This window comes from Stenotrophomonas sp. FBCC-B152 (assembly GCF_059134105.1).
In genome coordinates, this window is record NZ_CP101442.1 from 113,195 (window position 1) to 339,854 (window position 226,660).

Annotated in this window: 202 protein-coding genes, 1 other RNA gene, 2 pseudogenes and 2 riboswitches (1 of these 207 only partly in view); of the genes and pseudogenes, 122 read left to right on the plus strand and 83 right to left on the minus strand. The window is 67.2% G+C overall.

Annotated features, from left to right (window positions below; all coding sequences use genetic code 11):
- Positions 1–327 precede the first annotated feature (327 nt).
- The 9 genes from NMB40_RS00525 to NMB40_RS00565 all read left to right on the plus strand — a co-directional run bounded on the left by NMB40_RS00525 (position 328) and on the right by NMB40_RS00565 (position 12,238).
- On the plus strand, positions 328–546 hold the full coding sequence (locus NMB40_RS00525; protein WP_282245428.1) for an HP1242/YdcH family protein: 219 nt from the start codon (positions 328–330) through the stop codon (positions 544–546).
- 214 nt (positions 547–760) lie between these two features.
- Entirely contained in the window at positions 761–2,131 is a 1,371-nt protein-coding gene (locus NMB40_RS00530) for a pyridoxal-phosphate dependent enzyme (protein WP_282245426.1), read from the plus strand.
- Between the two features lie 131 nt (positions 2,132–2,262).
- Positions 2,263–3,456, plus strand: coding sequence for a cystathionine gamma-synthase (locus tag NMB40_RS00535; protein ID WP_494359800.1), 1,194 nt, complete (start codon positions 2,263–2,265; stop codon positions 3,454–3,456).
- A 20-nt stretch (positions 3,457–3,476) separates the two neighbouring features.
- Entirely contained in the window at positions 3,477–4,235 is a 759-nt protein-coding gene (locus tag NMB40_RS00540; RefSeq protein ID WP_494359801.1) for an ABC transporter permease, read from the plus strand.
- Positions 4,225–5,643: an ABC transporter ATP-binding protein gene (locus NMB40_RS00545; RefSeq protein WP_494359802.1), complete on the plus strand. Its 1,419-nt coding sequence runs from the start codon at positions 4,225–4,227 to the stop codon at positions 5,641–5,643. Before NMB40_RS00540 ends, NMB40_RS00545 begins: the two co-directional genes overlap by 11 nt.
- 17 nt (positions 5,644–5,660) lie before the next feature.
- Entirely contained in the window at positions 5,661–7,466 is a 1,806-nt protein-coding gene (locus tag NMB40_RS00550) for a class I SAM-dependent methyltransferase (protein ID WP_494359803.1), read from the plus strand.
- A gap of 8 nt (positions 7,467–7,474) precedes the next feature.
- Positions 7,475–9,832: a hypothetical protein gene (locus NMB40_RS00555; RefSeq protein ID WP_494359804.1), complete on the plus strand. Its 2,358-nt coding sequence runs from the start codon at positions 7,475–7,477 to the stop codon at positions 9,830–9,832.
- A gap of 253 nt (positions 9,833–10,085) precedes the next feature.
- Entirely contained in the window at positions 10,086–10,817 is a 732-nt protein-coding gene (locus NMB40_RS00560; RefSeq protein ID WP_494359805.1) for a glycosyltransferase, read from the plus strand.
- Entirely contained in the window at positions 10,814–12,238 is a 1,425-nt protein-coding gene (locus tag NMB40_RS00565; protein WP_494359806.1) for a glycosyltransferase family 4 protein, read from the plus strand. The genes NMB40_RS00560 and NMB40_RS00565 overlap by 4 nt, the downstream gene beginning before the upstream one ends.
- Here NMB40_RS00565 and NMB40_RS00570 read toward each other — a convergent pair.
- The 8 genes from NMB40_RS00570 to NMB40_RS00605 are packed head-to-tail and all read right to left on the minus strand — an operon-like array spanning position 12,231 to position 19,438.
- Positions 12,231–12,914, minus strand: a complete 684-nt coding sequence (locus tag NMB40_RS00570) for an NAD-dependent epimerase/dehydratase family protein (RefSeq protein WP_494359807.1) — start codon at positions 12,912–12,914, stop codon at positions 12,231–12,233. The genes NMB40_RS00565 and NMB40_RS00570 overlap by 8 nt on opposite strands.
- 40 nt (positions 12,915–12,954) lie before the next feature.
- Positions 12,955–14,457, minus strand: a complete 1,503-nt coding sequence (locus NMB40_RS00575; protein ID WP_494359808.1) for a hypothetical protein — start codon at positions 14,455–14,457, stop codon at positions 12,955–12,957.
- Positions 14,454–15,590, minus strand: a complete 1,137-nt coding sequence (rffA, locus tag NMB40_RS00580) for a dTDP-4-amino-4,6-dideoxygalactose transaminase (RefSeq protein WP_494359809.1) — start codon at positions 15,588–15,590, stop codon at positions 14,454–14,456. Before rffA ends, NMB40_RS00575 begins: the two co-directional genes overlap by 4 nt.
- 31 nt (positions 15,591–15,621) lie before the next feature.
- Positions 15,622–15,987, minus strand: a complete 366-nt coding sequence (locus NMB40_RS00585; RefSeq protein ID WP_494361018.1) for a DMT family transporter — start codon at positions 15,985–15,987, stop codon at positions 15,622–15,624.
- Between the two features lie 5 nt (positions 15,988–15,992).
- Positions 15,993–16,745 carry a GNAT family N-acetyltransferase gene (locus NMB40_RS00590; protein ID WP_494359810.1) on the minus strand — a complete coding sequence of 251 codons (753 nt, stop codon included), beginning with the start codon at positions 16,743–16,745 and terminating at the stop codon, positions 15,993–15,995.
- Positions 16,742–17,725 (minus strand): glycosyltransferase family 2 protein, encoded by a 984-nt coding sequence (locus NMB40_RS00595; RefSeq protein WP_494359811.1) that lies wholly within the window; start codon positions 17,723–17,725, stop codon positions 16,742–16,744. Before NMB40_RS00595 ends, NMB40_RS00590 begins: the two co-directional genes overlap by 4 nt.
- 28 nt (positions 17,726–17,753) lie before the next feature.
- A complete protein-coding gene (locus tag NMB40_RS00600; RefSeq protein WP_494359812.1) occupies positions 17,754–18,692 on the minus strand; it encodes an electron transfer flavoprotein subunit alpha/FixB family protein in 939 nt (312 codons plus the stop codon).
- Positions 18,692–19,438: an electron transfer flavoprotein subunit beta/FixA family protein gene (locus tag NMB40_RS00605; protein WP_494359813.1), complete on the minus strand. Its 747-nt coding sequence runs from the start codon at positions 19,436–19,438 to the stop codon at positions 18,692–18,694. The genes NMB40_RS00600 and NMB40_RS00605 overlap by 1 nt, the downstream gene beginning before the upstream one ends.
- Positions 19,439–19,699: 261 nt before the next feature.
- Here NMB40_RS00605 and rfbB point away from each other — a divergent pair, with 261 nt between their 5' ends.
- From rfbB to rfbD, 4 genes are read left to right on the plus strand one after another with little or no spacing between them, the layout of a single operon-like run.
- Positions 19,700–20,755 (plus strand): dTDP-glucose 4,6-dehydratase, encoded by a 1,056-nt coding sequence (gene rfbB / locus NMB40_RS00610; RefSeq protein WP_494359814.1) that lies wholly within the window; start codon positions 19,700–19,702, stop codon positions 20,753–20,755.
- A gap of 14 nt (positions 20,756–20,769) precedes the next feature.
- Positions 20,770–21,657, plus strand: coding sequence for a glucose-1-phosphate thymidylyltransferase RfbA (gene rfbA / locus NMB40_RS00615; protein WP_494359815.1), 888 nt, complete (start codon positions 20,770–20,772; stop codon positions 21,655–21,657).
- Positions 21,654–22,211, plus strand: coding sequence for a dTDP-4-dehydrorhamnose 3,5-epimerase (gene rfbC / locus NMB40_RS00620; protein WP_494359816.1), 558 nt, complete (start codon positions 21,654–21,656; stop codon positions 22,209–22,211). Before rfbA ends, rfbC begins: the two co-directional genes overlap by 4 nt.
- Positions 22,208–23,101: a dTDP-4-dehydrorhamnose reductase gene (rfbD, locus tag NMB40_RS00625; protein WP_494359817.1), complete on the plus strand. Its 894-nt coding sequence runs from the start codon at positions 22,208–22,210 to the stop codon at positions 23,099–23,101. The genes rfbC and rfbD overlap by 4 nt, the downstream gene beginning before the upstream one ends.
- Positions 23,102–23,109: 8 nt before the next feature.
- On the opposite strand, the gene NMB40_RS00630 is transcribed toward rfbD, so the two are convergent.
- The gene (locus NMB40_RS00630) at positions 23,110–23,991 is read right to left on the minus strand and encodes a class I SAM-dependent methyltransferase (protein ID WP_494359818.1); all 882 of its coding nucleotides are present in this window, start codon (positions 23,989–23,991) and stop codon (positions 23,110–23,112) included.
- Between the two features lie 133 nt (positions 23,992–24,124).
- On the opposite strand from NMB40_RS00630, the gene NMB40_RS00635 reads away from it, so the two are divergent.
- Together NMB40_RS00635 and glmS are read left to right on the plus strand one after the other, a co-directional pair.
- Positions 24,125–27,454 (plus strand): autotransporter domain-containing protein, encoded by a 3,330-nt coding sequence (locus NMB40_RS00635; RefSeq protein ID WP_494359819.1) that lies wholly within the window; start codon positions 24,125–24,127, stop codon positions 27,452–27,454.
- Positions 27,455–27,668: 214 nt separating this feature from the next.
- Entirely contained in the window at positions 27,669–29,510 is a 1,842-nt protein-coding gene (gene glmS / locus NMB40_RS00640; RefSeq protein WP_494359820.1) for a glutamine--fructose-6-phosphate transaminase (isomerizing), read from the plus strand.
- Between the two features lie 34 nt (positions 29,511–29,544).
- Here the strand turns inward: glmS and NMB40_RS00645 are convergent, their stop codons facing one another.
- Both NMB40_RS00645 and NMB40_RS00650 read right to left on the minus strand, forming a co-directional pair.
- Complete coding sequence (locus NMB40_RS00645; RefSeq protein ID WP_494359821.1) at positions 29,545–30,948, minus strand: mannose-1-phosphate guanylyltransferase/mannose-6-phosphate isomerase; 1,404 nt, start codon at positions 30,946–30,948, stop codon at positions 29,545–29,547.
- Between the two features lie 11 nt (positions 30,949–30,959).
- Positions 30,960–32,309 carry a phosphohexomutase domain-containing protein gene (locus NMB40_RS00650; protein WP_494359822.1) on the minus strand — a complete coding sequence of 450 codons (1,350 nt, stop codon included), beginning with the start codon at positions 32,307–32,309 and terminating at the stop codon, positions 30,960–30,962.
- A gap of 142 nt (positions 32,310–32,451) precedes the next feature.
- On the opposite strand from NMB40_RS00650, the gene NMB40_RS00655 reads away from it, so the two are divergent.
- Together NMB40_RS00655 and NMB40_RS00660 are read left to right on the plus strand one after the other, a co-directional pair.
- Complete coding sequence (locus NMB40_RS00655) at positions 32,452–33,186, plus strand: CoA transferase subunit A (RefSeq protein ID WP_494359823.1); 735 nt, start codon at positions 32,452–32,454, stop codon at positions 33,184–33,186.
- A 1-nt stretch (position 33,187) separates the two neighbouring features.
- Entirely contained in the window at positions 33,188–33,814 is a 627-nt protein-coding gene (locus NMB40_RS00660; RefSeq protein WP_494359824.1) for a CoA transferase subunit B, read from the plus strand.
- A 38-nt stretch (positions 33,815–33,852) separates the two neighbouring features.
- Here NMB40_RS00660 and NMB40_RS00665 read toward each other — a convergent pair whose 3' ends face one another.
- Positions 33,853–35,838: a glycoside hydrolase family 99-like domain-containing protein gene (locus NMB40_RS00665; protein WP_494359825.1), complete on the minus strand. Its 1,986-nt coding sequence runs from the start codon at positions 35,836–35,838 to the stop codon at positions 33,853–33,855.
- Between the two features lie 312 nt (positions 35,839–36,150).
- On the opposite strand from NMB40_RS00665, the gene NMB40_RS00670 reads away from it, so the two are divergent.
- Positions 36,151–36,873, plus strand: coding sequence for a hypothetical protein (locus tag NMB40_RS00670; protein WP_494359826.1), 723 nt, complete (start codon positions 36,151–36,153; stop codon positions 36,871–36,873).
- Positions 36,874–37,067: 194 nt separating this feature from the next.
- Here NMB40_RS00670 and NMB40_RS00675 read toward each other — a convergent pair whose 3' ends face one another.
- Positions 37,068–37,376, minus strand: coding sequence for a SymE family type I addiction module toxin (locus tag NMB40_RS00675; RefSeq protein ID WP_494359827.1), 309 nt, complete (start codon positions 37,374–37,376; stop codon positions 37,068–37,070).
- Positions 37,377–37,958: 582 nt separating this feature from the next.
- Between NMB40_RS00675 and NMB40_RS00680 the strand changes: the two genes are divergently transcribed.
- From NMB40_RS00680 to NMB40_RS00710, 7 genes are all read left to right on the plus strand, one after another.
- Entirely contained in the window at positions 37,959–38,225 is a 267-nt protein-coding gene (locus NMB40_RS00680) for a helix-turn-helix transcriptional regulator (protein WP_494359828.1), read from the plus strand.
- Positions 38,215–39,474 carry a type II toxin-antitoxin system HipA family toxin gene (locus NMB40_RS00685; RefSeq protein ID WP_494359829.1) on the plus strand — a complete coding sequence of 420 codons (1,260 nt, stop codon included), beginning with the start codon at positions 38,215–38,217 and terminating at the stop codon, positions 39,472–39,474. Before NMB40_RS00680 ends, NMB40_RS00685 begins: the two co-directional genes overlap by 11 nt.
- Positions 39,475–39,593: 119 nt before the next feature.
- A complete protein-coding gene (locus tag NMB40_RS00690) occupies positions 39,594–39,962 on the plus strand; it encodes a hypothetical protein (protein ID WP_494359830.1) in 369 nt (122 codons plus the stop codon).
- Entirely contained in the window at positions 39,940–41,154 is a 1,215-nt protein-coding gene (locus NMB40_RS00695; RefSeq protein WP_494359831.1) for a hypothetical protein, read from the plus strand. Before NMB40_RS00690 ends, NMB40_RS00695 begins: the two co-directional genes overlap by 23 nt.
- On the plus strand, positions 41,147–42,109 hold the full coding sequence (locus NMB40_RS00700) for a glycosyltransferase (protein WP_494359832.1): 963 nt from the start codon (positions 41,147–41,149) through the stop codon (positions 42,107–42,109). Before NMB40_RS00695 ends, NMB40_RS00700 begins: the two co-directional genes overlap by 8 nt.
- Positions 42,093–42,485: a GtrA family protein gene (locus tag NMB40_RS00705; protein ID WP_494359833.1), complete on the plus strand. Its 393-nt coding sequence runs from the start codon at positions 42,093–42,095 to the stop codon at positions 42,483–42,485. Before NMB40_RS00700 ends, NMB40_RS00705 begins: the two co-directional genes overlap by 17 nt.
- Positions 42,482–43,078, plus strand: coding sequence for a hypothetical protein (locus NMB40_RS00710; protein WP_494359834.1), 597 nt, complete (start codon positions 42,482–42,484; stop codon positions 43,076–43,078). Before NMB40_RS00705 ends, NMB40_RS00710 begins: the two co-directional genes overlap by 4 nt.
- 17 nt (positions 43,079–43,095) lie before the next feature.
- Here NMB40_RS00710 and NMB40_RS00715 read toward each other — a convergent pair whose 3' ends face one another.
- Entirely contained in the window at positions 43,096–44,055 is a 960-nt protein-coding gene (locus NMB40_RS00715) for a UDP-glucuronic acid decarboxylase family protein (RefSeq protein WP_494359835.1), read from the minus strand.
- Between the two features lie 106 nt (positions 44,056–44,161).
- Between NMB40_RS00715 and NMB40_RS00720 the strand changes: the two genes are divergently transcribed.
- Positions 44,162–44,740: an alpha-ketoglutarate-dependent dioxygenase AlkB family protein gene (locus NMB40_RS00720; RefSeq protein ID WP_494359836.1), complete on the plus strand. Its 579-nt coding sequence runs from the start codon at positions 44,162–44,164 to the stop codon at positions 44,738–44,740.
- A 71-nt stretch (positions 44,741–44,811) separates the two neighbouring features.
- On the opposite strand, the gene NMB40_RS00725 is transcribed toward NMB40_RS00720, so the two are convergent.
- The 4 genes from NMB40_RS00725 to NMB40_RS00740 are packed head-to-tail and all read right to left on the minus strand — an operon-like array spanning position 44,812 to position 48,358.
- Positions 44,812–45,489 carry an ABC-type transport auxiliary lipoprotein family protein gene (locus NMB40_RS00725; protein ID WP_448141961.1) on the minus strand — a complete coding sequence of 226 codons (678 nt, stop codon included), beginning with the start codon at positions 45,487–45,489 and terminating at the stop codon, positions 44,812–44,814.
- Positions 45,486–46,412: an MlaD family protein gene (locus NMB40_RS00730; RefSeq protein ID WP_426804482.1), complete on the minus strand. Its 927-nt coding sequence runs from the start codon at positions 46,410–46,412 to the stop codon at positions 45,486–45,488. The genes NMB40_RS00725 and NMB40_RS00730 overlap by 4 nt, the downstream gene beginning before the upstream one ends.
- Positions 46,413–46,415: 3 nt before the next feature.
- The gene (locus NMB40_RS00735) at positions 46,416–47,246 is read right to left on the minus strand and encodes an ABC transporter ATP-binding protein (protein ID WP_494359837.1); all 831 of its coding nucleotides are present in this window, start codon (positions 47,244–47,246) and stop codon (positions 46,416–46,418) included.
- Entirely contained in the window at positions 47,246–48,358 is a 1,113-nt protein-coding gene (locus tag NMB40_RS00740) for an ABC transporter permease (RefSeq protein WP_494359838.1), read from the minus strand. Before NMB40_RS00740 ends, NMB40_RS00735 begins: the two co-directional genes overlap by 1 nt.
- 81 nt (positions 48,359–48,439) lie before the next feature.
- Between NMB40_RS00740 and NMB40_RS00745 the strand changes: the two genes are divergently transcribed.
- Complete coding sequence (locus NMB40_RS00745) at positions 48,440–49,699, plus strand: threonine/serine exporter family protein (RefSeq protein WP_494359839.1); 1,260 nt, start codon at positions 48,440–48,442, stop codon at positions 49,697–49,699.
- A 259-nt stretch (positions 49,700–49,958) separates the two neighbouring features.
- On the opposite strand, the pseudogene NMB40_RS00750 reads toward NMB40_RS00745, so the two are convergent.
- The 3 genes and pseudogenes from NMB40_RS00750 to NMB40_RS00760 all read right to left on the minus strand — a co-directional run.
- Positions 49,959–50,330, minus strand: a pseudogene (locus tag NMB40_RS00750) (H-NS histone family protein); the annotation flags it as partial.
- Between the two features lie 154 nt (positions 50,331–50,484).
- Entirely contained in the window at positions 50,485–52,176 is a 1,692-nt protein-coding gene (locus tag NMB40_RS00755; RefSeq protein WP_448141962.1) for a proline--tRNA ligase, read from the minus strand.
- Positions 52,177–52,430: 254 nt separating this feature from the next.
- Positions 52,431–52,808: a DUF4124 domain-containing protein gene (locus tag NMB40_RS00760; RefSeq protein ID WP_494359840.1), complete on the minus strand. Its 378-nt coding sequence runs from the start codon at positions 52,806–52,808 to the stop codon at positions 52,431–52,433.
- Positions 52,809–52,910: 102 nt separating this feature from the next.
- Here NMB40_RS00760 and pssA point away from each other — a divergent pair, with 102 nt between their 5' ends.
- From pssA to rimI, 3 genes are read left to right on the plus strand one after another with little or no spacing between them, the layout of a single operon-like run.
- The gene (pssA, locus tag NMB40_RS00765; protein ID WP_494359841.1) at positions 52,911–53,690 is read left to right on the plus strand and encodes a CDP-diacylglycerol--serine O-phosphatidyltransferase; all 780 of its coding nucleotides are present in this window, start codon (positions 52,911–52,913) and stop codon (positions 53,688–53,690) included.
- Positions 53,687–54,121 (plus strand): hypothetical protein, encoded by a 435-nt coding sequence (locus NMB40_RS00770; protein ID WP_494359842.1) that lies wholly within the window; start codon positions 53,687–53,689, stop codon positions 54,119–54,121. Before pssA ends, NMB40_RS00770 begins: the two co-directional genes overlap by 4 nt.
- A complete protein-coding gene (gene rimI, locus NMB40_RS00775; protein WP_282244730.1) occupies positions 54,118–54,615 on the plus strand; it encodes a ribosomal protein S18-alanine N-acetyltransferase in 498 nt (165 codons plus the stop codon). Before NMB40_RS00770 ends, rimI begins: the two co-directional genes overlap by 4 nt.
- A gap of 79 nt (positions 54,616–54,694) precedes the next feature.
- On the opposite strand, the gene NMB40_RS00780 is transcribed toward rimI, so the two are convergent.
- The 3 genes from NMB40_RS00780 to NMB40_RS00790 form a co-directional block, all read right to left on the minus strand.
- Entirely contained in the window at positions 54,695–57,463 is a 2,769-nt protein-coding gene (locus NMB40_RS00780; protein ID WP_494359843.1) for a valine--tRNA ligase, read from the minus strand.
- A gap of 73 nt (positions 57,464–57,536) precedes the next feature.
- The gene (locus NMB40_RS00785) at positions 57,537–57,962 is read right to left on the minus strand and encodes a DNA polymerase III subunit chi (protein WP_282244734.1); all 426 of its coding nucleotides are present in this window, start codon (positions 57,960–57,962) and stop codon (positions 57,537–57,539) included.
- Entirely contained in the window at positions 57,949–59,439 is a 1,491-nt protein-coding gene (locus NMB40_RS00790; RefSeq protein WP_494359844.1) for a leucyl aminopeptidase, read from the minus strand. The genes NMB40_RS00785 and NMB40_RS00790 overlap by 14 nt, the downstream gene beginning before the upstream one ends.
- Positions 59,440–59,543: 104 nt before the next feature.
- Here NMB40_RS00790 and lptF point away from each other — a divergent pair, with 104 nt between their 5' ends.
- Together lptF and lptG are read left to right on the plus strand one after the other, a co-directional pair.
- Positions 59,544–60,623, plus strand: a complete 1,080-nt coding sequence (gene lptF, locus NMB40_RS00795) for an LPS export ABC transporter permease LptF (protein WP_282244738.1) — start codon at positions 59,544–59,546, stop codon at positions 60,621–60,623.
- Positions 60,620–61,726: an LPS export ABC transporter permease LptG gene (gene lptG, locus NMB40_RS00800; protein WP_282244739.1), complete on the plus strand. Its 1,107-nt coding sequence runs from the start codon at positions 60,620–60,622 to the stop codon at positions 61,724–61,726. The genes lptF and lptG overlap by 4 nt, the downstream gene beginning before the upstream one ends.
- An 80-nt stretch (positions 61,727–61,806) precedes the next feature.
- Here the strand turns inward: lptG and NMB40_RS00805 are convergent, their stop codons facing one another.
- Positions 61,807–62,280, minus strand: a complete 474-nt coding sequence (locus tag NMB40_RS00805) for an RDD family protein (protein WP_494359845.1) — start codon at positions 62,278–62,280, stop codon at positions 61,807–61,809.
- A gap of 22 nt (positions 62,281–62,302) precedes the next feature.
- On the opposite strand from NMB40_RS00805, the gene xerD reads away from it, so the two are divergent.
- Complete coding sequence (gene xerD / locus NMB40_RS00810) at positions 62,303–63,280, plus strand: site-specific tyrosine recombinase XerD (RefSeq protein WP_494359846.1); 978 nt, start codon at positions 62,303–62,305, stop codon at positions 63,278–63,280.
- A gap of 9 nt (positions 63,281–63,289) precedes the next feature.
- On the opposite strand, the gene NMB40_RS00815 is transcribed toward xerD, so the two are convergent.
- The gene (locus tag NMB40_RS00815) at positions 63,290–64,117 is read right to left on the minus strand and encodes a hypothetical protein (protein WP_494359847.1); all 828 of its coding nucleotides are present in this window, start codon (positions 64,115–64,117) and stop codon (positions 63,290–63,292) included.
- Positions 64,118–64,252: 135 nt separating this feature from the next.
- Between NMB40_RS00815 and NMB40_RS00820 the strand changes: the two genes are divergently transcribed.
- Complete coding sequence (locus NMB40_RS00820) at positions 64,253–65,044, plus strand: thioredoxin fold domain-containing protein (protein ID WP_494359848.1); 792 nt, start codon at positions 64,253–64,255, stop codon at positions 65,042–65,044.
- Between the two features lie 45 nt (positions 65,045–65,089).
- Here the strand turns inward: NMB40_RS00820 and NMB40_RS00825 are convergent, their stop codons facing one another.
- The gene (locus NMB40_RS00825) at positions 65,090–65,422 is read right to left on the minus strand and encodes a hypothetical protein (RefSeq protein ID WP_494359849.1); all 333 of its coding nucleotides are present in this window, start codon (positions 65,420–65,422) and stop codon (positions 65,090–65,092) included.
- Positions 65,423–65,556: 134 nt separating this feature from the next.
- The gene (locus tag NMB40_RS00830; RefSeq protein WP_494359850.1) at positions 65,557–67,656 is read right to left on the minus strand and encodes a glycosyl hydrolase family 18 protein; all 2,100 of its coding nucleotides are present in this window, start codon (positions 67,654–67,656) and stop codon (positions 65,557–65,559) included.
- Positions 67,657–67,968: 312 nt separating this feature from the next.
- Between NMB40_RS00830 and purL the strand changes: the two genes are divergently transcribed.
- The 17 genes from purL to pncB all read left to right on the plus strand — a co-directional run bounded on the left by purL (position 67,969) and on the right by pncB (position 96,921).
- Positions 67,969–71,853: a phosphoribosylformylglycinamidine synthase gene (gene purL, locus NMB40_RS00835; RefSeq protein ID WP_494359851.1), complete on the plus strand. Its 3,885-nt coding sequence runs from the start codon at positions 67,969–67,971 to the stop codon at positions 71,851–71,853.
- 576 nt (positions 71,854–72,429) lie between these two features.
- Positions 72,430–81,060 (plus strand): ESPR-type extended signal peptide-containing protein, encoded by an 8,631-nt coding sequence (locus tag NMB40_RS00840; protein ID WP_494359852.1) that lies wholly within the window; start codon positions 72,430–72,432, stop codon positions 81,058–81,060.
- 124 nt (positions 81,061–81,184) lie between these two features.
- Positions 81,185–83,038 carry a S8 family peptidase gene (locus tag NMB40_RS00845; RefSeq protein WP_494359853.1) on the plus strand — a complete coding sequence of 618 codons (1,854 nt, stop codon included), beginning with the start codon at positions 81,185–81,187 and terminating at the stop codon, positions 83,036–83,038.
- 118 nt (positions 83,039–83,156) lie between these two features.
- Entirely contained in the window at positions 83,157–84,890 is a 1,734-nt protein-coding gene (gspE, locus tag NMB40_RS00850) for a type II secretion system ATPase GspE (protein WP_494359854.1), read from the plus strand.
- Positions 84,891–84,892: 2 nt separating this feature from the next.
- A complete protein-coding gene (gene xpsF / locus NMB40_RS00855; RefSeq protein WP_448141976.1) occupies positions 84,893–86,113 on the plus strand; it encodes a type II secretion system protein XpsF in 1,221 nt (406 codons plus the stop codon).
- Positions 86,114–86,156: 43 nt separating this feature from the next.
- Complete coding sequence (gene gspG / locus NMB40_RS00860) at positions 86,157–86,591, plus strand: type II secretion system major pseudopilin GspG (protein WP_282244766.1); 435 nt, start codon at positions 86,157–86,159, stop codon at positions 86,589–86,591.
- A 6-nt stretch (positions 86,592–86,597) separates the two neighbouring features.
- A complete protein-coding gene (gene xpsH / locus NMB40_RS00865) occupies positions 86,598–87,107 on the plus strand; it encodes a type II secretion system protein XpsH (RefSeq protein ID WP_494359855.1) in 510 nt (169 codons plus the stop codon).
- Complete coding sequence (gene xpsI, locus NMB40_RS00870; RefSeq protein ID WP_494359856.1) at positions 87,104–87,526, plus strand: type II secretion system protein XpsI; 423 nt, start codon at positions 87,104–87,106, stop codon at positions 87,524–87,526. The genes xpsH and xpsI overlap by 4 nt, the downstream gene beginning before the upstream one ends.
- The gene (locus NMB40_RS00875) at positions 87,523–88,155 is read left to right on the plus strand and encodes a type II secretion system protein J (protein ID WP_494359857.1); all 633 of its coding nucleotides are present in this window, start codon (positions 87,523–87,525) and stop codon (positions 88,153–88,155) included. The genes xpsI and NMB40_RS00875 overlap by 4 nt, the downstream gene beginning before the upstream one ends.
- On the plus strand, positions 88,152–89,012 hold the full coding sequence (locus NMB40_RS00880; RefSeq protein WP_494359858.1) for a type II secretion system minor pseudopilin: 861 nt from the start codon (positions 88,152–88,154) through the stop codon (positions 89,010–89,012). The genes NMB40_RS00875 and NMB40_RS00880 overlap by 4 nt, the downstream gene beginning before the upstream one ends.
- Complete coding sequence (locus NMB40_RS00885; RefSeq protein WP_494359859.1) at positions 89,009–90,166, plus strand: PilN domain-containing protein; 1,158 nt, start codon at positions 89,009–89,011, stop codon at positions 90,164–90,166. The genes NMB40_RS00880 and NMB40_RS00885 overlap by 4 nt, the downstream gene beginning before the upstream one ends.
- The gene (gene gspM, locus NMB40_RS00890) at positions 90,141–90,869 is read left to right on the plus strand and encodes a type II secretion system protein GspM (RefSeq protein ID WP_494359860.1); all 729 of its coding nucleotides are present in this window, start codon (positions 90,141–90,143) and stop codon (positions 90,867–90,869) included. The genes NMB40_RS00885 and gspM overlap by 26 nt, the downstream gene beginning before the upstream one ends.
- Positions 90,859–91,671 (plus strand): type II secretion system protein, XpsN-like, encoded by an 813-nt coding sequence (locus NMB40_RS00895; RefSeq protein WP_494359861.1) that lies wholly within the window; start codon positions 90,859–90,861, stop codon positions 91,669–91,671. Before gspM ends, NMB40_RS00895 begins: the two co-directional genes overlap by 11 nt.
- A gap of 9 nt (positions 91,672–91,680) precedes the next feature.
- Positions 91,681–93,879: a type II secretion system secretin GspD gene (gene gspD, locus NMB40_RS00900; protein WP_494359862.1), complete on the plus strand. Its 2,199-nt coding sequence runs from the start codon at positions 91,681–91,683 to the stop codon at positions 93,877–93,879.
- Between the two features lie 43 nt (positions 93,880–93,922).
- Positions 93,923–94,783 (plus strand): glycosyltransferase family 2 protein, encoded by an 861-nt coding sequence (locus NMB40_RS00905; RefSeq protein ID WP_494359863.1) that lies wholly within the window; start codon positions 93,923–93,925, stop codon positions 94,781–94,783.
- Positions 94,780–95,616, plus strand: coding sequence for a glycosyltransferase family 2 protein (locus tag NMB40_RS00910; RefSeq protein ID WP_494359864.1), 837 nt, complete (start codon positions 94,780–94,782; stop codon positions 95,614–95,616). The genes NMB40_RS00905 and NMB40_RS00910 overlap by 4 nt, the downstream gene beginning before the upstream one ends.
- Before the next feature lie 129 nt (positions 95,617–95,745).
- Positions 95,746–96,921, plus strand: coding sequence for a nicotinate phosphoribosyltransferase (gene pncB / locus NMB40_RS00915; RefSeq protein ID WP_494359865.1), 1,176 nt, complete (start codon positions 95,746–95,748; stop codon positions 96,919–96,921).
- A gap of 5 nt (positions 96,922–96,926) precedes the next feature.
- Here the strand turns inward: pncB and NMB40_RS00920 are convergent, their stop codons facing one another.
- Together NMB40_RS00920 and ettA are read right to left on the minus strand one after the other, a co-directional pair.
- A complete protein-coding gene (locus NMB40_RS00920; RefSeq protein WP_494359866.1) occupies positions 96,927–98,243 on the minus strand; it encodes an NCS2 family permease in 1,317 nt (438 codons plus the stop codon).
- A gap of 474 nt (positions 98,244–98,717) precedes the next feature.
- Positions 98,718–100,382, minus strand: coding sequence for an energy-dependent translational throttle protein EttA (gene ettA / locus NMB40_RS00925; RefSeq protein ID WP_068849183.1), 1,665 nt, complete (start codon positions 100,380–100,382; stop codon positions 98,718–98,720).
- Between the two features lie 234 nt (positions 100,383–100,616).
- Here ettA and NMB40_RS00930 point away from each other — a divergent pair, with 234 nt between their 5' ends.
- The 5 genes from NMB40_RS00930 to ribD all read left to right on the plus strand — a co-directional run bounded on the left by NMB40_RS00930 (position 100,617) and on the right by ribD (position 104,641).
- Entirely contained in the window at positions 100,617–101,081 is a 465-nt protein-coding gene (locus tag NMB40_RS00930) for an RcnB family protein (RefSeq protein ID WP_494359867.1), read from the plus strand.
- Between the two features lie 119 nt (positions 101,082–101,200).
- Positions 101,201–102,454: a serine hydroxymethyltransferase gene (glyA, locus tag NMB40_RS00935; RefSeq protein WP_494359868.1), complete on the plus strand. Its 1,254-nt coding sequence runs from the start codon at positions 101,201–101,203 to the stop codon at positions 102,452–102,454.
- Positions 102,454–102,897 carry a hypothetical protein gene (locus NMB40_RS00940; RefSeq protein ID WP_494359869.1) on the plus strand — a complete coding sequence of 148 codons (444 nt, stop codon included), beginning with the start codon at positions 102,454–102,456 and terminating at the stop codon, positions 102,895–102,897. The genes glyA and NMB40_RS00940 overlap by 1 nt, the downstream gene beginning before the upstream one ends.
- Positions 102,898–102,990: 93 nt before the next feature.
- Complete coding sequence (nrdR, locus tag NMB40_RS00945; RefSeq protein ID WP_421569193.1) at positions 102,991–103,512, plus strand: transcriptional regulator NrdR; 522 nt, start codon at positions 102,991–102,993, stop codon at positions 103,510–103,512.
- Positions 103,513–103,555: 43 nt separating this feature from the next.
- Entirely contained in the window at positions 103,556–104,641 is a 1,086-nt protein-coding gene (gene ribD, locus NMB40_RS00950; protein WP_494359870.1) for a bifunctional diaminohydroxyphosphoribosylaminopyrimidine deaminase/5-amino-6-(5-phosphoribosylamino)uracil reductase RibD, read from the plus strand.
- A gap of 14 nt (positions 104,642–104,655) precedes the next feature.
- Here the strand turns inward: ribD and NMB40_RS00955 are convergent, their stop codons facing one another.
- From NMB40_RS00955 to NMB40_RS00965, 3 genes are all read right to left on the minus strand, one after another.
- Positions 104,656–104,982 carry a helix-turn-helix domain-containing protein gene (locus NMB40_RS00955; RefSeq protein WP_282248013.1) on the minus strand — a complete coding sequence of 109 codons (327 nt, stop codon included), beginning with the start codon at positions 104,980–104,982 and terminating at the stop codon, positions 104,656–104,658.
- Positions 104,979–105,323: a hypothetical protein gene (locus tag NMB40_RS00960; RefSeq protein WP_494359871.1), complete on the minus strand. Its 345-nt coding sequence runs from the start codon at positions 105,321–105,323 to the stop codon at positions 104,979–104,981. The genes NMB40_RS00955 and NMB40_RS00960 overlap by 4 nt, the downstream gene beginning before the upstream one ends.
- Before the next feature lie 196 nt (positions 105,324–105,519).
- The gene (locus tag NMB40_RS00965) at positions 105,520–106,152 is read right to left on the minus strand and encodes an outer membrane beta-barrel protein (protein WP_494359872.1); all 633 of its coding nucleotides are present in this window, start codon (positions 106,150–106,152) and stop codon (positions 105,520–105,522) included.
- A gap of 154 nt (positions 106,153–106,306) precedes the next feature.
- A riboswitch (FMN riboswitch) is annotated at positions 106,307–106,451 on the plus strand.
- Positions 106,452–106,527: 76 nt separating this feature from the next.
- Between NMB40_RS00965 and NMB40_RS00970 the strand changes: the two genes are divergently transcribed.
- The 5 genes from NMB40_RS00970 (at position 106,528) to thiL (ending at position 110,248) form a co-directional block, all read left to right on the plus strand.
- Positions 106,528–107,139, plus strand: a complete 612-nt coding sequence (locus NMB40_RS00970) for a riboflavin synthase (RefSeq protein ID WP_282248011.1) — start codon at positions 106,528–106,530, stop codon at positions 107,137–107,139.
- Positions 107,136–108,233 (plus strand): 3,4-dihydroxy-2-butanone-4-phosphate synthase, encoded by a 1,098-nt coding sequence (ribB, locus tag NMB40_RS00975; protein WP_494359873.1) that lies wholly within the window; start codon positions 107,136–107,138, stop codon positions 108,231–108,233. Before NMB40_RS00970 ends, ribB begins: the two co-directional genes overlap by 4 nt.
- Positions 108,234–108,313: 80 nt before the next feature.
- Positions 108,314–108,781 carry a 6,7-dimethyl-8-ribityllumazine synthase gene (ribH, locus tag NMB40_RS00980; protein WP_068854542.1) on the plus strand — a complete coding sequence of 156 codons (468 nt, stop codon included), beginning with the start codon at positions 108,314–108,316 and terminating at the stop codon, positions 108,779–108,781.
- On the plus strand, positions 108,778–109,257 hold the full coding sequence (gene nusB, locus NMB40_RS00985) for a transcription antitermination factor NusB (protein WP_494359874.1): 480 nt from the start codon (positions 108,778–108,780) through the stop codon (positions 109,255–109,257). Before ribH ends, nusB begins: the two co-directional genes overlap by 4 nt.
- A gap of 19 nt (positions 109,258–109,276) precedes the next feature.
- Positions 109,277–110,248, plus strand: coding sequence for a thiamine-phosphate kinase (gene thiL, locus NMB40_RS00990; protein ID WP_494359875.1), 972 nt, complete (start codon positions 109,277–109,279; stop codon positions 110,246–110,248).
- Here the strand turns inward: thiL and NMB40_RS00995 are convergent.
- Genes NMB40_RS00995 through NMB40_RS01005 form a run of 3 tightly spaced genes read right to left on the minus strand, consistent with a single transcriptional unit; the run spans position 110,235 to position 113,772 of the window.
- Complete coding sequence (locus tag NMB40_RS00995; protein ID WP_494359876.1) at positions 110,235–111,626, minus strand: FAD-binding oxidoreductase; 1,392 nt, start codon at positions 111,624–111,626, stop codon at positions 110,235–110,237. The two genes, thiL and NMB40_RS00995, sit on opposite strands and share 14 nt — an antisense overlap.
- Before the next feature lie 42 nt (positions 111,627–111,668).
- Positions 111,669–112,049, minus strand: coding sequence for a YraN family protein (locus NMB40_RS01000; RefSeq protein WP_494359877.1), 381 nt, complete (start codon positions 112,047–112,049; stop codon positions 111,669–111,671).
- Between the two features lie 4 nt (positions 112,050–112,053).
- Positions 112,054–113,772 carry a penicillin-binding protein activator gene (locus tag NMB40_RS01005; RefSeq protein ID WP_494359878.1) on the minus strand — a complete coding sequence of 573 codons (1,719 nt, stop codon included), beginning with the start codon at positions 113,770–113,772 and terminating at the stop codon, positions 112,054–112,056.
- A gap of 68 nt (positions 113,773–113,840) precedes the next feature.
- Between NMB40_RS01005 and rsmI the strand changes: the two genes are divergently transcribed.
- Both rsmI and rnpB read left to right on the plus strand, forming a co-directional pair.
- On the plus strand, positions 113,841–114,662 hold the full coding sequence (gene rsmI / locus NMB40_RS01010) for a 16S rRNA (cytidine(1402)-2'-O)-methyltransferase (RefSeq protein WP_282245874.1): 822 nt from the start codon (positions 113,841–113,843) through the stop codon (positions 114,660–114,662).
- 123 nt (positions 114,663–114,785) lie between these two features.
- An RNA gene (rnpB, locus tag NMB40_RS01015) (RNase P RNA component class A) lies at positions 114,786–115,137 on the plus strand.
- 125 nt (positions 115,138–115,262) lie between these two features.
- Here the strand turns inward: rnpB and NMB40_RS01020 are convergent.
- Both NMB40_RS01020 and NMB40_RS01025 read right to left on the minus strand, forming a co-directional pair.
- Complete coding sequence (locus NMB40_RS01020) at positions 115,263–115,751, minus strand: DM13 domain-containing protein (RefSeq protein WP_494359879.1); 489 nt, start codon at positions 115,749–115,751, stop codon at positions 115,263–115,265.
- A 90-nt stretch (positions 115,752–115,841) separates the two neighbouring features.
- Positions 115,842–116,633, minus strand: coding sequence for an NRDE family protein (locus NMB40_RS01025; RefSeq protein WP_494359880.1), 792 nt, complete (start codon positions 116,631–116,633; stop codon positions 115,842–115,844).
- A 327-nt stretch (positions 116,634–116,960) separates the two neighbouring features.
- Between NMB40_RS01025 and mraZ the strand changes: the two genes are divergently transcribed.
- The 15 genes and pseudogenes from mraZ (at position 116,961) to lpxC (ending at position 133,717) form a co-directional block, all read left to right on the plus strand.
- Positions 116,961–117,407, plus strand: a complete 447-nt coding sequence (mraZ, locus tag NMB40_RS01030; RefSeq protein WP_070207774.1) for a division/cell wall cluster transcriptional repressor MraZ — start codon at positions 116,961–116,963, stop codon at positions 117,405–117,407.
- A gap of 14 nt (positions 117,408–117,421) precedes the next feature.
- Positions 117,422–118,387, plus strand: a complete 966-nt coding sequence (gene rsmH, locus NMB40_RS01035) for a 16S rRNA (cytosine(1402)-N(4))-methyltransferase RsmH (protein ID WP_494361019.1) — start codon at positions 117,422–117,424, stop codon at positions 118,385–118,387.
- Positions 118,387–118,650, plus strand: a complete 264-nt coding sequence (ftsL, locus tag NMB40_RS01040; protein WP_068849221.1) for a cell division protein FtsL — start codon at positions 118,387–118,389, stop codon at positions 118,648–118,650. Before rsmH ends, ftsL begins: the two co-directional genes overlap by 1 nt.
- Positions 118,647–120,494 (plus strand): peptidoglycan D,D-transpeptidase FtsI family protein, encoded by a 1,848-nt coding sequence (locus NMB40_RS01045; protein ID WP_494359881.1) that lies wholly within the window; start codon positions 118,647–118,649, stop codon positions 120,492–120,494. Before ftsL ends, NMB40_RS01045 begins: the two co-directional genes overlap by 4 nt.
- Positions 120,491–121,981, plus strand: a complete 1,491-nt coding sequence (locus tag NMB40_RS01050; protein WP_494359882.1) for a UDP-N-acetylmuramoyl-L-alanyl-D-glutamate--2,6-diaminopimelate ligase — start codon at positions 120,491–120,493, stop codon at positions 121,979–121,981. The genes NMB40_RS01045 and NMB40_RS01050 overlap by 4 nt, the downstream gene beginning before the upstream one ends.
- Entirely contained in the window at positions 121,978–123,372 is a 1,395-nt protein-coding gene (locus NMB40_RS01055; protein WP_494359883.1) for a UDP-N-acetylmuramoyl-tripeptide--D-alanyl-D-alanine ligase, read from the plus strand. The genes NMB40_RS01050 and NMB40_RS01055 overlap by 4 nt, the downstream gene beginning before the upstream one ends.
- Entirely contained in the window at positions 123,362–124,447 is a 1,086-nt protein-coding gene (gene mraY, locus NMB40_RS01060; RefSeq protein WP_494359884.1) for a phospho-N-acetylmuramoyl-pentapeptide-transferase, read from the plus strand. The genes NMB40_RS01055 and mraY overlap by 11 nt, the downstream gene beginning before the upstream one ends.
- Positions 124,447–125,772: a putative lipid II flippase FtsW gene (ftsW, locus tag NMB40_RS01065; protein WP_494359885.1), complete on the plus strand. Its 1,326-nt coding sequence runs from the start codon at positions 124,447–124,449 to the stop codon at positions 125,770–125,772. Before mraY ends, ftsW begins: the two co-directional genes overlap by 1 nt.
- The gene (gene murG / locus NMB40_RS01070; RefSeq protein ID WP_494359886.1) at positions 125,769–126,854 is read left to right on the plus strand and encodes an undecaprenyldiphospho-muramoylpentapeptide beta-N-acetylglucosaminyltransferase; all 1,086 of its coding nucleotides are present in this window, start codon (positions 125,769–125,771) and stop codon (positions 126,852–126,854) included. Before ftsW ends, murG begins: the two co-directional genes overlap by 4 nt.
- A gap of 22 nt (positions 126,855–126,876) precedes the next feature.
- Positions 126,877–128,313: a UDP-N-acetylmuramate--L-alanine ligase gene (gene murC / locus NMB40_RS01075; RefSeq protein ID WP_494359887.1), complete on the plus strand. Its 1,437-nt coding sequence runs from the start codon at positions 126,877–126,879 to the stop codon at positions 128,311–128,313.
- The gene (locus tag NMB40_RS01080) at positions 128,310–129,293 is read left to right on the plus strand and encodes a D-alanine--D-alanine ligase (RefSeq protein ID WP_494359888.1); all 984 of its coding nucleotides are present in this window, start codon (positions 128,310–128,312) and stop codon (positions 129,291–129,293) included. The genes murC and NMB40_RS01080 overlap by 4 nt, the downstream gene beginning before the upstream one ends.
- A pseudogene (locus tag NMB40_RS01085) lies at positions 129,290–129,967 on the plus strand (cell division protein FtsQ/DivIB); the annotation flags it as partial. The gene NMB40_RS01080 and the pseudogene NMB40_RS01085, both read left to right, overlap by 4 nt.
- Before the next feature lie 62 nt (positions 129,968–130,029).
- Positions 130,030–131,265 carry a cell division protein FtsA gene (gene ftsA, locus NMB40_RS01090; protein WP_068849240.1) on the plus strand — a complete coding sequence of 412 codons (1,236 nt, stop codon included), beginning with the start codon at positions 130,030–130,032 and terminating at the stop codon, positions 131,263–131,265.
- 141 nt (positions 131,266–131,406) lie between these two features.
- Positions 131,407–132,633: a cell division protein FtsZ gene (ftsZ, locus tag NMB40_RS01095; protein WP_068849242.1), complete on the plus strand. Its 1,227-nt coding sequence runs from the start codon at positions 131,407–131,409 to the stop codon at positions 132,631–132,633.
- 172 nt (positions 132,634–132,805) lie between these two features.
- Positions 132,806–133,717, plus strand: a complete 912-nt coding sequence (gene lpxC / locus NMB40_RS01100) for a UDP-3-O-acyl-N-acetylglucosamine deacetylase (protein WP_282245844.1) — start codon at positions 132,806–132,808, stop codon at positions 133,715–133,717.
- Positions 133,718–133,986: 269 nt separating this feature from the next.
- Here the strand turns inward: lpxC and NMB40_RS01105 are convergent, their stop codons facing one another.
- Positions 133,987–134,427 carry a DciA family protein gene (locus tag NMB40_RS01105; protein ID WP_448142003.1) on the minus strand — a complete coding sequence of 147 codons (441 nt, stop codon included), beginning with the start codon at positions 134,425–134,427 and terminating at the stop codon, positions 133,987–133,989.
- A 12-nt stretch (positions 134,428–134,439) separates the two neighbouring features.
- Here NMB40_RS01105 and NMB40_RS01110 point away from each other — a divergent pair, with 12 nt between their 5' ends.
- The 4 genes from NMB40_RS01110 to NMB40_RS01125 all read left to right on the plus strand — a co-directional run bounded on the left by NMB40_RS01110 (position 134,440) and on the right by NMB40_RS01125 (position 143,287).
- Complete coding sequence (locus NMB40_RS01110) at positions 134,440–135,390, plus strand: M23 family metallopeptidase (RefSeq protein ID WP_068849249.1); 951 nt, start codon at positions 134,440–134,442, stop codon at positions 135,388–135,390.
- Positions 135,391–135,554: 164 nt separating this feature from the next.
- Complete coding sequence (secA, locus tag NMB40_RS01115) at positions 135,555–138,287, plus strand: preprotein translocase subunit SecA (protein WP_494359889.1); 2,733 nt, start codon at positions 135,555–135,557, stop codon at positions 138,285–138,287.
- 299 nt (positions 138,288–138,586) lie between these two features.
- Entirely contained in the window at positions 138,587–142,234 is a 3,648-nt protein-coding gene (locus tag NMB40_RS01120; RefSeq protein ID WP_494359890.1) for an autotransporter outer membrane beta-barrel domain-containing protein, read from the plus strand.
- A gap of 96 nt (positions 142,235–142,330) precedes the next feature.
- Positions 142,331–143,287: a Nudix family hydrolase gene (locus NMB40_RS01125; protein ID WP_494359891.1), complete on the plus strand. Its 957-nt coding sequence runs from the start codon at positions 142,331–142,333 to the stop codon at positions 143,285–143,287.
- On the opposite strand, the gene NMB40_RS01130 is transcribed toward NMB40_RS01125, so the two are convergent.
- Entirely contained in the window at positions 143,277–143,864 is a 588-nt protein-coding gene (locus NMB40_RS01130; protein ID WP_494359892.1) for a hypothetical protein, read from the minus strand. The two genes, NMB40_RS01125 and NMB40_RS01130, sit on opposite strands and share 11 nt — an antisense overlap.
- 53 nt (positions 143,865–143,917) lie before the next feature.
- Positions 143,918–144,745: a methylenetetrahydrofolate reductase [NAD(P)H] gene (metF, locus tag NMB40_RS01135; protein WP_494359893.1), complete on the minus strand. Its 828-nt coding sequence runs from the start codon at positions 144,743–144,745 to the stop codon at positions 143,918–143,920.
- A gap of 120 nt (positions 144,746–144,865) precedes the next feature.
- On the opposite strand from metF, the gene NMB40_RS01140 reads away from it, so the two are divergent.
- Positions 144,866–145,744: a TIGR01777 family oxidoreductase gene (locus NMB40_RS01140; protein ID WP_494359894.1), complete on the plus strand. Its 879-nt coding sequence runs from the start codon at positions 144,866–144,868 to the stop codon at positions 145,742–145,744.
- A 40-nt stretch (positions 145,745–145,784) separates the two neighbouring features.
- Entirely contained in the window at positions 145,785–146,342 is a 558-nt protein-coding gene (locus tag NMB40_RS01145) for a DUF3228 family protein (protein WP_494359895.1), read from the plus strand.
- A gap of 2 nt (positions 146,343–146,344) precedes the next feature.
- Here the strand turns inward: NMB40_RS01145 and ybaK are convergent, their stop codons facing one another.
- The 3 genes from ybaK to ahcY all read right to left on the minus strand — a co-directional run bounded on the left by ybaK (position 146,345) and on the right by ahcY (position 149,097).
- Complete coding sequence (ybaK, locus tag NMB40_RS01150) at positions 146,345–146,815, minus strand: Cys-tRNA(Pro) deacylase (protein ID WP_494361020.1); 471 nt, start codon at positions 146,813–146,815, stop codon at positions 146,345–146,347.
- Between the two features lie 144 nt (positions 146,816–146,959).
- On the minus strand, positions 146,960–147,487 hold the full coding sequence (locus NMB40_RS01155) for a hypothetical protein (protein WP_494359896.1): 528 nt from the start codon (positions 147,485–147,487) through the stop codon (positions 146,960–146,962).
- A gap of 164 nt (positions 147,488–147,651) precedes the next feature.
- Positions 147,652–149,097 carry an adenosylhomocysteinase gene (gene ahcY, locus NMB40_RS01160; protein ID WP_068849268.1) on the minus strand — a complete coding sequence of 482 codons (1,446 nt, stop codon included), beginning with the start codon at positions 149,095–149,097 and terminating at the stop codon, positions 147,652–147,654.
- A 32-nt stretch (positions 149,098–149,129) separates the two neighbouring features.
- Positions 149,130–149,217: riboswitch (S-adenosyl-L-homocysteine riboswitch) on the minus strand.
- A 126-nt stretch (positions 149,218–149,343) separates the two neighbouring features.
- On the opposite strand from ahcY, the gene NMB40_RS01165 reads away from it, so the two are divergent.
- Both NMB40_RS01165 and ppc read left to right on the plus strand, forming a co-directional pair.
- The gene (locus NMB40_RS01165) at positions 149,344–151,866 is read left to right on the plus strand and encodes a S9 family peptidase (protein WP_494359897.1); all 2,523 of its coding nucleotides are present in this window, start codon (positions 149,344–149,346) and stop codon (positions 151,864–151,866) included.
- Positions 151,867–152,213: 347 nt separating this feature from the next.
- Positions 152,214–154,922, plus strand: coding sequence for a phosphoenolpyruvate carboxylase (gene ppc, locus NMB40_RS01170; protein ID WP_494359898.1), 2,709 nt, complete (start codon positions 152,214–152,216; stop codon positions 154,920–154,922).
- Positions 154,923–154,925: 3 nt separating this feature from the next.
- Here the strand turns inward: ppc and NMB40_RS01175 are convergent, their stop codons facing one another.
- Positions 154,926–155,429 carry an acyl-CoA thioesterase gene (locus tag NMB40_RS01175; RefSeq protein WP_282247617.1) on the minus strand — a complete coding sequence of 168 codons (504 nt, stop codon included), beginning with the start codon at positions 155,427–155,429 and terminating at the stop codon, positions 154,926–154,928.
- A gap of 109 nt (positions 155,430–155,538) precedes the next feature.
- Complete coding sequence (metK, locus tag NMB40_RS01180) at positions 155,539–156,750, minus strand: methionine adenosyltransferase (RefSeq protein ID WP_448142015.1); 1,212 nt, start codon at positions 156,748–156,750, stop codon at positions 155,539–155,541.
- Positions 156,751–157,051: 301 nt separating this feature from the next.
- On the opposite strand from metK, the gene NMB40_RS01185 reads away from it, so the two are divergent.
- From NMB40_RS01185 to NMB40_RS01195, 3 genes are read left to right on the plus strand one after another with little or no spacing between them, the layout of a single operon-like run.
- Positions 157,052–157,963, plus strand: a complete 912-nt coding sequence (locus tag NMB40_RS01185; protein WP_494359899.1) for a UDP-2,3-diacylglucosamine diphosphatase — start codon at positions 157,052–157,054, stop codon at positions 157,961–157,963.
- Positions 157,951–159,000, plus strand: coding sequence for a metal-dependent hydrolase (locus tag NMB40_RS01190; protein WP_494359900.1), 1,050 nt, complete (start codon positions 157,951–157,953; stop codon positions 158,998–159,000). The genes NMB40_RS01185 and NMB40_RS01190 overlap by 13 nt, the downstream gene beginning before the upstream one ends.
- Complete coding sequence (locus NMB40_RS01195) at positions 158,997–159,296, plus strand: hypothetical protein (protein ID WP_494359901.1); 300 nt, start codon at positions 158,997–158,999, stop codon at positions 159,294–159,296. Before NMB40_RS01190 ends, NMB40_RS01195 begins: the two co-directional genes overlap by 4 nt.
- Here the strand turns inward: NMB40_RS01195 and NMB40_RS01200 are convergent.
- The 4 genes from NMB40_RS01200 to NMB40_RS01215 form a co-directional block, all read right to left on the minus strand.
- Entirely contained in the window at positions 159,293–160,117 is an 825-nt protein-coding gene (locus tag NMB40_RS01200; protein ID WP_068849287.1) for a methyltransferase domain-containing protein, read from the minus strand. The two genes, NMB40_RS01195 and NMB40_RS01200, sit on opposite strands and share 4 nt — an antisense overlap.
- 40 nt (positions 160,118–160,157) lie before the next feature.
- Positions 160,158–161,150, minus strand: coding sequence for a tRNA dihydrouridine synthase DusB (gene dusB / locus NMB40_RS01205; protein WP_494359902.1), 993 nt, complete (start codon positions 161,148–161,150; stop codon positions 160,158–160,160).
- A 281-nt stretch (positions 161,151–161,431) separates the two neighbouring features.
- Positions 161,432–162,388 carry a ribokinase gene (locus NMB40_RS01210; RefSeq protein ID WP_068849289.1) on the minus strand — a complete coding sequence of 319 codons (957 nt, stop codon included), beginning with the start codon at positions 162,386–162,388 and terminating at the stop codon, positions 161,432–161,434.
- 25 nt (positions 162,389–162,413) lie between these two features.
- Positions 162,414–163,712: a NupC/NupG family nucleoside CNT transporter gene (locus tag NMB40_RS01215; protein WP_282247625.1), complete on the minus strand. Its 1,299-nt coding sequence runs from the start codon at positions 163,710–163,712 to the stop codon at positions 162,414–162,416.
- Positions 163,713–163,915: 203 nt separating this feature from the next.
- Here NMB40_RS01215 and NMB40_RS01220 point away from each other — a divergent pair, with 203 nt between their 5' ends.
- The 5 genes from NMB40_RS01220 to NMB40_RS01240 all read left to right on the plus strand — a co-directional run bounded on the left by NMB40_RS01220 (position 163,916) and on the right by NMB40_RS01240 (position 169,225).
- The gene (locus NMB40_RS01220) at positions 163,916–164,887 is read left to right on the plus strand and encodes a potassium channel beta subunit family protein (protein ID WP_494359903.1); all 972 of its coding nucleotides are present in this window, start codon (positions 163,916–163,918) and stop codon (positions 164,885–164,887) included.
- A gap of 191 nt (positions 164,888–165,078) precedes the next feature.
- A complete protein-coding gene (gene hemP / locus NMB40_RS01225) occupies positions 165,079–165,276 on the plus strand; it encodes a hemin uptake protein HemP (protein WP_068849295.1) in 198 nt (65 codons plus the stop codon).
- A gap of 159 nt (positions 165,277–165,435) precedes the next feature.
- Complete coding sequence (locus NMB40_RS01230; RefSeq protein ID WP_494359904.1) at positions 165,436–167,631, plus strand: TonB-dependent hemoglobin/transferrin/lactoferrin family receptor; 2,196 nt, start codon at positions 165,436–165,438, stop codon at positions 167,629–167,631.
- 5 nt (positions 167,632–167,636) lie between these two features.
- Positions 167,637–168,206, plus strand: a complete 570-nt coding sequence (locus NMB40_RS01235; RefSeq protein ID WP_494359905.1) for a Hemin transport protein — start codon at positions 167,637–167,639, stop codon at positions 168,204–168,206.
- Between the two features lie 95 nt (positions 168,207–168,301).
- Positions 168,302–169,225, plus strand: coding sequence for a DUF6607 family protein (locus NMB40_RS01240; protein ID WP_494361021.1), 924 nt, complete (start codon positions 168,302–168,304; stop codon positions 169,223–169,225).
- 55 nt (positions 169,226–169,280) lie between these two features.
- Here the strand turns inward: NMB40_RS01240 and NMB40_RS01245 are convergent, their stop codons facing one another.
- The 3 genes from NMB40_RS01245 to NMB40_RS01255 all read right to left on the minus strand — a co-directional run bounded on the left by NMB40_RS01245 (position 169,281) and on the right by NMB40_RS01255 (position 172,786).
- Positions 169,281–169,634: a DMT family protein gene (locus NMB40_RS01245; RefSeq protein WP_392919089.1), complete on the minus strand. Its 354-nt coding sequence runs from the start codon at positions 169,632–169,634 to the stop codon at positions 169,281–169,283.
- 72 nt (positions 169,635–169,706) lie between these two features.
- Positions 169,707–172,190 (minus strand): ABC transporter permease, encoded by a 2,484-nt coding sequence (locus tag NMB40_RS01250; protein ID WP_494359906.1) that lies wholly within the window; start codon positions 172,188–172,190, stop codon positions 169,707–169,709.
- Positions 172,187–172,786, minus strand: coding sequence for an ABC transporter ATP-binding protein (locus tag NMB40_RS01255; RefSeq protein ID WP_282247631.1), 600 nt, complete (start codon positions 172,784–172,786; stop codon positions 172,187–172,189). The genes NMB40_RS01250 and NMB40_RS01255 overlap by 4 nt, the downstream gene beginning before the upstream one ends.
- Before the next feature lie 120 nt (positions 172,787–172,906).
- On the opposite strand from NMB40_RS01255, the gene NMB40_RS01260 reads away from it, so the two are divergent.
- The 3 genes from NMB40_RS01260 (at position 172,907) to NMB40_RS01270 (ending at position 175,779) form a co-directional block, all read left to right on the plus strand.
- Positions 172,907–173,572, plus strand: coding sequence for an arylesterase (locus NMB40_RS01260; RefSeq protein WP_448142026.1), 666 nt, complete (start codon positions 172,907–172,909; stop codon positions 173,570–173,572).
- A 73-nt stretch (positions 173,573–173,645) separates the two neighbouring features.
- The gene (locus NMB40_RS01265) at positions 173,646–174,359 is read left to right on the plus strand and encodes a response regulator transcription factor (RefSeq protein WP_019182442.1); all 714 of its coding nucleotides are present in this window, start codon (positions 173,646–173,648) and stop codon (positions 174,357–174,359) included.
- A gap of 148 nt (positions 174,360–174,507) precedes the next feature.
- The gene (locus NMB40_RS01270; RefSeq protein WP_282247633.1) at positions 174,508–175,779 is read left to right on the plus strand and encodes a sensor histidine kinase; all 1,272 of its coding nucleotides are present in this window, start codon (positions 174,508–174,510) and stop codon (positions 175,777–175,779) included.
- Here the strand turns inward: NMB40_RS01270 and NMB40_RS01275 are convergent.
- Positions 175,766–176,491 (minus strand): SGNH/GDSL hydrolase family protein, encoded by a 726-nt coding sequence (locus NMB40_RS01275; protein ID WP_494359907.1) that lies wholly within the window; start codon positions 176,489–176,491, stop codon positions 175,766–175,768. The genes NMB40_RS01270 and NMB40_RS01275 overlap by 14 nt on opposite strands.
- Positions 176,492–176,670: 179 nt before the next feature.
- Here NMB40_RS01275 and NMB40_RS01280 point away from each other — a divergent pair, with 179 nt between their 5' ends.
- From NMB40_RS01280 to NMB40_RS01320, 9 genes are all read left to right on the plus strand, one after another.
- Positions 176,671–177,051: a diacylglycerol kinase gene (locus tag NMB40_RS01280; protein ID WP_282248128.1), complete on the plus strand. Its 381-nt coding sequence runs from the start codon at positions 176,671–176,673 to the stop codon at positions 177,049–177,051.
- Positions 177,052–177,094: 43 nt separating this feature from the next.
- Positions 177,095–177,844, plus strand: coding sequence for a TerC family protein (locus tag NMB40_RS01285; RefSeq protein ID WP_494359908.1), 750 nt, complete (start codon positions 177,095–177,097; stop codon positions 177,842–177,844).
- A gap of 154 nt (positions 177,845–177,998) precedes the next feature.
- Positions 177,999–178,637, plus strand: coding sequence for a LemA family protein (locus tag NMB40_RS01290; protein WP_494359909.1), 639 nt, complete (start codon positions 177,999–178,001; stop codon positions 178,635–178,637).
- Between the two features lie 4 nt (positions 178,638–178,641).
- Complete coding sequence (locus tag NMB40_RS01295; protein ID WP_494359910.1) at positions 178,642–179,535, plus strand: TPM domain-containing protein; 894 nt, start codon at positions 178,642–178,644, stop codon at positions 179,533–179,535.
- Positions 179,535–180,023, plus strand: coding sequence for a TPM domain-containing protein (locus tag NMB40_RS01300; protein WP_494359911.1), 489 nt, complete (start codon positions 179,535–179,537; stop codon positions 180,021–180,023). Before NMB40_RS01295 ends, NMB40_RS01300 begins: the two co-directional genes overlap by 1 nt.
- Before the next feature lie 51 nt (positions 180,024–180,074).
- Entirely contained in the window at positions 180,075–180,971 is an 897-nt protein-coding gene (lgt, locus tag NMB40_RS01305; protein WP_494359912.1) for a prolipoprotein diacylglyceryl transferase, read from the plus strand.
- Entirely contained in the window at positions 180,968–181,762 is a 795-nt protein-coding gene (locus NMB40_RS01310; RefSeq protein WP_494359913.1) for a thymidylate synthase, read from the plus strand. Before lgt ends, NMB40_RS01310 begins: the two co-directional genes overlap by 4 nt.
- A 26-nt stretch (positions 181,763–181,788) precedes the next feature.
- Complete coding sequence (locus tag NMB40_RS01315) at positions 181,789–182,307, plus strand: hypothetical protein (protein ID WP_494359914.1); 519 nt, start codon at positions 181,789–181,791, stop codon at positions 182,305–182,307.
- Positions 182,304–182,798: a dihydrofolate reductase gene (locus tag NMB40_RS01320; RefSeq protein ID WP_494359915.1), complete on the plus strand. Its 495-nt coding sequence runs from the start codon at positions 182,304–182,306 to the stop codon at positions 182,796–182,798. Before NMB40_RS01315 ends, NMB40_RS01320 begins: the two co-directional genes overlap by 4 nt.
- A gap of 202 nt (positions 182,799–183,000) precedes the next feature.
- On the opposite strand, the gene NMB40_RS01325 is transcribed toward NMB40_RS01320, so the two are convergent.
- The 9 genes from NMB40_RS01325 to NMB40_RS01365 all read right to left on the minus strand — a co-directional run bounded on the left by NMB40_RS01325 (position 183,001) and on the right by NMB40_RS01365 (position 192,245).
- Positions 183,001–183,999 carry a symmetrical bis(5'-nucleosyl)-tetraphosphatase gene (locus NMB40_RS01325; protein ID WP_282247877.1) on the minus strand — a complete coding sequence of 333 codons (999 nt, stop codon included), beginning with the start codon at positions 183,997–183,999 and terminating at the stop codon, positions 183,001–183,003.
- Between the two features lie 13 nt (positions 184,000–184,012).
- A complete protein-coding gene (gene apaG / locus NMB40_RS01330) occupies positions 184,013–184,396 on the minus strand; it encodes a Co2+/Mg2+ efflux facilitator ApaG/CorD (protein WP_214904791.1) in 384 nt (127 codons plus the stop codon).
- Between the two features lie 21 nt (positions 184,397–184,417).
- Positions 184,418–185,233, minus strand: a complete 816-nt coding sequence (rsmA, locus tag NMB40_RS01335; RefSeq protein ID WP_494359916.1) for a 16S rRNA (adenine(1518)-N(6)/adenine(1519)-N(6))-dimethyltransferase RsmA — start codon at positions 185,231–185,233, stop codon at positions 184,418–184,420.
- Entirely contained in the window at positions 185,230–186,210 is a 981-nt protein-coding gene (gene pdxA / locus NMB40_RS01340) for a 4-hydroxythreonine-4-phosphate dehydrogenase PdxA (RefSeq protein WP_494359917.1), read from the minus strand. Before pdxA ends, rsmA begins: the two co-directional genes overlap by 4 nt.
- Positions 186,211–186,220: 10 nt before the next feature.
- Positions 186,221–187,573, minus strand: a complete 1,353-nt coding sequence (locus NMB40_RS01345) for a peptidylprolyl isomerase (protein ID WP_494359918.1) — start codon at positions 187,571–187,573, stop codon at positions 186,221–186,223.
- Positions 187,570–190,020: an LPS-assembly protein LptD gene (lptD, locus tag NMB40_RS01350; protein ID WP_494359919.1), complete on the minus strand. Its 2,451-nt coding sequence runs from the start codon at positions 190,018–190,020 to the stop codon at positions 187,570–187,572. The genes NMB40_RS01345 and lptD overlap by 4 nt, the downstream gene beginning before the upstream one ends.
- 132 nt (positions 190,021–190,152) lie before the next feature.
- Positions 190,153–191,064 (minus strand): histone deacetylase family protein, encoded by a 912-nt coding sequence (locus NMB40_RS01355; RefSeq protein WP_494359920.1) that lies wholly within the window; start codon positions 191,062–191,064, stop codon positions 190,153–190,155.
- A 30-nt stretch (positions 191,065–191,094) separates the two neighbouring features.
- Complete coding sequence (locus NMB40_RS01360; protein ID WP_494359921.1) at positions 191,095–191,649, minus strand: cob(I)yrinic acid a,c-diamide adenosyltransferase; 555 nt, start codon at positions 191,647–191,649, stop codon at positions 191,095–191,097.
- 11 nt (positions 191,650–191,660) lie between these two features.
- Positions 191,661–192,245 carry a hypothetical protein gene (locus NMB40_RS01365; protein WP_494361022.1) on the minus strand — a complete coding sequence of 195 codons (585 nt, stop codon included), beginning with the start codon at positions 192,243–192,245 and terminating at the stop codon, positions 191,661–191,663.
- 85 nt (positions 192,246–192,330) lie between these two features.
- Here NMB40_RS01365 and ubiH point away from each other — a divergent pair, with 85 nt between their 5' ends.
- From ubiH to NMB40_RS01385, 4 genes are all read left to right on the plus strand, one after another.
- The gene (ubiH, locus tag NMB40_RS01370) at positions 192,331–193,536 is read left to right on the plus strand and encodes a 2-octaprenyl-6-methoxyphenyl hydroxylase (RefSeq protein WP_494359922.1); all 1,206 of its coding nucleotides are present in this window, start codon (positions 192,331–192,333) and stop codon (positions 193,534–193,536) included.
- A complete protein-coding gene (locus NMB40_RS01375) occupies positions 193,533–194,708 on the plus strand; it encodes a UbiH/UbiF family hydroxylase (protein ID WP_494359923.1) in 1,176 nt (391 codons plus the stop codon). The genes ubiH and NMB40_RS01375 overlap by 4 nt, the downstream gene beginning before the upstream one ends.
- A 115-nt stretch (positions 194,709–194,823) precedes the next feature.
- Complete coding sequence (locus NMB40_RS01380; RefSeq protein ID WP_494359924.1) at positions 194,824–195,165, plus strand: hypothetical protein; 342 nt, start codon at positions 194,824–194,826, stop codon at positions 195,163–195,165.
- Positions 195,166–195,310: 145 nt separating this feature from the next.
- Positions 195,311–195,736: a hypothetical protein gene (locus tag NMB40_RS01385; RefSeq protein ID WP_494359925.1), complete on the plus strand. Its 426-nt coding sequence runs from the start codon at positions 195,311–195,313 to the stop codon at positions 195,734–195,736.
- A 7-nt stretch (positions 195,737–195,743) separates the two neighbouring features.
- Here the strand turns inward: NMB40_RS01385 and rlmM are convergent, their stop codons facing one another.
- From rlmM to NMB40_RS01400, 3 genes are read right to left on the minus strand one after another with little or no spacing between them, the layout of a single operon-like run.
- Complete coding sequence (rlmM, locus tag NMB40_RS01390) at positions 195,744–196,790, minus strand: 23S rRNA (cytidine(2498)-2'-O)-methyltransferase RlmM (protein WP_494359926.1); 1,047 nt, start codon at positions 196,788–196,790, stop codon at positions 195,744–195,746.
- Between the two features lie 24 nt (positions 196,791–196,814).
- A complete protein-coding gene (locus tag NMB40_RS01395) occupies positions 196,815–197,375 on the minus strand; it encodes a nucleoside deaminase (RefSeq protein ID WP_494359927.1) in 561 nt (186 codons plus the stop codon).
- A 28-nt stretch (positions 197,376–197,403) separates the two neighbouring features.
- Entirely contained in the window at positions 197,404–199,152 is a 1,749-nt protein-coding gene (locus tag NMB40_RS01400) for a glutamine--tRNA ligase/YqeY domain fusion protein (RefSeq protein WP_448142045.1), read from the minus strand.
- A 138-nt stretch (positions 199,153–199,290) separates the two neighbouring features.
- On the opposite strand from NMB40_RS01400, the gene NMB40_RS01405 reads away from it, so the two are divergent.
- Together NMB40_RS01405 and msrA are read left to right on the plus strand one after the other, a co-directional pair.
- Positions 199,291–199,557: a putative signal transducing protein gene (locus NMB40_RS01405; RefSeq protein ID WP_282248244.1), complete on the plus strand. Its 267-nt coding sequence runs from the start codon at positions 199,291–199,293 to the stop codon at positions 199,555–199,557.
- Between the two features lie 30 nt (positions 199,558–199,587).
- Positions 199,588–200,238 carry a peptide-methionine (S)-S-oxide reductase MsrA gene (gene msrA, locus NMB40_RS01410; RefSeq protein WP_494361023.1) on the plus strand — a complete coding sequence of 217 codons (651 nt, stop codon included), beginning with the start codon at positions 199,588–199,590 and terminating at the stop codon, positions 200,236–200,238.
- A gap of 595 nt (positions 200,239–200,833) precedes the next feature.
- On the opposite strand, the gene NMB40_RS01415 is transcribed toward msrA, so the two are convergent.
- The 5 genes from NMB40_RS01415 to ahpC all read right to left on the minus strand — a co-directional run bounded on the left by NMB40_RS01415 (position 200,834) and on the right by ahpC (position 205,745).
- On the minus strand, positions 200,834–201,796 hold the full coding sequence (locus NMB40_RS01415) for a transaldolase (RefSeq protein ID WP_282247579.1): 963 nt from the start codon (positions 201,794–201,796) through the stop codon (positions 200,834–200,836).
- Positions 201,797–201,847: 51 nt separating this feature from the next.
- Positions 201,848–202,252, minus strand: coding sequence for a nucleoside diphosphate kinase regulator (gene rnk / locus NMB40_RS01420; protein ID WP_494359928.1), 405 nt, complete (start codon positions 202,250–202,252; stop codon positions 201,848–201,850).
- Between the two features lie 136 nt (positions 202,253–202,388).
- Positions 202,389–203,345, minus strand: coding sequence for a DNA-binding transcriptional regulator OxyR (gene oxyR, locus NMB40_RS01425; RefSeq protein ID WP_282247577.1), 957 nt, complete (start codon positions 203,343–203,345; stop codon positions 202,389–202,391).
- A gap of 91 nt (positions 203,346–203,436) precedes the next feature.
- Positions 203,437–205,029, minus strand: a complete 1,593-nt coding sequence (gene ahpF / locus NMB40_RS01430) for an alkyl hydroperoxide reductase subunit F (protein ID WP_093532920.1) — start codon at positions 205,027–205,029, stop codon at positions 203,437–203,439.
- A 152-nt stretch (positions 205,030–205,181) separates the two neighbouring features.
- A complete protein-coding gene (gene ahpC, locus NMB40_RS01435) occupies positions 205,182–205,745 on the minus strand; it encodes an alkyl hydroperoxide reductase subunit C (RefSeq protein ID WP_068849365.1) in 564 nt (187 codons plus the stop codon).
- 342 nt (positions 205,746–206,087) lie between these two features.
- Between ahpC and prmC the strand changes: the two genes are divergently transcribed.
- Together prmC and pip are read left to right on the plus strand one after the other, a co-directional pair.
- Positions 206,088–206,945 (plus strand): peptide chain release factor N(5)-glutamine methyltransferase, encoded by an 858-nt coding sequence (gene prmC / locus NMB40_RS01440; RefSeq protein ID WP_494359929.1) that lies wholly within the window; start codon positions 206,088–206,090, stop codon positions 206,943–206,945.
- Between the two features lie 34 nt (positions 206,946–206,979).
- Positions 206,980–207,924, plus strand: a complete 945-nt coding sequence (pip, locus tag NMB40_RS01445; protein ID WP_494359930.1) for a prolyl aminopeptidase — start codon at positions 206,980–206,982, stop codon at positions 207,922–207,924.
- A 9-nt stretch (positions 207,925–207,933) separates the two neighbouring features.
- Here pip and NMB40_RS01450 read toward each other — a convergent pair whose 3' ends face one another.
- A complete protein-coding gene (locus tag NMB40_RS01450; protein ID WP_494359931.1) occupies positions 207,934–208,818 on the minus strand; it encodes a LysR family transcriptional regulator in 885 nt (294 codons plus the stop codon).
- Positions 208,819–208,925: 107 nt separating this feature from the next.
- Here NMB40_RS01450 and NMB40_RS01455 point away from each other — a divergent pair, with 107 nt between their 5' ends.
- Positions 208,926–210,356: an MFS transporter gene (locus NMB40_RS01455; protein ID WP_494359932.1), complete on the plus strand. Its 1,431-nt coding sequence runs from the start codon at positions 208,926–208,928 to the stop codon at positions 210,354–210,356.
- Here NMB40_RS01455 and NMB40_RS01460 read toward each other — a convergent pair.
- From NMB40_RS01460 to NMB40_RS01475, 4 genes are read right to left on the minus strand one after another with little or no spacing between them, the layout of a single operon-like run.
- Positions 210,334–211,149, minus strand: coding sequence for an N-formylglutamate amidohydrolase (locus tag NMB40_RS01460; RefSeq protein ID WP_494359933.1), 816 nt, complete (start codon positions 211,147–211,149; stop codon positions 210,334–210,336). The two genes, NMB40_RS01455 and NMB40_RS01460, sit on opposite strands and share 23 nt — an antisense overlap.
- Entirely contained in the window at positions 211,130–211,681 is a 552-nt protein-coding gene (locus tag NMB40_RS01465; protein WP_282247570.1) for an NUDIX hydrolase, read from the minus strand. Before NMB40_RS01465 ends, NMB40_RS01460 begins: the two co-directional genes overlap by 20 nt.
- Entirely contained in the window at positions 211,678–212,601 is a 924-nt protein-coding gene (locus tag NMB40_RS01470; protein ID WP_282247569.1) for a 5'-3' exonuclease, read from the minus strand. Before NMB40_RS01470 ends, NMB40_RS01465 begins: the two co-directional genes overlap by 4 nt.
- On the minus strand, positions 212,602–213,177 hold the full coding sequence (locus NMB40_RS01475; RefSeq protein WP_494359934.1) for a nitroreductase family protein: 576 nt from the start codon (positions 213,175–213,177) through the stop codon (positions 212,602–212,604).
- Positions 213,178–213,509: 332 nt separating this feature from the next.
- Here NMB40_RS01475 and pacR point away from each other — a divergent pair, with 332 nt between their 5' ends.
- Complete coding sequence (gene pacR / locus NMB40_RS01480; RefSeq protein WP_494359935.1) at positions 213,510–215,819, plus strand: PacR family protein; 2,310 nt, start codon at positions 213,510–213,512, stop codon at positions 215,817–215,819.
- Between the two features lie 724 nt (positions 215,820–216,543).
- On the plus strand, positions 216,544–217,623 hold the full coding sequence (locus NMB40_RS01485) for an NAD(P) transhydrogenase subunit alpha (RefSeq protein WP_494359936.1): 1,080 nt from the start codon (positions 216,544–216,546) through the stop codon (positions 217,621–217,623).
- Between the two features lie 68 nt (positions 217,624–217,691).
- On the opposite strand, the gene NMB40_RS01490 is transcribed toward NMB40_RS01485, so the two are convergent.
- From NMB40_RS01490 to NMB40_RS01500, 3 genes are read right to left on the minus strand one after another with little or no spacing between them, the layout of a single operon-like run.
- Positions 217,692–218,120 carry a DUF3106 domain-containing protein gene (locus NMB40_RS01490; RefSeq protein WP_494359937.1) on the minus strand — a complete coding sequence of 143 codons (429 nt, stop codon included), beginning with the start codon at positions 218,118–218,120 and terminating at the stop codon, positions 217,692–217,694.
- Positions 218,121–218,122: 2 nt separating this feature from the next.
- Positions 218,123–218,440 (minus strand): hypothetical protein, encoded by a 318-nt coding sequence (locus NMB40_RS01495; RefSeq protein ID WP_494359938.1) that lies wholly within the window; start codon positions 218,438–218,440, stop codon positions 218,123–218,125.
- An 8-nt stretch (positions 218,441–218,448) separates the two neighbouring features.
- Positions 218,449–219,018, minus strand: coding sequence for an RNA polymerase sigma factor (locus NMB40_RS01500; RefSeq protein ID WP_494361024.1), 570 nt, complete (start codon positions 219,016–219,018; stop codon positions 218,449–218,451).
- 129 nt (positions 219,019–219,147) lie between these two features.
- Between NMB40_RS01500 and NMB40_RS01505 the strand changes: the two genes are divergently transcribed.
- Entirely contained in the window at positions 219,148–219,456 is a 309-nt protein-coding gene (locus tag NMB40_RS01505; protein WP_313346858.1) for an NAD(P) transhydrogenase subunit alpha part 2, read from the plus strand.
- Positions 219,453–220,907, plus strand: a complete 1,455-nt coding sequence (locus NMB40_RS01510) for an NAD(P)(+) transhydrogenase (Re/Si-specific) subunit beta (RefSeq protein WP_282248090.1) — start codon at positions 219,453–219,455, stop codon at positions 220,905–220,907. The genes NMB40_RS01505 and NMB40_RS01510 overlap by 4 nt, the downstream gene beginning before the upstream one ends.
- Before the next feature lie 140 nt (positions 220,908–221,047).
- Here NMB40_RS01510 and NMB40_RS01515 read toward each other — a convergent pair whose 3' ends face one another.
- On the minus strand, positions 221,048–221,467 hold the full coding sequence (locus tag NMB40_RS01515; RefSeq protein WP_494359939.1) for a hypothetical protein: 420 nt from the start codon (positions 221,465–221,467) through the stop codon (positions 221,048–221,050).
- A gap of 117 nt (positions 221,468–221,584) precedes the next feature.
- On the opposite strand from NMB40_RS01515, the gene sufT reads away from it, so the two are divergent.
- The 3 genes from sufT (at position 221,585) to NMB40_RS01530 (ending at position 225,516) form a co-directional block, all read left to right on the plus strand.
- Positions 221,585–222,136, plus strand: coding sequence for a putative Fe-S cluster assembly protein SufT (gene sufT, locus NMB40_RS01520; protein ID WP_282248088.1), 552 nt, complete (start codon positions 221,585–221,587; stop codon positions 222,134–222,136).
- A gap of 31 nt (positions 222,137–222,167) precedes the next feature.
- A complete protein-coding gene (locus NMB40_RS01525; protein WP_494359940.1) occupies positions 222,168–223,265 on the plus strand; it encodes a branched-chain amino acid aminotransferase in 1,098 nt (365 codons plus the stop codon).
- A 511-nt stretch (positions 223,266–223,776) separates the two neighbouring features.
- Positions 223,777–225,516: a S8 family peptidase gene (locus tag NMB40_RS01530; protein WP_494359941.1), complete on the plus strand. Its 1,740-nt coding sequence runs from the start codon at positions 223,777–223,779 to the stop codon at positions 225,514–225,516.
- Positions 225,517–225,569: 53 nt separating this feature from the next.
- Here the strand turns inward: NMB40_RS01530 and NMB40_RS01535 are convergent, their stop codons facing one another.
- From NMB40_RS01535 to wrbA, 3 genes are all read right to left on the minus strand, one after another.
- A complete protein-coding gene (locus NMB40_RS01535; RefSeq protein WP_282247164.1) occupies positions 225,570–226,055 on the minus strand; it encodes an asparaginase domain-containing protein in 486 nt (161 codons plus the stop codon).
- A gap of 100 nt (positions 226,056–226,155) precedes the next feature.
- Positions 226,156–226,491 (minus strand): DUF2069 domain-containing protein, encoded by a 336-nt coding sequence (locus tag NMB40_RS01540; protein WP_282247165.1) that lies wholly within the window; start codon positions 226,489–226,491, stop codon positions 226,156–226,158.
- Positions 226,488–226,660: the 3' portion of an NAD(P)H:quinone oxidoreductase gene (wrbA, locus tag NMB40_RS01545; RefSeq protein ID WP_494359942.1), read on the minus strand. The gene runs 418 nt beyond the window's last position; the window shows 173 of its 591 coding nt (coding positions 419–591); the start codon falls outside the window, past its right edge — the gene reads right to left on this strand; the stop codon is at positions 226,488–226,490. Before wrbA ends, NMB40_RS01540 begins: the two co-directional genes overlap by 4 nt.

A 226,660-nucleotide genomic window follows, 5' to 3' on the forward strand; every position in this document is an offset into this window, starting at 1 on the left:
GTTTTTGTTTAAATTTCGTTGAAGTGCGTGTTCAGCCTGAACCTCGACTGGCGCGCACCGGCGATTTCAAACGAAACCCTTGAACCGGCCCTTGGGCAGGCGTAGGGTCGATTGTCCGGGTGGCCTTCCGCGACCCGGACGATTGGAGGGCCGGGCCGATGCATCGAGGGCACGAACCAGAGCAGTCTGCAGGCCGGGCAACCCCGGTCGTGCGCTTGGGTTCTGCCGTGATCGCGGTGGATGCCGGCGCTCCTCCCGAAGCAACGCCCCGTGCCTCACCGGCCGGGGCGTTCTTGTTTGTGCTGTAAACGCGATAGGAGGTTCATCATGTTTGAAGGTCAGCCCCAGAGTGAAATCGACGCACGCCGCCAGCGTGATCCGGAATTCAAGGCGCTTTACGAACGGCACCAGAAGTTGAACAAGAAGTGTATGGATGCCGAATTGGGCGTACTTCCGATAGACGGTGTAACTCTGGGCCAGATGAAGCGTGAGAAGCTGTATGCCAAGCAGAAGCTGGAACGGCTGTACTCCTCCCCCCTGAATTGACGTTCCCTATGTGCCGGCCCACGGTCGGCGCCTGCCGCTGAACCTGCCGGCCCTGGCCGGCACTGCCAAACGCCGCGGGCGGCGTCCGTCTCCTCGTCGACGGGCGCCGTCCGCGTCGCTCTTTCCGGGGTTCCCGGACACGCATGGCGTGTCTCTACCATCTGTCGGATAATCGGGGGTCCGGCCGCACTGCGGCGCGAATCGATGTGACCCGATGGCAATCCACTCCTCCGTACTCGACCTCATTGGCAAGACCCCGATCGTCAAGGCCCAGCGCCTGGATACCGGTGTCTGCGAGCTGTACCTGAAGCTCGAAAGCGCCAATCCCGGAGGATCCATCAAGGACCGCATCGGCCTGTCGATGATCGAGGCCGCTGAACAGCGCGGCGATCTCAAGCCGGGTGCGACACTGGTGGAAGGCACCGCCGGCAACACAGGCCTGGGCCTGGCGCTGGTCGCCCAGCAGAAGGGCTACAAGCTCATTCTGGTCGTGCCGGACAAGATGAGCCGCGAGAAGATCTTCAACCTCAAGGCGATGGGCGCCGAAGTGCGCCTGACCCGTTCGGACGTGGCCAAGGGCCACCCTGAGTATTACCAGGACATGGCCAAGCGGGTGGCCGAGGAAACCCCGGGCGCGTACTTCATCAACCAGTTCGGCAACCCGGACAACCCGGCCGCGCACGAATTCGGCACCGGCCCGGAAATCCTGGAACAGATGGACGGCGACCTGGATGCCATCGTGTTCGGCTGCGGCAGCTCCGGCACCATGACCGGCCTGTCGCGCGCCTTCTCCACCCTGTCGCCGAAGACCGAACTGGTGCTGGCCGACCCGGTCGGCTCGATCCTGGCCGAATACATCAACGACGGCGTGCTCAACGACAAGTCCGGCAGCTGGCTGGTGGAAGGCATCGGTGAAGACTTCCTGCCGTCCATCGCCGATTTCAGCCGGGTCACCAAGGCCTATGCCATCACCGATGCCGAAAGCTTCCATACCGCCCGCGAGCTGCTGGGCAAGGAAGGCGTGCTCGGCGGTTCCTCCACCGGCACCCTGCTGGCGGCCGCGCTGAAGTACTGCAAAGAGCAGACCACCCCGAAGAAGGTGCTGGTGCTGGTCTGCGACACCGGCAACAAGTACCTCTCCAAGATGTACAACGACTACTGGATGCTGGACAACGGCTTCCTGGAACGCCCGCAGACCGGCGACCTGCGTGACCTGATCCTGCGCCCATACGGCCAGCGCGATACCGTGGTGATCGGCCCGAACGACCTGCTCACCACGGCCTACCAGCGCATGAAGCTGTATGACGTGTCGCAGCTGCCGGTGATGGATGGCGACCAGCTGGTCGGCATCGTCGATGAAAGCGACGTGCTGCTGCATGTGTATGGCGACGAATCGCGGTTCCGCGACACGGTCTCCACCGCCATGGTCAGCAAGCTGGACCGGCTGGACGTGAAATCGCCGATCGAGGCCCTGCTGCCGGTGTTCGACCGCGGCCAGGTCGCCATCATCATGGATGGTGGCAGCTTCCTGGGCCTGATCACCCGCATCGACCTGCTGAACTACCTGCGCCGCCGCGTCCAATAAGGGCGCGATGGCCGATGTTCGGCTCTGAACCTGTGTTTATCCGCGTCAACGGTTGATTAAGCCTGCGCTGATAGACTTCCGCTCCATTTAATGGGGGCCCCGCCTGGGGCTCTCAATCGCTGGGAACCCCCATGTCCGACCCTGCATCCTCCGGGCACACCAAGCGCTCGCTCGCCCTGGCCACGCTGGCCATCCATGGCGGGCAGTCGCCCGACCCGAGCACCGGCGCGGTAATGCCGCCGATCTACGCGACCTCCACCTACGCCCAGTCCAGCCCCGGCGAACACCAGGGCTTCGAGTACTCGCGCACCCACAACCCGACCCGCTTCGCCTACGAGCGCTGCGTGGCCTCGCTGGAGGGTGGCACCCGCGGCTACGCCTTCGCCTCGGGCATGGCCGCCACCTCCACCGTGATGGAGCTGCTGGACGCCGGCAGCCACGTGGTGGCGATGGATGACATCTACGGCGGCACGTTCCGCCTGTTCGAGCGCGTGCGCAAGCGCACCGCCGGGCTGCAGTTCGGCTTCGTGGACCTGACCGACCTGGCCGCCTTCGAAGCAGCGATCACCCCGCAGACGAAGATGGTCTGGATCGAGACCCCGACCAACCCGATGCTGAAGATCGTGGACATCGCCGCGGTCGCCGCCATCGCCAAGCGCCATGGCCTGATCGTGGTGGTGGACAACACCTTCGCCTCGCCGATGCTGCAGCGCCCGTTGGAAATGGGCGCGGACCTGGTCCTGCACTCGGCCACCAAGTACCTCAATGGTCACTCGGACATGGTCGGTGGCATGGTGGTGGTGGGCGACAACGCCGAGCTGGCCGAGCAGATGGCCTTCCTGCAGAACTCCATCGGGGCCGTGCAGGGGCCGTTCGACAGCTTCCTGGCCCTGCGTGGCCTGAAGACCCTGCCGCTGCGCATGAAGGCGCACTGCGCCAACGCGCTGGCCCTGGCCCAGTGGCTGGAAAAGCACCCTGCCGTGGAAAAGGTGATCTACCCGGGCCTGCCGAGCCATCCGCAGCATGAGCTGGCTACGCGCCAGATGAACGGGTACGGCGGCATTGTTTCGATCGTTCTCAAGGGTGGGTTCGAGGCGGCCAAGCGGTTCTGCGAGAAGACCGAGCTGTTCACCTTGGCTGAGTCGCTGGGTGGGGTGGAGAGCCTTGTGAACCATCCTGCGGTGATGACGCATGCATCCATTCCGGTGGAGCGCCGTGAGCAGCTGGGCATCAGTGATGCGCTGGTGCGGTTGAGCGTGGGTGTCGAAGAGTTGGGGGATCTGCAGGTAGATCTGGAGCGTGCGTTGGAGGCTGCCACCGTATGATGGGCAGGCGCATCGAATTGATGCTGAGCCTCACCGGCCGCGACATCAAGAAGAAGTACAAGGACTCGTTGCTCGGCGCATTGTGGGGCGTCTTGGTGCCGCTCATCATGCTGGCGATCTATACCGTCATCTTCGCGACGATTTTCAGTGCGAAATGGAAGGGGATAGAGGTGCATAGCAAGGTCGACTATGCCGTACTTCTGTTCATCGGACTGATCGTTTACAACTTCTTTGCCGAGTCGCTGACCCGGGCGCCCACCGCCATCCTGGCCAATCCCAACCTGGTCAAGAAGGTGGTGTTTCCGCTGGAGGTGCTGCCGCCAGTGGTCGTTCTTTCTTCGCTGTACAACGCTGGTGTTGCCACCGTCGCGTTGGCGGCCTTCCTGGCCTTCAGCAGTTTTGGGCTGCATTGGCAGATCGTGCTTCTACCGATCCTGGTCCTGCCCATGCTGGCCTTGACCATGGGTGTGACCTACCTTTTCGCCTCCCTGGGCGTGTTCTTCCGTGACGTGGATCAGATTGCTGGCCTGCTGGCACGCGTTCTTCAGTATCTGACCCCGGTGCTGTACCCATCGATCATCTTCCCGGACACGATCGGCAAGTGGATGCGGCTGAGTCCACTAGCGGTTTACGTGGAGCAGACCCGCGCGCTGATCGTCACCGGAACCCTGCCCGATTGGGGCCTGTACAGCTGGGCGGTCGCGTGGTCATTGGCCATCTTCTTCCTTGGTTATTGGTGGTTCCAGCGGACCCGGAGGGCCTTCGCCGATGTCGTCTGAAGATCTGGTTATCGATATCGAGAATGTCAGCAAGGTCTTCAACATCTTCGAGAAGCCTTCCGACCGTCTGCTGCAGATGCTGCTGCCGCGTCTTGGACGTATGCTGCCCGGAACGGGAGAGTGGTCGTCGCGACAGCGCGGGCGGGAATTCTGGGCTCTGCGCGACGTCAGCTTGAAGGTCAAGCGTGGCGACGCCGTAGGCATCATCGGCCGCAATGGTTCGGGCAAGTCCACGCTGCTGCAGATCATCGCCGGCACCCTGGCGCCAACGACCGGCAGGTCGCAGGTGAATGGGCGCATCGCTGCATTGCTGGAGCTGGGCAGCGGATTCAATCCTGATTTCACCGGGCGCGAGAACGTCATCCTCAATGGCATGATCCTCGGCCTGACCGAGCGCGAGGTGATGCAGCGGTTCGACGCGATCGCGGCCTTTGCAGACATTGGTGACTTCATCGACCAGCCGGTGCGGACCTACTCCAGCGGCATGATGCTGCGGCTTGCCTTCGCGGTGCAGACGCAGGTGGAACCTGACATCCTCATCGTGGACGAGGCCTTGGCCGTGGGCGATGCGCTGTTCCAGAAGCGGTGTTTCCAGCAGATGGAAGCCCTGCGGGCCAACGGATGCACGCTGTTGCTGGTTTCACACGATCAAGAGTCGATTCGCACCCTGACCGATCATGCGATCCTGCTGCGTGACGGTACGGTACGCGCCGCGGGACCATCCTCGGACGTCGTTCTGGAATATCGCAAGCAGCTTCACGAAGACGAGCGCGACTATTACGCGTCGGTCAGTGCGCAGCATCTCCAGTACGCCCAGAAGATCGTAGAGGCCCAAGCGGCTGTCGAAGAGCCGGTACAAGAGCCGGTGCATGAAGGCTCGCCTGTTCTTGGCGCGCGCAGCGACAAGCTCTCGTTTGGTGACTATGACTGCGTCGTGGAGCGCGTTCGCGTCTTCGACGGAGAGGGGAAAGAGTGCGCGTACTTCCTGCCGCGGGAGCGGGTGGTGATCGAGGTTACCGCCCGGCCAGTGCGTGACATGGACAAACTCAACGTCAATGTCCGCCTGCGCAACAAGGAAGGCGTGAAGCTCTATTCGTGGGGAACGCTCAACCAGGACGTGCAGACATGGGCAGAGGTTGGCAAAGACCATGCTGGCGTCTGGGGAACTACCTTCCGTGCGGACGAGCCCTTTGCTGTCAGGTTCGAGTTCGACTGCTCGTTGGGCATGAACTTTTATGAGGTGCAGGTTTCGGTGTCCGAGGAGCTCGAACGCTTCGGCGGCGCCCAGCGCATGCTGCACTGGCGCGATGAGGCCGCCTTCTTCCAGGTTGGCATGCGGCAAAAGGAATATACCTTTGGTGGCGTCAGCGATCTGCGCATGCGCGCGGAAATTGCAGACGTCGAATGAATCTTGGAGGTCCAGCAATGAATGTAATCCAGACCGCCGTTCAGTCCGCTCTCACGCCTTCTGCAGTGCGTGTTGCTGTGCAGCGGTTACGCACGTGGCTACCAGCTGGGCCGGTCGCCGTGTTGGGCGACGACGCACCGGGGTTGGTGCGCGGATTGCGCCAGGCAGGAATTGCGGTTCAGGGAGCCACCGTTGGCAAGCCTGCTGCGGCAGGCGTCATCTTGATCGAACATGCCGATGCCGCCGAGCTTGGCGCGCGTGTGCGACCCCTGTTGGCTGAGCTTGCCGGACCAGTGTGCCTGGTTGTCGCAGGCGATGCTGCCGCGACCGCCAACCGGGCGGCATGGGAAGCGGCCGTCATCAAAGCGGAGTGGCGCAAGCACCCACTCAACGAGCGGGTCGCGCCGTATGGTGAGTTGGATCGAATCACCGGTCTGCTGATGATCGCCTTCGAACGCGTACCAGACGAGGCCATCCTCAAGTATCCCTTGAAGGCGCTTGAGGAGGAACGTGACCTGCATACGGACATGACGCGCGAGCCAGGCCGGCGTTCGGATGCGCACATGACGCGCTATTCGCAGGCAGCGCAGTTCATCCGTCCAGGTGATCGTGTCATCGATGTCGCCTGTGGTCTCGGGTATGGATCGTACCAGCTGGCTCATAATAGTCTCGCGGCCTCGTTCACTGGCCTGGATGCCAGCGAATATGCGGTGGACTATGCCAATACGAACTTTGCGCCGGTCTCTCCCGCGCCGATGAAGTTCGTCGTAGGGGATGCACAGCACTTGTCCGACATGGCGGATGGATCGGCCGAGTTCGCCGTTTCAGTCGAGACGCTGGAGCACCTGCCCGAGCCGGATCGCCTGCTCGCAGAGTTGCACCGCGTGTTGACGCCGCAAGGGCGCGTGTATGCCAGCGTTCCGAACGACTGGTCCGATGAGACGGGGGAGGATCCCAATCCTTTCCATTTCCATGTATACGACTGGCCGCGTCTGGTGGCCCAGTTCCAGCGCAACGGTTTCATCATCGAGAAGGCCTGGTTGCAGGACGCTGGCGGCGGCCAGAAGCGGCATCTGTCAGCACGCTCGATGCTGGAGATCGATCCGGTGGCGGGGCCGCCTGGCGATGGCGAATGGCTGTTGGTCCTCGCGCGCAAGGCGGAAGCGCCGCGATCGAGTGAGGACGAGGTTCTTCAGCGCTGCCATGCCTTGCTTGCCGATGGTGACGGCGATAAGGCACTGGCGCAGCTTGAAGGCGAATTTGCTTCTCCCGACGCGTTGCGCCGCGCGCGTGCGCAGGTGATTGCCGCAATCCTGGCAAATGCCGAAGGCGATCAGGAATTGACGACTGCCCGGTGGACGCTCGCACGGGCGGCCGCACGCGATGCGCTCTCTTTGCCCGACAGCGAAGGCGAGGCCGCAGGGCTGCTGTCGCTGGCAGTACAGCAACTCCAAGAGGGCAGCGAAGCGCGCCCAGGTGCCTTCCAACGTCATTTGCTGACCTATCCAGCGATCGTTTCCGGCCTGCTCGGAGGTGACCTTCCGATGCCCTGCGATGGTGATGATCGCGGCGTGGTCTCCGGCCCGGGCGAAGGTGCCGAGCAGATCAGCCTGGGGTCACGCGACGTCCGCCAGCTGATGGAAGCCAAGGAGTGGCTGGACGGGAAGTACCATGAGTACACGCAGCGCATCAGCGAGCTGGAGCGCTACAACGCCGAGCTGGAACAGGCGAGGCACTGGTTGGACGGTCAGTACCATGCGCTGACCACGGAGATCCAGCGCCTCAACAAGATGCACGCACCGGCCACCGATGCCGGGGAGTGATGACAACCATGAGCGCATCCCACCCGAGCGACGACCCTGCCATAGTGTTGCCTCCGATATTGGCGGCCGACCTTGCTGAGCACTGTCTTCGTGCCGCTGGTCCGGGGCGCGTGCGCCTGGTCGGTGCAGAACTGGCTTCGCTGAAGCCAACGCTGTTGTCTGCGGGGTGCGAGGTCGAGCTCTCTACCGAAGCGTCGCCAGATGAATGGCCGGCCGATATGGTCATTGCTTGGGCGGAGGTGCCGGCGCAACGCGAGGCTGCGCTGAACCTCAAAGCATCGGTGCTGGTGCTGGCCGGTGCAAGCGAGCTCGCAGCAGAAGTTCCGGGGTGGGTCGAGCAGGCAGCAACCTGTGGCTGGAAACGGCACACTGCTACGTTCACACTGCATCCCGCGCCTGAAGAGCTCAGCGTATTGTTGCTTGCACGCGAAGGTATCCACGCGCACGGTGAGACCGCATTGCTGCACGCGAGCTACCATGGTTTGGCGGCCACGCTCGTGCGGCCCGGTGACGCTGTGCTTGCCATGGATGGTGGGCAGAACGACGACTGGCGGATTGTGCAGGAGCAGTCGCGCTGCAGCTGGCTTGGCGTCGTAAGCGATAGGCCGCCGCCGCCGCTCGGCACAGGCGTGCAGTGGATCGGCCGAGCAATGTGGGTGCAGGCGCCTCGATCTGTCGATGTTGTCATTACCAATGTGACGCTCGAACCCGGCAGTGAGTCGTCGCAGCTGGCGAGCGCCGATGATTCGCTGGTCCGAAGCGGGCGGCTGGTGATCCTTGTTACCCTACAAGCCGGTTGCGATCCCGAGTTCCGCGCTTTGCAATCCGCCTTGGAGCACGCTGGGCTTGCGGTGGACCGGATATGGTTCCAGCATCCATCGCGACCTGTCGGCGTGGACCAGTTCATGGAGGCTGGTCGCGACGCATCCGGGCGGATCGTGATCAGTTCCGATGCTGTCAGCGCAGCGAATACGCTGGTTGTAATGGCGGTGAAGATCGAGGGAGACGGAGTACCCCGGAATCCGGAAATCCATGCCCCCAACATTATTGCGTTCCAACGAGACTACATTGACGCCAGCATCGTCCGGCTTATCGTAGCCATGGGCCTGCGGTTGGAGTCGAGCGCTACGAGGCGGAAGCTGGCACGCCGCATTCTGGCGGACTTTCCGGCAGATTCGGCCGACTATGGGGCGGCTCTGTGCGTGCTCCTTTACGATCCTGTCGCGCTGGAGGGGCATCGTCGTGATGAGCTGCTGGATGCTGCCGAACGTTACCTGAGTAACCCGGCGACGAACCCGACGGCGCTGCGCTGGCAGGTGTCCCTCGCTTTTGCGGCAGCGTCGTTACACCAAGCCGAGGGCGACCTTGTTTCCGCGGCAGTGCTCTACGATAAGGTGCTCGACTTCGATGTGTTGAAGTTCAGCGCACTGCTGGGAACCAAAACGACCGCGGCATCGCTGCGTTTGGGGTGGATCCACTTCGGAAAGGGGCGTCTTGCACTTGCCCGCCAATCCTGGTTGCGTGGCTTGGATGAAGCGCGTCGCCTTGCAGCCCATCCGGACTGGACACAAGCTGTAGGAGACGCAGAGGCGCCTGAGACATTCGCGATGCCCGAGTTCGCTGCGGTCATGGATGAGGCTGGGTGCATTGCCTCTGCGTTGCGGTTGACCGCAGAAACCCCACTGCGCCCGGGTCTGGCTTGGCAATGGGCGCACCGTTCCTGGCAGGGGCAGCTTGCAGAGGCGCGCCTCGGTCAGCAGCGGCAGGAGGGCTGGTTGGAACGCCTTCAGAACGCCAAGGACTGGCTCGATGGCCAGTATCACAACCAGACTGCGGAACTCGCTCGTCGAGAGGAGTCGATCAACGCACTGGAAGCCACCACGCAAACGCTGAGTGCAGACAATGTTGGCATGCGGGCCGCCTTCCGGCTCGCACATCAGCACGCGGTCGCTGAAAAGTCCGCACTGCAGCAGCAGATACATCTCGCGCATCTGGCCTACCAGCAACAGTTTGAGGCGATCGAGGCGCTTACATCCCAGCATGAACGAACGTCGGCGGACCATGCGCGTCAGTTGGCTGAATTCATCCAGCTGTCCAGTGATCACGAAGAATTGATCGCCGCCTACGAAAGTCAGGCCGCTGCATTGGCCCAGCAGGCGGCTGCCCAAGAGCAGCTTATTGGGGCTGCCCAGGAGCTTAGTGAGAGAGCCGGCATGTTGATGGGTGGCATGCCGAAAGATCGCATCCCTGCAGAATCCATCGCTGAGGAAATGTCCCGGCTCTCGACCGCATTGGATCGGCTGCCACTGAAGGGCGTGGTTCGCAACTTGATTCGTGTATCGACCGCTATGTTGGGCAGGAAATGAGTGCGTGGCTGACCAGCTTTCATGAACCTGAATACCGCCGCCGGCTGGAACGTGTCCTCAACTGCCTCCTCAAGTCCAAGGCGAAAGTGCCGTTAAGGGTTGTCTACCGACGGCCAGCGAGCGCCGTTGTCGAAGATTCCATGTGGACAAGAGGTCATTCCGTCAGGCACGATATGCGGTTCAGGAAAAATGAGTCGAATTCGTTGATTGCGTCAGTGATGTATGCCCCCGTGGTCGGCAGGAGGCCGGTGCGATGAAGTACGATTTGAGCGTGGTGGTTACCTTCCACCGCGAGGGAATACTTGCCCATGCAACATTGCGAAGCTATCTGCTTTCGCGTACGCGTGCTGATGCGTCGGGTTTCAAGGTTCAGCTGATTCTGGTCATGGATAATGCGGACGCTGAAACGATCCGTTTTGTGCGCGGGCACCCCGATCTTCGGGGGGACGAGGTGGTGATCGATGCCTCGGTCGGCGACTCCGCGCTGGCAAGAAATGAGGGCGTTCTGCATTCACTGGGAACCTTCGTCTGCACGCTTGACGGAGATGACCTCATCAACCGCGATTACTTCCAGCGGCATATCGAATGCGCTCGTCAACATTCGGGAAAGTTCATTCTTCATCCGGAGCTGGTAGTCAGCTTTGGCATGTACAACGCCTTCAATTGGCAGATTGACCAGCGCGGACCTTACTACTCGCGCGAATCGCTTCTGCTGATCAATCCATGGATCAGTGCGGTTTTTGCTCGACGGGAAGTGTTCGACGAAATCCCCTACACAGCATGCTATCCCGGCTCCACAGGCTTCGGCTATGAGGACTGGTATTGGAACTGCGAAACCACAGCCGCAGGCTACGAACATCTGATCGCCCCGGCTACGGCGTACTACTACAGGCGCAAGTTCTCGGGTTCGGTCAACGAGGCCAGCAAAGCGCTGCAAGCCGTAATGCCTCCCAGCCGCCTCTTTGATTTTCAGGAAGCCAAATGATTCGCCGTCTTTTCAGGCTGGCCAGGCAGGTCAGCTATCGTCAACTTCTTCGCAATCCAAGGTCCGAATTGGGCAGGATCATTGCGTGGTTGGCGCGGCGAATGGGGCGTGTCGCAGACGTCACTGCGCATGGGAGCCCGCAGATGCCGGCGTGGCTGCAGGAAGAAACCATCGCCCTTGCGCATATCGAGCCGAATCTTCTGAGTGTCTACGGCGACGTGCGACAGTATCACCATTACGGCGTGCCGGTGATACCGAGGCCAGGCGAGCTGTATGACCAGTTGCTGCAGAAGATCGGAAGCAGCCGTTACAGCCACATCATGATCCTGCCTTGGCTGGTGCCTGGCGGAGCTGATCGCGGCGCGATCTATCATCTCAATGCATGGGCGGAGGTCGTGCCAGCCGAGAAGATCCTGGTGCTGACGACAGAGCCAAACGAGTCGCCATGGGCAGGAAAAGTACCCACAGGGGTAAAGCTTGTGGAGTTCGGGCGACTTCTCGGCGAGATGAACTTTGATACCCAGGTTCAGCTTATGGTGCGGCTGCTGGTTCAGTTGCAGCCGGAGACTGTCCACAACATCAACTCGCGCGTGGCGTGGCAGTCGATCAAAGTCGCAGGCTTGGCGCTGCGACAGCGCTCAACGCTGTTTGCTTCTCTGTTCTGCGACGACTATGACTCGAACATGGTTCCAGTCGGGTACGCGCGCAGCTACCTCCGGGATTGCTACCCACACCTGCAATCCATTTTCTGCGACAACAGCGTCTATCCGCGTCGTTGGGCCAGGGAACTTGGTGTTCCCGAATCCATCTTCTCAGTTCTCCCGTTCCCGTACGATCGGGAGTGGACCGAGCGGCCGAGCGCTTCCGAGGGCGAATCCCGGCTGCGAGTCTTATGGGCAGGCAGGCTTGATCGACAGAAGCGGCCGGACATCCTCGCTGCCATCGCATCCGAGCTTCCCGAGTTCGATTTCGACGTGCACGGCGTCGCCGTTGTGAGTAGCGGAGATCCTGCGGTGCAGTTGCTCCAGCGCCTGCCAAACGTTCACATGCACGGTTCATTCCTTCGCCTGGAGGATGTCGTGCAACCCGCCCACTTCGCGTATCTGCACACATCGGCGTGGGAAGGTGTGCCAACGATCCTGTTCGACGTAGCTGCCGCCGGACTTCCAATTGTGGCTCCGGATGTCGGAGGCATTCGGGATTTTGTCGAGGTTGACTGGCTTGTCGCGGACTATTCGGACGTCCGCGCGCAAGCGGGAAGGCTGAAAGATCTCAGTGAGTCTCCCGCACTGCGGATGCAGCGCACCACGGCACAGTACGCCCAGCTGCGGAATGGTCGCTCTTGGTCGGCTTTCACCGAGCGCCTTTCCGGCGTTGCCAGGTACCTGCCCGGCCATCATCCACCCGGAAGTACTACGTAACGTAGTACTTCCGAAGCAGGCGTGACAAATACTCCTCATCAAACCGGATGCCGAGTTCGGAAGCGACTTCCTGGCACAGCCTGCTTTCAATCGGAAATGGCAGGCTTTCATCGACCGTCGTGAAATCAGCCTTCAACCCCAGCACTTCCTCAAACACGCGGACAATCCGCAGCATGGTAACGGATCGCCCTGCAGCGATTGACTCTGGCTGGCCGCGCTGAATCAAGCCTTCTTGGATCATGTGGGTTGCGATCGCGGCCACATCATCCACATCGATCAGATTCCTCTCGGCGCCCGACCACAGCTCGAACGGCAGCCCATGGCTGATTCGATCGAACAGGAAGTTCGTCAGCGTATTCGGGTTGTGCGACTTTCCCACCACCTGTGGAAGCCGAAGCACAATTCCATCATGGCTCAGCACCAAGCGTTCCATTTCCAGCTTGTGCCGGAAATAGGGGGTGGGTGATTGGCGAGCGTTGGCGACAGCACAGCTGCTGAAATAGACCAGCCGTTGCCCGCCACCAAGCGCAGAGCAAAGCAGGTCGCTCTCGCGCGCAAATGCTTCTGGCCTTGATTCAGCCGAGTTTGAAACGCCCGAGGCGAAGATCAGGATATCTTCATCGTCGGAAAATGCCGAAGCGAATGCATTTGCCAGAAGTCCGGAGCCGTAAATCATGGCGCGGGCATATCAGGAACATGGCAGAGCTTACTTTCAGTTACATGCATACCAGAACCTCGCCGTCCACCTCGATCATCGAGTCCTTGGCGGGGAATGGCTGACGTCCTTCGCATGCCGGGGCCAACTCTGGTGCAGAGCGTACGCTGAGATCTGTACCGGTGGATTCATCGAAGAGCGCGTCTACTGCCCATCCGATCGCCATGGCAGAAGTGTTCATATCGCCTTGGGCAATGCCGGGTGCCAGTGAGTGGTACCAGTGGGCGCCAGTAATGGCGATTTTGCCGGAGACGGCCGGATGATCCGCTGCTGCTCGCAGGGCGATCGCCTGTGCTTGGGCAATATCCCAGCGGTTCAGGCGCTGCTGATTGAGCAGAAGCGAGTTGCTGTGAGCGCAGAACAACAAAGCGCTAACGACGAAGAGCGCCGTCGCGGCGATCTGCCGTCGTGGCTTCTCCCGGGAGAGCAGAAGCATGGCGGTACCTGCAAGGACGAACGCAAACGATATCAGCGTCCTGGGTACGGGCCACCACGTGCTGGATAGCGTTACGGGCACTACAGTTATGGCAATGCCGGCCAGAAGGAAGTAAAGGGCAATCAGCGAGCCGCGCAGTTCAGAAGCGCGAAGCGGAATGAAAAGAATGATGATGGCGGCAAGCGACGTAAGCTTTGCGAGCGGAGATGCCACCGTCTCGGTGCGATACAGCAACTGCGGAATGAGGGTTGCGAGCTGACCGGCCCGCTCACCCAACTGGGACATCGCCAGGACTGAAGCGCGGCCATCCGTTGGGATATCAAGCGCAAGGCGAAGACAGGCTGAAAGGAGAACGTTGACCCCGATAAGCACGGCACCTGTTGCAGCGGAGTACAGCGTGGCACGAAGCAAGGCGCCGACTAGACTGCGCTTCGCGACTGATTCATCGCGGAGCAGCAGATGAAGATGGATGTACAGCACCGCCGCTGCGCAGTAACACACGGCGAGCTGGTTGAAGCCCATCGCGCCGCCACCTGCCAGCGTTGCCAGGATCAGGTTTGTTGCCCTGTTCCCGTCACTGGATATGGCCTTCCGATAGCTCAGGGCTGCCAGCCAGACGAGGACGAACATCATGGACATCGGCAATGCGGATTGCCTGAAAGTCACGTACTCGGTGTAGTAAGAGTGAGCACCAAGCACAGCAGCGATCGATGCCAGTGCGGCCCGGGACGTATCCGCGGCCGGGGCAAGAACGGCAGTGAAGAAGAGGCCACTGAACAGCATTGAGGCTATCAAGGAGATAACCGAAAAGCTGAGCATGTTCAGCGAACTGCCTTGCAAGAGAAAATCGATCAGCGCCGTTCCGTACCGGCCTTGGGTCAAGAAAAAGGCAATCTGCTCCCCCTCATGCTGGCGGCTGATGATCTGGTAATCATCGATCGCGTAGCCCGGGAACAGTCCAACGTACTTTGAAACCAGGAAAGCAGCACAGTACGACAGGAGCGCGATCGCCGCCGGCGTCAATCTCGCCGGGGCGCCTTGGCTGGCCGGAGCCATGATGCCGATCACGCGAATGCCTCGGCCAGAGCTTCGTCTGCCGCCCTCAACAGATCCGCCATCTGAGGCTCCAGGCCTAGCCAGAGCGGCATGCGGACCAGGCGGTCGGAGGTGCTGTCGGTGACCGCAAGACTTCCATGTGTCCGTCCGCATTCGATGCCGGCAGGAGACGAATGAAGGGGAATATAGTGGAAGACTGCCTGGACGCCACGGGCGCGAAGTCCGTCAATGAAGCGAGTGCGATGCTCCAGCGAGGGCAGGAGCATGTAATACATATGGGCATTGTGAGTGCAGTGCGCGGGGACTATAGGACGACGGATCCGGCCTGCGTCCTCATGGGAAGCTGCCCACTTGTCATAGGTGTCCCAGATCGCAAGCCGACGACGAGTGATTTCACTGGCATCGTCCATCTGTGCCGAAAGAAACGCTGCAGTGATCTCACCGGGCAGGTAAGACGATCCGACGTCTACCCAGGTGTACTTGTCGACCTGCCCCCGGAAGAAGCGACTGCGATTCGTGCCCTTCTCGCGGATGACCTCTGCCTGCTCCACGTACTGGTCGTCGCGACAGAGAAGCGCGCCGCCTTCCCCGGAAATGATGTTCTTCGTTTCATGGAAGCTGAAGGCGCCAAGGTCGCCGATGGTACCCAGCGGGCGCCCCTTGTAGGTCGACATGATCGCCTGGGCGGCATCTTCCACCACGGGGATTCCATGGCGCTGCGCAATGGAAAGGATCTCATCCATCTCGCAGGAGACGCCCGCATAATGCACCACGCAGATGGCTTTCGTGCTTGGCGTGATCGCGGCTTCGATCAATTTTTCATCGATGTTGAGCGTATCCTCCCGGATGTCCACAAACACCGGGGTAGCGCCGCGAAGGGCGAATGCGCTCGCGGTAGAGACAAATGTAAAGGAGGGAAGGATTACTTCGTCGCCGGGCTTCAGGCGCAACAGCAGCGCCGCCATCTCCAATGCTGCCGTGCAAGAGTGGGTAAGCAGCGCCGATTTGGCGCCGGTATTCTCTTTCAGCCACGAATGGCAGGCTTTGGTGAACGGGCCGTCACCCGAAAGGTGCCCGTTGACGTGGGCCTGTTCAATCAAGCCGAGTTCCTTCCCCGTCATGTAGGGGCGATTAAAACGAATCATTTGGGCACCAGGTAGGCAGGTTGGGCGAAGTTCAGCCTTGGCTGAGAATTAGAAGGCCGACGACAACGGTGGTCAATCCAACGACCTTTGCTGTGGTAAGTGTCTCACCAAACAAGGGGACGGCTACAATGCAGACGATCAGGAAGTTGAGCGCCATGAAGGGGTATGCCTTGCTGAGCTCCAGCCGCGACACCGCCAGCATCCAGCATAAGGAAGCGCCAAAGGCGGCGACGAAGGCGGAGATGACCCAAGGCTGCAGCAGGAGCTGGAACACCGCGGGAAGTCGGGAAATCAGTCCCGTCGTTGCCGGCTGAAAGAGGGTGGCCTGCCACTTGATCATCAGCTGTCCGTAGCTGGTCAGGAGGATGGTCATCGCAACCATCACCCACGGGAACATCTGGCTCACTGCGATGCTCCTGCGGCCGCAAGGCGGCGGTCCAGATGATATGTGTCATAGGCTTTGAACAACTGCAGTCCGGCCTTCGTCCACTGGCGCTGGACGGTGTAGTTCCAGATCTGTGTGGAGATGACCAGCCGACTCAGGAACTGCTCCGAATGATGGCAAATGATCTTGCGAAGCAATGCGCCATACAATCCGCGACGTTCAAAATCCGGGTGAACCGCATTGAGAACAATTTCGACCTGATGGGCGTCGGCATCGCACGTGGCAAAGCCTGCAACCTGTCCATCGAATTCGGCCACCCATGTGCTGGAGAGCTGCTGATCATCCAGCCTGCTCAACGCCCATTCCACGTATCCAGCGTGGACAAGCTCCTTGGAAAGCAACGGGTTGGCCGAGTAATGGGATCGGTATCCCGTAAAGCTGTCTTTCGCAATGGCTGAGATCGCGCTGCTGTCTTCAGGCGTTGCTTGGCGCACATGATCCGGAGATGCGAGCGACGTCATTCCATTGAGGTCCATCCCGTAGTACACAAGTGTATCTGCGTGAATGACGGTGTGGCCCATGCGGGCAAGGGTGGTGGGGACCGAAGTCTCTCCGGCAGGCACCCTGAAAATGACAAGGTCCGCCGGCGCCTGATCGATCTCTGCCACAACGGCGTCATGCACGGAGCGGCCTTCGGCCGTGCCACGCATCACCTTGATGTTGAACCGCTTGCTGTCGAAGGGTGAGTCCGATAAAACGAGCGCAGTCACTGGCGCTGCTCCCGAGTGTCTTGCCACACAAGATATTGAGGGCGGCCTTTGGATTCCCCGTGCACTTTGCCAAGATACAGGCCGAGCACCCCGATGCTCCCCATCAGCAAACTGCCCACCAGCCAAATGGACGCAACGATACTGGTGAAGCCGGCAACCCGGATGTCACCCGCACTGTAGCGATACACGGCAAAGGCCGCGATCGCTGCGGCGACGGCAGCAATGACCAATGCTGCCGTCATCACCAACCTCAAGGGCTTGTCGGAGAAGGAAAGGGCAATTCTGGTGGCCATCCGCAGCAGAGCCCCCAACGTGTAGCCACTTTTCCCCTCGCTCCTTCGCGCGTGCGGGACAACAATCTTTACGGTATTGAAGCCGGTCCAGCGCACAAGCAGCGGAAGAAATCGATCCGTCTCCGGCATCCTGTTCAGTGCATCGACCACTTTGCGGCTGTAAACCCCGAAATTGGCGGTGGTCGGGTCGTACTCGGTATCCGTAAGCCAGCCAAGCGTGCGGTAGAATGCGATCGACCCCGAGCGCTTGAACCAGCCGTCCTGGCGCTCGGCCCGTTGCCCAAGCACAACTTCCACGCCATCCTGCATGGCCGCCAGCATCGGAGCGATGGCTTCGGGAACATCCTGAAGGTCGCAGTCCATTACGACGACCCGTCCGCCCTGAGCGCTTGCGAGCCCTGCGCTGATGGCCGCGTGCTGTCCGAAGTTGCGGGACAGTCGCAGACCTCGAACAACCGGATGGCTGGCCGACAGCTCTTCGATCCTCGACCAAGCGCGATCCGGACTCTGGTCGTCTACAAGTATCACTTCAAAGCTGAGGCCTTCGCCCGTCAAAGTAGCGCCCACACGCTCTACCAGCTCTTCCAGGCAGCCCTTGCAGCCATAGACTGGCACGACGACGGACACGTCGATTGGCGCAGCATTGCCGAGATCCCCTTGCGGAGCAGTTGCGTTGGTAGCGTTCAAAGCGAAGTCCTGTTCAGTGAAACGAGCGTCAAAGTGCAGCTTCCAACTCCGGAAGCAACGTAAACAGATCACCCACCAGCCCGATATCGGCAATCTCGAAGATCGGCGAATCCGGGTCCTTGTTGATCGCCACGATGGTGCCGGCGTCCTTGATCCCGGTCAGGTGCTGGATGGCACCGCTGATGCCCACTGCCACATACAGCTCCGGCGAAATGATCTTGCCGGTCTGGCCCACCTGCAGGTCGCTGGGCACGTAGCCGGCGTCCACCGCAGCGCGCGAGGCGCCCACGGCCGCGCCGAGCTTGTCGGCCAGCTGGAAGATGACCTTGAAGTTCTCTTCCGAGCCCACGCCACGGCCACCGGAGACCACGCGCTTGGCGCTCTGCAGGTCCGGGCGGTCGGTGGCGCCGGCGGCCAGGCCGATGAAGCGGGTGTGGGTGGGCAGGGCCGCGTCCACGCTGGCCGCTTCAACCGGGGCGCTGCCGCCCTGGGCCGCTTCCGGCCAAGAGGCGGCGCGCACGGTTGCGACCACGATCTGGTCGGCCGGCACGTCCACGGTGATGATCGCGTTGCCCGCGTAGATCGGGCGCTTGAAGCTGTGGCTGCCTTCCACGGTCATCAGGTCCGAGACCTGGTTCACGCCCAGCAGGGCGGCCACGCAGGGCATCAGGTCCTTGCCGAAGGTGGTCGAAGGGCCAAACACGTGGGTATAGCCCTTGGCCAGCTGCGCGATCTGCGGGGCCAGCACCTGGGCCAGCGCCTGCGCGTTGGCGGCATTGGCCACGGTCAGCACCTTGGCCACGCCGGCCAGGCCGGCGGCCTGGGCTGCCACGGCCGCCGGGTCGGCGGCCAGTACCAGCACGTCGATGCTGGCGCCACTGATGGCGGCGGCCGCGCTCACGGTCTTGGCGGTGGCGGCGTTGAGCTTGCCGTCATGGTGTTCGGCAACAACGAGGATCTTGGTCATTACAGCAACCCCTTCTGCTTGAGTGCGGCAACCAGTTCGGCCGCGTCCTTGACCATCACGCCCTTGCTGCGCTTGGACGGCGAGGCGTACTGGGTGGTCTTGAAGGTATCGGCGGCGTCAACGCCCAGGTCGGCCAGCTGCAGCGTTTCCAGCGGCTTGGCCTTGGCCTTCATGATGTCGGGCAGCTTGATGAAGCGCGGCTCGTTCAGGCGCAGGTCGGTGGTGACCACGGCCGGCAGGTCCACTTCCAGCGTTTGCAGGCCGGCGTCGACCTCGCGGGTCACCGTGGCCTTGCCGTCGGCGATGTCCAGCCTGCTGGCGAAGGTCGCCTGCGGGCGGCCCCACAGCGTGGCCAGCATCTGGCCGGTCTGGTTGGCATCGTCATCGATGGCCTGCTTGCCCAGGATCACCAGGTCCGGCTGTTCCTTCTCGACCAGCTTGAGCAGGGTGCGCGCGGCGGTCAGCGGCTGGATGGCCTGGTCGGTGACCACGTGGATGGCACGGTTGGCGCCCATGGCCAGGCCGTTGCGCAGGTGCGCCTGGGCGTCGGCCGGGGCGATGGTGGCCACGATCACTTCTGTGGCGATGCCCTTGTCGCGCAGGCGAAGGGCTTCTTCCAGCGCGATTTCATCGAACGGATTGGGGGACAGCTTGACGCCGTCGGTGACCACGCCGGAACCGTCCGGCTTGACCTGAATGCGGACGTTGTAGTCCACCACGCGCTTGTACGCGACGAGGATTTTCATCTGGTGCGGGATCCTTCAATAACGGGAAACGTCCGGCGCCAGGAGGCAGCAGCCGGTTCGGGGGTGGGACAGCAATTCTAACTGCCTAGCCGCGACCATGCGAAGGCGTATGGATTGGTGCGGCGCACCATAAATGTTGGTCTGCCCCTCGGCATTCACGCGCGGCACGCAGTCGTGAAGACACCCGCCATGTATTCTATTGCGCTGTGTCAGGCGTGCCAGAGACGGCCCGTCGACGAACCACGATCAGGAGAATGGGTAGTGCCCACATGGCTTGTCACCGGCGGAGCCGGATTCATTGGCGGTAACTTTGTCCTCGAAGCGGTCGCCCAGGGCGTCCGCGTCATCAATCTGGATGCGCTGACCTACGCGGGTAACCTGAAGACCCTGGCCTCGCTGGAGGGCAACCCGAACCATGTGTTTGCACATGGGGACATCGGCGATGGTGACCTGGTGGCAGGCCTGCTGGCGCAGTACCAGCCCGATGCGGTGGTCAATTTCGCCGCGGAAAGCCACGTGGACCGTTCCATCGACGGCCCGGGTGCCTTCATCCAGACCAACGTGGTTGGGACCTTGGGCCTGCTCGAAGCCGTGCGTGACTACTGGAAGGCACTGCCGGCCGACAAGGGGCAGGCGTTCCGCTTCCTGCACGTCTCTACCGACGAGGTGTACGGCACGCTCGGCGAGACTGGCAAGTTCAGCGAAACCACCCCTTATGCGCCCAATTCGCCGTACTCGGCGTCAAAGGCCGCTTCGGATCACCTGGTGCGCGCATTCCACCACACCTACGGGCTGCCGGTGCTGACCACCAACTGCTCGAACAACTACGGCCCGTACCACTTCCCGGAAAAGCTCATTCCGCTGGTGATCGCCAAGGCGCTGGCCGGCGAACCGCTGCCGGTCTATGGCGACGGCAAGCAGGTGCGCGACTGGCTATTTGTGAGTGACCACTGCGAAGCGATCCGTACCGTGCTGGCCAAGGGCCAGGTCGGCGAGACCTACAACGTGGGCGGCAACTCCGAAAAGGAAAACATCGAAGTGGTGCACGCGATCTGCGCACTGCTCGATGCGCGACGCCCGCGCGAAGACGGCCAGCCGCGCAGCAGCCAGATCACCTACGTGGCGGACCGCCCCGGTCACGACCGCCGTTACGCGATTGATGCCTCCAAGCTCAAGGACCATCTGGGCTGGGAACCGAAGTACACCTTCGATCAGGGCATCGCGTTCACCGTCGACTGGTACCTGGACAACCAGGAGTGGGTCAACGGCGTGCTCGACGGCAGCTACCGTCTGCAGCGTATCGGCACCGCAGCTTGAATCAAGGATTTAACATGACGCAGCGTAAAGGCATCATCCTCGCCGGTGGTTCGGGCACGCGCCTGTATCCGATCACCAAGGGCGTCAGCAAGCAGCTGCTGCCGGTGTACGACAAGCCAATGATCTACTACCCGCTCAGCGTTCTGATGCTGGCGGGAATTCGCGACGTGCTGATCATCAACACCCCGCACGAGCAGGCCTTGTTCCAGGCATTGCTGGGCGATGGCTCGCAGTGGGGCATGAATATCGAGTATGCCGTGCAGGCCAGCCCGGATGGACTGGCGCAGGCTTACTTGATCGGCAAGGACTTTGTTGGCGGAAAGCCGAGCTGCCTGGTGCTGGGGGACAATATTTTCCACGGGCATGGATTGAGCGAAGTGCTTCACAGCGCCGACCAGCGCCAACAGGGCGCTACCGTGTTCGGCTACTGGGTCAATGACCCGGAGCGCTACGGTGTTGCCGAGTTCGACAAGCAGGGCAAAGTCGTGGACCTGGTCGAAAAGCCGGAAAAGCCGCGGTCCAACTATGCGGTTACTGGCTTGTACTTCTACGACGGAAATGCCAGCGACTACGCTGCCGAGCTCAAGCCCTCACCGCGCGGAGAACTGGAAATCACCGATCTCAACCAGCGCTACCTGCGCGATGGCCAGCTGCATCTGGAAGCGCTCGGTCGTGGCTTTGCCTGGCTTGACACCGGCACCCACCAGTCGTTGCTGGAGGCGTCGAACTTCATCGAAACCATCCAGACCCGGCAGGGTTTGCAGGTTTGCTGCCCGGAGGAAATCGCGTATGGCCGTGGCTGGATCAATGATGCGCAGCTGGAGGCCCTGGCGGCACCGCTGATCAAGAATGGATATGGCCAGTATCTGCACAAGTTGCTCCAGCGAGGCGTCGTGCGGTGAAGTTGATTGCGTCGTCGCTACCGGGTTGCGTCTTGATCGAGCCGTCCGTGTTCGGTGATGCCCGTGGTTTCTTCTTCGAAACGTGGAACGCTGAGCGGTATGCGGAGCAGGGGCTGCCCGGTAGTTTCGTGCAGAGCAACGTGTCCAGCTCTGCGCGTGGCGTCTTGCGAGGCCTGCACTACCAATGGCCGCGGCCCCAAGGGAAGCTGGTGACGGTATTGCAGGGCGAGGTCTATGACGTAGCGGTGGATATCCGGCAGGGTTCGCCAACATTCGGTAGGTGGGAGGCCTTCATCCTCAGTGGAGAAAATCGTCGGCAGTTGTGGATTCCTCCGGGATTTGCACACGGCTTTGCGGTGCTGTCCGAGACCGCGCTGTTCAACTACCTGTGTACGGATGTGTACGTAAAGGAAGCGGACGCCGCAATTCGATGGAATGACGCAGACCTCGCCATAGATTGGCCGATCACTTTGCCATCACTGTCGGCAAAGGATCAGCAGGCCCCCTTCCTGAAGGAGGTCTCCGGCGATCGGCTGCCGGTGTACGCAGCATGACGATCCTGGTATTTGGTGGTAACGGCCAGCTCGGTCAGGAACTGCTGCGGGCGCTGGCACCGCAGGGACGCGTGGTTGCCACTACCAGAAGCGGAGTACTGACTGACGGTACGCCGTGCGAACGTGCTGATTTTGGGTGCCCAGAAACGCTGGCTGCCGTGCTTGGGCGCGTCCGTCCAAGTTGGGTCCTGAATGCCGCGGCATTCACCAATGTGGACAGGGCCGAAGACGAGCCCGATCTCGCCCGGCGAATCAATGAAATCGCTCCGGGTGTAATCGCGCGTTGGTGCGCCTTGGCTGGTATTCCGCTGGTGCACTATTCGACTGATTACGTTTTCGATGGAAATGCGTGCCGTCCCTATCGCGAAGATGACGCGACCGCGCCGCTTGGCGTGTACGGGCTCAGCAAGCTCGCCGGCGAAAATGCCGTTCGCGATGCAGGTGGCCGTCATATGATTTTCCGAACGGCATGGGTGTACGCACCGCACAGTGCAAATTTCCTGCGGACAATGCTGCGTCTCGGTACCGACCGTGACGTTCTGAAGGTAGTGGCAGATCAGTTCGGAACGCCGACCCCTGCATCCCTCATCGCGAATGCGACATCAAAAGTGATGCGTCATCCGGGTGCGCTTTCCGGATTGTGGCATCTGACCGCTCAGGGCCAAACGAGTTGGCATGGGTTCGCCAAAGCCATTTTCGCCGAAGCAGTCGAGCGCGGAGTACTGGCAAAGGCGCCGAAGGTAGAGGCCATCCCGACGGCTGGCTACCCCACCAAGGCCCGACGGCCGGCGTATTCCCGGCTGGACGTCAGCAAGTTTCAATCGGATTTCGAAATTACTCTTCCGAGCTGGCAGGAAGGCTTGGCCGGGGTAATGGCGCAGGTCAGATAAAGAAGCAACTACTCGCTCTCGGCTTCCATCTTCTTCGCCACCACAAGACCACTGCCGCCGATCGGGAAGCGAACGCCCGCCTTGATCATACCCCGCTCAACTGCCATCGCCCCCAGCAGTGCGCGATTCAGCAGTGATGGAAGGTTGAGTTCCGGCATGCCGTCTTCCGCAGGTGCCCGTTTACGTGAGAAACGAGAGACGTAGAGCAGTGGTAGCAGAAGGCTGACAAATGAGCTTTCGAAGACGACGCGGAACCCGGCTTTTTCCAACTTCTGCCTGAGCTCACCTATACCGTACCGGCGCACATGGCATGCGTACTCGTCGGTGCTGCTCCAGAGCCAGGAATGCTGGGGAACGGTGAAGATGGCGCCCCCGCCCGGTGCGACGGCGCGATGGATCTCGTCAAGCACCGTGCCATCCTCTTCGATGTGTTCCAGGACATCGAAGGCGCCGATGACGTCGAACTCCTGGTCATAGGGTATTCGCCGCGCATCCATCTGAAAAAGTTCCGCACCTTTTACGCGCTCAGCGGCATACGGAAGGCCCGCACTGAGGATTTCGCTTCCCGCCATTCGGGCGCCGGGAAATGCCCCTGAGACGCTACTCAGCACCACGCCGGTACCACAGCCGATCTCGAAGAAGCTGCGCATGTCATTAAAGTGTCGTTTCACGGCCCAGACAAGCAGGCTGCTTCGCGCCCTGAACCAAAAATTGCTGGCCTCAAGGCTCGCCAGTTGCGAGAACACCTCCGGCCGGAAACCCGTAGTGGCGCTCGAGAACTCAGGAGAAAATGCCAAGGTTCCGTCGATCAAAGCCGGTGCAAATCCGCATTCGGGACATCGCCAATCTACCGAATCGTGTGTCGACGAGCATTCGATGCATCGCTTCATCTCTGGCGCCTCCGAGAGTATGGGTTGAAGAGCAACTCGATGAATTTTTGTTGAATTATGTACGGGGTTCATTCATATTTGCGCTTCTTAAGCGCTTTGTCAAAATCGACGCAATGCCAGACAGGGAATGTCCGTGAATCTCGTTTACCGGGTTGTCTTCAACCGTTCTTTGAATTGTCTCCAGGTGGTATCTGAATTGGGCGCGCTCGCCGGCAAGGCAGCGGGCGCTGGCTTGCGCCTCGCCCCTCGACTGGCCCCGCTTGCGACAGCCCTCGTGCTCTGCTGCATCAGTGCGAGCGCGCTCGCCGCTGACCCGGGCTGGAACGAGTGGCAAGGCACCGTCGACAACGATTGGAGCGACCCCGCCAACTGGCAGCTGGGCGTGCCCACGGCCACGTCCTCGCCGGCCTATATCGATAGTGGACGCACGGCGCTGGTCAGTGGCTCTGGTGCGCACTCCAGCTCGATCCGGGTTGGCGACACAGGCAGGGGTACGCTGAACATCCAGTCGGGCGGTGCAGTGCAGATCGGGACGGATGCGTTCGTAGGCTACTTGAGGGGGGCCGTCGGAAACATTGCAGTCGAAGGCCGGGATAGCCGCTTGGATGTCGGCCAGACGCTTTACGTTGGGCAGTCAGGCGAAGGTAAGGTTGAAGTTACCGGCGGCGCCTCTATGACAAGCGCGGTTGCGCACATCCGTAGGGGCGTGGTTGAGGTATCAGGTGCGGGCAGCAACTGGACCAACAGCAGGAATCTGGCTATTGGAGACATCGGCCGGGGCACGCTGAGAATTCTTGATGGCGGGCAGGTGAACGTTGTCACAGGGTGGGTGAGCATCGGAGAAACCAACCGCACCCTGGGTGCTGGCCATGGAGAAGTGCTGGTTTCTGGTGCCGGATCGCGCTTTTCCATTTCTGGTTCGGGCGCGAGCCTTGGCGTCGGCATGTGGGGGTATGGCAGCATCACCGTCGAGAACGGGGGGGTTGCAGCGCTCGATGCTTCACTGGGTATGGGTTATGCCGCCCGTGGTCGCGTCCTGGTTACCGGTGCTGGTTCAAGCTGGACGGGCGACGAGCTTTCAGTTGGGGCATACAGCGAGGGTTACTTCGAAATCGCCGACGGCGCAACGGCAGAGATACGCGGCCAGATTGGCCTCAGTCTATATGAGGACGGAGCCGGGACGCTACGCGTGGGTAAGGATGCCGTATTGATCGTAGGTGGCCGCGATCCGGACGCGGCGAGCCGCATCTTCTCCAACAACGGCGGAGGTTCGGTGGAACTGGAAGGCGGTACGCTGCGGTCACAGGGCGATCTCGTCGTGTCGACCGCATTGACGGTGGGGGCGGCCTCTACGCTGGATACCGAAGCTCAAATCGACATTTCCGGTGCAATAGGAGGAACGGGGCGCTTGTACAAGGTTGGCTCTGGAAATCTGTTGCTTCGTGGTAACAACACCTGGAGTGGCGGTCTGCAGGTCAATAACGGCAGCGTTTCCGTGTTCGGCAACCAGGCGTTGGGTAACGGTCTGCTGGAGATGGCGGATGGCACCGCGCTCGCTATCGCTGACGGCGTGGTGTTGGGAAACCAGATAGCACTTCTCGGCGGGGTCGATGTGTCGGTAGCAACCGGCGGCAGCGCAACGCTGGCGGGAACGCTGCGCGATGGTGTTCTGGTCAAACGCGAGGGCGGCGAGCTGGTGCTCGGCGGGGGTGCCTTCAACGGTGCCACGCGTGTTGAAGACGGAACACTCCGCGTGTTGAACCTCGCCTTGCCTACCGGCGACATCTACATTGGTGGCGCAGGGGTGGTCCGGCTGGATTCGGTCGGTTCGCTCGACTACGCCGGCAAACTTAGCGGGACGGGGACCTTCCAGCAGGGCCGCAACCAACTCGTCTTCAGTGGTGACAGCAGCGGCTACGCGGGAATCGTTGCGGTCGACGGCGGCCGTGCCATCATCAATGGCAGCCTGGGGGGGCAGTTGAACCTCAGTAACCAGGCACAACTTGCCGGCAACGGCACGCTCGGAAGTGCGCACCTGATGAGCGGTAGCGTACTGGATCCGGGAGCGGAAGCGACTGTTGGGCGGCTCGCAGTCAGTGGCGACCTCATTTTCGACGGCAGCGCAACCTATCGGGTGGACGTCGCCGCCGACGGCAGCAGTGATCGTGTCGACGTGACTGGCCGCGCCACGCTGGGAGGAGCATCCACGCTGGCGGTGGCGGCATCTGGAGACTGGCAACCGTCCACGCGCTATACCGTTCTGACTGCGGGCAACGGCATCAGTGGCAACTTTTCCACAGTTGGCAGCGACTTTGCTTTCCTGACGCCAACGCTCAGCTACGACGCCAATGCGGTGTACCTGACCATGGCCCGCAACTTGGGCTCCTTCGCCGACTTGGGGCTGACGGCGAACCAGCAGCAGGCTGCGGGCGCGGTCGAAGCCTTGGGATATGGCCATGCTGTTTACGATGCAGCGGTGCGTTTGTCGTCCGATGAGGTGATTCCGGCGTTTGATAGCTTGTCGGGTGAGGTGCATGCGTCCACCCGCGGCGCGCTGTTGCAGAATCGCTTCCTGCACGATGGCATTGACCGCTACCTGGATGGTGCCGCCATCAGTGGCGACATCACTCCCGGAATCCGTGCCTGGCTGGCCGCTAGTGGCATCCAGACACATATCGATGGAACCTCCGAGAACGCTGCATATCGAGTTCAGGGGCAGGGCGTCATGGCAGGCGCGGGTTGGCGGCTCGGCGACTCGCTGGAGCTTGGCGTGGCCGCTGGCCATCAGCGGCTGGACAACCAGCTGCGCGAACGCATCGCGTCGGCCGAGACTGATGCGACAGAGTACGGGGTATACGCGAACTATCGCTGGCAGGGCTTGAGCCTGCGCGGCGGTGTGACCCGGGCCGACTTCCGCACGGATACGACCCGTACCACGGCAGTGGGGCCGCGCTTCAGCGAAGACCTGTTGGCCCGCGAGGACGCGACCGGCACCACGGCGTTTGTGCGGGCGGGGTGGACCTTTGGTGGTCCGCGTCTGCAGCTGACCCCGGAGCTCGAACTGGCCGACGTGCGGCTGAAGAGCGATGGTACCCAGGAGCGTGGGGGAGACAGCGCCTTGAAACTGGACGCAGCCGATAGCCGTTACCGCACCGCACTGACTGCGCTGAAGGCAGATTGGGACATCAGTAACGGACAGCAGGACCGGGCCGTGGTGAGCGCACGCTTGGGTTGGCAGTACGCCGACGGTGACCGGCTTCCGACCGCGACCGCGCGCTTCGCTGCCGGTACGCAGGAATTCACCATCGCCGGCGTTCCGCTCGCTCGCAGCAGCGTCCTGGCCCAGCTGGGAGTAGCGGTGAAGACGAGCACGCAAAGCCGCCTGTCGCTGCAGATGCAGGGGCGAAAGGGGGATGGGCAGCGCGATGTCGGCGCCCAGTTCAACTGGTCACTTGCGTTCTGAGACTGAGAGCCATGCAACGACGAAGCGCGCCCGCGAGCGCGCTTCGTCGTTTAGGTCCGTGAGTGGCCCTCGAACCCAAGAAAGTCGTTCTCAACCATGAGGCTCTTGGGCTGAATCCAGATCAATCCCCAGGGCGGGCCACCATGTCCGATTCCTTTGGCAACCTTGGAACGGTTGTATCATCTGGTCCCCCTGCCTGGATGGAAATTCTGCAATGTGCGGCATTGTTGGCGCGATCGCGGATCGCGATGTGGTACCGGTACTGATCGAAGGTCTGAAGCGCCTGGAATACCGCGGCTACGATTCATCCGGCATCGCGGTGCTGGACCAGACCCAGTCCCAGCCCGACGTACGCCGCGTGCGCCGCACCGGCCGCGTGGCCGAAATGGAGAAGGCCGCGGCCGCTGAAGGCTTCGATGCCACCCTCGGCATCGGCCACACCCGCTGGGCCACCCATGGCGGCGTGACCGAGGCCAATGCCCACCCGCACATCAGCCACGGCGTGGCGCTGGTGCACAACGGCATCATCGAGAACCACGAGGAGCAGCGCGAGAAGCTGCGCGCGCTCGGCTACGTGTTCGAGTCGCAGACCGACACCGAAGTCATCGCCCACCTGATGCACCATCACCTCAAGGGCGGCGACAGCCTGCTCTCGGCGCTGCAGCGTACGGTCAAGGAACTCACCGGTGCCTATGCGCTGGCGGTGATGAGCCGTGCCGAGCCGGACCACTTCGTCTGCGCACGCATGGGCTGCCCGCTGCTGGTGGGCCTGGGCCAGGGCGAGAACTTCGTCGCCTCCGACGTCTCGGCCATCATCTCCTCCACCCGCAACGTGATCTTCCTGGAAGAGGGCGACACCGCCGACATCCGCCGCGATGGCGTGCAGGTGTTCGACGAGCACAACCTGCCGGTGGACCGTGGCGTGCACCAGTCGGATGTGTCGCTGGCCTCGCTGGAGCTGGGCCCGTACCGCCACTTCATGCAGAAGGAAATCCACGAGCAGCCGCGCGCGCTGGGCGACACCATCGAAGCGGCCATCGACGCCGGCGGCTTCCCGGCCGAACTGTTCGGCAAGAATGCAGAAGCCGTGCTGGCCGGCATCGAAGGCGTGCAGATCCTCGCCTGCGGCACCAGCTACTACTCCGGCCTGACCGCGCGCTACTGGATCGAATCCATCGCCGGCCTGCCGTGCAGCGTGGAAATCGCCAGCGAGTACCGCTACCGCGCCGCCTATGCCAACCCGAAGCACCTGATCGTCACCATCTCCCAGTCCGGTGAAACCCTGGACACGATGGAGGCGCTGAAGTACGCCAAGTCGCTGGGCCACCTGCACACGCTGTCGATCTGCAACGTGCCCGAAAGCGCCATCCCGCGCGCCAGCGAACTGGTGTGCTACACCCGTGCCGGCGCCGAGATCGGCGTGGCCTCCACCAAGGCCTTCACCACCCAGCTGGCCGCACTGTTCCAGCTGACCGTGGTGCTGGGCAAGCTGCACGGCCGGGTGGATGCGGCGCAGGAAGCGGACTACCTGGAGCAGCTGCGCTTCCTGCCGGGCAGCGTGCAGCACGCGCTGAACATGGAGCCGCAGATTGCCGCGTGGGCCGAGCGTTTCGCGCGCAAGAGCAGCGCCCTGTTCCTGGGCCGTGGCCTGCATTACCCGATCGCGCTGGAAGGCGCGCTCAAGCTCAAGGAAATCACCTACATCCACGCCGAGGCCTACCCGGCCGGCGAGCTCAAGCACGGCCCGCTGGCGCTGGTGGATGAAGACATGCCGGTGGTGGTGATCGCGCCCAACGACAGCCTGCTGGAGAAGGTCAAATCCAACATGCAGGAAGTGCGCGCCCGCGGCGGCGAGCTGTTCGTGTTCGCCGACCAGGACAGCCATTTTGTCGAGACCGACGGCGTACATGTCATCCGCACACCCAGGCATGTGGGTGCACTGAGCGCAGTGGTGCACACCATTCCTGTGCAGTTGCTGGCGTACCACACAGCATTGGCGCGCGGCACCGACGTGGACAAGCCACGCAACCTGGCAAAGAGCGTTACGGTGGAATGAAAGAAGGGCCGGTCAATGACCGGCCCTTTCTCTTTCAGCTTCGCCCGTACGTATCCTCGAAGCGCACGATGTCATCCTCGCCAAGATAACTTCCGGACTGCACCTCGATAAGCTCGAGCGGCAGCTTGCCCGGATTGCGCAGCCGGTGGGTCACGCCCAGCGGAATGTAGGTGCTCTGGTTTTCGCCCAGCAGGATTACCTCGTCACCACGAGTAACCTCGGCGGTGCCGCTGACCACCACCCAGTGTTCGGCGCGGTGGTGGTGCATCTGCAGGCTGAGCGTGCCGCCGGGCTTGACCGTGATCCGCTTGACCTGGAAACGCTCGCCGTTGTCGATCGAATCGTAGGCGCCCCAAGGGCGGTACACCTTGCGGTGCCAGGTGGCTTCGGGCCGTTGGTCGGCCTTGAGCCGGGCCACCACCTGCTTGATCTCCTGCATGCGGTCGCTGCGCCCGACCATCACCGCATCATCGGTCTCCACCACGATCACGTCATCCAGCCCGACCAGCGCGATCAGGCGCTCACCATAGGCGTAGGTGTTGCGGCAGTCGATGGCGATGACATCGCCGTGATGGGCGTTGCCATCGGCATCCTGCGCCGATACATCACGCAGCGCGGTCCACGAGCCTACATCGTTCCAGCCCGCGTCCAACGGCACCACCACCGCGTCGGCGGTTTTTTCCATTACCGCGTAGTCGATGGAATCGGCCGGTACGGCCGCGAAGGCCTCCTTGTCCAGGCGGGTGAAGTCGGTATCGCGCCGCGCCAGCTGCCAGGCGTTGCGGCTGGCCGCCAGCATGGCCGGCTGCAGGCGTTCCAGTTCGGCCAGGTAGCGCGAGGCCTTGAACAGGAACATGCCGCTGTTCCAGAAATACTCGCCCGACTGCACGTACTGCAGGGCGGTATCGGCATCGGGTTTTTCGACAAACCGGTCCACCGCGCGCACCGCATCGCCGGATGCGGCCTTGATGTAGCCGTAGCCGGTTTCCGGCCCGGTCGGCACGATGCCGAAGGTGACCAGCTTGCCATCACGTGCGGCCGGCAGCGCACGCAGCACGGCGGCGCGGAAGGCTTCCTCATCGGCAATCACATGATCCGACGGCAGCACCAGCAGCACCGGGTCGCCCTCTTCCAGGGTGGCTTCCAGCGCGGCCACCGCGATGGCCGGGGCGGTATTGCGCCCCACCGGCTCCAGCAGGATGGCCTGCGGCTGCACGTCCAGCTGCTGCAGCTGTTCGGCGGCGACAAACCGATGCTCTTCGTTGGCCACCACCAGCGGTGCGCGCCCGGCAATGGGCGCCACGCGCTGCCAGGTGGCCTGCAGCATGGTCTGTTCGCCGGCCAGCGCCAGGAACTGCTTGGGGTAGGCCTCGCGCGAGAGCGGCCACAGCCGCGTGCCGGAGCCGCCGGACAGGATCACCGGAAGGATGTCGTTCATCGGGCTGGGCCTCAGGATGCCTTGAGCAACTGGGAGATTTCATCGGTGCGCTGCTGCAGCAGGGCCGCATCGCCACGCGCTTCCACATTAAGCCGCAGCAGCGGCTCGGTGTTGGAGCTGCGCAGGTTGAAGCGCCACTGACCGAAGTCGGCGCTGATGCCGTCGGTGTGGTCCAGCACCGGCGCCTGCGCCGCGTAGTGCTCCATCACCCGGGCCACGGCGGCCTTGGCATCGGCGACCTTGAAGTTGATTTCGCCGCTGCACGGGAACTTCTGCATGCGCGCTTCCACCAGGTCGGCCAGCGAGCGGCCCGATTCGGACACCAGCGCGGCAATCAGCAGCCACGGGATCATGCCCGAGTCGGCGTAGGCGAACTCGCGGAAGTAATGGTGCGCGCTCATCTCGCCACCGTAAACGGCGTCTTCGTTGCGCATCTTTTCCTTGATGAAGGCGTGCCCGCTCTTGCACAGCACGGCCTGGCCACCGGCTTCTTCCACCATCTCAACGGTGTTCCACAGCAGGCGCGGGTCGTGCACGACCTTGCCGCCCGGCTGGCGCGCGAGGATGGCCTGGGCCAGCAGGCCCACCAGGTAATAGCCTTCGATGAAGCGGCCGGTGTGGTCGAAGAAGAAGCAGCGGTCGAAGTCGCCATCCCACGCGATACCGAAGTCCGCGCCGTGCTCGCGCACAGCCTGCGCCGTCATCTCGCGGTTCTCGATCAGCAGCGGGTTCGGAATGCCGTTGGGGAAGGTGCCATCGGGCTCGTGCGCGATGCGGACGAATTCGAACGGCAGGTGCGGGGCCAGCAGGTCCACGATGGTGCCCGCGCCGCCATTGCCGGCGTTGACCACCAGCTTCAGCGGCTTGAGCGCGGCGCGGTCCACGTAGCTGAGCAGGTGCTCGATGTAGGCGCTCTTGTCGGTGTGCGACTGGATGCCCGCCGTGGGCGCCGCGTCGGGCGCGGTGTCTGCCTCGACCGCATCGGAAATCGCGAACAGGCCGGTGTCCGAGCTGATCGGCCGGGCCTGCTGCTTGACCAGCTTCATCCCGTTGTAATCCATCGGGTTGTGGCTGGCGGTGACCATGACCCCGCCGGCGGCGTTGAGGTGGTCGACCTGGAAATAGACCTCTTCGGTGCCGCACAGGCCGATGTCCAGCACCTCGCGGCCGGCGCCGCGCAGGCCGGCGGCCAGCGCGTCCTGCAGGCCGGGGCTGGTCAGCCGCACGTCATGACCCACCACCACCGTGCCCGGCTCCAGCTGGGCTGCCAGCGCCACGCCGATCCGGCGCGCCAGCGTCTCGTTCAGCTCGTCCGGCACGCGGCCGCGGATGTCGTATGCCTTGAATGCGGGGAGGGTCATCGAAAGTCCTATCCATAAGTCAGTAGGCGAGTTTAGCCGCTGTGATGTATGGGAATCGTTTTCAGCCGGAATGTCGGTTTAGCCGGGGCTGTGCCCGGCAATGGCTACAATGGCCGCTTACATCAACGAGGTGAGGGCGTAGATGAGCAATTCCCCAGACAACGGCGGCCGGCGCGGCAAGCGCTATGCCAGCGCCGCCGAGGCGCTGCAGGGCGCAGTGGCCGATGGCCAGACCCTGGCGGTCGGCGGCTTCGGCCTGTGCGGCATTCCCGAGGCGCTGATCGCGGCGCTGCGCGATACCGGGGTGAAGGGCCTGACGGTGATTTCCAACAACGCCGGCGTGGACGGTTTCGGCCTGGGCCAGCTGCTGGAAACCCGGCAGATCAGCAAGATGATTTCGTCCTACGTGGGCGAGAACAAGGAATTCGAACGCCAGTACCTGGCCGGCGAGCTGGAACTGGAATTCAACCCGCAGGGCACCCTGGCCGAGCGCCTGCGCGCCGGCGGTGCCGGCATTCCCGCCTTCTTCACCGCCACCGGCTACGGCACCGTGGTGGCCGAAGACAAGGAAACCCGCGAGTTCGACGGCAAGCATTACGTGATGGAAACCGCGCTGCGCGCAGACGTGGCGCTGGTCAAGGCGTGGAAGGCCGACGAGGCCGGCAACCTGGTGTTCCGCAAGACCGCGCGCAACTTCAACCCGGCCTGTGCGATGGCCGGCCGGCTGTGCGTGGTGGAAGTGGAAGAGGTGGTGCCGGTGGGCAGCATCGACCCGGACCAGGTGCACCTGCCGGGCATCTACGTGCACCGCATCGTGCACAACCCCACCCCCGAAAAACGCATCGAACAGCGCACCGTGCGTGCGGAGGGCAACTGAGATGGCATGGACCCGCGATGAAATGGCGCAGCGCGCCGCCCGCGAATTGACCGATGGTGCCTACGTGAACCTCGGTATCGGCCTGCCGACCCTGGTGGCCAACCACATCCCCGAGGGCGTGGACGTTTGGCTGCAGTCGGAGAATGGCCTGCTCGGCATCGGCCCGTTCCCGACCGAAGCCGAAGTCGATGCCGATCTGATCAATGCCGGCAAGCAGACCGTTACCGCGCGTGCGGGTGCGAGCTACTTCGGTAGCCACGACAGCTTCGCGATGATCCGCGGCGGCCACGTCAACCTGGCCATTCTGGGCGCCATGCAGGTCACCGACAAGGGCGACCTGGCCAACTGGATGGTGCCGGGCAAGATGGTCAAGGGCATGGGCGGCGCCATGGACCTGGTGGCCGGCGTGCAGCGCGTGGTGGTGCTGATGGAACACACCGCCAAGAATGGCGAGCACAAGATCCTGGCCGAATGCACCCTGCCGCTGACCGGCGTGGGCGTGGTGGACCGGATCATCACCGACCTGGCCGTTTTCGATGTCAGCGAGGACGGCCTGAAGCTGGTCGAAGCCGCGCCGGGCGTGAGCACCGACGAGTTGAAGGAAAAGACCGGCGTCAGCTTCAGCTGAGGCGCCGCAAGCTGCCGGCTTGTGCCGGCAGCTTGGCGTCAGCCGGTCAACCCGGCTGCCTTTTTCACACGTGCACCTGTATGGCGCACAACGGAGGGGAGGAGGGCGGTGACTGCCTTGGCCTGTGTGCCCGCACCGTCATCGAAAAGCGAGCGCGGCAGGTGCGCATCCAGGAGTGGCCTCAGGGCCGAAAGCCGCACCCAGAACGAACCGGTGGCTTCCCCGTTCTCATGCTCGTCGATGGCAGGCTCCAGCCCCAGCCTGGCGCGCAGTGCACCCAGGTCGCGGTCGCTCACAGAGGCCGGCACCGCTCCCCGTGGTCCAGCGGCGATCATGCCGAGGTCCGGCTCGCTCACGAACGCCCGGAAGGCATTGCTGGCACAATCGGCTACCAGCAGATCGGCGTCTGACTGATGCGGGGCGTGGGGGCCGCCTGCAGAAAGATTCAGCAGTACCTGCTCGCCTTCCGCATACAGTCGCTCGGCGACCTGCAGGAAGGACAGCACATCGCTGCCCTGATCGGCAACGCTCTCGATCTCGGCTACCAGCGGGGTCTGCTGCACCGCCTGTTCAGTGGTGGGGCGCAGGCCCTCGGTAGTGGTGATGATGATCCGCCATTCCAGGCCCGTGCTGCCAATCGCGTTCAGCCGCTGCGTCAACGCGCTGACCTCGCGCGCGTGGATCAGCACACAGGGGCGGCTGGGAGCGTTTTTCGTTGATGGCTCACGCAGCGCCTGCCGGGTGGCATCCAGGTACGCATGGCCCAGCCGCAGGTCCGGCTCCAGTACCGCGCCCTCGGCCCACTCGTTCCAGGCGTTGATGAACACCAGACGCTGGTCCTTGGGCACCGGTGCAAGACGCTGGTGGATCGTGGTCGAGAGCCAGTCGCGGTAGCCGCGCGGGGATGCGTGCAGGTACACGCGGCCACGCCCGGAACGGCGCGCCTCGTTGTCCCAGCCGGGATTTACCCCGGGGTACAGCGGATAGTCGGGCAGGGGGCGCGCGGCGATCTCGCTGGCCAGCTCGCGCCAGTCGCGCACGTCACCGTGGAAATCCGGGTTGATCAGGTACTGGTCGGCGGTCAGCGAACGCGGGTTGCTCATGTTCGGCGGGAATTCAACGGCCGCATCGAAATCGATATCGCGCGGGTCCGGGCGCTCGAAGCCCTGCACGTACGCCAGGTGGATCTCGCCGATGTCGTGGTCGCGGCACCATTGCCGCCAGCGCTGCGCGGTGGCACGTGCGTCGGGCAGCAGGTGCGGGCGGTATACCAGCAGCATCGGCTTGCCATCCACCTTCAATGCGCGGCGGTCGCGCAGGTAGTCGGCCACGTGGGCGATGAAGGCGATATCGTCCTCGGTGCTGTGCTGCTGGCCAATGAGAATGTCATCGCCGCGCCCGTCCCAGCGCCGGGCCCAGTTCTCGTTGGCCCAGCACAGGCAGAACGGCATTTCGATGCTGTTGTCGGCCAGCCATTGGCGAAGCGGCGTCTCCAGCAGCGTGGTGCCACTGAACCAGTAGTAGTAGAAGCAGAACGCGCCAATGCCGTATTCCTGCGCCAAGCTGGCCTGTTCGCGCATGATCTGCGGGTTGCGCAGGTTGTAGAAGCCCAGGTCGGCCGGCAAACGCGGCTGCACGTGGCCCTCGAACTGCGGCAGGGCGCGGGTGACATTGCGCCATTCGGTGAAACCCTTGCCCCACCAGGCATCGTTCTGTTCGATCGGGTGGAACTGCGGCAGGTAGAACGCCACCAGGGTGGCCGGCAGCGTTGCAGGCAAGGCCTCGGCCCGGTACGGCACGTGGCCGATGGCTGGCTCATCGGCGCGGACCAGCGGGCGGCGGGCGCCGTCGCCGCCCGAACCATCAAGCCGCCCGCGCGGCGGTGGCGGCACCCAGTTCGAGTGCCGGTCCAGGAAGCGGCCGCGCAGGCGGTCGCGCTGCCCATCTGACAGGGGCAGCGCCCGGAAGCCCGTACGCAGGGCGAGATAGACCGCTGCGCGCAGCTTGGCCTTCAGGGTGGTCATGAACGGCAGACCCCGGTCAGGGCGAACGCGACAGCAGGCATGCAGGCTCCAGGACAACGGTAATGACCGCCATTCTCGGGGTTTGGCCGGACAGCAGCAAATGGGGGTGCCGCACTGCCGCCTACCCTCGTAGATCGACGCCTTGCGTCGATGCTCTACGAGCCACAACAGGCGGGACCGGCGCATCCACGCTCAGCAGGATGGCCCCGGGGCGATCCTCCACTTACTGCCGCGTGCCGCCAACGGCGCCGACTGCGCCGTTTCCCGTCTGCTCCGCAGGTTGTTGGTGGTGGTACTGCGGAACGAGTATCAGTGAATGCAAAATTCTGGAAATTCTTCGCGTCCCTTGAAAGCTTCGAATGGTCGATTGAAGTTTCCTATACCAGGGAGCATGGCGACGCTGGTCTCAGTTTTGTTGCGTACAACACGCCTAGACTCACGCCGCGCGTTGGGCGCACCAATTCTAAGGAGTGGATTCGAATGGCAAGGAGTTTTTTCATTGGTTCTATGATGGCCGCGCTGGCAGCGGTCGGCTCTGCATCAGCGCAGGAATCGCTCTATCTGGGAGCAAGTGAAGGCTCTCATGCCGATGCAGGCGTTTCGCCGTTTTCTGTACCAGCGGGCGTTCAACTCGTAGACCTGGAACGCTGGTTCTGGCGTGACATCACGTTCTCCGTACGTCCGGCACCTTCTTATCAGACGCATCCAGGCAGGCGTCAAGGCGTACTTGGCTTCATTTCCAACGTGCCGTTCGCCGGGGGCGCGACGCTTTACGGATGCATGGCGAATGACTACAGCGACCGGTTTACGTCACGCGATCCTGCATGTGAGGGGCACTTGCCCATGCCGCAGATTCCGGTGACCGGATACGTGGCGGCGACGCCGCTCCCTGGTACGGTTCCGCTCTACCGCTGCATGCGAGTGGCTGGGCTGCCTTCCGGCAGGTGGGGTGATCACTTTGATACCACCGATGCCAACTGTGAGGGTGTCAAGTACGCGCACTTTGAGGGCGTTCTGGGATACATCTGGCGCTAACCGAAGCGGGCACTCGGCCAAAGCCAGAGCAGCGAAGATCCTGTGCGGATCTTCGCTGCTGCTCCTGCGTGATCCGGCGGACTAAGCACAGTGGCACGTCCGGGGAACGTGGAAGCGCAGTGCCCTTGGCTTGCCCCGCGTCAATGTGGCGCCCCCCCGCAGCGGTAGGTTGACGCCGCACGTCGCTGAACCCATCACTGCGCTGAATACGACCGCCCGAGACGCCGCCTGATCGGTCGAAGCTGCACCGACACGGCCGGCTCCGCCGCACGCAGCAGGATGGCGCCGTCATACATCTCCACCGTCAAACGGGTTCCAGGCGCGATGCCGGCTTCGGACATCCACATGCCGCGCAGTTTGATGCAGGGGATGATCGGGTCGCCTGGCTGCGGATTTTCGTCGTTGTAGATCAGCGAACCCACCAGAATCCGCTTGGGCTTATGCCATCCGAGGTGGGTGCGAGGGGTGGAACGGATGGGCGCATCGTTGTCATGGGAATGCATGGTGGCTCTCCAAAGTGTTTCCCCCACCGGGACGGCGAGGGGAGTCGGGAGGTTGAAAGCCGTGCTACAGCAGACGGTGCGACGTATTCCCCTGAAGGGTGTTTTATTCCGTCGCCCTCCCGACATAGGAGGACCGATATGCTGTAGCGGAGCTTTCAAACTCACGGGCACACCATGCGAACCCGGCGACCATACCTCCAGTAGATTGTTCCTGTTGATTCACGCGCTTCAGTTGACGCTATCAATGGGTATGACGTGATGGCCCTATGGTGCGGCGGAAAGCATTGGTGCGCCGGGGTGTGGCGATATGGAATCAAGTTGGCGTTTTGATTGGACCCGCGCCAAACAAGCCGATTGCGGCAACACTTCCATTGGCGCTTACGGCATCAAATCCACAATTGCGCGCGAGAAGACTGCGATCTCGGTGACGTATGCGCGGTGTCGTTTGGAATGTTCGCCAAAGCGAACATTGTGCCGCAGTCTGGACAAAGTGTTCGATATAACGAACATTCATTGCTCACGTGATGTTCGCCATAACGAACATTTCTGGACATGGGTTCGAAAATGTTCTATATAGCGAACATGAACGCACTTGCCAGCCTCAGTCCGCTCGATTTCGGCCGCGCCTACCGCGCGGAGCGTCGGGCGTTGGGCAGAACCCAGCAAGAGGTGGCCGATGCAGCCGGGTGCCGTCGCCAGACCATCGCGGATCTGGAGGCGGGTCGGAATGTGTCGCTGCATACGTTGTTCGCAGCGCTTGCCGTGCTGGGGAAAGCCGTGCTGATCACTGACGCGCGCCCAGACCTGGATCACCTCCATCTGCTCGCGGATCCTGACGATGAAGATTAAGCGTCTACAGGTCTCCACGGTGACAGGTGAAGCGGGCGATCTGCTTCGCGAGTCACAGTACGTGTTCAATTACAGCGCAACCGAACGGACCAATGAAGTTTCCCTGACCATGCCGATCCGGGCGCAGAGCTACGTTTCGTCGTTGCTGATGCCAGTGTTCTCGATGAACCTGCCGGAAGGCTATCTGTTCGACCTGATTGCCAGGCGCATTGCCAAGCACGAACACATCGACGAGATGCGCCTGCTTGCCATCACCGGGCGACGGCAGATCGGACGATTGCAGTATGTCGAGCCGGGCGGGGATTGGCGTGAACCGCCCGCACAGGTCGGTCTTGCGCAGCTGTTGCACGAGCCTGCGTCGCAAGGTCTTTTCGATTTCCTGGTCGATACCTATTTCAGCTCTGGAATATCGGGCGTACAGCCCAAGGTGTTGATCCCGGACGCCGACATCGCACTGGCCAAGCGCCTCACGGTTCCCGACGCCGACCTCATCGTCAAGACCGGTGGGGCCGACTACCCGTGGCTGGCGCAGAACGAGTTTCTGTGCATGGACGCGGCGCGGCGCGCAGGTCTGGACGTTCCAGAGTTCTGGTTGTCCGACGACGCCAATCTCTTCATCCTGCGCCGCTTCGACCTGCTTCCAGAACGTCTGGGGTTCGAAGACATGGCGGTGCTCATGGGCAAGGTGCGCGATGCGCAGGGCAACTACAAATACCAGGGAAGCTATGAAGCTGTTGCCCGTGTAATCAAGGCATTCAGTGGTTCGGCGGTACTTGCCAACCTGGAAGCCTTCTTCGCCTCGATTGCATTGTCGATGATGGTGCGCAATGGCGACGCCCACTTGAAGAACTTTGGGCTGTTGTACCGCCATCCTGCAGCGGGTGAGGCCAGGTTGGCGCCCGTCTTCGATGTGGTGACCACAACCATCTACCCCTACTACAATCAGCGGGCAGGCGCCGAATTGGTCGATCGAACCACCGCGCTCAAGATTTTCTCTGGTGCAAAGACGCGCCATTACCCCTCACGCGAAGACCTGCTTCGGTTCGGTCGAGCGGTCTGCCTGGTTAGTCATCCGGAAGAAATCATCGACCGCATAGCCACTGCGATGACCGAAACACTGGGAGAACACGCATCTCGCCTCACGGGCGAATACGGAAATCGACTCGCCATCGAATGGAATGAGGGATGTCTTTCCCTGGCTTCGCGGCGGTTGCATGCGGTGCAACCTGGCGAGAAATCACGCAGTTAGCCAGCGGGTCAGCACACGGTCCGGCGCTGGCCCAATGCTAGACTTTCCGGCTTGGCCGAACCTGGAACGCTGCCGTGATCAAACCCGGGAAGGGAACCCCCTCCGCTTTACAACGTTGGTTGTCCGGTCTGCTGATCGGGGCCGCGCTGCTGGTGGGCCTGCGCGGCATTGCCAAGGATGTCGATTTCAACGGTTCCATGCTTCGCCGGGCCTTCGTAGCCGACGCCGGCTGGATTGAATCGGTACCGCCCGAGGTGGTGGAAGCCCGCGAACTGCTCCGCCACGAACAGAGCGGCGCGCCAATCGCCCTGGCGCCGGGCCTCTGGGAAGACCCGCTGGTGCGCGAACGCCTGTGGGACGGGCTGTACCCCCGCCGTATCCACTGGGCTGACAAGGGCCTGATGCTCTGGCGCACCCCCGGCCCGCAGCAGCCGAACTGCACTGAAATCTCAAGGAGTGAGCGCATTGTTCTCGTTGACTGCCACTGACGGTGGCGCGCGCGCCGCGCTGGGCATGCTGGCCGGCGTGCTGCTCTGTTATGCCATCGCTGCGTTTGGCTGGGTAGGGCTGCCGGCCCAGATCGCCTTCATTGCCGTGCTGGCCTGTGCCGCGTGGTCGCTGCTGGCCCTGCGTGACGGGCGTTCGGCGTGGATGGTGGGCATTGTCGCGGTGCTGCTGGTGCTCGCGCTGGGCAGCCCCACCGACGAATGGGACCCACGCTCGATCTGGATGCTGCATGCCAAGCGGATCTATCTGGAGGGTTCGCTCTACGCCCAGCTGGATGGCTATGCGAACTTCAGCCACAACGACTACCCGTCACTGATGCCACTGTGGTCGGCCACGGCCGCCAGGGTGGTGGGGCACTGGAACGAGATATTCCCCAAGGCCGCCGCGACGCTCCTGCTGCTGCCGCCGCTGCTGTTGATCGCGCGCAGCCTGCGCACGTGGTGGGCCGCCGGGCTGTTGGCGGTAGCGGTGCTGGAGGTGGGTGGGCGCTATCTGGTCGACGGCTACATGGATGCGTTCCTGGCGGTCTACGCGGTTGCGGCGCTTGCCGTGGCGATCCAGCCGCGCAGGGACGCGGCTGAGGCGGCCTGGTTCAACCTCGCCGCCTATGCGGCGCTGTCGGCGGTGCTGACCCTGATCAAGAATGAAGGCGCGGTGCTGGCCATCCTGGTGGGCGTGGTCGCGGTGGGTACCGTCCTGCTGCGCGACCGCCGCATGCCCTGGGGCCTGCTGGCCGCGTTTGCCGTGTCGATGCTGCCGCTGCTGGCGTGGAAGCTGGCCGTGGCCGGCGCTGACCTGGGCAACGACCTGGCCCAGAGCGACCTGAAGGGGCAGCTGCTGGCGCGCCTGCCCGAGCTGGCACCCAGCGTGCTGATCCTGAAGGCCCTGCTGCGCAGTGCCGTGTGGGTGCCGCTGGTGCTGCTGCTGGTGCTGTGGGCGCGCACCTGGCGCGTATCTGCAGCCCGGGCCGGGCTGGCCGTCGCCGCGGCCTATTTTGGCGTGCTGTTCGCGGTGTACCTGAGCACCCCGCACGATCTGGCCTGGCACCTGGCCACCAGTGCCAAGCGCGTGGCGCTGCCGGTACAGTTGCTGTTGATGTACGCGGTGCTGGTGCTGCTGGACCAGTGGAGACAGACTGGCCCGCGCCAGAATGCAGGAGAACCCAATGCTTGAGCCCAACGCATCGTTCGTGGTGGTCACCCCGGTCTACGAGGACCACGTGGCCTCCACCCGGTTGTTCACCGAACTGGCGCGCCTGTACGGCGACCGCGTGTTCGTGGTGGCGGTGGATGACGGCTCGATCCGGGAACCGGTGCAGCCGTTCCAGCTGTCCAGCGCCGGCGTCAGCGGGGTGGTGCTTAGGCTGCGCCGCAACGTCGGCCACCAGAAGGCGATCGCGATCGGGCTGGGCTATGTCGAAGAGAACCTGCCGGACGCCCAACGGGTGGTCGTGATGGATTCCGACGGCGAAGACCTGCCCGAGACCATCGCCACCCTGCTCGAGGCGGTGCGCGACGAGAACGTGGACGTAGCCGTGGCACGGCGCAGGAGCCGGGTGGAAACGCTGCGCTTCCGCGCGTTCTACGTGGTCTACAAATTCATCTTCCAGCTGCTGACCGGGCGCACCATCAGCTTCGGCAACTTCATGGCGATCAAGGTCAGTGCGCTGCACCGGCTCAACGCGATGCACGAGGTCTGGACCCATGTGGCCGCAGGGCTGATCGCCAGCAAGTTGCGCCTGGCGGTGTGCCCGATCGACCGTGGGCCGCGCTACGCCGGGCAGAGCAAGATGAACTTCGTGGGCCTGACCCTGCATGGGTTCCGCGCGCTGATGGTGTTCGCCGAGGACGTACTGGTCCGCGTGGGCCTGATGTGCGTGCTGGTCTCTTCGGCGTCGATCGTGCTGGCCGTGGTGGCCACCCTGCTCAAGCTGGCCGGCTACGCCACGCCGGGCTGGTTCTCGATGGCGCTGGGCGTGCTGTTCCTGGTGTTCCTGCAGACCGGCACGCTCACCCTGATGACGCTGATGCTCAGTGGCATCGTGCGCGGCACCATCCAGAAACCGGGCGCCTACCGCGAATACCTGGCGGGTGTTACCGAAGTGACCGCCGATGTCGCGCCGCGCTGAGTTCCGCCAGCTGCTGCGTTACGTCATCAATGGACTGGTGGCGACCGGCGTGCACTTCGCGGTACTGAGCCTGCTGGTGGAGGTGGTGCATGTGCCTTCCAAAGGCGTGGCCAACCTGCTGGCGGCGGCGGTGGCCATCGTGTCGTCGTTCCTGGGCAACCGCTACTTCGTGTTCGCTGCTACCCAGGCCCGCGCCGGTGGCCAGCTGTGGCGGTTCGTACTGCTGTATGCCGCCATTGCATTGCTCAACGGTGGGCTGATGGCGCTGTGGTCGGACCTGTTGAAGTTAGATTACCGCGTGGGCTTCGTGCTGATCAGCATCATCCAGTTCATCCTTTCGTTCCTGGGCAACCGCCTGCTGGTATTCAAGCCATGAAAACCCTGCGCAACGCACTGCTGCTGACCGTCGTCTACGTGGTGCTCCTGCTGGGCATCCATTTCCTGCACGTACGCTTCTTCAGCGTGGACGTGGTGTTCTATGCGGCCATCGGCGATGCGCTGCTGGCGGCAGTGCTGACCGGCCTGTTGCTGCTGCTACCCGCGCTGCGGCGCTTCACCGTTACCGAGAAAGTACTGCTGGTGGCGGTGTGGCTGCTGGGCGGCTATTCGTTCGCGATTTCCGTGCCGACCGTGATCGACCGTTCGCTGTCGTTCTACATCCTGGAGAAGCTGGACCAGCGCGGCGGCGGCATCCGCCAGGATGCCTTCCAGGACGTGTTCACCAAGGAATACATGGTGGAACACCGGCTGGTGGACGTGCGGCTGACCGAACAGGAAAGCTCGGGCACGATCCACATCGCCAACGGCTGCGTGCTGCTCACCGACAAGGGCCGCCGGGTAGCGGCCATGAGCCGCTTCTACCGCCAGTACTTCCTGCCCAAGCAGCGCCTGCTGCTGGGCAGGTACTCCGACGACCTGACCGACCCGTTCCGCCACAGCCGCCAGGACGTCACCTACCAGTGTCAGTGAGGGATGGAGCGGCTGCTTCAGCCGCTCAACAACCCATCAAAATACGCAATCGTCCGCCGAAGACCATCTTCCAGCTTCACCTGCGGCTCCCACCCGCCCAACCGGCTCTTGGCCAGCGTGATATCCGGCTGGCGCTGCATCGGGTCGTCCTGCGGCAGCGGCTTGAACACCAGCTTCGACCCTGAATTGGTCAGCGCGATCACCGCCTCGGCCAGCTCGCGGATGGTCATCTCTGCCGGGTTGCCCAGGTTGCACGGCCCGGTGAAATCCTTGTCCGTGGCCATCAGCCGGATGAACCCTTCGATGAGGTCATCCACGTAGCAGAACGAGCGCGTCTGCTGGCCCTCGCCGTAAATGGTGATGTTCTCGCCGCGCAGCGCCTGCACGATGAAGTTGGACACCACGCGCCCATCATTGGGGTGCATGCGCGGGCCATAGGTGTTGAAGATGCGCGCCACCTTGATATCCAGCCCGTGCTGGCGGTGGTAATCGAAGAACAGCGTTTCCGCGCAGCGCTTGCCCTCGTCGTAACACGAGCGCGGCCCGATCGGGTTGACGTTGCCCCAGTACTCCTCGCGCTGCGGGTGCACGCTCGGGTCGCCGTAGACTTCGCTGGTGGAGGCCTGGAAGATCCGGCAGTCCAGCCGCTTGGCCAGCCCCAGCAGGTTGATCGCGCCGTGCACCGAGGTCTTGGTCGTCTGCACCGGGTCGTGGCTGTAGTGGATCGGCGAGGCCGGGCAGGCCAGGTTCCAGATCTCATCCACCTCGATGTAAAGCGGGAAGGTCACGTCGTGGCGCAGGAACTCGAAGTTCGGGTTGCCCAGCAGGTGCGCGATGTTGCGCTTGGTTCCGGTGAACAGGTTGTCCGCGCACACCACTTCGTGGCCCTGCTCAAGCAGGCGCTCGATCAGGTGCGAGCCGAGGAATCCCGCACCGCCGGTGACCAGGATGCGCTTGCTGCTGTCATGACTTCTCATTGCGGGTTCTCTGCCTGTGGGCGGCGAGGTGCAAGCCGCCGGTCACGCTGGGGGGAACGCCGATTGTAGGCGGCTGGATGGGGCGCCGCCATGCTAGCGTTCCCCCATGGATCTCCACCTTCCCGATGCCCAGGTGCACTGGCACCGCCACTGGCTTGCCGCTGACGCCGCCGATGCGCTGCAGCGCCAGCTGCGCGGCGAGGTACCGTGGGAGGTGCACAAGATCCGGATGTTCGGCCGGCAGGTGGATTCACCGCGGCTGAGCTGCTGGATGGGCGATCCTGCCGCGCGCTACCGCTACTCGGGTACCGACTTCGTGCCGCATGCCTGGCATCCGGCGTTGCTGCCGGTGCGGGATGCGCTGGCGGATTTCTGCGGACAGGCATTCAACAGCGTGCTGCTCAACTGCTACCGCGACAATGATGACGGGATGGGCTGGCACAGCGACAACGAGCCCGAGCTTGGGCCCACGCCGCTGATCGCATCACTCAGCCTGGGCGCGTCAAGGCGATTCCTGCTGCGCCGCCGGGATGACCATGCGCGCAAGGCGGAAGTCACGCTGGGCCATGGCGATCTGCTGGTGATGGGCGGGCGTACCCAGACCTTTTACCAACATGCGCTGCCCAAGAGCGCGCGACCGTTGGCCGAGCGAATCAACCTGACGTTCCGCTGGATCGAGGCGTAGAGCCACGCCCTGCGTGGCTTCGCGGTACCCGGCCGTTCCAGCCACGCAGGGCGTGGCTCTACCACTTTTCGTCAGCGCAACCGCGTCGGAATAGCCGCAGCCGTCTGGCTGTCGGCCTGGCCGGTGGTCAACGTCCACCCCACCAGCTCGGTGGTCACTGCCTGCAGGCCCTTTTCGAATGCCTGCGCCACATCGGCGGTGTTGGTGCTGGGCACCGGCTGCTCCTGGCGGAACGTGCGGTCGGCCACCACGCGCTGGTCGATCACGTGGATCAGCTTGGCGTTGATCTCGATGAGGGCGGTCGGCGTGGGCTGGCCGCGGTAATCGGACTCAAAGCGGCGCACATCCAGCGCCAGCTTGTAGTCGGCGCGGATGCCGGTGGTGGCGCGTGCCACGCCGGCAATGCGGCCGGAATCCTCGAAGGCACGTACCAGCGCATCGTCCACCATGTCGGTGGCCGGTTGCGCCCAGCTCACGCCCTTGTAGACCTCCAGCTCACCCGGGTTGGGGCGCACGTTGATGCGCGGGCTGTCGACCACGCGCGCGGCGGTGGGCTTTACCAGCACCAGCTGCCAGTCGACCTTCGGCCACGACGGATCCGGCTGGATGCGCACCACCGGCGAATAGATGGTGACCTGGCTGCGCTCGCCGCCACCAAGCAACGAAGAGCAGGCGCCGAGCGCGATCATCAGTGCCGCCGGCAGCAGCAGGCGGGGCAGGGAGGCGGGCAGGAGAGGGAAGCGGCTCATTTGGGTTCGAACTCCTTCGGCGCGTCGCGGCCCAGCAGGTAGCGGGCCGGGTTGTTGTCCAGTTTGTCGCTGACCCGGCGCAGGTCGCGGATCAACCCGCGCAGCTCGGTCAGGGTCGGGCCGAGCTGGGCCAGGCCATCGTTGGCGAAGCTGTTGATGGCCGCGCGGTTCTCGCCCAGGATCGAATCGGCACTACCGGCGGCCGAATCGAGCTTGGTCAGTGTGGTTTCCAGCTTGTCCAGGATCGGCGGCAGCTGCTGCACCAGGTTCTTGTCCAGGCGCTCGATGGTGCCGTTGGTGGTCTTGAGCGTCACATCCAGGCTGCGCGCGGCATCGCGCGCGCTGAGCAGCAGCGCCTGGGTGCCCTGGTCGCGGTCGGCCAGGCCGCCGCTGATGGTTTCCAGGTTGGCCAGGGTGGCGTTGATGCTGGCCACGTTGCGGTCGCTCAGCACCTGGTCCATGCGCTCGACGATGCGGTTGGCCACGTCGGTGATGTTCTGCAGCGCCGACGGCGTGGTCGGGATGATCGGGGCGGGATCCTTGTTCACCGCGGTCAGCGCCTGCGCCTGCGGCGTGCCGCCGCTGAGCTGGATGATCGACGGCCCGGTCAGGCTGGTGATGGCCAGCTTGGCGCGGGTGTCGGTCTTGACTGGCGTGTTGGAGTTCAGGCGGATCCGCGCCACCACCTGGCGCGGGTCATCCGGCACCAGGTTCAGTTCGGTGATCGAGCCGACCGCGATGCCGTTGTACTGGACCGGGCTGCCCACCGACAGGCCGGTGACGGCTTCGCGGAACACCACCCGGTATTCGGTCCACGTGCGGTCGGAGGAGTACTTGGCCGCCCACAACCCGAAGGCCAGCAATGCCAGCCCCACGATCAGGGTGAACGCGCCGATCAGTACGTAATTGGCTTTGGTTTCCATGGCTTACTCGCTCTTCTGCTTGGCAGCGCGTGCAGCACGCGCACGCGGTCCGTGGAAATATTCCTGGATCCACGGATGCTCCAGTTGTTCGATTTCATGCAATGGCGCGTTGGCGATCACCTTGTGGTCGGCCAGCACCGCCACCCGGTCGCAGATCGCATACAGCGTGTCCAGGTCGTGGGTGATCAGCAGCACGGTCAGGCCCAGCGCTTCCTGCAGGGTCTTGATCAGGCGGTCGAAGGCGGCCGCGCCGATCGGGTCCAGCCCGGCGGTGGGCTCGTCCAGGAACAGCAGTGGCGGGTCCAGCGCCAGCGCACGGGCCAGGCCGGCGCGCTTGCGCATGCCGCCGGACAGCTGCGAGGGCAGCTTGTTGATCGCATCGGCCGGCAGGCCGGCCAGCTTCACCTTCAGCAGTGCCAGCTCGTAATGCCAGCGCTCGGGCAGTTCGCCGTGGTGTTCCTTCAGCGGCACCTGCACGTTCTCGCCCACGGTCAGGGACGAGAACAGCGCGCCATCCTGGAACAGCACCCCGGTGTTGCGTTCGATGTGCAGGCGGTCGGCACGGTTACCCGAGCGTGCATCCACGCCCAGCACTTCGATCTGGCCTTCATCGGGTGTGCGCAGGCCCAGGATGCTGCGCATCAGCACCGATTTGCCGGTACCCGAGCCGCCGACCACGCCGAGGATCTCGCCGCGGCGCACGTCCAGGTCCAGGCCTTCGTGCACGGTCTGGCTGCCGAAGCGGTTGGTCAGGCCGCGCACGCGGATGGCCAGCCCGGCGGCGTCGGCCAGCGCGGTGCGGGTGTCTTCTTCAGGGGCGGCTGTGGTCGTCATCACCAATCCATGTGCATGAACCACAACGCGGCGAACGCGTCGATGATGATCACCAGCGAGATGGTCTGCACCACGCTGGAGGTGGTGCGCTCACCCACCGACTGCGCGGTGCCTTCCACCTTCAGCCCTTCCAGGCAGCCGATCAGGCCGATCACGGCGGCAAACACCGGCGCCTTGGACAGGCCCACCAGCATGTGCCGCACCTCGATGGTGTCGTGCAGCCGCGCCAGGTACATCTGCGGCGGAATATCCAGGTCGAACGCGCCCACGGTGACGCCACCGGCCAGGCCGGCGATCATCGCCACGAAGGTCAGCAGCGGCAGGGTGACCAGCAGCGCGATCAGGCGCGGCAGCACCAGCAGGTCGACCGGGTCCAGGCCCAGGGTCTGGATCGCATCGATTTCCTCGCGCGCCTTCATCGAGCCGATCTGCGCGGTGAACGCGCTGGCGGTGCGGCCGGCCAGCACGATCGCGGTGAGCAGCACGGCGAATTCGCGCAGGAAGGCGATGCTGACAAGCTCCACCACGTAGATCTCGGCGCCGAAGTCGCGCAGGATGGTCGAGCCCAGGAACGCGATCACCGCGCCCACCAGGTACGACAGCAGCGCCACCAGCGGCACCGCATCCAGCCCGACCTGTTCCATGTGGTGCACGGTCGCGGTCAGTCGGAAACGGCGCGGCTCGCGCAGCAGGCGGCCGCCCTTGACCAGGTTCTCGCCCAGGAAGCTGGCCAGCGCCACGATGTTGTGGCCGGTGGCGTGCACGCTGCGGCCCAGGCGCTCCAGCGCGGCCAGCACGCCGAAGTCGCGCTTGGCCTTGGGGCGGTCGTCGGCCACCTCTTCGATGGTGCACACCAGCGCGCGGTGGTCCTCGCGGAAGGTCAGTGCATCCTCGGCCAGGTCGGCGCGGTGGGCCACGCGCAGCACCTGCAGCACGCCGGCCGAATCCAGCTGGGTGATCCCGCTGGCATCGATGCCGGTGACCTTCTCGGGCGCCGCGCGCAGCACTTCGGCCGCGTCCAGCGCGGTGCGCAAGGTCCACTGGCCGGACAACCGGATGAGGCCGGGGTCGTGTGGATCCTGTTCGAGTTTGGGGGTCTGTTCTGGCGTCATGGGGCGTCCTCCACGCAGCATAACCTGTATGCGTGGAGGCCAAGTGTGTATGCGGCCCGACATCGGGTAATACTACGCCGCATGTCTGCCGACGCACCCGCCATTGCCACCCCTCCCGCCACCTACGCACAGCGGGTGGCCTTCGTGTCCGAGATCGCCGGACGGCTGCACAGCTACGGCACCACCGCCCAGCGGCTGGAGGCGGCGGTGGTTGCGCTGTCGCAGCGGCTGGACCTGGACTGCGAGCCGTGGTCGAACCCCACCGGGCTGATCCTGAGCTTCAGCGACCCGACCAAGGCGATCGGTTCGTCGGACATCACGCGCGTTATCCGGCTGGCACCGGGCGAAAACGACCTGCACAAGCTCAGCATCGCCGACCAGATCACCGAAGCGGTGGCCAACGGCACGATGAGCATCGCGCAGGGCCATACCGCACTGCGGCAACTGGACAAGGACCCGGGCCGGCGCGGCAAGATCCGCATGATCCTGTCCTACAGCCTGGGTGCGGCCGGCGTGGCCGGGCTGTGGAAACTGCCGTGGCTGGATATCGCCACCGCCGGGGTGATCGGGCTGCTGATCGGGCTGATGACGCTGGTCACCGACCGCAGGCCGGCCAGCCGCGAAGCCAGCGAGGCGCTGGCCGCACTGCTGGCCGGTACGGTGGCCGCGCTGGTGGCCTCGTTCGTGGGCGCGCTCAACCTCAATACGGTGATCATCGCCTCGCTGGTGGTGATGCTGCCCGGGATGTCGCTGACCAACGCGGTCAACGAGCTGGCCAGCCAGCACTGGGTATCGGGCACCGCGCGCTTCGCCGGCGCGATCACCACCATCCTCAAGCTCACCGTGGGCGCGGTGATCGCGGTGACGCTGTCGGGCATCCTCGGGCTGGATCCGGTGGTGCGCGCATCGCGGCCGCAGGCGGACTGGGTGGAATGGAGCGCGCTGCTGATCGCGGCGTTCGCGTTCGCGATGCTGTTCAAGGCCAACCGCCGCGATTACCCGTGGGTGATTGCCGCATCGGTGGCCGGCTATGCGATTTCCAAGTTCGCCGGCCAGGCGTGGGGCCTGCCGGCCGGCATCTTCATGTCGGCCATGGTGATGACCGCAGCAGGCAACCTGTTCGGCCGCCTGGTGCAGCGGCCGGGCGCGATCATCCGCCTGCCCGGCATCATCATGCTGGTGCCCGGCAGCACCAGCCTGCGCGGCGTGCTTACCCTGGTGCAGCAGCAGGACATGAGTGCCGGCCAGACGGTGCTGATGACCGTGCTCAACGTGGTAATGGCACTCGTGGCGGGACTATTGTTCGGCAACCTGCTGGTACCGGCGCGAAAGAATCTGTGAATTAGTGAGAGTTTCTGAGAGTTTCAGTGGGACACGCATGGCGTGTCTCTACGCGGCGGCTGCATAAACCATCAACGCCCGACCCAAAACCAAGCGACCAAGGATCGTAGTGACACGCCATGCGTGTCAAAGCCATGACCCTGCGCACGTAAACGAGCCATGCGTGTCAAAGCCATGACCCTGCGCACGTACCCTGAAAACAAAAAACGCCGGCATTCCAGCCGGCGTTTTCATTCGCGCATCTACGACGCGACGCTTACTTCTTGATCAGGAAATCTTCCAGCTTCTTGCCCTTGGTGGTGTGGGCAGCCAGCCAGCGCGGCTGCTTGCCACGGCCGGTCCAGGTTTCCTTCGGGTTGGCCGGGTTGCGGTACTTCGGGGCCACTTTGCCGAGCTTGCGCACGGCCTTGGCCGGTGCTGCCGTGGCGGCCTTGCCGGCGCGGCCGCGGGCGGGGGCTGCAACGCCTGCCACTTCTTCCAGGGTGTATCCGTTTGCCTTGGCCAACTTGGTCAGCTGTGCGCGGACCTTGGTGATGGCCGGGCGCTTGGCAACAATCGTCTGCTGCTTCTTGGCGTTCTTGATCAGGGCGCCCAGCTCTTTGGCGGACAAACCACTCAGGTCAATACTCATCAACTGCTCCGGAATCTAACAATAGAAGGACGGGGTTGAGCCAGTCCCTGGCACGCCATCAGCATACATTCTCATTTCGAGAATGCACAGCGAGAAAAAATAATCAATGGAAACGGGACAATAAAAAGCCGGGATGTTTCACCCGGCCCTGTCATTACTTTGTCAGTTTTTTCATCAGTGCATCGTGGTCCAGGCTCTCCGCTTCGCTGGCAGTGCGCGCGCGGTACTCGAACGTACCGGCGGCCAGCCCGCGTTCGGATACCACCACCCGGTGCGGCACGCCGATCAGTTCCATGTCGGCGAACATCGACCCCGGGCGCAGCCCGCGGTCGTCCAGTGCGGCATCCAGGCCGGCGGCCTGCAGCTCGGCCAGCAGGTCGGCAGCGGCGCTGGCCACGGCGTCGTCCTGCTTCGGGTTGATCACGCACACCACCACCTGCCACGGCGCCATCGCGTCGGGCCAGATAATGCCGGCGTCGTCATGGTTCTGTTCGATGGCCGCAGCGACGATGCGCGAGATACCGATGCCGTAGCAGCCCATCGCCATCACCGCTGCCTTGCCGTTCTCGTCCAGCACGGTGGCATTCAAGGCCTGCGCATACTGGCGACCCAGCTGGAACACGTGGCCTACTTCGATGCCGCGTGCCACGCGCAGTTCGCCACCATCGGCGGCACGGTCGCCTTCCTTCGCATTGCGGATGTCGGCCACTTCCGGTTCGGGCAGGTCACGGCCCCAGTTGACGCCGGCAATATGGAAACCGGCTTCGTTGGCGCCGATGACGAAATCGGCCATCGCGGCAACGTCGCGATCGGCCACGATGCGGATCGGCTTGGCCGGGTTGAGCGGGCCCAGGAAGCCCGGTTCGCTGCCCAGGTGGGTGGCGATCTCCGCCTCACCGGCCATGCGGTAACCCTGCAGGCCTGCGACCTTGCCCAGCTTGATCTCGTTGACGTCGTGGTCGCCGCGCACCAGCGCCAGCACGAAGCCGGCCTCGGTCATGATCGCGATCGACTTGACGGTGCGCTCCAGGCCCAGGCCGAGCAGGGCGGCTACCGCCTCGCAGGTTTTCTGGGTGGGCGTTTCCACCTTGCGCAGCGCTTCGCTGGCGGCCGGGCGCGGGCCCGGGGCAGCGGCGACGGCCGCTTCCATGTTGGCCGCGTAATCCGAGCCGGTGGAGAACACCAGCGCGTCTTCGCCGGACTCGGCGATGACGTGGAATTCCTGCGAGGCGTCGCCGCCGATCGCGCCGGAATCGGCCTGCACCATGCGGAAGTCCAGGCCCAGGCGGGTGAACACACGGGCGTAGGCGGCCTTCATGTTCTCGTACTCACGCACCAGGCAGGCATCGTCCAGGTGGAAGGAGTAGGCATCCTTCATCAGGAACTCGCGCGCGCGCATCACGCCGAAGCGCGGGCGGATCTCGTCGCGGAACTTGGTCTGGATCTGGAAGAAGTTCACCGGCAGCTGCTTGTAGCTGTTCAGTTCCTGGCGCGCGAAATCGGCCGCGGCCTCTTCAGCGGTGGGGCTGTAGCAGAACACCTGCTCCTTGCGGTCCTTGATCTTCAGCAGCTGCGGGCCGAACTTTTCCCAGCGCCCGGTGGCCTCCCACAGGTCCTTGGGTTGGATGGTGGGCACCTGGAATTCAATGGCGCCGGCACGCTCCATCTCTTCGCGCACGATGCGTTCGACCTTGCGCAGCACGCGCAGGCCCAGCGGCGACCAGATATACAGCCCCGAGGCCAGCTTGCGGATCATGCCCGCGCGCAGCATCAGCCGGTGGCTGGTCAGCTCGGCGTCGCCGGGGGTTTCCTTGGTGGTGTGCAGGTGGAACTGGGAAAGGCGCATCGTCGGCTTCGCTGAACGGCTGGAAGCCTACATTTTGCCAGCACGGCTGGCAAAATGTAGGCGGGTAGCACGCGACTGTCAGTCGCGTGGCATTCAATCCGCCGCCAGCCCGGCCGCCAACGTGCCCAATTCGGGCCCGGCGGTCGTATCGACCAACGGTCGATACCTACCGAGACCGTGCCCGTGGTCGCCCGGCGGTCGGATCGAGCAACGGTCGATACGTACCGGGTAGCGCACGACCGTTGGTCGTGTGGTCAGGCCGCCGGCTGGCAATACGCCTTGATGCCCGCTTCGGCCAGGGCCTTCTGGCTCTGGCGCTGGGTGTCGTCCAGCGGGGAGTCGGGCTTGCCGTCGCCATCGGTGTCCTGCAGCACCGCGCCCTTGCCGTTGAGCAGGGCCAGGTTGTCGCGGGCGGTGGTGCAGTTGGCCGATTCGGCCGGGGCGGCCTTCGCCACCGGGCTGCCGCCGACCGGGTCCCGGTTCTGGATCTGGCGCTGCTCGGCGTTCTGGCCGGTGGGCGGCTTCTCCGAATACTGGGTCACGCCGTTGGCGTCTTTCCACTTGTAGACGGTTCCGGCGCTGGCCGAAGCGCTGGCAAGCAGCAGGCAGCACATGAGGGGCAGGGCACGCATGGCAACTCCGGGCAACGGGGGACAGAGGCGCGATTGCAGCATTCCCGCCCCGTGCTGGCAAGCCTCCCCCCAAATGGGGCCGCAGCCACTAAACTGGCGGGCATGGATCAGATGAAACCCCCGCCGCGCTCGCGCAGCATCTATTTGCTGCCCAACCTGTTCACCACCGCCGGCCTGTTCGCCGGGTTCTACGCGATCATCGCGGCGGCCAACGGCGATTTCGTCAATGCCGCCATCGCCGTGTTCGTGGCCGCGGTCATGGACGGCCTGGATGGCCGGGTGGCGCGCCTGACCGGCACCAGCAGCGAGTTCGGCGTGCAGTACGACTCGCTGGCCGACCTGGTCAGCTTCGGCATGGCCCCGGCGCTGGTGATGTACCACTGGTCGCTGTCGTGGCTGAAGTTCGACGACCCCATCCTCGGCCGGGTCGGCTGGGCGGTGGCGTTCCTGTATGCGGCCTGCGCCGCGCTGCGCCTGGCCCGCTTCAACACGCAGGTCAGCGTGGTCGACAAGCGCTGGTTCATCGGCCTGGCCAGCCCGGCCGCGGCCGGACTGATGATGTCGTTCGTGTGGGCCTTCGCCGATGGCACGCTGGGCTGGGACGGCAACGAACTGCGCTACGTGGCGCTGGGCGTGACCCTGGTGGCGGCGCTGCTGATGGTCAGCCGGATCCGCTTCTGGAGCTTCAAGGGCAGCGGGGAGAAAGGCCCGCGTGCCGATCGCGTGCCGTTCCTGGCGTTGGCGCTGGTGCCGATCGCCATTGCGATCATGGTCATCGACCTGCCGCGCGTGCTGTTCGCGGTGGGCGTGATCTATGCCCTGTCCGGCCCGGTCAGCTGGCTGTGGCAGCGCACCCGCAAGACGGTCGAGCCCGGCGCGTGAGCAGCCCGGCCGACCCGTCACTGTGGACCCCGGCGCAGCAGTCCTGGCTGCAGGCGATGGGCTACACGGTGTTCGTGGACGGCAACGTGGAAGCAGCGCCGGAACCGGTGGTCGAGTTGGGCGCAATCCCGGTAGAGCCGGGCCCTGCCCTACGACCGTCCGGTACCGCCCCGCCGCCGCGTCGCAGCGCTCCGGTGGCGGAAGATCCCGCCGCACCTGCACCGGCCCGCTCCGGCACGCGCCGCGCGGCGGTGCGCATGCCCGACCGCCTGCAGATCGCGCTGCTGCGCGCATCCGGCTGCAACCCGGCCGAACCCGACACCCAGGCGTTGATGGCCGGCTGGAACCTGGACGAACTGCGCGGCAATGCCGCCGCCAAGCGCGCGCTGTGGCCGCAGTTGAGGGCACTGCGCAAGCGGGGCCGCGGGTGAGCGCGGTCAGTTCGCCGCGTCCGATGTCGCTGCGCGCGCTGCGCGAACGCGACCTGGATGCGGTGATGGAAATCGAGCTGCGCGGCTACCCGTTCCCGTGGACGCGCGGCATCTTCGTCGATTGCCTGCGGGCCGGTTACCCGGCGCTGGCGTTGGAAGATGATGGCGTGCTGGTCGGCTATGGCGTGCTCAGCATCGCCGCCGATGAGGCGCACGTGCTCAATGTCTGTGTCGATCCGTCCTGCCAGACCCGTGGCCTGGGCCGGCTGCTGTTCCGCGCGCTGGTCAAGCTGGCGCGCGAGCATGGCGCGCAGCGGGTGTTCCTGGAAGTGCGCCCGTCCAACACACCGGCGGTGGCGCTGTACCACAGCGAAGGCTTCAACGAGATCGGCCGCCGCCCGCGCTATTACCCGGCCCGTGATGGCCGCGAAGACGCGTTGGTGATGGCGATCGAGCTGGTCGACGACGACATCCAGACGATGCCGCCGTTGTAAGGGCCGCGTAGAGCCACGCCCTGCGTGGCTGCGTGCACCGCGGTAGCAGGCGACCGTTGGTCGCCTGCCTTTCACCCGTTTAAAGCTTCGCGCGCTGCGCGACCAGGCCTTCCAGCTGCGTGGTCCAGTCGACCAGGCGCACGCGCTCCTGCTCGATCACCGCTGCCGGCACCTTGTCAGTGAACTTGGACAGCTTGGTGGCGCTCTTTTCCTTCTCCGCCTCCACCCGCGCGATTTCCTTGTCCAGGCGCGCGCGTTCGGCACCCAGGTCGACCAGGCCTTCCAGCGGCACCAGCAGGGTCAGCTCGCCCACGATCGCGGTGGCGGCCGGCGGGGTGTCCGCATCGGCGGCCAGCCATTCGATGCGCTCGAGCTTGAGCAGGAACGACAGCGACGAGGTGAAGCGGGCCATCCGGTTGCGGTCGTCGTCGCTGCCACCCTGCAGCAGCAGGCCGACCTGCTTGGCTGGCGGCACGTTCAGTTCGCTGCGCACGCGGCGCAGCGCGCTGACCATCGACTTCAGCCACTCCACGTCGGCCTCGGCGCGCACGAAATCGCCTGCGAACTCATCGGCGGTCGGGTAGGGGCGCAGCGAGATGGTGTCGCCGTCCAGGCCCAGGCGCGGAGCCACCTGGCGCCACAGCTGTTCGGTCACGAACGGGGTAAGCGGGTGCAGCAGGCGCAGCAGCGCTTCGAGCACGTACAGCAGGGTGTGGCGGGTGCTGGCCGCGTCATCGGCGTTGTCGCCGTTGAGCGCCGGCTTGGTCAGCTCCAGGAACCAGTCGCAGAACTCGTTCCAGGCGAACTCGTACAGCGCCTGCGCCAGCAGGTCGAAGCGGTAGTTGGCGTAGTGCGCCTGGGCCTCGGCCGATACTGCCGCCAACCGCGCCAGGATCCAGCGTTCGGCATCGGTGCGCGGCTGCGGCACGCCGTTGAACTGCGCGCCTTCGGTGTTCATCAGGGTGAAGCGGCTGGCGTTCCACAGCTTGTTGCAGAAGTTCTTGTAGCCCTCGGCGCGGCTCATGTCGAACTTGATGTCGCGGCCATGGGTGGCCAGCGCGGCGATGGTGAAGCGCAGCGCGTCGGCACCGTGGGCGATGATGCCGTCGGGGAAGTCCTTGCGGGTGGCCTTCTCGATCTTCGGCGCGTCCTTGGGCTTCATCAGCCCGGTGGTGCGCTTGGCGACCAGGTCGTCGATGGAGATGCCGTCGATGATGTCCAGCGGATCGAGCACGTTGCCCTTGGACTTGGACATCTTCTGGCCCTGCGCATCGCGGATCAGGCCGGTGATGTAGACGTCCTTGAACGGAATCTTCCCGGTGAAGCTGTCGGTGGCCATGATCATGCGGGCCACCCAGAAGAAGATGATGTCAAAGCCGGTGATCAGCACCGACGACGGCAGGTAGCGCTCGAAGCCACGCTCGGTCATGGCCTGCTCGTTCGGCCAGCCCAGGGTGGAGAACGGCCACAGCTGCGAGGAGAACCAGGTTTCCAGCACGTCGCTGTCCTGGCGCAGCACCACGTCGGCGCCCAGGTTGGCGCGCGCGCGCGCGTCGGCCTCGTCGCGGCCGACGTAGCAGGCGCCCGCTTCGTCGAACCACGCCGGAATGCGGTGGCCCCACCACAGCTGGCGGCTGATGCACCAGTCCTGGATGTTTTCCATCCAGTGGCGGTAGGTGTTGATCCAGTTGGCCGGGACGAACTGGATGGAACCGTTCTCGACCAGTTCCAGGCCGCGCTTGGCCAGCACGTCCATCTTCACGAACCACTGGTCGGTCAGGTACGGCTCGATCACCTGGCCGGTCCGGTCGCCGCGCGGCACCTGCAGCTTGTGCGCCTTGGTCTCGACCAGGATGCCCAGTTCTTCCAGTTCGGCCAGCACCACCTTGCGCGCTTCGTAGCGATCCAGCCCGCGGTACTTCTCCGGGGCGTTGTCGTTGATCGCCGCCACCGGGGTGAACAGGTTGATCATCGGCAGGTCGTGGCGCAGGCCCACCTGGTAATCGTTGAAATCGTGTGCCGGGGTGACCTTGACCACGCCGGTGCCGAACTCGCGGTCGACGTAATCGTCGGCGATCACCGGGATCTCGCGGTCGGTCAGCGGCAGCTTCACCATCTTGCCGATCAGGTGCGCATAGCGTTCGTCTTCCGGGTGCACCATCACGGCGGTATCGCCGAGCATGGTTTCCGGGCGGGTGGTGGCCACGGTCAGGCTGCCGCTGCCATCGGCCAGCGGGTAGCTGATCGACCACAGGAAGCCGTCTTCCTCCACGCTTTCCACTTCCAGGTCGGAAATGGCGGTCTTCAGCACCGGGTCCCAGTTGACCAGGCGCTGGCCACGGTAGATCAGCCCCTGCTCATGCCAGCGCAGGAACGCCTCGACCACCGCTTCGGACGGCTGCGGGTCCATGGTGAAGGTGCTGCGCGACCAGTCCGCCGAGGTGCCCATGCGGCGCATCTGGCGCTCGATGATGTCGCCCGACTGCGCCTTCCACTCCCACACCTTTTCGATGAAGCCGTCGCGGCCCAGCGAATCGCGGCTCTCGCCGTTGCCGGCCAGCGCCAGGTTGCGCGACACCACCATTTCGGTGGCGATGCCGGCGTGGTCGGTACCCACCTGCCACAACGTGTCGTAGCCGCGCATGCGGTGGTAGCGCACCAGCGCATCCATCAGGGTCTGCTGGAAGGCATGGCCCATGTGCAGCGTGCCGGTCACGTTCGGCGGCGGCAGCAGGATGGTGTACGGCTCGCCCTTGCCGGACGGCTTGAAGTGCCCGGCCTTCTCCCAGGAGTCGTACAGCTCCGTTTCGAAGGTCTTGGGGTCGTAGCTGGAGGCAAGTTGGGTCATGCGGGGGCAACCAGGAGGCAATCGTTGAAGGATCAGGGCACCGGCGGCACCGATCAAGGGTGCCGGGCCGGGCTTACATGTCGTACTTGTTCAGATCGAAATCCAGCGCCTTGTACTGGCGCCAGCGCTCGCGCAGCGGCTCGCGGGCTTCCGGGTCGGCCGGCACCACTTCCAGCACCCGGTCGCAGGCGCCCAGGTAGGGGTCGTCGCGCAGGTTGATCACCAGCGGGCGCGCGGCGGCGTCGGTACCCGGCGCGGCGATCAGCACCAGCGCCTCTTCCTCGTCCGCGTCTTCGCCGGCGATCTGGTGCGGAATGTAGGCATCGTCGTCGAACGACCACAGCAGCTCGTCCAGCTCCTCGGCCTGGGCCTGGTCACGCGCCAATACCAGGGTGGACAACCCCGCATCGTTGGCCTTGCGGGCCAGTTCGCAGACCAGGCGCAGCGGCTCCGTGAGGAACCGCGGCTTGGCAATCAGGTAGAAATCAGCCCGCGACATGGGCGCGGCCGACCTGGTCCAGCAGCCACTGGGTCAGCAGGCCGACCGGGCGGCCGGTGGCCATGCCGCGCTTGCCTTCGTCGCTGGCCACGCCGGCGATGTCCAGGTGCGCCCAGCGCTGGCCTTCGGTGAAGCGCGACAGGAAGCAGCCGGCGGTGATCGCGCCGGCCCAGCGGCCGCCGATGTTGTAGACGTCGGCGAAGCTGGAATCCAGCATCGGCTGGTATTCGTCCCACAACGGCAGGCGCCAGGCGCGGTCGAACACGTGCTCGCCGGCGGCCAGCAGTTCATTGGCCAGGTCGTCGTGCTTGGTCATCAGGCCGGCGGTCTGGTGGCCCAGGGCGACCAGGCAGGCACCGGTCAGGGTGGCCACGTCGACCAGCGCGGCCGGCTCGAAGCGCTGCGCGTAGGTCAGCGCGTCGCACAGGATCAGGCGGCCTTCGGCATCGGTGTTGCCCACTTCGATGGTCTTGCCCGACATCGAGGTAATCACGTCGGATGGGCGGTAGGCGTTGCCGTCGATGGCGTTTTCCACCGCCGGGACCACCACCACCAGGTTCAGCGGCAGCTTGGCGGTGACGGCGGCGACGAAGGTGCCGATGACGTTGGCGCCACCGCACATGTCGTACTTCATCTCTTCGATGCCGCCCTGGGTCTTCAGGTTCACGCCGCCGGTATCGAAGGTGATGCCCTTGCCGACCAGCACGTACGGCTTGGCGTCGCCGCCGTTGTTCCACTTCAGCACCACCAGGCGCGGGCGGTTGGCCGAGCCGCGGGCCACGGCCAGCAGCGAACCCATGCCGAGCGCTTCCATCTGGGTCTCGTCCAGGATCTCCGCTTCGGCCCCGGCATGGGCCTGGGCGAAGGCCACCGAGGATTCGGCCAGGTAGGCCGGGGTGCACAGGTTCGGCGGCAGGTTGCCCAGCTCGCGGGCGTGCTGCACGCCGGCGGCGATGGCCTGGCCCTGGGTCAGCGCCTGGCTGTCGGTACCGGCGATGGCCAGCGTGGCCAGGCCCGGGGCCTCGGCCTTCTTGGTGCCCAGGGTGGCGGTGTAGCGGTAAGCGGCGTGGTCGGCGCTGATCACGGCCTGGCGGATGTTCCAGGCGGCATCGCGGCCCTTGACCTCGATCTCGGCCAGGGTGAACAGCGCGTGGCGGATGACCCCGCTCTTCAGCGCGCGGCTGGCATCGCCCACCGCCTTGAGGTACTGGGGCACGCCGAACTTGGCCGGCTCGCCCAGCCCGACCACCAGCACGCGCGCGGCCTTCACGCCGGGCACGTCATGCAGCAGGGTGGTGGCGCCGGTCTTGCCGCTGACATCGCCGCGGGCGACCAGGGCGGTCAAACGGCCGCCCGAAGCGGCGTCCAGGGCCTGTGCCGCCGGGCTCAGGGTCTGGTCGGCATAGGCGCCAACGATGACGCAGTCGACCTCGGCCGAGGCCGGGGCAGCGTGGTTCAGGGTGAATTCCAGGGCCATTGATCAGATTCCGTTGGCAAATACGTACAATCGCGAGCTGTTTACGTCCCGTCAGTAGACTGGGCAACCACGCGAACGAATCCGAGAGTTTAAACCACCGCCCCATGTCGAAGCTCGATCGCTATCTCCTGCGTGATTTCGTCCAGAGTTTTCTGGCCACCCTGATCGTATTGCTGGTAGTAAGCGTGGGCGGCGTGCTGGTGGACATCCTCGGCAACATCGCCGATGGCCGCCTGCCTGCCCGCCTGCTGTTCTCCCAGCTGGGCCTGCAGTTCATCGTCTACATGCCGCTGATCCTGCCGCTGGCGCTGATGCTGGGCCTGCTGCTGGCCACCGCCCGGCTGTACCGGGACTCGGAAATGGCGGTCCTGACCGCCATCGGGGTGGGGCCCAAGCGGCTGCTGCGGCCGGTGCTGATGCTGGTGCTGCCGGTGGTCGGGCTGATCGGCCTGTGCTCGCTGTGGCTGGGCCCCTGGGCCGACCGGACCAGCGAGCAGATGATCGAGGACGCCAACAAGAGCCTGGTCATGGCCGGGCTGGAGTCGGGCAAGTTCACCATGCTGTCCAATGGCGGGGTGGTCTACCTGTCCTCGGTCTCGGCCGACGGCAGCGGGCTGGGGCGGGTGTTCGTACAGCGCAGCCGGGGCGACCGCATCGAGGTGATGTCGGCCGCGAGCGGCAAGATGTTCTTCGAGGGCGACCGCCAGCGCTATCTGCGGCTGGATGACGGCCACCAGGTTGAAGGCCCGGCCAACGGCGCGCTGGATTACCGGCTGATGACCTTCGCCCGCAACGACGTTGCGCTGCCAGATGGCGCCATCACCCGCGACGAAAACGACCCCGAGCTGATGCCGACCGGCCGGTTGTTCGGCGACACCCGGCCGGAGGCCCAGGCGCAGCTGCATTCGCGCATCACGCCCCCGCTCATCGCGCTGGCGTTTGCGTTGATGACCCTGCCACTGGCGCGCAGTTCGCCGCGCCAGCAGCGGTACGGGAGGATGATGTTTGCCTTCCTTGCCTACATGGTCGGCATGAACCTGATGTTCATTGGTACCCGATGGATCGCCGACGGCAAGGTGCCGGCGTCATTGGGGTTGTGGTGGTTGAGCCTGCCGTTGCTGGCGCTGGCCATCTGGATGTACCTGCGCGACGGCAAGCTCTCGCGCCCGCGGAGGACCGCATGAAGCTTCACCCGATGCGGTTTGATTTCTACCTGGGCCGGGCGGTGTTCGGCACCGTGCTGCTGACCTGGGCGGTGCTGGTCGGTCTTGACGTGGTGATGGCGTTCTCCGGCGAGTTCAAGGACGTGGGCAAGGGCGGCTATACGCTGGGCCATGCGGCGGCCTCGGTGCTGTACACCGTGCCGCGCCGGGCCTACACGTTCTTCCCTACCGCAGCGGTGATCGGTGCGCTGATGGGGCTGGGCCAGATGGCCGCCACCTCCGAGCTCACCGCGCTGCGCGCGCTGGGGTTGTCGCGCAAGCGGCTGAGTGCCTCGGTGGCGATCGCGTTGTCGTTGATGACGGCGGTGATGGTGGTGAACGGCGAGACGCTGGCGCCTTGGGCACAGAACCGTTCCGACAACATCAGGGCCAGTGCGAAGTCGGGGCAGAACCTTGCCGCGTCGCGTTATGCGGGCGTCTGGGTGCGCGAAGGCGACACCTTCCTCACCGCGACCAGTGGCGATGAGCAGCTGCTGCCCGGCGGCGGCACGCGCCTGGTGCTCAGCGACGTGCGCCTGTACCAGATCGCACCGGACGGAAACATTGCGTCGGTGACCCATGCCGGCACGGTCGAGCACACCGCCGATGGCTGGACCTTGAACAAGGTGCGCCGCGATACCTTCGGCGAGCGTTCGGCCACGCGTACCACCGCGGAAACCGAAAAGTGGGATTCCAAGCTGGATGCGGGCGCGCTGGCCTCCGGGTTCTCCAAGCCGCGCAACCTGGCCGCGCGCGACCTGCGCACCAGCATCGAATACCGCAAGCGCAACGGGCTGGACGCGCGCGATTACGAGGACATCTACTGGAGCCGCTGGTTCTACCCGCTCAACGTGCTGGCGCTGTGCCTGGCCGCCGTCCCGTTCGCGTTCGGTTCGCTGCGCAGCGGCGGCATGGGCAAGCGCCTGTTCCTGGGCATCCTGTTCGCGCTGGGCTTCTGGCTGCTGCAGCTGTTCTTCGGGCGCATGGCCGGTGCGTTGAAGTTCGACTACCGCATCGCCTATGCGCTGCCACCGATCGTGATGCTGGTGGTGTCGGGCATGCTGTTCCGGCGCAAGTCGGGCTGACCCGGGAACCGGGTCAACCCGACGGTAGGCAACGACCGTTGGTCGTTGCGCGTTGATGCGTACCGACCAATGGTGGGTACCTACCGCTTCGGCAGCCGCCGCGTCCGCGTATCGGATGCCCGGTCATGCCACGTCAGGCGCTGCCGGTCGACCAGTGCCCACCATAGCCCCAGTCCCCCCAGCAGCACCGACACCGTACCCACCGCATAACGCAGCCACAGCTGCTTCCGGGTGGGCGCGGTGCCATCGGCGCCCACCACCTGCAACCGCCACGGCCGCATGCCCAGGGTCTGGCCACCGCGCCGCCAGCTTTCGACCGCGTATACCCCGGTCACCGCCCAGCAGCACCCCCACAGCACCCACTGCAGCGCACTGAACGGCGCGATGTTGTCGCGCGCGGCGTGGCCCGTGGCGTAGCCGGCGGTGAACAGCGCGCCGACCAGCATCCACAGCGCCAGCGCCGGGAAGAAGTCGTACAGCAGCGCCAGCAGCCGCCACAACAGCAACGAGGCGGGGCGGGTGGTATCGGCGACGGCAGCAGTAGGCGTGCTCATGCGCCGAGCATATCCTGTGCGCATGCCTGATACCTCCACCCCCGCCGCGCGCCGCCAGCTGGTGCAGCACCTGCCCGAGCTGCGCGACGACGACAACGCGCTGATCCAACGCTTCCTCGATGCGGTCTGGGCCGAACAGGGCCTGGCCCGGGCCAGCCTGGACAGCTACCGGCGTGACCTGGAGGGGCTGGCGCGCTGGCGCGACGGCACGGGCGGCGGGCTGGCCGGGATCGACCGCGCCGGCCTGTTCGATTACCTGGCCTGGCGCGCACGCCACGGCTGGTCGCCGCGCAGCAACGCGCGCCTGCTCTCGGCGCTGCGCGCGTTCTTCGCCGATGCGGTGCGGCGCGGGCAGCGCAGCGAAGACCCCAGCGCGCTGCTGGATCCGCCGCGGCTGCCGCGGCTGCTGCCCAAGGCGCTGGCCGAAAGCCAGATCGACGCGCTGCTGGCCGCCCCCGACGTGGCGCAGCCGCTGGGCCTGCGCGACCGCGCCATGCTGGAACTGATGTATGCCGCCGGACTGCGCGTGAGCGAGCTGGTGGAGCTGCCGGCCAATGCGGTGAACCTGCGCCAGGGCGTGCTTCGGGTCACCGGCAAGGGCAGCAAGGAACGGCTGGTGCCATTGGGTGAAGAGTCCCAGCACTGGCTGGAACGTTACCTGCGCGAGGCGCGTCCGCAGCTGGCCGGCACGCGCGCCGTGCCCGCATCTCGCGACGGCGCGGTGCCGCTGTTCCTGGAGCCGTCACTGCACCCGTTGAGCCGCCAGCAGTTCTGGGGCCTGGTGAAGAAGTACGCCGTGCTGGCCGGGATCGACCCGGTGCGGATCAGCCCGCACGGGCTGCGCCACAGCTTCGCCACCCACCTGCTCAACCGCGGCGCCGACCTCCGCGCGCTGCAGATGCTGCTCGGCCACAGCTCGCTGTCCACCACCCAGATCTACACGCTGGTGGCGCGCGAACACCTGCAGAAGCTGCACGCCAAGCATCACCCGCGCGGATAGCGCCGCCGTTCAGGCGCTGGATTCACCCGGTTGCCAGTCGCGGGGTACGCTCACGGCGCGCGGTGGGCCCAGGCGGGGCGGTTTCGGCGGCGCGTCGCCGGTGGGCAGCGGTCGGGCGAGCAGCGCCGCATGGCGGTCGAGGGTCTCGGGGTCGATCAGCCGGTCGGTGGCCACGCGCCCGTATGGGCCATCGCTGTTGGTCAGCATTTCCCGCCGCAGGTAGCGCACCACGCTCCATTCTGCGCCCAAGCCCGCACCCACGGGAGCGCGGGCCTGCAGCGCGTCGAAGACGTCCGCAATGACGTCTGACTGTGGTCGGCAGGGACCGTTGTCGCCCATCAGTTCCGCCGTTGCCAAGACTTTTGCGCGGAGTTCCTTGAGTGAGTTCAGCTGGCCGCTCCACACGGCTTGGGCCAGCGCATCCAGGGAGCTGCAGTGGGACTTTTCGGTCGATGCCATCGAGGTCCGGGAGTTCACCGAGGTACGTGACGCAAGCGACTCCAGTGATCCCGACAGACTGTGCGGGACGGGCACCGACGAAAGATTGCCAATGCGGGTCAGCAGGTTCTGCATGGATCGGCTGTGGGCGATGGGTGATGCATTGTGATACAGCGCTTGGCGCAGGTCGGTCAGGTGCCGGCTGCGGTCGACCAGCTGCGTCCCGGACAGCTGGTCACGCCGCCAGGCCTGGGTCAAACGCGCCTCCCGATTCTGGATCGCAACGACGGCGGACGTGAATCGGTTGCCGTTGCAGGGAGAGCGGACGCTCAGCTCGACCTTGGCCGAGGTGCTGCCAAGCTGTGCCTTGAACCAGAGCAGTGGGGACGGAATGCGCATGCGGCCGGGGATCGATTCGGGGGATGGGATCATCCCCGCTGCAGGTGCCGCGCACTTCCAGAATTCACTCGGCCTCACAGGCTTCGCCGGGGCGGCTGTGCGAGAATCCGCCCACTCTCACCCGTGGATGTACAGATGCGTCGAGTTCTTACCGTGGCCCTGTTCGGTGCGCTCAGCCTGACCGCCTGCGCCCAGCCGGCCGCCCCCGGTGGCACGCCGGCCCCCAAGCCGGGCAGCAGCGCGGCCACCCCCGCGGCGCCTGCCGCCAGCGGCAACGCCGACCAGACCGTGCGCAGCGCGCTGGCCAGCCTGGATCCGAAATTCAAGCCGGATTACATCGGGGCCGCCCCGTTCCCGGGCTTCCGCGAAGTGCTGGTGGGTGGGCAGGTGCTGTACGTCTCCGACGACGGCCGCTACCTGATGCAGTCCCAGCCGTACGACATCCAGAACCGCACCCCGGCCAGCAGCGCCGGCCTGCTGGCCTTCCGCAAGAAGCTGCTGGATGGCGTGCCGCGCGGCGAGCGCATCGTGTTCGCCGCGCCGAACCCGAAGCACACGCTTACGGTGTTCACCGACATCGAGTGCGGCTACTGCCGCAAGATGCACCAGGACATTCCGGAGTTGAACCGGCAGGGCATCACGGTGGAATACCTGGCCTTCCCGCGCATGGGCCTGGGCAGCCAGGACTACACCGACATGATCTCGGTATGGTGCGCAGCCGATCGCCGCCAGGCCCTGACCAGCGCCAAGCAGGGCCAGCCGGTGAAGCCGAAGAACTGCACCAACCCGGTCGCCATGCAGTACACGCTGGGCCAGCAGGCCGGCGTCAGCGGCACCCCGGCGGTGTTCGCCGCCGACGGCACCCAGCTGGGCGGCTACCTGCCGCCGGCGCAGCTGGTCAAGGCGCTGGAGCGCCAGGCCCGCTGATGCACGCACGCCCCGGTGCGAACGCGCCGGGGCGTTGACCCGGCCTCAGCTGGCGCCGTGGTGCAGCCAGCTGCGTTGCGCGCACAGTGGACTTGCCCGCGGCAGGATCACCGCTGGCATCGCATCATCCAGTCCGCGCCAGTGCGTCACCAGCGTCTGCACGTAGACGGGCGCGCGCCCCGCCGTGGGGCGTGGCAGTGGGCGGTCCAGCGGATTGCCGAAGCCCTCACGCCGCCGCGTCTCCTTCCATTCCCGGTTGATATTGGCGATGTTGGTGATGAACGCCGTCTTGAGCGCGCGTCGGTGTTCCAGGGCGCGGCTCGCGTCCTTGTTGCCGAACACGGCACCGATGCACAGGAAAACAGTAGGGGTACGCATCGGGTTGAAGGCGCCTTAAGAAGAAGGATCGCCATTATTGAAAGGCGTCGCCGGGCGGCTTCCAGAAAGTGCTCACGCGCGCAGAGAAAAAGCGCCCGGGACCGCAAGGATCCCGGGCGCGTCGTTGCAGTCGGTTACTTCAAGCCGTTGCTGATGGTGTTCACCAGCGTGCCTTGGGTGTCATCGCCGCTGAACTCCCAGAAGAACGCGCCGCCCAGTCCCTGGGTCTTCACGTAGCCCATCTTCTCGGTCACCAGCGCCGGCGTGTCGAAGCTCCAGAACGTGGTGCCGTTATAGCTCCAGGTGGCCCGCGCATTCGCATCGGTGTAGATCGGATGGTTGAGGTTCTTCAGCACCTTCCAGTCTTCGATGCCGGCCTCGTAGGTACCCGCCGCAGCGGTGCCGCTCTGGTACAGGCCGTTGTTCACGTTGGGCACGTTGGTCCAGCCGCGGCCGTAGAAGCCGATGCCCAGGTTGAGCTTGCTGGCCGGCACGCCACGGGCGAGGAACGCTTCCATCGCATCGTTGCTGTAGTACAGCTTGGTATCACCGGTGGACGGGTCCGCCGGCGAATTGAACAGCGCCGAATGGTGGCCGGTGATCGGATCGAACGCGCCGTGGAAGTCGTACGTCATCACGTTGATGTAATCGAGATACCCGTGATACGCCGCCGGATCGGTCACCCGGATCTTGTCGATGCCCGCGCCTACCGCCACGGTCAGCAACAGGCCCGGGCGCACTGCGTCGAGCTGGCGGCGGAACTCGGCCAGCAGCGCGGTGAAGTTGGCGTTGTCGGCCGGGTTGCCGCAGGCCAGCCCACATGCCACCGGGTATTCCCAGTCGATGTCGATGCCGTCGAACACGCCCGCCGCCGCGCCCACGCCACCGGCACCATCGGTCACCGGCAGGTTGCCCTTGATGTAGGCGTCGATGCACGAGGCCACGAAGGCCTGGCGGTTGGCCGGCTGCGCCGCGCTGGAGAAGCCGCGCGACCAGGTCCAGCCACCCAGCGAGATCAGCACCTTCACGTTCGGGTGCTTGGCCTTGAGCTGCTTGAGCTGGTTCCAGTTGCCGCGCAGCGGCTGGTCCCAGGTATCGGCACCGCCGCTGACGCTTTCACCAGCCTGGAAGGCCTTGGTGTAATCGGCGAACGCATCACCGCCCACCCCGGTGTTCGGGTCCGAGGCCTGGGTGATGCCCACTTCGCAGCGGTTGTTGCGCACGTTGCCGAACGCGTAGTTGATGTGGGTCAGCTTGCTGGCCGAACCACTGGTGTCGATGTTCTTGACCCGGTAGTTGCGCCCATAGATGCCCCACTGGGTGAAGTAGCCGATCACGCGCTTGTTGCCGCCACTGCCGCCGCCGGCCGCGGTGGTCACGCTGATCGACGCACTGCGTGCCGAGGCGTTGCCGGCGTTGTCGCGGGCACGCACGGTGTAGGTGTAGCTGGTGCTGGCGGTGAGCCCGCCGTCGGTGTACTGGGTGGCGCTGGGCGAACCGACCAGGGTGCCATTGCGGTACACGTCATAGCCGGCCACGCCGCTTCCGCCGCTGTTGTCGGTGGCCGCGTTCCAGGCCAGGTTGACCGTGGTGGCGGTTTTCGAGGGCGAGGCCAGGCCGCCGGGCACGCTGGGCGGGGTGGTGTCGTTGCTGGCCGCATTGACCGTCACGCTGACCGTGGCCGACGAGGTCACCGCGTTGTTGTTGTCGGTGGCGACCGCCTTGAAGGTGTGGGTGCCGGCCGACGCGTTGCTCCAGCTGACGCTGTACGGGGCGCTGGTGTCGATGCCCAGCGAGGTGCCGCCGCGGAAGAACTCGACCTTGCTGACGCTGCCATCGGCATCGCTGGCGTTGGCGCTGACCGTAATGGTGCTGCCGGCGCTGAAGCTGGCGCCGTTGGCCGGCGAGGTCAGGCTGACGCTGGGCGGCTGGTTGCTGCCGCCGCTGTCGCAGGCGCCCAGGTTGGTGTAGTACGGCGCACCGGCCGGGTGGTCGGGCGGGGCGTTCCAGATGTCCTGGTTGGCCCGGTACAGCACGCCGCCCTTCTGCAGGGTGCTGCCGGCCAGGTAGATCACGTTGCCGTTCCATTCCGGTACGCCACTACAGCTGGCGGCCTGGGCCAGCCCCGGAGCGAGCGCCGCCGAGGCGAGGGCTGCGGCCAGCAGCCAGCGCCGGTGGCGGGAGGCGCGGGGGGATAACGATGTCACCGTACTGCGCGCAATCGGGTCAGCCATGTCGTACTCCGATCAGGTGGTGGGCGCTGGGCGGCAGGATGTCGGCCAGCGTTGCAGCAGGTCCGGGGCCGGTGAGAGAGGCCGGCACCAGCAGAGGGGGCGGACGCGGGCCTGCCCGGCGGGAGGCTTGGCAGGTGGTGGCAACGTTGTCATGGTTTGTCCTGCCAATCCGTGCGCCAGCGCAAGGTTCGGGCGGCCGGTGCTTTCGCCCTGACCGGCGGCGGCCCGGCCGGAACCGACCCGGCGACTGACCACCGGCGGGCACGGACCGGTACAATAGTGGGCCCCGTCTCCAACCACGGTTCCCCGGACATGATGGTCCTCGAGGGCGCATCCGCCCTTTCGCCGTTCCGCCGCGAACGTCTTGAATCCCGCCTGCAGTCCCTGGCCGCCGACCTGCGCATCACCGGTGCCTGGCACGTGTACTTCATCCAGACCGAGGGCGATGCGACCCCGGACCCGGCGATCCTGAGCCGGATCCTGGAAGCCCAGCCCGCGCTGGCGCCGCAGGAGGCCGGGGCCATCTCCCGCTTCGTGGTGCCGCGCCTGGGCACGCTGTCGCCGTGGTCGAGCAAGGCCACCGAGCTGGTGCGTGGCGCCGGGCAGCCGATCCGCCGGGTGGAACGTGGCCTGCGTATTGACCTGGCCGGCTGGCCGGCCGACGCGGCTGCCCGCGAGGCGGTGATCCGCGCGCTGCACGACCCGATGACCCATTCCGTACTGGACGATGCCGCCCAGGCCCAGGCGCTGTTCACCGCGCCGGCCCGTGGCGAGCTGGAGCGGGTGGCGCTGGAAGACCTGGAGGCGGCCAACCGCCGCCTGGGCCTGGCCATGGCCCAGGACGAGATCGACTACCTGCGCCAGCGCTTCGGCGATTTGGGCCGCAAGCCCTCGGACGTGGAACTGATGATGTTCGCGCAGGCCAATTCCGAGCACTGCCGGCACAAGATCTTCAATGCCAGCTGGACCATCGATGGCGCCGACCAGGCCCATTCGCTGTTCCGCATGATCAAGAACACCCACCAACAGACTCCGCAGCACACGCTCAGCGCGTACAGCGACAATGCGGCGGTGGTGGCCGGCTTCCCGGCCGCGCGCTATCGGCCGGACCCGGCCACGGGCGAATACCGCAGCGAAGCGGTGGTGGATTCGGCGTTCTGCATCAAGGTGGAAACCCATAACCACCCGACCGCGATCGCCCCGTTCCCGGGCGCCTCCACCGGCGCCGGCGGTGAAATCCGCGATGAAGGCGCCACCGGCCGTGGCGGCAAGCCCAAGGCCGGCCTGACCGGCTTCTCGGTCTCGCACCTGCGCATCCCGACCCTGCCGCAGCCGTGGGAAGCGCCGCGCGCGCTGAACCCGCGCATGGCGCCGGCGCTGGACATCATGCTGGAGGGCCCGCTCGGCGGCGCCGCCTTCAACAACGAGTTCGGCCGCCCCAACCTGCTGGGTTACTTCCGCAGCTTCGAGCTGTCCGAAGGCGATGGCCTGACCCGCGCCTACGACAAGCCGATCATGCTGGCCGGTGGCCTCGGCGCGATCGACCAGGTCCAGGTCGAGAAGCTGAAGCTGCAGCCCGGCGATGCGGTGATCGTGCTCGGCGGCCCGGCCATGCTGATCGGCCTGGGCGGCGGTGCCGCCAGTTCGGTGGCCTCCGGCGAAAGCGCCGAGGACCTCGATTTCGCCAGCGTGCAGCGCGACAACCCGGAAATGGAACGCCGTTGCCAGGAAGTGATCGACCGCTGCGTCGCGCTCGGCCTGGACAACCCGATCCGCTGGTTCCACGACGTCGGCGCCGGTGGTCTGTCCAACGCGATTCCGGAACTGCTGCACGACTCCGGCGTGGGCGGTGTGATCGACCTGGGCAAGGTGCCCACCGACGACCCGTCGCTGTCGCCGATGCAGCTGTGGTGCAACGAATCGCAGGAGCGCTACGTACTCGGCGTGCCGCAGGCGCGCCTGGCCGAGTTCGCCGCGCTGTGCGCGCGCGAGCGCTGCCCGTTCGCCGCCGTTGGCGTGGCCACGGCCGAGGAACGCCTGGTGGTGGCCTACGGTGCCGCCGTCGGCAACATCCCGGCCGATGCCCCGATCGACCTGCCGATGGACGTGCTGTTCGGCAAGCCGCCGAAGATGCACCGCGACACCGCCCACCCACCGGCACCGCGCTGGCCGGCGCTGAAGACCGGTGGCCTGGACCTGCACGAGGCCGGCCTGCGCGTGCTCGCGCACCCGTCGGTGGCGTCGAAGAACTTCCTGGTCACCATCGGTGACCGCAGCGTCGGCGGCCTGACCGCGCGCGAACAGATGATCGGTCCCTGGCAGCTGCCGATGTCCGACGTTGCCATCACCCTGGCCGGCTTCGATACGCTGGCCGGTGAGGCGATGTCGATCGGCGAACGCACCCCGCTGGCGCTGCTCGATGCCGCCGCCTCCGCGCGCATGGCGGTGGGCGAAGCGATCACCAACCTGTGCGCGGCCCCGGTCGATGCGCTGGAAACCGTGAAGCTTTCGGCGAACTGGATGGCCGCGGCCGGCCACAACGGCGAAGACGCGCTGCTGTACGACGCGGTGCGTGCGGTGGGCATGGAACTGTGCCCGCAGCTGGACCTGAGCATCCCGGTCGGCAAGGACTCGCTGTCCATGCAGGCGCAGTGGCACGACGCCGGTGAGGCGCACAAGTCGGTGTCGCCGGTGTCGCTGGTGATCACCGCGTTCGCGCCGGTGGCCGATGCCAGCACCCAGCTGACCCCGCTGCTGGACCGCGAGACCGACAGCGAACTGTGGCTGATCGGCCTGGGCGCCGGCAAGCAGCGCCTGGGTGGTTCGATCCTGGCTCAGGTGCACGCCGACCACAGCGCGCTGCCGGCGTTTGCCGGTGCCGTGCCGGACCTGGACGACCCCCAGCGCCTGCGTGCGTTCTTCGAACTCATCCGCGATGCACGCCAGTCCGGCCTGCTGCTGGCCTACCACGACCGCAGCGATGGCGGCGCGTTCGCCGCGCTGTGCGAAATGGCCTTCGCCTCGCGCCAGGGCCTGGACATCACCCTGGATGCATGGGGCGATGACCCGTTCCGCAGCCTGTTCAACGAAGAGCTGGGTGCGGTGGTGCAGATCGCCCGCGAAGACCGTGCGGCGTTTGCCGACCTGGTCGAGCGCCATGCACTGACCGAATGTGCCCAGCGCATCGCCCGCCCGACCACCGCCCCGGTGGTGCGCGTCTCGCTGCAGGGCGAAAGCCTGGTGGAGTGGCGCTGGGAAGCGCTGTTCGATGCCTGGTGGTCGGTCACCCACGCCATGCAGAAGCTGCGCGACAACCCCGACAACGCCGACCAGGAGCGCGCCATCGCGCGCAGCTTCACCGCGCCGGGCCTGAAGCCGAAGCTCAGCTTCGACCTCAACGAAGACGTGGCCGCGCCGTTCATCAACACCGGCGCGCGCCCGCGCGTGGCGGTGCTGCGCGAGCAGGGCGTCAACGGCCAGATCGAGATGGCCAACATCTTCGAACGCGCCGGCTTCCGCAGCGTGGACGTGCACATGAGCGACCTGATTGCCGGCCGCGTGGATCTTGCCGACTTCACCGGCCTGGCCGCCTGTGGCGGCTTCAGCTACGGCGACGTGCTGGGTGCCGGCCGCGGCTGGGCCACCTCGGTGCTGGAGCGCAGCGCGCTGCGTGATGCCTTTGCCAGCTTCTTTGCCCGCCAGGACAGCTTTGCGCTGGGCGTGTGCAACGGCTGCCAGATGCTGAGCCAGCTCAAGGACATCATCCCCGGTGCCGAGCACTGGCCGCAGTTCCGCCGCAACCGCAGCGAGCAGTTCGAAGCCCGCACCGCGTTGCTGGAGATCGTCGAATCGCCGTCGATCCTGCTGCGTGGCATGGCCGGTTCGCGCCTGCCGGTGGCGGTGGCGCACGGTGAAGGCCAGGCGGTGTTCGCCAACGCCGTCGACCAGGCTGCCGCCCGCGTATCGCTGCGGTACGTCGATGGTGACGGCAACGTGGCCAGCCAGTACCCGCTGAACCCGAACGGCTCGCCTGACGGCATCACCGGCCTGACCACCACCGATGGCCGCGTGACGATCATGATGCCGCACCCGGAGCGCACCCCGCGCGCGGTGAACCTGAGCTGGCGTCCGGCCGACTGGAACGGCGACTCGCCGTGGCTGCGCATGTTCCGCAACGCCCGGGTGTGGTGCAACTAACGCACCACGCTCGTTGAACGGGTAGGGCCGGCCATTTGCCGGCCCACGCAACACCTCCAATTCGCGCAAATCCGTCTTCACATCACACGTTGCCGATGTCGCAGCGCGCCATCGCGTGCGTGCGCGTTTTTCGCGACGCAGGCGTATGGAAACATGGCTCGCGCAGCGCGCAGCAGTGAAGGTCACGTGAAAAATACACGTGTGCAGCACGCGCGAACCAATACGCGGCAATGAGTTACATCGCGTTTCACGCGTGATGATCGTTACTCACATGCATCTAACAAATGCGCCGCATGAATGGCCGAATTTGTGACGCTTCTCGCGTTAGAACAATTTCTACTGTCAAAGTCTTGACGTTCTGAAAACCCTGCGTTAACACTGAGTTCTCAGTTTGCAATCGTTCAGTTCGGAAGTAACCGCAAGGATGGCGAGTTCCCTGTTCGTTGATCGCGCCGTGAGCGCGCCATCCGGCACAACGCAGTAAATCAAGCGGAAAACGCCCCCAGGGGACGTTGGGCCACGCGGCCCGGCGTTGGCGTCGCTTTGCCCAAAACCAGCCAACCAGGAGTCGCATCGATGAATCGGATTTATCGCAAGGTCTGGAACAAAGCACTGGGGCAGATGGTCGTTGCCTCCGAACTCGCCAGCAGCCAGACCCCGGGCGTGGTCATCGATCAGCGACGATCTTCCGACACGCGCGGTGGCGCCGTGCTCTCGGCCGCCATTGCGTTGACGCTGGGATTAGGCATGGCCGGCGCGCCCTCCGGTGCGCATGCGCAGTCGGTGGAAGTGGGTGGCAACGCCAACTGCGTGGTGCTCAACAGCAACGTGATCGACAGCTGCGTGGTGGATGGCAATGCGACCGCATCGGGCGCGAACGCCGTGGCCATCGGCAGCAACAGCACCGCTTCGGCGGCCAACAGCGTGGCGCTCGGCGCCGGCTCACGCGCTGCACGCGCCAACACCGTCTCGGTCGGCGATGCCGGCAAGGAACGCCAGGTCACCAACGTGGCCGCCGGTACCGCAGCCACCGATGCGGTGAACAAGGCGCAGCTGGATACCGTGGCGGCCACCGCCGCGAGCGCGACGCGCTACTTCAAGGCAGACGGCGAAAACAACAACAGCGATGCGGCCAGCATCGACGGTGACGGCGCGCTTGCGGCCGGCGCCGATGCCACCGCCGACGGCGATGGCGCCACCGCACTCGGCCACAACAGCCAGGCGCTGGCCAACGCCACCACGGCCGTCGGCAGCGATGCCGTTGCGGCGGGCCTGGGCGGCAGCGCATTCGGCCAGAACAGCCTGGCCATTGGCGACGCCACCGTTGCGGTGGGGCAGAGCGCGATGGCGTTCGGGCTCGGTGACGTTGCGCTCGGCGCGTCCGCGTTCGCGGCTAGTGAAAACGGCGCGGCAACGGCGATTGGCGGCCTGGCCGAAGCCAGCGCCGATGGCGCCACCGCCATCGGTGGCGGCGCACTGGCCATCGGCGCAGGCAGCACCTCGCTCGGCCGCGGTGCCGGCAGCGGTGGCGAAGCGTCGATTGCGGTGGGTGCGTTCAGCACGGCGGTCGCCGACTTCAGTGCGGCACTGGGTTCCAACTCCGCAGCGGTCGCAGTGGGCAGCGTCGCGCTCGGCGCCGGTTCCTACGCCGATCGCGTGGACACCGTGTCGGTCGGCAACAACAACGGCCTGCAGCGGCAGATCACCCACGTCGCTGCCGGCACCGAAGCCGGCGATGCGGTCAACAAGGCCCAGCTGGACGAAGTGGGCGAGGTCGCAGGTACCACGGCGAAGTACGTGCAGGTCACCGGCAGCGCCGACAGCGATGCCGGCGCCTTTGCCGACGGCGACAACGCCACGGCCGTGGGCGAAGCCACCAATGCGCTCGGCAACGGCACCACCGCGCTCGGCAGCGGCGCCACCGCGGTTGCGCAGAACGCCACCGCCGTGGGCTACAACGCGCTGGCCAGCGGCCAGAACAGCGCGGCCTTCGGCACCAACGCACAGGCCAATGGCCCGGGCAGCGTCGCCGTCGGTGGCGCCGCCGTCGATGAAGACGGCAACCCGCTGATCACCAACGGCGGCGTGCCGGTCGATACCGGTGCGACCAGCGCCGGCGTCGGCGGTACCGCCGTTGGCGCCAGCGCTGAAGCATCCGGTTTCGCTGCTTCGTCGTACGGGGTAGGCGCATACGCCGCCGGTGCACAGTCTTCCGCGTTCGGCGCGGTGGCCAACGCCACCGGCGATTACGCCACCGCCGTGGGCACCCAGAGCGTGGCCGCAGGCACCAGCAGCACCGCCATCGGCGGCCCGGCCGACCTGATTCCCGGCCTGGGCTTCTTCGTGCAGACCCAGGCCAGCGGTGAAGCCGCTACCGCCGTGGGTGCGGGTGCCATCGCCAGCGGCGACTACGCCGTGGCCAATGGCACGCTCAGCGAAGCCTCGGGCACGGAAGCTACCGCCGTGGGCTACTTCGCCTACGCACCGGGCGAAGGCGCGTCCGCGCTGGGGGCCGAAAGCTGGGCCAGCGGTGAACTGAGCACGGCGGTGGGCTTCTACAGCACCGCACGCGGCGCCAACAGCGTCGCCCTCGGCGCCAATTCCACGGCCGTGCGCGACTACACGGTGTCGGTCGGCGATGTCGGCAACGAACGCCAGATCACCCACGTCGCCGCCGGCAGCGAAGCCACCGATGCGGTCAACAAGGCGCAGCTGGATGCCGTCGCCGACACCGCCGACGGCACCGCCTACCGCTTCAAGGCCAACGCCTCGCAGGACAGCGACGTCGGCGCGTTCGCCGATGGCGATGGCGCGCTCGCGGCAGGCGAGGCCAGCAATGCCATCGGCGCAGGCGCCACCTCGGTCGGCAACGGTGCATCCGCGGTCGGCGATGACACGGTGGCCGTGGGCCGCAATGTCGCCGCCACGGGCAACGGCAGCGTCGCCATTGGTGGCGTCGGCCAGGCCTACGACCAGTACAACTCGCCGATCGTCGATGCCGACGGCAACGCGGTGACGGTCGGTACCACCGCCGCGCAGGATGCCGTCGCGGTCGGTGCAGGTGCACAGGCCACCGGCGCGCTCAGCAACGCCTACGGCAGCGGCGCACAGGCCACCGGCGACAACAGCCTGGCACAGGGCTACAAGTCGCGCGCCACCGGTGAATACAGCGTTGCGCAGGGCGACAACGCCTTTGCCAGCGGCAGCGAAAGCACCGCTACCGGTGCCTATGCGTGGGCCACCAGCGATGGGGCCACCGCGTTCGGTTCCAGTGCGTGGGCCACCGAGGCCAATGCCACCGCCGTGGGCTATGCGGCGTGGGCCGATGGCAGCGGTGCCACCTCGGTCGGCTACAACAGCTGGGCGCGCGGCAACAGCTCCACCGCACTCGGCCGTGGTGCGTTCGGCTACGGCGACAACAGCGTCGCGGTGGGCTACCAGGCCCTGGGCAACAGCATCAACACCATCGCCATCGGCACCAACGTGGTGGCCGGCGGTGAAAGCGCCATCGGCATCGGTGCCGGCAGCAACGCCAGTGCCGCCAACGCGGTGGCGCTGGGCGCCGGCGCACGCGCCGATCGTGCCTACACGGTGTCGATCGGCAACGACGACCAGCAGCGCCAGATCACCCAGGTCGCGGCCGGTACCGAAGGCACCGATGCAGTGAACGTCGACCAGCTCACTGCGGCCACCGACAAGTTCCAGGCCACGGGGGATGGCGTCGCCGTCGCCGGTGGCGAGGAAAGCGTGGCCGCCGGTTCCAACGCCGCCACCGATGGCGATTACGCCACGGCGGTGGGTTCCAGCAGCTTCGCCAGTGGCACCGGTGCCTCGGCCGTGGGTAGCGGCGCGTTCGCCCTGGCCGATGGCGCTACCGCGGTTGGCCTGAATGCACTGGCCAGCGCGGGCAGTGCCACGGCCACCGGCGCCGATGCGCAGGCCACCGCCGAATACGCCACCGCCAATGGCGCCGAAAGCCTGGCGTCGGGTGAGCAGAGCACCGCCAATGGTGCGGCCAGCATCGCCTCCGGCGCAGGCAGCCTCGCCAGCGGCGCGCTGTCCGAAGCGGCCGGTGAGGAGTCGGTGGCACTGGGGTACTACAGCACCGCCAGCGGCTCGGGCTCCACCGCGGTCGGCGCGGAAAGCGTGGTCAGCGGCACCTTGTCGGCCGGCTACGGCTTCGCCTCGGAAGCGACCGCCGGCTACACCACCGCGATCGGTGGCTATGCCGCCGCCACGGCGTTCAACGCTACTGCGCTGGGCAGCTTCGCCCAGGCCACCGGGTCCAACAGCGTGGCGCTCGGCGGCGACGCCGAAGCCAGCGGCGCGTACAGCACCGCCACCGGCCAGGGCAGCCTGGCCAGCGGCACCAACAGCGTGGCCATCGGTGGCGCACTGTTCGGCCTGCTGCCCACCGAAGCCTCCGGCAACTACTCCACCGCCGTCGGCGGCGGCGCATGGTCGCCGGGTCTGAACAGCACTGCGCTCGGTAATGCCGCCACCTCCGAAGGCGAAAACAGCGTCGCGCTCGGTGCCGATTCCATCGCCGACCGCGACGACAGCGTGTCGGTCGGCAGCGTTGGCAGTGAGCGCCAGATCACCAACGTCGCCGCCGGTACCGAAGGCACCGACGCGGTGAACGTGGACCAGCTCAATGCGGTGGCCGATGCGGCCGCCACCACCAGCAAGTACTTCCAGGCCAGCGGCAGCGATGCCAGCGATGCCGGTGCCTTCGTCGACGGCGATGATGCGCTGGCTGCCGGTGAAGCCAGCAACGCCATCGGCAACGGCGCCACCGCGCTGGGTGCGGGCAGCACGGTGGTTGCCAACGAGGCGACCGCAGTGGGCTTCAATGCCACGGCCACGGCCGACAACGCGGTGGCCGTGGGCAGCAATGCCGCCAGCAGCGGTGCGGGTGCGGTCGCGGTGGGTGACCTCAGCGCGGCCAGCGGCAACGCCTCGGTGGCCATCGGCGGCGGCGCGCTGTCGCAGGGCTTCGGCGCGGTCGCCATCGGCGCCGGCTCCGAAGCCACGGGCCTGGCCTCCACCGCCGTGGGTTACGGCGCGTGGGCGCTGGGTCGCGAAACCACGGCCATCGGCAACTTCGCCACGGCCGACGGCTGGGCCGCCAGTGCGTTCGGCGCGGGCGCCACGGCGGCCTTCTTCGGTACCGCGATCGGTACCTACAGCTATGCGGACGAAGTAGCCACCGCGGTGGGCCAGGGCACGCGTGCCAACGTGGCCGGTGCCGCGTTCGGCGTGCAGGCCAACGCCGGCGAATACGGCGTGGCGCTGGGCAACAACGCGGCCACCGCACAGAACGGCGTGGCGGTCGGCTTCAACGCCCTGGCCGGTGCCGATGCCAACAGCAGCACCCAGGGCATCCAGACCACGGCCGTCGGCAGCGAGGCGTGGGCCACCGAAGACGGCGCCACCGTGGTTGGCTACAACAGCTACGCGCAGGCGCTGAACTCAACCGTGGTGGGCAGCAATACCTGGACCACCAAGGACGCCGAAAACAGTGTCGCGCTCGGCGCCGGCACGCTGGCTGACCGTGCCAACACGGTATCGGTCGGTGCGGCCGAAGCCTGGACCGATGCGGCGGGCGTGGTGCATGACGCGATTGACCGCCAGATCACCAACGTGGGGGCCGGTACCGAAGACACCGATGCGGTGAACGTGGCGCAGCTGAAGGAAGTGGCGGCGGTGGCCGAAACCACCAGCAAGTACTTCCAGGCCAGCGGCAGCGATGACAGCGATGCCGGCGCCTATGTGGAAGGCGACAACGCACTGGCCGCGGGTGAAGCGTCCAACGCGATCGGCGATGGCGCCAGCGCACTCGGCAGCGGTGCCAACGCGCTGGCCAACAACGCCACCGCCATCGGCTTCAACGCGCTCGCCAGCGGTGACGGTGCGGCGGCGCTGGGCAGCGAGGCCCAGGCGACCGGCGAAGACAGCGTGGCCATCGGCAACGGTGCCGCCGCGAGCGAGATCGGTGCCAGCGCCGTGGGCGCCGGTGCGCAGGCCTCCGGTGCGTACAGCACGGCCGGTGGCAGCGAAGCCATCGCGTCGGGCCAGCAGGCCACCGCCAACGGCTTCCGTTCCACGGCGTCTGAAGCCGGTGCGTCGGCGTTCGGTGGCTACAGTGAAGCCACGGGCGAACTGTCGTCGGCACTGGGTTACGGCGCGGTTGCGTCCAATGCCTACGCCACCGCCGTCGGCGCAGCGGCTACCGCCTCCGGTGCCAGTGCGGTTGCGGTGGGTGAGTTCAGTGAAGCCACCGGCGACGAAAGCGTCGCCGTCGGCGGCAGTACGTTCTTCGGGTTCATTCCGGCGCGCGCGTCGGGCACCGGCGCATCGGCCTTCGGTGCCGGTGCCTGGGCCACCGATGACTACGCCACCGCGGTCGGCTGGAACTCGTGGGCCGATGCGGCCAGCGCCACCGCGCTCGGCGAAAGCGCAACGGCCACCGGCGTGAACAGCGTGGCCCTGGGCGCAGGCTCCAGCGCGGACCGCGACAACAGCGTCTCGGTCGGCACCGCCACCGCGCAGCGGCAGATCACCAACGTGGCCGCCGGTACCGAAGGCACCGACGCGGTCAACCTCGACCAGCTCAACGCCGTGGCCGACACCGCCGAGGAAACCAACCGCTACTTCAAGGCTTCCGGCAGCGGCAACGGCGATGACGTGGGCAGCTACGTCGATGGCACCTACGCCACCGCGGCAGGCGAAGCGTCCAACGCGTTCGGCACCGGCGCGTCGGCCTACGGCAGCGGTTCGCTGGCGTCGGGTCGCTATGCGTCGGCGTCGGGCTACAACGCCTCGGCCACCGCCGATTCGGCCACCGCCATCGGTGGTTCGCTGTACTACGAAGATGCCAACGGCAACGTGCTGCTGGACAAGGCCACCAGCGCCAGCGGCACCGGCGCCACCGCACTGGGTGCCGGCGCACAGGCCACCGGTGCGTTCAGCACCGCCAGCGGTGCCGGCGCCACGTCGGCCGGGGTGCAGTCGTCGGCCTTCGGCTACAGCGCCGAAGCCGGCAGCGACTACAGCACCGCCGTCGGCGCGTTCAGTGCCGCCAGCGGGGTGCGTACCACCGCGCTCGGCTACGGCGCCGAAGCCAGTGGCGATTACGCCTCCGCGTTCGGCTGGGGCAGCACCGCCTCGGGTGCTTACGGCATCGCCATCGGCAACAGCGCGCAGGCCAGCGGGGCCAACAGCTTCGCCGGCGGCGCCAGTGCCTGGGCCACTGCGGCACAGACCACCGCCGTGGGCCAGCTGGCCTGGGCCACCTCGGCCGGCTCCACTGCGATCGGCCAGGACAGCTACGCCTACAGTGGCCTCAACGCCACCGCGTTGGGCAAGAGCGCCTGGGCCAGCGGCACGGGCAGCGTGGCCCTCGGCGCAGGCTCGCGCGCCACCGAAGCCAACGTGGTCTCGGTCGGTGGCGGCAACGGCACCACCGGTCCGGCCACGCGCCGCATCACCAATGTCGGCGCGGCAGTGAATGCCACCGATGCGGTGAACAAGGCGCAGCTGGACAGCGTGTCCGCCACCGCAGACGCGGTCGGCCAGCGCTTCAAGGCCAGCGGCAGCGGCGTGGCCACCGCCAGCGGCACCGATGCGCTGGCGGCCGGTTCCGGTGCCACCGCCAGTGGCACCCGCAGCAGCGCGCTGGGCACCGCGGCCACCGCATCCGCCACCGGCGCGACCGCCGTGGGCGCCGATGCCTCCGCACGCGGCGACAACAGCACGGTGCTCGGCCGCCTGGCCTCGACCAACGCTACCAACGGCGTCGCCATCGGCAACGGTGCGTTCGTCAGCAACGGCGCCAACGGCATCGCCATAGGTTCCAGCGCGGGTGCCTCCGGCGCCAATTCGGTGGCGCTGGGCGCGGGCTCGCGTGCGGTGGAAGCCAACGTGGTCTCGGTCGGTGGCGGCAACGGCACCGATTCGCCGGCCACCCGTCGCATCGTCAATGTTGCGGCCGGTCGCATCGCCGCCGGCAGCACCGATGCGGTGACCGGCGGCCAGCTCAACACCACCAACCAGCGCGTGGGCGCAGTGGAAACCCGGGTCGGTGACATCGACGACCGCATCGGCTCGGTGGAGAACGTCACCGCCAACGCGCTGACCTACGACGACAGCACCCGCGACACGCTCACCCTGTCCGGCCTGGACGGCACCACGCTGGACAACGTCGCCACCGGTTCGATCGCCAGCGGCAGCCGCCAGGCCGTCAACGGCGGCCAGCTGTTCCAGGCCCTGACCGACACCGCCAGCTTCCTCGGCGGCGGCGCCAGCATCGGCATGCAGGGCGTGTTCGTGGCGCCCAACTACGTGATCCAGGGCACCACCTACAACAACGTGGGCGATGCGCTGGGCGCGCTGGATGCCAAGGTCACCGACCTCGACCAGCGCGTGGCCAACGGCGGCAGCAACGCGGCGCGTGCGCGCACCGCGTCGGCGTCCACCGCCAGCGTGGCTGCCGCACCCGAGGCTGCCGATACCGCGGCGACCACGGCCGCCAGCAGCGACACCGCCCGCGTGGCCAGTGCCGATGCGCCGGTCGTGCAAGGCACGCCGACCGCTGCCAGTGTCGGCGCCCCGCAGCCGGTGGCGGCGGTGGCACCGGTCACATCAGTGGCGATGGGCGACGGTGCGGTGGCCAGCGGGGCCTCGGCCACCGCGATCGGGCAGGGGGCCAGCGCCACGGCCGCCAACTCGGTCGCGCTGGGCCAGGGCTCGGTCGCCGACCGCGCCGACACGGTCTCGGTGGGTGCCGTCGGTGCCGAACGCCAGGTCACCAACGTCGCCGCCGGCAGCGCCGCCACCGATGCGGTCAACAAGGGCCAGCTGGACGGTGGCATCGCCACCGCCAACAGCTACACCGACCAGCGTTACAGCGCGATGGCCGACACGTTCGACATCTACAAGGGCGAAATCGACGAACGCCTGCGTCACCAGGACCGTCGCATCGATCGCCAGGGGGCGATGAACGCCGCGATGCTCAACATGGCCACCAGTGCCGCCGGCATCCGCACGCAGAACCGCGTCGGCGTCGGTGTCGGCTTCCAGAGCGGCGAATCGGCGTTGTCGCTGGGTTACCAGCGTGCGCTTAGCGAGCGCGCCACCGTCACTGTCGGCGGTGCGTTCAGCAGCGATGACAGCTCGGTCGGCGTCGGTGCCGGCTTCGGCTGGTAAGCAACGCAATGCAAGGCCTGAGGGGGCGGGTCACGGAAACCCTGGCCAGGGCCGGCCGGGGTTTCCGCATGGAGTGTTTGGCCTGAACAGTCGTTTGATCCATGACCTTGAAGAGGATTACACCGTGACCAAGAAGCAGAACCTTCGCATCAACGTGCTGGCAGCCGCCGTGCTGTCGCTGTCCGTGGGCGCCAGCGCCTATGCCGCCGGTTTGCCGGTCAAGGAACCCGCGAAGCAGGCCAGCGTCGCCCAACAGGGTTCCCAACGCATCATCGTCAAGTACGCGCCCGGCAGCGCGGCCGCCTCCGACCGCTCGGCCAAGCTGTCCACGGTGACCTCGGCGGTCTCGCGTGCCAGCCTTGGCGCCACCGCCTCGCGTGCCGCGGCGGCCAGCCCGCAGGTGCTGCGCCGGCTCGGCACCGGTGCCGATGTGATCCGCCTGCAGGGCAAGCTCAGCCAGGCCGACCTGCAGAAAGTGCTGAAGGAAATCCAGGCCGACCCGTCGGTCCAGTACGCTGCGGTGGACGTCAAGCTGCAGCGCGCCGACGTGCGTGCCAAGGAAACCCCGCAACTGGTGCCGAACGACCCGTACTACGCGCAGTACCAGTGGCACCTGAACAGCGCCACCGGCGGCGTCAACGCACCGGCCGCGTGGGACGTGGCGCAGGGCGAGGGCGTGGTGGTGGCGGTGCTCGATACCGGCATCCTGCCGCAGCACCCGGATTTCGCCGCCGGCACCCTGCTGGAAGGCTATGACTTCATCAGCGATGCCGAAACCTCGCGTCGTCCCACCGACGCCCGCGTGCCGGGCGCACTGGATTACGGCGACTGGGTTGAGAACGACAACGAGTGCTATGACGGCTCGCTGGCCGAAGACAGCTCGTGGCACGGCACCCATGTGTCGGGCACGATCGCCGAAGCCACCAACAACGGCGTCGGCATGGCCGGCGTGGCGTACAAGGCCAAGGTGCTGCCGGTGCGCGTGCTCGGCAAGTGCGGCGGCTACCTCTCCGACATCGCCGACGCGATCACCTGGGCCTCCGGTGGCACCGTGACCGGCGTGCCGGCCAACCCGAACCCGGCCGAAGTGATCAACATGAGCCTGGGCGGCGGCGGCGCGTGCGATCCGGCCTACCAGGACGCGATCAACGGCGCGGTCTCGCGCGGCACCACCGTGGTGGTGGCGGCCGGCAACCAGGCCTCCAACGCCTCCGGCTACCGTCCGGCCAGCTGCGCCAACGTGATCGCCGTGGGTGCCACCCGCATCACCGGCGGCATCGCCTACTACTCCAACTTCGGCACCGCGGTGGACCTGTCCGGTCCGGGCGGCGGCGGCAGCGTCGACGGCAACCCGGGCGGCTACGTCTGGCAGGCCGGCTACAACGGCCTGACCACGCCGACCTCCGGCGCCTACAGCTACATGGGCATGGGCGGCACCTCGATGGCCTCGCCGCACGTGGCCGCCGTGGCCGCGCTGGTGCAGGGCGCGCTGGCCTCGGCGGGCAAGGATCCGCTGACCCCGGCGCAGCTGGAGACCCTGCTCAAGCAGAGCGCACGCACGTTCCCGGTGACCATCCCGGCGGCCACCCCGATCGGCAGCGGCATCGTCGATGCCAAGGCCGCGCTGGACAAGGCCCTGGAAGAGCCGTGCACGGTTGACTGCGCGCCGGATGCGACGCCGCTTACCAACCGCGTGGCGGTCAGCGGGCTGACCGGTGCCGGTGGCAGCGAAACGCTGTACAGCTTCGAAGCGACGGCGGGCAAGACGCTCAGCTTCCTCACCTACGGTGGCAGCGGCAACGTGTCGTTGTACGTCAGCGCCGGCGCCGAGCCGACCGCGACCGACTTCGATGCCAAGTCCTCGCGTCCGGGCAACAGCGAAACCGTGCGCTTCACCGCGCCGGCGGCGGGCACCTACTACATCAAGCTGGTGGGTGAATCGGCTTACAGCAACGTGAGCATCCAGGCCGTCCAGTAACGGTCGGCAGCACCCTGCGGGAGCCCGTCATGTGACGGGCTCCCGTTTTTCATTGGCCACCACCGCATGTGGCATCACGGCGGACTGCTAAAGTCTGCGGGTCGCCAGGAGAGCTTTCGTGAATGCGGTAACCCACGATCTTGCTGAAGAGTCAGCCATGGATGCGGAAACCCGCATCGTGGCGCTGTTGCTGCGCAACGGGCGGCTGAAGGAGGCCGACCTGGCCCGCGCCCGGCCGCTGCAGCGTGAAGCCGGTGGCAGCCTGCTGCCGCTGCTGGTGCGGCTGGGCCTGGTGTCTGAACGCGACCACGCGCAGGCCTGTGCCGACGTGCTGGGGCTGCCGCTGCTGGAAGGCAAGGGCGTGCCCGAAGCGCCCCCCGAATCCCTGATCGACGCGCTGCCGCTGTCGCTGCGCTTCCTCAAACAATTCCATGCCTGCCCGCTGGCGCTGCACGACGGCGTGCTCGACCTGTGGCTGAGCGACCCGCAGGAGCCTTACACCGCCGATGCGGTGCAGCTGGCGATGGCGGTGCCGGTGCGCCTGCACGTGGGCCTGCGCTCGGAGATCGATGACGTCATCGAACGCTGGTTCGGCCAGGGCCGCAGCGCGATGGGCGCCATCATCGAAACCGCCGACGGCGAAGGCAGCGTGGTCGACGATATCGAGCACCTGCGCGACCTGGCCTCCGAAGCCCCGGTGATCCGCCTGGTCAACCTGGTCATCCAGCGTGCGGTGGAACTGCGCGCGTCGGACATCCACATCGAACCGTTCGAGAACCGGCTGAAGGTGCGCTATCGCGTCGATGGCGTGCTGATCGAAGGCGAAAGCCCGCCGGCCAACCTCACCGCCGCGGTGATCAGCCGCATCAAGATCATGGCGCGGCTGAACATCGCCGAGCGCCGCCTGCCGCAGGATGGTCGCATCATGCTGCGCGTGCAGGGCAAGGAACTGGACCTGCGCGTGAGCACCGTGCCCACCGCGCACGGCGAAAGCGTGGTGATGCGCCTGCTCGATCGCGACACCGTGGTGTTCGATTTCCACCGGCTCGGCTTCACCGCTGCGTTCCTGCCGCAGTTCCGCAAGGTGCTCGAGCAGCCGCACGGCATCCTGCTGGTCACCGGCCCCACCGGCTCGGGCAAGACCACCACGCTGTATACGGCGCTGAGCCAGCTCAATACGGCCGATGTAAAGATCATCACCGTCGAGGACCCGGTCGAATACCAGATCGAGGGCATCAACCAGATCCAGGCCAAGCCACAGATCGGGCTGGACTTCGCCAACGCGCTGCGCAGCATCGTGCGCCAGGACCCGGACATCATCATGATCGGCGAAATGCGCGACCTGGAAACCGCGCGCATCGCGATCCAGTCCGCGTTGACCGGCCACCTGGTGCTGTCCACCCTGCATACCAACAACGCCGCCGGCGGCATCACCCGCCTGCTCGACATGGGCGTGGAAGACTACCTGCTCACCTCCACCATCAACGGCATCCTGGCCCAGCGCCTGGTGCGCCGGCTGGAACCGCAGCACGCGCTGCGCTACCTGGCCTCGCCGGAAGAGATCGAGAAGTTCGGGCTGCGCCGCCTGCAACCGGAAGGGGACATCTACCTCTACCGCGCGCAGCCCTCGGCGATCGCGCCGACCGGCTACCTGGGACGCACCACCATCATGGAATTCCTGGTGATGAACGACGAGCTGCGGCGCGCGGTGATGCGCCGCGCCGGCATGGGCGAAGTGGAACAGATCGCCCGCGCCGCCGGCATGCGCACCATGTATGAGGATGGCCTGGCCAAGGCGCTGATGGGCCACACCACGCTCGAAGAAGTGCTGCGCGTGACCGAGGAAAGCTGAGCATGGCGCAGTACCGCTACAAGGCCCTCAACGCGCACGGCGAGCTGTTCGACGGCCAGATGGAGGCCGCCAGCGAAGCCGACGTGGCCGCGAAGCTGCAGGACCAGGGCCACCTGCCGATGGAGGCGCGCCTGGCCGCCGAGGGCGGCGCGGGCGGCACCTCATGGGCGGCGCTGCTGCGGCGCAAGCCGTTCGACGGCGGCGCGCTGGTGCAGTTCACCCAGCAGCTGGCCACCCTGCTCGGTGCCGGCCAGCCACTGGACCGAGCGCTGACCATCCTGCTCGAACTGCCCGAAGACGAACGCAGCCGCCGGGTGATCACCGACATCCGCGACGTGGTGCGTGGCGGTGCCGCGCTGTCCACCGCGCTGGAACGCCAGCACGGGCTGTTTTCGCGGCTGTACATCAACATGGTGCGTGCCGGCGAAGCCGGTGGCAGCCTGCACGACACGTTGCAGCGGCTGTCCGATTACCTGGAGCGCAGCCAGGAACTGAAGGGCAGGGTGATCAACGCGCTGATCTACCCGGCGATCCTGCTGGCCGTGGTCGGCGGGGCGCTGCTGTTCCTGCTCGGCTACGTGGTGCCGCAGTTCGCGCAGATGTACGAAAGCCTGGACGTGGCGCTGCCGTGGTTCACCCAGTGGGTGCTCAGCGCCGGGCTGGTGGTGCGCGAGGGCTGGCTGGCGATGATCGTGGTGCCGGCGCTGGCGCTGCTGGTGATCGAACGCAAGCTGCGCCAGCCCGCGGCGCGCCTGGCGCTGGATGGCTGGCTGCTGCAGCGCAAGGGCATCGGCGGGTTGGTGGCCAAGCTGGAAACCGCGCGCCTGGCGCGCACGCTGGGCACGCTGCTGCGCAACGGCGTGCCGCTGCTGGCCGGCCTGGGCATCGCCCGCAACGTGCTGGGCAACCGCGCGCTGGCTGCCGACGTGGATGCGGCCAGCGACGAAGTCAAGAACGGCAACGGCCTGTCCGCCTCGCTGGCCAAGGGCAAGCGCTTTCCACGGCTTGCGCTGCAGATGATCCAGGTCGGCGAGGAATCCGGCGCGCTGGATGTCATGCTGCTCAAGACCGCCGATACCTTCGAACAGGAAACCGCACGCGCCATCGACCGGCTGCTGTCGGCGCTGGTGCCGGTGATCACCCTGGTGCTGGCCTCGGTGGTCGGCCTGGTGATCGTGGCCGTGCTGGTGCCCCTGTACGACCTCACCAATGCCATCGGCTGACCGCCGTGGCGCATTTCGTTCCGACATGCTGCAAGGAGCTTCCATGATCCACCGTCGCAAGCTGGTCCGCTTTTCCTCGCCGCGCAACCAGTCGGGCATGAGCCTGCTGGAAATCATCATCGTCATCGTGCTGATCGGCGCGGTGCTCACCCTGGTCGGCAGCCGCGTGCTCGGCGGCGCCGATCGCGGCAAGGCCAACATCGCCAAGTCGCAGGTGCAGACCATGGCCGGCAAGATCGAGAACTACCAGCTCGATACCGGCAAGCTGCCGGCCAAGCTGGATGACCTGGTCACCCAGCCGGGCGGCAGCAACGGCTGGCTGGGCCCGTACGCCAAGGCCAGCGAGCTGAACGATCCGTGGGGCAACGCACTGGAATACCGCGCACCGGGCGAAGGCCAGCCGTTCGACCTGATCAGCCTGGGCAAGGACGGCAAAGTCGGCGGCAGCAGCTACGACGCGGACATCAAGTACGAGTAAGCGCGCTTGCGTCCGTCCGCCGCGCCCTGCCGCACCCGCCGCCTTCGTGCAACGTCGCGATGGCACGCCGTGCGCGGCGTTTCACTGCTGGAGATGCTGCTGGTGGTTGCCCTGATCGCGATCATCGGGGTGATCACCGCCACCGCCATGAACGGTGGCATCGACGGCGTGCGGCTGCGCAACGCCGGCAAGGAAGTGGCCAGCCAGCTGCGCTACACGCGCACCCAGGCCATCGCCACCGGCGAACGCCAGCGGTTCCTGATCGATCCCGAGGCGCGCACCTGGGAAGCCGCCAACGGCCGCCACGGCAGCCTGCCCGATGCACTCGAGGTCCACTTCCGGGGTGCCGGCCAGGTTGCCGGCGTGGCCAACGGCAAGGGCGGCATCGCCTTCCATCCCGACGGCGGCTCCAGTGGCGGCACCATCGAACTGGGCGTACGCGATGCGCTGTGGCGCATCGACGTGAGCTGGATCACCGGCGAAGTGCGTTCCGGCCCGGTGCGGGGCGCGCAATGAAACGCCAGCGCGGCTATTCGCTATTGGAAGTGATCGTCGCCTTCGCACTGCTGGCGCTGGCATTGACGCTGTTGCTGGGCAGCCTGTCCGGGGCCGCACGCCAGGTGCACAACGCCGACCTGCGCACCCGCGCGATGCTGCACGCGCAGTCGCTGCTGGCCGCGACCGGCATCGAACAACCCCTGCAGGAAGGGCGTTCGCAGGGCGACTGGGAAGACGGTCGCTACCGCTGGGAGCTGCAGGTGGAACCGTACGTGGATGCGCGCGCCAGTGCGCTGCCGCAGGCCGCTGCCACGACCGTCAGCGGGCCCACGCTGGCGCAGCTGACCCTGCAGGTGCGCTGGGGCGATGGCAATGGCGAACAGTTGCAGTGGCGTTCGCTACGGCTGTTGCCCAACACGCCCGAGGCGCCCCGATGAGCCGGCGCGGCGCACGCGGCTTCACCCTGATCGAAGTGCTGCTGGCCACCGTGCTGCTGGTCGGCGGGCTGGCGCTGGCCTTCGCCACCGTGCGCTCGGCGATGAACATCGCCCAGCGGGGTGAGCGCGTGGCCGCGCAGAACGAGCGCATGCGCGCGGTGGAAGGTTTCCTGCGCCGGCGCCTCAGCATGGCGCTGCCGATCGCCGCCGAGCCGCCTGATCCCACCCGCGAACCGCTGTATTTCCAGGGTGAACCACAGCGCATGCTGTTCGTGTCCGAACTGCCGGGCTATCTCGGCCGCGGTGGGCCCTACGTGCATGAGCTGAAGGTCAACCGCACCGGCGATGCACTGCGGCTGGACGTTGCGCTGACCCTGGTGCAGAACGGCGAGCGCATCGACGAAACCCCGCCGCGCGCGCCGGAACTGCTGGCCGACGCGCTGCGCGAGGTCGCCTTCCGCTACCGCGGCATCGATCCGCGCAGCGGCCAGCTGGGCGAGTGGCAGACGCGCTGGGATGACACCCGGCGGCTGCCGCTGCTGGTGGAGATCCGCATCGTGCCGCAGCAGGGCCCGGCATGGCCGCCAATGGTGGCCGCGTTATCGCAGTCGCGCGGGCCGCGCTCGTGAGGCGCGCGCGCGGTGCGGCGCTGGTGCTGGTGCTGTGGTTGATCGCACTGCTCACCGCCGTGGTCGGCGCGTTCGCGCTCAGCGCGCGCATCGAACACCTGCAGCAGCGGGTGATCGGTGACGATGCGATCGGCCAGGAACATGCACGTGCCGGGCTGGAGTACGCCCTGTTCCGCCTGCGCCCCTCCGCGCTGCAACCGCCGTGGCAGGCCGATGGCCGCCGCTATCGCTGGACCTTCGATGGCCGCCAGATCGACCTGCGGATCATCGACGAGAACGGCAAGATCAACCTCAACCTGGCCGATACCGCCTTGTTGACCGCGTTCCTGCGCGCGCTGGAGGTGGAACCCGCGCGCGCCCAGCAGTTGGCGGGTGCGATCGCCGATTGGCGCGATCCCGACAGCCTCAAGCAGCCCGGCGGCGGTGCGGAGACGGCGGATTACCAGGCGGCCGGCCTGCCGTATGGCGCGCGCAACGGGCGCTTCGAGACGCTCGGCGAGCTGCAGCGGGTGCTGGGCATGGACGCCGAGCTGTATGAACGGATGGAACCGATGCTGACCCTGTACAGTCGGCAGTCGCGTCCGGATCCCCGGTTCGCGGCCGGGCCGGTGTTGAACGCGCTCGGGCTGGATGCCGAACGCCTGCTGGCCGAGCGCGAGCGGGCCGAAGCAGCCGGCGACGAAAACGTGACCGGCGCGCTTGCCAGTGGCAGCGGCACCTATAGTATCGAGAGCCGCGCGCTGGATGAACGCGGACGGGTTTCGGTGTTGCGCGCGGTAGTGCGCATGGGCGCGGCAGGCACGCCGGGAACGACTTACACAGTACTTCGCTGGGAACAGGGAATGGCAGCACGATGACGGCATGGCGGGACAGTCTGGTGCAGGCACGGGGACGGTTCGCGCCCGGCGTGGGCAATGGCCTGCGCTGGTGGCGGCGTTCGCTGCTGGCCTGGCTGCCGCTGCGCTGGCAATGGGCGATGGGCTGGTCGCGTTCGCGCCTGCTGCTGTCGCGGCATGCCGAACAGCTGGTGTTGCGCCGCGATACCGCCGCCCAGCTGCAGGCCGTGGCCGAACTGCCGTGGCCAACCACCCCGGCCGACCTGGAGCGGGTGCTGGATGCGCGCCTGCGCGCGCTGCCCCGGCACTGGGTGCTGCCGGCCGCCGCGGTGCTGCGCCGCCCGCTGCGCCTGCCGGCCGCCGCCGCACCGCGCCTGCGCGACGTGGTCGGCTTCGAGATCGACCGGCAGACCCCGTTCGAGGCCAGCCAGGTCCATTACGACGTCCGCGAACTGGACACGCTGCCCGACGGCCAGCTGCAGGTGGAACTGGTGGTCATTCCGCGCCAGGCGCTGGAGCAGTGGTCGCAGCAGGCCGGCAGCTGGGCGCAGCAGCTGGCCGGCGTGGATGCCGACGATGGCACTGGCCAGCCGCTGGGCGTGAACCTGCTGCCGCCGACCCAGCGCCGGGTCACCCACGATCCGATGCGGCGCTGGAACCTGCTGCTCGCCGTCGCCACCGTGGTGCTGCTGGCCTTGGCCGGCACCCAGCTGCTGGACAATCGCCAGGCCGCCGCCGATCGCCTGCGCGAGCAGGTCGATGACGCCGCACACGATGCACGCCGCGTGGCCGCGCAGCGCCAGCAGCTGCAGGAACTGGTGGATGGCGCCGCGTTCCTGGAGGGCAAGCGCGCCGAACACGCCAGCACCGTGGAGCTGTGGAACGAACTGACCCGGCTGCTGCCCGATGGCACCTACCTGGAAAAACTGTCGGTGGAAGGCAACACGCTGCAGCTGATCGGGCTGAGCCGCGAGGCCTCGCAGCTGGTGTCCCTGCTGCAGGATTCACCGCTGTGGCGCAAGGTCAACCTGACCGGCGTGCTGCAGGCCGATGGCGGCGCCGCCGGCCGCGACCGCTTCACCCTCACCGCCGAGCTGCAGCCCTTGCCCGGTGCCCCGGCCGCCGCCACGCCCGCCCCGGAGGTTGCCAATGGCAATGCCGCCAACACGCCGTGACCGTTGGCTGGCACTGGCGCTGTTGCTGGCGGTGATCGCGCTGGCCTACCTGCTGCTGGTGCACCCGTGGTTCACCCGGCCGCTGCTGGACATCAACCAGGGCATTACCGAACTGCAGGAACGCGAGCAGCGGGTGCAGGCCCAGCTGCAGCAACGCGGGCAGGTGCAGCAGCGCCTGCAGCAGGTGCAGGCGGCGCTGGAAGGGCGCCCCGGCTTCCTGCGCGAGCCCACTGCCGAATCGGCCGCGGCCGCGTTGTCGAGCCGGTTGCAGGACGCGGTCGCCTCGGCCAGCCCCGGCAACCGCAGCTGCACCATCAGCAACCGCTCGCCGCTGACCGACACCGCGCGCGATGCGCAGTTCCCGCGCGTGGCCCTGCAGGTGCGCCTGCGCTGTGGCGTGCCGGAAATGGCGGCGGTGCTGCACACCCTGGAAACCGGAAGCCCGCGCCTGTTCGTGAACAACCTCAACCTGCTGGCGCAGCGCTTCCAGGCCTCGCCCAACGAGACCGGCACCGGACTGGACGTGTCGTTCGAACTGGTCGGCTACCTGCGTCCCGGTGCGGGCACCGAGGCGGCGACTGCGCCGGTCGAGGCGGCACCCGGACCCGCTCCGGCAGGGCTGGAACCGGTCGGCTCGGCGATGGCGGCCCCGACCGATCCCGGCACCGCCGAACCGGTCGAGGAGGGCGCCCATGAAGATTGAACTGGCGCCCCTGCGCAGCTGGTGGCTGGGCGGCGTGGCCGCCTGGGCCGCCGCGATCTGGATCGCCACGCTGTTCGGCGTGGGCGGTCGCATCGCCCCGGCCGGTGCCGGTGATCGCGCCCCACCGCCGCTGCCCACCCTGGCTGCGGCCGCGCCGGAACGGATCGCCTCGGCCGAGGCCTACGCCACCATCGGCGCGCGGCCGCTGTTCGCCGAAGACCGCAAGCCGCGCCCGTATCTGCTCGGCGGCAGCGAGCCGGGCAGCAGCGCCAGCGCGGTCACCCTCACCGGCGTGCTGCTCACCTCCGAATTCGGCATGGCCATCCTCACCACCGACCAGAAGCAGTCGCTGCGCCTGCGCCTCAACGGCGATGCGGTCAACGGCTGGCAGTTGCTCGCGCTGGAGCCGCGCAGTGCGACCGTCACCGGACCCGGCGGCACCCAGACCCTGGAACTGGTGACCTTCAGCGGGCAGGGTGGCGAGCCGCCGACGGTGCTGGGCACCGCCGCCGGCGCAGCGCAGGCCAATGGCGCGCGCCCGCCGGTTCCGCCGCCCGCGCAGAACGCGGGCCGGGGGCCGACAACGAACTTTACCGCTCCGCCGCCCCCGACCCAGGCAACGGCAGAAGCCGCCGCCAATGCAGCCGCGGAAGCCGCTGCCGCAGCGCAGAAACCGGCCACGCAGGGCCCGAGCGAAGAACAGATGCAAGCCATCCGCGCCCGCATCCAGGCGCGTCGCCAGCAATTGCAGCAGCAACAGTCGCAGCAGCCGCCCGCGGGCGGCTCCGGCCAAACCAAATAGAGTGAAAGCATGACATTGCGTCTTTTCTCCCTGTCGTTCGCCGTGGCCCTGCTTGCAGGCTGCGCCTCCGTACCCGGTCCCGAAGTGCGCCGCGACGCGGTCCTTGATGGCAAGCACCAGGTGGTGGCCGGCGATGGCTCGCACGATGGCGTGAACGCGCAGCCGCTGAACACCGACGGCGCACCGCAGCCGGTGATCCGCCGCGGCAGCGGCACCATGATCAACCGCAGCGCCGCCGCGGCGCCGTCGCCGGCGTTGTCGCAGGCCAGCACCGGCACCGCCACCTTCAACTTCGAAGGCGAATCGGTGCACGCGGTGGTCAAGGCGATCCTGGGCGACATGCTGGGCCAGAACTACGTCATCGCGCCGGGCGTGCAGGGCACCGTGACCCTGGCCACGCCCAAGCCGGTGTCCTCGGCGCAGGCGTTGAACCTGCTGGAAATGGTGCTGGGCTGGAACAACGCGCGCATGGTCTACAGCGGCGGCCGCTACAACATCGTCGCCGCCGACCAGGCATTGGCCGGCACCGTCGCACCGAGCACCGCGCCGGCGGCCAACGCGCGCGGCTTCGAAGTGCGCGTGATCCCGCTGCAGTACATCTCCGCCACCGAAATGAAGAAAGTGCTCGAGCCGTATGCGCGGCCGAACGCGATCGTCAACGTCGACAGTGGCCGCAACGTCATCACCCTGGGCGGTACCCGCAGCGAGCTGGAAAACTACCTGCGCACGGTCGAGATCTTCGACGTCGACTGGCTGTCGGGCATGTCCGTGGGCGTGTTCCCGATCCAGACCGGCAAGGCCGAGCAGGTCGCAGCGGACCTGGAGAAGGTGTTCGGCGAAGAGAGCAAGACCCCCAGCGCCGGCATGTTCCGCTTCCTGCCGCTGGAGAACGCCAACGCGGTGCTGGTGATCACCCCGCAGGCGCGTTACCTGGACCAGATCCAGCAGTGGCTGGAACGCATCGATACCGCCGGCGGCAGCGCCCGGCTGTTCTCCTACGAACTGCGCTACGTCAAAGCCAAGGACCTGGCCGAGCGCCTGGCCGAAGCCTTCGCCAGCGACAACAGCCGCAGCGGGCGTGGCAGTGGCGGTTCGCTGGCACCCGGCGCGATCACCCAGGAGCTGGGCAGCCGCGACGGCACCAACGGCAGCAGCCTCAACAGCACCGGCAACAGCGGCACCACCCGCACCGGCGGCATGGGCGACGGCACCATGAGCCTGCCGCAGCGCCAACCGGGCAACGCCAGCTTCAACCTGGAGATCCAGGGCGATTCGGTCGGCGTGTCGGCGGTGGAGGAAACCAACACGCTGCTGGTGCGTTCCACCCCGCAGGCGTGGCGTTCGATCCGCGAAGTCATCGAAAAGCTCGATGTGATGCCGATGCAGGTGCACATCGAAGCGCAGGTCGCCGAAGTGGCGCTGACCGGTGACCTCGCCTACGGCGTGAACTGGTTCTTCGAACAGGCCGTGGCCACCGGCAAGACCGAAAGCGGGATCGACCTGCCCAGCGCGCTGGGGCGTTCGATCTGGGGCAGCATCTCCGGCCGCGTGGGTGACACCGGCCTGGGCTGGACCTTCCTGGGCAAAAATGCCGCGGCCGTGGTGACCGCGCTGGACAAGGTCAGCAACCTGCGCCTGCTGCAGACCCCGTCCATCTTCGTGCGCAACAACGCCGAAGCCACGCTCAACGTGGGCACGCAGATCCCGATCAACTCGGTGTCGGTCAACACCGGCGTGGGCGGCGACAACACCTACAGCCAGGTGCAGTACCTGGACACCGGCGTGATCCTGAAGGTGCGCCCGCGCATCACCCGCGATGGCGTGGTGTTCCTGGACATCGTGCAGGAAGTCAGCTCGGCCGGCGCCATCCCGGCCGGCTGCGACCCCACCCGCACCACCTGCAACCCGCCGATCAACACCCGCAAGATTTCCACCGAGGCGGCGGTGCAGAGCGGCGACACCATCATGCTGGCCGGCCTGATCACCAATTCCGACGAGAACGGCGCCAATGGCGTGCCGGGCCTGAGCCGGATCCCGGTGATCGGCGCGCTGTTCGGCCGCAAGACCCAGAACACCGACCGCTCCGAAGTGATCGTGCTGCTCACCCCGACCATCGTGCGCAACGCGCAGGAGTCGCGCAACCTCACCGACGAATACAGCAACCGCTTCCGCGCCATGGAACCGTTCCCGTCCCGCCCCAAGCGCTGAGTCCTGCTACGCTGCGGTCACGACGCCGCACACAGGGGGACGGATGGGAACGATCGTGTTGCTGCCGATCGGGGTCGATGACAGCGCGCTGGACCGCTGCCTGGCCGCGCTGGATGCGGGCACGCCGGCGCAGACCCCGGTGTGGCTGGCCGACGACGGCCAGGCCGGGCCGCGTGCGCAGGCGGTGATCGAACACTGGCTGGCGAACACGCCGCTGCGCGCCGAATACACCCGCCGTGCCCGCGCCATTGGCGAAGTGGCGCACCTGGATGAAATGCTGCGCGCCTGCGAAGGCGGCGACGTGGTGGTGCTGGCGCCCGATGCGGTGCCGGCGCCGGGCTGGCTGCAGCAGCTGGATGCCTGCTTTGCGCGGGATGCCTCGATCGGTTCGGCCACGCCGTGGTGCAATGCCGGTGAAACCGCCGCCTGGCCACGGCTGGGCGAGATCAACCCGGTGCCGGACGATCTGGGCGCCATGGCGCAGGCCTGTGCGGCCCTGCCGACCCTGGACCCCGAACTGCCCTCGGCGGTGACCCACGCGGTGCTGCTGCGGGCCAACGCGCGGCGCAAGGCCGGCGGCCTGGACATGCACAGCTACGGTTCCTGGAACGCGGCGTTGATCGACCTGAGCCTGCGCATGGCCGGCCTTGGCTGGCGCAACGCGCTGTGCGCCAATGCCTATGTCGCGCGCGACGGTGAGGCGCAGGCGCACGACGGCGACCTGGAAGCGCTGGGCACGCGCTGGCCGACCTGGCAGCCGCGGCTGGCCGGTTTCCTGATGGGCGATCCGCTGCTGCAGGTGCGCCAGGACCTGCAGCGCCTGCACCAGCAGGCGATAATGCCCCGGTCGCAGGGCGATCTGTTCGGATCGCCCGCCGTACCCGCTCCGGAGCCGCCTGTTTGAATCCCTGCATTGCCGTCATCATCGTCAGCTACCAGAGCGCCAGCACCCTGGACCAATGCCTGACGCGGTTGCGCGCGGCCGACGAGGTCGCCGAGATCCGCGTGGTCGACAACAATTCCGATGACGGCACGCTGGAGATCATGCAGCGCCACGCCAGCGCGGATCCGCGGCTGCACTTCATCGCCAACCCTGACAATCCCGGCTTTGCCGCCGCAAACAACCAGGGCGTGGCCGACAGCCAGGCGCCGTGGCTGGCCTTCATCAACCCTGACCTGATGGTCGCCGCCGACACCCTGGCCCAGCTGCGTGCGCGCGGCCAGGCCCTGGGCGACTGCGTGCTGGGCGTGGAGCAGGTGGACGAGCAGGGCCAGCCCGATGCGGCGGTGCGCCGCCGTGATCCCGATTTCGGCGCGATGCTGCGCCACCCGGGGCAGGGCGCGAAGCTGGCCCTTCCGGCCGATCCGTCGCAGGTGCTGCAAAGGGTTCCGGCGCTGTCCGGGGCGCTGCTGCTGATGCCGCGTGCGCTGTTCGACCGCATCGGCGGCTGGGATGCCGGCTACCGCCTGCATGCCGAAGACCTGGACCTGTGCCGTCGCGCACGGGAGGCCGGAGCGGTGGTGGCCATCGCCAACGACCTGCAGGTGGTGCATGTGCGCGGCGTGTCCAGCCGTTCCCGGCCGTTCTTCGTGGAATGGCACAAGCACCGTGGCCTGTGGCGCTACTTCCGCCGCTTCGAGGCACCGCGGCGCAACCTGCTGGTGCAGGCGGCGGTATGGGGCGCGATCTGGGCGCATGCGGCGGCCCAGGTGCCGAGGTTGCTCCGCGGCCGCTGAGGCGCGTACCGACCAACGGTCGGTACCTACCGGGACGTGGGCATGATCCCGGGTGGCGCTGATGCGAGGCCCGATGCGGTAGGTACCGACCGTTGGTCGGTACATGCTGGCAGGCGCATAATCCAACGCATGATCATCCAGTCCCTGCTCGACACCGACCTGTACAAATTCACCATGATGCAGGCGGTGCTGCACCAGCACCCCGGCGCGCAGGTCCAGTACCGGTTCAAGTGCCGCACGCCGGGCATCGACCTGGCCAGCTTCATCGACCAGATCAACGAAGAAATCGACCACCTGTGCCAGCTGCGCTTCAGCGCCGAAGAGCTGGATTACATGCGCGGGCTGCGCTTCGTGAAGCCGGATTTCGCCGACTTCCTCGGCCTGTTCCACCTGGACCGCAAGTACATCGACCTGCGCCCGTCGCAGGCCGTGCCGGGCGAGATCGAGCTGGACATCACCGGGCCGTGGCTGCACACGATCCTGTTCGAAGTGCCGCTGCTGGCGATCATCAACGAGGTCTGGTTCCGCAACACCAGCACCCCGGATTTCGCCGAAGGCGAGCGCCGCCTGCAGGCCAAGACCGCGCTGCTGCGCGATACGCCGGGCTTCGAACTGTGCCGCATCGCCGACTACGGCAGCCGCCGCCGCTACTCGCGCGACTGGCACGCCCGCATGCTGCCGATGATGCGCGATGCGCTGGGCGACCAGTTCGTGGGCACCAGCAACGTGCATTTCGCGCGGCTGTACGGCATGACCCCGCACGGCACGATGGCGCACGAGTACCTGCAGGCGTTCCAGGCGCTGGGCCCGCGGCTGCGCGATTCACAGGTGGCGGCACTGGAGTCGTGGGCGCGCGAGTATCGCGGCGACCTGGGCATCGCACTGTCCGACGTGGTCGGGCTGGATGCGTTCCTGCGCGATTTCGACATGTATTTCTGCAAGCTGTTCGATGGCGTGCGCCACGATTCGGGCGACCCCTTCAGCTGGGGCGACCGCATGCTGGCGCACTTCAAGGAACGCCGGGTGGACCCGCGCAGCAAGGTGCTGGTGTTCAGCGACGGGCTCAACATCGAAAAGGTGATGCGCCTGTTCGATTACTTCCGCGGCCGCTGCCAGGTCGCGTTCGGGGTGGGCACCCACCTCACCAACGACCTGGGCCCGACCCCGCTCAACATCGTGATCAAGATGGTCCGCTGCAACGGCCAGCCGGTGGCCAAGCTCAGCGATTCGCCGGGCAAGAGCATGTGCGACGACCCGGGCTACCTGGCCTACCTGCGCCAGGTATTCGAACTCCCGCCGGAATAGCCGCGTTATTCCAACGCGTACCGGGCCACAAACAGCGCTGCAACCAACCACACGGCGGGATGCACTTCGCGCCAGCGCCCGGTACCGGCTTTCAGCACCGCATAGGCAATGAATCCGAACGCCAACCCATTCGCGATGGAATAGGTGAACGGCATCGCCAGCGCGCACAGCGCGGCGGGCACCGATTCGGTGAGGTCGTTCCAGTCCACATCCACCAGCTCACGCAGCATCAACCCGGCCACGAACAGCAGCGCCGGTGCGGTGGCATAGCCGGGCACCATGCCGGCCAGCGGCGAGAACAGCAGGGCGGCCAGGAACAATGCGGCCACCACCAGCGCGGTGAGCCCGGTACGGCCGCCGGCCTGCACGCCGGAGGCGCTTTCGGCAAAGGCGGTGGTGCTGCTGGTACCGAGCAGTGAGCCGGCGACGATGGCGGTGCTGTCGGCCAGCAGGGCGCGCCCGAAGCGCTTCTGCGCGCCGGGCAGCTTGAGCAGGCCGGCACGGCCGACCACGCCGTACAGGGTGCCGGTGGCATCGAACACTTCAACCAGAACGAACACCAGCACCACCTGCAGCAGCACGGCAATGGGCGCGCCGCCGTCGTGGTGCAGCAGGCCGGGCAGGTCCAGCTGCAGGAAGGTGGGGGCCAGGCTGGGCGGCAGCGAGATCACGCCCTGGTACTGCACGGCACCCAGCAGCCAGGCGGCGCCGGTGACGGCAAGGATGCCGATCAGGATGGCACCGCGCACGCGGCGTGCTTCGAGGATGGCGATCAGCAGGAAGCCGGCCAGGGCCAGCAGCGGCGGGGCGGTGTTGAGCGGCCCGAGCGCGACCAGGGTGTCGGGGTTGGCGATGATCACGCCGGACTTCTGCAGGGCGATGATGGCCAGGAACAGGCCAATGCCGGCGACGATGGAGGCGCGCAGCGAGGCGGGGATACCGGCCACCAGCCACGCGCGCACGCCGGTAAGCGACAGCGCCAGGAACACCAGTCCGGAGATGAACACCGCGGCCAACGCCTGTTGCCACGGCAGGCCGGCGGCACCGACGACGGTGAAGGCGAAGAACGCATTCAAGCCCATGCCCGGGGCCATGCCCACCGGGAAGTTGGCGGCGAACGCCATCACCAGCGAGCCCAGCGCGGCGGCCAGGCAGGTGGCCACGAACACGGCCCCGGGGTCCATGCCGGTGGTGGACAGGATGTCGGGATTGACGAAGACGATGTAGGACATCGTCAGGAACGTGGTCAGCCCGGCCAGCAGTTCGGTACGCACGGTGGTGCCGTGCTGTTTGAGCTGGAACAGGTTTTCAAACAGTTTCATGGTGGGGGTCCATGGGTGTTGGTTTGTCTTGGCGAAAGCAAGAGCCTTCGTCTGGTGCATCACTTGCTGAGGGCCGACGGGTGCGGGGGTACGGGGGGCGCCGTTTCGCAAAGCCCCCGTACCCCCGCACCCGCCGGCCCTCCCGATCAGGGTCGGGGGCCATGGAAGATCAAACGCAGTTTCGATCATTTCCATGCGGTGCTGCGTAGAGCCACGCCCTGCGTGGCTGCCTTTTCCAACCGCACACGCGATCTGTCGAGGGAGGCCGGCGGGCAGCCCCTGTAGGGACTGTCAAAAACATGGATGTTTTTGCCAAGCCCCCAAGGATGGGTTTACGGCGTGTCCCGTAAGGGGCTGCCCGACGGCCTCCCTGCACGCAGCAATGGAAACGCTGCCGTTGACCTTGCGCCACGACCAACGGTCGTGGCCTACCAGAATGCAAAACGGCCGCGCGAGCGCGGCCGTTTTTCCTTCTTACTTCAGCGCCTTGAAGCGCAGGCGCTTCGGGGCGGCGTCGTCGCCCATGCGGCGGCGCTTGTCTTCTTCGTATTCGCGGTAGTTGCCCTGGAAGAACTCCACGTGCGAATCGCCTTCGAACGCCAGGATGTGGGTCGCGATGCGATCCAGGAACCAGCGGTCATGCGAAATCACGAACGTGTTGCCCGGGAACTCCAGCAGCGCATCTTCCAGCGCACGCAGGGTTTCGATGTCCAGGTCGTTCGACGGTTCGTCGAGCAGCAGCACGTTGCCACCCTGCAGCAGGGTCTTGGCCATGTGCAGGCGGCCACGCTCACCACCAGACAGCGAACCCACCAGCTTCTGCTGGTCCTGGCCCTTGAAGTTGAAGCGGCCGATGTAGGCGCGCGACTGGATCTCGATGCCGTTGATGTTGAGGATGTCCAGGCCGCCCGCGATTTCCTGGAAGACGTTGTGGTTGCCTTCCAGCGCGTCGCGGCTCTGGTCCACGTAGGACAGCTTGACGGTCGGGCCGACCACGATTTCGCCGGAATCCGGCTTCTCCTGGCCCGTGATCATCTTGAACAGGGTCGACTTACCCGCACCGTTGGGACCGATGATGCCCACGATCGCGCCGGCCGGGACCAGGAAGCTCAGTTCGTCGAACAGCAGGCGGTCGCCGAACTTCTTGGACACGTTCTTGAACTCCATCACCGAATTGCCCAGGCGCTCGCCCGGCGGGATGAAGATTTCATTGGTTTCGTTGCGCTTCTGGTAATCGACCGACTGCAGCTCTTCCAGGCGGGCCAGACGGGCCTTGCCCTTGGTGCGGCCGCCCTTGGCGTTCTGGCGCGACCACTCCAGTTCCTTCTGGATTGCCTTCTGGCGCGACTTTTCCTGGTTGTCTTCCTGCTTCAGGCGCTCGTCCTTCTGCATCAGCCAGTCGGTGTAGTTGCCCTTCCACGGAATGCCGCGGCCGCGGTCCAGTTCCAGGATCCACTCGGCGGCGTTGTCCAGGAAGTAGCGGTCATGGGTGACGGCCACCACGGTGCCGGTGTAGCGCGCCAGGAACTGTTCCAGCCATTCCACCGACTCGGCGTCAAGGTGGTTGGTCGGTTCGTCGAGCAGCAGCATGTCCGGCTTCTGCAGCAGCAGGCGGCACAGCGCCACGCGGCGCTTTTCACCACCGGACAGCTTGCCCACGATGGCATCCCACGGCGGCAGGCGCAGCGCATCGGCGGCCACGTCCAGCTGGTTTTCCAGGGTGTGCGAGTCACCGGCGGCCAGGATCGCCTCCAGGCGCTCCTGTTCCTTGGCCAGCTTGTCGAAATCGGCGCCTTCCTCGGCATACGCCAGGTACACCGCGTCCAGCGCGGCCTGGGCCTGCAGCACTTCGCCCACGCCTTCCTCGACCGCTTCGCGCACGGTCTTGGTCGGGTCCAGCTCCGGTTCCTGGGCCAGGTAGCCGACCTTGATGCCGGCCTGCGGGCGGGCTTCGCCCTCGAAGTCGGTGTCCACGCCGGCCATGATCTTCAGCACCGTGGACTTGCCGGCGCCGTTCAGGCCCAGCAGGCCGATCTTGGCACCCGGGAAGAACGACAGCGAGATGTCCTTGATGATCTGCCGCTTGGGCGGGACCACCTTGCTGACTTTGTTCATGGTGTAGATGTATTGCGAGGACATGAGCTCTCCGAAGGCGCAACCCTGCGCCCGTTCCGTCAGGAACAAGCACAGATGAAAAGGGATGGCGCCAATTATAGCCGGAAGCGATGACCACCGCCGGCCGGCCCGTGGGGCGGGGCTTGCCGCTGCCTGAATGGGTCGTCAAAGCGCTTGAATTGGAAACCGTTTCCAGCCGGAAACCATTCAGATGGCGTCAGCATGATGGAGCCATCACTCCACCAAGCGAGGCCAGTCATGCGCATGAATCGAATTGTGGTCGGGACCGTTGCCTCGCTGCTCGCCCTGGGCAGCATCGCCCCGGCGTTCGCCGACGACCATCGCGGCCGCGGCCACGACCGCCATCACGACGATCGTCATGACCGTCGCCACGACCGCCACGACGACCGCCGCGATTGGCGCGATGACCGTCGCGAAGCCCACCACGACCGCCGCTACTACGACAACCGCGGCTACTACCGCCCGGCACCGCCGCCGCGCGTGGTCTACCGCCCGGCCCCCGGCCGGGGCTATGGCTGGGCGCGTGGGCACCGCTACAACGAGTACTACCGGGGCCCGGTGTACGTGGTCAACGACTACGGCCGCTACTCGGTGCGCCGCCCGCCGCGTGACCACCACTGGATCCGCGACGACCGCGGCAACCTGCTGCTGGTCGCCATCGCCACCGGCATCATCGCCGACTACGTGATCAACAACCGGTAAGCCGGGGCCCTGGCCCCAGAACGAAAGCGCGCCCCAGGGCGCGCTTTTTTTTCGCGTGGCCCCCCGGGGCCGCTTACAATCAGGGGCCCGCTGTTCCCCCCTTCTGCCTGGAGTAAGCGATGTTCCCGCGTGACGTCCGCATCGAAACCTACGATCCCGAACTGGCCAAGGCCATCGCCGCCGAAACCCAGCGCCAGGAAGACCATGTCGAGCTGATCGCCAGCGAGAACTACACCAGCCCGGCGGTGATGGAAGCCCAGGGCAGCCAGCTGACCAACAAGTACGCCGAAGGCTACCCGGGCAAGCGCTACTACGGTGGCTGCGAATACGTGGATATCGCCGAGCAGCTGGCGATCGACCGCCTCAAGCAGCTGTTCGACGCCGATTACGCCAACGTGCAGCCGCACAGCGGCTCGCAGGCCAACCAGGCGGTGTACTTCGCGCTGCTGCAGCCGGGCGACACCATCCTGGGCATGAGCCTGGCCCACGGCGGCCACCTGACCCACGGCGCCAAGGTCAACGCCTCGGGCAAGCTGTTCCACGCCGTGCAGTACGGGGTGAACGAGCAGGGCCTGATCGACTATGACGAAGTCGAGCGCCTGGCCCTGGAACACAAGCCGAAGATGGTCGTGGCTGGCTTCTCGGCCTATTCGCAGGTGGTGGACTGGGCGCGCTTCCGCGCCATCGCCGACAAGGTGGGCGCCTACCTGTTCGTGGACATGGCCCACGTCGCCGGTCTGGTCGCCGCCGGCGTCTACCCCAGCCCGCTGCCGCACGCGCACGTGGTCACCTCCACCACCCACAAGACCCTGCGCGGCCCGCGTGGCGGCATCATCATTGCCAAGGGCGCCGGCGAAGAGATCGAGAAGAAGCTGCAGTCGATCGTGTTCCCGGGCATCCAGGGCGGCCCGCTGATGCACGTCATCGCGGCCAAGGCCGTGGCCTTCAAGGAAGCGCTGGAGCCGGGCTTCAAGGCCTACCAGCAGCAGGTCGTGAAGAACGCCCAGGCGATGGCCACCACGCTGATCGCGCGCGGCTACAAGATCGTCTCCGGCGGCACCGAGAACCACCTGATGCTGGTCGACATGATCGGCAAGGACGTCTCCGGCAAGGACGCGGAAGCCGCGCTGGGCAAGGCCCACATCACCGTCAACAAGAACTCGGTGCCCAACGACCCGCGCTCGCCGTTCGTGACCTCGGGCCTGCGCCTGGGCACGCCGGCCGTGACCACCCGCGGTTACCAGGAAGCGGACTGCGTGGAACTGGCCGGCTGGATCGCCGACGTGCTCGACGCCCCGGCCGACGAGGCAGTGATCGCCCGCGTGCGTGATGCGGTCAGCGCGCAGTGCCGCAAGTACCCGGTCTACGGCTGATGGATGAAACCCTGCAGCGGCGCCTGTACATCGCGCAGGTGCTGCTGCTGGGGGTGCCTGCGCTGGTCGCCGGTGGCGGCGTGGCCGGGCTGGCGGTGTATGTGTTCTTCGACCGGCATGGCTACATGAACAACCGCGAAGGCCTGTTCCTGCTGGGCTGGGCGTTGGCCGGACTGTGTGGCCTGCTGGGCTGGGCCTGGCTTAGCGTGGTCTACCTGCGCAGGGGGCGTGCCGCCCTGCGCACTACCGGCCTGCTGCCGTGGGTGGGGCTGGGGCTGGGCGTGGTGGCCGCGCTGGGCGTGGTCGGGCTGGTCGCCTACAACTCGCTTTCCGGCAGCTCGTGGCGGGCGCTGGGCTACCTGATGGTCGGTCCGCCGCTGCTGGTCTGCAGCGCGCATCTTGCGTGGTTGAAGGCGTTCCCGGCTGCTGCCGGCGAGTATTGACGCACGTCCCTATTTGTACGCACGGGCCTTCTCAGGTACCGTTGCGACGCTGCCGTGACCACGGCATGACGTTTTTCCGATGCAAGGCGTTCCATGTACTGTCCGTTCTGCCAGCATGCCGATACCCGGGTGATCGACTCGCGCGTCTCCGAAGACGGTGCGACGATCCGCCGTCGGCGTGAGTGCGAGGCGTGCAGCGAGCGCTTCAGCACCTTGGAAACCATCGAATTGAAGCTGCCGGCGATCGTCAAGAGCGATGGCAGCCGCGAAGCCTTCGACGCGCGCAAGCTGCGGGTCGGCTTCGACCGCGCGCTGCAGAAGCGCCCGGTGCCCGAAGACAAGATCGAGTTGGCGGTACGCGCGGTGATGCAGCAGCTGCGCATGTGTGGCGAGCGCGAAATCCCCTCGATCAAGGTCGGCGAGTTCGTGATGAACGAACTGCGCAAGCTCGATCATGTGGCCTACGTGCGGTTTGCGTCGGTGTACCGCAGCTTCGAGGACGTGGCCGATTTCCGCGAGGAAATCGAGAAGCTCGAGCGCGAGCTGCCCTCCAGTACCGAACAGCTGCAGCTGCTGGGCGATGTGATCGCCCTGACCAAAAAGAAAAAGGGGTAGAGCGGGGCTCAGCCCCGCTGTTCCGCTGCATTACCATCAGGTAATGACCACCTTCACTACCCTCGACCACCTGCACATGGCCCGCGCGCTGCGCCTGGCCGAACGCGGCCTGTTCACCGCCCGGCCCAACCCGATGGTGGGGTGCGTGATCGCGCACGGCGACCGGGTGGTCGGCGAGGGCTGGCACCAGCGCACCGGTGGGCCACACGCCGAAGTGTTCGCGCTGCGCCAGGCCGGCGAGGAGGCGCGCGGCGCCACCGCCTACGTCACCCTGGAACCCTGCGCGCATCACGGTCGCACCCCGCCGTGTGCGCTTGCCCTGATCGGGGCCGGGGTCGCCCGGGTGGTGGCGGCCATGCGCGACCCGTTCCCCAAGGTCGATGGCGGCGGCTTCGTGCTGCTGCGCGAGGCGGGAATCGAGGTGGCCGAAGGGCTGATGGCGGCGCAGGCGCGAGAGCTCAACCACGGCTTCCTGTCGCGGGTTGAACGCGCGCGACCGTGGCTGCGGGTCAAGCTGGCGGCCAGCCTGGACGGGCGTACCGCGATGGCCGATGGCAGTTCCAAGTGGATCACCGGTGAAGCGGCCCGCAACGATGTGCAGCGCTGGCGCGCGCGTGCCGGTGCGATCCTGACCGGCGCCGACACCGTGCTGGCCGATGACCCGCAGTTGACCGTGCGGCTGGCCGATACCGAGGTCATTCCGCCGCTGCGGGTGGTGCTCGATACGCGCCTTCGTTCGCTCGAATGCGCGCGGGTGCGCGAGGGTGGGGCGCCGACCCTGTACCTGCACGATGCCGCCGTGAGCCCGCCCGATGCGGCCGATGCCGAGTTTGCGAGCGTGCCGAGCCAGAATGGCCGGCTCGATCTGGGAGCAGTCTTGACCCTGCTGGCGGATCGCGGCATCAACGAAGTGCACACGGAAGCAGGCGCCACCCTATGCGGCGCGCTACTGGCCTGCGACTGGGTGGACGAACTGCTGCTCTACCAGGCGCCGACCCTGCTCGGCGAGCACGGCCGGCCGCTGCTGGGCGGGCTGGGCATCCACTGCATGGAACAGCAGCGTCGGCTGCGGCTGGTTGACCAGCGTCAGGTAGGCGACGACCTGCGCTTGCTGCTGCGGCGCCGCTAAGTCTCGGTGCAGAGTTACGCTGCCGCCGCACCCAGGGCTGCGAGATGCTGCACGGTCTGCGGATAAGCCTGGACAAGCCGGATCAGCGTCGCCGCCTGCGCATTGGGCCGCGCACGCCCTTGCTCCCAGTTCTCAAGGGTGCGTGCGTTGGTCCGCAGGTACATCGCGAAGATCGATCTCGACATGTTGAGCTTCTCGCGAATGGCGATGAGCTCGTCTGCAGCCAGCGGGGGCAGCGCAGCCAGTTTTACCGCATGTGTGCGCAGGGTGACCTTGCCCCCCCGCGCGTGGGCGAGTTCCTCCATCCCCTCGACCAGCTCTGCGAAAATGTCTCGTTTCATCTTGGGCTCCTCGCCTTCCGCTCCTCATCCAGCAGCCTTGAAAGAAGCTGCCGTTGTGCCGGATCCAGGTCGTCCTGGATGCCTTTGCCATACACCGTGAACAACCAGAACTGCGCACCATCGGGCCACCAGTAGTAGATCAGCCGCAGGCCCCCGCGCTTCCCACGCTGGCGACCTTCATCAGCAAGCCGAACCTTTCGCAGCCCACCCGTGCCCACGATCAGATCGCCGCGCTCCGGTTCGCGCATCAGCCACTGCTGCAGCTCACGAAAGCCCGCGTCATCCAGGTGCGCTGCCCGGTTACGGGCGAATCCAGCCAGTTCCACAAACACTGCATGCATGAGTGTACGTTATCTGCGTATGGTTTCATGTGAACGATACGCAGGGCCCGGCCCGTCTTTCCGGGCGCAGGTCACATCCCGGTTGCGCTGCCGAACGTAGAATCAATCGACTCGCGCGAATCGATAGGCAATAAAAAACGGGCCCCTTGCGGGGCCCGTCGATCATGGCGCGGGTTAGCGCTGCCCGATCAGTAACTTAGAAGCTGGCGCGCACGCCGACCGAGTACTGGGTGATGTCGTCGAAGTACTGGACTTCGCCGATCAGGCCCCAGTTGCGGTTGAAGCTGACCTGGCCGCCGAGGGTGCCGATCCACTCGCCGTCCATGTCGCTGCCGTCGATGTAGCCGGCCTTCAGCCAGGCTTCGGTCGCGCGCGAGGGCTTGCCACGCAGGCCCAGCGAACCGCGCCCCGCATTGGTGTGCACCTTCTCGGTTTCGCTGAACTCGCCATCTTCGAACTTGACTTCGTTGTTGATGCGCATCCACGCGATGTCCGCGGTGAAGTCCAGGCGGTCGGTGAACGGCATGTGGTAGCCGATGCCGGCCTCCGGCTGGTCGATGGTGTTCTTGATGCGGTACTCGCCGATGCTGTCTTCCAGGTGGTAGGTCTCGGAAACAGTGCTGTAGCCGCCGAACACATACACCTGCTCGGCGATCGCGAACGAACCGCGGATGAAGCCGCCGTCCAGCTTGGGGTTGCTGCCGGGGGTGCTGACCTGCAGCTGGGTCCAGCCACCTTCAACGTAGCTGTAGCTCATGGCATCGGCAGCAGAGGCGGCCATCGGAGCGGCGGCCAGCAGGGCGGCGGCCAGGACGAGCATCTTGCGCATCGGAATTCCTTGGAGATTGAGGTCCATTTCAGCCAGCCCGTCGTGGGCGGCAGGGCGGCGGTCATCGCCGCGCGGCGCATCTTAACAAATTGTTTACAGAAAGCGAGCGCTCAGCCAGCGCTGTTACAATGGCCGCGCCGGTTCGCCGGTATACAAACGTCTTCAGGGCGGGGTGCGATTCCCCACCGGCGGTAGGTGCGCAAGCACGAGCCCGCGAGCGCTTCCGGCCCCGCCGGAAGGTCAGCAGATCCGGTCCGATGCCGGAGCCGACGGTATAGTCCGGATGAAAGAAGACGGTGCTACAGGGCCTGCATGGCCCTGCGCCCGCCTGTTTGCCTTGCGGCGTTTTTCGCTCACTTTTCGCGGAGAACGTTAGTGTTTACTGGAATCATCGAAGGCGTCGGCCATGTGGCCGCACGCGATCCCCTCGGCGGCGATGTCCGCTTCACCTTCCATGTCGGCAGCCTGCCGTTCGAGCTCGTGCAGCTGGGCGAGAGCATCGCCATCAACGGCGTGTGCCTGACCGTCATCGCCTTTGACGGCACCTCGTTCCAGGCCGATGCCTCGACCGAGACCCTGGGCCTGACCACGCTGGGCCAGCTGGCGCCGGGTGCGGTGATCAACCTGGAGCGCGCCATGCGCCCGACCGACCGCCTCGGCGGCCACCTGGTCAGCGGCCACGTGGACGGCCTGGGCCAGGTGCTGTCCATCCATGAGGACGCGCGCGCCCAGCGCTGGCGCTTTGCCGCGCCGGCCGGCCTGCTGCGCTATGTCGCCAAGAAGGGCTCGATCTGCGTGGACGGGGTCAGCCTGACCGTCAACGAGGTGGATGATGCCGGCTTCGAGGTCGCGCTGATCCCGCACACCGTGGCCAACACCGCTTTTGCCGCCACCGGCGTGGGCAGTGCGGTCAATCTCGAAATCGATCTGGTCGCCCGTTACGTCGAACGGCTGGTGGCCCCCCAGGTACAGGACATCCGCGCATGAATTTCGCTCCCATCCCCGAGATCCTCGAGGACATCCGCCTGGGCCGCATGGTGGTCATCGTCGATGACGAAGACCGCGAGAACGAAGGCGACCTGATCATGGCCGCCGAGCTGGTCAAGCCGTCGGACATCAACTTCATGGTCACCCACGGCCGCGGCCTGGTGTGCCTGCCGCTGACCCGCGAGCGTGCCGCCGACCTCGGCCTGGCGCCGATGGTGCAGGCCAATACCGCCCAGTTCCAGACCAATTTCACCGTCAGCATCGAAGCCGCCGAAGGTGTCACCACCGGCATTTCGGCCTACGACCGCGCGCATACCATCCGCACGGCGGTGAAGCCCGATGCCAGGCCGGCCGACCTGCACCAGCCGGGCCACATCTTCCCGCTGATCGCCCAGCCGGGCGGCGTGCTGACCCGCGCCGGCCATACCGAAGCGGGCGTGGACCTGGCCATGCTGGCCGGGCTGGAGCCGGCCGGGGTGCTGGTGGAGATCCTCAACCCCGACGGCAGCATGGCGCGCCGCCCGGAGCTGGAGGTGTTCGCGCGCGAGCACGGCCTGAAGATCGGCTCCATCGCCGACCTGATCGCCTACCGCCTGGCCACCGAGAAGACCGTCGAACGGGTCGATGAGCGTGAGATCGACACCGAGTTCGGCCCGTTCAAGCTGGTGACCTACCGCGACCGGATCGCCCACGACCTGCATTTCGCCCTGGTCCGCGGCACCCCCGACACCCAGCCGACCCTGGTCCGGGTGCAGGTGGAGAACCCGCTGGCCGACCTGCTGCACTGGCGCCGCGACGATTTTGGCGTGGCCTCCACCGACGCCCTGCGCGCCATCGCGGCGGCCGAGCGCGGCGTGATGGTGGTGCTGTCGGCCCCGCGCGACAGCAACAGCCTGCTGGCCCGCCTGCGCCAGCAGCCGCAGCCGGTCACCCCGGGCAAGGACAAGGACGTGAGCCAGTGGCGCCGCAACGGTGCCGGCGCCCAGATCCTGTCCGACCTGGGCCTGGGCCAGCTGCGCGTGCTGGGCACCCCGCGCCGCCAGATCGGCCTGGCCGGCTACGGCCTGGAAGTCGTCGAGACTGTCACGCCGTGACCTGACCCCAACCGTCGTACCTCCGGGCGATGCCCGGCGGTACGGTAGAATGTCCCTCTTTATTGAATGACCTGCCGATCATGAGCCACTACGAAGGCGATCTCCGGACACCGGAACAGGCCCGTTTCGCCATCCTCGCCAGCCGCTGGAATGCCCGCATCACCGACGTGCTGGTGGCCGGCGCGCGCCAGAGCCTGGCCGGCAACGGGATCCAGGAAGCAGCCATCGACGTGATCCGGGTGCCCGGCGCGTGGGAACTGCCGCTGGTCGCCGCGCGCCTGGCGGCGGCGCATGAACATGCCGCGATCATCGCCCTGGGCTGTGTGATCCGTGGCGACACCCGCCACTACGAACACGTAGCCGACCGCTGCGCCGAAGGCCTGATGCGCGTGCAGCTGGACTTCGGCGTGCCGGTGCTCAATGGCGTGCTGGCGGTCGAACGCGCCGAGGATGCCGAGGCGCGCGCCGGTGGCAGCCACGGCAACAAGGGTGAGGAAGCCGCACTGACGGCGTTGGAAATGGTCAATCTTCTGGAGCAGTTGCCGTGAACAAGTCAAACCCGGGCAAGCCCTCCGGCAAGCCGGTCCGCCGCGATGGCATCGACCCGGTGCTGCGCTCGCGCGCGCGCCGTCGTGCCCTGCAGGCGATCTACGCCTGGCAGATCTCCGGCGGCAACGCACAGTCGGTGGTCGCCCAGTTCGCGCACGAGCAGGCGCGCGAAATCGCCGACCTGGCGTACTTCGAAGCACTGGTGCACGGCGTGCTCGACTACAAGAAGGACCTGGATGAAGCGCTGCTGCCGTTCGTGGACCGCAGCATCGACGAAGTGGACGCCATCGAACGCGCCGCGCTGCGCGTGGCCGCGTTCGAGCTGCGCTACCGCATGGACGTGCCGTACCGCGTGGTGATCAACGAAGCCATCGAATCGACCAAGAAGTTTGGTTCCGAACACGGCCACACCTACGTCAACGGCGTGCTCGATCGCGCTGCGGTGGAGTGGCGCAAGGTCGAAAGCGGGCACTGAGCCGGGTCGGGGAACGCATATGTCCCTCGCCGAATTCTCCCTGATCGAACGCATCCGCACGCGCACCCGCGCGCGTGCCGATGTGGTGCTCGGCATCGGCGACGATGCCGCGCTGCTGCAGCCGCGTGCCGGCGAGCAGTTGGTGGTCACCGCCGATACGCTCAACAGCGGCGTGCACTTCCCGGCTGAAACCCCGCCCTACGACATCGGCTGGAAGACCCTGGCGGTCAACCTGTCCGACCTCGCCTCGATGGGCGCGCGGCCGGCCTGGTGTGTGCTGGCGCTGTCGCTGCCCGACGCGGATGCGGAATGGGTGGACGCGTTTGCCGACGGCTTCTTCGCGCTGGCCGACGCCCACGACATCGTGCTGATCGGGGGCGACACCACGCGCGGACCGCTGTCCTTGTCGGTGACGGCGATGGGGCAGGTGGCGCCCGGCACCGCACTGCGCCGCGATGGCGCACGGGTGGGTGACGATGTCTGGGTCAGTGGCACGCTCGGCGATGCCGCCGTGGCCCTGCGCGCCTGGCAGGGCGGCACCCTCGACGTGCGCCGCACGTCCGACGATGCGCAGGTCGACTTCCTGCGCCAGCGCCTAGCCCGCCCCACGCCGCGCGTGGCGCTCGGCTGCGCGCTGGCGGGCGTGGCGCATGCGGCGGTCGACATTTCCGATGGCCTGCTGGCCGACCTGGGCCACATCTGCGAACGCAGTGGCGTCGGTGCCGAGCTCGACCCCGAACGCCTGCCGGTATCACCGGCCGCACGCGCCCGCGTCGGTCAGTCGCATGCCCATGAGGCAGCGCTGCGTGGTGGCGACGATTACGAACTCTGTTTCACCGCAGCGCCGGCCCAGCGCACTGCCATCGACGCCCTGGCCACGCGGCTTGCACTGCCGCTTACCCGCATCGGCGAGATCGTGCCAGGCCACGGCGTCAGCACCGGCGGCGACGCCACCGGCCCGCGCGGCTACGAGCACTTCACCGAACTGTAGGCGGCAACACCTTGCCCGGATTGAGGATGCCATCCGGATCCAGTGCCGATTTGATCGCCCGCATCGCCGCCAGCGTGGCCGGTGAAAATGCCTGCGCCATGAAGTCGCGCTTGGCCAGGCCGATCCCATGCTCGCCCGACAGCGTGCCGCCCAGTGCCAGGGTCAGTTCGAAGATCTTCGGCAGCGCTGCCTGCGCACGCGCGTTCTCGTCCGCATCGTCCGGGTGGTACAGGATGTTCACGTGCAGGTTGCCGTTGCCGGCATGGCCGAAGGTGACAATGGTCAGCGCGTACTGCCGTGCCAACGCCTGCACACCGGCCACCAGGTCGGGAATCCGCGACACCGGAACCACCACGTCTTCGTTGATCTTGCCCGGCGCGATGCTGCGCAGCGCAGGCGACAGCGCCTTGCGCGCGGCCCACAGCTTCTCGCGCGCGCTGCCTTCCATCGCCACGTCCAGCGCCAGCATGCCGTCGCCTTCGGCAGCCGTGGCGAGGGCCTGCAGCAGATAGGGCAGGGTGTCGTGGTCGCCATCGGCTTCGACCAGCAGCATCGCACCGGCCTCGGGCACGTCGGCGCCATTGCGGCGCAGCAGCTCCAGGCTGCGTGCATCCATGAATTCCAGGCGGGTGGGCACCACCGGCTGCGCCATCAGGCGCGACACCGCCGACGCGGCCGCATTCGCATCGCGGTACAGCACCCGCAGCCCGGCCTGCGTGACCGGCAACGGAGTCAGCTTCAGCGTGGCTTCCACGATCAGGGCCAGGGTGCCTTCGCTGCCCACCAGCAGGTGGGTCAGGTCGTAACCGGTGGCGTCCTTGGTATAGGCACCGCCGCACTGGATCAGCTCGCCCGCGCCGGTCACCGCGACCAGCCCGAGCACGTTGTCGCGGCTGGTGCCGTACTTCACCGCGCGCGGGCCGCCCGCATTGCAGGCCAGGTTGCCACCGATGCTGCAGATGTCGGCGCTGGACGGGTCCGGTGCCCAGAACAGTCCGTGCTCGACCAGCGCATGCTGCAGGTCGCCGTTGAGCACGCCCGGTTCCACCACCGCGCAGCGGTTGCCCGGTTGGATGTCGAGGATGCGGTTCATGCGCGCGAACGACAGCACGATGCTGCCGTTGACCGGCACCGCCGCGCCCGTGGTGCCGGTGCCGGCGCCGCGCGCCACCACCGGCACGCCATGGGCGCGGCAGGCGCGCACGATCTGCAGCACCTGTTCGCGGTCGTGCGGCAACGCCACGCCATTGGGCAGCGCATGCCGCCAGGAGTTGTCCTGCGCATGTGCGGCCAACGTGGTGGCATCGGTGCGCCAGCCATCGTCACCGAGCAGTGCCTGCAGGGTGGTGGCAAATTCAGCAGGCAGAGTCGTCGTCATTACAGCCATCCGGTAGCGCGGCCCATCGGGCGGCCCTCAAAGTCATCGATCGAAACCACAGTCTTCCAGCCGGAACGCATCCCGCAACCAGTCCAGGCGCGGCGGGTCGCCACTGGCATCGATCACGTCGAAACGGCAGGCCCCCTGCGCCAGCGCCGGATGCGACTGCAGGAACAGCTGTGCGGCCAATACCAGTTTGCGCCGCTTGCGCAGGTCCACCGAGGCCGCGCCACCGCCAAAATCGGCAGTGGCGCGATAGCGCACTTCCACGAATACGGTGATGTCGCCGTCGCGCATCACCAGGTCCAGCTCACCGCCCTTGTAGCGGACATTGCGGGCGATCGGGGCCAGCCCGGCACGCCGCAGGTGCGCCAGCGCGGCGGTTTCCACCGCCGCCCCGCGCTGTGCCCGCTGGCTGGGCATGGCCTCAGTTGTTGCTCACCGGCATCGGCCGGCCACCGCTGAAGGTCGACCACGCCGGCACCCGCAGCACGTTGCCGTTGCTGTCCAGGAACAGGGTGCCGGTGGCACCGGCCAGGCCGCCTTCGGTGGCCACCTTGTCCAGGTAGGCGCTGATCTTCCAGGCGTCGAAACCGAACGCGAACAGGCGACCGGCCGCACCGCGCGCAGTCGGCAGGATCTGCCCGGCAGTCGCGGCCGAGGGCAGGCCGGCCACGCCGCGCACGTTCCAGGCTTCGTTCGGGTAGACGATGCCGTCCAGCGCCATGTCTTCTTCCGGCTTGCCGGTGCCCAGGGTCAGCTGCGAGGTGCCCACGCGGCTGGCGCCGCCCGCGCCGGCCAGCGCCAGCTGCGGGGCCAGTGCGCGCGCCTGCGGTGCCTTCACCGCCAGCAGCACGCCGTCCACCGCGCCAGCGGCACGCACCTGCGCGCCGATATCGCCCACGGTCTCGCCCACGCCCACGGTCGCCAGTACCTGGCCGCCGCGCTGGGTGAAACGCTCGCGGAAGGCGGCGGCGGTACGGCGGCCGTTGTCGTCATTGCTGTGGAGCACCAGCACCTTGCTGCGTTCGCGGCTGCGCAGGTATTCGGCGGCGATGATGCCGTCGTCTTCCGGCGCCAGCGAGAAACCGGCGCTGCCGGCCGGCGGGCTGCTCTTGCCACGGTTCAGCGCCAGCACCGGCACCGGCAGTTCGGTGCGGCCGAACACGGCGTCCACCTCGTCGCGGCCCAGCGGCCCGACGATGAAGTCCACGCCGGCAACGACGGCCTTGTCATAGGCGGCCACGGCGCCGGCCGGGGTGCCGGCGGTATCGATGAACTGGATGTCCGGGCGCTGCCGGCTTTCACCGTAGTAGCCGCTGAGCAGGCCGTCGCGCACCGGCTGCGCGGCGGTGGCCAGGCGGCCGCTGAGCGGCAGCAGCACGGCCATCTTCATCGGCGGGCGGTAACCATCGCTCATCGCCGGCGGGCGCTTGCTGGTGTCGAACTGGGCCACGCCATCGCGGTCGAACGGGCGCGGCAGCGGCAGGCCACGCGCGATCAGGGCGCGGCCGGCGAAGTTGTACAGCGGCTCGTTGGCCGGCAGCGCGGCGGCGCGAGCGCGCAGGGTGGCATCGTCCAGCGTGCCGAGCAGCCCGGCGATGGCCTGCTGGTTGTCGGTGCGGGCCTGGCCGGTCAGCGCGGCGTGCGCGCGGGCGCGTTCGGTGGCCGCGCCGATCGCATCGCCGGTGGCCTGCAGTGCATCGGCGCGGGCCAGCTGCCAGCGCGTGCGCAGCGGCGGCGCCACGGTGTCGGAGGATTCCTTCAGGAACGCCAGCGCCTGTTCCGGCTGCTTGTCGGCCAGGGCCAGCTCGGCGCTGGTCAGGTGGAAGCGCTGCAGGCTGGCGCCGCTGAGCTGGCGCGCGGTGACCTGGGCCAGCAGGCTGCGCGCGCGGGCGTTGTCGCCGGCCTCGTGCCAGGCGAAGGCCGCATCGGCCAGCGCGGCGCTGCGGGCGTTGCCGCGCAGGGTGTTGGCCAGTGCTTCCAGCTGTACGGCGGCATCACGCGGCTTGCCCTGGTCGATCAGCGCCAGTGCCTGGCTCTGCGCCGGCGATTCCGGGGCGCTGGTCAGGCTGGTCGTGGCGCAGCCGGCAAGCAGCAGCAGCGACAACGACAGGGCGGAGATCCGTGCGGCGGGCTTGTTCATGATCAGGTCCATTCGAGGGTGGCTCGTACACGTTAGGATTCTACCCTTGACCTGTGAGTGCCGTTGCGATGAGTGCTGTCCCTACGCTGTATGTCGTTGCCACCCCGATCGGCAACCTGTCCGACCTGACGCCGCGGGCGCAGGAGGTGCTGCGTTCGGTGGCCGCGATCTGCGCCGAGGACACCCGCCGCAGCGGCCAGCTGCTGGCCCACTTCGGCATCCAGCAGCCGCTGGTGGCGCTGCACGACCACAACGAGGAAGTGCTGGCCCAGCGCATCGTGGCGCGGCTGCAGGCGGGCGAATCGCTGGCGCTGGTCAGTGACGCGGGCACGCCGCTGGTGAGCGATCCCGGCTACCGGCTGGTCCGTGCCGCGCGCGAGGCCGGCATCCGGGTCAGCCCGGTGCCCGGGGCCTGCGCGGCCATTGCCGCGCTCAGCGTGGCCGGCCTGCCCAGCGACCGCTTCACCTTCGAAGGCTTCCTGCCGGCAAAGGGTTCCGGCCGCCGCGAACGCCTGCAGGCGCTGGCAGGGGAAACCCGCACGCTGGTGTTCTACGAATCCTCACACCGCATCGCGGAGTCACTCGCGGACATGGTTGCCGCATTCGGCGCGACGCGACCCGCGGTGCTGGCGCGCGAACTGACCAAGCTGTTCGAGACCGTGCTCGACGGCGACCTGGCCAGTCTGCTGCAGCAGGTCGAAGCCGACGACAACCAGCGCAAGGGCGAATTCGTGGTGATGGTGCAGGGCGCGGCCAACGACGAAGAAGCCCAGCTGGCCCAGGGTCGCCGCCTGTACGCCAAACTCAGCGAACACCTTCCGCCGTCGACGGCAGCCAAACTGGCCGCCGAACTCACCGGCGCCCCGCGAAAAGCCCTCTACGGCTCATAACGACGTATCCCGATCCCACCGGTGCCCGTAACGGTTCGTAGTGCCAGGCCCTGCCTGGCAACCGCGCAACGCGCGGCTCAAAATTCCGGAGCCGGACCAATAAGGTGTTAACCTACGGTTGGCAGAGTCGGCCAGGCAGTCGCGTCATTCCTTCGGGAATGCCGAGGAAAGTCCGGGCTCCGCAGGGCAAGGTGCCAGGTAACGCCTGGGCGGCGCGAGCCGACGGAAAGTGCAACAGAAAGATACCGCCTACGTTCCCTTCGGGGAGCCGGTAAGGGTGAAATGGTGCGGTAAGAGCGCACCGCGAGTCTGGCAACAGACCGGCACGGCAAACCCCACCTGGAGCAAGACCAAATAGGGTCCTCATGGCGCGGCCCGCGTCGGGACCGGGTAGGTTGCTTGAGCGCCACGGTGACGTGGCGCCTAGAAGAATGACTGTCCACGACAAAACCCGGCTTATCGGCCGGCTCTGCCGCTTTTTCCGCCGACGGCGGAAAAAGCGCCCAACATCTGCGGCGCAGATGTCGGGTCCCCGGGGCATATCCCCAATTCCCCGCGCCTGTCGGCGCGCCCCCTTTACTAAAGGGGGCTCCCCGTTCGTCAGGATTGTGGCCCCATCCGGTATTGGGCGGCTGAGATGAACTGGCTGAAGGCTTCGCACCACACCACCACGGTGGTGTAGTCGTCGATGTCCACGTGGTCGGGCACGTCCAGCAGGAAGCGGTTGAAGGTCTTTACGTCACCGATCAGGGTGGCGTCCTTCTTGATCCGCAGAAAATCCCCGCGGGTGTCGACGTACTCCCGCGAGAGGTACACCTTGTAATCCGGGCCAGGGCCCATGCGGCCGTCGAAGGCGATCTGGTCGTGGCTCACGCTCACTTTGCCGTCGGCCCAGTGCACCGCGTCGCTGCCCTTGAGGTCGCGGCGGAAACGGGCTTCATGGGTGCTGTTGGCCATGGCTTCGGCAACGCTGGCGGCGCTGGGTCCGTCGGGTGCAGTGAGGATCGGCAGCAGGTACACGCCGCTGCCGAAGCCGGCGGCCAGGGTCAGTACGTGGGTGGCAAGGAACAGGGTGAGTCGTCGATTCATCAAGGGTCTCGGCTGGAGCGCGCCAACGGCGCCGGTACCAGACAAGAGTGGCGAGCGGGCCGGATCGATCCGCGCCCCGCGCCGCTTCATTCACCCGGCAGCGGGGCTGGGCAGTGGCCCGGGCGTGCCGACCGTGAGCGCGGTTTCGCCGATGCACGCGCCCGACGGGTCGAAGCGACGTTCGCGGATGAAGCCCTGGCCCTGCGCGTCCAGCGCGATCACGGTGCTGGCCCGGGTGCCGTACTCCGGGCTGCGGATGAAGGCGGCCGACAGCCAGCGCTCGCGTTCCAGGCCAATGCCGGTGTCGGGCAGGCGGGCATCGTCGGCGCGGTCCTCGTTGGCCAATGCTGCCCACAGTGGCGCGAGATCCTCGCGACCGGCGTCTGCCCAGCCCTGCAGGGCGGCATTCAAGGCCAGGGTCTTCGGCCACGGCGCATCCAGCGGACCGTTGGACATGCCGTGGATACCCGGGGCCAATGCCTGGCGCAGCAGCGGGTGGTTGCCCAGGAACTGGCAGCTGTCCCGATTGGCCAGCAGCAGGTTGAACGGGGCAAAGGCCGGCGCGTTGCCGGCCAGAGTGTCGGCAAACGCGGCCGCGGAACCGGTGCCGCGCAGGTAGTCCGCCACCAATGCGCCGCGCGACGGGCCGGTCTGCCGGGCCAGCGGGTCGCGCACGTTGGTCACCACCGCCATCCGCCCGTCCAGGCCCACGCCGGCCCAGGTGCCGCCGGAGCGCAGGTCGCGCCCGGCCAGCACGCCGAGGTCGGGGGCTGGCCACGCGGCCAGCCCGGCGGTCGGGCGCGCATGGAATTCATCGCGGTTGCCAGCCATCAGCAACTGCCAGCGGGGGTGGACCTTCCAGGCCAGGGCGAGCAGACACATGCCGCGCATTGTGCCGGGTTTGCGCGCACGAACGGGCCGGATGCGGCGTGGGGGCCGATGAATGCGCGGCGGTGTTTCACGCGCTCTCCACACCCCTGAACTTCGGCCCAATCTCAAAAAATGAGACGAAACAGCAACTTGTGGATAAGCCTTGAACAAGTCTCTAAACATTGCTGCAAGCCCTTGATGTCCAAGGTGATTTCCCCTTCGCAAAACTGTTGACAACCCAATCGTCACTGCTAAGGTGGGCAACAGAGGAGAAACCGGGTTTTTTGTGGTTTTTCGTGGTTCAATGTTTCACCGGGCGAAGGAAAAGGTGCACGCGTCGTGTTTCAAGGCGAGACGGCCATCACGGTTGACGATAAAGGACGCATGGCGGTTCCCACCGCGCATCGCGACCTCGTCGCGCGTGTGAGCAACAACCGCCTGGTCCTGACCTACAACCCCTTCGAGTCCGGCTGCCTCTGGCTGTACGCCGAACAGGAGTGGGAGCGGGTCCGCGACGACGTCATGGCCAAGCCCAACACACAGCGCGTCGTGCGCCTGCTGCAACAGAAGCTGGTCGGTTCGGCCGCGCATCTGGAGCTGGATGGCAACGGCCGCATCAGTATTCCGGCAAGCCACCGCGGCGCTGTTGGCATTGAAAAGAAGGCGGTGTTGCTCGGCATGGGCGACAAATTCGAATTGTGGAGCGAGCAGGCTCATCGCGCATTGATCCAGCAGACCTTGTCTGACACGGATCTGGGCGATGGGTTGCTCGACCTGAAGTTGTGACCCGGGGTGCCCGGGTGCGCGGAGGCGCGCAGGCCGGTCACCTTCCGGTGTCGCAGTCGCCGGCGGGCCATCTGCCGGTGCTGTACACGCAGGTCCTGGAAGGCCTGGGGGTGATCGAAAACGGAACGTATCTCGATGGCACGTTTGGTCGTGGCGGTCACGCCCGCGGCGTGCTCGAGCAACTCGGTCCTGGAGGCCGGCTGCTGGTCATGGACAAGGATCCGGAGGCAATCGCGGTAGCCGAGCGTGATTTCGCGCCGGACCCGCGCGTCTCGATCTTCCGTGGCAGCTTCGCCGACCTGCTGCACTGGCACGCGACCGCCGACGGCCTGGACGGGGTGCTGTTCGACCTCGGCGTGTCCTCGCCGCAGCTGGACGTGGCCGAGCGCGGTTTCAGCTTCGGCAAGGACGGCCCGCTGGACATGCGCATGGACCCGGACAGTGGCGAGAGCGCGGCGCAGTGGCTCAACCGCGTCGAAGAACGCGAACTGATGGACGTGCTGTGGACCTATGGCGAAGAGCGCCAGGGGCGCCGCATCGCCCGCGCGATCATCGCCCGCCGCGACAAGCAGCCGTTCACCCGCACCGGCGAACTGGCCGAGCTGATCGCCTCGGTGATGCCGCGTGGCAAAGACAAGATCCACCCGGCCACGCGCAGCTTCCAGGCCATCCGCATCCACATCAACCGCGAACTGGCCGACCTTGAAGCCGGCTTGGACGCGGCGATGGCGCGGCTCAAGCCCGGTGGCCGGCTGGCGGTGATCAGCTTCCATTCGCTGGAAGACCGCATCGTCAAGCAGTTCATGAACCGCCACGCCAAGGCCCCGCCGACCAATCGCCGGTTGCCCGAGCTGGCCGCGTTCGTGCCGACGCTGGACCTGATCGGTGGCGCCATCAAGGCTGAAGACGACGAGCTGGCGGTCAACCCGCGCTCGCGCAGCGCCGTGCTGCGCGTGGCCGAAAAGCGCGGGGTGGCGTGATGAGCCGCCTGCTGCTGGTCGTGCTGCTGGCCTGCACCATCGCCTCGGCGATCGGTGTGGTGTTCATGCGCCACCGCCACCGGCAGACCTTCGTCGAGCTCTCGCGCGTGGAGCGCGCCCGCGACGAACTGAACATTGAATTCGGCCGCCTGCAGCTGGAACAGGCGACCCTGGCCGAAGCCACCCGCGTGGACCGCGTGGCCCGCGAGCGGCTGGGCATGAAGTTCCCCGAAGCGGCCGATGTCGTGGTGGTTCGGCCATGAACAAGACCGGCCGCAACCGCACCCGCAACGCCTTCAACCTGCGCCAGCGCCTGAAGTGGGTCGGCCTGGCGCTGGGCCTGTGCTCGGTGTCGCTGGTCGGCCGCGCCGCGTACGTGCAGATCATCAACAGCGATTTCTACCAGCGCCAGGGCGAAGCCCGTTACCTGCGCGAGCTGCCGATCAACACCTCGCGCGGAATGATCACCGACCGCAACGGCGAACCGGTGGCGGTGTCCACCCCGGTGGCCTCGATCTGGGTCAACCCGCAGGAGCTGATGCGTTCGCCGGACCGCATTCCGGAACTGGCCACCGCGCTGGGCATGCCGCTGGATGAGTTGTCCACCAAGCTCAGCCAGAAGGCAGACAAGGAATTCATGTACCTGCGCCGCCGGATCAATCCCGACGACGCCGAGAAAGTGGTGGCGCTGAAGATCCCGGGCGTGGCCTCGCAGCGCGAATTCCGCCGCTTCTACCCGCAGGGCGAAGCCATGGCGCACGTGCTGGGCTTCACCAACATCGACGACCGCGGCCAGGAAGGGCTGGAGCTGGCCTTCGACGAATGGCTGCGCGGCAAGGCCGGCGCCAAGCGGGTGATCCGCAACCGCAAGGGCGAGACCGTTGAAAGCGACCTGCTGCGCGCCGCCGAGCCGGGCAAGGACCTGACCCTGAGCATCGACCGCCGCATCCAGTTCCTGGCCTTCAAGGAACTGCGCAACGCGCTGATCGAGAACAAGGCCGCGGGCGGTTCGATGGTGATCATGGACGTGGCTACCGGAGAAGTGCTGGCCATGGTCAACCTGCCGACCTACAACCCCAATGCGGTGGGCGGCGCGGCGCCGGACACCCGCCGCAACCGCGCCGTGACCGACCTGGTCGAGCCGGGTTCGACCATGAAGCCGCTGACCATCGCCTCGGCCCTGCAGTCCGGCGTGGTCACCAAGGACACCACGGTCGATACCAACCCGGGCTACATGGCGATCGGCCGCTATACCATCAAGGACGTGCCGCGGAACAACGGCGTACTCAACGTCACCGGCGTGATCACCCGCAGCTCGAACATCGGCGCGGCCAAGATCGCGGCCAAGATGCCGGACCAGGTGTTCTACGACCACGTGCACAGCTTCGGCTATGGCAGTGCGCCGCACAGCGGTTTCCCCGGCGAATCGGCCGGCGTGCTGCCGCGCCCGGCCCGCTGGAGCGGTTCGTCGAAGACCACCATGTCCTACGGCTATGGCCTGAATGTCACCCCGCTGCAGATCGCCACGGCGTACTCGGCGCTGGGCAACGGCGGCAAGCTGATCGCGCCGACCTTCGTCAAGGGCCAGCGCAACGAAGGCAAGCAGATCATCGACGAGAAGATCTCCAAGGAAGTCGTGGCGATGATGGAAACCGTGGTCACCCAGGGCGGCGCCAAGCAGGCGGCCGTGCTGGGCTACCACGTGGCCGGCAAGACCGGCACCGCGCGCAAGGCCGGCCCCGGCGGCTACGAGCGCGGCCATTACAACGCGCTGTTCGCCGGCGTGGTGCCGGCCAGCAATCCGCGCTTTGCCACGGTAATCGTGATCAACGACCCGCAGGCCGGCAAGTACTACGGCGGCCTGGTGTCCGCGCCGGTGTTCCACAACGTCATGGAAGGCGCGCTGCGCCTGATGGACGTGCCGCCGGACGACATCGATTCCTGGCTGGCGGCCCAGCAGTCGGGAAAGATGGGCCACGCCGCGTCCTCGCTGCCGACCCCGCCGCCGGCCGAGACGGTCGTTGCCCCGGATGCCGCCGCTGAATTCGATGCCGCGCTGCCCAGCGCGCACGCCACGTTGCCGCCCGCGCAGGGAGGCACGCAATGAGCCAGATGATGTTGCTTTCGCAGTTGCTTCCCGATGTGGTGCTGAGCCACGACCCGTCCATCACCGGCCTGGTGCTGGACAGCCGCGCGGTGCGCCCCGGCAATGCCTTCGTGGCGATTGCCGGCTTCGGCGCGCACGGGCTGGGCTTTGTCGACCAGGCCCGCGCCGCCGGTGCGGCCGCCATCCTGTTCGAGCCGCCGGCCCCGGCGGAACTGCCGGCCCCGGCCGACGCCATCGCCGTGCCGGGCCTGCGCACGCGCATGGGCGGCATGGCCGACCAGTTCCACGGCCATCCGTCGCGTGCGATGACCATGGTCGGGGTGACCGGCACCAACGGCAAGACCTCCACCGTGCAGCTGCTGGCCCAAGCCTGGCACCTGCTCGGCACCGCCAGTGGCAGCATCGGTACGCTGGGCGTGGGCCTGTACGGCGATGTGGTGCCGACCGGCTTCACCACGCCGCTGGTGCTGCAGATGCATGAAGTGCTGGCGCAGCTGCGTGACCAGGGCGCCAAGGCCGTGGCCATGGAAGTCAGCTCGCATGCGCTCGACCAGGGCCGCGTGGATGCCGTGCACTACGACGTGGCGGTATTCACCAACCTCACCCGCGACCATCTCGATTACCACGGCGACATGGCCCAGTACGGCGCGGCCAAGGCCAAGCTGTTCCATCGCGCCGGCCTGAAGGCCGCCGTGGTGAACCTGGATGACAGCTTCGGTAGCGAACTGCTGCGCACGGTCGATGCCGGCATCGCCCGGATCGGGGTCAGCTCGCGCGGCGCGCAGCAGGCCACGCTGCGCGCCGACTCGCTCAAGCTCGATGGCCGGGGCATCGCCTTCGACCTGGTGGTGGACGGTGCGCGCCATCCGGTGCAGTCGCCGCTGCTGGGCCGCTTCAACGTGGACAACCTGCTGGCCGTGGCCGGCGTGCTGCACGCGCTGGGCCATGCCCCGGCGGCGATTGCCGCACTGGTGTCGCAGCTGCAGCCGATCGCCGGGCGCATGAACCGCCTCGGCGGCGAGCGCGGCCTGCCGACCGTGGTGGTCGATTACGCGCATACCCCCGACGCACTCGAACAGGCGCTGCAGAGCCTGCAGGGCCACCTGCAGGGCCACCTGCAGGGCAGGCTGTTCTGCGTGTTCGGCTGTGGCGGCGAGCGCGACGCGGGCAAGCGCCCGCAGATGGCGGCCATCGCCGAGCGCCTGGCCCAGCAGGTGATCGTCACCGACGACAACCCGCGCGGCGAAGACGGCGACGCGATCGTGGCCGACATCCTGGCCGGATTCACCGCGCCGGACGCGGTCACCGTGCAGCGCAACCGCGCGCGCGCGATCGGCCTGGCGGTGAAGCTGGCCGGCCCGGGCGACATCGTGCTGCTGGCCGGCAAGGGCCACGAGCCCTACCAGGAAGTGCGTGGGGTCAAGCACGACTTCGACGACACCCTGGTGGCCGCCGCCGCACTCAACGCCAAGGAGGCCATCCTGTGAAGCGCACGCCGCTCTCGCTGATCGCCCACTGGGCCGGAGGTGACATCCATGGCGATGACACCGCCATCGACGCCATCAGCAACGACACCCGCACCCTGGCGCCCGGCAGCCTGTACGTGGCACTGCGTGGCGAGCGCTTCGACGGCCATGACTTCGCCGCCGATGCGGTGGCCCGTGGTGCCAGCGCGATGCTGGTCGAGCGCCTGCTCGACGTGCCGGTGCCGCAGATCGTGGTCGGCGACAGCGAGCATGCGCTTGGCCGTATCGCGGCCGGCATGCAGCGCGACCGCGCCGCACGCGTGTTCGCCATCACCGGCAGCAACGGCAAGACCAGCGTCAAGAGCCTGCTGCTGGCGATCCTGGAACAGGTCGCGCGCGAGCAGCGCGCGGTGGTGTACGCCAACCCGGGCAACCGCAACAACGAGATCGGCCTGCCGCTGGCGGTGATCGATGCACCTGAAGACGCCGACTACGCCATCTACGAGATGGGCGCCGGCAAGCCGGGTGATATCGCCTACCTCACTGACATCGCGCGCCCGCAGTACGCCCTGGTCAACAACATCGCCCCGGCACACCTGGAGCGGATGGGCAGCCTGCAGGGCGTGGCCAGCACCAAGGGCGCCATCTACGCCGCGCTGCCGGCCGATGGCGTGGCGGTGATCAATGCCGACGACGCCTTCGGTATCTGGTTCGAACAGCACATCGTCGGCCAGCCGCCGCGCAGCCGCGTGCTGCGCTATGGCCTGGACCACAGCGCCGACGTGACCGCGCAGGACATCCGCGCGACCGCCGAAGGCAGCCGCTTCCTGCTGGCCAGCCCGGCTGGAAGCGTGGATATCGCCCTGGCATTGCCGGGCCGCCACAACGTCAGCAATGCCCTGGCCGCCGCGTCGCTGGCACTGGCGGCCGGCATCGGCCTGGCCACGATCGCCGCCGGCCTGGCCCGCGCCGAACCGGTGCCCGGCCGCCAGATCGCGCACCGGCTGCCCAGTGGCGCCGTGCTGATCGATGACAGCTACAACGCCAACCCCGGTTCGCTGGCTGCGGCCATCGACGCGCTCGCCGCGTCGAAGGACGAAGCCTGGCTGGTGCTGGGCGACATGCGCGAACTCGGCCCGGATGGCGAGGCGCTGCATGCGCAGGCCGGCCGCCGCGCACGCGACGCCGGCCTGAAGCGGTTGTACACGCTGGGCACGTTGAGCGCGGCCGCATCGCAGGCGTTCGGCGAGGGTGGTCGCCACTTCCAGAGCCACGACGCCCTGGCGGCCGCGCTGGCCGACGAACTGCATGCTGGCGTGCGCTGCCTGGTCAAGGGCTCGCGCGGCAGCGCCATGGACAAGATTGTAAAAGCGCTGCTGGCGCGAGGAGAGGAAACCCCCCATGTTGCTTGAACTGGCCCGATGGTTGCAGCAGTTGGAGAGCCTGTTCGGGCTGTTCGGCTACCTGACTCTGCGAGGCATCCTGGCCGCGCTTACCGCGCTGTTCCTGTCGCTGTGGCTCGGCCCGGCGATGATCCGCAAGCTGGCCCAGTTCAAGGGCGGCCAGCCGATCCGCAAGGACGGCCCGCAGACCCACTTCTCCAAGGCCGGCACGCCGACCATGGGCGGTTCGCTGATCCTGCTCACCATCACCCTGTCGGTGCTGCTGTGGGCCGACCTGCGCAACCGCTACGTGTGGGTGGTGCTGGCGGTGATGCTGTGCTTCGGCGCGATCGGCTGGTACGACGACTGGATCAAGATCGTGCGCCGCGACCCGAACGGCCTGAAGTCGCGCTGGAAGTACCTGCTGCAGTCGATCTTCGGCCTGGCCGCCGGCCTGTTCCTGTTCTACACCGCTGACGTGCCGGCCGCGCTGACCTTCTACATCCCGATGTTCAAGTCGGTGGCGCTGCCGCTGGCGGGCATCAGCTTCGTGGCCATTGCCTACTTCTGGATCGTCGGCTTCTCCAACGCGGTCAACCTGACCGACGGCCTGGACGGGCTGGCGATCATGCCGACCGTGCTGGTGGCCTGCGCGCTGGGCGTATTCGCCTATGCCTCGGGCAACGTGGTGTTCTCCAACTACCTGCAGATCCCGCAGATCCCCGGTGCAGGCGAACTGGTGATCATCTGCGCGGCCATCGCCGGCGCGGGCCTGGGCTTCCTGTGGTTCAACACCTACCCGGCCATGGTGTTCATGGGTGATATCGGCGCGCTGGCGCTGGGTGCGGTGCTGGGCGCCATCGCGGTGATCACCCGCCAGGAGCTGGTGCTGGTGATCATGGGCGGCGTGTTCGTGATTGAAACGCTGTCGGTGATGATCCAGGTCGCCTCGTTCAAGCTGACCGGCAAGCGCGTGTTCCGCATGGCGCCGATCCACCACCACTTCGAACTCAAGGGCTGGCCCGAGCCGCGCGTGATCGTGCGCTTCTGGATCATCTCGGTGGTGCTGGTGCTGATCGGCCTTGCCACGTTGAAGGTCCGCTGATGAACGACCTGTCGCGCCAGGCAACCCGCCTTGAAGCCATCGGAGGCCACTTCGACAAGTGGCTGCTGGGCGCGATCATCGCGCTCACCGGGCTGGGCGTGGTGATGGTCGCGTCGAGCTCGATCGCCCTGATGAGCAGCCCGTTCTACTACCTCAACCGCCACCTGGTGTTCCTGGCGGTGGGTATCGTGCTGGCCGGCCTGGCCATGCGCACCGAGCTCAAGAGCATCGAGCAGTACAACCAGATGCTGCTGCTGGGCTGCTTCGCCCTGCTGGTGGTGGTGTTCATTCCCGGCCTGGGCAGCAGCGTCAACGGCGCCCGGCGCTGGATCAACCTGGGCTTCTCCAAGTTCCAGACCGTCGAAGCGGTGAAGGTGCTCTACATCGTGTGGCTGTCCAGCTACCTGGTACGCTTCCGCGACGAGGTCAATGCCACCTGGCCGGCAATGCTCAAGCCGCTCGGCGTGGCCGGCGCGCTGGTGGTGCTGCTGCTGCTGCAGCCTGACTTCGGTTCCTCGACCCTGCTGCTGGCGATCACCGCCGGCATGCTGGTGCTGGGCGGGGTGAACCTGCCGCGCATGTCGATGCCGATCGTGTTCGGGCTGGTGGCGATGAGCGCGCTGGCGATCATCGAACCGTACCGCATGCGCCGCATCACGTCCTTCTGGGACCCGTGGGCCGACCAGCAGGGCGACGGCTACCAGCTGTCCAACGCGCTGATGGCGGTGGGCCGCGGCGAGTGGACCGGCGTGGGCCTGGGCAACTCGGTGCAGAAGCTGTACTACCTGCCCGAAGCGCACACCGACTTCATCTTCTCGGTCACCGCCGAAGAGCTGGGCTTCGTCGGCACCTGCCTGATCGTGGCGCTGTACGCGCTGCTGGCCGGCCGTGCGTTCTGGATCGGCATGCGCTGCGTGGAAATGAAGCGCCACTTCTCCGGCTACATCGCCTTCGGCATCGGCCTGTGGGTGAGCATGCAGAGCTTCGTGTCAATCGGCGTGAACCTGGGCATCCTGCCAACCAAGGGCCTGACCCTGCCGCTGATCTCGTCCGGCGGCTCGAGCATCCTGATGACCTGCGTGGCGATGGGCCTGCTGCTGCGCGTGTCCTATGAACTGGACCGCGCCGAGCGCCGCCAGGCCGTGCGCATGGGCGCGGCCGAGCTGGACGATGCAGCGCCGGTCGATGCGCCGGCCAGTGCCAGCGCCGTGGCCGCCGCGATGCAGGAGAGCCCCGCGCGTGCGTCCGCGCAGCGCGACAGCGCCCCGCGTGGTACCAGCCGCATGCAGCAGCGGATCGAACCGACCCTGGGGAGGATGGGATGAGCGCCCAGAATCTTCAGCGCCCGGTGATGATCATGGCCGGCGGTACCGGCGGCCACATCTTCCCCGGCCTGGCCGTGGCCAAGGTGCTGCGCGAGCGCGGCATTCCGGTGACCTGGCTGGGCAGCATCGGTGGCATGGAAACCCGCCTGGTGCCGCAGCACGACATCCATATCGATACGCTGGCGATCAGCGGCCTGCGCGGAAAGGGCAAGCTGGCCCTGCTGACCGCGCCCGGCCGCCTGCTGCGCGCCGTGCGCTCGGCCGGCTTCCTGATCCGCGACCGCCAGCCGCGCGCGGTGATCGCCTTCGGTGGCTTCGCCTCTGGTCCCGGTGGCCTGGCCGCACGCCTGCATGGCCTGCCGCTACTGGTGCACGAACAGAACCGTGCGCCGGGCCTGACCAACCGCGTGCTGTCACGCTTCGCGCGCCGGGTGCTGACTGGCTTCCCTGGCAGCTTCGCCCAGCGCGAAGAAGCCGTGGGCAACCCGGTGCGTGCGGAGATCGCCGCCATTGCCGCACCCGAACAGCGCCTGGCCGGTCGCGAAGGTCCGCTGCGGGTACTGGTGCTCGGTGGCAGCCAGGGTGCACGTGCGCTCAACAACGCCGTGCCGCAGGCACTGGCCGCACTGGCGGGCAGCGTCGCGGTCGACGTGCGTCACCAGAGCGGTGAGAAACTGCACGCCGAAGCGCTGCAGGCGTACCAGGACGCAGGCGTGAACGCGCGCGTCGAGCCGTTCATTGCCGACATGGCCGAAGCATTCGGCTGGACCGACCTGGTGGTGTGCCGCTCCGGCGCGTCCACCCTGGCCGAGCTGTGCGCGGTCGGCGTGGGCAGCGTGCTGGTGCCGTTCGCGGCGGCCGTCGACGATCACCAGACCCGCAATGCGGAATACCTGGTCGAACGCGGCGCGGCCGTGTTGCTGAAGCAGGACGAAACGCTGGCCGCGCGCCTGCAGGACGTACTGCGCGATCTGTCCGAAAATTCCGCCCGCCGCATGCAGATGGCAACCGCCGCGCGTGCCCTGGCCAAGGTCGATGCCGCCGAGCGCATCGCCGACATCATTCTCGAGGAATCCAAATGAACACCGTTACGCGAGGCCGCGCATGATCCGCCGCCTGCACGACACCAATGACCTGGTGCGCGCCTTCCCGCGCGTGCACTTCGTCGGCATCGGTGGCACCGGCATGAGCGGCATCGCCGAAGTGATGCTGACGCTGGGCTATGAAGTGTCCGGCTCGGACAACGCCGACAACGCCGCCACCCGCCGCCTGGCCGGGCTGGGCGCGCGCGTGATGCGCGGCCATTCGGCCGCCAACGTGCTGGGTACCGACTGCGTGGTGGTGTCCAGCGCGATCCGCGACGACAACCCGGAACTGATGGAAGCGCGCAGCCAGCGCATTCCGATCATGCCGCGCGCGGCCATGCTGGCCGAGCTGATGCGTTTCCGCCGCGGCATCGCGGTGGCCGGCACGCACGGCAAGACCACCACCACCAGCCTGACCGCCGCGGTGCTGAGCGAAGGCGGGCTGGACCCGACCTTCGTGATCGGGGGCCAGCTGCTCGCCGCCGGCGCCAACGCCAAGCTGGGCAGTGGCCAGTGGCTGGTGGCCGAAGCCGACGAAAGCGATGGCAGCTTCCTGCGCCTGAACCCGCTGGTGTCGGTGATCACCAATATCGATGCGGACCACCTGGAGAACTACGGCAACGACTTCTCCCGCGTGCAGGCCGCCTTCGCCGAATTCCTGCAGCGCCTGCCGTTCTACGGGCTGGCGGTGCTGTGCATCGACGACCCGGAAGTGGCCGCACTGGCCGCGCAGACCCCGCGCCATGTCATGAGCTACGGCATGACCAGCCATGCGGACGTGCGCGCCGAGGATGTGGTCCAGGACGGCCCGCGCATGCGCTTCACCCTGCGCCTGCCCGAAGGCAGCAGCTACCCGGTGACCCTGGCGCTGCCGGGTGCGCACAACGTGCTCAACGCGCTGGCCGCCGCTGCGGTGGGCTGGCAGCTGGGCGTGGCCCCGGATGCGATCGCCCGGGCGCTGGAAAGCTTTGCCGGCATCGGCCGCCGCTTCAACGACCTGGGCATCGTCACTACCCGCACTGGTGCCAAGGTGCGCGTGATCGACGACTACGGCCACCACCCGCGTGAACTGGCTGCGGTGTTCGCCGCCGCACGCGGTGGCTGGCCGTCGCAGCGCCTGGTGGTGGTGTTCCAGCCGCACCGCTACAGCCGTACCCGTGACCAGTTCGATGCGTTCGCCGCGGTGCTGTCCGAAGTGGACGCGCTGGTGCTGAGCGAGGTCTACCCGGCCGGTGAAGCGCCGATTCCCGGTGCCGATTCGCGCTCGCTCGCCCGTGCAATCCGTGCACGCGGCCGCAGCGAGCCGGTCGTGGTCGGCCAGGCCTCGGAACTGCAGCACGTGCTGCCCGACGTGCTGCAGGACGGCGACCTGCTGTTGATGATGGGGGCGGGCGATATCGGCCACGTTGCCCACCTGGTCGCCACCGATGGCTTCAACGAGGTGCCTGCCGAATGAGCACGCTGACCTTCCCGCCGCTGCGCACCACCGACCCGGCCGTGTTCGGCCGCGTTGCCGTCCTGCTGGGCGGCACCTCCAGCGAACGCGAAGTCTCGCTGGATTCCGGCCGCAACGTGATCGAGGCGCTGCGCGCGCGCGGCGTCAACGCCACCGCGGTGGACGGCATTCCGGCGCTGGCACTGGCGCTGGTGGAAAAGCGCTTCGACCGCGTCTTCAACATCCTGCACGGCCACAACGGTGGCGGTGAGGACGGCATCGTGCAGGGGCTGATGGAAGCCTTCGGCGTGCCGTACACCGGTTCGGACGTGCTCGGCTCGGCGTTGGGCATGGACAAGATCCGCACCAAGCAGGTGTGGCTGTCGGTGGGCCTGCCTACCCCGCAGTACCGGAAGGTGGACAGCACCAATGTGCACGCGCTGGCGGCCGAACTCGGCCTGCCGGTGGTGGTCAAGCCGGCCAACGAAGGGTCCAGCGTCGGCATCAGCCGGGTCACCGACGAGGCCGGCCTGGATGAGGCGGTCGCGCTGGCGGCCCGCTACGACGGCCAGCTGCTGATGGAGCAGATGGTGGTCGGCGAAGAACTCACCGTGGGCATCCTCGGCGACCAGGCGCTGCCGTCGATCCGCATCGTGCCCAAGGGCCAGTGGTACGACTACAACGCCAAGTACATCGCCGAAGACACCCAGTACCTGTGCCCGGGTCTTGAAGGTGACGACGAAGCGGAGATCCGCCGTATTGCGCTGGCCGCGTTCCGCGCCGCTGGCTGCCGTGGCTGGGGCCGCGTCGACGTGATGCGCGACCGCAACAGCGGCGCGTTCTACCTGCTGGAAGTGAACACCGCGCCGGGCATGACCAGCCACTCGCTGGTGCCCAAGGCGGCCGGCCAGGCCGGGATCGGCTTTGAAGAGCTGGTCTGGCGCGTGCTGGAGCAGACGTTGCCGGAAGGTTTCGGCACTTCGGAGGCTGATTACGCATGAACGCGGTGCTGCGCATCTTCGTCTGGTTGCTGGCCCTGTCGCTGGTAGCGCTGCCCGTGGTGGCGGTGCTCAACGGCTGGGTTGGTGCCGAACGCTGGCCGTTGGCCAAGCTGCGCGTGCACGGTGAATTCAAGCGGGTTCCCGCAGAACAGCTGCAACAGGTGGTGCTGCCGTATGCGACGTCCGGCTTCTTCGCGGTGAAGCTGCAGGACGCGCAGGACGCGATCGAAAAGCTGCCGTGGGTGGAAAGCGCGCAGGTGCGCAAGCAGTGGCCCGACGTGCTGGAAATCACCCTGGTCGAGCACAAGCCGTTCGCGCGCTGGGGCAAGGACCGGCTGCTGTCGGAGCAGGGCAAGCTGTTCGCCACCCCGCAGAAGCTGCAGGACCTGGCACTTCCGGACCTGGACGGCCCGGATACCCAGACCGAAGAAGTAGTGGCGCTTTACAACGATGCACGCGCGCTGTTCGCGCCGGCCGGGGTGGATGTCACCCGGGTCAGCATGGATGCGCGCGGCAGCTGGTCGCTGCAGCTGAGCAACGGCACCGAAGTGGTGGTCGGCCGCGACGACGCGCGCTCGCGCCTGCAGCGCTTCGTGCGCGTGCTGCCGCAGCTGGCCAACCAGCAGGCGCCGATCGAACGCGCCGACCTCCGATATACCAATGGTTTCACGCTGAGCTGGGGTACCCCGGCCGCGGCCGCGCCGGCCAATGTGGCGCACAGGACGCAGGACAGGACATGAATCGCAAGGGTGACAAATCGCTGATCGTCGGGCTCGATATCGGCACCTCCAAGGTGGTGGCGCTGGTGGGCGAGTACTCGCCGGGCAACCCCATCGAGGTGATCGGCATCGGTTCGCATGAGTCGCGCGGGCTCAAGCGCGGCGTGGTGGTGGACATCGAGTCGACCGTGCAGTCGATCCAGCGCGCGGTCGAAGAGGCCGAGCTGATGGCCGGCTGCGAGATCCGCTCGGTGTATGCCTCCATTTCCGGCAACCACGTGCAGTGCAAGAACTCGCCCGGGATCGTGCCGATCCGCGACGGCGAAGTGACCTGGGGCGACCTGGACCGCGTGCTCGACGCGGCCAAGGCCGTGGCGATCCCGGCCGACCAGAAGATCCTGCACGCCATCCCGCGCGAATACGTGCTGGACGATTCGCAGGAAGGCATCCGCAACCCGGTCGGCATGACCGGCGTACGCCTGGAGGTGCACGCGCACCTGGTGGTGTGCGCGCAGTCGGCTGCCGCCAACATCAGCAAGTGCGTGCAGCGCTGCGGCCTGCAGGTGGACGACCTGGTGCTGTCCTCGCTGGCGTCCAGCGTGGCCGTGCTGACCGCCGACGAGCGCGAACTGGGCGTGGTGCTGGTCGACATGGGCGCCGGCACCACCGACCTGGCCGTGTTCGTGCAGGGCGCGATCTGCCATACCGCCTCGCTGCCGATCGCCGGCGACCACGTCACCAACGACATCGCGCACATGCTGCGCACGCCGACCCCGGAAGCCGAGCAGATCAAGGTGCGCTACGCGTGCGCCCTGGCCCAGCTGGCCACCGCCGAGGAAAGCATCCAGGTGCCCAGCGTCGGCGACCGTCCGCCGCGCCGCATGCCGCGCCACGCCCTGGCGCAGGCGGTGCAGGGCCGTTACGAGGAAATCTTCGAGATGGTGCAGGCCGAACTGCGCCGTTCCGGCTTCGAGGAACTGGTGCGCGCCGGCATGGTGCTCACCGGCGGTGCCTCGAAGATGGAAGGCGTGGTCGAACTGGCTGAGGAAATGCTGCAGATGCCGGTACGCGTGGGCATCCCGCAGCACGTGACCGGGCTGGGCGAAGTGGTCGGCAACCCGGTGCACGCCACCGGCGTGGGCCTGCTGCTGATGGGCAGCCAGATCGAACACCCGCGCCGCCCGTCGCTGCCCACCGGGCGCGCGGGCAGCATGTTCAACAAATTGAAAACCTGGTTTCGCGGCGAATTCTGACGCCGCTGCTTCAAACCGGCTTCGGCCGGCGCATCAAACGGCAACACACAACCCACACAGCCGCAACGGCAACATGCAGCGCGAAGGCAGGACGCCAACACGCCCATGCCAACCAGAAGCGGATATAACGAGGACACGGACATGGCGCATTTCGAACTGATTGAGAAGATGGCACCCAACGCGGTGATCAAGGTGATCGGCGTGGGCGGCGGCGGCGGCAACGCCGTGGCGCACATGGTCAGCACCAGTGTGGACGGCGTGGAATTCATCACCGCCAACACCGACTCGCAGGCCATCAAGAATTGCGGTGCCAAGCTGCAGCTGCAGCTGGGTACCAACGTCACCAAGGGCCTGGGCGCAGGCGCGAATCCGGAAGTGGGCCGCCAGGCCGCGCTGGAAGACCGCGAGCGCATCATGGACGCCCTGCAGGGTGCGGACATGGTGTTCATCACCGCCGGCATGGGCGGTGGCACCGGTACCGGCGCTGCACCGGTGGTGGCACAGCTGGCCAAGGAGATGGGCATCCTGACCGTCGCCGTGGTCACCAAGCCGTTCCCGTTCGAAGGCCGCCGCCGCATGCAGGTCGCGCTGAAGGGCATCGAGGAACTGAGCCAGCACTGCGACTCGCTGATCACCATCCCGAACGAAAAGCTGATCACCGTGCTGGGCCGCAACGCCACCATGATCCAGGCCTTCCGTGCCGCCAACGACGTCCTCCAGGGCGCCGTGCAGGGCATCGCCGACCTGATCGTGCGCCCGGGCCTGATCAACGTCGACTTCGCCGACGTGCGCACCGTCATGTCCGAAATGGGCCTGGCGATGATGGGTACCGGCACCGCCCGTGGCGATGACCGCGCCCAGGCCGCCGCCGAAGCCGCCATCCAGAACCCGCTGCTGGACGATGTGAACCTGGCCGGTGCCAACGGCATCCTGGTCAACATCACCGCCGGCGCCGACTTCACCATGGCCGAGTTCGACGAGATCGGCCGCACCATCGATGGCTTCGCTTCCGAAGACGCCACCGTGGTGGTGGGTACCGTGCTGGATCCGGACATGCAGGACGAAGTCCGCGTGACCGTGGTCGCCACCGGCCTGAACCGTGCCGTGGCCGCCAAGTCCCAGCGTCCGGGCGAGCGCGCGCCGATCAAGCTGGTCCGCAACGCCACCACCGGCCAGCCGGAGTTCGGCGATTTCGACAACGGCGGCGATGCCGTGTCCAAGGCCGTCGGTGGCATGGGCCTGGGCCTGCGTCGTCCGAGCGCCGACACCGTGGCCCCGTCCGCACCGTCGGCCTCGGGTCCGGCCGCGGCCGAGCTGCCCAACGATTACCTGGACATCCCGGCGTTCCTGCGCCGCCAGGCGGACTGAGGAACGCAGCCGGGGTCTTGTCCTCCCCGGTAAGCGCCTCCATGTCCCTTGCTGCCGGGCCAGGATAGGCCCGGCAGTCTGCCGCCCCCGGTTCAGAAAGGAGCGGTGGTAGTGCGTGTTATTCTTGTTTGTCACTGTCGCGCTGACCGCGCGCTTTCCCGGTTGGTCCCCCATGATTCCGCAACGCACCCTCAAGAACACGATCCGCGCCACCGGCGTTGGCCTGCACAGCGGTGACAAGGTCTACATGACCCTGCGCCCGGCACCGGTCAACCATGGCATCGTGTTCCGCCGCGTGGACCTGGACCCGGTGGTGGAAGTGCCGGCCCGTGCCGACCTGGTCACCGAAGTGACCCTGTGCACCGGGCTGACCTGCAACGACGCCAAGATCCAGACCGTCGAACACCTGATGTCGGCCCTGGCTGGCCTGGGTGTGGACAACATCATCGTGGAGCTGTCCTCGGCCGAGCTGCCGATCATGGACGGTTCCTCGGGCCCGTTCGTGTTCCTGCTGCAGTCGGCGGGCATCGCCGAACAGGACGCGCCCAAGCGTTTCATCCGGATCCTCAAGACCGTGGAAGTCACCGAAGGCGACAAGGTCGCCCGCTTCGAGCCCTATGAGGGCTACAAGCTCGGTTTCACGATCCAGTTCGACCACCCGATGATCCCGGCCAAGCAGTCGCGCGCCGAGATCGAGTTCTCCACCGCCGCCTACACCAAGGAAATCTCCCGCGCGCGCACCTTCGGGTTCATGCGTGACCTGGAGTACATGCGCGAGCGCAACCTGGGCCTGGGCGGTTCGATGGACAACGCCATCGTGCTCGACGAATTCCGCGTGCTCAACGACGACGGCCTGCGGTACGCCGACGAGTTCGTGCGCCACAAGATCCTCGACGCGATCGGTGACCTGTACCTGGCCGGCGGCCAGGTGCTGGGCGCCTATGAGGGCTTCAAGTCCGGCCACGCGCTCAACAACAAGCTGGTGCGGGCCCTGCTGGCCGATGCCAGCGCCTGGGAGTGGGTGAGCTACGACGCGCCCAGCAGCGAGGTTCCGGTGGTCTACGGCGTCCCTGCGTACGCATAACCAATTGAAATAATTGGAAAAAGGACGGCGCCTTGGGCGCCGTTCGGCGTTTTTGGGGGTGTGGGCCGTGTGACGTTGACGTCAATGAACCGTGTACGTACCTGGGTCACGTTTTTGTGAACCCGATCCGATTCTTGGCTGAATTTAACGCAAATTTAATAAAAGACTAACGACTGGACGACCCAGCACGGCTACGATGGCCGCCGGCTCCCCACCAGATTCACGTGATCGTGACGACGGCGGGGAAGGGGCGGGATGCCCCGATGGCTTCAGGACTTGGAGGAATCCACGTCCTTTAGACAGGCCAACGCGTCGCGTAGCCCTTTGTGCGTGGCGGCTGAAACTGCGTGGGGGCCATTCCTGTTGTCGATCGCTGGGGAGCGTGGAGGAGCGGCAGCCGCAGTTTTGACGGTCACCTTGGTGACCTTCAGCCCGATGGACCGGGCCGCGTCGATCAACTGAGCCTCGGCAAGCCGTACTTTGGCGTGCCAGACAGGGGATTCGACGAGAAAAACGAGGTGTTCGCCGTTCACATTCGCCAACCGGCAACGGGTGGCCAGGGTGGGCGGCAAATGGGGGCGCAACTGACGGTCCAGCGCATCGAGCCACAGGGCACGACGCAGCGGATTGCCAGCTTTGTCACCCATGACTGCATCCAGCGCCGGCTTCGGCGTTGACGCAGGACGGGCACTGGATTTCGGCTCAGACATGAAAACTCACTGATGGCATTCAAAAAGATCGTAATCAAAACGCGTGAAGGACAGGCCAAGACGCCGCTGGCGCGTTTGCGTTTCTACTTCGAGGACAGGCCCCGCGCCCTGCTGGGCAGCGTACTCGGGCTGGGCTGCCTGATCGGCTTCGGTGCCGGTCTGGGTGGCAGCATGTTCAACGATTCCCGGCTCCACGCCAAGGTCGCCCAGCAGGAACGCGACCTGGCGCAGGCCCGCAAGGACGCCCAGACCCAGGTCAACGCCCTGGCTGCCCGCATGGGCGAGCTGCAGGCGCAGGCGACCCGGCTCAACGCGCTGGGCGAACGCCTCACCCAGATGGGCAAGCTGGAAGACGGCGAGTTCGACTTCAACGAGACCCCCGGCCTCGGTGAAGGCGAGCCTGGCCCGACCCAGGACATCCCGGTCAGCGCGGTCAACGCCGACTTACAGGTGCTGGAGCAGCGCTTCGCTGCTTCAGGCCGCCAGTTGTCGGTGATGGAATCGCTGATGTTCGACCACCAGCTGGAGCAGGACGCCGTGCCGGGCCGCATGCCGATCCGCAACAGCTACATCACCTCCAGCTTTGGTGGTCGCAACGACCCGTTCGGTCGTGGCCGCGGCAACCACAAGGGCATCGACTTCCATGCCAAGGTCGGCGACCCGGTCATGGCCGTGGCCGATGGCGTGGTCAGCTTCGCCGGCGTGAAGGGCGGCTACGGCAACGTGGTCGATGTGGACCACGGCAATGGCTATGTGACCCGCTATGCGCACAATTCGCGCCTGGTGGTGAAGCCGGGCGACCTGGTGCGGGCCGGCCAGGAAGTGGCCAAGGCCGGTTCCACGGGCCGTTCCACCGGTGCCCACGTGCACTTCGAGGTCTGGGAACGCGGCCAGGTAGTCAACCCGCGCAAGTTCCTGGGCGATGGCGGCAACACCCCGGTCGGGCGGGTTTCCCGCGGCTGAGGGCGCCATCTGGCGGATCGCGGGCGCTTGAAACCAAGTGCCCTCGTCCCAAGCTACAATGGGTGTTGCCATAGACAGGGCGCGATGCGCCCTGTTTCGTTTGCGGCGGGCGGCTCCCGAGGGAGCGTCGCCGTTGGGGCGTCTCATTCCAACCGGTTCCTTCAATGATCAACAGCCTGCTTACCCGCGTCTTTGGCAGTCGTAACGAACGCCAGCTGCGCCAGCTCAACCGCATCGTCGCCAAGATCAATGCGTTGGAGCCGGACATCGAAAAGCTCTCCGACGAGCAGCTCAAGGCCAAGACCCCGGAGTTCAAGCAGCGCATCGCCGACGGTGAAGCCCTGGACAAGGTGCTCCCGGAAGCCTTCGCGGTCTGCCGTGAAGCCAGCCGCCGCGTGCTCGGCATGCGCCACTACGACGTCCAGCTGATCGGCGGCATGGTCCTGCACCTGGGCAAGATCGCCGAAATGCGCACCGGTGAAGGCAAGACCCTGGTGGCCACGCTGCCGGTGTACCTGAACGCGCTGGAAGGCAAGGGCGTCCACGTGGTCACCGTGAACGACTACCTGGCCCGCCGCGACTCGGCGCAGATGGGCAAGCTGTACAACTGGCTGGGCATGAGCGTCGGCGTGGTCTACCCGGGCATGCCGCACAGCGACAAGCGCGAGGCCTACGCCAGCGACATCACCTACGGCACCAACAACGAATTCGGCTTCGACTACCTGCGCGACAACATGGCGCTGTCGCGGGCCGACCGTTACCAGCGTGGCCTGCACTACGCCATCGTCGACGAAGTCGACTCGATCCTGATCGACGAAGCGCGTACCCCGCTGATCATCTCCGGCCCGGCCGACGATTCCCCGGAGCTGTACATCCGCGTCAACCGTGTGGTGCCCAGCCTGATCCGCCAGGAAGCCGAAGAAGGCGAGGGCGATTTCTGGGTCGACGAGAAGGGCAAGCAGGTGCACCTGTCCGAAGCGGGCATGGAGCACGCCGAGCAGCTGCTGGTCGAGGCCGGCATCCTCAGCGCCGAAACCGAAGGCCTGTACGCGGCGCAGAACCTCACCGTAGTCCACCACCTCAATGCCGCCCTGCGCGCGCATGCCATCTACCAGCGCGACGTCGATTACATCGTGCGTGATGGCGAAGTGGTGATCGTGGACGAATTCACCGGCCGTACCCTGGCCGGCCGCCGCTGGTCCGATGGCCTGCACCAGGCGGTGGAAGCGAAGGAAGGCGTTCCGGTCCAGCGCGAGAACCAGACCCTGGCGAGCATCACCTTCCAGAACCTGTTCCGCATGTACAAGAAGCTGTCCGGCATGACCGGTACGGCCGACACCGAAGCCTACGAATTCCAGAGCATTTACGGCCTGGAAGTGGTGGTCATCCCGACCAACCGCCCGACCATCCGCAAGGACTCGCCGGACCAGGTGTTCCTCAACCGCAACGGCAAGTTCAACGCCGTGCTGGCCGACATCCAGGAGTGCAACACGCGCGGCCAGCCCGTGCTGGTCGGCACCACCTCGATCGAAACCTCGGAAATGCTGTCCGAGCACCTGCGCAAGGCCGGCGTGCACCACGAAGTGCTCAACGCCAAGCAGCATGACCGCGAAGCGACCATCATCGCCAACGCCGGCATGCCCGGTGCGGTGACCATCGCCACCAACATGGCCGGCCGTGGTACCGACATCGTGCTGGGCGGTTCGCACGAAGCGGAGCTGCACGCGCTGGGTGAAGACGCCAGCGCCGAACAGCGCGCCAAGATCAAGGCCGACTGGCAGGTCCGCCACGACCAGGTCAAGGCCGCCGGCGGCCTGCACATCGTGGGCACCGAACGCCACGAATCGCGCCGTATCGACAACCAGCTGCGTGGCCGTTCCGGCCGCCAGGGTGACCCGGGTTCGTCCCGCTTCTACCTGTCGCTGGAAGACAACCTGATGCGCATCTTCGCCTCGGACTGGGTCCAGAAGGCGATGCGCATGATGGGCATGAAGGAAGACGACGTCATCGAAGACCGCCTGGTCAGCCGCCAGATCGAAAAGGCGCAGCGCAAGGTGGAAGCGCACAACTTCGACATCCGCAAGAACCTGCTGGACTTCGACGACGTCAACAACGACCAGCGCAAGGTGATCTACGCCCAGCGCGATGAGCTGCTGGACGCCGAGTCGGTGAAGGACAACGTGGACGGCATCCGTGGCGATGTGATCTACGACATCGTGGCCCGCTTCGTGCCGCCCAACTCGATCGACGAACAGTGGGACCTGCCGGGCCTGGAAGCCACCCTGGCCTCCGACCTGGGGGTGCAGATGGACGTCACCGGGCTGGTCAAGGAACACGAAGAGCTCGACGCCGAAGCCATCGCCAACAAGGTGCAGGCCCGCGTGGACGAGCACTTCGAGCAGAAGGAAACCGGCGTCGGCGAAGAGACCATGCGCGCGCTGGAAAAGCACGTCATGCTCACCGTGCTCGACCAGAGCTGGAAGGAACACCTGGCCCGCATGGATTACCTGCGCCAGGGCATCTACCTGCGTGGTTACGCGCAGAAGCAGCCCAAGCAGGAATACAAGAAGGAAGCCTTCGAGCTGTTCTCGGAAATGCTGGAGAACGTCAAGCGCGAAGTGGTGACCCTGCTGGCGCGCGTGCGCATCCGCAGCGAAGAAGAAGTGGCGGCGCTGGAAGCGGCCGAACGCCAGCAGGCCGAAGCGCGCCTGCTGCAGTCGCAGTTCCAGCACCAGAACGTGGGCGGCTACGGTGCCGACGAAGAGGCAGCGGAAGTGGAAGCCCAGCGCAACGGCGTTGGCCAGGTCACCCGCGAAGAGCCCAAGGTCGGCCGCAATGACCCGTGCCCCTGCGGCAGTGGCAAGAAGTACAAGCACTGCCACGGCCAGCTGAGCTGATCAGAAAAACCCCGCGAAAGCGGGGTTTTTTTTTATCTCTGCTCGTAGGGCGCGAGCGATTGGTTGTCTCGTTCTGTGACCACTGTCCCCGATGTGGACCTTTCAGAAAAACCTGACACAGATGCGTGGCGCATCCCCACGCGAGTGTCAGATGCGACCCACGGGTGAAATCACGACAGCACGTTAACGTGTTCAGCGCTGTCGCGAATGCATTGCATTCGGGGCAGGCTCGACGAGCATTGCGCTCCGCAGGCTGCGGTAGCGTCGCGTTTTCCCTGAGTCGCCATCCATGGAGTTTCATGAACAGGATCTATCGCCTGGTGTTCAACCGCACCACCGGCCTGATGCAGGTCGCATCCGAACTCGCCACGTCCCCCTCTTCCCCGTCTCAGGCCACCGACAACCGTCGCCGGCGTTCGCCGCTGAGCGCTGCCATGCTGGTTGCGCTGGGCCTGTCGGCCGCCTCGCTGCCCACCGCCTTCGCGGCGGTGTATGACTTCAATGCGCCGGACATCGTCAATGATTCGCGCGCGTACGTGGATGGCTTCCGCGTCGGGCCCAACGGCCAGGTGCAGGTCGACGTCCGCGACGGCGGCAAGATCACCTCCAACGGCCTGGTGTCGGTGGGTACGTCGGTGGGCAGCGACGGCAAGCTGTACTTCACTGGCCCGACCTCGACGCTGACCGTGAACAGCGCATCGGTGCGCGTGGGTGAGGCCGGCAAGGGCGAACTGCGCCTGACCGACGGCGCTGCAGCCACCGTTGCCGGCGGCACCGTGTCGTTCGGATTTGGGGCCGATGGCTTTGGCATCGGGCGGGTGGAGGGTGCAGGCTCCTCGCTCAGCGCACGCCAGCTGCTGGTGGGCCGCGAAGGGGCAGGTCTGCTCGACATCGTCAATGGCGGTCGCGTCGAAGTGACCCAGCCATGGCCGCTGGCGGGTACGTCCTTCGGCATGAGCATCGGCACTGAAGCGGGTGGCATGGGCGTGGTCAACGTAAACACCGGCGGCGAGCTGGTCGTCACCGACAACGAGCTGCGGGTTGGCGAGGCCGGGACGGGCACGCTCAACATCGACAATGGCACTGTCAGTGTCGGTCGCAACCTCGTGCTCGGCGCTGCCAAAAACGCAGAGGGCACGGTCAACGTGCGCAATGGCGGTAAGGTCAACGCACAGCTGCTCAGCGTTGGCGCGGCGCAGGACGCGGGCGGCACGCTGCTGGTGACGGGCGTCGGTTCCACCGTGGCGGCCGATGTACTGCGCGTTTCCGCCAACGGCAACGGCAAGCTGCGCGTTGAAGACGGTGGCGTGGTTGCGGTCACCGGCAACGTCACCGCCGAGGATGAGCAGGGCCTGCCGAGCAGGCACGCGCGCACCGGCCGCATCGAGGTGTCCGGCGCCGGTTCGGTGCTGAGCGGCGACCGGGTGATGACGAGCACCCACCTGCTGGTCGACAACGGTGGCCAGATCCAGTCCAACAGCGCCCGCATCAAGGACTCCTACAGCAGCACCGGCACGGCAACGCTGACCGGCACCGGCAGCCGCTGGACCAACCAGGGCGAGATGGACATCCGCACCGGCGTGGACGTACTGGATGGTGCGGTGATCACTACCGATACGCTGCTGGTTTCCGGCGGCAGCAACTCGATGACGCTCAAGCTTGAGCGCGTGGATGAGCAGGTTCGTGTGAGCGGGGCCGGTTCGGCCATCGAGGCGGCCGGCGACATTACCGTGGGCAGCCACCTGGTCGGCGAACCGTCGGGCTACCTGACGGTGTCCAACGGCGGGCGCATCGCGGCGGGCGGTGATCTGGTGCTGGGCACCACAGGCTTCATTACCGTCGGCGGTGGGATGGCCGGCTGGCCCAACGGCGTGGAAACCTGGGCCGCGGCCGAAGCCGCTGGCGAACTGGGCAGTGCTGACATTGTCATGCAGTCGTCGTCGGGCGGTCTGGTGTTCAACCATACCGATGACATCACGCTGGCCAATACGCTGCGCAGCCAAAACCCCGACAGTGGCATGGTCAGGAACATTGCAGGCACCACCACGTTGAACGGTGACCTGACCGACTTCGGCGGCACCGTCGCCGTCAACGGTGGCACGCTGCGCATCAACGGCGACATGTACACCGGCCAGAACCTGGTGGGCAGCGGCACGGCGCCGACGCAGCAGATCCACATCGCCGGTGGCACCCTGATTCTCAATGGCAGCGCCGGCTTCAACCAGACCATCAACTACGGCACCAGCACCGACGTGCAGCGCAGCGCCATCGTGACGGTAGGCAGGGGCGGCATGCTGGCCGGCAATGCGATGGTGGGCGACACCGACGTGTACAACGGTGGCGTTCTGTCGCCGGGCGATGGCGGCGTGGGCACGATCACCATCGATGGCGACCTGTACATCAACACCGGCGGGCTGGTCCCGGCCAGCGTCGCACAGAAGGCCTTCTATGACGTGGACCTGCTAGGCAACGGCAAGGCCGACTTCGTCAAGGTGACCGGCAACGCATACGTTGGCCGCACGTCGGGACTCGACGGCAGCAGCGGCGACACCGGCGTGCGCGTGACCGGGCTGGACCCGCTGGCCAGCTACCAGAACGGCCAGACCTACGTAATCCTCAACGCGGCAGAGGGCCTCAAGGGTGGCTTCGACGATGTCATCTCCAACTCCGCCTTCCTCACTCCGACCCTGACCTACACCGGCAATGATGTCCTGTTGACCGTTGCGGTCAACAGCCCGGTGGCGCCGGTGGATCCTGTCGATCCGGTCACCCCGGTGGACCCGGTGACGCCGGTGGATCCGGTGGATCCGGTCACGCCCGTCGATCCCGGCTTCCCGGGCACCCCGGGCGTGACCCCGCCGATCGTGTTCGGCGCCGTGGCCGTCACCGGCAACCAGCGTGCCACCGCCGCGGCGCTGGATTCGTTGCAGCAGTCCGGCGACGCGCTGGCCCTGTACAACGGCCTGCTGATGCTGGACGAGGCCGGTGCGCTGGTTGCCTTCGATGACCTCGGCGGCGAACTGCACGCCAGCAACCGTGCGCTGCTGCTGGACGACCGCTTCCTGCGTGAGGGCATCTCCCAGCGCCTGCGCCCGACGCCGGACACCAAGCTCAACGGCTCCTCGGTGTGGGTGGCCGGCAGCGGCGCCTCCAAGCGCCAGGACAGCGACGGCACCGCCTCGCGCACCCAGGAAACCCGCCAGGGCCTGATGGTGGGCTACGACTGGACCTTCGGCGACCGCTGGACCGTCGGCGTGGCCGGTGGCCCGGAATCGCTGCGCCAGCAGATCCGCGACCGCAACGCGATCACCGAGGTCGACGCGGTGCACGGTGGCCTGTACGCCGGTTTCCGTGGCGAGCAGGCCTGGATCAACGGCGGCGCCAGCTATGCCGACTACGAGCTGGACACCCGTCGCGCGCTGGGGGCCGGCACGTCCTGGGAACAGAACCTGGACAGCCGTCATGACGCCCATTCGGTACAGGCCTTTGCGGAAGGCGGTTGGGACATCCAGCTCAGTGCGCTGACCCTGAGCCCGTACCTGGCCGTGGCCTACACCCGCCTGTCGAGCGAGGCCGCCACCGAAACCGGCGGCACCGCAGCGTTGTCGGTGGCGTCCAGCAAGGATGAGGTCTGGACCACCACCGCCGGCATCCGCGCCGCGTGGGACATCAGCGGTGGCCAGACCGACGGCGCCCGCCTGGAGGCCGGCCTGGCCTGGCAGAACGCCGCCGGCGAACTGCGTGCCGACTCGCGCAACCGCTTCGTGGCGGGCAGCGACAGCTTCACCGTCAGCGGCCTGCCGCTGGCGCGCAACGTGGGCATCGCCGAACTGGGCGTGTCGCTGAACACCTCCGACAACAGCCGCCTGTCGATGTTCGCGCAGGGCCGTGCCGGTGATGGCCAGCGTGAAGTGGGGGCCCAGCTGAACTGGAACGTGACGTTCTGATCGAACCCGCCTCCTGAACCACCCGAAGGGCCCCGCAAGGGGCCCTTCGTCTGTCCGGCATTGCGCATGCCCGGGCCGATTGGGCATTCTGGCCGCATGCCATCCCCCAAACGATCGATCCACGTCGTGGCCGGCGTCATCACCGACGCCCGCGGCCGCATCCTGCTCAACCGCCGTACCGAGAACCGCGACATGGCCGGCCTGTGGGAATTCCCCGGCGGCAAGCGCGAGGAGGGCGAGAGCTCCGAGCAGGCGCTGGTGCGCGAACTGCGCGAGGAACTGGGAATCGAGGCCGAGGTCGGCGACTGGATCCTGGACGTCCCGCAGCTCTATCCGGACAAGCACCTGCGCCTGGAAGTGCGGCACATCCGCAGCTGGAAGGGCTCGCCGCGCGGCCGCGAAGGCCAGGCCATCACCTGGGTGGCGCCGGACAAGCTGTCGCGTTATTCGATGCCGCCGGCCGACCTGCCGGTGGTGGCCGCGCTGCGCCACCCGGACCGCTACCTGATCACCCCCGAGCCGGACACCGACGAGGACGCCGCGCACCAGGACTGGTATGCGCGCCTGGCGCGTGCGCTGGAGGCCGGCGTGCGCCGCGTGCAGCTGCGCACCCCGACCAGCCCGGCCCGCATCGCCCTGGCCGAACAGGCCGTGGCCCGGCACCGCAGCGGGGTGCAGTGGCTGCTCAATCGCGATATCGAACTGGCGCGCCGGCTCGGCGTGGGCGTGCACCTGGGCGGCGAACAGCTGCTGCAGCTGGAGGCGCGGCCATTGCCGGCCGACCAGCTGGTGGCCGCGTCCTGCCACGACCTGGCCCAGCTGCAGGCCGCGCAACGGCTGGGCTGCGACTTCGCCGTGCTCGGCCCGGTCCAGGCCACCGACAGCCACCCCGGCAGCCCGCCGATGGGCTGGGACACCTTTGAAACCCTGCGCGCGCAGGTCTCGCTGCCGCTCTACGCGCTGGGCGGCCTGCACCCGGATGACATCACCCAGGCGCGCCGCCACGGCGCGCAGGGCATCGCCGCCATCCGCGCGTTGTGGCCTACAGCGTGATCCAGAAACACCCGTACTGACGGCGCAGCCCGAACACGGTACGCGCCGGCGTGGCTGTCGTACCGAGTGTCTGCTCCAGCCGCAGCCCGATCGGCCGCGGCCGGCTGGCCGGCGGCGCGGCCGCTTCCACTGCCTCGACCAGGGTCGCGGTCGGGTCGACCGGCAGCGGCGGCGGTGCGGCAACCTCCGGGTACACCGGCGCGATGTCCAGCAGGGGCCGCTGCACCACCGATTCCAGCCGCCCGATGATCTGGTTGGCGGTGGCATCGGACACGTTGCCCCACAGGTAGATCGACGAGAGCCGGTTGACGTCCTGCAGGCTCACCGCATCGCGGATCTGCCCGGTCAGCTCGCTCAACCGGCGCGCGCAGCCGGCGCGGTAGATGCCGGTATTGCCGACCGAGTCACCGCGCGGCGGCATCCGCGCCGTCGCGCCCAGTGCATCGCAGCTGCGGTCGGTGAACACCGTTTCGCCCTGCGCGTTGGTGCAGCGGTTCACGCGCTGCGCCTGTGCCTGCGCCCACGGGGCCCAGCACAGCATGCACAGCGACAGCAGCAACGGAACGACCGGTCTCATCGCAGCAGAGTAGCGGGACGCGCGTTATCTGCAAGCAGTGGCGTGCGCGATGTTCAGCGGCCCAGCAGCTTCAATACCTGGGTGGTGGGCCTGGCCAGGTTGAGGGTGTAGAAATGCAGGCCCGGTGCGCCGCCGGCCACCAGCCGCTCGCACAGCTGGGCCACCACCTCGGCACCGAAGGCGCGCACCGAATCGACGTCGTCGCCGTAGGCCTGCATGCGCTTGCCGATCCAGCGCGGGATCTCGGCGCCGCACTGTTCGGAGAAGCGGCGCAGCTGGCTGAAGTTGGAGATCGGCATGATGCCCGGCACGATCGGCACCTGCACGCCCAGTTTGCGCACCGCGTCGACGAAGTGGAAATAGGCGTCGGCATTGAAGAAGTACTGGGTGATGGCGGCATCGGCGCCTGCGTCGATCTTGGCCTTGAAGTACTTCAGGTCGCGCAGCGCGTCGTCGGATTGCGGGTGCGTTTCCGGGTAGGCGCCGACCTCGATGTGGAAGGCATCGCCGTGTTCGGCGCGGATGAAGGCGATCAGTTCGGACGCATAGCGCAGGTCGCCGGGGTGGCCCATGCCCGAAGGCAGGTCGCCCCGCAGCGCCACGATGCGCTTGCAGCCGATGGCCCGGTACAGCTTGAGCAGCTCACGGATCTCCTCGCGGCTGCCGCCCACGCAGGACAGGTGTGGCGCGGCCTCGAAGCCGTGGTGCTGCTTGAGGTGGCGCACCGTTTCGGAGGTGTAGCTCAGGGTCGAGCCGCCGGCGCCGAACGTGCAGGACACGTATTCCGGCGCGTACGCCTTGAGCTTGGCCGCGGTACGGTCGAGCTGGGCACGCTGGTCGTCGGTCTTGGGCGGGTAGAACTCGAAGCTGAGGGCAGTCATGGGCGGCGGCGGCAGCGGGTGTGGCTCCATCATATCGCTTCATCGCGATGAATGTAAAAGGTGCCGGGCATGGCGTTTACACCCGGGCGGGTAAAGTGGCGTTCACTATGGAGATCGCGCATGGACATCCTCATCACCGGCGGCACCGGGTTCATCGGCCAGCGCCTGTGCCAGCGGCTGCTGGCGGCCGGGCACCGGGTCACGGTGCTGACCCGCAGTCCGGGCCGGGCCGGCCAGGCTGGCGTGCAGTACGTCGGTGCACTGGGCGATGTGGGCCCGGTCCACGCCGTGGTGAACCTGGCCGGCGAACCGCTGGTGGAAGGCCGTTGGAACCCGGCGCGCAAGCAGGCCATGCTGGCCTCGCGGATCGGCACCACCCAGGCCCTGCTGGACTGGATGCGTGGGTTGCCGACCCGTCCGCAGGTGCTGGTTTCGGGCTCGGCGATCGGCTACTACGGGCCGCGCGATGCCACCCCCTTGGACGAATCGGCTTCGCCCGGGCATGACTTCGCCGCCATGCTGTGCCGGCAGTGGGAGGCCGAAGCGCTGAAGGCCGAAGACCTCGGCGTGCGCACCTGCCTGCTGCGCACCGGCATCGTGCTCGACCGCGATGGCGGTGCGCTGGCGCGCATGCTGCCGCCGTTCCGGATCGGCGCGGGTGGGCCGATGGGCGATGGCATGCAGTGGATGAGCTGGATCCATCGCGACGACCTGGTGGGGCTGATCCTGTGGCTGCTGGCCGATCCCGAAACGCGTGGCGCCTGCAACGGCACCGCCCCGGCGGCGGTCACCAACGCGGAATTCGCGCGCACCCTGGCGCACGTGCTGAAGCGGCCTGCGTGGGTGCGGACGCCGGCGTTCGCCTTGAAGCTGGCCTTCGGCGAGATGGCGGGCCTTCTGTTGACCGGCCAGAACGTGGTGCCGGCGCGCGCGCTGCAGGAAGGCTACCGGTTCCGGTACCCGACCCTGGAAGCGGCGCTGCGCGCGATCCTCGACTGAGGGCGGTTACCCTGTGCACCTGTCTCCCGCTGCGTGTGCCATGTCGATCGTCCTCACCGAATTCGCCCGTCCCCGTCTGTTCCCGCGCGTGCCGCGCGGCAACACCATCCAGGACTGCAGCGCCGAGCAGTTCCAGGCGCACCTCAACACGCATGCGCCGTTCAAGGTGCTCGATGGCTACGCGCCGTTCTGCAAGCTGTTCGTGTATGAGAACTGGACGTCCACGCGCTGCCTGACGGTGCCGGTCACCGATGCCAACCGCCACCAGCTGCGCAGCGCCTACGAGGCGCGCAACCGCGAGGAACTGCCGGTGCTGGTGCGCTGGTTCGAGGGCGTGCAGTCGCCGCGCGCGAACTACCTGGTGGTGATCCTGTACAGCGCCGAGCAGCTGGCCAAGGAAGGCTCACCGATCAATGCCGACTGGGGCATCGTCGGCTGCATCTACACCGCCGAGCCGGAAGAAGTGCCGATGGCACCGATCACCATGATGCGAAATGCGCTGGGGGTGGAAGAGGGCGGTTCGGGCGTGCCGCTGGATCGTGAGGCGTACCAGCGCGCCGTGGCGTATTGGGAAAGCCACGCGAACTGGCGGCCGTAACATTACGGCCGACCAATACCCGCGATCTTCGCTTCGGTCAACGTGATCAGATCGGCCGGCGCCAACGCCACCTCCAAGCCGCGCCGGCCGGCGCTGACGTGCATTGTCGGCAGCGCCTGCGCGCTGGCATCGATGAAGGTGCGGTGCCTCTTCTTCTGGCCCAGCGGACTGATTCCGCCAACCAGGTAGCCGGTGGCGCGCTGCGCCGCGTCCACCGCCGCCATCTCGCACTTGCGGCAGCCCGCCGCCTCGGCCAGCGCCTTGAGGTCCAGCGTGCCACTGACCGGCACGATCGCCACCAGCAGCTCGTGCTTTTCGGTACTGGCCAGCAGGGTCTTGAACACCGTTGCGGGGTCGAGCCCCAGCTGCGCCGCCGCTTCGCCGCCATAGGAGGCGGCATTGGCATCATGGTGGTAGGACAGCACGCTGTGTGCGATGCCGTGCTTCTTGAGCAGATTGATGGCCGGGGTCATGGTCATGCAGCTGGCGTGGTCGCACTACCTTAGCGCGGGCGCGACCGCAAAATCTTGACCCGGACTATTGAGGGATGACGGTTCCAGGACGTGGTCAATCCCGCTGCTGCCGGCAATGGTGCCGGCAGCAGCAGGAATACAACCTCAACCCATGGGCGCGCAATCGACAGAGTCGACTTTCCCGGCCCCGTACTTTGCTTCCGCCTTGGTCTTTGCCAAGCCATCAGCCACGTCACCGTTGCTGGCGGCGACCTTGAAGTAACCCTCGGCGTCGCCCCTCAGCACATTGCCGTCCGCATCGTGCACGGCACACCGGTAGTCCTTGGTTGCACCTGTCGCCGAGGTAGATGAAGGCGGAGGCGTCGGATCGGTTGTCGTGGCCGGTGCCGACGTCGCAGTGCTCGATGCTCCTGCCACCGCATCGCATTGGGCCTTGGTCAGCGTGACGCTGTTCTTCTTGTAGCGCGTGGCGGCAGCCAGGGCACCGGCCTCCGCTGCCTTCAGGTCGGCCGCCTTGATGGCGTATTTCCCGTCCGCGTTGCTGCTCGCTTCCGGCTTTCCGCCATCTGCACCGGAAAACACCATGCACCGATAGTCGGCGGCGTGGACGGGGGACATGTAAGCGGCACCGCACAGCGCCAGCAGTGCGGGAAGTACGAACTTGATATTCATGGAAATCTCCGGAATGCACCCAGATATTCCCCCGCGCGCTGATGATCCCGGCGCGGATGTGAGGGCAGGGTGCAGCCCGGGTGAAGCCCGCATAACGAAAACGGGCGCCCGAAGGCGCCCGTCGCGTGGGGTGGTGCCAGCCGCTGGCTGGCACCCCTCAACCATCAGTAGCGGTAATGCTCCGGCTTGAACGGACCTTCCACCGGCACGCCGATGTAATCGGCCTGTTCCTTGGTGAGGGTGGTCAGCTTCACGCCGATCTTTTCCAGGTGCAGGCGCGCCACTTCCTCGTCCAGCTTCTTCGGCAGCAGGTACACCTTCTTCTCGTAGCTGTCCTTGTTGGCCCACAGGTCGATCTGGGCCAGGGTCTGGTTGGCGAACGAGTTGGACATCACGAAGCTCGGGTGGCCGGTGGCGCAGCCCAGGTTGACCAGGCGGCCTTCGGCGAGCAGGAAGATCGCGTTGCCGTTCGGGAACACGTACTTGTCCACCTGCGGCTTGATGTTGATGTGCTGCACGCCCGGGAAGCCGACCAGCGCATCGACCTGGATTTCGTTGTCGAAGTGGCCGATGTTGCAGACGATGGCCTGGTCCTTCATCGCGCTCAGGTGCTCGATGCGGATGATGTCCTTGTTGCCGGTGGTGGTGACGTACAGGTCGGCACGGCCCAGGGTGGATTCGATGGTGTTGACCTCGAAGCCTTCCATCGCCGCCTGCAGGGCGCAGATCGGATCGATTTCAGTCACCACCACGCGCGCGCCGTAGGCACGCAGCGACGCGGCGCAGCCCTTGCCCACGTCACCGTAGCCGCAGACCACGGCGACCTTGCCGGCCAGCATCACGTCCATCGCGCGCTTGAGGCCATCGGCCAGCGACTCGCGGCAGCCGTACAGGTTGTCGAACTTGGACTTGGTGACCGAGTCGTTGACGTTGATCGCCGGGATCAGCAGGGTGCCGGCCTGGGCCAGCTGGTACAGGCGGTGCACGCCGGTGGTGGTTTCTTCCGAAACACCCTTCCAGTCCTTGACCACGCGGGCCCAGTAACCCGGGCGCTCCTTGGCCACGCGCTTGAGCAGGTCCTTGATGACCTGTTCTTCGTGCGAGGCGGCCTTTTCGTCGACCCAGGTGCTGCCGTTTTCGAGCTCGTAGCCCTTGTGGATCAGCAGGGTGACATCGCCACCGTCATCGACCACCAGTTCCGGGCCGGTCAGGGTGCCGTCGGGCAGGGTGAAGGTCAGCGCGTCCAGGGTGCAGTCCCAGTACTCTTCCAGCGACTCGCCCTTCCAGGCGAACACCGGGGTGCCCGACGCGGCGATCGCCGCAGCGGCATGGTCCTGGGTGGAGAAGATGTTGCACGAGGCCCAGCGCACGTCGGCGCCGATGTCCTTCAGCGTTTCGATCAGCACGGCGGTCTGGATGGTCATGTGCAGCGAACCGGTCACGCGCACGCCCTTCAGCGGCAGGGTGGCGGCGTGCTTGCGGCGGATCGACATCAGGCCCGGCATTTCGTGCTCGGCGATATCCAGTTCCTTGCGGCCCCAGTCGGCCAGCGAGATATCGGCAATCTTGTAATCACCTTCGGTGGAGAAGGTCTTGGCAACAGCGTTCATGCAAAAGCTCCGGTAATGGACGAATGGCTCGTCTTCGCCGGGCGCCGTTGGAACCAGCCCTGCCACCGAGCCTGGCCGTGCGGAACAGGTCCGGCAGCGGTCGCAGCGCCCCTCGGTGGAGGGGATGCCCATTATATCCCGGCGCACCGCCCGGGCATGAATCGGTGCCGGCCCCCAACCATCGGCAGGGGGGCAAACCGCGCCCCGCTGTTAAGGTCCAAGGTTTGCACAGCATGGGGTGGGAAGATGACAGGCAATGACCGTACGCGCCGCGCGCGCTGGAGCAGCCGGCTGATCGCGGGTATGGCCCTGCTGGCGGTGGCGCCACTGGCGCTGGCGGCGACGCCCACCGCCGGCAAAAAGGCGCCGCAGGCCGTGGCCGCGCCGGCAGCGCAGGGTTACCAGCTGCCGTCGGCCGCGCTGCAGGCGGTGGCCAACGCCCCCCGCGCGCCGACCCTGAGCCTGTCGCCGCGCCGCGATATCGCCGCGCTGCTGCAGACCCCGCCGCTGCCCTCGATCAACGAAGTGGCCCAGCCCGAGCTGAAGCTGGCCGGCGTGCGGATCAACCCGGCCACCTTCTCGGCCAGCACGTTCACCTTCGCCGACAAGCTGTGGCTGATGAACATCGCCGACGGCAAGGAGCGCCAGATCACCGGCCTGCCGCAGCCGCTGTCGGTGGCCTCGCTGGCGTGGTCGCCGGACCAGCAGTACCTGGCCTTCAACCAGGTGCATGCGGCCAGCGGTGCCAACGAGCTGTGGATCATCGACGTGGCCAGCGGCAGTGCGCGTCGCCTGCTCGCCGACCTCAACACCGTGTTCGGCAGCGGCTACGACTGGCTGCCCGACAGCCGCGGGCTGGTGGTCACCCAGCAGGTCAAGGGCCAGGGCCCGGCGCCGGCCGCCGGCGGCATTCCGACCGGCCCGGCGATCCAGCAGACCCAGGCCGACGCCGGCGTGCGTGCGATCCGCACCTACCAGGACCTGCTCAGCAACGAGGCCGATGCGCGCCTGTTCGATCATTACGCCAGCTCGCAGCCGGTCCGGGTCGCGCTCAACGGCGTGACCGCGCCGCTGTCCACCGCTGGCGTCTACCTGGACGTCAGCATCTCGCCGGACGGGCAGCATGTGCTGGCCCAGCGCGTGCAGCGTCCGTACTCCTACCTGGTGCCGGCCGATGATTTCCCGCGCCGCATCGAAGTGCTGTCCGCCGCCGATGGCCGGCTGCAGCACACCGTGGCCACCCTGCCGCTGGTGGAAGGCCTGCCCACCGGCAACGACGCGGTACCCACCGGGGTGCGCGAGGTGAGCTGGCGCGCCGATGCGCCGGCCACGCTGGTCTGGGCCGAAGCCCAGGACGGAGGCGATCCGGCCCGCGATTCCAAGGTGCGCGATGCGGTGCTGATGCAGGCCGCGCCGTTCGACGCGCCGCCGGTCACCCTGGCGCAGCTGGGCAGCCGCTATGCCGGCATCCAGTGGGGCCGTGGCGACCTGGCGCTGCTCAACGAATCGTGGTGGAAGTCGCGCGTGGTCAAGCAGTGGCGGATCGCGCCGGACCAGCTCGACCAGGCCCCGCAGCTGCTGTCCGAGCGCTCCGCGCAGGACCGCTACAACGATCCGGGCAAGCCGGCGCTGGTGCGCGATGTGAACGGTCGTTCGCGCCTGCAGATCACCGAAGATGGGCGCAGCATCTTCCTGATCGGCCAGGGCGCCTCGCCGGAAGGCGACCGCCCGTTCGTGGACCGCTTCGACCTCGAGAGTCGCACCGCCACCCGCCTGTTCCATTCGCAGGCGCCGACCTATTCGCTGCCGCAGGCACTGCTTGACCAGGACGGCAGCTCGGTGCTGCTCACCCGCGAGTCGCCCGATACGCCGGCCAACTACTACGTGCAGTCGCTGGCCGATGCCACGGCGGCCCCGCGCGCGCTGACCCGCTTCGAGCATCCGCTGCCGCAGCTGCGTGGGGTAAGCAAGGAACAGATCCGCTACAAGCGCAACGACGGTGTCGACCTGACCGCCACGCTGATGCTGCCGCCGGGCTATAACGTGAAGAAGGATGGCCCGCTGCCGATGCTGATGTGGGCCTACCCGGGTGAGTTCAAGACCGCTGCGGCGGCCAGCCAGGTGACCGATTCGCCCTACCGCTTCAACGCCATCGGTTTCTGGGGCCCGCAGGCGTTCCTGGCCAAGGGCTATGCGGTGCTGGTGAGTCCGTCGATGCCGATCATCGGCGAAGGCGACAAGGAACCCAACGATACCTACCTGCCGCAGCTGGTAGCCAACGCCGAAGCGGCGGTGGATGAAGTGGTGCGGCGTGGGGTGACCGACCGTGAGCACATCGCCATCGGCGGGCATTCGTATGGGGCGTTCATGACTGCGAACCTGCTGGCGCATACGCGGCTGTTCAAGGCGGGTATCGCGCGCAGTGGCGCGTACAACCGCACGCTCACCCCGTTCGGATTCCAGGCCGAGGAGCGCAACTTCTGGCAGGCACAGGACGTGTACCTGAAGATGTCGCCGTTCAATTTCGCCGACAGGATCAAGGATCCGATCCTCTTCATCCACGGCGGGGACGACAACAATTCCGGTACGTTCCCGATCCAGAGCGAGCGCATGTTCGCGGCGGTGAAGGGGCTGGGCGGTACGGCGCGGCTGGTGATGCTGCCCAACGAGTCGCATCACTACCGTGCGCGCGAGTCGTTGATGACCATGCTGGCGGAAAGCGAGCGGTGGTTGGAGCAGACCATCGGGCCGGGCATGAAGATCAAATGATGCCGTGCCGGGGATTGCCCCGGCGCTTGCTTCGTTCTTGCTTCATGAAGGTCTGATGCATGCCTTCGGTGTTTTCTAAACGCCGGAGGGATGCCGGGGACGAATGCCGCGCGGCTTCGGATGCTTGAGCCGCGCTGGCGCGCGGTTGCCACGCAGGGCGTGGCACTACGAATTGTTACGTGCACAGGACGATGGCGTTGGCGGCTCCGGTGGGACCTCGTAGTGCCACGCCCTGCGTGGCAATCGGTCACCAACACATGCAATTGAAACTATCTGTGCGGCGTCGATCACCGCGCGATCTGCGTTAGGCTTGACTGGATTCCGTTCCCGAGGCCAGTGCGTCGCAGATGAACGAGTACCGCAGCAGCATCGTCTTTGCCACCCCCGACATTCCCCTGCGTGACGATGTGCGCCGACTCGGCGCACTGGTCGGTGACCTGCTTGCCGAGCAGGTATCCACGCAGTTCTTCGATGATGTGGAACAGGTGCGCACCCGCGCCATCGCGCGCCGTGAAAGCGAGGCGCCGCTGTCCGACCTCAACGATGCGTTGACCGGGCTGCCGCCCGAACGCGCCGAAGCGATGGTGCGTGCGTTCAGCACCTACTTCCAGGTGGTCAACATCGCCGAGCGGGTGCACCGCATCCGTCGCCGCCGCGATTACCAGCGCGCCGGCACCGCGCCGCAGCCCGATGGCCTGCAGGATGCCCTGCAGCAGCTCAAAGCGCAGGGCGTCACCCTGGAGGAGCTGGCCGGCTGGCTGCCGCGCATCGACATCGAGCCGGTGTTCACCGCGCACCCGACCGAAGCAGTACGCCGCGCGCTGCTGGAAAAAGAACAGCTGATGGTGGCCAGCCTGGTCGACAACCTCGACGGCCAGCGCACCCCGGGCGAAGCCGCCGCTGACGCGGCGCGCTTCCGCATGGCGCTCACCGCGTCCTGGCAGACCACCGATTCCTCGCCGGTGCGCCCCACCGTGGACGATGAGCGCGAACACGTCGGCTTCTACCTGGTGCAGGTGCTGTACCGGGTGATCCCGGTGCTGTACGAATCGCTGCAGCAGGCACTGCTCGATACCTATGGCGACAGCGTGCCGCTGCCCCGGCTGCTGCGCTTCGGCACCTGGGTGGGCGGCGACATGGACGGCAACCCGAACGTGGATGCCGGCACCATCCGCAACACGCTCGACGCGCAGCGCCAGGCGGTGCTGGGCCGCTACCAGAAGGACCTGCTGCAGCTGGCCAGCCTGCTCAGCCAGTCCACCGAGCGGGTGGCGGTCAGCGACGCACTGCAGGCCCGGGTGGCGCACTACCAGCAGCTGCTGCCCAAGGTGGTCTCGCGCCCGCGGCATGCGGACATGCCCTACCGCCTGCTCAACGACCGCATGCGCGCGCGGGTGCAGGCCACGATGGAGGACGCCGAGGGCGCCTACGCCTCGCCACGGGAACTGGAGGACGACATCACGCTGATCCTCGACAGCCTGCATGCCAACAAGGGCGACCACGCCGGTGGCTTCGCGGTGCGCCGGCTGCTGTGGCGGGTGCGCACGTTCGGCTTCCACCTGGCGCGGCTGGACGTACGCCAGGAATCGAGCGTGCATGGTCGCGCGCTGGCCAGCGTGCTGGATGGACAGGACGCCTGGGACGCGGCCGACGCGATCGCGCGCGCGCAGCGCCTGGCGCCCTTCGCCAGCGGCGGGCAGGCACTACCCGCCAGCACGGAGGCCGGCGGCCAACGCCTCGATGCGGTGTTCGCCGCGCTGGCCGATGCCCGCCGCCGCCACGGCGCCGATGCCCTGGGCAGCTACATCATTTCCATGGCCCATGACCGCAGCGATGTACTCGCGGTGCTGGCGCTGGCACGGCGTGGCGGGCTGGAGGACGAGGCCGGCGCGGTGCCGCTGGATATCGCCCCGCTGTTTGAAACCGTGGATGACCTGCAGCGCGGCACCGATACGCTGCGCGACCTGCTGGCCGACCCCGTGTACCGCGCGCACCTGGCCGCGCGCGACGACGTGCAGATGGTCATGCTGGGCTATTCGGACAGCGGCAAGGACGGTGGCATCGCCGCGTCGCGCTGGGGCCTGCAGCGCGCCCAGGTGGAGCTGCTGGAAGTGGCCGCCGAAAGCGGCATCCGACTGACCTTCTTCCATGGCCGCGGCGGCTCGATCAGCCGGGGTGGCGGCAAGACCACCGATGCGGTGGACGCCTCGCCCCGCGGCAGCATCGATGGCCGCCTGCGCGTGACCGAGCAGGGCGAGGTGATCCACCGCAAGTACGGCATCCGCGCGCTGGCGCTGCGTTCGCTGGAGCAGTCCACCGGCGCGGTGCTGCGCTCGAGCCTGCGCCCGCGTGCGCCCGAGCCGCGCGAGGCACAGTGGCGCCCGGTGATGGACCTCGTGGCCGGGAAGAGCGCGGAGGCCTATCGGGCGTTCGTCGGCCAGCGCGATTTCATGCAGTACTTCCGCCAGGCCACGCCGATCGATGTGATCGAACGGATGACGCTGGGCTCGCGGCCGTCACGGCGGCTCGGACAGGACGCGGCGCTGACCAACCTGCGCGCGATTCCGTGGGTGTTCGCCTGGAGCCAGGCGCGCGCGGTGATTCCCGGCTGGTATGGGGTGGGCAGCGGCCTGCAGGCGGCGATCGATGCCGGGCACCAGGCGACGCTGCAGGAGATGGCGCGCGACTGGCCGTTCTTCAGCACGTTCCTGGACGACATCGCGATGGTGCTGTCCAAGGGCGACATCACCATCGCCGAGCAGTTCTCGCAGCTGGCCGGCCCGCTGCACGCCACGTTCTTCCCGCAGATCCAGCGCGAGGTGGCGCTGACCGGCAAACTGATCCTGGACATCACCGGGCAGGACGAGCTGTTGCAGCACGACCAGCGGCTGGCGCTGTCGATCCGCCTGCGCAATCCCTACATCGACCCGATCAGCGTGCTGCAGGTGGACCTGCTGCGCCGCTGGCGCGAAAGCGGCGGCGAGGATGACGAGGTGCTGCGCGCCCTGGTGGCATGCGTGAACGGCGTATCCCAGGGCGTACAGAACACGGGGTGACGCTTATTCCGGCGACGGCGGATTCGACGCCAGCAGCTCGCGCTGGCGCTGCTCCATCTCCGCCCGCAGCTGCCGGCGCAGCAGCGCGGCGGCCTGGCGGCGGCGTTGGTCGCTGGATTCCAGCTGCAACGGTGGTACCGGGGTCGGCTTGCCGTCGTCATCGACGGCCACCATGGTGAAGAAGCAGCTGTTGGCGTGGCGCACGCTGCGCTTGAGGATGTCCTCGGCCACCACTTTCACCCCGACTTCCATCGACGAGGTGCCGGTGTAGTTCACCGAGGCCAGGAAGGTAACCAGCTCACCGACCGCGATCGGTTCGCGGAAGGTCACCTGGTCCACCGACAGGGTCACCACGTAACGGCCGGCATAGCGGCTGGCGCAGGCGTAGGCGACCTGGTCGAGCAGCCGCAGGATCGCCCCGCCATGGACCTTGCCGGAAAAATTGGCCATCTCCGGCGACATCAGCACGGTCATGGTCAGCTGGTGGGATTTGATATCGGTAGGCATGCGGGGCTTTGGGACACTTCATGCGTGTCCGGGGCTCGGTTGGGTCTGCTTTGACACGCATGGCGTGTCACTACGCTAAAGAGAAGGGCCGCTTTCGCGGCCCTTCGTCTTACTTCAGTTTCGCATCCGCACGCAGGGCGGCGGCGCGGTCGGTCTTCTCCCAGGAGAAGGCCGTGGCGTTGACCGTTTCACCGGCAGCGTTGAGGTAGCTGAAGTCCTTCGGCTTGCGGCCGAAGTGACCGTAGGCTGCGGTCTGCTGGTACATCGGGTGGATCAGGTCCAGCATCTTGATGATGCCGTACGGGCGCAGGTCGAAGTGCTTGCGGATCAGCTTTTCGATCTTGTCATCGCTGATCTTGCCGGTGCCGAAGGTGGTGACCGAAATCGAGGTCGGCTCGGCCACGCCGATGGCGTAGGAGACCTGCACTTCGCAACGGTCGGCCAGGCCGGCCGCGACGACGTTCTTGGCCACGTAACGGGCCGCGTAAGCCGCCGAACGGTCGACCTTGGACGGATCCTTGCCCGAGAACGCGCCACCACCGTGACGGGCCCAGCCGCCGTAGGTGTCGACGATGATCTTGCGGCCGGTCAGGCCGCAGTCGCCCACCGGGCCGCCGATCTCGAACTTGCCGGTCGGGTTGATGTGGAACTTGGTGCCCTTGTGCAGCCACTTGGCCGGCAGCACCGGCTTGATGATCTCTTCGCGGACGGCCTCGATCAGGTCCTTCTGCTTGATGCCCGGGGCATGCTGGGTCGACAGCACCACCGCGTCGATGGCAGCCACGGCGCCGTTTTCATAGCGCAGGGTGACCTGGCTCTTGGCGTCCGGGCGCAGCCACGACAGCGGCGAGTTCTTCTTCTTGCGGATCTTGGCCTGCTGCTCGACCAGGCGGTGCGACAGGTGGATCGCGGCCGGCATGTAGCTGTCGGTCTCGTTGGTGGCATAGCCGAACATCAGGCCCTGGTCGCCAGCGCCCATTTCTTCGGGCTTCTTGCGGTCCACGCCCTGGGCGATGTGCGGCGACTGCTTGCCGATCAGGTTCAGCACGCCACAGGTGGCGCCGTCGAAGCCGACGTCGGAGCTGTCATAGCCGATATCCAGGATCACCTTGCGGGTCACCGCTTCCAGGTCGATCCAGGCGGAGGTGGTGATTTCACCGGCCACGATCGCAACACCGGTCTTGACCATGGTTTCGCAGGCCACGCGGGCGCGCTGGTCCTGGGCAAGGATCGCGTCCAGCACCGCATCGGAGATCTGGTCGGCAATCTTGTCCGGATGGCCTTCGGAGACCGATTCGGAGGTGAACAGGTAGCTGGACATCAGGCGTAATATCCTTTGATTCGGATGGAAAGATGGGCGCGAATGATACACGGCAAGTCGCGCCATTGCATTGTGGCCCAGCGGGGGTTGCCCATGGTTAAGCCGGCGTGCCCATCGGCAGGGGCCGCCAGAGCGTGATTGGGTCCCAGCGTCGTGGCCCAGTGTTCCACCAGCGTGACAACCAGCCGAACGGGCGGTGCCTTGGGGGCGGCGTCATCAACCTGCCGTCAAACGGTCACCGTGCTGCCGCGTGACGGGCGCAGGCTCCCGGCCATTCAGCCGCCGGGAAGGAGCACGCGCCATGCACGCCATCGAGCAGCGTCTGCGGTATCACGGGGTGGATCGGGTCGCTGTCGGCCCACCGGGCGGGCCGGATGCCCTGCCGGACAGTGAACGGGACGCGCCCGGCCGGCCAACCCCGGGCGGCGGTCCGGCCCCCTGGCGGCGGACCGTGTTCCTGTCCGACGTCCATCTGGGCTCGCAACATTGCCACGCCGCCGAGCTGGCGGCGTTCCTGGGCCGGCTGCGCTGCCAGCGGCTGTACCTGGTGGGCGACATCATCGACCTGTGGTGGCTGGCCCACCGCCGCGCCAGCTGGCAGGCGGCACACAGCGAGGTGATCCAGGCGCTGCATGCGCTGCGCCGGGCTGGCACCGAGATCGTCTACATCCCCGGCAACCACGATGCGTCGCTGCGCCAGCTGTGCGGGTTGATGCTGCCGGCGATGCGGGTGCGCCGCCGCGCCATCCACACCACCGCCGACGGCCGCCGGCTGCTGGTGGTGCATGGCGATGATTACGACGGTGCCACCCATTTCGGTGGGCTGCAGGAACGCTTCGGCGACTGGCTGTACTACCGCATCCTCACCGGCAACCGGCTGCTCAACGCGGCACGGCGTCGGCTGGGGCTGCGCTACTGGTCGCTGTCGGCGTTCCTGAAGAAGCGCAGCGTTGCCGCCGAGCGCTACATCGAACGGTTCGTGCAGGCCGGCCTGGCCGACGTGCGCCAACGCGGCCTGGACGGCATCGTGTGCGGGCACATCCACCGCGCCGCGCTGGTCGAACGCGACGGCCTGGTCTACGCCAACGACGGCGACTGGGTCGAAAGCCTCACTGCGCTGGCCGAAGACCCCGACGGCAGCCTGCGCCTGTTGGACCATCACGGCCACACGCTCGCGCGGACGTCCCGTACCATCGCCGGATGGATTCCCTAAGCCAGATCGTTCTGGGCGGCGCCGTAGCCGCCGCCATCGCCCCCGCCGGCCACCGCCGCGCCGCGCTGCTTGCCGGCGCCGCGCTGGGCACCCTGCCGGACCTGGATGCCCTGCTGCTGGCCTTCACCGCCACCGACCCGGTGGCGCTGATGACCGAGCACCGCAGCTACAGCCACTCGCTGCTGGTGCTGCCCTGGGTGGCGCTGTTGATCTGGTGGGGTTTCAAACGCTTCGGCCACGGCCGCGTGGCGCAGGCGCCGGCGCGCTGGTTCTGGGCGATCCTGCTGGCGCTGATCACCCATCCATTGCTCGATGCGTTCACGGTGTACGGCACCCAGCTGTGGTGGCCGTTCACTCCGCCGCCGACGATGTGGTCCAGCGTCTTCATCATCGACCCGCTGTACACGGTGTGGCTGCTGCTGGGCTGCGCGGTGGCATGGTTCGCGCGCAGCCGCCCGCTGGCGCAGAAGGCGCTGCTGGTGGGGCTGGTGCTGAGCACCGGGTACCTGGGCTGGTCGCTGCTGGCCAAGCACCAGGTCGACCGCGAAGCCGACCGTGCGCTGGCGGCGATGGGGCTGGGCGATGCGCCGCGGTTCTCGGTCGCCACGCCGTTCAACACGCTGCTGTGGCAGGTGGTGGCGATGACGCCCAGCGGCTATGTGGTCGGCGAGCGCTCGTTGGTGGCCGACCGTGGGCCGATGACGTTCCGTGGCTATCCCTCGAACGTGCAGGCGCTGCGCCAGGCCGCGCACATTCCCGCCGTTGCCCGATTGAACTGGTTCAACCGGGGCTTCATGCGCGCGCAGGTGGTCGATGGCCAGCTGCAGCTGAGTGACCTGCGCATGGGGCTGGAACCGGATTACACCTTCACCTTCGCGGTGGCGCGTGCGGAGGGGGACCGCTGGGTGGCGATCCCGCCGGAGCAGCTGCGCCCGGCCTACGAAGGCGAGCAGGGCAGGGCGCGGGTCAAGCGCCGCTTCGCGGTGATGTGGGAGCGGATCTGGAACGCGCCGACGATGCCGGAGGGAGCACCATGACGGCGCGCGGTCCGGGTCCGTCGGCCGAGCAGCCGGCGGTGCCGCTGCGCGAGATCCTGCAGAAGGCCAGGGCGCAGCCCGACCGCGCACGCCAGCAGCAGGTGCTGCTGGAGGAACTGCGCAAGGTCGATCCGGAGCGTGCGCAGCGCATGCAGGGCAGGATCGATGCGCGCAATCAGCAACCGGCGACGGGCGGCACGACGGTTGCCCGGGGTGACCGTCCCGGCGTGGGTCTGTGGCTCGCGTTGGCCGGAGCGGTGGCAGCAGCCCTGCTGGCGTGGCTGATGCTCTTCTAGTAAACGGTTGCGCGGGCCTGCACGAACGAGAAGAAGAACACGGCGTTGGGGTCGTTCTGCACCAGGCTGAACTCGCGGCGCATGCCGTCCACGGTTTCCTGGTCGACCAGGCCGGCTTCCAGCAGCGGGTCCGCGGCCGACAGCAGCAGCTGTTCCCAGAAGGCAATCATGGTCTTGCGCCGGGCCGGTTCGCGGTTGTCCAGGTGGATGGTCTTGATCTCGGTGTGCACGTCGCGGAAGCCGCCGGCCAGCAGCAGGTTGCCGAGCTTGGCGCCGACGAACGGGTCGCCGCCGTGGTCGTACTGGAAGTCGTTGAAGGCCATCCAGTAGCGCCAGATGTGCGGCGAGTACGGGTCGAGCAGGAACGAGGCGTTCATCACTTCGGTGACGTAGACGGGCGAGCCGGGCACCAGCACGCGGCGCACTTCGTTGAGCACGCGGGCGGGCGAGGGCACGTGTTCGAGCACCCAGCACAGGAACGCGGAATCGAACTCGCGTGCGCCGAACGGCAGGTTGCCGGCGTCGGCCTGCAGCAGGGTGTAGCGCTCGCTGCACCAAGGGGTTTTCTCGAGGTTCTGGCGGGCGGTGGCCAGCTGCGTTTCGCTGAGGTCCACGCCGGTGACGTGCAGTTCGGGGAAGCGGCGCAGCAGGATCTCGGTCTGGGCACCAACGCCGCTGCCGACTTCGAGCAGGCGCTGGGCGCCGCTGTAGTCGATGTTGTTGAAGATGGACGATTCCAGCAGGCGGGCCTGGGTGACCAGACGGTGCTGTTCGGTGCTGGAGAAGCCGTGCAGGTAAGTGGGGGCGGCAATCGGGGTCATGGCGGTCACGTGGCGCGGGGCAGGCCCGGCGATGGGGGGATCAGGCGGCGGAGGACAGCGGTTCGCCGGCGGCCAGTGCGGTGAAGTATTCGGTGGTCAGGGCGATCTGGCCTGCGGCGTCTTCGGCGCGGTTGACGACGGCGCGGAAGGCGGCATTCTCGGGGCGGTCCTTGGCGTACCAGCCCAGATGCTTGCGGGCGATGCGCACGCCCTGGGGTTCGCCGTAGAAATCGTGCAGGGCATGCAGGTGGCCGAGCAGGATGTCGCGCACTTCGTGCAGGCTGGGCGGCGGCAGCAGGGTGCCGGTGGCAAGGTGGTGGGCGACTTCGCGGAAAATCCAGGGGCGGCCCTGTGCGGCGCGGCCGATCATGACGGCGTCGACGCCGGTCTGGGCGAGCACGTGGGCGGCCTTCTGCGGGCTGTCGATGTCGCCGTTGGCGATCACGGGGATGCGCAGGGCGGACTTGATGGCGGCGATGGTCTCGTATTCGGCGCTGCCGGTGTAATGCTGGTCGCGGGTGCGGCCATGCACGGCAAGGGCGGCGATGCCGCTGTCTTCGGCGATGTGGGCGATGCGGGGGCCGTTGCGGTGGTCGCAGTCCCAGCCGGTGCGGATCTTGAGGGTGACGGGAACATCGACGGCGCCGACGACGGCGCTGAGGATGCGGGCGACGAGGTCTTCGTCGCGCATCAGGGCGGACCCGGCCCAGGCGTTGCAGACTTTCTTGGCGGGGCAGCCCATGTTGATGTCGATGATCTGGGCGCCGTGGTCGACGTTGTAGCGGGCGGCGTCGGCGAGCTGCTGGGGTTCGGTGCCGGCGATCTGGACGCTGATGGGGTCGGGTTCGCCGGCATGGTCCATGCGGTGGATGGATTTGCGGGTGGTCCAGAAGCGGGGGTCGGAGATGGTCATTTCAGACGCGGCCAGGCCGGCGCCCAGGCGCTTGCACAGCAGCCGGAACGGTTTGTCGGTGACGCCGGCCATGGGGGCGAGCACCACGTTGGGCTGGATGTTGTAGGGACCAATCTGCATGCCGGCATTGTAGTGCCGGGCCGTGGCCGGCAACCGAGCAGACCCCTGCGATCCGGCCCCACATTCAGGCCGATCCGGAAGGCCCTGATGCCGTAAGGGCATGAGCAGATGCTTGACGGTTGCTTCCCGCGCCCCAATGGCTGCGGGATTGTTGAGGGTTAACCCATCCCGACCTGCCTTTGAGACATTGTCGGTGACGGTACGAACGTCAAATGCAGAGGCAAAAAAAACCGGCGCCTTGGCGCCGGTTCTGGTAGGGCACGACCGTTGGTCGTGCTGTCTTACACGTCCGCGGGCGTGTAATGCGGCATCGCTACGGCGGCGCCTTCCTTTTCGGTGGAGCGGCCGGCGAACTGGTTGGCGAAGCGGACGTGGCGGGCGAAGGCGGCGTCCGGGTCCTGGGCCAGGGAGGCGACCAGGGCGCCGTTGAAGGCGTCGCCGGCGCCGGTGGTGTCGAGCACCTGGACCTGTTCGGCGCCCACGCGGTAGTAGGGCTGGGTGTCGCCGCGCAGGTTCTCTTCGGCGTGCGAGACGAACACGCCGACGGCGCCGAGGGTGACCACCACGGTGCCGTTGCCTACCAGCTTGCGGCACAGGGCGTGCAGGCTGGCGCCGTCGAGGGCGGCAACGTCGTCGGCGTCGACTCGCTCGCCGACATGGCGGCCGAGCAGGGCGGCGAATTCGGTTTCGTTGGGGGTCAGGACGTCGGCGAGCTTGAGCAGGCCGATGCTGGAGGGGGCGTCGGCCGGGGCGGCGTTGAGGACGGTGGTGGCACCGGCTTCGCGGGCGATGGCCAGGGCCGCTTCGATGGTTTCGACCGGGGATTCGAGCTGGGCCAGCACGACCTTGGCACCGGCCAGCAGCGCGCGCTGCTGGTCGATGTAGGCAGTGCTGAGCGCGGCGTTGGCGCCAGGGCCGATCACGATGGTGTTGCGGCCGCGGCTGTCGACGTAGATGCCGCCGGTGCCGGTGGGCTCGGTGCTGGCTTCGGCGCTCAGGGCGAAGCCGTCCTGTTCGGCCAGGCCACGGGCCATGGCGCCGCCGGCGTCATCGCCAAGGGCGCACAGGAAGGTGGTCGGGGCGCCGGCACGGCGGGCGGCCACGGCCTGGTTGAAACCCTTGCCGCCGGGGCCGGTGCTGTAGCGGCCGGCGATGGTCGCACCCGGGGCCGGGAGCGATTCGCAACGCCACACATGATCCACGTTGAAGGAACCGACTACGACGACACTGCTACTCATAAAGACTGTTTCTCGGGAACGGATATCAGCTGAAATGCGTCAGCACGCCGGCGATGGTCGCCGTCATGAAGGTGGCAATGGTACCGCCCAGCACGGCACGCAGGCCGAACTTGGCCAGGTCGTGGCGGCGCTCCGGCGCCAGCCCACCAATACCACCGATCTGGATGGCGATCGAGCTGAAATTGGCGAAACCGCACAGGGCGTAGGTCGCAATCAGGCGGCCTTCAGCCGACAACGACACGCCGGGAACCTGGCCGTTCACGATTTCGGAGAGCTTGGAATAGGCGACGAATTCGTTGATGACCACTTTCTGGCCGATCAGCGAGCCGACGGTGGTGGCATCGGCCCACGGGGTGCCGATGACCCAGGCGATCGGGGCCAGCAGGTAGCCGAAGATGGTCGACAGGTCGGTCGGGCGGCCGATCATGGCCTGCAGGCCGGTGATCTCGCCGAACCAGGTCAGCGGGGCGTTGAGCAGGGCGATCAGGGCGATGAAGGCCAGCAGCATGGCGCCGATGTTCAGGGCCAGCTTGAGGCCGTCGCCGGCACCGGCGGCGGCGGCGTCGATGATGTTGCTGGAGGTCTTCTCCACTTCCATCTTCACGGTGCCACGGGTCAGCGGGGTGCCGGTTTCGGGCACCAGCAGCTTGGCCACCACCAGGGTGGCGGGGGCCGCCATGATGCTGGCGGCCAGCAGGTGCTTGGCGTAGAAGGCCTGCTGCACCGGGTCGTTGCCGCCCAGCATGCCCACGTAGGCGGCCAGCACGCCGCCGGCGATGTGGGCCATGCCGCCGATCATCATGGTGATCAGCTCGGACTGGGTCATCTTGGCGATGTAGGGGCGCACGGTCAGCGGCGCTTCGGTCTGGCCGATGAACACGCTGGCGCAGACGCTGGTGGTTTCGGCGCCGGACACGCGCATCACCTTGGTGATCGCCCAGGCCATGCCGCGCACGATCCACTGCATCACGTTGAGGTGGTACATGACCCCCATCAGCGCCGAGAAGAAGATGATCGTCGGCAGCACCTGGAAGGCGAAGATGAAGCCGAACTGGTTGGTGTCCATCAGGCTGCCGAAGATGAAGCGCGAGCCTTCGTTGACGAAGCTGAGCACCTTGACGAAGCCGTCGCCGAGCAGCGAGAACGCTTCGCGCCCACCGGGCATCAGCAGCACCACCGCGGCGAAGGCAATCTGCAGGGTGATACCGGTGATCACCAGCCGCCAGTCGACGGAACGCTTGTTGTTCGAGAACAGCCAGGCGATGCCGATCAGCACTGCCAACCCGAACAGGCCGAAGCCAATCCTGCCCAAACCTTCGACCATCAGACTTCCCCTAGGGCGCCGCGAAAAACGGGAAGCCTAGAGCAGCGGCAGGGGCGGGGCAAGGAAAAGCAGCGTCCGGGGCCCGATCGGCCGCGATCGGGCAAGTATCCAAAGGGGTTCGGGCCCGCCGGGCGATACACTGATGCGACTCATTCCGGCCGCGCCCCGGTGTCCTGGCGCAGCCATCCAGCAGGAGAAAACGCATGCACTACCGCCGCCTGGGCTCGTCCGGGCTGAAGCTGTCGGCCTTGTCCTTCGGGGCCTGGGTGACCTTCGGCGACCAGATCAGCCGTGACGAGGCCCGCAACCTGGTTGCCTGTGCCTGGGACCACGGGATCAACTTCTTCGACAACGCCGAGGGCTATGCGCGCGGCCGCGCCGAGCAGGTGATGGGCGATGTGATCGCCGACCTGCGCCTGCCCCGCGATGGGGTGTGCGTGTCCAGCAAGGTGTTCTTCGGCGCGGTGGACGAGCCGCGGCCGACCCAGCATGGGCTGTCCCGCAAGCACGTGACCGATGCCTGCCACGCCGCGCTCAAGCGGCTGCGGCTGGACTACCTGGACCTGTATTACTGCCACCGGCCGGACCCGGACACCCCGATCGCCGAGACCGTGCTGGCCATGGACACGCTGATCCGGCAGGGCAAGGTGCTGTACTGGGGGACCTCGGAGTGGTCGGCCGCGCAGATCCAGGAAGCGGTGGACGTGGCCCGCCGCCACCACCTGCACCTGCCGACGATGGAGCAGCCGCAGTACAACCTGCTGCACCGCGAGCGGGTCGAGCGCGAATACGCGCCGCTGTACGCCGACCCGGGGCTGGGCACCACGATCTTCTCGCCACTGGCCTCGGGCCTGCTGAGCGGCAAGTACAACGCCGGGTTCGATCCGGACTCGCGGCTGGGCCAGGCCCAGATGGGCTGGCTCCGCGAGCTGGTGCTGGGCGATTCGGCCGAGGCCCGGCTGGACAAGGTGCGCGCCTACAGCGCGCTGGCCGCCGAACTGGGCCAGTCGCCGGCGCAGCTGGCCATTGCCTGGTGCCTGCGCAACCCGAATGTCTCCAGCGTGATCCTCGGCGCCAGCCGGGTCAGCCAGCTGGAGCAGAACCTGGGCGCCCTCGACGTGCTGGAGCAGGTCGCCGACGCCGACTGGAACCGCGTTGAGGCAATTTTCGCGTAGCGCCACGCCCTGCGTGGCTTCGCGGTGCCGGCGCCCTGCGGACAGCCACGCAGGGCGCGGCTCTATCGATAGGCTCCATCAATCGATTTCCGAAAATCGATCATAAATTCAATCAATGAACATGAGAATGGTTGTTGATTGTCAACTGAGAATCATTATCATTTAACTCGTCCCTCGCACGAGTCCAGACAATGAACACTCAAGCCGCTGTACTGCTGCGCCCCGAAACGCTGACCCTCCGCGACCGCCCGGTCCGCGCCGTTCCGGCCGAAGAAGTGATCGACAGCGAGGCCCTGCTGAAGGGTCGCCGCGAAATCCTGATCCAGCATGGCGACCGCTTCTATCGCCTGCGCCACACCAGCAACGACAAGCTGATCCTCACCAAATAACGGCCCCCCCCACGGGGTGCATCCGCGCGGCCGCGCGATGCATCCCCACGGCCCGCCGCCTGCATCGCTCTCTCCCCCTCGGCACGTCGCCTGCGACCGCTTGGTCCCTGGCGTCTGTCGGGGGTCTCCTTCCGCGTCCAGCCGACCCTGCCCACCCACATGATCCGTCCTACCGCCCTGAGCCTTGCCTTGTGGCTGGCGCTGCCAATGGCCGCCGCCCACGCCGCTGCCCCCGCCGCCGGTTCTGCCGACGCGCGCGACTTCGACCGCGTGCAGGTCACCGCCACCCGCACCGAACGTGCGCTCAGCGATGTGGCCGCCACCGTCGATGTGATCGACCGCGAGCAGCTGGACGACCACCTGGTGCGCAACATCAAGGACCTGGTCCGCTACGAGCCGGGTATCTCGGTAACCAGCAGCCCTGCCCGGTTCGGGCTGGGCGGGTTCCGCATCCGCGGGCTCGATGGCAACCGCGTGCTGATCCAGACCGACGGCATCGCCATGCCGAAGGCCTTCAGCATCGGCAGCTTCTCCGACGCCAACCGCAACTTCACCGACCTGGAAACGCTCAAGCGGGTCGAAATCGTGCGTGGCCCGGCCAGCGCTCTGTATGGCTCCGATGCACTGGGCGGCGTGGTGGCCTTCGTCACCAAGGACCCGGCCGATTACCTCAAGGACGGCAAAAACAGTTACGTCGGCCTGAAGTTCGGCTATGACGGCGAATGGAACGGCCTGCTGGGCAGTGCCACCACCGCCTTCGGCGGCGACCACTGGAGCGGCATGGTGAATGTCAACCATCGCCAGGGCCAGGAAACCGAGAGCAAGGGCGATGTGCGCAGCAGCGACCGCACCCGCACCGCCGCCAACCCGCAGGACCGCGATGGCCGCAGCGTGCTCAGCAAGCTGGTCTACGCGCCCAGCGAGGACCAGCGCTTCCGGCTGACGGTGGAAGGCAACGAAGACAGCGTGGACACCGACGTGCTGTCGGCCATCGACCACACCACCACCACCGGCATGCAGGCGCGCGACCACCAGACCCGCGCGCGGGTGTCGTTCGCGCACGAAATGGACAACCTCGCTGCGGGCTTCGCCGACAGCCTGTCCTGGCAGCTGTACCGCCAGGACAGCGAAACCACCCAGCGCACCGACGAACAGCGCGCCAACCGCACCACGCGCCACCGTGAGTTCAACTTCGACCAGCGCGTGTACGGCCTGCAGGCCGCGTTCCACAAGGCCCTGCAGACCGGCGCGGTCGAGCACGCGCTGACCTATGGTTTCGATGGCACCTGGACCGAAACGCGGCAGAAGCGCGACGGCTACCAGGTGCTGGCCAACGGCCAGACCAGCACCACGATCCTGCCCGATGCGTTCCCGGTGCGCGATTTCCCGATCAGCAAGACCACCGAGCTGGGCCTGTACGTGCAGGATAAAATGCGCTTCGCCGATGGCCGCTTCTCGCTGGTGCCGGGCGTGCGCGTGGACCACTACGAACTGCGCCCGGACGTGGACCCGATCTTCGCCGCCGACAACCCGGGCATGCCGGTATCGGACCTGACCAAGACCAGCGTGTCGCCGAAGCTGGGCATGGTGTGGCGCTTCGCCGATGACTGGTCGCTGTTCGCCGGGTACTCGCACGGCTTCCGCTCGCCGCCGTACAACGACGTCAACCTGGGCTTCACCAACGTGATGTTCGGTTACACCGCCATTCCCAACCCGGACCTCAAGCCGGAAACCAGCGACGGCCTGGAACTGGGCGTGCGCTTCCTGACCCCGGCCGCGTACGTGAGCCTGAGCGGCTACTACAACGACTACAAGGATTTCATCGAGTCCCAGCGCCAGGTCGGCATCAACCCGCAGGGGCTGATCGTGTTCCAGTCGCAGAACATCGCCGACGCGGAGATCTACGGTGCCGAGCTGAAGGCCGGCGTCGACTTCGGCGAACTCAGTGCGGCACTGGCCGGCTGGTCGTTGAACGGCGCGGTGGCGTGGTCGCGCGGGCAGGACAAGACCGAAGACGTGCCGCTGGAATCGATCGACCCGCTGCGCGGCACGCTGGGCGTGGCCTTCGACCGCGATGCGTGGGGCGTGGAACTGCTGGGCACCTTCGCCAAGCGCAAGGACCGCATGGCCAGCGCCACCGCATTCCGCCCGGCCGGTTATGGCGTGCTGGACCTGGTGGCGCACTGGGATTTCGCGCCCGGCGCCAAGATCAACGTCGGCGTGTTCAACCTCGGCGACCGCACCTACATCGATTACTCCGCGATCACCTCCGCGCTGGCCTCCAGCAGCACGGTGATCGACCGTTACACCAACCCTGGCCGGAACGTCTCGGCCAGCCTTGCCGTGAGCTGGTAGCCATCATGAGCCGAGCCCTTTCCGCACTGCGAACCCCCGACCGGTACCTGCGCCCTGGCCAGCTGCCTTCCCCGGAACAGCTGGCGGCACTGGGCACGGTGCTGTGCCTGTACCGCCCCGAAAGCAGCGAGCTGGGCGGCTGGAAACACGCCGTCTCCGCCCATGCCTGCCAGGGCATGGACAGCGAAGGCATCCGCGAAAGCCTGTGTTTCTCCGACGCGCGCGGGCGCTGCTGCTGGCGGCTGTACCTGCTGCCCGACAGCGATTTCCTGGCCTGGGACCGCCTGGTATCGGCGTTCCCGGCACGGCCGGAGCCGGCCAACGATGGCGGCGTGGCCGAGCGCCTGTGGCGCCGGCTGGCCACGCGCCTGGGCGGCGAGCCCTGGCGCATGTGCGCACTGCGCCTGCACGCCCGCAACGGCCAGGCGCTGGCCGCCAGCGTGGCCTCGCTGTCGGTGCTGGGCGCCACCGCCGCGCGGCGCATCGCGCGGGTCGAGGGCGCCGATGGCGAGCTGTGGGTCGATGAGTCCAACGTAGTACCGCTTGCCCACCTTTCTTCCACCCGACCTTCCTGAAGGGACCTTCGTAGATGCAGTCGACGACCGTAGCGACACGCCATGCGTGTCCCACGCAATCTCCCGTCACCCCGAAAGACACGCATGGCGTGTCATTGCGCGCCGGCTGTGCGTGGCTGCTGCTTGCCGCCAGCGGCATCGCCCACGCCCAGCCCTCCGACCTGCAGCGCGACCACGCCAGCATCCTGGCCATGAAGGGCGAATACATCGTCGATTTCGCCTTCGATGAAACCGTGCTGCTCAAGCCCGGCTATGAGCGCGCGCCGGCCGTGCGCAGCGGCGGCAACGAAGTGGTGATCGTGGTCGAGGACAGCCCGAAGCGCATCGTGCTGCAGCACCTGCTGGTGGACGGCAAGAGCGGCCACGTGACCAAGCACTGGCGGCAGGACTGGGTATACGAGGCGCCGAGCCGCTTCGAGTTCAGCGCCGACCAGACCTGGCAGGTGCGTGCGATCGATCCGGCGGTGAACGCCGGTGCGTGGACCCAGTGCGTGTATGAAGTCAGCGACGCCCCGCGCTACTGCGGTACCGGCCGGTGGGACTACCGCAACGGCGTGGCCACCTGGACCAGTGACCTCAGCTGGCGGCCGCTGCCGCGCCGCGAATACACCCGCCGCAGCGATTACAACGCGCTGGCCGTGGTCAACCGGCACACGCTCACGCCCAACGGCTGGACCCACGAGCAGTTCAACACCAAGATCCTGCGCAACGCCGACGGCAGCCAGCAGGAGATCGCGCGTGAGTTCGGCTTCAACGACTACAACCGCACCACCGAGGTCGACTTCAAGCCGGCCTACGACTACTGGACCGCAACGGCCGATTACTGGGCCAAGGTACGCACGCGCTGGGACGGCTTCCTCGGCCAGGCGCCAGGCGTGCACCTGAAGACCAAGCTGGATGGCATGGCAATGATCATTCCGCTGTTCACCCAGGCGCAGGACCTGCAGGACGGCAGGAAGGTCAAGGACACGCAGATCGACGCGGTGTTCAAGCAGTGGGTGGAAAAGGCGCCTGAATGACCATTGGGACGTCAACCGACCAACGGTCGGTTGCTACCGAATGACGGCTGCGCCGTCATTCTTTGAACATCAGGAACGCAGCGATCACGATCAGGCCGAACGCGGCGTAATGGTTCCACTTCAGCGGCTGGTCCAGGTAAAACGCGGAGAACACCGCGAACACCACCAGCGTGATCACTTCCTGCATGCCCTTCAGCTGCGGGGCCGAGTACACCGCGCTGCCCAGCCGGTTGCCCGGCACCTGCAGGCAGTACTCGAAGAAGGCGATGCCCCAGCTGACCAGGATCACCATCATCAGCGGCGCGCTCTTGTACTTGAGGTGGCCGTACCAGGCGAAGGTCATGAAGATGTTGCTGCCCAGCAGCAGCAACACGGGGTACAGGTAGGCGGTGAACGACGTGCCGGGCATCGCGGGCATTCTCAGGGGGCAGGGGCGGGCAGCATACCTAGGGCCGACCCCTGCCGGTGTCATCAATCGCGTTCATGCCTCGCGAAGGGCCAGCGCCGGTGGGGTGTGCAGGATCCGCCGCGTGCCCCACCAGCCGGCCAGCATGCTCAGCGCCACGCCCAGCGCGCCGCCGACCAGCAGCGGGCCCCACGGCGGGCTGAGCTGCAGTTCGAACACCTGCCGGGCCACCACGCTGCCCAGCAGCGCCGCCGTGCCCACCGCCAGCAGTGAGGACAGCAGCCCCAATGCGCCGAACTCGACCAGCACCGCGCCGCGCAGCTGGGTGCGGGTGGCGCCCAGCGTGCGCAGCACCGCACTGTCGTAGCGACGTTCACCGGCCGTGGCCTGCAGGGCGGCCAGCAGGACCAGCACCCCGGCCAGCAGGCTGAAGCCCATCACCAGCTGCACTGCCTGGGTCACCCGGTCCACCACCTCGCGCACCCGCTGCAGGATGCTGTCGATATCCAGCAGCGAAATGTTCGGGTACTGGCGGGTCAGCCCGGCCAGTGCCGGGGCCTGCGCGCGGGGCAGGTGGAAGGCGGTGATCAGGTTGTATGGCGCATCGCCCACCGCCCCTTCGTTGAGCAGCAGGAAGAAGTTGACCCGGAACGAGTCCCAGTCGGCCTTGCGGATGCTGGTCACGGTGAAGCGCCGTTCCTGTTCGCCCATCTGCAGGGTGACCGTGTCGCCCAGCTTCATCCCGTAGCGTTCGGCCCAGCCCTGTTCGATCGAGGCTTCGGCAGCGGTGCTGCCCGCGGCCCAGTACCTGCCGCTCAACAGCGTGTTGGCCGCCGGGAAATCGTGCCGCCAGGAGAAGTTGACCGGGCGGTTGGCGTCGTCATCGTCGTTGCTGTTGTCTTCGCGTTCCTGCCGCTGCGGGGGCCTGTCGTTGACGGCCAGCAGCCGCCCGGTGCTGAACGGCTCGATTCCCGGCGACTCCACGCCCAGCCCGTCCAGCGCGGCCAGCACCGCCTGGCGCTGTTCGGGCTGGATGTTCATCAGGAAATAATTCGGGGTATCGCTGGGCAGGCGGTCGCGCCACTGCGCCAGCAGCCCCGGGCCGATCACCGACAGCAGCAACAGCGCGCACAGCGACAACGACAGCCCCACCAGCTGCATCACCGCCAGCCCACGGCGCCGGGTCAACGCGGCCAGGCCCAGCTTCCAGCGGCCCCGCAGGCGCGGCTGCAGGCCGCGCAGCAGCCACAGCAGGGTGGCCCCGGCCGCACCCGCCAGCAGCGCCAGCGCGGCCAGCCCGCCCAGCACCCAGGCCGCCAGCCGGACATCGCCGGTGGCCTGCACGGTCAGCGCCACCGTGGCCGCCAGCGCGGCGGCATACACCAGCAGGGAACTGGGTGGCAGGGTGGCGAAGCTGCGGTTGAGCACGCGCATTGGCGGCACCTTGCGCAGCCGCAGCAGCGGCGGCAGGCCGAAGCCGAGCAGCAGCACGAGGCCGATCCCGGCCCCGCTCAGTGCCGGGGTCGCCTGAGGCAGCGGCAGCCGGCCTGGAATCAACCCGCCCAGCGCCTGCACCAGCCCGGCCTGCGCGGCCATGCCCAGCCCGATCCCGACCAGGCAGGCCGGGATGGCCAGCAGCACCAGCTGCAGCGCCATCGCGGTGAGGATGTCGCGATTGCGCGCGCCCAGGCAACGCAGCACCGCCACCTGGTCGATCCGGCGCAGGGCGAAGCGGTTGGCGGCCAGGGCGGTGGCCACGCCCGCCAGCAGCACCGCCAGCAGCGCGGCCAGCGACAGGAAGCGGCCGGCCAGGTCGAACGCTCCACGCACGCCGCGCTGCGCATCGGCAATGCCGACGATGCGCAGGCCCTTGGCGCGCGGCTGCAGCCAGCTGCGGAAATCGGCAATGGCGTCGGTGCTGCCGGCAAACATCATCCGGTACGAGGCGCGGCTGCCCGGGCCGAGCAGGCCGGCGCGGTCCACGTCGATGCGGTTGACCAGCAGCGGCGGCGACAGCTGCATCAGCTCGCCGGAGGTATCCGGCTCGGCCTGCAGCACGCGGGTCACGGTGAGCGTGCCGGCGCCGAACTCAAGGGCGTCGCCCACCTTCAGCCCAAGCGCCTGCATCAGGCGCGGGTCGGCATAGGCTTCGCCGGCGGCCGGGGTGCCAGCCACTTCGCCGGCGCCGCCCGGGGCGCGGCTGACCCGCAGTTCGCCACGCAGCGGATAGCCGTCGCTGACCGCCTTGATGTTGGCCATCTGGCTCTCATCGCCATGGAACAGCACGCTGGGGAAGCTGACCATGCGGGTGCTGGCCAGGCCGCGCGTGCGCGCCTCGTCGGCGAAGGCCTGCGGCACGTCTTCGCGGCCGCCCAGGCCGAGATCGCCCCCGAGCATTTCCGCCGCGCTGCTGGTCAGCGCCAGGGTGACCCGGTTGACCAGCGTGCCCACCGCCGTCATCACCGCCACGCCCAGCACCAATGCGGCGAACACGGTCAGCAGGTCACCGGCGAGGAACTCCCGGCGCAGCGCGCGCCCGGCATGGCGCAGCACGTTCATGCGGTGATTCCGGCGGCATCGACCAGGCGGCCGCCATCGAGCCGGTAGATGCGCTCGCAGCGCTGGGCCAGGCGCAGGTCATGGGTCACCAGCACCAGGGTGGTATCACTGGTGGCGTTGAGCGCGAACAGCAGGTCGCTGATCTGCTGCCCGGTGGCCTGGTCCAGGCTGCCGGTGGGCTCATCGGCAAACAGGATGCGCGGCCGCGCCACGAACGCACGCGCCAGCGCCACGCGCTGCTGTTCGCCGCCGGACAGCTGGCGCGGGTAGTGGCGGGCACGGTGGGTCAGCCCGACCTGCGCCAACACCTCGCGCACCCGCGCCGCATCCTCGCGCCCGGCCAGTTCCAGCGGCAGCGCGATGTTTTCCTCAGCGGTCAGCGCCGGCAGCAGGTGGAAGCTCTGGAACACGAAGCCGACCTCGCGTGCGCGCAGCTGCGCGCGGGCTTCCTCGTCCAGCGTGCCCAGCGTGGCCCCGGCCAGGGCGATGTCGCCGCGGCTGGGCAGGTCCAGGCCGGCCAGCAGGCCGAGCAGGGTGGTCTTGCCCGACCCGGACGCGCCGACGATGGCCACGCTCTCGCCTTCATGGACGGTCATGTCAATGTTGTCCAGTATGTGGACTTCACCCTCCGGGCCACGTGCGGACTTGCCCACGTTGTGGGCGGCGATGGCGACGGGCGCGCTGCGGGGGGACAGGCTGTCGATGAGGATTCTCCAATGTACCGAGCAAAATGGGCGGGCCACGCGGCCCAGGTGTTCTTGCTTCTGGCAGGGTTGCTGCTGCTGCCTGCGCTGGCATGTGCCAAAGGTGCGGACACCCGGCACGCGGTGCTGGTGGTCGGCGACAGCCTCAGTGCCGCCCACAATATCCCGGCCGCATCGGGCTGGGTAAACCTGCTTCAGCAGCGGGTTAGCCAGCAGATCACGCCACCGCCGGCGATCATCAACGCCAGCATCAGCGGCGAAACCAGCTCCGGCGCGCTGACCCGGCTGCCGGCGCTGCTGGACAAGCACCGGCCGTCGGTGGTGGTCATCGAACTGGGCGGCAACGACGCCCTGCGCGGGCTGAGCCCGGCGCAGCTGCGCGGCAACCTGGAAAAGATGATCGTGGCCAGCCAGAAGGCCGGCGCCAAGGTGCTGCTGCTGGGCATCGACGTGCCGCCCAACTACGGGCCGGCCTACCGTGACCGCCTGCGCCAGGTCTATGCGGGGCTGGCCAGCCAGTACAAGGTGGCGCTGCTGCCGTTCCTGCTGGAGGGGGTGGCCCTGCAGCCCGGGCTGATGCAGGGCGACGGCCTGCACCCCACCGCCAAGGCCCAGCCGAAGGTGCTGGACAACGTCTGGCCGCTGCTCAAACCCCTGTTGAACGCCCCGCCGAACTGATCCGTGAGCGGCTTCACACCGCCTCCACCGACGATCCGGCATGTTTCACAAAGCTGAAGAAAGAGGGACTCCCATGCGTCAGACAAAGGAAACCTCCGGCCTGGTGCTGGTGGTCGAAGACAACCGCAATATCTCCGAGATGATCGGGGAATACCTGGAAGGCCGCGGGTTCGAAGTGGACTACGCCCAGGACGGGCTGGACGGCTATCGTCTGGCGGCCGAGAACAGTTACGACGTGGTGGTGCTGGACCTGATGCTGCCGCGCCTGGACGGCATCGAAGTCTGCCGCCGGTTGCGCAACGACGCGCGCAAATCGACGCCGGTGCTGATGCTGACCGCGCGCGACACGCTCGATGACAAGCTCACGGGCCTGGGCTTCGGCGCCGACGATTACCTGACCAAGCCGTTCGCGATCCAGGAGCTGGAAGCCCGCCTGCGCGCGCTGATCCGGCGCGAACGTCGCCAGGTGGGCTCGGAAGTGCTCAAGGTCGCCGACCTGGTGCTGGACCCGGTCAGCATGCGCGCCACGCGTGCGGGCACCGAGCTGCAGCTGTCGCCCATCGGCCTGCGCCTGCTCACCATCCTGATGCGCGAATCGCCGCGCGTGGTGACCCGCCAGGAAATCGAGCGCGAGATCTGGGGCAACGGGCTGCCGGATTCGGACACGCTGCGCAGCCACCTGTACAACCTGCGCAAGATCATCGACAAGCCGTTCGACCGTCCGCTGCTGCACACCGTGCAGAGCGCCGGCTACCGTATTGCCGATATCGCCCAGCCGATGAGCTGATGCGCCGCACCGCAGGGCGCACGATGGCAGGGGCCTGTGGCCCCGATGTACACGATGCCCCGGCACTTGCCGGGGCATCGTCGTTGCTTGCACGATGGAATAACGGCGCGCTTTCCTATAATCGCGGCGACCCGACCTGGACTTCGTAATGCCGCACGGTCTGCCGCGCAAGATCCGCATTGTCTTCATCCTGCAGGCCGTACTGGCGAGCCTGGGCATCCTGCTGGGCGCGTGGCTGGTCTCGCTGGTGATCAAGCACAGCCTGGTCAGCAGCGCGCTGCAGGAAGAGGCGACCTATTTCTGGGACCTGCACGCGGCTTCGCCTGCGCAGCCGCCGCCGAACACGCGCAACATCCGCGGCTACCTGCTGGAGGCCGGGCAGTCGGCGTTGAGCCTGCCGCCGAACCTGCGCACGCTGGCGCCGGGCTTCCACGAGTTGAAGGCCGACGACCAGCTGGTGCTGGTTGATGCACGCCCGGAAGGGCAGCTGTACCTGGTGTTCCTGCGTTCGCGCGCGGAGATGCTGGCGTTCTGGTTCGGCATCGTGCCGGTGTTGCTGACGCTGCTGGCGGTGTATGGGGCGTCGTGGATCACCTACCGGGCATCAAAGCGATTGGTCTCGCCGGTGAACTGGCTGGCGCGGCGGGTATCGCGCTGGAACCCGGGCCATCCGGAGGCGTCTGACCTGGCGCCCGACAAGCTGCCGGCGGACATGCAGGGCGAAACGCGGCAGCTGGCGGCGGCCCTGCATTCGCTGGCCACGCGGGTCACCGCGCACGTGGCGCGCGAACGCAACTTCACCCGCGATGCGAGCCATGAGCTGCGCACGCCGCTGACCGTGATCCGGGTGGCCAGCGACATGGCGCTGGGCGACCAGGACATGACGCCGCGGCTGCGTCGCGGCCTGCACCGCATCCAGCGCGCCGGGCGCGACATGGAGGCGGTGATCGATGCGTTCCTGATCCTGGCGCGCGAGGCGGACGTGGAGCCGCAGATCGAGCTGTTCGACGTCAACGAGATCGTGCGCTACGAAGTGGACAACGCGCGCGAGCTGATCGCGGGCCGGCCGGTGGAGATCCACCTGCACAGCGAGGGGCCGGTGCAGCTGCACGCGCCGCCGCGGGTGCTGCAGGTGGTGGTCAGCAACCTGCTGCGCAATGCGTGCAGCTACACCGACGAAGGCCGCATCGACGTGGACGTGCTGGACGACCGGGTGGTGGTGCGCGACACCGGCATCGGCATGTCGGCCGAAGCGCTGTCGCGCGCGTTCGAGCCGTTCTACCGCGCCGAACCCAGCCGCCCGCAGGGCACCGGCCTGGGCCTGTCGATCGTGCGCCGCCTGTGCGACCGCTTCGGCTGGAAGATCGCCCTCACCAGCGAACCCGGCATCGGCACGCAGGCCACGATCAGTTACCGATAGGGGCGCACTGCACCTTGGGTGCCAATGCATCGCGCCAGATCGCATACCCTTCCGGCTTCATATGCAGCATGTCCTCGCGGAACAACGCCGCGCGTGGCTGCCCATCCTCGCCCAGCATCGGGGTGTAGATGTCGGTGTAGCCGGTGTTCGGCAGCTCCGCCAGCGCCTGCTGGATCAATCCATTGGCTTCCTGCACCGCCGGCAGCAACTGCGCGCGCGACGGGCTGGGCTTGATCGAGATGACCTCGACGATGGTGTTGGGCAGGTCGCGGTGCACGCGCTGCACGAACGCCACCACGTCGTCGCGCACCTGGGTGGGGGTGCGGCCGCTGTTGAGGTCGTTGTCACCGGCGTAGAAGAAGACTTTGCACGGCGCGTACGGGATCAGGATCTGGTCGGCATACCAGGTGCTGTCGCGGACTTCGGAGCCGCCGAAGCCGCGGTTGAAGACCTTCTGGCCCGGGAAGTCGGCCGCCAGGGTGTCCCACATCCGGATCGAGGAGCTGCCGATGAATTCGATGCCGCCGCGCGGGGGCGGGGTGGTGGCGTCGGCCTTGGCGAAGGCGGCCATGTCGCCGGCCCAGGCCACGTTGGAGACCTGTTCGGGGACCTGCGGCGGGGCCGGCACCGGGGCGGGCTTGAGGGCCAGGGCGGGCAGGCTGGCGGTGAGGGCCAGGGCGAGCAGCAGGGGGCGGGCGAAACGCTGGGACATGAACGACTCCGTTGGTGCGTCCGCTCATTCTAGGCCGGGTGCGCGGCGGCGGTTGGCCGGGCAGGGGGCCCCTTGTGGCAAAATGTCCGATTCTTCAATGCCTGCCGCGCTGCCCATGACCCTTTGTCGTGCCCCGCACCTGCTGTCCTGCCTCCGTTCCCGCCGTGGGGTGTCCCTGCGTGGCTGATGAAATCGGGCACATGCCGCGCGGCCCCAAGCGCATCTTCAAGGCGGCGGTGTGGTCCTGGCAGGGCCTGCGGGCCGCCTGGCTGCACGAGTCTTCGTTCCGGCTGGAGGTCTACCTGCTGGTGGTGATGGCACCGCTGGCGCTGTGGCTGGGCCAGACCCCGGTCGAGCGCGCGCTGATGATCGGCTCGATGCTGCTGGTGCTGGCGATGGAGCTGGCCAATTCGGCGATTGAAGCGGTGATCGAGCGCTACGGCGCTGAATTCCATGAGCTGGCCGGCCGCGCCAAGGACATGGGCTCGGCGGCGGTGTTCGTGCTGATGATGAATGTTCTGTTGTGCTGGGGCCTGGTCCTGGCGCCGCGCGTGTTCTGACGCGCCCCACGTCCGCTTTCCCCCTTTGTAAGGATCCAGGTCCATGTTTCTTGAACTGCTGTCCGACCCGAACGTCTGGTTGACCCTGTTGACCCTGAGCGCACTGGAAATCGTGCTCGGCATCGACAACCTGGTGTTCATCTCCATCGCCGTGAGCAAGCTGCCCGAAGCGCGCCGTCCGTTCGCGCGCAAGCTCGGCATCGCGGTGGCGTGCATCACCCGGATCCTGCTGCTGGTGTCGCTGGCCTACCTGGCGCACATGCAGGCCAACCTGTTCACCATTGCTGGCATGGGCATCTCCATCCGCGACCTGGTGCTGATCCTGGGCGGCCTGTTCCTGATCATCAAGGGCGGCATGGAAATCCGCGAGCTGATCACCGGCGGCGAAGACGAAGATCCCACCACCACCAAGGCCTCGGCCGTGTTCGGCATGGTGATCGCGCAGATCGCCATCATCGACATCGTGTTCTCGCTGGACTCGGTGATCACCGCGGTCGGCATCGCCGACCACGTGCCGGTGATGGTCGCGGCGATCCTGCTGTCGGTGGCGGTCATGCTGCTGGCCGCCAACCCGCTGGGCCGCTTCATCGACGCCAACCCGACCGTGAAGATGCTGGCCCTGGCCTTCATCCTGCTGATCGGTGCGGTGCTGATCCTGGACGGCCTGGACGTGCACGTGCCCAAGCCCTACATCTACGCCGCCATGGGCTTCTCGGTGCTGGTGGAGTGGCTGAACCTGCTGATGCGCCGCCGCGCGCTGGCGCACCACGTGCCGGGGGCGGGCAACTGGTAAGCGCCGTACCGACCAACGGTCGGTACCTACCGGGCGGATGGTCGCCCCGGAATGACGCAGGGCCGGCCGTTGGGTCGGCCCTGCGCCGTTACGGGGTATTAACCCCTATTCATGGCATCCTCCGGCTCCCGACCACCCCGATCCGGAGCCGGCCATGCGTATGTCCCGATTGATCCTGCTGGCCCTGCTGGCCAGCCTGTTGTCCGGTTGCGGCTACAACGCGATCCAGCAGAAGGATGAGCAGGTCAAGGCCGGCTGGGCCGAGGTGCTCAACCAGTACAAGCGCCGCGCCGACCTGATTCCCAACCTGGTGCAGACCGTGGAAGGCTATGCCAACCAGGAGCGCCAGGTGCTCACCGACGTGACCAACGCGCGCGCGCGGGTGGGCCAGGTCAACGTGAATGCCGACGACGCCGAGTCGCTCAAGCAGTTCCAGCAGGCCCAGGGCGAGCTGAGCGGTGCGCTGTCGCGGCTGCTGGTGGTGACCGAGAACTACCCGAACCTGAAATCCGACCAGGGCTTCCGCGACCTGCAGGCGCAGCTGGAGGGCACCGAGAACCGCATCACCGTGGCGCGCGGCCGCTACATCCAGCAGGTGCAGGACTACAACACCTACGTCCGCTCGTTCCCGCAGCTGATCACCGCCAAGATCTTCGGCTACAAGGAAAAGCCGAACTTCACGGTGGAAAACGAAGCGCAGATCTCGCAGCCGCCGTCGGTGAAGTTCGGCGCGCAGCCAGCGGCCCCGGCGCCCGCGCCCCCGCCGCAGCAGGCCCCGGCCCCGGCCCAGTAAGCCGGTGAACACCCGCCTGCTGCTGCGCGCGCTGTTGCTGCTGTGCCTGTGCCTGGCCCTGCCGGCCTGGGCGCAGGCCGACGCGGCGATCCCGCCGATGACCTCGCCGGTGGTGGACACCACCGGCACCCTGGATGCCGCGCAGAAGCAGGCGCTGGAAGCCCAGGCGCTGGCATTGCAGCAGCGCAAGGGCAGCCAGCTGCAGATCCTGATGGTGCCCAGCACCCAGCCGGAAACCATCGAGCAGTACACCCAGCGCGTGTTCGAGCAGTGGAAGATCGGCCGCACCGGCGTGGATGATGGCGTGCTGCTGGTGGTGGCCAAAGATGATCGCCGGGTGCGGATCGAGCCCGGCTACGGGCTGGAGGGCGCCATTCCCGATGCCATCGCCAACCGGGTGATCCAGGAATACCTGGCCCCGCACTTCCGCAGTGGCGACTACGCCGGCGGGCTGGTCGACGGCAGCGCCGCCCTGGTCAAGCTGATCGACGGCGAGGAACTGCCGGCGCCAGTCAGTGCCCACCGCGAGCCCCGTGGCAGTGGCGGCGATGGCTTCACGATGGCGCTGGTGATCGGCTTCTTCGTGGGTACCTTCGCCCGTGCGCTGCTGGGCTGGCTGCCGCGCCCGGTGCGCGCGCTGCTGGGCGGTGGCGGCGCGGCGGTGGCCGCGTTCCTGTTCACTTCGCTGTGGCTGGCCAGTGGCCTGGCCGGGCTGATCGGCCTGTTCGTGGGCTTCTCCTCCGGCCGGGTCGGCCGCTTCGCCCGCAACAGCGGCTGGGGCGGCGGTGGCTTCGGCGGCGGGGGTGGCTGGGGTGGTGGCGGTGGCTTCGGCGGCGGAGGCGGCTGGGGCGGTGGTGGTGGGCGATCCGGAGGCGGTGGCGCCTCGGGAGGCTGGTGATGCGCATCTGGCGCCATCTGTTCGCACCCTCGCTGCAGCGGACCTTTCCGCCGGACGCGCTGCAGGCCATCACCGATGCCATCGCGCAAGGCGAGCAACGCCACGGCGGCCAGGTCATGTTCGCGGTGGAAGCGGACCTGCCGCTGACCGCGCTGTGGCAGGGCATCACGCCCCGGCAGCGGGCCGAGCATGCCTTTGCCCAGCTGCGCACCTGGGATACCGAGAACAACAACGGCGTGCTGGTCTACCTGCTGCTGGCCGACCATGCCATCGAGCTGGTCGCTGACCGCGGCCTGCGCGGCAGGGTGGGCGAGGCGCAGTGGCAGGCGGTGTGCGCGCACATGCAGCAGCAGCTGCGCGGGGGCGCCCTGCAGGACGCGGTGCTGCTGGCCATTGCCGAGGTATCGCACATACTGGCGGGGCACTATCCGCCCGGCAGCGGGTCCAAGGATGACGCCCTGCCCAATACCCCGCAGTTCCTTGGTTGAGGTACGGCGGCGCTGGCCCGAGAATAGCCGCTTACCTGCAAGGCATCGCCCATGATCTATCTCCACGACATCGACCCCATCGCCATCTCGCTTGGGCCGGTCAAGGTGCACTGGTACGGCATCATGTACCTGCTCGGCTTCACCGCGGCCTGGTGGCTGGGGCGGCGGCGCATCGCGGCGGGGCGCCTGCCGGGCGTGGATGCCAACGGCTTCTCCGACCTGCTGTTCTACGCCATGCTCGGCGTGGTGGTGGGCGGCCGCGTGGGGTACATGCTGTTCTACGCGCTGGGCGATTTCCTGCACAACCCGCTGCTGCTGTTCAAGGTGTGGGATGGCGGCATGAGCTTCCACGGCGGCCTGCTGGGCGTGTTGTTCGCCTCGTGGTACTGGTCGCGCAAGCACCGCCTGCACCTGGGCGACACCATCGACTTCATGGCGCCGCTGGTACCGCTGGGCCTGGGCTTCGGCCGCATCGGCAACTTCATCGGCGCCGAGCTGTGGGGCAAGTACACCGACGGCACCTGGGGCGTGGTGTTCCCCACGGGCCTGCCGTCCCCGCTGAACCAGCTGGACATGCCGGCGCTGCGCGAGCAGTTCGCCACCGGCGCGCTCAACCAGTTCGCCCGCCACCCCTCGCAGCTGTACGAAGCACTGCTGGAAGGGCTGGTGATGTTCGTGGTGCTGTGGGCGGTGTCGGCCACGCCGCGCCACCGTTACCTGGTGTCGGGCCTGTTCGCGCTGATGTACGGCGTGTTCCGCTTCGCGGTGGAATTCGTGCGCATGCCCGACAACGGCGTGTACCTGGCCTTTGACTGGTTCACCCGCGGCCAGCTGCTGAGCCTGCCGCTGGTGGCGCTGGGCCTGGTGCTGCTGGCGTTGTCGCGCCGCGCGCCGGTGCTGCAGCCGGTGCTGCCGGCCACGCCCGCCACCGCCGGGAGCAAGGCATGAAAGCCTACCTGGACCTGCTCGAGCATGTGCTCGAACACGGCGCGGAAAAATCCGACCGCACCGGCACCGGCACGCGCAGCGTGTTCGGCTGGCAGATGCGCTTCAACCTCAATGACGGTTTCCCGCTGGTCACCACCAAGAAACTGCACCTGCGCTCGATCATCCACGAGCTGCTGTGGTTCCTGAAGGGCGACACCAACATCGGCTACCTGCAGGACAACCAGGTGCGGATCTGGGACGAGTGGGCCGACGAGAACGGCGACCTTGGCCCGGTCTACGGCAAGCAGTGGCGCAGCTGGGCCACCGCCGATGGCGGCAGCATCGACCAGATGCAGTGGCTGGTGGACGAGATCAAGCGCAACCCGGATTCGCGCCGGCTGGTGGTGAGCGCCTGGAACGTGGGCGAGCTCTCGCAGATGGCGCTGATGCCGTGCCACAACCTGTTCCAGTTCTACGTGGTGGACGGCAAGCTGAGCTGCCAGCTGTACCAGCGCAGCGGCGACATTTTCCTGGGCGTGCCGTTCAACATCGCCAGCTACGCGCTGCTGACCCACATGGTGGCGCAGGCGACCGGGCTGGGCGTGGGCGATTTCGTGCACACGCTGGGCGATGCGCACCTGTACTCCAACCACTACGAACAGGCCCGCGAGCAGCTGGCGCGTGAACCGCGCGCACTGCCCACGCTGTGGCTGAATCCGGACGTGACCGATCTGTTCGGCTTCCAGTTCGACGACATCCGCATCGACGGCTACCACCCACACCCGGCGATCAAGGCGCCGGTGGCGGTATGAGGCGGGCGCTTCGAGTCGCGTTGCTGATGTTGTTGCCGGCCGCCGCACAGGCCGCCGCGCCATCGCTACCGTTGGCCGCGCAGGTCAATGCGCAGATCGTGCAGCGCCAGGTCAACGAAGGCGTCGCCGCGATGGCCGGTGCCTCCGGCGCGGGCCTGATGCCGGGCGACCTTCCGGCCGCCTGTGAGCCGGGCATGCGCAGCGCCGTGGCGGGCATGTCCAACGAGCTCGTGCGCTTCATGCAGGGCACCTTCAATGATCCGGCCTACCAGCGCACGTTCGAACAGCAGCTGGCCCAGGCGTATTCGCCCGATCAGCTGCAGGCGTTCCTGGACCGCAGCGCGGCGGGCGACCTCACCGCGTTGAGCACCGAGGTGATGTCCGCACCGGGCCTGCAGGCCACGCAGGACGCGCATCTGGCCCGCCTCACCGAGCAGGCCGACCGGGCAATGGAAGCCGACCCGCGCCTGCAGAAGGCCCTGGTCGATGTGCGCGCCGCGCAGGATCGCTGCGACGCAGTGCGCATGGAAGCAGAGGAATCATGAAACTCTCGCTGATCGTCGCGCTCGACCACGACCATGGCATCGGGCATGCCAACCAGCTGCCCTGGCAGCTGCCGGACGACCTCAAGCGTTTCAAGGCGCTGACGATCGGCAAGCCGATCCTGATGGGCCGCAAGACCGCGCAGTCGCTGGGCCGCGCGTTGCCGGGCCGGCCGAACCTGGTCCTGACCCGCTCGGGCCAGGTGCCGTTCGACGGCATGCAGGCGGTGGCCACCCTCGACGAAGCACTACAGTTCGCGGCCGCTGCCGGCGCGGACGAACTGTGCGTGATCGGCGGCGGCGAGATCTACCGCCTCGCCATGGCGCAGGCCACCGACCTGCACCTGACATGGGTGGATACCCGCGTCCAGGCCGACACCCACTTCCCGCCGGTCGACCCGCAGGCGTGGGTTGAAGTGGCGCGCGAACACCACGCTGCTGATGCGCGCCATGCATTCGCGTTCGATTTCGTGGATTACACGCGAAAGGCGTAACGTCAGAAGCAACAGCAACAGCAACAGCCTTCGCCTGCGAGGGTCTCTGGCTTGGCTGGCGCCGGTGGGTTCACGGCGCCCCCCGTACCCCCGCCACCGTCGGCCCACTGCAGATACGTTCGCAGGCCAAGGCTTTGGCTTTTGGCGCAGGGCAACGGCGTACCGACCAACGGTCGGTACCTACCGACGTGGTAGAGACGCGTTACGCGGTCGTGGGGGTACCATCGCCCGCATTCCCGGCCGGCTCACGCGCACGACGTGGCTGCTGTTGCTGTTGATTCTGGCGCTGCCCACGCGGCGGCCGGCCATTGCCGTTGTTGCCCGGATTACCTTCGCCGGCCGGACGACGTGCCGGCGGACGCGGCGGTGCAACCGGCTTGGGCACATCGCGGCCCGGCACCTGCACCACGCGCAGTTCTTCGGTATCCAGCTGCAGTGCCGTGAGCTTGCCGCCCCAGACCGCACCGGTATCGATCGCATGCACGCCCTGGGTGATCGTCAGGCCCAGTGCCGACCAGTGCCCGCACACGATCTTCAGATCGCGCTCGACCCGGCCCGGCACCTCGAACCAGGGATACAGCCCCTGTTCCTGCGTGCCCGGCGTGCCCTTGTCCTCGATCCCGATCCGCCCGCGCGGCGTGCAGTAGCGCATGCGCGTGAGCAGGTTGATGATCGCCCGCGAACGGTCGTAACCGGCCAGCCCGGGCGACCAGCCCGGCTTGTCGCCGTACATGTTGCGGAACAGTTTGCGGTAGCCGCTGCCGTGCAGCTGCACCTCCACCTCGCGCGCGTGCTTCTCGGCCAGCTGCGTGGTCCACTTCGGGGCCAGGCCCGCGTGCACCATCATCCAGCCCAGCTCGCGGTCCACGTGCACCAGCTTCTGCAGGCGCAGCCACTCCAGCAGCACGTCGCGGTCCTCGGCCTGCACGATCCGCAGCAGGTCCGGGTTGACCTTGCGCTGCTCTTCCTCGGTGCGCGCACCGACGGCAAGCAGTGACAGATCATGGTTGCCCAGCACCACCACGCTCTGCTCGCGCAGCGAATGCACCAGCCGCAGCGTTTCCAGCGACTGGCCGCCCCGGTTGACCAGGTCGCCGCAGAACCACAGCCTGTCCACCGCCGGGTCGAAGCGGATCTTCTCCAGCAGGCGCTGGGTAACGTCGTAACAGCCCTGCAGGTCGCCGATGGCCCAGACACTCATGCGTGCGCCTCCATCAGTGCAGCGTGCGCGGAATGGTCAACACGAAGGGCGCGATCGGGGCGGCGAACTCGGTGCCATCGTCGGCCACCATGTCGTAATGCCCCTGCATCGTGCCGTGTTCGGTTTCCAGCATGACACCGGAGGTGTAACGGAAGTCTTCACCCGGGCGCAGCCGCGGCTGCTCGCCGATCACCCCATCGCCATCCACGTGCTCCACCCGGCCATTGCCGTCGGTGATCCGCCAGTGGCGGGCCACCAGGCGCGCGGCCACGCGGCCGCCGTTGTGGATGCGGATCGTGTAGGCAAACGCAAACCGCCCGTCCTCGGGCGTGGACTGGTCATCGAGGAAGCGCGGGGCGACCTCGACCGAGATCGCATAGTGTGCAGCGTCGTTCATCAAGGCAGTTTAGTGAAAGTTTCAATCTTCCGCGCGCGGCACGTTCGCCAACGCGATGAACTGCGCCACTTCCAGCTGCTCGGCGCGCGCATCGCTGCGCACCCCGGCTGCCTCGAACTGCTCGGGTGTCACCACCCCATTCAGTGCGTTGCGCAGCGTCTTGCGGCGCTGGCCGAAGGCGGCGCGGACCACGTCCGCGAAGCGACGGCGGTCGATGATGCCCACCGTGCCGGGATCGCGCGGCACCAGCCGGACCACCGCCGAATCGACCTTCGGCGGCGGCCGGAACGCGCCCGGCGGCACCACGAACAGCGAGGTCACCTTGCACCAGGCCTGCAGCATCACGCTGAGCCGGCCGTAGACCTTGCTGCCCGGCGCGGCGGCCATGCGGTCCACTACTTCCTTCTGCAGCATGAAGTGCATGTCGCGGATCACCGCCGCATGGTCCATCGCGTGGAACAGGATCGGCGAGGAAATGTTGTACGGCAGGTTGCCCACCAGCCGGATCTGGCCGTCGCCGGCCACCTCGGTGAAATTCACCTGCAGCACGTCGCGGTGGATGATGGTGAGTTCGCCCAGCGGTTCTGCGGCCGCCGTCAGCGGCGCGATCAGGTCGCGGTCGAATTCGATCACGGTCAGGCGCGGGTGGCGGCGCAGCAGCGGCAGGGTGATGGCGCCCTGGCCCGGGCCGATTTCGACCAGGCGGTCGTCGTCCTTCGGGTTGACCGCCAGGACGATCTTGTCGATGTAGGTGCGATCGGCCAGGAAGTGCTGGCCCAGCTGCTTTTTGGCCGGCGCGGTAAACCCGGCGGCCGAGGGGGAATGCGGGGAAGTCATGGCACCAGTGTACGTTGGCGCGCCAGCCGGGCACACCACTGCGTGGCGGCAAGCAGGCTGGAGGGGTCGGCGATGCCGCGCCCGGCCAGGTCCAGCGCGGTGCCGTGGTCGACCGCCACGCGCGGGTAGGGCAGGCCCAGGGTGATGTTCACCGCCTGCTCGAAACCGCTGTACTTGAGCACCGGCAGGCCCTGGTCGTGGTACATCGCCAGCACCGTGTCGAACCCGGCCAGCTTCTGCGGCAGGAAGGCGGTATCGGCCGGCAGCGGGCCGACCAGGTCCATCCCTTCGGTGCGCAGCCGCGCGAGCAGCGGAATGACCAGGTCCAATTCTTCACGGCCCAGGTGCCCGTCTTCACCCGCATGCGGGTTCAGCCCCAGCACGGCGATCCGCGGCGTGGCGATGCCAAAGTCCCCCCGAAGCGCGCCGTGCACGATCCGCAGCGTGCGCGCCAGGCCATCGGCGGTGATCGCATCGGCCACCGCGCGCAGCGGCAGGTGGGTGGTGGCCAGCGTCACGCGGACGATGTCGTTGGCCAGCATCATCACCACCTCCACCCCGGCCTGGTCGGCCAGCAGTTCGGTGGTGCCGCTGTAGGCGATCCCGCCCTGGTTGATCACCGCCTTGTGCACCGGGCCGGTGACCACCCCGTGCAGGTGGCCGTCCAGGCAGGCCTGGCCGGCCTGCAGCAGCGCGCCGATCACCGCGCCGGCATTGGCCGGGTCGGCCTGGCCGAAGCGGGAGGGGGCCGCATTGCGGACCTCGCGCAACGGCAGATCGCCCGGCTGGCGGGCGATGGCGTCTTCAGGAAGCAGGTTCAGTGGCAGCGACAGTGCCGCTGCGGCCGCCCGCAACGTGTCCGGGTCGGCGAAGGCCAGCAGCCGGCAATCGGTGCGCGGCTGCTGGATCAGGCGAAGGCAGAGTTCCGGACCGATCCCGGCGGGCTCGCCCGGTACCAGAGCGAGCTGCGGGATCATCGCCAGTGCCTCAGGGCTTGGTCGGGGCCGGAGCCGGAGCTGCGGCCGGTGCCGCTGCCGGGGTGCGCAGGTCGACGTAGGCTTCGCCGCGCAGTTCCTGCAGGTAGCGGTTGTACTCTTCTTCCAGCTTGCGGCGGCCGATCGTCTCGCGGATCTGGGCACGCTTGTTGTCGGTGCCCGAATCGGTCTGGCGGGTCGCCACGCGCTGCACGATGTGCCAGCCGGCGTCGGTGCGGAACGGCTGGCTGACGCCGCCGTCGCTCAGGCCGGTGACCTGCTTGCCGAAGTCCGGGCCGAACGCCTCGGCCGGGAACCAGCCCAGATCGCCGCCCTGGCCCTTGCTGTTGGTGTCCTCGGACGAGGCCTTGGCTTCGGCCTCGAACTCGGCGCCACCGGCGATGCGCGCACGGATCGAGTCGATCTTGGCCTTGGCGGTGGCGTTGTCCTGCTGGTCGTTGACCCGGATCAGAATGTGCCGGCCGTGATATTCGGTGATGGTCTGGCCCGTGGTGGCGGCGCTGGCATCGCGCACTTCCACCAGCTTCAACAGCTGGAAGCCGCTCGGGCCGCGCAGCGGGCCGACGACGTCGCCGGCCTTCATGCCGGTCATCATCTGCGCGAACGCGCCGGGGATCTCATCCAGCGAACGCCAGCCCAGGTCGCCGCCTTCAAGCGCGTTGGGGCTGTCCGAATAGCGGACAGCGGCCGCGTTGAAGTCCAGCTCACCCTTGTCCAGCAGGCCCTTCACGCCCTCGACCTTCTTCTGGCCGGTGGCGATCTGCTCGGCGGTGGCGCCTTCGGGCAGGGCGATCAGGATGTGGGCCAGGTGGTACTGGGTGCCCGCCGTGGCTTCCTGCTTCAGCGCGGCATCCACTTCGCCCTCGCTGACGCTGATGCGGCTCTGCGCGAAGCTCTGGCGCAGGCGCTGCACGGTGATTTCATCGCGGACCGAGCTGCGGAAGTCGTTGAAATCCACGCCATCGGCGGCCAGGCGCTGGCGCAGGGCGTCCAGGTTGGAACCGTTCTGCTGGGCAATCGCGTTCAGGGCCTGGTTGAGCTCCTGGTCGCTGACCTTGATGCCACTGCCTTCGGCACGCGTCACCTGCAGCTTGACCAGCACCAGGCGCTCGAGCACCTGGCGGCTGAGCACGTCATCGGGCGGCAGCTGGCCTTCGCGGCCGGCGTACTGGGCCTTGATGTTGATGATGGCGCGGTCCAGCTCGCTCTGCAGCACGACATCCTCGTCGACGATGGCGGCGATGCGGTCCAGCGACTGGCCCTGCTGGGCCAGCACCTGCAGCGGCGCGGAGACGGTGCTGACCGCGATCAGGGAGGCGAGTAGGACGGGGAAGGTCTTGGTCATGGGATCAGGTTGGGATCGTAGTCTTCGCGCGTGGGGGCGCCCGTGTTGGCGGGCGGCACGAGATAGAGGTCGTCTCGGTAGTAGCCGAGAATAGCACGGCGCAAAGTGCGGTCCGTGTTCTGGCCGATGGAGCTCAGGCCCTTGAGCACGAACTCGATCTGGAAGGAATTGTTCAGCTCACCCTCGCGGTTGCGCACGTAGCGGCGGGCCAGGGCGCGTACCGCCAGGCAGCAGCTGTCCCACTGCACGCCGCCGATGATTTCCAGCGGCGCCTTGTCCTCGAGCGAGTAGTAGTAGCGGCCCACCACGCTCCAGGTCTGGTTGATCGGGTACAGGAAGGACAGGTCCACCTGTTCCAGCAGGGTGCGCTCTTCCTTGGTCGCGGTGGCCGGAGCGGCCGTGTTGAGGCGGTGGCGGTAGGTCAGGTTGACGATGCCGTCGTTGGACATCAGGTAGCGCGCACGCACGCTGGCCAGGTCCTCGCGCTTGTACTTGGGGTCCCACTGGTAGGTGGCGCCCAGGTTCCAGCGGTCGTTGATGGCGTAATTGGCATCGGCGATCCAGGCCGACTTGCCCTGTTCAACCTGCGTATTGGCATACGGCAGGCTCACACGCGAATCATCGAAGTACAGGATCTGCCCGACGCTGGCGGAGAAGCGCTCGCGACCGGTTTCCTGGTTGATGAAGCGGGTGCTGAGCGCCATGGTCAACTGGTTGGCGTCGTTCTGGCGATCTGCGCCGGTATAGCGGGAGTCGCGGAACAGCTGGCCCCAACTGAAGGTGAAGTCACGAGTATCGAAGATCGGAAGATCATTCTGGTCGCGGTAGGGCGTGCGCAGGTAGAACAGGCGCGGCTCCAGCGTATGCAGGTACGAGGTGCCGCCGATGGTAGTCTCGCGATCGAAGAACATGCCCGCGTCCAAGCTTGCGATCGGGACACTGCGGTGCGGCGAAGTGTTGCCCCGCAGCTGCTCGGGAGTAGGGTTGGTGATGCCGGCGTTGGCCAGCGCCTGCAACCGGGTCTGGTCCGCCAAGCCGCGGTCCAGCTCGTAGCCGGTGTAGCGGTAGGCCAGGGTCGGCGTGACATACCAGGACGCGCCTGCGAACGGGAACGTCACGTATGGCTTCACGTCCAGTCGCGAACCGTTGAAATACGGGGTCACCACGCCGCTGTCGGCATAGTCGTCATCGATGCCCAATTTCCCGTCGACGTCGTCATGGGTGAAGTGCACCGCTTCGGCGTAGACGCCCACTTCCAGCCACGGCAGCAGCGGCTTGTCCCAGTTGACGAACAGGCGGGGCTGCCGGGAGTAGGGCAGCGACGCGTCGGTCAGGGTGTAATCGGTGTTCTGCCAGTAATCGGCCATCAGCCCGGCGGTCCAGTTTTCACCGGTACCGTAGATGCCGACCTGGCTCTGCAGGCTGGAGGTGGTCACCCCCAGCAGCTTGCTGGAGAAGTCTTCGGTGTAACGCTCGTCGCTGACCCAGGCGATGTTGGCGCGGGCCTGCCAGTTGGCGTCGATGTTGTGGTAACCCTGGTACTCGACCTGGCCCCGGTCGCGGTCACGCAGCTTGTCATTGGGCAGGTAGGCGGTCTGCAGTTCGCCACGGCCGCCGTCATAGAGATAGCGGAACTCGTTGTCGAGCATCAGGCCGCGCTTGCTCATGTAGCGCGGGGTCAGGGTGTCGTCGTAGTTCGGCGCCAGGTTGAAATAGATCGGCTGGGCGTAGTCGAAGCCGTTGCGCCCGGACATGCCCAGCTGCGGGTACAGCAGGCCGGTCTGGCGGCGGTCGTCGATCGGGAACTTGAAGTACGGCGCCCACAGCACCGGCACGTTGCCGATGCGCAGCACCGCGTTGCGGGCGGTACCGAAGCCTTCGTCGTTGTCCACGTCGATCTGCGGCGCCGACAGCTTCCACACCGGCTGCGAGGGGTCGCAGGTGGTGTAGGTCGAGCGGTGCATCTGGCCCACCGAACCCTGCAGGTCGATCGAGTCGGCGGCGCCATGGCCGCGGCGGTCCACCAGCTGGTACTGGATGTCGCTGATCTTGTGGGTGTCCGATTCCTGGTTGCCTTCGGCGCGCTTGGCCTTCATCCGGATCGACGAATCCTGGTAGCGCACATTGCCTTCGGCGATGTAGTTGCCGCTTTCGGTGTCGAAGCTCAGGTGGTCGGTGCCCAGGAACTGGTCGCCGCGCTTGAGCGCCACGTTGCCCTGGTACTGCGGCACGGTTGCGGTACCGGAAAGCGTATTGCCTTCGATATCGGTGGGTTGCTGGTCGCGGGTTTCGGCCGCGGCCTTGTCCGCCACAGGGGCGTCCTGGAAGGCGGGCAGGACATCGGTCACCGGGCACAGGCCCCAGTTCACCGGTTTGTCGTCGGCCATGGCCGGCAGGCAGATGGCGATGCTCAGGGGGAGAGGCAGCAGGCGGAGGGCTCGGCGCACGCGGGATTCGGATTCGGACGAAAACGGATCGTAGCTTGCCCCATCCCTTGCATAGGGGCAATGAAGGCTTGCCGCAGCCGAGGGTTCAGGTTCATCCGGACCGTGGCAGCGACGGCCACTGGCCAGCACCCATCAGAGCATCGCGCCCACATGCGCGACAGCGCATTCGGCAAGGGCCTGCAGGTCGTATCCGCCCTCCAGCATGGACACCATGCGGCCGCCGCCATGGCGGCGGGCCAGGCCGCGCAGCTCGGCGGTGATCCAGGCGAAATCCTCGGTTTCCAGCATCAGGTCGGCCTGCGGATCGCGCAGGTGGGCATCGAAACCGGCCGAGACCAGCAGCAGCTGCGGGCGGAAATCGTCGATGGCCGGCAGCATTTCGTCGGCCCACGTGTTGCGGAAACGGAAGCTGCCGCTGCCCGGGGGCAGCAGGATGTTGAGCAGGTTGCCCGCGCCACGGTCGCGGCGCAGGCCCGAGTTGGGGAACAGCCCGGCCTGGTGCGTGCTGTAGTAAGCCACGCGCGGGTCGGCCACGAAGATGTCCTGGGTGCCGTTGCCGTGGTGGACGTCGAAATCGACCACCGCGATCCGCTCCAGCCCATAGCGGTCGCGCGCGTACGCGGCCGCGATGGCGATGTTGTTGAAGAGGCAGAACCCCATCGCGGTGGTCGCGGTGGCATGGTGGCCGGGCGGGCGCACCGCGCAGAACGCCACCGGATCCTCGCCCAGCATTACCGCATCGACGGCCACCACGCCGGCGCCGGCGGCATGCAGCGCGGCGCTGGCCGAGCCGGGCGAGGTCATGGTGTCCATGTCGATCAGCCGCAGCGGCTCGGTCTGCGGCGCCAGCACCTGATCGATCAGCGCGCTGTCGTGCACGCGCGCCAGTTCGCCGAACTTGGCCGGTGGCGCCTGGCGCCAGTCCAGCTGGTCGGGGTAGGCGGCCCGCAGGGCATCGAGCACCACCTGCAGGCGTTCGGGGCATTCGGGGTGGCCGCGGCCGGGATCGTGTTGCAGACAGGCGGGATGGGTGAAAACCAGCATGCGGACAGGGTTCCGGGGCGGTGGGGCGGCTCAGCCGTGGCGGCGGGTGTGCCGCCAGAGGACCTCGCCGTGGCCGTCGGCGCGGGCGAGCACGCGGGCCAGCACGAACAGCAGGTCCGAGAGCCGGTTGAGGTAATGCAGCGCTTCGGCGCGCACCGGTTCCTGGCGGGCCAGGGTGACGGTTTCGCGCTCGGCGCGGCGCACGATGGTGCGGGCCAGGTGGCAGCGTGCGGCGGCTTCGCCACCACCGGGCAGGATGAATTCCTTCAACGCGGGCAGGTCGGCGTTGTAGCGGTCCAGCTGGCGCTCCAGCGCCTCGACGTCGCCCGTCTGGATCGCCGCATGGCCGGGAATGCACAGCTCGCCGCCCAGGTCGAACAGCTGGTGCTGCACCGTGGTGAGCAGCGCGCGCACGTCATCGGGCAGCGCCACCGCCAGCAGCACGCCGAGCGCCGAGTTGGCCTCGTCCACGCTGCCGAAGGCGTTGACCCGTGCCGCATCCTTGTCCACCCGGCTGCCGTCGCCGAGGCCGGTGCTGCCGTCATCGCCGGTGCGGGTGTAGATGCGCGACAGCCGGTTGCCCATGCGTGCCGGGCTCAGTGCAGCGCGTCGCGGCGGGCGTGCAGCAGCTTGACGACCTGTTCGGTGGCCAGCTGCAGCGCGGCCGCCAGGCCGACGTAGATCGCGGCGGTACGCAGGTAGGGCAGGAACCAGTCCGCATAGTTCCGTGCCCAGCCCTGCAGGGTCGGTGCGGCGACCATGTCGCTGGCCCAGTAGAAGCCGCTCTGCGCGAACAGGTGGCACACCGCCACCGCCGCCAGCAGCAGGGCCGACGCCTTGGCCAGCGCGGTCCAGTCCGCGCCGTGGTAGCCCTTGCGCAGCAGCGCGCCACCGGCCCACATCGCGAAGTAGGCCGGCACCAGCAGCGCGGTACCCGGCGAGACGCAGTAATGCTGCCAGTAGCCGATGCCGCTGGCGCGGATCACCAGCACGTCGATCACGATCGCCAGCACCATCAGCAGCGGGAAGGCCCAGCGGGTCCAGCTGCGCAGGTGGAAGCCGGCAATGAAGAACACCGCCCACGAAGCGTCGGGGATCGCCGCGAAGTGATTGACCCGGGTCGCCGCCATCAGCAGCACGAGCACGAACAGGATGAAGGCGCGTTGGGCAGTGGTGGTCATGGAGGCGGGCGGTGGGAGTCCAGCGTTCATTCTAGCGCCTGCCGCCACGGGGCGTAGCCGGGCCGCACGCACTATCATGGGCGGCATGAGTGAACGTCATGACGTAGTGATCGTGGGCGGCGGCCTGGTTGGCGCCAGCCTGGCCATTGCCCTGGACCGGGCCGGCCGCGATGTCGGGCTGGTCGAGATCGCGCCGGCCGGCGCGCTGCCGCCGGTGTTCGACCAGCGCAACCTCAGTTTCGCCGCTGCCACGGTCAACGCCCTCACCGCGCTGGGGGTGATGCCGCTGCTGGGCTCGGCGGTGGGGCCGATCACCCGCATCCACGTCAGCCGCGCCGGGGATTTCGGCCGGGTCCAGATGGACGCCGCGCAGTACGATCGCCCTTGGTTCGGCCAGGTGGTGGTGGCCCGCGATTTTGGCCAGGCACTGGAAACCCGCCTGCAGGGCCTGCGTCACCTCACCCGCTACCGGCCCGCGCGGTTCGTGCGGCTGGGCGCCACCATCGATGGCTGCCGCGAAGTGGTGATCGCCGACGATAGCGGTGAGCGCACCCTGCTGGCGCGGCTGGTGGTCGGCGCCGATGGCACCCGCAGTGGCGTGCGCGAGGCGCTGGGCATCGGCGTGGACGAGCACGATTTCCAGCAGACCCTGTTCGTGGCCCGCGTGCGCGCGGCGCGCGCGCCGGACGGCACCGCGTTCGAACGCTTTACCGATACCGGCCCGACCGCCCTGCTGCCGCGTGGCGACCGCCACTACGGGGCGGTGCACGGCGTGGCCCGCGACCAGGCCGATGCGGTCCTGGCACTGGACGACGCGGCGTGGCTGGGGCGACTGCAGCAGGCCATCGGCTGGCGCGCGGGGCGGCTGCTGGAAAGCGGCCCGCGCAGTGCCTACCCGTTGGTGCAGGTGCTGGCGCAGGATCTGGTCGGCGAGCGCGCGGTGCTGCTGGGCAATGCGGCGCAGACCATCCACCCGCTGGGTGCGCAGGGCTTCAACCTGGGCCTGCGCGACGCGCTGACCCTGGCCGAACTGATCGAAACGGCTGACGACGTGGGCAGCGATGCACTGCTGCAGGCGCATGTCGCGCGCCGGGACGAGGATCGCCGCCAGACCATCGCGTTCTCCGGTGGGCTGGCGCGGCTGACCAGCAATCCCGCGCCGCTGATGCGGCCGCTGCGCAGCCTCGGGCTGCTGGCGGCGCAGGCCACGTCGATGCAGTCGATGCTGGTCGGCGGCGCGATGGGCTTCCGCGGCGAAGTTCCGGCGCTGTGCCGTGGAGCCGGCGCATGAGCCGGCGCGCGCGCGATGTAATCGTGGTGGGCGGCGGCGTGGTCGGTGCCGCCTGCGCATTGGCGCTGGCCGAGGCCGGGCTGGAGGTCACCCTGGTCGAAGGGCGCGAGCCGCCGGCGTGGCAGCCGCAGCAGCCGGACCTGCGGGTGTATGCCTTCGCCCCGGACAATGCGCAGCTGTTGCGCACCCTCGGGGTGTGGCCGGCGGTGCTGGCCGCGCGCGCCTGCGCGTACCGGCGCATGCGCGTCTGGGACGCTGCTGGTGGCGAGGAACTGCAATTCGACGCCGACCGCCTGGGCCGTGAGCAGCTGGGCTGGATCGTGGAGAACGACCTGCTGGTGGACCGGCTGTGGGCGGCCCTGCCGGCGGCGGGCGTGCAGCTGTGCTGCCCGGCGCGGGTGGACGCGCTGGAACAGGATGCCGACTGCGTGCGCGTGCGGCTGGAGGACGGACGCCGGCTGGATGCTGCGCTCGCCATCGCCGCCGACGGTGCGGACTCGACCCTGCGCCGCCTGGCCGGCGTGGAGGTCAGCCGGCAGGAGTACGGCCAGCGCGGCGTGGTCGCCTACATCGATACTGAACAGGACAACCAGGCCACGGCCTGGCAGCGCTTCCTCACGACCGGGCCGCTGGCGGTGCTGCCGGCCGGCACGCGCCGCAGCTCGATTGTGTGGACGCTGCCCGATGCCGAGGCCGAGCGCGTACTGGCGCTGGACGAGGCGGCCTTCAACGCCGAGCTGACCCGCGCCTTCGGCGCCCGGCTGGGCGCGATGACGCTGGCGTCGCGGCGCGCCGCCTTCCCGCTGCGCCGCCAGCTGGCCAGCGCCTACGTGGCCGGCCGCGTGCTGGCGTTGGGTGATGCGGCGCATGTGGTGCATCCGCTGGCCGGGCAGGGGGTGAACCTGGGCCTGCGCGACGTGGCGGCACTGCATGCCACGGTGCTGCGTGCCCTGCAGCGCCGCCAGGACTGGGCCTCGCCCGACCGCCTGCAGCGCTGGGCCCGCGAACGACGCAGCGAGAACACGGTGTCGGCCTACGGCTTTGACGCAATCAACACCATTTTTTCCAACGACGAGATGCATCTGACCTTGGCGCGTGGTTGCGCGCTGGGCAGCGTGGGCCGGCTGCCGCCACTGGTGTCGGCACTGTGGAAGCGCGCGGCGGGGTTGTAGGTCCCAGGGGATCGAAATCTGGAAGCGGGCCGGGCTGCCACTGCGCAGACTGCGGCGCGGCTGGCGCTGTCCGGCCCCGGCAACACGCCGCGCTTCCCACTACCGGAATTCCCCCATGGCACTTTCGCCCCTCGATCGTCCTCTCCAGCTCCCGGCGGCGGACCGCACCTTCGACCGCGCATCGCGAGGCGTCTCCGGCGGGCTCGGATTGCGGATCACCAGCGTGCGCAACAGTGGCATGGCGTCGAAGCCGCCGCGTGATTCTCCGATCGACACGCGCACTGCGCAGATCAGCGCCCCCAGGATTACCTCCCGTCAGGCAAAGGCAGTGCCGGACGCGCTGCGACGTGAGGGCCCCAGCGCCAGCTGCCAGGATGCACTGGACCGGTTGATGTCCACCAAGCAGGGCCGCCCCCTCAAGGAATGCCTCGCGCTCAATCCGCGCGGTCCCGCTTGACGCTGACCCGTGGCTTGCCGCAACCGGCCCGGGATGATTGATTCTTGAAAGTTGGTGACCCTTGCGTTTCAGCAGACTGAGCGGGTCTGGATGCGCCTCACCGTAACGGGGGCGGCCGCATCGCTCCCCTTCCCGAGGAAGCATCATGAGCATTGCCAAGGTTCTCAACCAGCTTTTCCGGCCGGCGTCGTTCAACGCCGAAAAAGCCGCGCGCGCCATCGTGGCCCACCCGAAGGCGGCAGCCGAAGGCTTCGGTGGGCTGCTTACCCATATCAACAACAAATGTCACCCATTCGGCATCGGTTGTCGTGGCCAGGAAGGCTTTCAGGCGCAGACGACGCTCGACAGGTTTGTTCGCTCACAGGGCGTCGGCGCCCCGACCCAGGCAGATGCGAAGCTGCTGCTTACCAGCCTCAAATGCCTGCAGCGTGACCTGGAAAGCCAGCGTCGCCCGGCCCAGTTGGCTGCCGGGACACACCCCAGCTGGAACAATGACCGCCTCAGCCAATTGAACAAGGCGCTGGAACTGACCCGCAGCCTGCAGCACTTCCGGGGCCCCGCCAGGGGCTGAGATTTCTTCAGCGCCCGGTCCAGGCCAGCACCGTGATCTCCTCACGGTCGTGGTAGAGCTGCTTGGCGCGCACGGTGAGCGGTCGCCCGGCCTGCGCTTCGAACAGCTCCAGGCACAGCCGGGTTTCGTCCCAGCGCTTCTTCATCGGCAGCTTGAGGTTGAAGATAGCGTGCCGGCACCAGCCCTCGCGGAACCACGTGGCCATGCGTTCGGCCACGCGGCGCGGCTGCTCGACCATGTCGCAGACCATCCAGTCCAGCGGCGCCTCGGGCTGCCAGTGGAAGCCATCGGCGCGCAGGTGTTCGACCAGGCCGGTTTCCAGCACGTGCTCGCGCAGCGGGCCGTTGTCCACGCTGATCACGTGCATGTGCTGGCGGGTGAGTACCCAGGTCCAGCCACCGGGTGCAGCGCCCAGGTCGGCCGAGCGCATGCCGGGCTTGACCAATTGTTCGCGCTCTTCCGGGCTCATCAGGGTCAGCAGTGCTTCGTCCAGCTTGAGGGCCGAGCGCGACGGGGCGTCGGGCAGCAGCTTCAGGCGTGGAATGCCCAGCGCCCACGGTGCGCTGTCGCGGGTATTGGCCACGCAGACGAACGCATGGCGACCATCGACGAACACGATGTGTACGCGCGGCAGGCTGGTGTTGGGTTTGTCGGTGAGCAGGCCGGCCTTGCGCAGCGCCGGGCGCAGTGCATTGCCGAAGGCGCGGGCCAGGCCCGCCAGCGGCTTGCCTTCATCCGAATCGGGATGCTCCACCCACATGTCGCCGAAGCGCTGCTGGCCTTCCAGCGCGGCCAGGATGGGGGTGATGCGGTCGGTCGGATCCAGCTCGCGCAGTTCGGCCAGCACCACCAGCTTCTGGCGGGCGAAGATCAGCGAACGCCAGGGCAGCGCCTTGGACAGCGCGGCGCCCTCATCGGTGGCAAACAGCACGTAGCCATCGTTGCGCTGGGTGCGGGCGTAACCGGCAATGTTGGCGTAGGCGGCACGCTCGGCCAGCTCACCGGCCAGCTCGGGTTCGAAGCCCTGCCGGCACAGGCACAGCAGGCCACTCATCGACGCACGCCCATGGCGTGGGAATCAGTAATGCGCACCGTTGATCTCCCCGTACTGGCGCAGCACTGCGCGCGCTGCATCGCGTTCGATGCCGCACACGACCTCGATGCCGCGCTTGTTGAGTTCGCCGATCCAGTCGGCCGGCAGCGGACCTTCATCGAACGGGGTCAGTTCTTCCACATCCTGCGCGCTGGCGCCGATCAGCAGCCGGTCGATGCCGGCCCAGATGGTGGCGCCGTAGCACTGGCAGCACGGCTGCGAGGAGGTGGCCAGGGTGATCGGCGACAGCACGTCGTTCAGGCGCGGGCTCTGCAGGCGCTGCTGGGCCAGCATGTAGGCCATGTTCTCGGCATGCGCCAGCGAGGTGCTGTGCGGCACCACGCGGTTGACGCCGGCCGCGATGACGCGGTCGTCCGGACCAAACACCACGGCGCCGAACGGGCCGCCGGTTTCCGCCTCGACGTTCAGCCGCGACAGTTCGATCGCCAGGGCGACCTTGGCGGCATCACCCGGATACGCACGGGCCAGGTCGATCTGGTCGTGGATCCAGGCGGGCAGGGTGAGGTGGACTTGCGCGTACAGCATGGGACGGGCCTTTCAAATGCGGTGGGGCTTACGCCGACCAGGTGTCGCGCAGGGTGACGCTGCGGTTGAACACGGGGGCGGCGGCGGTGTGGTCGCGGCGGTCGGCGACGAAATAACCGGTGCGCTCGAACTGGAACGACTGTTCGGGCGCGGCGGTGGCCGCAGCCGGTTCGACGTAGCCGGTGACGGTGCGGCGCGACTCGGGGTTGAGGTAATCGCGGTAGGTCTTGCCTTCGGACTCATCATCCGGGTTGGGCACCGAGAACAGGCGGTCGTACAGGCGGATTTCGGCCGGCACGGCGTGCACGGCGCTGACCCAGTGGATGGTGCCCTTGACCTTGCGGTTGGCGCCTTCCATGCCGGGACGCGATTCGGGATCCAGCCAGCCACGCAGTTCGGTGATGGTGCCGTCGGCATCCTTGATCACTTCATCGCAGCGGATGATGCCGGCGCCACGCAGGCGCACTTCGCCACCGGGCACCAGTCGCTTCCAGCCCTTGGGCGGCACTTCGGCGAAGTCTTCGCGCTCGATCCACAGTTCGCGGGCGAACGGCACCTCGCGGGTTCCGAAGGCTTCGTCCTTGGGGTGGTTGGAGAAGGTCAGCGTTTCGGCATGGCCCTCGGGCAGGTTGGTCAGCACCAGCTTGACCGGGTCGACCACGGCCATGCGGCGCGCGGCGGCACTGTCGAGGTCTTCGCGCAGCGCGCCTTCAAGCACGCTGAAATCGATCATCGAGTTCTGCTTGCTGATGCCCACGCGTTCGGCGAACAGGCGCATCGCCGCCGGGGTGTAGCCGCGACGACGCAGGCCCTGCAGGGTCGGCATGCGCGGGTCTTCCCAGCCATCGACCAGCTGTTCGGTGACCAGCGCCATCAGCTTGCGCTTGCTCATCACGGTGTAGTTGATGTTCAAACGCGAGAATTCGATCTGGCGCGGCTTGGCGGCTTCGCGCGGCAGGCCGCGTTCGACCAGCGGCGCGGTCAGCGCATCGTCATGGGCGAAGTCGACGTTGTCCACGCACCAGTCGTACAGGGGGCGGTGGTCTTCGAATTCCAGGGTGCACAGCGAGTGGGTGATGCCTTCGATGGAATCGCCCAGGGCATGGGCGAAGTCGTACATCGGGTAGATCGGCCAGGCGTTGCCGGTGTTCTGGTGTTCGACATGCTTGATGCGGTACAGGGCCGGATCGCGCAGGTTGATGTTGCCGCTGGCCATGTCGATCTTGGCGCGCACGGTGCGCGCGCCGTCCGGGAATTCACCGGCGCGCATGCGGCGGAACAGGTCGAGGTTCTCGTCGACGCTGCGGTCGCGCCAGGGCGAGGGGCGGCCGGGTTCGGTCAGGGTGCCGCGGTAGGCGCGCACTTCCTCGGCCGACAGGTCGCAGACGTAGGCCTTGCCATCGCGGATCAGCTTTTCGGCGGCCAGGTAGTAGGCGTCGAAGTAATCGGAGGCATGCCGCAGTTCGTTCCAGGTGAAGCCCAGCCAGCGCACGTCATCCTGGATGGCGGCCACGTACTCGGGGTCTTCCTTGGCCGGGTTGGTATCGTCGAAGCGCAGGTTGCACACGCCGGCGAACTCACCGGCGATGCCGAAGTTCAGGCAGATCGACTTGGCATGGCCGATGTGCAGGTAGCCGTTGGGCTCGGGCGGGAAGCGCGTCTTGATCGCGGCATGCTTGCCGGCGGCCAGGTCCTCGCGGACGATCTGACGGATGAAATCCCGCTTTTCGTGGGTTTCCGGAAGGGCGTCGGTGGGGGCGGCAGTAGGCTCGGACATGATGCGCAGGCAGAAGGCAGAAAGATTGCCAGTCTAACGCGTCCCTCCGGGGCGCGTTAGACGGTAGGTGCCGACCGTTGGTCGGCACTCATTCGAGCGCCAGCGTATGCTGCCCCCCAGAACCCACGGGAGCACCCCATGCACGTGATCTACCAGGCCGACAACCTGTTCGACGCCCATCTGGTCAAGCACGCGCTGGAGGCGGCGGGCATCCCGGCCTTCGTGTTCGGCGAGTCGCTGTTGGGCGGGATGGGCGAGCTGCCGCTGTTCGGGGTGCTGCGGGTGTGCGTGCCGGACCTGGCCAGGCCCGAGGCGGAGCAGATCGTGGCGGGGCTGGACTTGGGCGGGCCGGAGGATGACCCCATATGGGACGGTGACGAAAGCGCCGGCCCGTTGCCGGCCTAGGAGAGCGCCATGTTGGGGATTGCCAAGGGCCTGTTGGGTATCGGGGCGTTCAAGCAGCGCCTGCCGCGCCCGGAAGAGGCGCTGCCCGGCCGCGAACACGCGTTGCCGCTGCACAACCAGCACTACGTGAACAGCCACCCGCTGAAGGACGGCTTTGCCGGGCTGGAGCGGATCCGCTTCGCGATGGGCTGCTTCTGGGGCGCCGAGCGCAAGTTCTGGACCCTGCCGGGGGTGTATTCGACCTCGGTGGGCTATGCGGGCGGGGTGACCCCGAACCCGACCTATGAAGAGGTCTGTTCAGGCCTGACCGGGCACACCGAGATCGTGGAGGTGGTGTTCGACCCGGCCATCATCAGCCTGGGCGAGCTGCTGCAGGTGTTCTGGGAGAATCACGACCCGACCCAGGGCATGCGCCAGGGCAACGACACCGGCACCCAGTACCGTTCGGCGGTCCACGCCACGTCCCAGGCGCAGTTCGATGCGGCGCTGGCCAGTCGTGATGCCTACCAGCAGCGGCTGACCGAGGCTGGGTTGGGGGCGATCACTACCGAGATTCAGTTCCCGGCGCCGGAGTATTACTACGCTGAGGATTACCACCAGCAGTACCTGGCCAAGAACCCGAATGGCTATTGCGGGATTGGTGGCACTGGGGTGAGTTGCCCGATCGGGGTTGGGGCTTAACAGCTCTAGGTTGCAGATGATTCTGCGGGTGCCGGGCTGTCGCCCGGCAGCTTCACGCATCTGGGCGAACAGCCGGTGGTCCTCGCATGGCCTGAGCTGGGCCGGCGGGTGCGGGTTTGCGGGACACGCCGTAAACCCATCCATGGGGGCTTGGCAAAAACATCCATGTTTTTGACAGTCCCGCAAACCCGCCCCCGCCGACCCCCGACGGTGTGTTGGGGGCCACGGAAGATCAACGGCGGTGCCGATCATTTTCATGCGTTACCGGACGCGGTGGCGTTCCGTGCCGTCGTTTGGGAACCGACGCTACCAGGGGCGCCGCGTAGGGACACGCCGTGCGTGTCTGCTTTTTGCATCCGTACGCGACCAACCATCTGGGGCGGACGGCGGGCAGCCCCCGTAGGGACTGTCAAAAACATGGATGTTTTTGCCAAGCCTACAAGGACGTACTTGCGGCGTGTCCCGGAGCGGGGCTGGCCGACGGCCGCCCTGCCCGGATGAACTGAAACGCCAGCCGTTCGCGAAAACCCCAAAAAAACGGGACGGATGCAATCTCAGCATCCGTCCCGCTTTTGCATCGTCAAACAACGACCGCTTACAGCCGTTCGCGAATCGTCTGGCGCAGCGCTTCCAGGTCCTTGGCGAACGCGTCGATGCCGGCGGCCAGCTTCTCGGTGGCCATCGGGTCGGCGGCCAGGTCGGCGGCAAATTTCGCTGCGTCGATCGGGGTGACGTTGACCGCTTCGGCGGTACCCGCCACCAGCTTGCGCGGCAGCTCGCCGTGGTCGGCGTCCAGCTTTTCCAGCAGGTCCGGGGAGATGGTCAGGCGGTCGCAGCCGGCCAGCGCTTCGATCTGCGCGGTGGAGCGGAACGAGGCGCCCATCACCACCGTCGGCGAACCGCGGCGCTTGAACTCGGCGTACACGCCGCGCACGAACACCACGCCCGGGTCGGCGTCGATGTTGGCCGGGGCCTGGCCGTTGGCCACGTACCAGTCCAGGATGCGGCCGACGAACGGCGAGATCAGGAACGCGCCGGCCTCGCTGCAGGCCAGCGCCTGGGTCGGGTTGAAGATCAGCGTCAGGTTGCAGTCGATGCCTTCGGCCTGCAGCTGGCGCGCGGCTTCCACGCCTTCCCAGGTGGCGGCGATCTTGATCAGCACCTTACTGCGCGGCACGCCGGCCGCTTCGTACATGGCGATGAACTGGCGCGCCTTGGCCACCGTTGCCGCCGTGTCGTGCGCCTGGTCGGCGTCGACTTCGGTGGACACACGGCCCGGTACCAGCGTGCTCAGCAGCGTGCCCACGCCCACGGTGAGGCGGTCGGCCACGGCATGCACGATGGTTTCGCGCTCGCCCGCCTGCGTGCGGCCCCAGGCCAGTTCGCGCTCGATCAGCTCGGCGTAGACCGGCAGGTCGAGCGCCTTCTTGACCAGCGTGGGATTGGTCGTGCAGTCAACCGGCTTCAGGCGCTTGATCGCCTCGTAATCGCCGGTATCGGCCACGACCACGGACAGGTCGCGCAGCTGCGAAAGTTTGGACGGGGTTGCGGTGCTCATTGCGGCTCCTGGAACGTTACCTGGGCCCTGCGCGGTGCGCGGCAGGGACGATCAAATCTTGGGGTTGTGGACGGCCTTCACCCGCAGGCGCAGCTTGCGGCCGCCAGGTGCATCCCAGTCCATGGACTGGCCAACGGCCAGGCCCAGCAGTGCGGTGCCCACCGGTGCGAGGATGGAGACCTTGCCCTGGTCGACATCGGCTTCGCGCGGGTAGACCAGCGTCAGCTCGTGCTTGTCGCCGTGCAGCTCATCTTCGCATTCCACCCGCGAATGCATCATGACCACGCCTTCGGGCATCTGTTCCGGCGCCACCACGGTCGCACGGTTCAGTTCCTCGGCCAGGGCCAGCGCCGCAGGCGTCTTGGCCACGGCGGGCGATTCGAGCATGGCCTCGAGGCGGTCCATGTCGTGGCTGGAAACGGTGATGGAAGGCGGCAGGCCGCTGGCGGTGGACATCTGATACTCCTTGATTATGGAAACCCATGCAAAAAGGCGGCGCCTGCTGGCACCGCCTTTCCCTATTGTGCTGCCTATCCGCGGCGGATGCGACCCAGGCCCGCGGCGCGCCGGCATCGCCGGTTCAGCGTGACCGTCAGGCCCGCGCCTGGAGCGGGGGCGGCCGGTCCGCGGCGCCGTCGGCGGGGTCCAGCATGAACAACGCCTCGGGCAGCCGCTTGAACTGCTCGGCCAGCTGTTCCAGGAACCCGGTCATGGCTGAGCTGCGCCGCCACACCATGGCGATGCGCCGGCTGGGGCGGTCATCGCCCTCGAAATCGAGCAGGCGGATGTTGTCCGAGCGCGGCACCGGCGGCTTCACCGACAGCGTGGGCAGCAGGGTGATGCCGACGTCGGCCGCCACCATCTGGCGCAGCGTCTCCAGGCTGGTGGCGCGGAATTCGGATTTCTCGTTGGCGCCGAACAGCCGGCACACCGCCAGCGCCTGGTCGCGCAGGCAGTGCCCGTCTTCGAGCAGCAGCAGCTTCTGCGTGGAGAGTTCCTGCACGTCCAGGTGCAGGCGGCGCGCCAGCGGGTGCTGGCCGGAGACGGCCAGCAGGAACGGTTCCTCGAACAGGAACTCGGCGTGCAGCTGGTCGTCGTCCAGGGGCAGCGCCAACAGCGCCGCATCCAGCCGGCCGTCGCGCAGCCGGTGCAGCAGCTCGTCGCTTTTTTCTTCGACCAGCAGCAGTTCCAGTTGCGGGAACCGGCCGCGGATGTTGGGGATGACGTGCGGCAGCAGGTAGGGGCCCAGCGTGGGGAAGATGCCCAGCCGGACCGTGCCCGCTTCGGGGTCGCGGCTGCGCCGCGCCGCTTCCTTCAATTGTTCGATTTCGCCCATGATCGAGCGCGCGCGGGCGGCCGCTTCCAGCCCGGCCGGGGTCAGCATCACCTTGCGCGGGGAGCGCTCCACCAGCGGCAGGCCCAGCTCATCCTCGAGCTTGCGGATCTGGGTCGAGAGCGTGGGCTGGCTGACGAAGCACGACGCCGCCGCTCGACCAAAGTGGCGATGGTCAGCCAACGCCACCAGATATTTCAGATCACGTAGGTTCATTTCCTTGTACCTCTAGACGGTAATGGACCGGGCGATGGCGTGGTTTCCCCAGCAGGTAAAAAGGTTCCCCGCAAGCGGGGAACCGGACGTTTCAGGCAGCTTCGGCGACGGCGCCGCTGCTCTTGGGAACGGTAGTGCGGATCAGGTGGTCAAAGGCGCTCAGCGCGGCCGTCGAACCGGCGCCCATGGCGATGATGATCTGCTTGTAGGGTACGGTTGTGCAATCGCCTGCGGCAAACACGCCCGGAACACTGGTCTGGCCGCGGTCGTCAATGACCACTTCGCCGCGCGGCGACAGCGCCACCGCATCCTTCAGCCACTCAGTATTGGGCAGCAGCCCGATCTGCACGAAGATGCCTTCCAGCTCCACCCGGTGGGCATCGCCACCGACGCGGTCCTTGTAGACCAGGCCGTTGACCTTCTGGCCATCGCCCAGCACTTCCTGGGTGAGCGCGCTGGTGATGATGGTGACATTGCCCAGGCTGCGCAGCTTCTTCTGCAGGACCTCATCGGCGCGGAGTTTGTCGTCGAACTCCAGAAGGGTCACATGCGTCACGATGCCGGCCAGGTCGATCGCCGCTTCCACCCCGGAATTGCCGCCGCCGATCACCGCCACGCGCTTGCCCTTGAACAACGGGCCGTCGCAATGCGGGCAGTAGGCAACGCCCTTGTTGCGGTACTGGTCTTCGCCGGGCACGTTCATCTGGCGCCAGCGCGCACCGGTGGACAGGATCACCGAACGCGACTTCAGCGACGCGCCGTTTTCCAGCTTGATCTCGACCAGGCCGTCGTCGCCGGCCGGCACCAGGCCGCTGGCGCGCTGCAGGTTCATGATGTCCACGTCGTACTCGCGTACGTGCTGTTCCAGCGCCATCGCCAGCTTCGGGCCTTCGGTTTCCTTGACCGAGATGAAGTTCTCGATCGCCATGGTGTCCAGCACCTGGCCACCGAAACGTTCGGCCGCCACGCCGGTACGGATGCCCTTGCGCGCGGCGTAGATCGCCGCAGCGGCGCCGGCCGGACCGCCGCCGATCACCAGCACGTCATAGGGCGCCTTGGCGGCGATCTTCGCCGCATCGCGCTTGGCCGAACCGGTGTCCAGCTTGGCCACGATCTGCTCCAGGCTCATGCGGCCCTGGTCGAACACTTCGCCGTTGAGGTACACGGTGGGGACGGACATGATCTGGCGCGCCTCGACCTCGGCCGGGAACAGGCCGCCGTCGATCGCCACGTGCTGGATGCGCGGGTTCAGCACCGCGGCCAGGTTCAGTGCCTGGACCACGTCCGGGCAGTTCTGGCAGGACAGCGAGAAATAGGTTTCAAACCGGTACTCGCCTTCCAGCCCCTGCACCTGTTCGATCACCTCGGCCGTCGCCTTCGACGGGTGCCCACCGACCTGCAGCAGCGCCAGCACCAGCGAGGTGAATTCGTGGCCCATCGGCAGGCCGGCGAAGGCCAGGTGGATGTCCTGGCCCGGCGTGGTCAGCGCGAAGGACGGGGTGCGCTCGGCGCCGTCGCGGCGCACGTCCAGGGTGATCTGGCTGGACAGGCTGACCAGGGTTTCGAGCAGTTCCAGCATCTCCTGCGACTTGGCGCCGTCATCGGCGTGCGCGGTGATCTGGATCGGCCGGGTGACGCGTTCCAGGTAGGTCTTCAGCTGGGACTGGAGGTTGGCATCCAACATCGAAAAACTCCTTGATTCAGGCAAAGGAACTACGTCGACGTACCGCTACGGTACATCTGGGCGGCGTAGGGGTGAACCGAAGCGGGCGCGGGCGCACCGGCTTGGATTCACCCCCACTCCCGTCGCAACGGGAATGGGGATGAGGCGTTGCTTTAGATCTTGCCGACCAGGTCCAGCGACGGGGTCAGGGTCTTCTCGCCTTCCTTCCACTTGGCCGGGCACACCTGGTTCGGGTTGGCGGCGGTGAACTGGGCAGCCTTCAGCTTGCGCAGGGTCTCGGAAACGTCACGGGCGATCTCGTTGGAGTGGATCTCCAGGGTCTTGATCACGCCTTCCGGGTTGATGATGAAGGTGCCGCGCAGGGCCAGGCCTTCTTCGGCAATGTGCACGCCGAAGGCGTTGGTCAGCTGGTGGGTCGGGTCGCCGACCAGCGGGAACTGGGCCTTGCCGACGGCCGGCGAGGTTTCGTGCCACACCTTGTGCGAGAAGTGGGTGTCGGTGGTGACGATGTACACCTCCGCACCGGCCTTCTGGAACTCGGCGTAATGATCGGCGGCGTCTTCAATCTCGGTCGGGCAGTTGAAGGTGAAGGCGGCCGGCATGAAGATCAGGACCGACCACTGGCCCTTCAGGGTGCTGTCCGACACCTTGATGAACTCGCCATTCTGGTAGGCGTTGGCTTCGAACGGCTTGATCTGGGTGTTGATGAGCGACATCGATATTCCTCGTGGTGAAGGGGGATGGGTGAAGCAGCCAACACAGAGTACCGGCTGGGTTTCGATAAGGAAAATGCATTGATTTCATCAATACGATAGACGCAGTCTATCGAAATGGCCTGATTACAGAGTGAACACAGGCCCCTATTCATTTGTATCTGATTGTCTGGAAAGGATTTCCTGGTTTTTCTCGATCCGCGCGCTGATAGCCTCAGGTTATCCAGCGGACAAGGTGCCTGAACGGCCTTTCAGCGCCCCGGCATGGCTGCGACACCCGGTCGCGGGGCCCGGCCCGTGCCGCCATTGGCCTACACTGCGCCCCCACCGACGCCCAGGCCCGCCATGACCGCCGCCCCGCAGGAGATCCGCCAGCTGCTTGCCGCCGCCGCCCGCGCGCTGCCCGGGGTGGAAGGCCGGCACGAAGCAGAACTGCTGCTGCTGCATGTACTGGGGCGTGAGCGCGGCTGGCTGTTCGCGCATGCCACCGACCTGCTCGATGCGACCACGGCGGAAGCGTTCGCGGCGCTGCTGCAGCGTCGCATTGCCGGTGAGCCGGTGGCCTACCTGCTGGGCCGGCGAGGCTTCTGGACCCTGGACCTGGCAGTGAGCCCGGCCACCTTGATTCCGCGCCCGGAAACCGAGCGGTTGATAGAGCTGGCCCTGGAGCGGCTGCCGGAAGGCGTGCCGCTGCAGATCGCCGACCTGGGCACCGGCAGTGGCGCCATCGCGCTGGCGCTGGCCAGTGAGCGCCCGCTGGCGCGTGTCGTGGCCACGGACATGAGTGCCGATGCCCTCGCTGTCGCGGCCGGCAATGCCCGCCAGCACGGGCTGGCCAACGTCGCGTTCCGGCAGGGGTCCTGGCATGCGCCGCTGGCCGGCGAGCGCTTCGACCTGATCGCCAGCAATCCGCCGTACATCGCCAGCGACGACCCGCACCTGGCGCAGGGCGACCTGCGCTTCGAACCGGCCACCGCGCTGGCCTCCGGCACCGACGGGCTGGACGACATCCGCCTGATCATCGAAGGGGCGCCGGCCCATCTGCAGCCGGGCGGCTGGCTGCTGATGGAACATGGTTGGGACCAGGGCGAACCGATCCGCGCGCTGCTGGAGGGCGCCGGATTCGTCGATGTGGAAACCGCGCTGGACCTGGAACAGCGCGACCGGGTGAGCCTGGGCCGGTGGCCCGGCACGCAGCGGTAGAATGAGCGACCGTGATTCCACTGGAGCTCCACCCATGCGCACGCTGTACCCGGCCATCACCCCTTACGACGTTGGCAGCCTGAAGGTCGACGACCGCCACACGCTGTATTTCGAACAGTGCGGCAACCCGCAGGGCAAGCCGGTGGTGATGCTGCACGGCGGCCCGGGTGGCGGCTGCAGCGACAAGATGCGCCAGTTCCATGACCCGGCGAAGTACCGCATCATCCTGTTCGACCAGCGCGGTGCCGGCCGGTCCACCCCGCACGCCGACCTGGTGGACAACACCACCTGGGACCTGGTGGCCGATATCGAGAAGCTGCGCGAGCACCTGGGGGTGGAGCGCTGGCAGGTCTTCGGCGGCAGCTGGGGGTCGACCCTGGCGCTGGCCTATGCGCAGACCCATCCGCAGCAGGTGACCGAGCTGGTGCTGCGTGGCATCTTCATGCTGCGCCGCTGGGAACTGGAATGGTTCTACCAGGAAGGCGCCAACCGCCTGTTCCCGGATGCGTGGGAACACTACCTGGCACCGATCCCGGCCGTGGAACGCCACGACCTGATTTCCGCCTTCCACCGCCGCCTGACCAGTGACGATGAAGCTACCCGCCTGGCCGCGGCCAAGGCGTGGAGCGTGTGGGAAGGCGCCACCAGCTTCCTGCACGTGGACGCCGACTTCGTGAACAGCCATGAAGACCCGCGCTTCGCGCTGGCATTCGCGCGCATCGAGAACCACTACTTCGTCAACGGCGGTTTCTTCGAGGTCGAAGAACAGCTGCTGCGTGATGCGCACCGTATCGCCGACATCCCGGGCGTGATCGTGCACGGCCGCTACGACGTGGTGTGCCCGCTGCAAAATGCGTGGGAGCTGCACAAGGCCTGGCCGAAATCCACGCTGGAAATCAGCCCGGCGTCGGGCCATTCCGCGTTCGAAGCCGAGAACATCGACGCGCTGGTGCGCGCCACGGATCGTTTCGCCGCCTGATCGGCGTGCCTACCAGGTGCCGGCGGACAACGCATCCGCCAGCACTTTCAGTTTCGGCGAGGCCTGCCGCGACGGCGGATATACCAGCGACAACGCACGCGTACGGCCCTCGAACGGTTCCAGCACGCGCTGCAGGCGGCCGTCGGCCAGCGCATCGGCGACCGCGAAATCCATTACCTGCACGATGCCGACCCCGGCCAGTGCGCCTTCCACCAGCGGATCGCCGCTGTCGAAAACCATCCGCGCCGGCGCGGTGAACTCGCGCAGCCCATCACCGTCGCGGAACTGCCAGTCCACCAGCCGCCCGCTGCGCAGGTTGCGCACCGCCAGGCAGGCGTGGTCCTGCAGCGCATCGACGGTTTCCGGCGCGCCATGCCGGGCGATGTAGCCGGGCGAGGCCACGGTCACCCAGCGCAGCGGCCGCAGCGGCCGCGCCACCATGCGCACATCGCTGATCGGCCCGGTGCGCAGTGCGGCATCGAAGCCTTCCTCGACCAGGTCCACCAGGCGGTCGTTGAGCACCAGCTCGAACTGCAGCTGCGGGTAGGTGGCCATCAGCTGGCCGGTCAACGGCACCAGCACCTTGCGCCCGAACATCGACGGTGCAGTCAGCTTGAGCACGCCCGAGGGCGTGCAGGGGCGGTCGCCCAGCCGGCGCTCGGCATCCTCCAGCCCGCACAGCAGGGGCGTGCAGTGCTCCACGAACTGACGCCCATCCGGGGTCAGGCTGACCGCGCGGGTGGTGCGATGGAGCAGGCGCACGCCCAGCTCGCTTTCCAGCCGGCCGATCGCGCGCGACAGCCCCGATTGGCTGATGCCCAGCTGCCCCGCGGCCGCGGTGAAACTGCGGGCTTCGGCCACCTGCACCAGCATGCGCACGGCATTGAGATCCATGGCGATGTCCGATTAATGCGAAAATGCATGACAGAAATCGAAGTATCCGGGTTTATTTGTTCGACGTCATCAATGAGACTGCCCGCCTCCCCCTCGTACCGACCGGCATGACCCACTCCGCACCTGCCTTCCCGCCCCGCCTGGCGCTGACCCTGCTGGCCATGGCCCAGCTGATCATCGCGCTGGACGCCACCATCATCTTCGTGGCCCTGCATGAGATGGGGGTGCAGCTGGGCATCAATGCCCAGCAGCTGCAGTGGATCGTCAGCGCCTATACCGTGGCCTTCGGCGGCTGCCTGCTGCTGGGCGGTCGCGCCGCCGACCTGCTCGGCCGGCGCCGGGTCTACCGCAGTGGCATGGCGCTGTTCGCGTTGGCCTCGCTGGTCGGTGGGCTCAGCAACAGCGGCGGGGTGCTGATCGGCGCGCGCGCGGTGCAGGGCATCGGTGCGGCGCTGCTGTTCCCGGCGACGTTGTCGTTGATCAGCACCCTCTACGCCGAAGGGGCGCCGCGCAACCGGGCGCTGGCGATCTGGTCGATGGCCAGTGCCGGCGGGCTGGCGCTGGGGACGCTGCTGGGCGGCGTGCTCACCCAGAGCTTCGGCTGGTCCTCGGTGCTGCTGGTGATCGTGCCGTTCGCCAGTGCCTGCGCGCTGCTGGCGGGCTGGTGGCTGCCGCGCGATGCGGCGGTGCTGCGCGGGCGCTCGTTCGACCTGGCCGGCTGCCTCACCGTGACCCTGGGCGGCAGCCTGCTGGTGACCACGCTGGTGCAGGCGCCGGAGTGGGGCTGGACCGCGCCGCGCACGCTCGGCTGCCTGTTGGCCTCGGCGGTGCTGCTGGCCGCCTTCGTGGCGATCGAACAGCGCAGCCGCGACCCGTTGATGCAGTTCTCGCTGCTGCGCCTGCGCAGCCTGCGCGCGGCGATGCTGTTGACGATGGTGTTCATGAGCAGCTTCGGCGTGCAGTACTACTTCCTGGCGCTGTACTTCCAGGATGGCTACGGCTGGAGCGCGCTGCAGGCCGGCCTGGCCTTCCTGCCGCCCACGCTGGTGTGCACGTTCGGCATCCGCATCAGCGAACGGATGCTGCGCCGGCGTTCGCCGCGCCAGGTGCTGGCGCTGGGCATGGGCGCCGGCGCGATCGGCATCGGCGCGGTCGCGGTGGCGCTGCCGTATGGCAGCACCTACTGGGCGCTGCTGCCGGGGATCGTGGTGCTGAGCATCGGCCAGGGCATGACCTGGACGGCGATGTGGATCGTGGCCGGGCAGGGCGTGCCGGCCGCGCAGCAGGGCGTGGCCTCGGGCATGGCTGCCACCGCGCAGCAGATCGGTGGCGCGCTCGGCCTGGCGCTGCTGGTGATGCTGGCCAACGCAGGCCGCAGCGCCAGCAGCACCGGCACCAGCCCCGAAGCACTGCAGGGGCTGGTCCACGCGCAGTACGGCGCGGCGCTGTTCGCGTTGCTGGGCGTGGTCGTGGCGTTGTGGCTGCGCCCGGAGAAAACCGGTGCCGCCGTGCCGGTTACGGGGTTGACCGCACCGTAACCTCCAGCGCGGTGAACACCCGCGCCAGGCGTTCCGCCCACGCGCGCTGCCCGGCCGCATCGGCGATCAGGTCCTGGCGGATTTCCAGCTCCACGTGCAGCAGCCCGCGGCCTTCGCCATGCACCGGCACCGCGTAATCACTGGTGCTGCTGACCGAGTACGGTTCGTTGTCGCCCACCACCAGGTCGCCTTCATCGCGCAGTGCCTGCAGCAGCGCATGCGCCAGGCGCGTATCCTGGTGGTACAGCACCCCGGCATGCCACGGCCGGTCAGCACCGTTCATGCGCGGGGTGAAGCTGTGCATCATCACCAGCAAGGTCGGGCGCTCCTGCCCGGCGCGTGCATCCAGCTCGGCGGCAATGCGCGCGTGGTAGGGCGCGTGGATCGCATCGATGCGCTGCTGGCGCTGCGCGGCCGACAGCCCGGCGTTGCCCGGCACCACGGTATGGTCGCTGACCTCGGGAATCAGCGTCGGTGAGGCCAACGGACGGTTGCAGTCGATCACCAGCCGCGAATAGGTCTGGGTGATCGCCCACGCGTCGAGCAACCCGGCCAGTTCGCGGGTGACCCCGGCAATGCCGATGTCCCAGCCGATATGGCGGTCACGCTCGACCTGCGGCAGGCCCAGGTTCGCCAGCACGTCCGGCACCTGCTGGCCGGCGTGGTCGGCGATCAGTACGTAAGGTGAGCGCCCCTGCGGGTGCAGCACGGTGAAGGGCGCAGGATCCTCTGCGCCAAGCAGGGGCGTGGCCGCGAGCGGATGCGTGCGTGAATCAGCCACGCGCCGTCCCATCCAGGTGGTGCTCGATCATCCACAGGCCGGCCCACAGCTTGGCGTCCAGCTGGTAGCCCTGGCCCATCTTCTCCACCAGCCAGGCGGCCGCGCGGGCACGCGGTACCTCATGCACGGTGATGTCCTCGCTGGCGTCGCCGCCACCTTCGCCCACCTTGCGCAGGCCGGTGGCGCGCACGAAGGCGATCTTCTCGCTGCTGGCGCCGGAGGACGTCGGGCCGATCATCAGGACTTCGGCATGGTCGGCGGTCCAGCCGGTTTCTTCTTCGAGCTCGCGCACGGCGGACGCCTCGATCGATTCGCCGGCGTCGATGTCGCCCACCAGCCCGGCCGGCATCTCGATCGTGTTGGCCTGCAGCGGTACGCGGAACTGCTCGACGAACAACACGTTGTCGTCGGGGGTGACGGCGATGATGATCGCCGCCAGTCCGCCGGCATGGGTGCGCTCGCTGTACTCCCACGAACCGCGCACGACCATGCGCTGGTACTTGCCTTCGTAGACGACCTTCGGGGCTTGCGTGTTGGGGCTCATGCGAACTCGCTGGCGGGAGGGGAAATGTCGGGAATGCCGGCCGCGTTGAACAGCCGGCGCCGGGTAAGCGGACCAAAGCGCAGCGCCTCGCACAGCCCCTGCAGCATCTGCGGGTCGGCACTGGAGCGGCTGAAATCGGCCTGCGCCGCATCCAGCGGTGCATCCAGCGCGATGGTGGTCAGCTGCCGCCACAGCAGCGCATGCTCGCGCTGCTCGCGCAGGCGCACCGCCATCTGGGCGGCGCCGCGCAGGCGCAGGAACGGCACTTCGTCCAGTCGCTCGTACAGGGTGTCCAGGCTGCCGAAGTGGGCCAGCAGCACGGCGGCTGACTTGGCGCCGACACCGGTCACCCCGGGAATGTTGTCGACCGCATCGCCGCACAGCGCCAGGTAATCGGCGATCTGGTGCGCATGCACGCCGTGGCGGGCCTTGACCCCGGCCATGCCCCAGCGCTGGTTGCGGGCGTAATCCCACTGCTCGTCATGCTCGAACAGCAGCTGCGACAGGTCCTTGTCGGCCGAGATGATCACCCCGCGCATGCCGGCCGGGCGGCGCGCGTGCAACGCGCTGCCGATCAGGTCGTCGGCCTCGTACTCGGTGTGGGCCAGCACGGCCAGGCCCAGCGCGCTGCACAGCGCCTTGCAGTGCGCGAACTGGCGGCGCAGTGCATCGGGTGCTGGATCGCGGTTGGCCTTGTAGGCGGCATACAGGTTATGGCGGAAGCAGCTGTCCAGCGCCTCGTCGAAGGCAATGGCGATGTGCTGCGGACGCTCGCGTTCGAGCAGATCGAGCAGGAAGCGGGCGAAACCATGCACGGCGTTGGTCGGCCAACCCTGCTGGTCCTGGAATTCATCGGGCATCGAATGCCAGGCCCGGAACACGTACAGGCTGGCGTCCACCAGGTAGAGAGGCGTGTGCACTTAGCCCACCCAGTCCTGCAGCAGCGCGGCCGGATCGGGGCGCTCGCGTTCGGGCACGGCGGTCCTGGGCGTACCGATATGGATGAAGCCGGCAATCCGCTCATGGTCGGCCAGGCCCAGGTGCGCGTGCACCGCCGGGTCGAAGGCCATCCAGGCGGTCAGCCACTGCGCACCAAAGCCCAGCGCCTGCGCGGCCTGCAGCAGGGCGAAGCAGACGCAGCCGGCGGTCATCAGCTGCTCCTGCTCGGGCACCTTCGGGCTCGGCGTGGGGGCGGCAATGACGGTGATGATCAGCGGGGCATGCGAAAAGCGCAGCCGGTCCTTTTCCACCTGTGCATCCGAGGCGGTGGGGTCGCGCTCAAGGCTGCGCCGGGCCAGGAACTCGCCCAGCTGCAGGCGGGCATCGCCGGCGATGCGCAGGAACCGGTAGGGCACCCGCTTGCCGTGGTCGGGCACGCGCACCGCTGAGGCCAGCATCCGCAGCACGGTGGCCGGGTCCGGTCCGGGCGCGCCCAGTTGCAGGGCGGGAACCGAACGGCGGGCGTCCAGGGCTTGCAGCGCAGGGGAGTCGAGCATGGGGTCTCTATCGGGCATCGGGGTGGCCCTGATTATAGTCGGGGCAGTTTGTGACCCTGCTTATGGCGATCTCCTGCCCATTTGCGACAAACCGTGATGAACAGCACTTAATTAATGGCACTCCTTCACGTCGCTGTACTCGCTTCCCACCCGCGCTGGCCTTACGATACAAGGCCTGCCGGCACCCGGGTCATGAGGTTCAAAGTGCGGACTGTTTCACTGTCCCTGACCGGTGGGCCGTCCTACCATCCGTGTGCTGGTGTCTTGGGGACGCCCGTGCCTGTTGTATCCATGCTGCATCCTGTACCAGCGAGGGTGGGGAGCCTTTTCGCATGATCGCCACGCCCAACGTATCGGGACAGCCGGGTCGCGACCCGGCGCTGTTGAAGCTTGCACGCGAGGCCGCCCTGCCGGGCCTGGCCGAGTCGTTCGCGACCGTGATCGCACGCTTCGACGATGTGCTGTTCGACCGTGCCGGCACCGCTGGCGCGTCGCAGCTGCTGTTCCTGGATGGCATGCGTGAACTGCGTCGGCGCCGTGAGGACATCGTGGCCGGCTTCCGTGGGCACCTGGCCAAGGCCTGGGACGCGCTGGAGCACGCTGAGCCGCTGTCGGCCGAAGCCACGCTGGCCGGCCAGGGCGAGGAAGGGCTGAGCCTGGTTCCCGAGCACGTGCTGGAATCGCGGCTGGCGGTGCGCAACTTCGCCACCGTGCTGCTGCGCGACTGGAAGCCGGTACTGGGCCGACTCGACCGCCGCCTGGGCTGGATCGCCGGCGGGCTGGAACTGAACGCCGATACCAATCCGATCAGCCCCGAGCACATCGGCGTGGCCATCCATGAGGCGTTCGCAGACTGTGAACTGGCGCCGGAAGTGCGCCTGGTGCTGATCAAGCTGTGCGAGCGCGACCTGCACGCGCCGATCGGCAAGCGTTACGAGAAACTCGACGAACAATTGGCCGCTGCCGGTGTGATGCCGCAGATGGCCGCCCCGCGCCGCGCCGCGCCGCGTCCGCCCTCGCCCCGGCAGGAACTGGACGAGCTGGTCGAGGCGCTGGAAACCCAAAGCGCTGCTGCCGACGACGGTGCGGCCCCGGCCTGGGCGCGCCGCTTTGCCGACCGCTGGGCGGCCAGCCGCGGCCGCATGCAGTCGGCGCAGGCCGCGCATGACCATGCCAGCGAAGGCCCGGACGGGATGAGCGGCAACCAGGGCATGCTGCTGGAGGCACTGCACGAGTTGCTGCAGCAGACCCGGCATGTCCGCGAAGATGCGACCTCTGCCGCCAGCGTGGCGGTGGGGCAACAGCGCCCGCTGAGCCAGCGCGAAATGATGTCGGTGCTGTCGCTGCTGCAGGCCACGCCGAGTGCGACCCTGCGCGCGGCGATCGGCGAAGACGGCGAATCGCTGGCGCAGCGGCTGAAGAGCGAAGTGCTGTCCGGGGCGACCCGGCTCGGCGTGGACCCGGCGCAGGCGCGCCTGGACCCGCAGGATGAAGATGCGATCGACCTGGTCGGCATGCTGTTCGATGTGATGCTGGACGAGCGCGACCTGGAAGGTCGCTCGCGCGAGCTGATCGGCCGGCTGGTGGTGCCCTTCGTGAAGGTGGCCATGCTCGACCGCCGCATGTTCGTGCAGAAGACCCACCCGGCGCGCAAGCTGCTCAATTCGCTGGCCGAGGCCTGCGAAGGCAACACCGGCGAGAGCCAGGCCGAGCGCGTGCTGATGGGCAAGGTCGAGGAAATCATCGAGCGGCTGGTGGCCGAGTTCAACGAGAACCTGGCCATCTTCCTGACCCTGGAAGAAGAATTCCGCGATTTCCTGGCCCAGCACCGTCGCCGCATCGAGATTGCCGAGCGCCGCGCGGCCGAGACCCAGCGCGGCCAGGAAAAGCTGGAAGTGGCGCGCACCCGCGCGGCCTCCGAGCTGGACTGGCGGATCGCCGACACCGCGCTGCCGCAGGCCATCGGCGATTTCCTGCGCCAGCCGTGGCAGCACCATCTCACCCTGGCCGTGCTGCGCGAAGGCGACGACGGCCCGTCTGTGAGCGAGGCGCTGGCGCTGGCGGACGGGGTCCTGGAAGAAGTGTCCGAAGCCCGCCGCCAGATCGTCGGCAAGCCGTGGCTGCAGGCATGGCACCCGGTGCTGCGCAAGGTGTTTGCCAGTGTCGGCGTGCATGCCGATGGCGCCAACGCGGCCATCGATTCGCTGCATGACACGCTGCAGTCCATCGCCGAATCGCGTCCGGAACTGGAGCGCGCGCTGCCGGAGCTGCCGCAGGTGGTCCTGCCGACGCCGCCGGCCGCGGACAGCGCGGGCGTGGAGCTGGGCAGCAAGGTGGACGTCACCGACTTCGACAACGCCGATGCCGACCGTTTCCGCGGCCTGGAAATAGGCAGCTGGCTCGATTTCGTCGACAAGGACGGCAAAGTCCAAGCCGGCAAGCTGTCCTGGGTCAGCCCGATTTCGCAGCGCCTGCTGTTCGTGAACCGCCGCGGCGTGCGCTTCTGCGTGGCTTCGCCGGAAGAACTCGCCGTCATGGTGCGCCTGGGCCGCCTGCGCGCGCACATCGACGATGGCGCCTTCGACAGCGCCATGCAGGGCGTCATCGATCGCCTCGATACCAAGGGCGCTACGGTTCACTGAGGTTGCCGCTGGGAGCAACGTCAACGTCAACGTCAACGTCAACGGCAGCGTTTCGGGTGCTACGTGCTGGGGAGGCCGACGGGCAGCCCCCTCCGGGACACGCCGTGAATCGCCCTCCGGGCCCCGGCCCAGCCGCCAGCGGCTGTGCGTTCAGTCGCACGCGAGGCAGTGCCTCGCAAGCAGTGCGCCTTCACCCATGGAGGCTTGTCAAAAACATCCATGTTTTTGACAGTCCCTACGGGGGCTACCCGCCGGCCTCCCCCGACGGTGGGTCGCACGCGGATGCAAAGAGCAGCCACGCAGGGCGTGGCTCTACGCGAATCAGACGGCGTCGTGGGCACGGTAGGGTCGGTTCCCAAACGACTGCCGATGCACGGTCCGCGCCCGGTAACGCATGAAAATGATCGACTTCGGCTTTTGATCTTCGTTGGCCACCGACCTACTGTCGAGGGCGGGTCGGGGCGGGTTTGCGGGGGTGTGAGCCGCATGGATGCGGCGACCAAGCCCCCATGGATGGGTTCACGGCGTCCCCCGCAAACCCGCACCGTCCCGCCAAGCCAGACGGCCTTTCAGCACCAGGCTGTTCGCCTGAATGCATGAAGCTGCCAGCCACAGGCTGGCACCCTTGGAACGTCCCGATTCAAGTGACGCTCCACGCCAGCAATCTCCCCGCGCGCGCCACTCAGGTTACGATCACCCCACTTACCGCTGCTCGGGGACATGCATGGCTGTCGAGGTGTTGGGGGTCAAGGAACACGCGCAGGGCGAACGCCGTGTAGCGCTGACGCCGGAAACGGCGCGCAAGTACATCGCGCTGGGCGCCACAGTGTGGATCGAACCGGGTGCCGGGACGCGTGCCGGCTTTACCGACCAGGCCTACCTGGATGTCGGCGCGCAGCTCGCCGATGACGCCCGCCTGGGCCAGGCCGACATCGTGCTGTGCGTGCAGCCGCCGGACACCGCGCGGCTGCGCCAGCTCAAATCCGGCGCCAGCCTGGTCGGCATGCTGCACCCGCAGGCCGACGCCGAACGTGCCGGCATGATCCAGTCGCGTGGGCTGCAGGCATTTCCGCTCGAGCGCCTGCCGCGTACCACGCGTGCGCAATCCATGGACGTGCTCAGTTCGCAGGCCGGCATGGCCGGCTACAAGGCCACGCTGATTGCCGCCCAGCTGGCACCGCGCTTCTTCCCCATGCTGACCACTGCCGCGGGCACCATCCGGCCGTCGCGCGTGCTGGTGGTGGGTGCAGGCGTCGCCGGATTGCAGGCCATTGCCACCGCGCGCCGGCTCGGTGCGCAGGTGGAAGGCTTCGATGTGCGCCCGGAAACCCGCGAACAGATTGAATCGCTCGGCGGCAAATTCCTCGACCTCGGCGTCAGCGCCGTGGGCGAGGGCGGTTACGCGCGGCCGCTGACCGACGAAGAGCGGGCCGAACAGCAGCGCCGGCTGGGCGAGCACCTGCGCTTGGTCGACGTGGTCATCTGTACCGCCGCCGTGCCCGGCCGCCCCGCGCCGAAGATCGTCACCAGTGCGATGGTGCAGGGCATGCGCCCGGGCAGCGTGATCGTCGACCTGGCCGCTGAAACCGGCGGCAACTGCGAGGCGACCCGGCCCGGTGAGACAACCGACGTCGGCGAAGTCACCGTGGGTGGCCCGCTCAACCTGGCCAGCCAAGGCGCGGTGCACGCCAGCGAGATGTACGCGCGCAACCTCTACAACTTCGTCGCCCTGTTCCTGAAGGACGGCGCGGTGGCGTTTGATTGGGACGATGAGCTGCTGGCGAAGACGCGCTGGATTGCCTAGCCACGCAGGGCGTGGCTCTACCGCGCGGGACCCGTAGAGCCACGCCCTGCGTGGCTGCGCGGTGCCGATCAGCGCTTCGGAGGCGGAGGGAGATCCTTCACCGGGTTGGCCTTCAGCCATTCCTGCCGCTGCTCCGGGCTCATGCTGCCCCAGCGCTCGCGCAGGGCATCGCGCTGGGCCGGCGTCATGCCGCGCATCTGCGCGAACAATGCGCGGGCCTGCTCGCGCTGTTCCGGGCTCATGTTCTCGAAGCGGTGGCGGCCGCGCCTGGCCAGCTCACGCTGTTCCGGGGTCATGCTCTGCCAGCGCTGGCCATGTTGCAGCATGCGCTCGCGCTGCGGCGGCGGCGCGTCGTTCCAGCGGTCACGCACCGGCGCGATCAGCGCATCGCGCTGCTGCGGCGTGAGCTTGTCCCACTCCGGCAGCGTCGTGGTCTGCGCGGCGCTGGCCGCGCTCAGCGACAACAGCACCAGCGCCAGGGTCAGTCGCGGTTTCATGTTCACTCCATTGCCAGGTCGGTGGCGCCCAGCCACAGGTACAGGTCCGGATTCTCGTCGAGCACGTCGCCGCTGTCATCCGCGGCCACGCCCGCCACCTGCACCGGTGGGGCCACCGGCGGGCGTGCGGTGAAGCTGATGCCCAGGCCCAGCGCCACCACCAGCGAACACGCCGTGGCCAACCACCAACCGTGCGCGCGCGCCCGCTGCGGCGCATGCCGCGCGGCGCGCAGGCGCGCCAGCGTGGCTGGAGAGAGCTGGGTCAGCGCATGCGCGTGCAGCTGCGCCAGCGCGGTGTCATCGGGAAGGGTGGGGGGCACGGGGCGGCTCACAGTTCAATCTCCAGGTGCTGCTGCAGCGCCTGCCGGGCGCGCGAAAGATGGGTTTTGACCGCGCCTTCGCTGCAGCCCATGGCCGCTGCGGTGGTGGCGCCATCGAGCTGCTGCAGCACGCGCAGGGTGAAGGCCTCGCGCTGGCGTGCAGGCAGGTCGCGCAATGCCCTGACCAGCGCCGCGTACTGGTCGCGCTGCTCGTGCGCCTGGGCCGGGCCCGGTCCAGGATCGGCCCAGTCAATGTCGTGGTCACCGGCCAGCTCGTCGCTGCTGCGCCAGAACCGCAGCCGGAAGCCGCGGCGGCGCTGCAGGTCCACCACCCGGCGGCGCAGGATGCTCCAGAACAGCGGCGACCACTCCGCTGCGGGCTTGTCGCGGTAGGCCAGCATGCGCAGCATCGCGTCCTGCACCGCGTCCAGCGCATCGTCACGCTGGCGCAGCCCGGCCTCGGCGAAGCGGAACGCGCGCGGGCCGATGCCGGCCAGGAACGCATCCAGCGACACCGGCAGCGCGGTTTCGGCATCGGCATCGTCGGCCAGGGTCGGCAGGGAAGGGCTCACCAGCACAGGGTAGCGCTCGCGCAGGGGGATACCGTGAGAACGCACCAGCGCGGCATCGGTTGACCGCCCTGCAGAACGGTTCAGCGCATGGTTATGATGCAGGGGACGGGATGACCGCCGGGAAGAGGGACAGCAATGAGCGACGGGTTCGTGGCGTTGTATATCTTCATGCTGGCTGCGATCGCAGGCCACGTGATCATTTCGCGGGTGCCGGTGATCCTGCATACCCCCCTGATGTCCGGGTCCAACTTCATCCACGGCATCGTGTTGATCGGCGCCATGGTGGTGCTGGGCCACGCGCAGACCCCGCTGGAAAAGATCATCGGCTTCATCGCCGTGGTGCTCGGCGCGGGCAATGCCGCCGGTGGCTACGTGGTGACCGAACGCATGCTGGACATGTTCAAGCCCAGCCAGAAGCGCGATACCGGGGAGAAGGCGCCTTGAACGTCACCACCGCGCAACTGCTGCAGTGGCTGGTGCAGGTGAGCTACCTGGTCGCCGCCACCCTGTTCCTGCTCGGCCTGCAGCGCATGGCCTCGCCGATGACCGCACGCAGCGGCATCCGCTGGGCCGGCCTGGGCATGCTGATCGCCACGGTGGCGACCTTCTTCCTGCCCGACCTGCACAACGTGCCGCTGATCCTGGCCGCAGTGGCGATCGGTACCGGCGTGGCGTGGTGGTCGGCCAAACGCGTGGCCATCACCGACATGCCGCAGATGGTGGCGCTGTACAACGGCATGGGCGGCGGTTCGGCCGCTGCGATCGGCGCGGTGGAACTGCTGCGCTTCTCGTTCCTGGCCAACCGCGATACCACCCATTGGAGCGCGCAGGCCATCGCCGAACTGAGCGCGCGGCAGCCCTCGGCCACGGTGCTGGCACTGGCGGTGATCGGCTCGGCGATCGGCGCGGTGTCGCTGTCCGGCTCGATCATCGCCTGGGCCAAGCTCGACGGGCGGCTGGACCGGCGGGTGACCTTCCCCGGACAGCAGGCCTTCAACCTGCTGGTCGCGCTTGCGGTCGTCGTGTTGGGGATCTGGGCAGCGGTGAGCCTGAGCCCGGTGGCGATCATCAGCTTCTTCGTGGTGGCGCTGGCGCTGGGCGTGTTGATGACCCTGCCGATCGGCGGTGCCGACATGCCGGTGGTGATCTCGCTGTACAACGCATTCACCGGCCTGGCGGTCGCCTTCGAAGGTTACGTGCTCGGCAACGAGGCGCTGATCATCGCCGGCATGATGGTCGGCGCGGCCGGCATCCTGCTGACCCGGTTGATGGCCAAGGCGATGAACCGGCCGATCAGCGGCGTGCTGTTCTCCAACTTCGGCGGGGGTGGCACGGCGCAGGAAATCACCGGCGCGCAGAAGCCGATCGAAGCCAGCGACGTGGCTGCCATGCTGGCCTTCGCCGAACGCGTGGTGATCGTGCCCGGTTATGGCATGGCCGTGGCCCAGGCCCAGCACAAAGTGTGGGAACTGGCGCAGCGGCTGATCGAGCGCGGCATCAAGGTGAAATTCGCGATCCACCCGGTGGCCGGGCGCATGCCGGGCCACATGAACGTGCTGCTGGCCGAAGCGGGGGTGCCGTACGACCTGATCGCCGACATGGACGACATCAACCCCGAATTTCCCACCACCGACGTGGTGCTGGTGATCGGCGCCAACGACGTGGTCAACCCGGTGGCGCGCACCGACCCGGCCAGCCCGATCTACGGCATGCCGATCCTGGACGTGGTCAACGCCCGCAACGTGGTGGTGATCAAGCGCGGCAAGGGCACCGGTTTCGCCGGCATCGAAAACGCGCTGTTCTACGCCGACAACGCACGCATGCTCTACGGCGATGGCGCCGGCGCGGCCAGCGCGCTGGTCAGCGAGCTCAAAGCCCTCGACGGCGGGCATTGACCGAAAAGCATCTGGAGGCACAGCCCCCCTGAGTCAGGGGGGCGGCCGCGAAGCGGCGGGGGGTCTGGGTGAATGATGATGCGCGGGGCCCGCGGTTTGCGCAGCGAACCGTGGGAGCGCCAGCGCAGAATGCGTTGGCGTTACCGCGCGATCCACCAGCCGACGACAAGGGCAACTGCCAGCCACAGCACCTCGCCAACCCCGTTGGCCAGCTGAACCAACGTGAACGCCATGAACGGCCCCATGCGCAACGCTGATTCCCACGGATCCAGTCCCAGCGAGCCGCCCAGGTAGGCCGAGGCGATGCCCCAGTTGGCCGCCAGCGCCACCAGCACGGTGCCCAACAGGGTCAACGCCACCCGCGGCAGGCCGCCGCGCAGGTTGCCCAGGCGCAGCATGAAACCCAGCTCCAGGGCCACCAGCACGGCCATCCAGCCCGCCTGGCGGCCGCTCAGCAGTGCGATGAACAACCAGGCCAGCGTGGCCGTGACGACTCCAAGCAGCAACAGCGGGGGCCAGAGCCAGTGGGCGGACCTGGCGGGCGCAGAGGTGGGCGGCATGCATTCTTCCTTTGGTCCACCACAGGATACCGGCTTGCGGGGTGACCGGCGCGTGGCCGGCCGCTGGGCTAAAATGAGCGCCTTGCGGGAATTGGCCGCGACCCCATATCGATCCACATGTACTCCCGTAGCAGCGAACCCGTCCACTTCGAACGCGACTGCGAGGCCGTCATGGTCCCGCAGGGCGAAACGGTCACCTTGCCCGCCGGCAGCTATGGGTACATCACCCAGGCGCTGGGCGGCAGCTATACCGTGTTCGTCGAAGGCAATCTGTTCCGCATCGCCGGCAAGGACGGCGACGCCATGGGCAAGGAACCGCCCGCGCCGCTGGAACTGCCCGCCGACGCCTCCGACGAGGAGGTCGAAAAACTGGTCTGGCAGCAGCTGCGGACCTGCTTCGACCCCGAGATTCCGTTCAACATCGTCGACCTGGGCCTGGTCTACGAAGTGGAGCTCAAGCACCTGGACGATGGCCAGCGCGAGGTCGACGTCAAGATGACCCTGACCGCGCCGGCCTGTGGCATGGGCGATATCCTCGTCGACGACGTGCGCAGCAAGCTGGAAATGATCCCGACCGTGGCCGAAGCCGATGTCGAACTGGTGTTCGACCCGCCGTGGAACCAGCACATGATGTCCGAGGCCGCCCGCCTTGAAACCGGCATGCTGTAATTGAACCCGTAACCAGAACAGGAAATTTCCGGTGTCCCAGTCTTCCGTGAGCTTCACCACCACCCGTTCCGCCCAGCCGCGCAGCAGCGAGGAGCGTGAACGCATCCTGGCCGCCCCCGGTTTTGGTCTGCACTTCACCGACCACATGCTGGAAGTGCGGTGGGACAAGGACACCGGCTGGCACAACGCCAGCGTGCGCCCGTACGGCCCGCTGCAGCTGGACCCGGCCGCCGCGGTGCTGCACTACGGCCAGGAAATCTTCGAAGGCATCAAGGCCTACCGGCATGCCGACGGCTCGATCTGGACCTTCCGCCCGGATGCCAACGGCCGCCGCCTGCAGCGTTCGGCGCAGCGCCTGGCGCTGCCGGAACTGCCGGTGGAGATCTTCGTCGAATCGCTCAAGCAGCTGATCGCCGTGGACGCCAGCTGGGTGCCGTCGGCCGACGAATCCAGCCTGTACTTCCGCCCGTTCATGATCGGCGATGAAGCCTTCCTCGGCGTGCGCGGCGCGCAGAAGGCCGGCTACTACGTGATCGCCAGCCCGGCCGGCCCGTACTTCGCCAAGGGCGTGGCCCCGGTGTCGATCTGGCTGTCCACCGAATATGCGCGTGCGGCCAAGGGCGGCACCGGTGCGGCCAAGTGCGGTGGCAACTATGCCGCCTCGCTGCTGCCGCAGCAGAAGGCGCAGGCGCAGGGCTGCTCGCAGGTGCTGTTCCTGGATCCGGTCGAAGGCAAGTACCTGGAAGAACTGGGCGGCATGAACGTGTTCCTGGTCTACAAGGACGGCACCCTGGTGACCCCGGCGCTGTCCGGCAGCATCCTGGAAGGCATCACCCGCGAAAGCATCCTGCAGCTGGCCCGCGACCGCGGCATGAAGGTCGAAGAGCGCAAGGTGACCATCGACGAGTGGAAGCAGGGCGTGACCTCGGGCGAGATCGCCGAAGTGTTCGCCTGCGGTACCGCCGCGGTGGTCACCCCGATCGGCCAGCTGAAGGGCGAAGGGTTCTCGGTGGGCGACCTGACCGCCCCGGCTGGTGAAGTGACCATGTCGCTGCGCAAGGAACTGACCGACATCCAGTACGGCCGCCTGCCGGACCGCCATGGCTGGCTGGTGCGCCTGGACGGCTGATCGTTCGAGCCCTGCTGCACACCCAAGGCCCGCCTGGCAACAGGCGGGCCTTTTTCATGGCCGCGGGACACGCAGCCACGCAGGGCGTGGCGCTACCCGGGGGGGCGCCGTAGAGCCACGCCCTGCGTGGCTGCGCGGTACCCACCGAAGCGCTGTCTAAACGATCCAAACCCATCCAACTCATTGACGCGCAAGCAATGTCTTGTCCATGACGCACAAGACAGTGACGCAGGACACGAATTGCACGCGGCGTGACCGCATCGGCACGCGGAAGTTTCTTCACATTCACAAACCATTGACCCGAAAAGTCTCAGATCGAAACTTTCACAACCCTGAAAGCGGGCTGAAACATTGTTGGGCCCAATCGAAACCACTAGCGTCCGGGGTCGGGCGGTTTCGCAGGGGAAAACCGATCCGTCTTCCAGGTTCGATCCAAGCCACCGCTCCACAGCGCCGGATCGAACCGACCTTTGCCGCCTCGACGGCTCCTCAAGACTTGAAGGGAATTCCGATGTCTCATGATTCGCAGCGCTTGCGTCAGCGTGCCTTGGTTGTACTCGGTGGTTCGGTGCTTTCGACCCTGCTCCTGGCGGCTCCGGCGTTCGCCGGCGACGTGCAGTTGAGTGGCCTGGCCTCGGCCCCGACCCACCAGCGTTTCATCGTCAAGTACAAGGACGGCGCCACCGACGTCGCCACCCCGACCGCGCTGGCCAGTTCGCTCAAGGCCGCCGCCCAGGCCGTTCCGGCCGCGCAGGGCCGCGCGCTGGGCCTGCAGAAGCTGCGCCAGCTGGCCATTGGCCCGACCGTGGTCAAGGCCGACCGTCCGCTGGATGCGGCCGAATCGGAACTGCTGATGCGCCGCCTGGCCGCCGACCCGAACGTGGAATACGTCGAAGTCGACCAGCTGATGCACGCCACCCTGGTGCCCAACGACAGCCGCCTGTCCGAGCAGTGGGGCTTCGGCACCAGCAACGCCTCGATCAACGTGCGCCCGGCATGGGACAAGGCCACCGGCACCGGCGTGGTGGTGGCGGTGATCGACACCGGCATCACCAACCATCCGGATCTGAACGCCAACATCCTGCCCGGCTATGACTTCATCAGCGATGCCGCGATGGCCCGCGATGGCGGTGGCCGCGACAACAACGCCAACGACGAAGGCGACTGGTACGCCGCCAACGAATGCGGCGCCGGATACCCGGCCTCCAATTCCAGCTGGCACGGCACCCACGTGGCCGGCACCATCGCCGCGGTGACCAACAACACCACCGGCGTGGCCGGTACCGCCTACAACGCCAAGGTCGTTCCGGTGCGCGTGCTGGGCAAGTGCGGCGGCTACACCTCCGACATCGCCGATGCCATCGTGTGGGCCTCCGGCGGCACCGTCAGCGGCGTGCCGGCCAACGCCAACCCGGCCGAAGTGATCAACATGTCGCTCGGCGGCGGCGGCACCTGCTCGAGCACTTACCAGAACGCCATCAACGGCGCGGTGTCGCGCGGTACCACCGTGGTGGTGGCAGCGGGCAACAGCAACACCAACGTCTCCTCGTCGGTGCCGGCCAACTGCGCCAACGTGATCGCGGTGGCCGCGACCACCTCGGCCGGCGCCCGCGCCAGCTTCTCCAACTACGGTGCCGGTATCGACGTCTCGGCGCCGGGCCAGGCGATCCTGTCCACGCTCAACAGCGGCACCACCGTGCCGGGCGCGGCCTCGTATGCGTCCTACAACGGCACCTCGATGGCGGCCCCGCACGTGGCCGGCGTGGTCGCGCTGGTGCAGTCGGTCGCGCCGACCGCGCTGTCGCCGGCGGCCATTGAAACGCTGCTCAAGAACACCGCTCGGGCCCTGCCGGGCGCCTGCAGCGGCGGCTGCGGTGCCGGTATCGTCGATGCAGATGCGGCCGTCACCGCCGCACTGGGCGGGACCAACCCGAACCCGGGCACCGGCACGCTGCAGAACAACGTGCCGGTCAGCGGCCTGGGTGCTTCCAGCGGTGCATCGCTGGCCTACACCGTGGCCGTGCCGTCGGGCAGCTCGCAGCTGAAGGTGACCATCGCCGGGGGCAGTGGCGATGCGGACCTGTACGTGCGGTCGGGCAGCGCGCCCACCGACACCGTGTACACCTGCCGCCCGTACCTGAGCGGCAACAACGAAACCTGCACGATCAACGCCCCGGCCGCGGGGACCTGGCACGTCCGGGTGAAGGCCTACAGCACCTTCTCCGGCGTGACCCTGACCGCGCAGTACTGAGCCCAGCCCCTCTCCAATGGGCAACGCCCCGGCCTTGGCCGGGGCGTTTCTGTTTACGCGTCCTCGAACCGATTCGCAGCGACGTTCTTGCGCACGTGTTCGGGGTTCCAGATGCGGCCGTTCATGGCGATGTACACGCCCGGCTGCAGCGACTGCACCGCGCCGATCGCACAGCCGATGTTGAACTCGGCGTCCGAACCGCGGAAGCGCGCCGGGCTGAGCGCACCGGTCATGACGATGGTCTTGTCGGGGATGCTCTTGAGCACCTGGCCGGTCTGCACCATCGAATCGGTGCCGTGGGTGACCAGCACGTGGCGGGTCGGCTGCGCGGCGATGGTGGCGCGGATCAGCTCACGGTCCTCGTCGGTGATGTGCAGCGAATCCTTGCGCAGGATCGGGATCACGTTGAAGCGGAAGGTTACGCCCAGCTCGCGCAGGATCATCCCGATCTGGGGATCGCCGATCTGGTAGTCCGACTTGTCGTCGAAGTAGATCTTGTCGATCGTGCCACCGGTGGTGATGATCAGTAGTTCTTCCATTGCAGGCTTCCTGGAGTGCGGGCGGTACCGCGCGGCAACACCCGCGCTGGGTGCCCATGATACGGCTGCCGGCGCCGGCCCGCAGCCGGGCGCGGGGCCATCACCGCTTCGAGAAACGCCGGCGCAGGCCCGGCGCGCTGGATACCCCGATCACTGCCAGGGCCAGCAGCAGTTCCAGCCAGGCCCAGTGCGCGGTTTCCGGGTGGCTCCAGGCACTCATCACGCCGTGGCTGAACCAGAACAGCGCCAGTACCCCGGCCCAGAACATCGCCTTGCCACGCCCCGTGAGCACGCCCAGCGCCAGCAGCAGCGGCGGGGCGGTGAAGACCAGCTGGCTGGCCAGCCAATGCCGGTCGTGCGCGAACCAGAGTCCGAACACCGCTGCCAGCACCAGCAGCAGGATGGCCAACGTCCACTTCTGCACGCGCGGGCTCATTCCAGCCGCCGTGCGATATCGGCCACGCGCCGGCCCAGCGCACGCGCCAGGATCGCTTCGTCCTCGCTTGGCACCGGGTTGTCGTCGGCGCCGGCCACGTGGCTGGCACCGTAGGGGGTGCCGCCGGTGGTGGTGTGGCTCAGCGCCGGCTCGGTGAAGGGAATGCCCA

What these genes read in the sequence shown, in the direction of transcription:
- NMB40_RS00525 (WP_282245428.1), top strand. Translation starts at nt 328, where the DNA reads ATGTTTGAAGGTCAGCCCCAGAGTGAAATCGACGCACGCCGCCAGCGT.
- NMB40_RS00530 (WP_282245426.1), top strand. Translation starts at nt 761, where the DNA reads ATGGCAATCCACTCCTCCGTACTCGACCTCATTGGCAAGACCCCGATC.
- NMB40_RS00535 (WP_494359800.1), top strand. Translation starts at nt 2,263, where the DNA reads ATGTCCGACCCTGCATCCTCCGGGCACACCAAGCGCTCGCTCGCCCTG.
- NMB40_RS00540 (WP_494359801.1), top strand. Translation starts at nt 3,477, where the DNA reads ATGCTGAGCCTCACCGGCCGCGACATCAAGAAGAAGTACAAGGACTCG.
- NMB40_RS00545 (WP_494359802.1), top strand. Translation starts at nt 4,225, where the DNA reads ATGTCGTCTGAAGATCTGGTTATCGATATCGAGAATGTCAGCAAGGTC.
- NMB40_RS00550 (WP_494359803.1), top strand. Translation starts at nt 5,661, where the DNA reads ATGAATGTAATCCAGACCGCCGTTCAGTCCGCTCTCACGCCTTCTGCA.
- NMB40_RS00555 (WP_494359804.1), top strand. Translation starts at nt 7,475, where the DNA reads ATGAGCGCATCCCACCCGAGCGACGACCCTGCCATAGTGTTGCCTCCG.
- NMB40_RS00560 (WP_494359805.1), top strand. Translation starts at nt 10,086, where the DNA reads ATGAAGTACGATTTGAGCGTGGTGGTTACCTTCCACCGCGAGGGAATA.
- NMB40_RS00565 (WP_494359806.1), top strand. Translation starts at nt 10,814, where the DNA reads ATGATTCGCCGTCTTTTCAGGCTGGCCAGGCAGGTCAGCTATCGTCAA.
- NMB40_RS00570 (WP_494359807.1), bottom strand. Translation starts at nt 12,914, where the DNA reads ATGATTTACGGCTCCGGACTTCTGGCAAATGCATTCGCTTCGGCATTT.
- rffA (WP_494359809.1), bottom strand. Translation starts at nt 15,590, where the DNA reads ATGATTCGTTTTAATCGCCCCTACATGACGGGGAAGGAACTCGGCTTG.
- NMB40_RS00585 (WP_494361018.1), bottom strand. Translation starts at nt 15,987, where the DNA reads ATGTTCCCGTGGGTGATGGTTGCGATGACCATCCTCCTGACCAGCTAC.
- NMB40_RS00600 (WP_494359812.1), bottom strand. Translation starts at nt 18,692, where the DNA reads ATGACCAAGATCCTCGTTGTTGCCGAACACCATGACGGCAAGCTCAAC.
- NMB40_RS00605 (WP_494359813.1), bottom strand. Translation starts at nt 19,438, where the DNA reads ATGAAAATCCTCGTCGCGTACAAGCGCGTGGTGGACTACAACGTCCGC.
- rfbA (WP_494359815.1), top strand. Translation starts at nt 20,770, where the DNA reads ATGACGCAGCGTAAAGGCATCATCCTCGCCGGTGGTTCGGGCACGCGC.
- rfbD (WP_494359817.1), top strand. Translation starts at nt 22,208, where the DNA reads ATGACGATCCTGGTATTTGGTGGTAACGGCCAGCTCGGTCAGGAACTG.
- NMB40_RS00630 (WP_494359818.1), bottom strand. Translation starts at nt 23,991, where the DNA reads ATGAAGCGATGCATCGAATGCTCGTCGACACACGATTCGGTAGATTGG.
- glmS (WP_494359820.1), top strand. Translation starts at nt 27,669, where the DNA reads ATGTGCGGCATTGTTGGCGCGATCGCGGATCGCGATGTGGTACCGGTA.
- NMB40_RS00645 (WP_494359821.1), bottom strand. Translation starts at nt 30,948, where the DNA reads ATGAACGACATCCTTCCGGTGATCCTGTCCGGCGGCTCCGGCACGCGG.
- NMB40_RS00650 (WP_494359822.1), bottom strand. Translation starts at nt 32,309, where the DNA reads ATGACCCTCCCCGCATTCAAGGCATACGACATCCGCGGCCGCGTGCCG.
- NMB40_RS00655 (WP_494359823.1), top strand. Translation starts at nt 32,452, where the DNA reads ATGAGCAATTCCCCAGACAACGGCGGCCGGCGCGGCAAGCGCTATGCC.
- NMB40_RS00660 (WP_494359824.1), top strand. Translation starts at nt 33,188, where the DNA reads ATGGCATGGACCCGCGATGAAATGGCGCAGCGCGCCGCCCGCGAATTG.
- NMB40_RS00665 (WP_494359825.1), bottom strand. Translation starts at nt 35,838, where the DNA reads ATGACCACCCTGAAGGCCAAGCTGCGCGCAGCGGTCTATCTCGCCCTG.
- NMB40_RS00675 (WP_494359827.1), bottom strand. Translation starts at nt 37,376, where the DNA reads ATGCATTCCCATGACAACGATGCGCCCATCCGTTCCACCCCTCGCACC.
- NMB40_RS00680 (WP_494359828.1), top strand. Translation starts at nt 37,959, where the DNA reads ATGAACGCACTTGCCAGCCTCAGTCCGCTCGATTTCGGCCGCGCCTAC.
- NMB40_RS00685 (WP_494359829.1), top strand. Translation starts at nt 38,215, where the DNA reads ATGAAGATTAAGCGTCTACAGGTCTCCACGGTGACAGGTGAAGCGGGC.
- NMB40_RS00700 (WP_494359832.1), top strand. Translation starts at nt 41,147, where the DNA reads ATGCTTGAGCCCAACGCATCGTTCGTGGTGGTCACCCCGGTCTACGAG.
- NMB40_RS00705 (WP_494359833.1), top strand. Translation starts at nt 42,093, where the DNA reads ATGTCGCGCCGCGCTGAGTTCCGCCAGCTGCTGCGTTACGTCATCAAT.
- NMB40_RS00710 (WP_494359834.1), top strand. Translation starts at nt 42,482, where the DNA reads ATGAAAACCCTGCGCAACGCACTGCTGCTGACCGTCGTCTACGTGGTG.
- NMB40_RS00715 (WP_494359835.1), bottom strand. Translation starts at nt 44,055, where the DNA reads ATGAGAAGTCATGACAGCAGCAAGCGCATCCTGGTCACCGGCGGTGCG.
- NMB40_RS00720 (WP_494359836.1), top strand. Translation starts at nt 44,162, where the DNA reads ATGGATCTCCACCTTCCCGATGCCCAGGTGCACTGGCACCGCCACTGG.
- NMB40_RS00725 (WP_448141961.1), bottom strand. Translation starts at nt 45,489, where the DNA reads ATGAGCCGCTTCCCTCTCCTGCCCGCCTCCCTGCCCCGCCTGCTGCTG.
- NMB40_RS00730 (WP_426804482.1), bottom strand. Translation starts at nt 46,412, where the DNA reads ATGGAAACCAAAGCCAATTACGTACTGATCGGCGCGTTCACCCTGATC.
- NMB40_RS00735 (WP_494359837.1), bottom strand. Translation starts at nt 47,246, where the DNA reads ATGACGACCACAGCCGCCCCTGAAGAAGACACCCGCACCGCGCTGGCC.
- NMB40_RS00740 (WP_494359838.1), bottom strand. Translation starts at nt 48,358, where the DNA reads ATGACGCCAGAACAGACCCCCAAACTCGAACAGGATCCACACGACCCC.
- NMB40_RS00745 (WP_494359839.1), top strand. Translation starts at nt 48,440, where the DNA reads ATGTCTGCCGACGCACCCGCCATTGCCACCCCTCCCGCCACCTACGCA.
- NMB40_RS00755 (WP_448141962.1), bottom strand. Translation starts at nt 52,176, where the DNA reads ATGCGCCTTTCCCAGTTCCACCTGCACACCACCAAGGAAACCCCCGGC.
- NMB40_RS00760 (WP_494359840.1), bottom strand. Translation starts at nt 52,808, where the DNA reads ATGCGTGCCCTGCCCCTCATGTGCTGCCTGCTGCTTGCCAGCGCTTCG.
- pssA (WP_494359841.1), top strand. Translation starts at nt 52,911, where the DNA reads ATGGATCAGATGAAACCCCCGCCGCGCTCGCGCAGCATCTATTTGCTG.
- NMB40_RS00780 (WP_494359843.1), bottom strand. Translation starts at nt 57,463, where the DNA reads ATGACCCAACTTGCCTCCAGCTACGACCCCAAGACCTTCGAAACGGAG.
- NMB40_RS00785 (WP_282244734.1), bottom strand. Translation starts at nt 57,962, where the DNA reads ATGTCGCGGGCTGATTTCTACCTGATTGCCAAGCCGCGGTTCCTCACG.
- NMB40_RS00790 (WP_494359844.1), bottom strand. Translation starts at nt 59,439, where the DNA reads ATGGCCCTGGAATTCACCCTGAACCACGCTGCCCCGGCCTCGGCCGAG.
- lptF (WP_282244738.1), top strand. Translation starts at nt 59,544, where the DNA reads ATGTCGAAGCTCGATCGCTATCTCCTGCGTGATTTCGTCCAGAGTTTT.
- lptG (WP_282244739.1), top strand. Translation starts at nt 60,620, where the DNA reads ATGAAGCTTCACCCGATGCGGTTTGATTTCTACCTGGGCCGGGCGGTG.
- NMB40_RS00805 (WP_494359845.1), bottom strand. Translation starts at nt 62,280, where the DNA reads ATGAGCACGCCTACTGCTGCCGTCGCCGATACCACCCGCCCCGCCTCG.
- xerD (WP_494359846.1), top strand. Translation starts at nt 62,303, where the DNA reads ATGCCTGATACCTCCACCCCCGCCGCGCGCCGCCAGCTGGTGCAGCAC.
- NMB40_RS00815 (WP_494359847.1), bottom strand. Translation starts at nt 64,117, where the DNA reads ATGCGCATTCCGTCCCCACTGCTCTGGTTCAAGGCACAGCTTGGCAGC.
- NMB40_RS00820 (WP_494359848.1), top strand. Translation starts at nt 64,253, where the DNA reads ATGCGTCGAGTTCTTACCGTGGCCCTGTTCGGTGCGCTCAGCCTGACC.
- NMB40_RS00825 (WP_494359849.1), bottom strand. Translation starts at nt 65,422, where the DNA reads ATGCGTACCCCTACTGTTTTCCTGTGCATCGGTGCCGTGTTCGGCAAC.
- NMB40_RS00830 (WP_494359850.1), bottom strand. Translation starts at nt 67,656, where the DNA reads ATGGCTGACCCGATTGCGCGCAGTACGGTGACATCGTTATCCCCCCGC.
- purL (WP_494359851.1), top strand. Translation starts at nt 67,969, where the DNA reads ATGATGGTCCTCGAGGGCGCATCCGCCCTTTCGCCGTTCCGCCGCGAA.
- NMB40_RS00840 (WP_494359852.1), top strand. Translation starts at nt 72,430, where the DNA reads ATGAATCGGATTTATCGCAAGGTCTGGAACAAAGCACTGGGGCAGATG.
- xpsF (WP_448141976.1), top strand. Translation starts at nt 84,893, where the DNA reads ATGGCGCAGTACCGCTACAAGGCCCTCAACGCGCACGGCGAGCTGTTC.
- gspG (WP_282244766.1), top strand. Translation starts at nt 86,157, where the DNA reads ATGATCCACCGTCGCAAGCTGGTCCGCTTTTCCTCGCCGCGCAACCAG.
- xpsI (WP_494359856.1), top strand. Translation starts at nt 87,104, where the DNA reads ATGAAACGCCAGCGCGGCTATTCGCTATTGGAAGTGATCGTCGCCTTC.
- NMB40_RS00875 (WP_494359857.1), top strand. Translation starts at nt 87,523, where the DNA reads ATGAGCCGGCGCGGCGCACGCGGCTTCACCCTGATCGAAGTGCTGCTG.
- NMB40_RS00885 (WP_494359859.1), top strand. Translation starts at nt 89,009, where the DNA reads ATGACGGCATGGCGGGACAGTCTGGTGCAGGCACGGGGACGGTTCGCG.
- gspM (WP_494359860.1), top strand. Translation starts at nt 90,141, where the DNA reads ATGGCAATGCCGCCAACACGCCGTGACCGTTGGCTGGCACTGGCGCTG.
- NMB40_RS00895 (WP_494359861.1), top strand. Translation starts at nt 90,859, where the DNA reads ATGAAGATTGAACTGGCGCCCCTGCGCAGCTGGTGGCTGGGCGGCGTG.
- gspD (WP_494359862.1), top strand. Translation starts at nt 91,681, where the DNA reads ATGACATTGCGTCTTTTCTCCCTGTCGTTCGCCGTGGCCCTGCTTGCA.
- NMB40_RS00905 (WP_494359863.1), top strand. Translation starts at nt 93,923, where the DNA reads ATGGGAACGATCGTGTTGCTGCCGATCGGGGTCGATGACAGCGCGCTG.
- pncB (WP_494359865.1), top strand. Translation starts at nt 95,746, where the DNA reads ATGATCATCCAGTCCCTGCTCGACACCGACCTGTACAAATTCACCATG.
- NMB40_RS00920 (WP_494359866.1), bottom strand. Translation starts at nt 98,243, where the DNA reads ATGAAACTGTTTGAAAACCTGTTCCAGCTCAAACAGCACGGCACCACC.
- ettA (WP_068849183.1), bottom strand. Translation starts at nt 100,382, where the DNA reads ATGTCCTCGCAATACATCTACACCATGAACAAAGTCAGCAAGGTGGTC.
- NMB40_RS00930 (WP_494359867.1), top strand. Translation starts at nt 100,617, where the DNA reads ATGCGCATGAATCGAATTGTGGTCGGGACCGTTGCCTCGCTGCTCGCC.
- glyA (WP_494359868.1), top strand. Translation starts at nt 101,201, where the DNA reads ATGTTCCCGCGTGACGTCCGCATCGAAACCTACGATCCCGAACTGGCC.
- NMB40_RS00940 (WP_494359869.1), top strand. Translation starts at nt 102,454, where the DNA reads ATGGATGAAACCCTGCAGCGGCGCCTGTACATCGCGCAGGTGCTGCTG.
- nrdR (WP_421569193.1), top strand. Translation starts at nt 102,991, where the DNA reads ATGTACTGTCCGTTCTGCCAGCATGCCGATACCCGGGTGATCGACTCG.
- ribD (WP_494359870.1), top strand. Translation starts at nt 103,556, where the DNA reads ATGACCACCTTCACTACCCTCGACCACCTGCACATGGCCCGCGCGCTG.
- NMB40_RS00955 (WP_282248013.1), bottom strand. Translation starts at nt 104,982, where the DNA reads ATGAAACGAGACATTTTCGCAGAGCTGGTCGAGGGGATGGAGGAACTC.
- NMB40_RS00960 (WP_494359871.1), bottom strand. Translation starts at nt 105,323, where the DNA reads ATGCATGCAGTGTTTGTGGAACTGGCTGGATTCGCCCGTAACCGGGCA.
- NMB40_RS00965 (WP_494359872.1), bottom strand. Translation starts at nt 106,152, where the DNA reads ATGCGCAAGATGCTCGTCCTGGCCGCCGCCCTGCTGGCCGCCGCTCCG.
- ribB (WP_494359873.1), top strand. Translation starts at nt 107,136, where the DNA reads ATGAATTTCGCTCCCATCCCCGAGATCCTCGAGGACATCCGCCTGGGC.
- ribH (WP_068854542.1), top strand. Translation starts at nt 108,314, where the DNA reads ATGAGCCACTACGAAGGCGATCTCCGGACACCGGAACAGGCCCGTTTC.
- thiL (WP_494359875.1), top strand. Translation starts at nt 109,277, where the DNA reads ATGTCCCTCGCCGAATTCTCCCTGATCGAACGCATCCGCACGCGCACC.
- NMB40_RS00995 (WP_494359876.1), bottom strand. Translation starts at nt 111,626, where the DNA reads ATGACGACGACTCTGCCTGCTGAATTTGCCACCACCCTGCAGGCACTG.
- NMB40_RS01000 (WP_494359877.1), bottom strand. Translation starts at nt 112,049, where the DNA reads ATGCCCAGCCAGCGGGCACAGCGCGGGGCGGCGGTGGAAACCGCCGCG.
- NMB40_RS01005 (WP_494359878.1), bottom strand. Translation starts at nt 113,772, where the DNA reads ATGAACAAGCCCGCCGCACGGATCTCCGCCCTGTCGTTGTCGCTGCTG.
- rsmI (WP_282245874.1), top strand. Translation starts at nt 113,841, where the DNA reads ATGAGTGCTGTCCCTACGCTGTATGTCGTTGCCACCCCGATCGGCAAC.
- NMB40_RS01020 (WP_494359879.1), bottom strand. Translation starts at nt 115,751, where the DNA reads ATGAATCGACGACTCACCCTGTTCCTTGCCACCCACGTACTGACCCTG.
- NMB40_RS01025 (WP_494359880.1), bottom strand. Translation starts at nt 116,633, where the DNA reads ATGTGTCTGCTCGCCCTGGCCTGGAAGGTCCACCCCCGCTGGCAGTTG.
- ftsL (WP_068849221.1), top strand. Translation starts at nt 118,387, where the DNA reads ATGAGCCGCCTGCTGCTGGTCGTGCTGCTGGCCTGCACCATCGCCTCG.
- NMB40_RS01045 (WP_494359881.1), top strand. Translation starts at nt 118,647, where the DNA reads ATGAACAAGACCGGCCGCAACCGCACCCGCAACGCCTTCAACCTGCGC.
- NMB40_RS01050 (WP_494359882.1), top strand. Translation starts at nt 120,491, where the DNA reads ATGAGCCAGATGATGTTGCTTTCGCAGTTGCTTCCCGATGTGGTGCTG.
- mraY (WP_494359884.1), top strand. Translation starts at nt 123,362, where the DNA reads ATGTTGCTTGAACTGGCCCGATGGTTGCAGCAGTTGGAGAGCCTGTTC.
- ftsW (WP_494359885.1), top strand. Translation starts at nt 124,447, where the DNA reads ATGAACGACCTGTCGCGCCAGGCAACCCGCCTTGAAGCCATCGGAGGC.
- murG (WP_494359886.1), top strand. Translation starts at nt 125,769, where the DNA reads ATGAGCGCCCAGAATCTTCAGCGCCCGGTGATGATCATGGCCGGCGGT.
- murC (WP_494359887.1), top strand. Translation starts at nt 126,877, where the DNA reads ATGATCCGCCGCCTGCACGACACCAATGACCTGGTGCGCGCCTTCCCG.
- NMB40_RS01080 (WP_494359888.1), top strand. Translation starts at nt 128,310, where the DNA reads ATGAGCACGCTGACCTTCCCGCCGCTGCGCACCACCGACCCGGCCGTG.
- ftsA (WP_068849240.1), top strand. Translation starts at nt 130,030, where the DNA reads ATGAATCGCAAGGGTGACAAATCGCTGATCGTCGGGCTCGATATCGGC.
- ftsZ (WP_068849242.1), top strand. Translation starts at nt 131,407, where the DNA reads ATGGCGCATTTCGAACTGATTGAGAAGATGGCACCCAACGCGGTGATC.
- lpxC (WP_282245844.1), top strand. Translation starts at nt 132,806, where the DNA reads ATGATTCCGCAACGCACCCTCAAGAACACGATCCGCGCCACCGGCGTT.
- NMB40_RS01105 (WP_448142003.1), bottom strand. Translation starts at nt 134,427, where the DNA reads ATGTCTGAGCCGAAATCCAGTGCCCGTCCTGCGTCAACGCCGAAGCCG.
- NMB40_RS01110 (WP_068849249.1), top strand. Translation starts at nt 134,440, where the DNA reads ATGGCATTCAAAAAGATCGTAATCAAAACGCGTGAAGGACAGGCCAAG.
- secA (WP_494359889.1), top strand. Translation starts at nt 135,555, where the DNA reads ATGATCAACAGCCTGCTTACCCGCGTCTTTGGCAGTCGTAACGAACGC.
- NMB40_RS01120 (WP_494359890.1), top strand. Translation starts at nt 138,587, where the DNA reads ATGAACAGGATCTATCGCCTGGTGTTCAACCGCACCACCGGCCTGATG.
- NMB40_RS01125 (WP_494359891.1), top strand. Translation starts at nt 142,331, where the DNA reads ATGCCATCCCCCAAACGATCGATCCACGTCGTGGCCGGCGTCATCACC.
- NMB40_RS01130 (WP_494359892.1), bottom strand. Translation starts at nt 143,864, where the DNA reads ATGAGACCGGTCGTTCCGTTGCTGCTGTCGCTGTGCATGCTGTGCTGG.
- metF (WP_494359893.1), bottom strand. Translation starts at nt 144,745, where the DNA reads ATGACTGCCCTCAGCTTCGAGTTCTACCCGCCCAAGACCGACGACCAG.
- NMB40_RS01140 (WP_494359894.1), top strand. Translation starts at nt 144,866, where the DNA reads ATGGACATCCTCATCACCGGCGGCACCGGGTTCATCGGCCAGCGCCTG.
- NMB40_RS01145 (WP_494359895.1), top strand. Translation starts at nt 145,785, where the DNA reads ATGTCGATCGTCCTCACCGAATTCGCCCGTCCCCGTCTGTTCCCGCGC.
- ybaK (WP_494361020.1), bottom strand. Translation starts at nt 146,815, where the DNA reads ATGACCCCGGCCATCAATCTGCTCAAGAAGCACGGCATCGCACACAGC.
- NMB40_RS01155 (WP_494359896.1), bottom strand. Translation starts at nt 147,487, where the DNA reads ATGAATATCAAGTTCGTACTTCCCGCACTGCTGGCGCTGTGCGGTGCC.
- ahcY (WP_068849268.1), bottom strand. Translation starts at nt 149,097, where the DNA reads ATGAACGCTGTTGCCAAGACCTTCTCCACCGAAGGTGATTACAAGATT.
- NMB40_RS01165 (WP_494359897.1), top strand. Translation starts at nt 149,344, where the DNA reads ATGACAGGCAATGACCGTACGCGCCGCGCGCGCTGGAGCAGCCGGCTG.
- ppc (WP_494359898.1), top strand. Translation starts at nt 152,214, where the DNA reads ATGAACGAGTACCGCAGCAGCATCGTCTTTGCCACCCCCGACATTCCC.
- NMB40_RS01175 (WP_282247617.1), bottom strand. Translation starts at nt 155,429, where the DNA reads ATGCCTACCGATATCAAATCCCACCAGCTGACCATGACCGTGCTGATG.
- metK (WP_448142015.1), bottom strand. Translation starts at nt 156,750, where the DNA reads ATGTCCAGCTACCTGTTCACCTCCGAATCGGTCTCCGAAGGCCATCCG.
- NMB40_RS01185 (WP_494359899.1), top strand. Translation starts at nt 157,052, where the DNA reads ATGCACGCCATCGAGCAGCGTCTGCGGTATCACGGGGTGGATCGGGTC.
- NMB40_RS01190 (WP_494359900.1), top strand. Translation starts at nt 157,951, where the DNA reads ATGGATTCCCTAAGCCAGATCGTTCTGGGCGGCGCCGTAGCCGCCGCC.
- NMB40_RS01195 (WP_494359901.1), top strand. Translation starts at nt 158,997, where the DNA reads ATGACGGCGCGCGGTCCGGGTCCGTCGGCCGAGCAGCCGGCGGTGCCG.
- NMB40_RS01200 (WP_068849287.1), bottom strand. Translation starts at nt 160,117, where the DNA reads ATGACCCCGATTGCCGCCCCCACTTACCTGCACGGCTTCTCCAGCACC.
- dusB (WP_494359902.1), bottom strand. Translation starts at nt 161,150, where the DNA reads ATGCAGATTGGTCCCTACAACATCCAGCCCAACGTGGTGCTCGCCCCC.
- NMB40_RS01210 (WP_068849289.1), bottom strand. Translation starts at nt 162,388, where the DNA reads ATGAGTAGCAGTGTCGTCGTAGTCGGTTCCTTCAACGTGGATCATGTG.
- NMB40_RS01215 (WP_282247625.1), bottom strand. Translation starts at nt 163,712, where the DNA reads ATGGTCGAAGGTTTGGGCAGGATTGGCTTCGGCCTGTTCGGGTTGGCA.
- NMB40_RS01220 (WP_494359903.1), top strand. Translation starts at nt 163,916, where the DNA reads ATGCACTACCGCCGCCTGGGCTCGTCCGGGCTGAAGCTGTCGGCCTTG.
- hemP (WP_068849295.1), top strand. Translation starts at nt 165,079, where the DNA reads ATGAACACTCAAGCCGCTGTACTGCTGCGCCCCGAAACGCTGACCCTC.
- NMB40_RS01230 (WP_494359904.1), top strand. Translation starts at nt 165,436, where the DNA reads ATGATCCGTCCTACCGCCCTGAGCCTTGCCTTGTGGCTGGCGCTGCCA.
- NMB40_RS01235 (WP_494359905.1), top strand. Translation starts at nt 167,637, where the DNA reads ATGAGCCGAGCCCTTTCCGCACTGCGAACCCCCGACCGGTACCTGCGC.
- NMB40_RS01245 (WP_392919089.1), bottom strand. Translation starts at nt 169,634, where the DNA reads ATGCCCGGCACGTCGTTCACCGCCTACCTGTACCCCGTGTTGCTGCTG.
- NMB40_RS01250 (WP_494359906.1), bottom strand. Translation starts at nt 172,190, where the DNA reads ATGAACGTGCTGCGCCATGCCGGGCGCGCGCTGCGCCGGGAGTTCCTC.
- NMB40_RS01255 (WP_282247631.1), bottom strand. Translation starts at nt 172,786, where the DNA reads ATGACCGTCCATGAAGGCGAGAGCGTGGCCATCGTCGGCGCGTCCGGG.
- NMB40_RS01260 (WP_448142026.1), top strand. Translation starts at nt 172,907, where the DNA reads ATGTACCGAGCAAAATGGGCGGGCCACGCGGCCCAGGTGTTCTTGCTT.
- NMB40_RS01265 (WP_019182442.1), top strand. Translation starts at nt 173,646, where the DNA reads ATGCGTCAGACAAAGGAAACCTCCGGCCTGGTGCTGGTGGTCGAAGAC.
- NMB40_RS01270 (WP_282247633.1), top strand. Translation starts at nt 174,508, where the DNA reads ATGCCGCACGGTCTGCCGCGCAAGATCCGCATTGTCTTCATCCTGCAG.
- NMB40_RS01275 (WP_494359907.1), bottom strand. Translation starts at nt 176,491, where the DNA reads ATGTCCCAGCGTTTCGCCCGCCCCCTGCTGCTCGCCCTGGCCCTCACC.
- NMB40_RS01285 (WP_494359908.1), top strand. Translation starts at nt 177,095, where the DNA reads ATGTTTCTTGAACTGCTGTCCGACCCGAACGTCTGGTTGACCCTGTTG.
- NMB40_RS01290 (WP_494359909.1), top strand. Translation starts at nt 177,999, where the DNA reads ATGCGTATGTCCCGATTGATCCTGCTGGCCCTGCTGGCCAGCCTGTTG.
- NMB40_RS01300 (WP_494359911.1), top strand. Translation starts at nt 179,535, where the DNA reads ATGCGCATCTGGCGCCATCTGTTCGCACCCTCGCTGCAGCGGACCTTT.
- lgt (WP_494359912.1), top strand. Translation starts at nt 180,075, where the DNA reads ATGATCTATCTCCACGACATCGACCCCATCGCCATCTCGCTTGGGCCG.
- NMB40_RS01310 (WP_494359913.1), top strand. Translation starts at nt 180,968, where the DNA reads ATGAAAGCCTACCTGGACCTGCTCGAGCATGTGCTCGAACACGGCGCG.
- NMB40_RS01315 (WP_494359914.1), top strand. Translation starts at nt 181,789, where the DNA reads ATGTTGTTGCCGGCCGCCGCACAGGCCGCCGCGCCATCGCTACCGTTG.
- NMB40_RS01320 (WP_494359915.1), top strand. Translation starts at nt 182,304, where the DNA reads ATGAAACTCTCGCTGATCGTCGCGCTCGACCACGACCATGGCATCGGG.
- NMB40_RS01325 (WP_282247877.1), bottom strand. Translation starts at nt 183,999, where the DNA reads ATGAGTGTCTGGGCCATCGGCGACCTGCAGGGCTGTTACGACGTTACC.
- apaG (WP_214904791.1), bottom strand. Translation starts at nt 184,396, where the DNA reads ATGAACGACGCTGCACACTATGCGATCTCGGTCGAGGTCGCCCCGCGC.
- rsmA (WP_494359916.1), bottom strand. Translation starts at nt 185,233, where the DNA reads ATGACTTCCCCGCATTCCCCCTCGGCCGCCGGGTTTACCGCGCCGGCC.
- pdxA (WP_494359917.1), bottom strand. Translation starts at nt 186,210, where the DNA reads ATGATCCCGCAGCTCGCTCTGGTACCGGGCGAGCCCGCCGGGATCGGT.
- NMB40_RS01345 (WP_494359918.1), bottom strand. Translation starts at nt 187,573, where the DNA reads ATGACCAAGACCTTCCCCGTCCTACTCGCCTCCCTGATCGCGGTCAGC.
- NMB40_RS01355 (WP_494359920.1), bottom strand. Translation starts at nt 191,064, where the DNA reads ATGCTGGTTTTCACCCATCCCGCCTGTCTGCAACACGATCCCGGCCGC.
- NMB40_RS01360 (WP_494359921.1), bottom strand. Translation starts at nt 191,649, where the DNA reads ATGGGCAACCGGCTGTCGCGCATCTACACCCGCACCGGCGATGACGGC.
- NMB40_RS01365 (WP_494361022.1), bottom strand. Translation starts at nt 192,245, where the DNA reads ATGACCACCACTGCCCAACGCGCCTTCATCCTGTTCGTGCTCGTGCTG.
- ubiH (WP_494359922.1), top strand. Translation starts at nt 192,331, where the DNA reads ATGAGTGAACGTCATGACGTAGTGATCGTGGGCGGCGGCCTGGTTGGC.
- NMB40_RS01375 (WP_494359923.1), top strand. Translation starts at nt 193,533, where the DNA reads ATGAGCCGGCGCGCGCGCGATGTAATCGTGGTGGGCGGCGGCGTGGTC.
- NMB40_RS01380 (WP_494359924.1), top strand. Translation starts at nt 194,824, where the DNA reads ATGGCACTTTCGCCCCTCGATCGTCCTCTCCAGCTCCCGGCGGCGGAC.
- NMB40_RS01385 (WP_494359925.1), top strand. Translation starts at nt 195,311, where the DNA reads ATGAGCATTGCCAAGGTTCTCAACCAGCTTTTCCGGCCGGCGTCGTTC.
- rlmM (WP_494359926.1), bottom strand. Translation starts at nt 196,790, where the DNA reads ATGAGTGGCCTGCTGTGCCTGTGCCGGCAGGGCTTCGAACCCGAGCTG.
- NMB40_RS01395 (WP_494359927.1), bottom strand. Translation starts at nt 197,375, where the DNA reads ATGCTGTACGCGCAAGTCCACCTCACCCTGCCCGCCTGGATCCACGAC.
- NMB40_RS01400 (WP_448142045.1), bottom strand. Translation starts at nt 199,152, where the DNA reads ATGTCCGAGCCTACTGCCGCCCCCACCGACGCCCTTCCGGAAACCCAC.
- NMB40_RS01405 (WP_282248244.1), top strand. Translation starts at nt 199,291, where the DNA reads ATGCACGTGATCTACCAGGCCGACAACCTGTTCGACGCCCATCTGGTC.
- NMB40_RS01415 (WP_282247579.1), bottom strand. Translation starts at nt 201,796, where the DNA reads ATGAGCACCGCAACCCCGTCCAAACTTTCGCAGCTGCGCGACCTGTCC.
- rnk (WP_494359928.1), bottom strand. Translation starts at nt 202,252, where the DNA reads ATGTCCACCGCCAGCGGCCTGCCGCCTTCCATCACCGTTTCCAGCCAC.
- oxyR (WP_282247577.1), bottom strand. Translation starts at nt 203,345, where the DNA reads ATGAACCTACGTGATCTGAAATATCTGGTGGCGTTGGCTGACCATCGC.
- ahpF (WP_093532920.1), bottom strand. Translation starts at nt 205,029, where the DNA reads ATGTTGGATGCCAACCTCCAGTCCCAGCTGAAGACCTACCTGGAACGC.
- ahpC (WP_068849365.1), bottom strand. Translation starts at nt 205,745, where the DNA reads ATGTCGCTCATCAACACCCAGATCAAGCCGTTCGAAGCCAACGCCTAC.
- prmC (WP_494359929.1), top strand. Translation starts at nt 206,088, where the DNA reads ATGACCGCCGCCCCGCAGGAGATCCGCCAGCTGCTTGCCGCCGCCGCC.
- pip (WP_494359930.1), top strand. Translation starts at nt 206,980, where the DNA reads ATGCGCACGCTGTACCCGGCCATCACCCCTTACGACGTTGGCAGCCTG.
- NMB40_RS01450 (WP_494359931.1), bottom strand. Translation starts at nt 208,818, where the DNA reads ATGGATCTCAATGCCGTGCGCATGCTGGTGCAGGTGGCCGAAGCCCGC.
- NMB40_RS01455 (WP_494359932.1), top strand. Translation starts at nt 208,926, where the DNA reads ATGACCCACTCCGCACCTGCCTTCCCGCCCCGCCTGGCGCTGACCCTG.
- NMB40_RS01460 (WP_494359933.1), bottom strand. Translation starts at nt 211,149, where the DNA reads ATGGGACGGCGCGTGGCTGATTCACGCACGCATCCGCTCGCGGCCACG.
- NMB40_RS01465 (WP_282247570.1), bottom strand. Translation starts at nt 211,681, where the DNA reads ATGAGCCCCAACACGCAAGCCCCGAAGGTCGTCTACGAAGGCAAGTAC.
- NMB40_RS01475 (WP_494359934.1), bottom strand. Translation starts at nt 213,177, where the DNA reads ATGCTCGACTCCCCTGCGCTGCAAGCCCTGGACGCCCGCCGTTCGGTT.
- pacR (WP_494359935.1), top strand. Translation starts at nt 213,510, where the DNA reads ATGATCGCCACGCCCAACGTATCGGGACAGCCGGGTCGCGACCCGGCG.
- NMB40_RS01485 (WP_494359936.1), top strand. Translation starts at nt 216,544, where the DNA reads ATGGCTGTCGAGGTGTTGGGGGTCAAGGAACACGCGCAGGGCGAACGC.
- NMB40_RS01490 (WP_494359937.1), bottom strand. Translation starts at nt 218,120, where the DNA reads ATGAAACCGCGACTGACCCTGGCGCTGGTGCTGTTGTCGCTGAGCGCG.
- NMB40_RS01505 (WP_313346858.1), top strand. Translation starts at nt 219,148, where the DNA reads ATGAGCGACGGGTTCGTGGCGTTGTATATCTTCATGCTGGCTGCGATC.
- NMB40_RS01515 (WP_494359939.1), bottom strand. Translation starts at nt 221,467, where the DNA reads ATGCCGCCCACCTCTGCGCCCGCCAGGTCCGCCCACTGGCTCTGGCCC.
- sufT (WP_282248088.1), top strand. Translation starts at nt 221,585, where the DNA reads ATGTACTCCCGTAGCAGCGAACCCGTCCACTTCGAACGCGACTGCGAG.
- NMB40_RS01530 (WP_494359941.1), top strand. Translation starts at nt 223,777, where the DNA reads ATGTCTCATGATTCGCAGCGCTTGCGTCAGCGTGCCTTGGTTGTACTC.
- NMB40_RS01535 (WP_282247164.1), bottom strand. Translation starts at nt 226,055, where the DNA reads ATGGAAGAACTACTGATCATCACCACCGGTGGCACGATCGACAAGATC.
- NMB40_RS01540 (WP_282247165.1), bottom strand. Translation starts at nt 226,491, where the DNA reads ATGAGCCCGCGCGTGCAGAAGTGGACGTTGGCCATCCTGCTGCTGGTG.